The organism is Pectobacterium aquaticum (genome assembly GCF_003382565.3).
In the GTDB taxonomy this organism is placed as follows: Bacteria; Pseudomonadota; Gammaproteobacteria; order Enterobacterales; family Enterobacteriaceae; genus Pectobacterium; species Pectobacterium aquaticum.
The window spans coordinates 402001-632686 of sequence record NZ_CP086253.1; the positions used below are offsets into that span (position 1 = coordinate 402001).

Below are 230686 nucleotides of genomic sequence, written 5' to 3' on the forward strand. Positions count from 1 at the left end.
CTCTTGTTCTTACGGTTTACGAGGGGGACTGATCTTAGCCGATTGTAATACCATTTCAGACCACATGGATGCAACGTCTATACCCGTCATACTTCATGTTGGCTATGCGTTAACTTCTTTGCGGGCTTCCTTATTCCTTGTAATTAATAAGTATATGAACTTGTTTGGTTGCCGTTAACTTTTATTGTTGTCATTTATTCCAATTATTGTAATCCGCAACTGGCGTTATGACGCCATTATGTCCAGCTACCGTGGCATCCGTTTTAACTATCATTGCCAGACTGGCCGCGCGTATTGGGTATTACTGCTTTGCCCTATTCTGCTGCTGCTGGCGTTTTACGCCGTGTTGGCCGTAGCGCTGTTGATTGGCTCGCAGAGCGATAGCCCGATTCTGATTGGATTCATCGTGCTGGTAATTGCTATTCCAGGGTTTGCCGCAGTAAACGGCATCATGAAAATGATGCAACTTGATTTTTATGTGAATAACCTGTTCTTCGGCAAAACAGCGTTTAAAGCGGAATTGACGAAGGCAGCATTTATTAAATTCACCCTCATTAGCCTGCTGATTTTTGTTCCTTTCTTGATCGCGTCGCTGTCATTTATGAGCTCATTCTTTTTCACGCTGTTCCAAACGATGATGATGGGTGGTGGAAATGAAGAACTCGTGATGATGATGCTGCTGAGCAACATCTTCAATATGGTCATGATGGTTGTCGTGGCGCTGTTGGGTGTGCTGGTTTCCAGCAGCTATCTAGTGGTCGCACAGCGTAATTATCTGTTTAATCAGACGTCGCTGAATGGCGGTGTGAAATTGCACTCTTCCATGCAGACGCTGTCTTACATGGGGCTGCTGATAACCAATAGCCTGATCACTATTTTCTCTTTTGGCTGGGCTGCACCGGTGGCAGAGATTCGTCACGCGCGCTATATTGCGAATGCGACAGCGGTTGAAGGCGATCTGGCACTGCTGCATGTTCAGGCTCATCAGGACACAGCAAACAGCGCACTGGCCGAAGAAGCCGTGCAGGCGCTCGATTTGGGTGTCGGTCTCTAAGGCAGGAATATGAATATTGAGGGGCATTATCAATACCCCGGATTGGCGGCCCGCGTGGCCGCTTCTCTTCATTTAACGGACAACGGTTCGATAATGGTGTTGAACACTGGGTCATCGAATACGACATTTGCATTAGAGCAGGTCACGGTTTCCGATGCGCTGGGCTCGATTCCTCTAACGCTCACCTTTCCTGACGGTGGTCGCTTTGTTCCTGCCGACGATCCCACTTTTCGTGCGTGGTATTCCGCACGACGTCGCCCGGGACTTGTCCATCGCCTGGAACGCCATAAGCGTGGCGTCATTCTCACGCTATTTGCCACGATCTTGCTCGTCATAAACTACGTTTACGTCGTTCTGCCGTGGGCAAGTTCTGCGCTGGCGCTACGGATGCCTAGCGCTATCGAACAACAGCTGGGACAACATACGCTGAAGTTATTACGCCACAGTGATTTTAAGCCTTCGAAACTGCCTGTTGAACGTCAGCAGGCGATGCAAGCGCTGTTTCAACAGGTTATGCCTGCTGATATGCGGGAAGACAAAACGCCACTGCGCCTAGAAATGATGTCTGCGCCTATCGGGCCGAATGCCTTTATGCTGGCGAATGGCGCCCTAATTATCAGTGACGATCTGGTGAAGCTGGCGAAAAATGACAACGAGCTGGCCGCCGTGATGTTGCATGAAATGGGGCACCACGCCTATCGCCATCCAATGCGCATGGTGGTGCGTTCATCGCTGGTATCCCTGACTTTCATGTGGATGACGGGGGATGTCAGCGGCGTGGGGGATACCTTGTTGCAGTCTGCCGCTTTTATCAACGAGATGCAGTTTTCCCGCGATATGGAACGGGAAGCCGATGCATGGGCAATAGCAGAAATGCAGCTACAGGGCCGTTCGCTTCAGTCGATGCAGGCAATGTATCGGACCTTGATCGCTCACGACCACACTCAGGATGAGATTGATTCGCTGGATTTACCTGACTGGCTGAGTACGCACCCCGATATGGATGAGCGGCTGAAAGTCATTGAAAGCGAGATGAATAAGCACTAATCCTCAGGTCTCACCTCTCACCTCTCACCTCGATCTAACCCTACCTTATGCCGATCGTGTGTGGTTTCACAGTACACGATCCCTTTCCTGTTAGATGCTTGAACAAAAAAAACACGATTTGCTGTTTTTATAAACGAGAATGTCGAACGAAAAGCATGAACTACGTAGCCAGTCGATTAACAAAAATGCGTTAAATATCATCCTATTAAAAACTATCTGTAGAATCTCTCGCGATAAATAAAAAAATCAGAGAATAATATCTTTTTATTATTAGCTTGCTTATGTTTATTGGGATTTTTCCTAATAGGCATTAAAATCGCTGCTTCACGACTTCATGATTACCGACGAGTTATTTATGATTAACCGAATTTTATCAGGGGTGGTGGGTGTATTTCTGTTAATGCTGTCACCATTAACGCATGCACAGGCCAATTTCCCAGAGCCCCAAGAAGGCGACTGGATTGCGCCAGAATTTACCTTCAACAGCGGCGAAAAATTAAAAGATCTGCGTATTCATTACTACACGATCGGTGATAAGACCAAGCCCGCCATCTTATTGTTACATGGAACGAACCAGCCGATTAAGTCACTGCTAGCCAATGGCTTTGGCGGGGAGCTGTTCGGACCAGGTCAGGCGCTGGATAGCAGCAAATACTTTATTATCATGCCGGAGAGCATCGGTTCTGGAAAATCGTCCAAACCGTCAGACGGCTTACGGATGAAATTCCCACAGTACGATTATAACGATATGGTGCAGGCACAATATCGCTTAGTTAAAGAAGGGCTGGGCATTAACCACCTGCGCCTGGTGATGGGATATTCCATGGGCGGCATGCAAACCTGGCTCTGGGGTGAGAAATTCCCAGACATGATGGATGCGCTGGTGCCAATGGCATCGCTGCCGAATGAGCTGTCTGGTCGTAACTGGATGATGCGCCGCATTTTGATTGAAGCCATCAAGAACGATCCAGTGTGGAACAACGGCGACTACACGCAGCAGCCGCCAACGCTGAAAACGGCCAATATTATGTTCAGTATTGCCACCACTGGCGGTACGCTCGCGTATCAGAGCAAAGCGCCGACGCGCGCGCAGGCGGACAAACTGGTAGAAGAGCGCCTTGCGGCACCATCTACCAGCGATGCGAATGACTTTATTTATATCTGGGGTTCGTCTGCAAATTATAATGCGGCACCGGAACTGAATAAAATTAAGGCCCCTGTTCTGGTGATTAACTCTGCGGATGATGAGCGTAATCCTATTGAAACAGGCATCCTAGAGAATGAGCTTAAAAAAATTAAGCAGGCGACATTGTTCCTTATTCCCGCCAGTAAAGATACCAGCGGACATGGCACCATGATGTCGGCGAAATTTTATAAAGATGAGTTGCAACGCTTCTTAGAAAAGAATCATTCTCAGAAAAATAATAAAAAATAAAAATTAATGGTCGGCAGAAATCTTTTTCTGTCGGCCATCTTTTTCTTTATACGTTTCTTTGTTTTATTACGGTTTTATAACAAGTTTATTTCAGTTCGTGGAAATTCACACGTCTGGAAGATGAACAACGACTATTACGTAAATAACGGAACGGCTCTGCTCTGGAGCTGGTGCTCATCCTTTCTTATTCTCAGACTACAGGGATAATTTATGTTTCGTAAGATAAAGATCCGTACTGCACTTAGCATGATGGTGTTTTCGTTAGCGGCATTACTGCTTTTCGTCGGCGTGTTAGGGTTGGTTGCCGTTCAGTCAGGGAATAAATCATTTGCTCGCGTTGATATGGACGTGCTGCCAGGGCTGGTTGCACTGAATGACAGCTCCGAACTGCTGTTGCGTGGTCGGTTGGATTTGCGTCTGTACGAATCATTAATGGGGAAAGGGGATGTCGAGGCGGCTAAAGTCGCGCTAGGGCGTGCCAGGGGCAAGGTCGACGGTGCCAGTGAAAAGTGGCAGGAATACCTGAAATACCCGCAGTCCGAAGCGGAGAAGGTCATTTCGGCGGACATGGCTGAAAAGCGTAACACGCTGATGCAGGAGTTTATCGATCCGGCATTTACGGCGCTTAATGCAGGGAATCTGGATGAATATCGCCAGCGTGCTGGGAAATCGACGGTGCTGTATGCCGCGTTTGATAAATCCTCTAAAGCGCTGGTTGCCTTTAAGTTGAAGAGCATTGATGAAGCCTACGCAGATTCAAATGGGCGTGTGGCGCTGATGGAAACCATCCTGTACGGTGCGATCGCCTGTGCTCTGCTGCTGGCGGTGCTGGCTTGGTCTGTGGTGACCAACATGATCGTGAAACCGCTGAATCAGGCGATTTCCGTCTTTGATCGCATCGCCGAAGGCGACCTGCGGGCACAGATTGATAGCAGCGGAAAAAATGAAATTGCACAGTTGTTTGCTGCGGTTCAACGTATGCGTGACGGGCTGGAAAATATGGTGCGCGTGGTGCGTAACGGTACCGATGCAATCAGCGTAGGGGTTGAAGAAATCGCCTCCGGCAACATCGATCTTTCCAGCCGTACCGAGCAGCAGGCGGCTTCGTTGGATGAGACGGCTTCAAGTATGGAGCAGATCATGTCGACGGTGAAAAACAACGAAGACAACACGCGTAAGGCTAATCAACTGGCGCAGAAGGCCTCTGACTCCGCGTCTCGCGGCGGGAACGTTGTCTCCGAAGTGGTGGATACCATGCGTTCCATCAAGCAGAGCTCTGCCAAGATCTCCGACATTGTTGGCGTAATCGACGGCATCGCTTTCCAGACCAACCTGCTGGCGCTGAACGCGGCGGTGGAATCTGCGCGTGCGGGTCAATACGGTAAAGGCTTTGCGGTGGTGGCTTCCGAAGTGCGGATGCTGGCTGCGCGCAGTGCGACGGCCGCGAAAGAGATCGGCACTATGATCGATGATTCGCTCAGCCGTATTGAAAAGGGCGCGGGGCTGGTTGAAGTCGCGGGCAACACGATGGACGAAGTGCTGATGGATGTGAAAAAAGTGGTCGATATTATGGATGAGATCACGCTGGCTTCCAGCGAGCAGAGTCGCGGTATTTCACAGATCAATATTGCCATCAACCAGATGGATGGTGTGACGCAGCAGAATGCGTCTTTGGTATCCGAAGTCGCGACGTCAGCGAATTCACTTCAGGAGCAGGTTATTAATCTGCAACAGTCCGTTTCCCGTTTCCAGATCGCAAGAGAAAGCATGGAAATGGACAACGTGCTGCCCGGCTTGCGCCGGAACACTGTGCTGGCCGATGCCCGTTAATTGTTAAATGACTGAATCACCTGTTTTGACCCCTGACAAACGTGTTTGTCAGGGGTATTTTCAACATTAGAAGCTGGTCCAGTCCCCTGAATTTTGGTGTGCAGCGCCAGCCGCCGCAGGAAGCATCGCTTTTGGCGATAAGGCTCGGTGTGTTAATTGTGGTGCAGAGATTGACGACTGATTGCCTGCCACTTTAAACACGGAGACCGCTCTAACAAGTAGGTCGGCTTGATCCTGAAGACTCAGTGCCGCTGCTGCTGATTCTTCCACGAGTGCGGCGTTCTGCTGTGTTGTCTGATCCATCTGATTGACCGCGATACCCACCTGATCAACCCCCGTAGATTGTTCCGCGCTGGCTGAGCTGATTTCTGCCACCGTATCAGTTAACTGACGAATAGCGCCCACGACTTGTTGCATGGTTTCCCCGGCTTTATTCGCCAAATCGGATCCCTGTTCTACGCGCTCGACGCTTGTTGTGATCAACGTTTTAATCTCTTTTGCAGCCTCTGCGCTTCGCTGTGCCAGACTACGCACTTCCCCTGCGACAACCGCGAATCCACGCCCTTGTTCGCCCGCTCGTGCTGCCTCTACCGCGGCGTTGAGAGCCAGTATGTTGGTCTGAAAAGCAATACTATCAATGACATTGATGATGTCTGCAATGCTCCGGGAACTTTCGTCAATGGCCTTCATCGTTGCTACGACGTCATCAACCACCTGGCCTCCCTGCTGTGCCACCGTGCTGGCGTTTTTGGCTAGCTGATCGGCCTGACGAGCATTATCGGCGTTATTTTTCACCGTCATGCCCAGTTGAGTCATGGTGGAAGAGGTTTCTTCTAACGCACTTGCCTGTTCTTCGGTTCGGGATGAAAGGTCCGCATTGCCTTGGGCAATTTGTATACTCGCGGTGGCGACACTCTCCGCATTATCTCTGACAGTGATGACCGTTTTGGTCAGCGAGGATTGCATATCACGCATTGCTTCCAGCAACTGGCCTACTTCATCACGGCTATCGACTGCAATCGTTCCACGCAGGTCACCTTCGCCAATGCGCTGAGCAGAAGATAGCGCAATGGATAAAGGCGCGGTCACACTGCGCGTCAGCAACCAGGCAATCAGCATCCCTAAAATGGCTGAAAAGGCTGACAGTAAGAGTGTCCAGAACAGGGCTTCGGAAATAAATAACTTTGTCTCAACTTTGGACTTGTCGACGTTTTCTTGTTGATAATCAAGAAGCTCGCCCAGTTTAGTGAAATAACTTTTTTGAATTTTAGCGACATCATTGAATAAAAATGCCGTTGCCTGTTCATCCGTCCCTTCAATGGCATAGGTTATGGCTTGATCAATAGTAATGCCATATTGTTTTCTTATGCCTGTTAATTCATCAAACAGTTCCCGACCTTTCCCAAATTTTATTATGTTGTCTAAATGACTATATGTCGCGTTTGAGGTTGTCGTTATAGCAGTGATAGTTTGTCTTAAATTCTGTTTTTCCTGACGTTTATCACCGGGGAGTAGGATAATATCCCGTACTGTCTGGATGTTGTTATTTAAATGGTCTCTTATATCGCGTAACAGATTGGTCTTAACTATTCTATCTTCGGTAATTTTATCGACCTCTTTTTCTATGTTTTTTATAAAAACATATTCGAGCGACGACAGTGTCAACGTTAGTGTAATCAGTAACCCGAACCCCAGAAAGAGTCGATTGCCAATTCTCATATTCTTCAAAAAATTCATTATGGTACTAATCCTTTCTTATACTGTTTATATTATTTTTTACATACATAATGATCGCTCTATACGTGGAGTGATTCATCATTTTCTGCACCTGGTTTATTCCCCTGACGTTTACGTCAGAGGAATGAATTGGCAGCTTCCCTTTACCTGCCATGAACGTTTGCGTGAACACGTTACTTTTTCATTCATTTTAGCCCTATGGATACTGTCGGCAGAGCTGAGACATTCTTTATTTATATTTTATGTTATTGATATATATGGTTTTTACTCCGTTACTGGATCGGTCGGGGCGCAATGTGTAATCGCTTTTATCAACCCTATTCTGATTTGAAACATAACCAAGTGTAATGTTTACCTATAGCCTCACGCTATAGTAATCCTATTATCGATCGAATTCACCAATCATTAGGCCGTTCAATTTTTCATATTCGATCGTTAATTTCTATCAAAAATAAGCAATAGATTTTTAGAAATAAAGTAAGGGATTAGATAATTCATCTGTCGTTACGCTAAATAGCGTTGTTTTTATTCACGGCTATTCGGCGGTATTTAGTGGATAACGCTTAATTAGAGAAAATTTGCATAGTAAAATGAATTGAATAATGAAGGAGACATGCTGCTAGTTCTTTATCGGAACACTGTGCTGGCCGATGCCCGTTAATTGTTAAATGACTGAATCACCTGTTTTCGCTACTGTTATGTGGACAGCGAAGACAGGTGACTCATACACGTATTCATTCATCGATAAACGGCATGGGAACCGTCAGGGTTAACCAGACGCCGTTATCCGCCTGATAAAAAATTATCCCTTGTTGATGCATTTCCTGCGCCCTTATTTTTAATACTACGGGCTTGCCATGCCGCTGGCCGACGTTTATCGCCGTGGCTTCATCGGCAGACAAGTGCACATACTGACGTGAACCAGAAAGCAAACCCTGCTGATTTATCGAGTCGACAAATCGGGTTGCTGTGCCGTGGTAAAGAAATTCGGGCGGCACTTTGGGCTCATAACGCATATCGACCTGCGATGATGAGTGCCCCTGCGCTGCACGGATCGATAACCCATCCGGCGAAATAGAAAACCGCTTTTTGTCACTGTTATCAACGACAGACTGAATCACTTCTCTGGTAAGAAGCCGTCCATCTTTAGCCGCAGCCGTAATCAGTCCCGCTATGTTTGCCCAGCCGTCGCTGTTCAGCGTTAACCCAATAGCTTCGGGCTTGTGCCGTAAAACGTAGCTAAGAAACTTGCTGACCTCAGCATGATTCGTGTTGCTCATTGTGTTACTCCCTTCATGCATTTTGTGAGGTGAATCAGTGTGAAGTGAATAAAATAAAAAGCCTCGTTTTGCAACGAGGCTTTCGTACTTGCCGTACTACCGCTAGAAAATCGGTGAGCGTTACAGCGCAGCGATGACCGCGTGCTGATCCAGCAGTTTGGCTTTCGCTACGGCGTAACCGTCCAACTTCTCGCGCTCTTTGGCTACGACCGCTTCCGGTGCGCGAGCCACAAAGCCTTCGTTGGACAGCTTGCTTTCGATGCGCTCAATCTCTGCTTCGATTTTCGCTACTTCTTTCGTCAGACGATCCAGCTCTGCCGCTTTATCGATCAGGCCTGCCATCGGAATTAACAGCTCGGCACCATCAATGAGTTTAGTGACGGAAACCGGACCTTTATCGCCCGCAGGCAGCAGCGTAATGCTTTCCAGACGCGCCAGCGTTTGGATGAAGCTGCGGTTCTCTTCCACGCGACGCTGTGCTTCACCAGTGACATCACGCAGTAACACTTCCAGCGGTTTGCCCGGGGCGATGTTCATTTCTGCGCGAATGTTACGCACTGCGATAATCGCCTGCTTGATCCACTCCAGATCGTTCAGCGCCAGCGTATCTTCCTGCGCTGCATCGAACTCAGGGAACGGCTGCAACATGATGCTTTCATTTGTACGAACAGCGGCGCTAATGCCTTTCAGCGTTTTAACGCGTAGCCAGATGGTTTCGGTAATGAATGGAATAATCGGATGCGCCAGACGCAGCAACGCTTCCAGTACGGTAACCAGCGTGTGACGCGTACCGCGCAGTTCCGCTTCTGAACCGCCATTCATAACGGGTTTCGTCAGCTCCAGATACCAGTCACAGAACTGGTTCCAGGTGAATTCGTACAGAATGTTGGCCGCAATATCAAAGCGATAGCCGTCCAGCGCCTCGCGGTAGGCTTTCACCGTGCGGTTGAATTCTGCCAGAATCCAGCGGTCGGCCAGTGACAGCACTTTCTCGCCTGCGCCAAAGCCACAATCCTGATCTTCGGTGTTCATCAGCACAAAACGGCTAGCGTTCCACAGCTTGTTACAGAAGTTGCGGTAACCTTCCAGACGCTTCATGTCCCAGTTGATGTCGCGACCGGTAGAGGCCAGCGCCGCCAGCGTGAAGCGCAGGGCGTCCGTACCGTGAGGCTCGATACCGTTCGGGAACTGTTTCTCGGTACGCTTGCGGATTTTTTCCGCCAGCTGCGGCTGCATCATGTTGCCAGTACGTTTTTCCAGCAGGACTTCCAGCGAAATGCCGTCCACCATATCCAGCGGGTCGATAACATTCCCTTTGGATTTGGACATCTTCTGGCCTTCATCATCACGGATCAGGCCGGTCATGTAGACGGTATGGAATGGCACCTGTGGTTTGCCGTCTTCATCTTTGATGAAGTGCATGGTCAGCATGATCATGCGGGCAATCCAGAAGAAGATGATGTCGAAGCCGCTGACCATCACACTGCTCGGGTGGAAAGCTTTCAGATCTGGCGTTTGTTCTGGCCAACCCAGCGTAGAGAACGTCCACAGCCCAGATGAGAACCAGGTATCCAGTACGTCTTCATCCTGATTCAGAACGACATCGTCAGCGAGGTTGTTTTCACTGCGTACTTCCGCTTCGGTGCGACCGACATAGACGTTGCCATTGGCATCGTACCAGGCCGGAATGCGGTGACCCCACCACAACTGACGGGAGATACACCAGTCCTGAATGTCGCGCATCCAACTGAAGTACATGTTTTCGTACTGTTTTGGTACGAACTGGATGCGACCATCTTCCACCGCTTCCACCGCTGGCTTAGCCAGCACGGCAGCACGCACATACCACTGGTCGGTCAGCATCGGCTCAATCACAACACCGCCACGGTCACCGTAAGGAACGGTCAGATCGTGCGCTTTGATCTCTTCCAGCAGGCCGAGCTCATCGAATGCGGCTACCAGCGCTTTACGTGCGGCAAAACGCTCCAGACCCTGGAAGGCTTCGGGAATGTCGCTGCTGCAAGTGGTGCTGGCTTCGCCATTGGTATCAAAGATTTCAGCGCTCTGGCGGATATCACCGTCGAACGTCAGGATATTGACCATCGGCAACTGGTGGCGTTTACCGACTTCGTAGTCGTTGAAGTCGTGCGCTGGCGTGATCTTCACACAGCCGGTGCCTTTTTCCATATCGGCATGTTCGTCGCCAACGATCGGAATACGACGGCCAATCAGCGGCAAGATCACCTCTTTGCCGATCAGATCTTTATAACGCGGATCTTCCGGGTTAACGGCGACACCGGTATCACCCAGCACGGTTTCCGGGCGGGTGGTCGCGACGACCAGATAGTCTTTACCGTCGGCGGTTTTCACACCATCGGCCAGCGGGTAGCGCAGGTGCCACATCGATCCTTTCACTTCGCGATTTTCTACTTCCAGATCGGAAATCGCGGTGCGCAGTTTCGGATCCCAGTTCACCAGACGCTTGCCACGGTAAATCAGGTCTTCTTTATACAGACGGACGAACACTTCTTTCACCGCGTTGGACAGGCCTTCATCCATGGTGAAGCGCTCGCGCTCCCAGTCGACGGAGTTACCCAGACGACGCATCTGATTGGTAATGTTGCCACCGGATTCACCTTTCCACTGCCAGATTTTGTCGATGAACGCTTCGCGGCCGTAATCGTGGCGAGTTTTGCCTTCTTCTGCGGCGATCTTGCGCTCAACGACCATTTGCGTGGCGATACCCGCGTGGTCAGTACCCGCCTGCCACAGGGTATTTTTGCCCTGCATGCGCTGATAGCGGATCAACGTATCCATAATGGTTTGCTGGAAAGCATGACCCATATGCAAGCTGCCGGTGACGTTGGGCGGCGGGATCATGATGCTGAAGCTTTCTTTACTCGTGTCGCCGTGCGGCTTGAAGTAGCCTTGCTTTTCCCAGTGTTCGTAGAGCGGCTGCTCGATATCTTGCGGGTTATATTTCGTTTCCATTATGCTCAAAATTCAGTGAGTTGGCGGCGTAGCCGTGGTCAATTGGAAGCCGACGCTGCGATAGGTTTTATAGCGGTCGCGCGCCAACTGTTTCAAGGAGTCTTCGTAAGGGACAAAGTCTATCACTTCATGGAAAGCGGTGGCAAAATCTGCGAACTGTGGCAATAGGCTGATCAGCAGATCCCGTGGCGCGTTGCCACGCCGCTGCGGCCATGCCAGTTCGACCGGCGCGCCGTGACGCGGCCCTTCGCCTGCCAGATTATGCGGCACGAATGCATTGGGATCGCGCTGCCATAATGCTTCATCCAGTCTGATGGCCTGTTGCTCGTCTTCACAGGCAATCAGCACGCGCTTTCCTGCTCGCCAACGTTCTGCCGCCAGATCGCATGCCAGTGCCTCATGGGCGCTGAGCTCACCGCTTTTGCTGTCGTGTTCGAGAAGATAGAACGTTGCGTTTTTCATTGTTTACACTATTGATTGCTAAGAGCCAGAAAGTGATAAGGGCCGGAAGTCCGGCCCATAAGACGGCAATTACTTTATAAGGATAAGGCAATCGCTGGCTTTGGTCATCGCCGTTGACGTGAAAGTCTTATTCTACGTCGTTCTGTCCGGCGCGGTTAAGCAGGAACTGTGATAACAGCGCGACCGGGCGACCCGTTGCGCCTTTGGCTTTACCAGAACGCCAGGCGGTGCCCGCGATATCCAGATGCGCCCAACTGTACTTACGCGTAAAGCGCGACAGGAAGCAGCCTGCGGTAATCGCCCCGCCCGGACGACCACCAATATTCGCCATATCGGCAAAATTGGATTCCAGCTGTTCCTGGAATTCGTCAGTCAGCGGCAGACGCCATGCGCGATCGCCAGACTGCTCGGACGCGCTCAACAGTTCGTGCGCTAGCGGATTGTGGTTCGCCATTAGCCCGGTGATGTGGTGCCCCAGCGCAATCACGCACGCGCCAGTCAGCGTCGCGACGTCAATCACCACGTCCGGCTCATAACGCTCAACGTAGGTCAGCGTATCACACAAGACCAGACGGCCTTCCGCATCGGTGTTCAGCACTTCTACCGTTTGACCGGACATCGTGGTCAGCACGTCACCTGGACGGTAGGCGCGCCCATCGACCATGTTTTCACAGCCCGCCAGCACGCCGATGATATTCAACGGCAGCGCCAGTTCGGCCGCCATGCGCATCACGCCGTAGACCGTGGCCGCGCCGCACATGTCGTACTTCATTTCGTCCATGCTGTCGGCTGGTTTGATGGAGATGCCGCCGGAATCGAACGTCAGCCCTTTACCGACCAGCACAATCGGGCGGGTGTCTGGGTTTGGATCGCCTTTATATTCGATCACGGACATCAGCGATTCATTCTGCGAGCCCTGACCCACGGCCAGATAGGCATTCATGCCCAGCTCTTTCATCTGCTGTTCGCCAATCACGCGCGTGATGATGTTCTGGCTGTAGGTATCGGCCAGTTGACGCGCTTGCGAAGCCAGATACGCGGCATTACAGATATTCGGTGGCATGTTGCCGAGATCTTTCGCAGCTTTGATACCCGCAGCAATCGCCAGACCGTGCTGAATGGCACGTTCGCCGCTGGTCAGCTCACGGCGCGTCGGCACGTTGAAGACCATTTTGCGCAGCGGACGGCGCAGCTCGACCTTGTTGCTCTTAAGCTGATCGAAGGTGTACAGCGTCTCTTTTGCGGTTTCGACCGCTTGACGCACTTTCCAGTACGTGTTACGGCCTTTCACGTGCAGCTCGGTCAAGAAGCAGACCGCTTCCATCGAACCGGTTTCGTTCAGGGCGTTGATCGTCTTCTGAATCACCTGTTTGTACTGGCGTTCATCAAGTTCGCGCTCTTTACCGCAACCAATCAGCAGAATGCGCTCGGAAAGAATGTTAGGTACATGGTGCAAGAGCAATGATTGCCCCACTTTGCCTTCTAATTCACCACGGCGAAGCAACGCGCTGATGTAGCCGTCGCTGATTTTATCGAGTTGTTCGGCAATAGGGGACAGACGACGCGGTTCAAACACGCCGACGACAATGCAGGCACTGCGTTGTTTTTCCGGGCTACCGCTTTTTACGCTGAACTCCATGTACTCTCCTGAATCTTAAAGACAACCGCGGGGGCAACGGCTAGAATGTGACACTCCGTAATACTTCCCGCCGTTGCGTTAACATAACCTGTGTTAATCTTAACGACGTAACGAACCTGTTTTAGTGACTAATAAGCAGGTTCTGATACAACAGCTCAAACGCAGTGTGTTGTAATACAGTTTTAGCTAAGAGGTCAGCCAAAAATGAGTATAAATGGCGCGTTAGCGAAGAAACTATCGATTTTCCTGCAAAAAGACAAGTTTTCACAGGCGTAATTAAGCGTGATCATCATTCGATATCTGGTACGGGAAACCTTTAAGAGTCAACTGGCCATCCTTTTCATTCTGTTACTGATTTTCTTTTGCCAGAAATTAGTACGGATACTGGGCGCCGCTGTTGATGGTGAAATCCCGACAAATTTGGTTATCTCCCTGTTGGGATTGGGCGTGCCAGAAATGGTGCAGCTCATCCTGCCATTAAGTCTGTTTCTTGGCGTATTGATGACGTTTGGCCGCCTCTATGCGGAAAGCGAGATCACCGTCATGCACGCCTGTGGGCTAGGCAAACGCGTGTTGCTGAAAGCCGCGCTGGTCCTGGCGGTGTTCACTGCCATTGTTGCAACCATTAACGTCATGTGGCTCAGCCCGTGGTCGTCCCGGCACCAGGAAGAAGTGCTGGCGGAAGCGAAGGCAAACCCCGGCATGGCAACGCTGGTTGAAGGGCAGTTCCAGTCCGCACAAGGTGGCAACGCGGTGCTGTTTGTCGGCAATGTCAAAGGCTCGGAGTTTGAGCACGTCTTTCTGGCACAGTTGCGCCCCAGTGGTAACGCACGGCCTTCTGTCGTCGTGGCCGATCGCGGTCATATCAAGCAAAACGAAGACGGAGTGCAGGTCGTGACCTTGGATAACGGTTCGCGTTACGAAGGTACGGCGCTGCTGCGTGATTTTCGTATCACGGATTTCACCAACTATCAGGCCGTGATTGGTCACCAGAGCGTGACGCTCAATAATAGCGACGTGCAACAAATGGATATGCAGACTTTGTGGCATTCGGATGCGCACGATGCGCGCGCAGAGTTCCACTGGCGGCTGACGTTGATTGTTTCGGTGCTGATCATGGCGCTGATGGTGGTGCCGCTGAGTGTAGTGAACCCCCGTCAGGGCAGGGTATTGAGCATGCTGCCTGCGATGCTGCTGTATCTGATTTTCTTCCTGCTGCAAAGCTCGCTGCGTTCTAACGCCAGTAAAGGCAAAATCGATCCGATGGTCTGGGTCTGGCTGACCAACCTGACGTACTTCGGTATTGCTGTGATGCTTAACCTATGGGATACCGTGCCGATGCGCAAAGTGCGCGCCCGCTTTAAGCCTCGTACGCTTAGAACACAAGGAGCGGCCTGATGTTTGGTGTATTAGACCGCTATATCGGCAAAACGATTTTCACCACCATCATGACGACACTATTCATGCTGGTGTCGCTTTCCGGCATCATCAAGTTTGTCGACCAACTGCGTAAAGTTGGCCAGGGCGAGTATTCGGCGCTGGGCGCTGGGCTGTACACGCTGCTCAGCGTACCCAAAGATATTGAGATCTTCTTCCCAATGGCGGCGCTGCTCGGCGCATTGCTCGGGCTGGGTCAGCTTGCGACCCGCAGCGAACTGGTGGTGATGCAGGCTTCTGGCTTTACCCGCTTGCAGATTGCGACAGCCGTGATGAAAACCGCGATCCCGCTGGTGTTGCTGACGATGGCGATTGGCGAATGGGTTTCTCCGCAAGGGGAACAGATGGCGCGTAACTACCGTTCTCAGATGATCTCCGGTGGGTCGATGATCTCTACGCAGGGCGGACTGTGGGCAAAAGACGGCAATGACTTTATCTATATCGAACGAGTGACGGGCGATAAAGAACTGTCTGGCGTCAACATCTACCACTTCGACGATAAGAACAAGCTGCTATCTGTGCGCTATGCGGCCTCTGCCGAGTTTGAAGATGACAGGAATGTCTGGAAGCTCTCGCAGGTTGATGAATCTGATTTGAGCGACGGTAAGCAGATTGGCGGCAGCCAGACGTTCAGCGGAGAATGGAAAACTAACCTGACGCCGGATAAGCTCGGCGTGGTGGCGCTGGAGCCGGATGCGCTGTCGATCCGTGGGTTACATGATTACGCCAAGTATCTGAAACAAAGTGGGCAAGAGTCGAACCGCTACCAACTGAACATGTGGAGCAAAATTTTTGCACCGGTCTCAGTGGCGGTGATGATGCTCATGGCAGTCTCTTTCATCTTCGGCCCGCTGCGCAGCGTGTCGGCGGGTTCACGTATAGTCATAGGTATCAGCTTCGGCTTCCTCTTCTACCTGCTGAATGAGATTTTCCGCCCACTCAGTCTGGTCTATGGTATCCCGCCGATTCTGGGCGCTATCTTGCCGAGCTCGGTGTTTCTGTTCATCAGCGTCGCGCTGCTACTGAAACGCCGGTAGCACTCAATAAATCAGAGAAAGCGCCGAGTGTGTTACCCCTTGGCGCTTTTTTATTGGCTGTGACAACGTGCTCTCCGCAACGTCCATTACCGTACCCTATTAAGGCGAAACGGGCTTAACACGTTGCTAAAGATGATTTTTTCAGCACTTAACCAAACATGTAGTGGATTAACGTTGCGTGAGAGCCGTCAAACGGTATAATGCACCCGTTTTCCGCATACTACTTCTGTGCCGAAGTGGCGAAATCGGTAGACGCAGTTGATTCAAAATCAACCGTAGAAATACGTGCCGGTTCGAGTCCGGCCTTCGGCACCATAGTATGAAAATCAAGTCACCTTAGGGTGGCTTTTTTTATGTCCGAAATCGTCCAGTGATGTCCATATATTACTGTAAAATAACGATTTTAATTTAATTTCCCTCTCTGCATTTTTGTCTATTTTATCCACAATGGTCTTTTTTCGTCCATTGACATCCAGATGATTTGGGGGTCAAGATGAGGGTCAATTCACTTCGATTATGAGTTGACCCCCAAATTATGGCGCTGACCGACGTTGTTGCCCGTACTGCTAGGCCTCGCGAGAAAGCCTATAAGCTCGCTGACGCGCACGGCCTGTATCTTTTGGTGAGTGCGCTGGTATCTCAAATACCGCTTTGAAGGTAAGGAAAGCCGGGTTGCGTTCGGTGCCTATCCGCTGGTCTCGCTGGGGAAGGCCAGAGAGAAGCGTGATGAGATAAGATTGCTGCTTTTGGAGGGCATCCACCCCACGGAAAAGCGCGAAGAAGAAAAAGAGCAGGCGCAAGAGGCGTTGAATTCTTTTGCGAAAGTCGCGCAGGACTGGCACCGAAACATTAGCCAAAACCGCTGGTCAGAAACGCACGCCGGACGGGTATGGCGCGATATGGAACGAAATCTGCTGCCTGCTATCGGGTATCGCCATATTGCCGACCTGAAAACCAAAGACCTGCTGGAGCCGTTGAAAGTCGTCGAACAGAACGGTCATCTTGATTTGGCGTCACGGCTGCGCCAAGCGCGTCACCGATATCATGCGTTATGCGGTGCAGAACGATCTGATAGAGCGCAACCCCGCGCAAGACCTCTCCGGGGCGATAGCCGCGCCAAAAGCTACCCATCGGCCAGCCCTGAAGCTGAATAAACTGCCGGATTTTCTGGCACGGATAGAACGTTACAAAGGGAGGACGTTAACCTGACTGGCCTTAAAACTCACGCTGTGCGTTTTTATCCGCTCCAGCGAGCTACGTGCCCGCTGGCCGGAAATTGATTTTAAACGCGCTATGTGGACGATACCGGCTGGACGTGAAGCTATCCCCGGCGTGAAGCACTCACAGCGCGGCGCAAAGATGCGCTCTGAACATCTGGTGCCGCTATCCCGACAGGCTTTAGCACTACTGGAAGAGATTAAGGCCATCAGCGGCGCTCATGAACTAATCTTCCCCGGCGATCATCGGCCAACCAAACCGATGAGTGAAAACACCGTCAACAACGCATTACGAACCATGGGTTATGACACCACCACAGAGGTTTGCGGACACGGCTTTCGCACCATGGCCTGTAGCGCACTGGTGGGCGGATTATCTGGATGCGAACCGGGATGAGTATGTGGTGCCGTATGAGTTTAAAAATATTTTATTCATTAGGGAGTTAGCGATGAAAAAAACGAAAAAATCAACGGTAGCGCTTACTTCTCTGATTGAAGAGGCAGAACAGCGTCATCAGAGGATCTTACAGGGACTTGCCGATGTTGATGCAGGCCGTGTTGTGAATCACGCTGATATGCAGGCATTCATCACCAGGCTGAAGCAAGCATAATCGATAGAAATACAAGGCTGTATCCTATATCGAAAGCCTATGTATTAAGCGCCGCGCCAGCCCCTTTTTGGTGAGGGGCTGGCGCTCATTGTTCTTATATGGATGATTTTTCCTGCTGCTCATCACACCCAGGTATCATTTCCACCAGATCATTTTCCACCATATAGAAGTAGCAAGTCGGAAACTGTTGCACCGACACTAGCCGACAAGCCAGTGCAAAACCCAGCTTATGAATACAGCGCTAATCTTAGCCCAGTGACAGCTTAAGCTGCATCCCGCAAGCTGCGGCATATCGTTGTAAGGTTGAGATACTCGCACTGGAAACATTTCTCTCAAGGCGGCTCACCGCAGGTTGGCTTACACCCATGCGAGCGGCGATATCTGTACTTGTCAGACCTGACTTGGACTTCATTTCGATTAGAACAGCGCGAAGCGCTTCTTCTTGAGTTTCGTCCTCATACGCTTTTTTAACTTCAGGATTAGAAAGCGCTTTCGCTTTAACTTCAGAGAAGCTGATACCTTTAACTGCCATCTTTCAATTCCTCCCATCTTGGTGCAACTGAGGATCAACGCGCCGCCTTCACCTTCACGCCTGACGTTAAATTCTACGTCCAGCGCAGCACGGAAGGCGCTGGAGCCACGCGCTCCTTTGTCCTGATCTTTACCGGAATAATGGATAATCAGTACCGTGGCCTGTGTCGCTGCTTTAATCGCGTCACATCCCTGAATGAATGCGCCCATGTCTTTAGCCGCGTTCTCATCCGAACCGCCAAAACAGCGGGCGAGCGTATCCAGAATAATCAGGCGAACTGGCATACCGGAGGCGACTTTCACATCGCGGGCGGCGCGTATCACCTGCTCTACGCTCTCCGGGCTGGCCGGAAAAATCGGGCAATCGACGCGATACAGCGCATCAATCGGGCTACCGCCGTTAAGCGTCTGCTCCCATGCCCGGATACGGCGGGGAACGCCAATCCCGCCTTCGCCAACGACATTAATCACCGCGCCCTGTGTCACCGGCTTGCCTGCCCACGGTTTGCCGGTGGCGATATGGCATCCCCACGATACCGCTGTAACCACACAGATAATCACAATCGGCATAAAAAAGAATCATATACCTAACATTGGATTGGACTTATGCTGAAACGCAGTGCCTACGTTGGGTGGCGTACAGAAGCTCAGAAATCTCTGAAACTATATTTTCAGCCGAGCACTATTCATACGAGGCCATTACTTTTAATCAACGGGAACTGGAGAGGGGAAGTGGAATTAATCGTGACACACGACATTACGGATAATGATCGGGAAGAACTTTTTGTGGGTCTTCGGTGCTATAACTACCGATTTATTAATCCTGCCTCCTTTGGGCAAATCGGTATTTTTCACCGCAATAGTGCTGGAACCATGACCGGAGGACTGATTGCTACGCGTAAGTGACTATGGCTGTGCATTGATTATTTATGGGTGGGTGAGGAATCCAGAGGCCTGAAGCTCGGTAGCGCGTTGGTGAAAGAAGCGGAACAGGAGGCTATACGTCTTGGATGCCGTCATGCGCTTGTGGATACGTTTAGTTTTCAAGCACTTCCTTTCTATGAAAAACAAGGTTATCAGTTGCAAATGTCTTTACCAGATTTTCCTGAGGAAGGCATGTTAAGGCACTATCTAATAAAGAAAAATATGTAGGCTGCATGATAGTTATCCACCCATTGACCAATGACAAAGTAGATAAGGCGTGGCCTTCTTTATAATCAGGCCCGTTTCTCTTCTCACTGGTGTGGACGTATGGCTTACCAACTTAACCTTAATTGGCCCGAATTCTTAGAAAAATACTGGCAAAAACAACCTGTTGTATTGAAGAACGCCTTCCCTAATTTCGTCGATCCGATTACGCCGGATGAGCTGGCGGGTCTGGCGATGGAGGCGGAAGTCGATAGTCGTTTGGTCAGCCATAAAAATGGTCAGTGGCAGGCCAGCAACGGGCCGTTTGAGCATTTTGATAATCTGGGCGAAACCGGTTGGTCGCTGTTGGCTCAGGCGGTGAACCACTGGCATGCGCCGTCTGCTGAACTCGTCAGTCCGTTCCGCGTGTTGCCAGACTGGCGTTTGGATGACCTGATGATCTCCTTTTCCGTACCGGGTGGCGGCGTGGGCCCGCATATCGATCAGTATGATGTCTTCATCATTCAAGGGATGGGCAGCCGTCGTTGGCGCGTGGGTGATAAGCTGCCGATGCGTCAGTTTTGCCCGCATCCAGCACTGCTGCATGTCGATCCCTTCCCACCGATTATTGATGAAGATCTTGAGCCGGGCGATATTCTGTATATTCCGCCAGGCTTCCCGCACGACGGCTTCACTCATGAAACCGCGCTCAACTACTCCGTAGGGTTCCGTGGGCCGAACGGTAGAGACTTAATCAGCAGCTTCGCTGACTACGTGCTGGAGAATGACCTTGGCGGTGAGCACTATAGCGATCCTGACTTGACCTGTCGGGAGCATCCTGGTCGAGTTGAAGCGTATGAATTTGACCGCCTGCGCGAGATGATGATTGACGTGATTAATCAGCCGGAAGCGCTTAAAGAATGGTTCGGTCGCTTTGTGACGACGCCGCGCCACGAGCTGGATATTGCGCCGGCGGAACCGCCTTACGAGCAGGATGAGATTGTGGACGCGTTGACGGACGGTGGTATGTTAACGCGCCTGAGCGGTCTGCGGGTGTTGGAAGTGGGTGGTAGCTACTTCATCAACAGCGAACGGCTGGACACGGTCGATCCGAAAGCGGCGGATGCGTTGTGCCGTTATACCGTTCTCGGTAAAAAAGAACTGGGTGAAGCGCTGGAGAATCCGGCTTTTGTGGCTGAATTAACCGAGCTAGTTAATCAGGGCTATTGGTTCTTCGACGAATAAGCGAACTATCTTTTAGGGGGATGTGAAATCAATCACTCGGAGAGATGCCATGTTCCCTTTACCTCAGTTACTGCGTGATTCAGTCCCTTTCGTGCTGAAAAATTTGCACGCTGACACGGCAAAACCGTAAGCGACAGCTTAAGCCAACGCCGTGTCACGATTGCTGGAATAGCGTCAGTAGGGAATAAGCCACCGCAAATATTCAAGGGCAATCAATACTGGCGTACTGCAAATAATGCGCAAGAAAAAGCCCGAAGTTTCCTTCGGGCTAGCGTGACGAAAAATGAAAATTAAACGGCTTCGTTTTCGTCGGTATAGCGTTTGGCTTTGTAAGCCGGGTGCATCAGGTTCTGGATGGAGAAAATGTCGTCCAGCTGTTCTTCGGTCAGCAAGCCACGCTCCAGCACCACTTCACGCACGCTCTTACCGGTTTCGGCACAGATTTTCCCAACGATATCACCGTTGTGGTGGCCGATGAACGGGTTCAGGTAGGTCACGATGCCGATAGAGTTGAAGACGTAAGCTTCACATACTTCTTTGTTAGCGGTGATGCCGTCAACGCATTTTTCCAGCAGGTTGTAGCAGGCGCTGGACAGAATCTGGATGGATTCGAACATCGCTTGTCCGATAACCGGTTCCATCACGTTCAACTGCAATTGACCCGCTTCTGCCGCCATGGTGACGCAGGTATCGTTGCCGATGACTTTGAAGCACACCTGATTGACCACTTCTGGTACCACTGGATTCACTTTGGCTGGCATGATGGATGAGCCTGCCTGCAGTTCCGGCAGGTTGATTTCGTTCAGGCCAGTGCGCGGACCGGAAGACAGCAGGCGCAGGTCGTTACAGATCTTCGATAGTTTTACCGCCACGCGTTTCAGGGCGCTGTGCATCATCACGTAAGCGCCACAGTCGGAGGTCGCTTCGATCAGGTCTTCAGCCGGTACGCAAGGCAGACCGCTGACTTTTGCCAGATGTTGAACGGCCAGCTTTTGATACTCATCCGGCGTGTTCAGGCGCGTACCGATGGCGGTTGCGCCCAGATTCACTTCCAGCAGCAGCTCGGCGGTGCGCAGCAGGTTACGGTTTTCTTCTTTCAGCAGCACGTTGAACGCGTGGAATTCCTGACCGAGGGTCATCGGCACGGCGTCCTGCAATTGGGTACGGCCCATTTTTAGGATGTTTTCGAACTCTTTCGCTTTGCGCTCAAAGCCATCGCTCAACTGGGTAATCGCTTCGACCAGTTTCAGAATAGAGGTATACACCGCGATACGGAAGCCAGTCGGGTAGGCATCGTTGGTGGACTGGCATTTGTTCAGGTGGTCATTCGGGTTCAGGTATTGGTATTCACCTTTCTGGTGACCCATCAGTTCCAGACCGATATTCGCCAGCACTTCGTTGGTGTTCATGTTGACTGACGTACCCGCACCGCCCTGATAAACATCGACAGGGAATTGGTCCAGGCATTTACCGTTATTCAGCACTTCATCACAGGCTTGCAGAATGGTATCGGCAATTTTACGTGGGATGGTTTGCAGTTCTTTATTCGCCAGCGCGGCCGCTTTTTTTACCATTACCATGGCGCGGACAAATTCTGGAATATCGCTGATGGTGCTATTGCTGATATAAAAGTTCTCAATTGCACGCAGCGTATGGATACCATAATAGGCATCGGCAGGGACTTCACGGGTACCTAACAGGTCTTCTTCAATACGGATATTCGTTGACATGGTTCTTCTTCCTTTTTTTGTTCGATGTACATAGCATCGTTTTAAATATTAAGACTATGATTTTTTAGGGTTTGTATTTCCTTTTTTTGATTTTCAGGTAATACAAACCCATCACGATTTGTATAAAATCATGACTAAAAAGCGTTCTCGGGGAGACGAACATTGAATTAGCATCGTTAAATGGCTAGTGGTGGATATATTCCCCCATTATTTTTCTCCCCATCGTTAATAGGTTATTCCGTATTATCCGGGTTAATCTCAACCAACTTTTCTATTCCGCGGTTCAGCGTTTTCAATTTCGGAATAAATACGGTTTTGATAATGTCATGCGTGACATCGCACGCTTCTTCAAAGAATGCACTGTATTCATCACGGTGCCCAACAATATAAAGCGAGCGCTTGATATTCACGGGTTCCGGCATATGCGTCAGCACTTCTCTGGAGTGTGCAACGGATTGCAGGAAACTGAGCGGGGTGGTCACCGCCCAACCGATACCTGCCGCCACCATCGACGTTAAGGTATCCGCATTATCAAATTCGAGCATGTTCGGTACGCGGACATCGATGCGGCGCAGGTAGCGCTCAATCTGCATCCCAATCTGCGAGTTCCGGTTAAAACGCACCAGCGGCAGTGCGGCGGAAAGCTCACGGATATCCTCAACTGTTTTGATGCGTTTGCGGTAATCCGGCGGCGTGATAATAAAATAGCCTTCGGAAAACAGCTGATGACGCACCACGCTATCGCTGTCGATCAACGGGTCGCTGGTGACGATCAAATCCAGCTCGCGACGCATTAACGCTTCACCCTGCTGTGGGCTGAGCCCGGTACGAATCAGTAACTGCGATGAGCTCTTCATCAAACTCTTGGTAAACACCGAACCGCAGGTGATAGCAAACGAATCCACCAGGCCGATACGCAAGTCAGGTTTAATCCCTTTTCCTGCTTCCAACACCTGAGCCTTCAGGTTCGCAATCTCCTCCGTCAGGATTTCTCCCCGGTTTTTCAACGCAATGCCGTAAGGCGTCAGGACAAAGGGGCGACGAGCCCGGTTTACCAATTTGACGCCGAAATCTTCTTCCAATAACCGGATCGTTTGCGAAATAGCCGAAGGTGTTAGACCTAGCCGTGTGGCGGCTGCCGTCATGCTTCCTGCTTCCGCCATCGTCACAAAAACATAGACGGCGTACATATCGATCGATTTATTGGCGGACACTGTGCGTTTAACCATGTGAGTTTGCCTACGCTGCAAGGTGAATGTCGTCGAAATATGAAGCGTTAGTCTATCTCATCTCGCTGACTACGACCTCGCTAACTGAGGTAAGAATAGTCGGCTAACTTCAGAAAAAATACAGGTTGTATCACTGATTCATTTTTTCTTATTTCTAGCTTTAGCGGATCTGAAGATGAAATGAATGACACGGTGTGGCTGCTAGAGCACCGATTGTATTTCTCTCCTTGTTAGTGTTTTTTTATACATAAATACAGGGGATTGCGGGTTTTGCTGTTATCCGGCGTAAAAAATTATGCTGAGGAGATAGCTGGCTTCGGATGAGCCGCAGGACGCGGTCCGCTAAGTCAGATACCGACGAAGGTACCGCGTCAGCGGCATAATTTCCGCCGAAAGCCTGGGGTCACGGGGCGAGCGGCGTGTGAGCCCTCCCGTGTCGGGCGCGTGCTACGAAGTCGCATGAAAATGACGTCATTATCGCGCACGAAACTACCTCAACGGCAGCATAAAAATGTGGCTAAAACTCAACCTGAGTAGTCATAACGTATTGCTTTTACTGCGTAGTAAGAAGCGAATCGCCCACTGGTGTTGCTATTCGAACGTGACGTTCTGCCTGTTCACACATTTCCAGCAGTGCCGGAATCAGGTGTGCGGTGGCGTTGAGGCACGCGCCGAGTTGACTGAGGCTTTCTTGCGGCAGTTCAACGTCATTTTGCAGCGTGTCGCCGAGGTAGTGCAGGCCGTGGCACAGGCCTTCAACTGATTCGGCGGCAATCGCGCCGAGGTCGCAGAGCTGAACGTCATCTAACTGCGCGAAAGGCAGGCTGGCTATCAGATCGCGGAAAATAGTAATGGTGCTGTCAGCGGGTGTGGCGTGAGTGTCCGTCATGGTCATTTTTTCCTTGAGATAATTAAGTCCGCCACCACACAAGGTTCCAAATTCGGGTGGTGACACAGACAGGATTGGAACCCCGGCTCTCAAGAAGACCGGTCAACCTTGCGGTTGCCCTGCCTGCGTCACCGTAAAGAGTGTGCACGCAGCCCCTGAAAAAACAAAGTGTTTTTCAGTCTTGAGAGGTTCGGGGTTCCAAGCCCGGCTGCGGATGTTGCCGCAGCACAGAGACTTTATTCCAACGGCAAAAAACGTGAAATAGGGTGGATAGATTTACAGTGGAATTACAGTGCGTTTTGGAATGGTGCTCGCAGAAATGGGCTTGAAAGGCTTGTCGCTGGCAAACCGCGATACACAGGGAAACTATACTGCCAGTGAGTACGGAAACGTGTTCTGTTTATCGGGCGGTATCTTATTGAACCAATCAACTCAACACATGATAGCGATAAAGCATTTTCCGCGAATTCAGATAATAAGTGCAACGCTCGGTCTTGATGGGCTGGGAGTGAAGAATGGAGGTTAACTGCCGATAAGTTATCCCTTTCTTCCGACCAAAGACGAGCGGGTAACCATGAAATATCGGCAGTTAACTGAGGGCATACGATACCAGATTGCTCTGCTTTATGCTGAGGATATTAGCCTCACTGAGATCAGCAAGCGTATTGGCGTCAGCAAGTCCACCGTATCCCGTGAGGTCAGGCGCAACGGGACGGCAGAGGGGTATTCAGCAACAGAGGCTAAACGGTTGAGTCAGCGCCGGCGGCAGGCGGCGACAAAGCGGTTTATCTGCCAGATACCGTGTTTTATGTGGAAACGGGGCTGGGTTGGAAGTGGAGTCCAGAGCAGATAAGTGCCGTCTGTAAGTGCATTGGCTGCCCCGTCAGCCACGAGTGGATTTACCAGTATGTTCAGGCAGATAAATCCCGTGGCGGCGAGCTGTACAAGCATCTGCGGCAGGGGAAGCGCCTTTACCGTAAGGGTTACGGGACGAAGCGCGGCCCGATACCAGATGCGGTCTCCATCGAGCAGAGACCCGCCGTGGTTGATGGGCGTAGTCGTCTGGGAGACTGGGAAGCGGCTCTGGTGCTGGGGCACAGGGAACGGGTGCCATCGTGACGCTGGCCGAACGCAAGAGCCGTATTTATCTGACGAAAAAGGTGTTTTCGAAAGAAGCAGGCGAAGTCAGCGAGGCGATAATGTCGATGCTGAGTGGCTATAAGGACGTGTACCACACCATCACGTTCGACAACGGCAGGGCGTTCAGCGGGCACAAGGAAATCGCAGAGGCGCTGGAGGCGGAAACCTACTTCGCCCACCCGTATGCGTCGTATGAGCGGGGCTTGAACGAGAACGCGAATGGTCTTTTAAGGCAGTTTATCCCGAAAGGAACAGACCTGAGGACGGTGTCAGAAGAGGCGTTACTGGCGTATCAGAATGCCTTAAACAGCAGGCTGCGGAAGTGTCTGGGGTTCAGGCAACCGTCAGTGGTGTTTGCAGAACTAAGAATGGCGGCTTAGCGTTGCACTTCGGAGTTGAATCCGCCGTTAATCATATCTTCTTGGACAGCATAACAACGCATGATAGCGGTAATACGTTGTTTCAGGCGTGAAGCCGTTTCGTGCTGGCCTTTGCCCTCAATTTTACGAAGCGGAAGCAACAGATCGCGCATAGTCAACTTTGTAATATCTTTTGGACCGATAGCAGGGAAAAGATGATTGGTGAGGCTGTTTAAAATCCGTTCACTATGCCTAGGTATCCAGCGCTCACTGACAGACATTTTTTTTGCCAGTCCCGCGCCACAGCCTCAAACGTAAAATCTCCGCGCTCCTCAGCTTTTACAGCCTTTTTTTGCTGCAACGGGTCAACACAATTGGCTAACAGAGATTTCATCGCTAAGAGGCTTGTACGAGCTTCAGAGAGCGATACAGAAGGGGAGGAGCCCATTGAGAAGACTTTTTGCTTACCATCGAAGCGATAAGCAGCTTGCCAGTATTTAGAACCATTCGGATGCACCAGCAGATACAGACCCTTGCCATCCGATAGCTTGATCTGCTTGTCGGAAGGCTTGGCGTTTTTTACAGCAATATCAGTTAAGCGCATAGCAAGCCTTCTGTGCAAGTGTTGGTAAAAATCTCATCGAACTGAGATTGCCAACACTTTTACCAACAAATAGGAAGCGCTGCCAGTAGATTTTAACGGACAGTAGTAGACAACTGGAAGGGGATAACTTGTTGACTTTATAAAGCAAAACGGACGTCAGTAGACGTCCGTTTATATGTTAGTGGTGCCGGACTCGGGAGCATTCAGCTTTCTATTAAGTTGAAATGTAGCATAAATTTTAACCGTGACTGTTGTCAAGACCCGTAGGTTGACCCATGTTTTTATAGATAGATCAGAATGATGGGACGCATGCGATAAAGAAATGCCCGGTTCGTTCCTTTGGTTCGATTCCCTACGATGCCGATAAATCGTAATGACATTAGCGTTACGTTTGCTGTATTATTAATATCCAGATAGTAGGCAGGAGGATAACATCGTGCCAGCGACGAACAGCGTTTCTGTTAAACGCGAAACATTGAATTTACGCATCAAGCCCGCCGAACGCGATCTGATTGATCGCGCAGCGAAGGCCAGAGGAAAGAATCGTACTGATTTTGTTCTTGAGGCCGCTCGCGCCGCCGCAGAGGAAGCGTTGATCGATCAGCGCATCATCATGGCAGATCCTGATGCCTATCAGGAGTTTCTCGCTCGTTTGGATCAGGCTCCTGCACCGAATGCTGCGCTGCGTAAAACCATGCAAACGCCTGCGCCGTGGGAACAGAAAAAATGATTTCTGCCCCTGAGCCACTCCACGCCGAACATGTACTATCTTCATTCTGTTGCGGCGTTGAGTCTACGGACAACTGGCTAAAACTACGCGCGATGAAAAATCAGGTCACTGGCGCGTCACGAACTTTCGTTAGTTGCAATGATTCAAAAGTGTTGGCGTATTACTCATTGGCTTCCAGTGCTATGGCAACGAATGCCGCCCCCGGACGCTTTCGCCGCAATATGCCCGATCCGATCCCAGTGGTGGTTCTGGGTCGTCTTGCGGTGGATACGTCATTGCATGGTCAGGGAGTTGGCCGGGCGCTGGTTCGAGATGTCGGGCTACGGGTTATTCAAGTGGCTGATACTATCGGCATTCGCGGGATGTTGGTTCACGCGCTGTCTGATGAAGCGCGGGAGTTTTACCTTCGTGTGGGGTTTGAACCTTCACCAATAGACCCGATGATGTTGATGGTGACGCTAGGGGACTTGGTGGATAGCTTATCAATTTGAAATTGATATTTTACCCGTGAACATCAAAAAAATGAATGGCTCGTTCTAAATAGCGTGGTGGGGGAGGTGCTATGCAGATTGAGTTGATGCTTGGGGCGAACGTCTCTGGTAGTTGTAGCGTAGGGGACATGGAGAAAACTTAGGCGTGTTATCTAAAAACCGATCTGTCGATGCTCAGTGAACATTTTGATGTGGTCTGCGACGCGGCCGCCGTGATGACGACCGCAGTGGGTCTTGGCTTGTTATATAACAAGGGGGTTTTTCTTGATGTTAACCCGACGCCAGGCAAGTTCATGCTATCCATCTTCAACCGACAGCTGAAGCCGATTGTCTGCACTTCCCGGCCTGAGATACTCGATAGCCTCGCTCACGCAGTGGAGGCGGGAAATCTGCGACTCCCGGTTGCCCAAATCGTGCCATTCAGCGAAGCAATCCCGTTTATCACCGCTCTTGAAGCGGGTCACGGGCTCGGCGATAAGGGCCTTGTCATGATGGATTAAGCGTGTCGCGCAGTCATCGGTTATTCGATCTTATACAGGCGCTTCGCCGGCACGCGAGACTGGCGATCGTTGCGCACCATTCGCCGTGATATCGCTACGCTGCAAGCTATGGGATTCGATGGCGCTCCGGAGAGGTTATATAAATTCAGGGGTAAATCATTGTGTCCATTATTAGTTCCCGCTATGCACAAAATATAGTGCAGGAGTGTCTGCCTGAGGGCAGTCCGAGTTCAGCTAAATAGCTTCTCATAATAGCGCTACACTTGTGAGAGATGACATCCCGCCAGCTCTGGAGCCGCGTAATGATAAGTGGAGCATTAATGTGAGAAGCTATTTAGGCGTTTATTGAACGGGATAGTAGGTGAGAAGGAAAACTAAGTAATTATTTTTATATTAATTATGACCATGATAACCAACTCGGTTTGATTATAAATAAAAAATTATTTTCTAATTTATAGACTCATATCACACAAAAAAAAAACGACTTGCCGGAATATATATGAAGGATTTGAGTACTGGATAAGGCCGAGTTTGCGCGATAACTGTCGTGAATAAATATATTGGTGAACGTTGAATATCTTTTATTTTATGAAGTGAGGGTGTTGTTGAATCAATTGAATTTTTTGGGGTTTTTATAAAAAACAAAAAACACTAACAATAAATTAACCAATTATAGGGGTAGCTCTTATAACATCCAAAAATTACAGAAGAGCGATTTACTCAACAGGGTCAGATCAAGGAGAGCATACGCATCTGCTATGAAGGTATTTATCACCAACGAAAAAAAAGCTGAACTTGAATGTCTCCATGACGCCAGTTGTGATGAATGGGTTTGTGAGCGAATAAAAGTGGTTCTCCTTGCCTCTGAAGGTTGGAGTTTGTCCATGATCGCACAGGCTTTGCATCTTAATGAAACCATGGTTAATTATCATATCAATGAGTTCGCTAACAGACATAAACTAAAACCTGAAAACAGCAGGAATATATTAAGTAACGGTGGCAAGTTTATTAGCTGGTGCATAAAAGTTGGATGCTTTTCTGTTGAGGCATACGGAATACCGCTTACTGCGTTACTTTGTATGGATTTACTGAAGCGAATTCCGGGCGCTGTTATTACCGCTATTTTAGACAAAGAATATTTTAATGAAAGTGCTAGAAAGCTGTTATCAAATGGGCGCCATATACCCGTAGCGAAGGATGCGAACGATACAGAAATCAGGAGGCGGATACTGGCATTGTTGGCCCATCAATCGATTGAAAAAAATGCGATGTTCCTGCATGCGAGTGTAATTGAGCGTAATCAGCAAGCGATTGTGCTTTTGGGCGATTATGGTGCTGGCAAAACAACGGTCGCCCTGCAAATGATTCAATGTGGCTGGCAGCAGGTTGCGGGAGACATTTGTTTGATCGGCGCTGAGGGGGATGTTATCGCGGGTTCCAGAGCTGTTCTCTCACGTCAGCCGCTTTATAAGGAAATGCAGCCAACGCGCTTGCCACTTCCTGAAGGGGAGGTGCGCTGGGAAGTTGACGCATGTCATGGTGGCCCTTATGAGGGAATTAAAATAAGAGGGGCCGTGGTTGTTGATGTGCATGAAGCGGTGGCATGTTATCAGGATATGCCGCTGGCTAAGCTGTCGCAGCTTGTCTATCAGGCAGCTACCCGTGTGTTATGCAGGAAAAATTCAAGTTGGGGGGAACAATTTCTGACTATGGAAACAAGGCAAACGCTGGAACGTATTGCCACAAAGTTTTCGTCGGAAATTATATCCGTAGAGCTAAAAGGAAATTCTGATTTTATTGTTGAAAGTATAAATTCAAAGCTTTTTACTTCATGATAAAAACAAATGAAATCACGGTAAATTATAATGAATAAAGAATTGTCGATTGGCATAAACGGATGTTCTGATTTTTCCATCAAACTTTCTGGTTGTGAAAAAGAACTATATGAAGCGATAAAGTACCTGCCTCTCCCTTTTTATATTTCGGACAATCATGATACTTTTTTTTCCTGGTCGATAAGCTTGACTATAGATGTTTTAGTCGCCGATTGGCCAACGCGGTCTCGTCTGCTGGGGGTTTACCGTGCAGGAATAGACGACCCATTTCCATGGCATATAGAGAAATTAACAAGCCAGGATGGGATTATTTGGTTGTTGGACGAAAATAATAACCAACGTGCATTACTTCACATTAATAGAAATACCAGGATAATAGAATTAACACAGGAGGCTGCAAACGGGAAATGGCTTTCTCGGATTATTAAAAACATTTTTAGTGTTGTTCTCATTGATCAGGGGTGGATACCGTTGCATGCATGTGCTTTTTCCATGGGAGAGAGAGCGATTGTCTGCACAGGAGAACGAGGGAGTGGTAAGTCAACGCTCTCGATTCTTGCCGCATCAATGAAGGGGGCAGAGTTTCTATCTGACGATATCGTTTTTATTCGTCCAACGGATCTTCAATTTGAGTGGGATATTATAGGCTGGCCCCGTAGAGTAGGGATTCGAAAAGCACTGTTGGGTGAAATATTTGAAAAAGAAAAACTGAACGACATTCAATCTAAACTGAGGAGAGAGGTCCTTGCCAGTAAAATGCAGCCTCGCGGAGAACGGCTGGCTTTCGACCCTGATGAATTAACCGATCTCCTTGGGGTAAAGTTTACCGGTTATGTGCGGAAAAAATTAAGAATAGCAACAATCGGAAGTGGCGGCGATGATGTGCCGGAGATAGTCTGGGAATTGAGCGAGCATTGCAATAGTATCCGCGCAACAGGAGAGGATATACGTTATTTGGTGGATGTGTTTGGGATATTCACGTTTGGCGATGAAATGAAATCTGATGTGTTAGACCCCAGGGACTGTATTATTGAAAAAACAATGTTCAAATTGCCTTATGATGTCCCTTCGGTCTTTGACCATGTTTGGCCCAAGATAATTAATTAGTATAACAGCAGGTCTAGAATTGAAAGACATCAGGTGTGTAATCTTTGATTTCGGTGGAACACTGGCTAAGCACGCATCTTCACCGGATCTTTCTTCAGTATTATTATCTTTGGAAAAATACTGTGGAATTATTTCGGATAATGTATTTTCGTCTGCTGTTTATGAATCATACGTTAACGCACTCCAACAGTATAAAGTAACAGGTGCTCCTGCTTTATGGAGCGATATTATACGTAATGCTGCGGGGAATTTATCAATAAATTTACCCTCTTTGGCTGGATTCGAAACGTTTTTATGGCAATCGTATCTCGATGGAGAGATTACTGAGCAGACAAAAAGACTACTGCATTCACTTGCCGGAAAAGGCTACTTGTTGATGCTGGCATGTAATACACGTCGCCCACCGGCGTTACGCAGGAAAACATTAATAAATGCAGGCGTTTCTGAATTGTTTTTTGCAGAAGTAATCTCTTCTGAACTGGGGGTTGGTAAACCAGATTCAGCATTTTATGATATCGTCTTGCGTCATATATTTCAGCAAGGGTGCAAGCCACACCACGCGATTTTTATTGGTGATTCATTAGAGCGTGATGTACTAGGCCCAATGAGATTCGGCATGCATGGGTTATTAATTGGTCATACAGAAGAAGGGGGTGTTAAATCAATTCCTGATTTAACATGCCTGAATGATATATTGACGGGGAATAACTGGTAATGGATAAAAACCATGGAAGAGTGTTGTTTGATAAAGGCAGAGTATTACTTTTTCCACCCTCAACGTTATCTAAAGATAGTGTGCATTCTATCGCTAGTGTTGTCAGTCTTGGTACTGAAACCCGGCAATTAAAAAAAACAAAAAACGGGGAACCAAGCTTCGCTGGGTATATGAATTTGGTGGATGCAGGTGATGACGGCCACTGGATATTGCCAACACCACATGGTTCGACGAACGCGACTGCAATGAAAAATCCCCGAGCGTTGGCTGTGGAGAAAAGATTACCGCTTCATTATATTGCAGCCAGTCGATTTCAACTCATTGCAGCTGCTAATTTATTACCTGACACATTTTACTCCGGACAAGTTGCTGTATTAGGATCTGGTCCTGTTGCATTCGGATGTGTTTTAGAATTAACCCGGAAGAAAGTAGATACTATTCATGTCGTTTCAAAACATCCTGAATATACACATTCACTTCTGCCGTGGACGCACTCTATGGCGAGTTGCAGAAAAAACATGTTTGATGTCGTATATGATTGCACTGGTGACTTATCTTCTGCACTTGAAATAGTAAAGGATGGCGGTGTCATCAGCGTCCTTGGAACCCCTTCAGAGGACTATTCATTCGATCTACTGGCAGTTCATCGGCGTGGAATAACGCTATTGGGTATACATGAGTTACGACCTTCAGCAGAAGACTATTTAGCTCGGTTTGAGCAGGTATGTTCCTGGCTAAGTTATGCAGTAAAGGACAATCTATTGTCACAGATGTGTACATATTGGCCAGGAGAAAAAGCACCTGAGTTATATGAGCGTATCGGGACTCATCAGCGATTTAGCCCTTTTATCATGTTCCAATGGTGAAGAGATGAATACAGCATTCCAGGCGCTAGGTTTCTACAGTATCGGATTGAAAAATATTGCTATTAACGAGCTATTCCAGCACCTAAGGCGTGAGGATATCCCATTTTTACACCTTCGTAGCGGGCCCAAAGGTTATGGTTTAACCAAGCTTGAGCCGAGCGAGCTCGATCTGTGTATTCATGAATGTGGCAGGGATATACCCGTTACCATGCTGGCGAGTGATATCACTCTTGAATCCCTTGCAGAAGGTAGTCAGGAGGCAAAAGAGGAATGTAGCCATCTTCAGGATATTGCACTAAACATTGGCGCAAAATATCTACGGATTTTAGCTCCGTCAGCCATAAAAAATGAAAGTTGGGAAAACCTGTGTATCAGCACAATTGCCAATCATGTGGTGATCGTTATCGAACTGCATAACCCTGAATGGTTTTCCCGTCGTCACATTGAGAGATTAAAACAAGTTTGCACTGAACAGAAAATTGGCTTGCTCTTCGATAGTTCGCAGATAGATATGGCATGTCAAATACAAGGGGTCGATGAGGTATCACAGTTCGTTGATTGCTTATTACCTCATGTAAAAGTCATACATTTCTCAGATTCTGGCGGCGGTTTTTCGGGAGTGGGGCACCAGATTACTGCTTTGGCTGCTATAAAAATCCAAAAAAGTGCATATGACATCGAGCTTGCATTTGAATGGACGGGAAAAGAACGAACCACAGGTGCCGCATTTGCAGCTTATCGGCGAGCAGAGAATTTTTGGCATTCTCAGTGTAAATAAAGGGATATACATGAGAGAGAATAATAACCCCACCGAGCTTGATAAGCTGGTTAGCATATTAGATAAAAGATATAACATCACCAATGTAGAAAGTATTAATCGTCTGGAAATTGGCCAGGGAACGATAAATTATCGTATGAGGTGTACTGATCGTTCATATTTTATCAAACGCTATATCGGACATGAAAATCTGGCAGAAGAAGCTGCTGGCATTGAGCTTTCAGAAATTGCTTCAGCCGCAGGGGTTCGCACCGCAAGAATAATTCCCAACATACGAAATCAATGGATTGACCAAAGTTCAGATATTTCTATTTCGCTCTGGGAGTGGGTTGAAGGGCAAGTTATCACTGATAATCTTAATATTAAGCAATATCAGCAGGTAGGTGCGGTTCTTGGCCAGATCCATAACGTGTTTTCCTCCTTACATTATAAAAAAATCACTGATAGCAAGCCTCAGAGATGGAGGGACATATCGCCCCTGGCCGTATTGTCCGATATAGAAGATATTACCCTTGCTATTAATAAGAGGAAATTATCAGGGATTGAGGATGACTTTGACAGACAAAGTTTATTTTTCCTGAATGAAAGAAAAGAGCAACTAAAAAGGTTTGCTCCTTTGATGTCGGAATTGCCTGTGTTGGGGACACAGATTATCCACAGTGATTATTCTTTTGTTAATATGCTTTTTAAAAACGATAAGATAAATGCGGTTCTGGATTTTCGACCTCCTGAGATTTTCTTCATATCCTATGATCTGGGAAGAATCGCTTTTTACCCAAATACAGTAGCTAACAATCCTAACTGGCTAAAAATAGCTCAAGAGATTATCACTGCTTACAAAGATGCTAATCCACATGTTTCGGCTAGTGACATAATTTTTTGTGGGAGAGTTGCGCTCCTTCAGCTACTTAAAAGCTTATATGGTGTTAAGCAACATTACTTAAAACCAGCACTCCTCCAGGATGATCTCGACGGTTTTTGGAAGCTTCGACATCAAACTGTGAGCATCATGCTAACAAAAATAGAAGAGATAGAAGAAGTATTGCGAGGGATTTAAGTTACCTCATTCCTTAAGTGCCTCAGACAATTAATATATTCTCATGATTGAGTTAATTAATTTTTTATTATGTCTAATATGAAAAGGAACTTATTTTGGAAAGATTAAGAACGAACGAAAATTTAGTAGAAGCTAATTGCCTCTGGAAGTCACTAAAAGGCTCATTGAGCCATGAGGAATTCACATCGGCGCTATATGATTTAATCAAGGAATATAAATTAAATCTGAAGGCTTGCTCCGAAGGGTATGCAATAATTTATCAGGATGCAGTAGCAGAACACTTGGGGTTGGAAATTATCTGGCGAAAAATCCCATCAATATCTTCAGGAATGCAAAGACACCTTTTTGATAACAATTGTAGTATTGAAATCCTTATTTTGCATAAGGGAAATGAAACTGATAGACCGAACTGGGCAATGCCACTTATTGGTCGCATTGCTAATGTGCTGGAGAGATATAATAGTTCCGAGTTATTAGAAATCGAAATGTCAATGCCCTTGATAGAAAAATTCATACCTAATAGTAACTCGAAAGTAAAGGAGTGGGCTTTTATTTTCCGAGACCACTTTGTGGAAAATTCTCTCGGTTTCTTGCAAGCCTTAATAAAATCGGGTGTGCCGCCAGAATGGATCTATGCGTTTGATAAAGGTGATCAAACTAAAAATCGCCATCGCATACGAGCTACCATGGCTGCAATGGGGATTCGAACGGGTTTGTTCGATAACACAACAATAGATGCACCGGAATCATTTTCACAGCAGTTGCAAGAGGCTTGCGTAGAGGTTGATAACTTTATCGATGAGGCAAAGAGTAACGGCCGGAAAGTCATGGTTATTGATGATGGCGGCATAGTTGCATGTGGGTATGGTTCACCTCAATCTCCGCGCAGAGTAGATGCCGCATTGGAATTAACTATTTCAGGGTTAAAGCGGATATCTGCAGTTTGTGGTCTGGATATCCCAGTGCTAAACCTTGCAAAATCTGAGCTAAAACAATGTTTGGGATATCCCGAAATTGTGAATTCATGCTTGCGCCGGATTCATACCATTCTTCCTGGATATAAGATCATTGGGCAGCATATTATCGTGTTGGGCTATGGCTCATTAGGCGAGAAACTCGCACGTGCCATGAGAGAGCAAGGTTCACAAATACACGTGGTCGAGACTGACATCTTACGGTTAATTCAGGCCGCTGAAGCGGGATTTTCAACATTTGGCAGTTTAAGTGATGCGCTGCGCCAGGTTAAGCCGTTCATGATTGCAGGGACGTCGGGGAATATTGCACTGACGCCTTTAGACTTGCCTCTATTACCTGACGGTGTTTTTCTTGCACCCTTTGCTACGAAAGATTTCAGCATATTGACAACACAGCATTTTTCTTTAGAAGTTGATGCCCTTCCAACCGTAGGTAAACGCTATCGACTCGACCCATCACGGTGTGCGGTTGTTCTCGGAGATGGCCGTTCGATGAACATCTTTGACGAAGACAGTATTCCTAATGAAGGATACGATGCTTACCGGGCTGGTACGCTAATTGTGGCCGATTATGTGTGTTCTCATTTGGAAGATATTGGCAACGGTGTTCAGGTTGATGTCGTCGATGAAATTATCAGAAACTCTGGACTCTATAGCGAATACTATAATCGCTATTTGAAAAATGCAGCAGCTAGTCCTCAAAAATTTAACATGAATGCTGTGGTGGTAGGTTATGGGGTCGCGGGACGAATGCACGCGCGGATCCTTGCTGACGAAGGGGCTTGCATTTCAATTGTCGATCCCAAATTCCAAAACCTTCCTTGTATGGAACAGGCAAAATGTATAAATCAGTTACCGCCGTCTGTTATAAAATCTGCAGATATCTGGTCTGTATGCACGCCTACCTCTGAGCATTTGTCTTGTGTAAGAGAAATATTGAAATTTAATCCAAAAGCAAATATTTACCTTGAAAAACCAGCTTGCCAGGCAAATGAAATCAATGAACTTATCGAATTAAATAACAACTATCCATCAGCGCGGATCGCTGTTGTTGATCAATATTCTCATACTACTGTATTGAGTTCATTTCTGAAAATTATTCGCAAGTATGAACCTTCTGAGCCAATTCATCGGATAGAAATACAATTCCATAAGGATCGAAGCCAGGATATTGAAAAAGGGCGATTTGTTGATCGTTCCTATGGTGTCCTGGGCTATGAGTGGTTACATATGCTGTCGGTCTTAAAGGAGATTATGGGCCACAATTTTGAACAATACATATCTCAAGAACCTATTAACTCAGCATTTGATCCTATCTTCAATTCGAGTCTTTTTTTATCGGGATTGACGGAGAAAACACGTTGTAATTTCCAGGAGGGTAATTGTGATGTTGTACTCAAATCAAATATTTTAATGAAACCGAAAACGGTATTGCCTCACGAAATTTTTTCCAGTTCTACCTCTCCTTTGTGGCGTGGACGGCGTCGTTCGCCAGACGACCGCGATCGTAAAGTCACGCTTGAAGTCGGAGATGTGACGGCAAACATCTTCTTAGATCCCGTTACCGATCAAGAAGGAAGGCAGTTACCACGCAATCATCACAGAATATTGATCCAAAGAGACGGAAAAACGTTACACGATGAGATTATTATGGACTCCCCATTGCATAACGCTATTCGCAGTGCTATTGCATATTTTAGAGAGTCAAAGGATCCTGTTTATATCGATCTCAGTACGTTAAAACGTATTTCATCGATTGCGAGTCATTTGCGATCTAAGGCAGGGGTACAACAAACATTGCCTTATCTCCAGGTTGAGCTCTGAATGAGTGATTAGAGACAGTAACAATCCGCCAGTCCGTATTGGTTACTGGCTACGGTCTGGCGATTTATTAATAAAACTGTATTTGTCCTTTTAGTATATAGAGAATTTAGTATTTTATAATGAGAAATAATCAACGAGAAACATCAGTTCAGACATCATTGATGCAGTAATTAGCTTTTTCCTTATTGCATCCAAAAAATAGAGCATTAATTTTATTAAAGGGACTGATTAATGAAGTTTTATATTCTTTTAGCACTTCTGTTTTTCACTGGTTTGTGTAAAGGACAGGAGTGTTCTGAAGTTTCATTTGTCACTTATGATGATATTAATTCGAGAATCATTCGACATACGAAACCCATCAATGTAGGATTCGATATAGATGATACGTTGATTAACTCTGCAAGTGGTTTTTTGATTGGAAAAGCTATTTTTTCTTTGAATGATGAATCTTATTTACGTAATAAAAGGTTCTGGAATTATGTAAATAACAATGCATTTTATTTTTCAAAAATTAAAAGATCGTTAATTAAAATAATAGAGTTGCATCTAAAACATGATGATAACATCTATTTTATGACAAACAGGGTGAAGACGCCTACAGAGAATCTAAGTTTGTTTTTATCTCAGGAGTTTAAAATCCCATTTAATAAAAGGAAGTATGTTTACTTTAAACAAACAAAAAATGGAGTAAGAAAAGACAAACATTATTATATAAAGATGTTTGATATTAATTTCTTTTATGGCGATTCTGATGAGGATGTAGACTTGCCTGAAAAGGATAAAGTCTTTGCAGTCCGTGTGTTACGAACGGATCCCTATAATAAGAAACGGTATAGTGTGAATAAGTATTGTGAGCCTGTGCTTTTTCCATATTGACATTATACCCAAGGATCATTAATTTATTACGGATTTATATTTTCTCAGTTAACGAAGGATATATTGAATGGATATGCATAATACAAAAATTATTGATATAATTCATGACGTGACAGGCTTGAAAGTTGAGCATATTGATGCTGAGCTATCAGTGGTTGGCGTAGACTCTGTCGGGTTATTAGATGTTATCTTTAAAATAGAAGAGGATATGGGAATAGAGTTTTCAGCTGATGAGTTATCTATTGAGAACTTTTTTTCTGTGAGAAAAATTTGCCAGGTAGTAACGTTAGCAAAAGAAAGAAATAACAATTAACTTTGTTAAATTTTTGTTGGTATAAACTCTGGGATTTATTCCTATATTAATGCTTTCATGGAGTAATTACATGGATCTTTTGAGGGTTTTAAAAGACATATTGTGTGGGAAAACGGAGCAAGAAGAAGCCTTAAGGGTTTCATTAAAAAACTCTGTAATTATGAAAAGTGTTATACATACTAAAATATCGACGTTGATATGTGGATATTACAAAATTGATAATAGCTGGGATGGCTATGAACACATAGAGTCGATCGTACAGAAAGTAAAAAAACTCTACGAATCTGGAGAGCTTTTTTTGGAGCATCATCCAGAGGTACGATCGCGAACTGTAAAAGGATTTGTGAGTAGCAATTTATATCCAGAGCGATGGTGGCGTCAGGTTGGCGATCTTGATATTTTTCTCCCACTGGAGCAAGCTTCAATACTCCATAATGAAATGATATCAAATGGGTTTTCAGAGATTGCTGGATATATGGATCGGCGTGTTCCCACACCAGACAACCGCCGTAAGGCAATGATGTATTTACTTCAGCACAGTCATGAATTGCCAAAATTAGAAAATAACAATGGCCTGGTTATTGATACCAACTTTCGCGCTATATATAGAGGTAACCCACAATTTAGGAAGATTTTCTCTACAGATTCTATTGAACGTTTCTTCTATGAAAACTGGCAGGAGTTTCTCACTTCGCCTTCGGAATACCCATCTAATGATATGACGTTCTTTTTTATCACTCTGCATCACAGTGCAGAAATTATGCTTTTTGATTTTCAAGATAAAAGAGATGTTTCCACTGATATTTGCTTGGGTAAACTTTTTGATATATTGCTTTTTATCAAAAAAAATCTTGTATCGGCAGCTAACATTCGTGAGATGCTCAATAAGTCTGAAAGCCATGCTTTGTTTTCCTATTTATTTTGGATTGTGGATCAGCTTTTTGATGATCAAGATTGGCGTGATTTTGGGAAAGAACTGAACATTTCAGAAACACAGTATAAGAATGTATTCTTTTCACGACAAGGTGATATGAGACGCTGGGATGTAATGCCATCTTCTCGGGTTTACTCGATAAATGTCATCGATAACTCCTCCATTTTCAATGGATAGTATCCCAATTATAATGTTTTTGATGAGTTAAAAATATTTTCCATAGTATTTTTTAATAGTGCCTGATCGTTATTTTTTTTATTAACGATACGATAATATAGGGAAATGGTATGAGCTACTCACTGACTCCAGAACAAAATATTTTATTTGAAAGTGCATATAAATTTGGCTGTGAAGAAATATTGCCTATTTCACTTTTGTGTGAAGAGCAGGAAAATATTCCAAGAGAATTATTGGCTAAGATTGGAAAGCTAGGCTTCGGTGCTATTTGTGTTCCAAAAAGTCTTGGGGGATTGGGGGAGGACTTTTTAGCCAGTTCATTGGTGCATGAGGCTCTCGCCATGTCTTGCCCTGCAATAGCGGCATTCGTATCTGTTCATAATATGGCGACGGGCATTATAGCTAAATATGGAACGACAGCCTTAAGGTCAGAGTGGTTAGAACGGTTAGTCACCATGGAGTCGATAGCGTCTTATTGTTTGACTGAGCCACATTGCGGTTCAGATGCGGTCTCCTTGACAACAACAGCAGTAAAAGAGGAGGGGGGATACAAGACAACGGGCACTAAATCATTTATTACCGGTGGAGGGTACTCGGATATTTATTTGGTGATGGTAAGAACGGGGGGGAAAGGGCCTCTTGGCATTAGCGCCCTATGTGTGGAAAAAGAGACCAATGGTCTGCGTTTCGCATCACCAGAGAAAAAAATGGGCTGGAAATCCCATTCCACGTCAAAAATCCTATTGGAGGACTGTCTTATCCCTATCAGTAATTTGGTGGGAAGAGAAGGGCATGGATTTCGTTTGGCAATGGAAGCGCTTAATGAAGGTCGCTTGAATATTGCATCTTGCTCATTAGGAGGTGCGCAAGCAGCCTTCAATAAGGCTGTTTTGTATATGTCCGATAGAACAGCATTTGGCAAGAAACTAAAGGATTTTCAAGCATTGCAATTTAAAATAGCTGAAATGGAAACTGAACTTCAGTCATCACGAGCCATGTTAAGGCTAGCGGCAAAAAAAATGGATGACCGCACCAAAGATGCAACAACATATTGTGCGATGGCCAAATTAATGGTTACTGAACGGTCATCCAGGGTCGCCAATGATGCGCTACAGATCCTGGGAGGATATGGATATCTCACGGATTATGGAATTGAAAAAATTGTGCGAGATTTACGCGTGCATCAAATCGTTGAAGGCAGCAGTGAGGTGATGAAGGAAATTATATCGAGCAGTATATTTCATAAGTAGGTAAGACAGTGAGTAATTATTGAACTCATGATGTTTATATCAAGTTGACGATGAGGTTTAACGAGTGAAGCAACTGTCTTATCCCAGATTTCCCTACTTTTCTCTCTCGGATTTCAGCATTCATCAATTAACCGTTTTTTTCAGAGAAAGGATGCAATTACTAAAGCTTTTCGCGTCTGGCGGTACACTGTTTATCCTTGCTGCCGCAGCCATGATTGCTGCCGGAGGTATTATCAGTGTTTTGCTTCCCGGCTTTGCACATCAGGTAGTCGCGGATATGACGAGTAATAGTGAATCTAAACCCGTGTTCTATTCTGTGCTTTATTTGTCTTTGGCTCTCTTTAGTCTTCAGGCTTTAGAAATAGTACGATCATATATCGGAAAAATAGCCGCAAAGCGTATTGATGGTACTATCCGGATGCAGGTAAGAAACATTATCTTGTCTGTGCGGGGTATGGAGCAATTAGAACAAGCTGAGTTTCAGCAGATGGTCGAGAAAGCCAGCGATCAAGGATTAACCTGGCGCATACGTTCTGCGGGGACTGCTGCAATAGGGCAACTTCAATTAATAGCCCGTATTGTTTCTGTGCTAGGCATGGCGTTTGCCTTAGCACATTACTTCCCGTTGTTAGCGGGGTTTTTATTTATCTCGACCAGTTTTTTACGCGCAGTGGGGTTACGTCAATGGTTGTTTCTGGAAAAATTTAAAGACGACCGATTATCTGAGAAGAGAAAGGTTGACTATTGGTCGGCATTAGCTACAACGCCTGAACCAGCCAAGGAAATCCGAATCTTTGGTCTTTCTGGGTGGGTTAGTGAAAAACGGAAGGCTGCTCATCTTATGTGGCTTTCTGACTACTGGCGGGTAAGGAGGAAAATCCTTAACAACCAGGTATTCCCCGCAGCGCTTGCTGTCATTAATGGTATCGCTGCTCTCTACATACCTGGTGCATCTGCATTCAATGGGGAAATTTCTAATGCAGATTTGGCCGCATGTCTCGTCGCAGCTTGGGGCATTTTTAAAATGGCGACGATTGGAGGCGAAGCCTATGACATCGAGTATGGAAGAACAGCGATTACAGCACTCGATACACTGAAAGCATCCATTTATCCTGAACCCGACTCTGGTGTATCAGTTGATAATTCTCTACCTGATATCGTTTTTCGTAATATCTCATTTAAATACCCTAATAGCCCGAATGCGATATTTGAAAACTTCAATTTGCATATTAAACCACGTGAACGGATTGCCATCGTAGGGAGCAACGGTGTAGGGAAAACAACATTAATAAAACTATTGGCCGGTCTTTATCTCCCTGATTCAGGGGAAATACTAATTAATGGTAAGGATATAAGGGAATTAAATATTTCTAGCTGGCGAAAGAGAATGTCTGTTTTATTCCAGGATTTTATTCGATATCCTTTGTCGATACGCGAAAATATTACAGCATCGGCGCCTGGCGAAATCAGCACTGACGACGAATTAATGGAGTTATTAACTCGCTGTGGTGCCGCGGAAGTGGTCAGAAAAAATGACCGTGGGCTGGACACTGAAGTTTGGCGTACAGGTATGCAAGGCAATGATTTATCTGGTGGTGAGTGGCAAAAACTTGCGTTGACCAGAGTAATCTATGCCGCGTTCCACGGTAGAAAAGTGATTATTCTTGATGAACCAACTGCGCATATGGATGTTCATGCCGATGTCGAATTTTTTGATAGGGTGAACAGGTTGGCGGGCGACAGTACGGTAATTATTATTTCCCATCGCCTATCAACTGTTCGTTTCGCAGACCGGATTATTTTGTTAAATAACGGCGTGGTAGCTGAGCAAGGCAATCATGAACAGCTTATGTTCCAAAATGGTGCATATGCAAATTTATTTAATTTGCAGGCCTCTCGTTTTGAAGAAAAATAAACTGAATGTCATTGTGGGGTGTGCGTCATGAACTTTTTTGGCACGGGTAAGACTGCGTTTCATACAATAGTATTGAGCTACAAATCTGATCCTGGTATCACAATTTTTGTTGGCGTGATGACGCTTATTCAGGCAGCTATCATTCCCTTGATCGCGGCTTCTCAGCGTTGGGTCATTGACGCAGCCACGGTTGGATCTTCTCTGTATCTTTTAAGCGCTGTGCTTATTGGCGCATGTGCGTATGGATTGCAGTTGATTGGTCATCGCGTCTCACATAACTATCGTAACGACCTTTCGAATCGTATCCACTTTAGAATTGAGCAGGACATCACGGAGATGACCTCTCGTATTCCAACGATTTTGCATCTGGAAAACAGTCAGTATGTTAATAGAATAGCGTTACTTAAACGCGGTACGTTGGCGTTGGCAAATACGGGGTGGGCACTGGTTCAATCGGTATCATCCACGTTTAGTATCATTTTGAGTATTTGGTTACTGGCAAGTATAGATCCTCTATTTGCTACCCTGGCATTCAGTGCGTTATTAATCTTGCCTTTGTCAAATAGAGCCAAAAATTTTCGTCGAATAGCATTAGAGGAAAGTGTAGAAACGCTTCGCCGCGAGGCCGCCATCCATGATATCTACCTTGATCCTATTAAAAGTAAAGAAGTTTGGATTTCGGGAAATGGCAAGCGTATGAATAATGTGGCCAGCGAGCTTTGGTCACGTGTTCTTAAAACTGAAATAAGAGCGATGTTCCGAGGGGCAGCTTATGAAATTTTTGGCTGGGTTCTTTTTTATTTCCTGTTCGGCGCCGTGCTCGTGAAAACAGCGATGGATTTCCAAGGTGGTCATTTTCTTGCAGGCGATCTGGTCTTATTGATTTCATTATCAGGCCAATTACAGCGTCAGCTTAATGAAAGCGTGCAGGCCATGTCTCAAACTGTTGACGGTGGATTGGTGGCAGAACACTATCAATGGCTACGAGATGCGGCAGAAAGCAGCATGTTTAATACCTCGCCAATATCTGTGGGGAGCGGCAGCGGAATTGAATTCCGTAATGTGTCTTTCAAATATCCAAATAGTGACCGGGTGATCCTGAAAGCGGTAAATCTAACGATCCCATGGGGGACCTCTATTGGTATTGTAGGAATAAATGGGGCAGGAAAAACAACATTAGTAAAGTTGTTGTGTGGACTGCTTCATCCAACAGATGGTGATATATTAATTGATGGTGAGCCACTGAGTAAAAAAAATCTTGATGCGTGGCACTCTCATTGCACTGGTACCTTCCAGGATTTTCTGCAATTGCATTCTTTTTTACGTGAAAGTGTAGGTGTTGGTGATTTACGAAGTATGAATAATGATAATAAAATTATTGATGCTATAAATATGTCGTGTTTTGATGGTTTTATAGACAAGTTTGAGTATCGGTTAGAGACCCAATTAGGGAAAACCTTTGGGGGTGTTGAACTGTCCAAAGGGCAGTGGCAACGTCTAGCTATTGCTCGCGGTTTAATGCGTGATGATGCGCTAATTGCTGTTATGGATGAACCTACAGCCTCATTGGATCCTTTGGCTGAAAATAAAGTTTTCCAACTTTTTTCGAAAAGAACACAAAGCATAAAGAACAATGGTGGCGTTGTTGTTTTGGTATCTCACCGTTTTTCTACGGTTAATATGACTGATGTTATATTAGTCCTTGAAGATGGGGGGGTTGCTGAAATAGGGTCTCATGAAGAATTAATGCGCAAGAGAGGAAAATACTCTTCATTATATCGACTGCAAGCAAAAGCTTATGCCTGACTTCGCCATGCTGAACGAAACTCATTGATAGTGTGAAATCTGTTTTTATTATTTTAGGAGAAAAAATGGCTGATATTAAAGAGATTTTTGATCTTGATGATTGTCTTCGGTCTTTATGGTCCGGATATTCTAATATTTACCAGGATAACACCATTGATAAGACCCGCTTAGAAAAGTTAGGTTATTTTAAACATTTTAGCCATCACTTATGTGGGCCTGGATATTTAAGTCCTTCTGCGATTGCTACAGCAACCAAAAAAGGTTTGTTTGATGATAATGTTTTAGAAGGAGGTGATGTTTTTTTTACTCCTGCCGCATGTTTAAATCTCTATGAACCACTTTTTAGAATTTCTGGGGGTAAAGAATTTACCGTATTAACATCGTTGGCTCAGGTTTACCGTCGTGAAGCTGTTTATAATCCTTACCGAAAATTAAACTTTTGGGTTCGTGAGTTTTTGTTTTTCGGTCGTCGGCACAATATTGATGAAGCTGTCAATCAGCTCGCCGATCGTTTTATGGGCAGATTGTTAGCAAAAAAAGGGGCAATCAACCTTATGCCGGCAACAGATTCATTTGTTCCCAATAGATTTCAAAATCTCATGTCTGGGCGGCAGCAGCTTGAAAATGCAAAGTTGGAGTTTATTTCTTCTGAAGCGAATGTCTCGTTTGGTAGTGTTAATTATCACGGTCAGCATTTTATCAAGAGTTTCAACGTTGAAGCCGATGGTTTTGAAACCGCATGCATTGGTATCGGACTTACACGTTTGAATGAGCTGGTCAAACAAAATATCTTAGAGATTACCTATGACAACTAGCAATTCACTCTTGTTGCGAAGGGCTCAAAGTGTGCAGACCCGACTTAATCTCCCTGTGTTACGTAGAATCATTCGTCTGCCTCCTTCTATTACCGATAATGCAATCGAACATGCGGTGCGGGCTGCATCTGCCAGACATCCATTAAGCTCAGTAGAGTTCAGCCTTTGCAATAAATTACAATTCATTATTCCTGATGCGTGGCCAATTGAATGGAACGAAGGAAATGACAGTCTGGAGACTTTTCGTATTCTTAAAAAAGAGTCTTTGCGTACTGCTGATGTTGTTATCGGCTCAAAGAAATACCCAGACCGCCAAATACATAGTTTCTGTTTAAAAGTAGTTAGGGGGTTGCCTGATACCCAGGTGCGTATTCTTGCGCCGCATACCATAGTTGATGGGTATGGCATGAATACGGTTGTTAACTCGTTTCTTTCATTAGTATCTGGTATTCGGGATATACGACCTCTCGATGAAAAAAAAGAATTTTCACAGTTTGTCGAACATGAACGCTGCCAGCAACAGTGTCCTGACTCCGAATCGAGTGCATTCTGGAATCACTGCTATGAAAATTATAAACCGTTTCCTTTATCCGAATGTGGCGATGGCAGCCTTGAATGTCATGACACATATTTAGAGTTCTCTCTTTCTGATACACAGACGAAATTTCTTTCAACACGATTTTTACGTGCTAAGGCATCGATATCGTCGGGAATATTGACGATATTTTCCCTCTCTTTTTCAAAGGTTTTCGGTGTTGATCAGATTGCCATTCGTATGACGGATAATCAACGGCGTCAAAATAATCGAAGCAACATTGGCGCCTATTTTGCGGAGGACTATGTATTATTTTTGAGGGATCTTGATGCGCTGAGTTTCGATTCTGCTTTAGCTCAAGCTGCCCAGCAGCAGCGTCTTTCTCTAAAGTATATAAATTCATTCCGCCATTTCGACTTGCCAGATATTGGAACGGCAAATATTAAATATCATTATAAGAAAGTATGGCATGCTGGTGCGTTTCATCCAGATATTTCATTGGGCAGCAACAAAGAACCACGTCCAATCGATAAGCTGGTTAGAATTAATGTTATTCCTAATAAGTCCGGGTTGCGAATTCAAGTTATTTGCAATGGGCGTTTAATTAGTGTTGAGCACTGTTCTGAACTAAAGAGAGAAATAATCAAATATCTCCAAGGGGATATTAGAGGATAATTGTATTTTCCTATTTCAGGATTCTGCATGGAGAAGTAAAAACATATTTACCTCGTGAGCTAACGATACTGTTGTTAGCTTTTTTCCCCAGGTTCGGTGTAAGTATCCCATCAAACAGGGCCATTCATGTTGAGAAATTTTCAGCATACTCATGATGTGCATAGCGCGATAAGTCATGTTCAATGTGAACGCATTGAATTTCTATCGCTAACGCGGTGTTTCATGATAATGCTCCTCTCTTATGCATACTTTGAGTATATACTCCGTGTGGTTGTTCAGCAATTAGCCAAGATTTAACTCCAACCCCTTCAACTCCTCAAACGTATAAACCCAAAAAACATGACGGTGCTTCGCTTCCAGCGGGATGTGCTGATGGTTGACGATGGCGTGTTTGATGCTATTGAACAGCAGTTCGAGAGCCAGCTTTTTCTGTGAGTCTGGCACGATGTAGAAAACGTACATCCAGTGCTTTTGAGTACGCGCCAGTAAATGGTTGGTGATAATCGACTGGTAGCGTGCTTTGGTTTTCAGGCGACGCTCGGTTTCAATTGCGATGAACGTTCCGTTCGGGAGTGTGATCACCCCATCTGGGCGATGTTTGACCTGATAGCGGCTGCGGTACGTTGAACAAGCGCCGCTAACCCACCCATAAGCGCCTTTCTTTTCTAAAATAATCCGGGCGAGCTGGTTATCAAGGTGGTGCTCCAGCGTCCAGCCTGTGATTTTGGCAGGCTCAAAGCGTGCAGGAAAGCCGTCATCATCTGGCGTGACTACCGCGGCCAATCCGTCGTTGGTGATCCCCCACAGTGAGATTTTCTCCATCCTTGTGCAAAATGTCTGCTTTTGAATGAATCCCATGTCGATGGCCTTTGCCAGCAACAGATAAAGCGGTTTGTGATTTTTATAATCAAAAAGTAGCATCAGCGTTTTAAAATCGCTGTAGGTTTCTTGTTTCAGAAAATTGAGCAGGATCCGGATCTTTTCGTGATTACGCGCCCGTCGTTCACTGTAATCGTAAATAAGCATGCATCCTCCTTCACATTTTACTGAGGTGTTCGCTCTTTCGGCTTTATCGCCTCATTACATGGGCGCATACCTTGGGGTACTGGCATGAGTCGACGTCATGAGGCGATCTCCCTCAGTGTCAGCATAGTTGTCACCCTCTATGAAAAAGAAACCGAGGGTGATGGAATGACAAATGAAACGTGTTTACCCTGAACGAAAAGCCAGCATACTGGCAAAACTGCTACCCCCCTACAATATGACCGTTGCTGCTGTTGCACAGATGGAAGGAATATCCGAAGCTACCCTTTATAACTGGCGTAATCAGGCCAAATCAGAGGGAAAACCCGTGCCCGGTGCAGAGAAAACAACAGACCAGTGGTCACCAGAAGCGCGCTTTGCCGTGATAGTCGAAACGGCCACGCTCAGTGAGGCCGAAGTAGCAGAATATTGCCGTAAAAAAGGACTTTATCCGGAGCAACTTGTTCAGTGGAAACAGGGGTTTATGCAAACTGAAAATCCCGGTGATAAAGCAGCCTTAAAGCAAAGTCAGAAAGAAAACAAACAGCTAAAGAAAGAGCTTCTCCGTAAAGAAAAAGCCCTTGCGGAGGCGGCTGCCATACTGGTACTGCGAAAAAAGCTCACGGACTACTACGGGGAAACCGACGAGGACGACTGACGCCGGAAGATGAACGGAAACAGTTCATCATCTGGATCAATGAAGCGGTAGCATCGGGCGCACGGCTGATGATTGCCTGTCGTGAAGTCAATCTGAGTCTGCGGACCTTGCGTCGCTGGCAGCGTTCTTCCCGTGACCGGCGACCCGATGCGATAAGGCCGGTACCGCTTAACCAACTGAGTGCTGAGGAAGAAAGCAGGATAAGGGATGTCTGCCATGAACCGGAATATGCCAGCCTTCCACCGTCCCAAATTGTGCCACGGTTGGCTGATAAAGGTCTTTATCTTGCCAGTGAGTCAACGTTTTATCGGATACTACGGCGGTCAGGTGAAGTGCATCGCAGGGGGCGTCAGATACGGCAACAAAAGGTATCAGTTCCGACAACATTCACGGCAACCGGGCCTTGCCAGGTGTGGTCCTGGGACATCACCTGGTTACCTTCGGTAGTGCGCGGTCGCTGGTTTTATCTGTATATGATAATCGACCTGTACAGCCGGAAAATCACGGGTTACGAAGTGCATGAAACGGAAAGTGGCGAACAGGCAGCAGCGTTAATGCAACGCAGTGTGATGCGTGAGGGATGCTGGCGTCAGCCACTGGTACTGCACGCAGATAATGGGGCAGCGATGAAATCACAGACCCTGCAGATGAAACTGCATGAGCTAAATATCACGCCGTCTCATAGCAGACCCCGTGTCAGTAATGATAACGCATATTCAGAGTCGTTGTTCAGGACACTGAAATATGTTCCACAGTGGCCGTCGTCGGGGTTCAGAACGCTGATTGAAGCTCGTCAGTGGGTGGATAAATTTACCCGCTGGTACAACGAAGAGCATCGTCACAGCGGGATACGATATGTGACGCCGGGACAGCGTCACCGTGGCGAAGATAATGTCCTGCTGAAGCAGCGTGATGACCTGTACCGGACGGCACAGAAAGCGCACCCGGAGCGCTGGTCAGGCAAAACGAGAAACTGGCAGTCGGAAGGTCCGGTAACACTGAATCCGGAGCGGGAAACACAGGCCGCTTAACTTAACCAGGGGTGACAACTACCTTGACACTTACCGATCTTGTGGGGATAAAGAGGTGGCCGCTTCGCAGCCATGCGCCGGAAAATACATTTCCCGGCACAAAACGGCGTGCGCCAGTTCATGCGGGCTGGACGCCCTTATTGCCTGGCACATGGGGGTAATGTCGCGGCTGGACGCCACGCCAAAACCCTCAAGGTCAACGGCGGCACACCGTCGCACGCTACGCGCGACTACCCCCTTTGAGACGCCGTTTTTAGCCCACTTTTTCTTTTGCCCGTCCCGGTCAGCGAAAAAATGGGAAAACGCCTTAGCGGGTAGTCGCGCCTCAAGCGTGTTCTGCGTAAGGAACTCCAGACGCGCGGTATTGAACCAAAAGGCTGAACGGTGTTTGAGTCAGTGATATAGCAAATCCTAACGTAGCAAAAGACGTTTGGCAGAATGCCCGGATGGTTTTAAGACAATGCTCCTGACGGGTTTTCTATCACATAGAAAGCCCGTCAGGAGCCAACAAGCGCAGCGCGTTAGCCAGCCGAATGACTCCGCGCATAAATATACGGTGCGACATAGCCCTCACGGTTGACGTCCAGATAATCCGACCACCATTGCATCATTTCGATTCTGGCTTCCAGATGCTCCGCTTTATGCACGTAGGCAGCCCGCACGCCGTTTACCGCTTCACGTTGGGCGGGCACGCTCCAGATATGCGCTTTCAGATTGAATTCATCCCAGCGTGCAAAACGCAGCTCACTGGAGCGCAGGAAAACGTGCAGATTCAGCTCCAGCGCCAGACGGGTCAACGTCCGGCCTTTGTAGCTGTCAATCTTCGCCAGCAGCTCAGGCAGGCGTTTTAGTGGCAGGGCGGGATGATGTTGGGTCGCGACTGGGGTCACGACGCCGTCCAAATCGTAAGCCGGATTGTATTTGATGACGCCCTGCTGGACGGCGTGACGCATGATTTTAGTCAGATGCTGGCGCACCCGTCCGGCGACGTCATGCACGCCTTTATCGTCAATCGCCTTAACCAACTGTGCCAGATGTCGTGTTTCAACCTGAGCGATATCCATTGCGCCAATGGCGGGGAAAACGTAGCGTTTCAGGGAGGTAAGAATTTTATCGGCGTGGGCTTCCGACCAGAGTTTAAGGCTGCTGGTGTGCCATGCCAGAGCGACATACTGAAAGGTGCGGGATTCCTCAACGGCGGGGGTGTTCGTTTTGCGAAGCTGAGAGGGACTGATACCGGACGCCAGCAGCTTACGTGCTGCATCGCGCTTTTCACGGGCTTCCGCCAGCGTAGTTTGCGGGTAGGGGCCAAAAGCCAGACGGTTTTCTTTACCGCCGAAACGGTAGCGAAAATACCATAGCTTAGTGCCGCTGGTGGATACCGTCAGGTATAAGCCTTGCGAGTCAGTGAGCTTGTAAGATTTTGCGAGAGGTTTCGCGGATCGGACTTTGCTGTCAGTTAACATGTGAGGGTCACTCCCGTTCATCGAACTGAATGACCCGCAATCTGACCCACAAATTCCCCGATACGAAGGGATAAATCAAAACGTATCGGAAAAGATTTTCACGCCAACTTATTGAATTACATACACATAGGGATTGATAAGGAGGCATAAAAAAGGAAAGGTGGTGCCCGGACTCGGACAAACGCCGGAGGCGTTGAACAGCGCGCTTGTCGCGCTGGCCCTGAAAGGGTGAGCCGCTTGCGGCGAATAATCGAACGGTGTTCGATGGAGAGTCCGAATCCCCCAAAAGCAAAAAACCAGCCGTTAGGCTGGTTTCTTTAAATAAATGGTGCCCGGACTCGGAATCGAACCAAGGACACGAGGATTTTCAATCCTCGTGCTGAGATAGCCGCAAATAAGCTGCACATTCAAAAGAGTGTGCAAAATGAAAATTTTACCCGTAATTTCGACAAAGGGCGGCGAAGGTAAGTCTACTCAAGCTGCTAATCTTGCTGGTTTTTTTGCTGATGCAGGGTTGAAGGTTTTGCTTATCGATGGCGACTATTCGCAGCCTACAGCCAGCAGTATTTATGCGCTGGAGCATGAGGCTCCGTTTGGATTGTTTGAACTGTTAATGCAGACAACAGATTTAAACCAGCCAGAGAGCATAATTTCTCGAACAGCCATACCCAACCTCGATCTCATCATTTCCAACGATCCTGATGATCGTCTTCCCACTGCAATGCTTCATGCCCCTGATGGACGCATGCGTCTCAAGAATATCCTTCAGCATCAAAGCTTCCAAAGTTACGACGTCATCATGATTGACTCGAAAGGGGCTGCTGGCGTGATGGTTGAGCTCGTTGTTCTGGCTGCCACAGAAAATGTTGTTGGCGTGATTAAACCCATACTTCCTGATGTTCGGGAATTCATGCGTGGAACTGTGCGTCTCATGTCCCGCTTACTTGCGTTGCAGGCATACGGAATTCAGATCCCTGATATCAAAATTTTGGCCAACTGTGTTGAGAACACATCATTGGATCGTAAGACCCTGGAAGAGTTGGGCAATATCGTTTCTGAGAAGAAATACCTTCAATCCGAAAGTATAAACATTTCAATTCTTGAAACAAAAATTGACCAGCTCGAAGTCTATAAGCGTGGTCATGCTTTTGGTCAACCCGTCCACCGTCTTGAATATGTAACCGATCGCAAAAGCGCTGCGGCTGCAGTGACTATGCATAGTCTCGCTTGCGAACTCTTCCCACACTGGAAAGAGCAGTTCGATTCCGTTCTACGGAACCAAACTGGTGCAGGGGAGGTAGCTAATGTCTAACCTTCAGCCACTGTTATGCCGGAATGGCATCTGCCAGCGTGCTTTTCGGCCAAAGATCCATTCCAGTGTAGGGATCATCCAATCGGTCGAGTTGTTTCTCGATATCCCATTGTCTGGAGCTCCATTCAGGATCGGCTGCAAAAGCAGTCCAATAGTCGGTCAGCGCCAGCGACATATCTTTATCGGACATGTTTTGAATAATTTCCGGCGTCCACTGATGCTGTTTAATCAGTGCGTATTCCAATGCTTCTCGCGGGGAACTGGGGCTGAATTGCTGATGCCAGTTATGTGTCAGACGGAGCCATTCGCCCAGCCACAACAAGCGGTAGGACATCTGAATCAGTTCTGCACCGGGATATTCCGAATACTTTTCAGCTGCCTGACGGTAAAAAAATTTACAGCGTTTTTCAAAAGAATCCATGTCGGATCTCCGTTGTTAGGTTCTCTGTTTTTGGGTTTGCTGCCAGTTCCTTCTGACCTAAGTCGCCAAACTAAGCGGTCAGGAAATGATCTGTCAGTAAAATGGAGTGTATCCCTTGGAACGGTAGATTCGACGCCCTTTTCAGAAGTTTACATAACCTCATTAAAAACAGTGTTATTACATGGCTTTAATGTAATTTCAGCTCGTGGCTATGCGATGGAGGGAGCGCAATGAAGACTCTCCATCGAGCATTCTGCTCTTGCAACTACTGGCGCTATAAAGACGTTGGTGAGCAGACCGTTTTTTTTGAAACATTTTACACTGAGCATGCGGGGGAACGCGCACGCTCACTTCTGGCCAATACGTGGGGTGTTCCTGAGTCGTCAGTCATTGTTTACAACGTTTTTCCCGAAGAAGAATTGTCCCTTCTCTCCTTGGATAATAAAGTGTCATCTAGTGACACGATGCTGTTTGAAACTGGCTGGAATCCGGATGCAAAACGTCCCAGTTATTTGGATGATTGGCCGTTAATGCTAGTTTCTCCCAGAACACATGAGCGTCTGGTGAAAGCATTCATGAGCATTAGCCAGATTGGCTGTGGCGGAAAGGAGGCTGCGCATGGCTAACTCCCAGACGCAACATCTTCCTTTTTCTTTGGAAGCCGAGCAGTCAGTTCTCGGGGCATTAATGCTTGAGAATAACCGTTGGGACGATGTGGTTGAACGGGTCGTTGCCGGCGATTTTTATAACCGGGCACATCAGCAGATATTTAAGGCTATGCAACGGTTGGTCGAGAGCGGACAACCCATCGATCTCATAACGCTGTCTGAATCCATCGAAAAAGCCCCTAATAACCTGTTTGAGTCAATTGGCGGATTTGCTTACCTCGCAGAGCTGGCCAAAAACACGCCCAGTGCAGCGAATACGAATGCTTATGCTGAAATTGTCAGAGACAGGAGCCAGGCTCGTCAGTTGGTTACACTGGGTAAACAAATCAGCGCTGATGCCATGTCCACGGCACAGGGACGAATAAAAGTGTCTGATATTGCAGAACAGGCTGAGCAAGCGCTTTTTGACATATCGGAGCAGCGTGAAACCAAAACTGAAATACCACTCCAGCAGGGATTGACGCTGGTTGTCAATCGGCTAGAGCGTAACTATGCCGTATCCGATGGAATAACGGGAACGCCTACGGGATATAGCGAGTTAGATAAAGAAACGTGCGGTCTTCAGGAAGCGGATCTGATTATTCTTGCCGCACGTCCCTCCATGGGGAAAACATCGTTAGGGCTAAATTTCGCTGAAAATGCGTTTGAGCGTGTATCTGATAAACCCGTATTCATATTTAGTCTGGAGATGCCAGCAGACCAGTTACTCATGCGTATGGCTGCATCTATTGCAGGTGTCAGTGTCCAGGCAATGCGCAGCGGCCAATTGAATGATGAGGATTGGGCGCGAATATCAGATGCACTGGGTGTCATGAAATCGTGGGGCGATCGTCTGGTCATTGATGATAACAGTGATTTAACCCCATCGTTGTTACGTTCTCGTTTACGCCGTTTTATTCGTAAATACGGTCAACCTTGCTTAGTCATGGTTGATTACTTACAGCTAATGAGTTCTCCAGGTTCTGAAAACCGCACTCAGGAAATATCGGTAATTTCTCGTTCTCTCAAAGCCATTGCCAAACATTTTAATGTTCCTCTGCTGGCGTTATCTCAACTAAATCGTGCGTCACAAACCCGAGCTGATAAGCGACCGACCCTATCCGATCTTAGGGATGGTGGTTCTCTGGAGCAGGATGCGGACATGATTATGTTCATCCATCGTGAAGAGGTTTATGACCCGAATACCTCAGATAAAGGGTTGGCTGAAATCATTATTGGTAAACAACGCCAAGGGCCAGTGGGCACCGTAAAACTTGCCTTTGATGCGCAATATACGCGTTTTAGAGAATGGCATTTAGGCTATGGAGAGAAATACTGATGAATAAAAAAATAGCCTCGTTGCAGCTTGGTAACGCAATGCTACAAGGTAGTCGGGAGCCTGCAACCGCTCAGGTTTCCGCGTTGCCGGTCAATGAAATGCCGATGGTGCTGACGTTGGATCAGATGGGGCCTCATCCGGATAACCCGAGAACCAAACGTAATCCCAAATACGATGAGATTAAAGAGTCCATACGTCATCGAGGTTTGGATACCGTACTAAAGGTAACTCGCGATCCAAATGTACCTGACCTTTATGTCTTCAGTGACGGTGGTAATACACGCTATGAAATCCTGAGCGAACTGTGGGCGGAAACGCAGGAAGAGCGCTTCTTTCGTCATACCGTGATTTTCAAACCGTGGCCCGGCCGTCTCCAGTGTGTCATTGGCCATCTGGCTGAGAATGAAGTCCGTGGCGAATTGACCTTTATAGAAAAAGCTTTCGGTATCCAAAAAGCTCGCAACATTTACGAGGAACAACTTGGCAAATCGGTATCGCTGCGTGAGTTAGCCACATTGCTGACGGAGGCCGGGTTACCGATAGACAATTCCAGTATTAGCCGTATGGAGAGCACGATAACTTTCCTGTATCCATATATGCCAAATTTGCTTGAGTCTGGATTAGGAGCTCCCCAAATAAGGAACTTATTATCATTAAGACATGACGCTGAAAAAATTTGGTCACAATATGTTTTAACCGTTTCAACTGAATTGTCTTTTGAAGATGTTTTTGGCGGATGCTGCAAAAAATTTGATTCTCCGGATGACTGGTCACTGGAAATGTTCCGAGACGAGTTTATCGGTGACCTGGTCAGTGCTTTACCACACACGTCTCTTAACTACGATCGCTGGGTAATGGAATTAGATCCGAAGGTTCGCAATCAGCGCAAGCTTTTCGGCGAGACCGAGCCCTTACCTGCGTTTGTCCATGAGTCATCAACTGGAGAGACAAATAAGGACAAAGGGGGTAACGATGCTGGTTCGGCTGGTTCGGAATCTGCATCCCCACCTTCCTCACAAGATGGAAATAATGGTGATAGGCAGCATTTTTCTCCCCCCTCGTTAAACGATGCAAGTGGTGCTCATCGTCAGCATACTAACGAAAACGACGAGCCTCATGATGATGAAAATGCAGAGGACTGGGAGTTTCAGGGCAATAACAATGCATTATCCCATAACGATAACCAAGGCGATCTTTCTGCGTTGGCAAATCGCCAGGGTGAAGACTCAGAGAGCCAGACGACATCGGGTGGGCATTCGACCCAGCAACTGACCTCTTCTGCTTCTGTACTTTCTTTTGCTAACGGAGGTCTGGAGCCAGTTTCTGATATCTGGCAGATTTCTGCGTTCCAGGATGACATCGAACATTTACAGGATAGCGCGTATCGACTGGCATTTGAGTTGGCTGAGGCTATGGGTTATCCCAACGAGATCTTGGAAGCGAAAGGGCCTTTTGAGGCTGGCTATATTGCATCAAGCTCCAACGCGCCATTCATTCTCTTTCTCAATGGACTCACTGGCCAGCAAGGCGAAGTTGAACCATTCAACATGTTCAGCTTTTGCCTGAATGTTATTGGCTCTGCAAATAAAGGTGACTCACCCGTTCTCGACGATACTTACACCGTGAAAATGTTACGACTGATTCGAGTATTGCGTCGTTTACGTGAGCATCAGCGTCAGATCTCTATGGAACAAACTGAGCAATAGGGATGGGAAAATTACTTTTAGAAAGTGGCACTTATTATGAAGTGCTACTTATTGCTCTATCCAGTGCGATAAAAGAGAAAGAGCGCCAGATACAAGAAGCGTATACAGACGATGTCAGAATATTGGATCGTTGTGGAGAAATACTCAGCCAGCATGAGGAATGTGACATTTTCTTAAAAACAGCGAATGAATGTACGCCGTTAATTGCTGATTTTCGGCGTATTCATCTGTATTTGTCGGATAAACATTTAGATAGTGTAAAAAGAAATAAATAATATTTTATACATGGAGCCAACTTTATGAGTGAAAATTTACAACAAATAGCAAATGCCTCTCAGTCAGCAAATAATCTTTTGACTCAATTAGTGATGGATTTGAAAAGTGGTTACATACGCCGCTGTGAGTCCCTCGGATTAAAGCAAGAGGAAATGCAGTTACTGCAAAGTCTGACGATTGAAGATCTTCACTATATTTCCAATAGCTCTGTTTCTGTATTGCAGTTCTACATTCATCACGAGAATTTTTACCGCTTGGTTCAACATGCCCGGCGTGAACAAATGCGTACGCAGCGAATTGATCGTGCGTTATCACTCGGCGGCTCCATTGAACTCATGCAACACATGTTTGGACTATCCAGTCTGGAAGTGGCGAACCGGCGGCGTATTGCTGGCATTGATGTTCGCCCCGGGCGTGGCGTTGTTCTGAGTGAAGAGGAAAGTGCAGCGTTATGGCAGCGTTGGCAATTGGCTACTGTAGAGAATGTCGACAGTGGCGAAGCGTTGGATGTCATGATGTTAGCCGCAGAGCAGATGGATGTGTCGTTGACGGCTGTTTGGCACGCCGTTCGGTCATGGAGTCAAACGCATCGGATGAATATTTCTTCTGAATCATCAAGAAAAACGGTATCACGGTGAGGATAATAATGCGTTCTCGTTTATGCGAAATTATGCCGGGATTATATGCTCCGGCAACCGTGCCGAAATCACATTACCACAAGGCTAAGAATCAAATTAGACGCTTTCGAGAAGGAGAGCGAAATTACACCCGTCTTACGGAAAAAAACTCCAGGTATTTAAAAATTGATATCGGTCCATTTTGGAGGCTATTGAGTCGAAATCATGGTGATTCCTGGGAGTTAATGAATCACGAACGTTATAACAAAGAAATACGAAAATAATATGAGGTGGAATATGACGAAATCTAAGTATTAAAAATGAGTCAATTAAAATATGGCTAATCAGTGTGTTTATGCTGCATCTGACTATTCGGATGCAGAAACAAGTGCATTGATGTTTTTTATTACGAGCCAACAGCCGTATAAGAAACAGTCAGCGATAAGGACAACGATATGAATCTGCCAGCAGACAGCCTGATAGCCTACACCGTTGAGAAGATGAATCTCCGGTTGGCTGAACGAATACCCGCTGATGACGCGGGACAGCTGCGTAGCGGGCTGCTTTATATGGGGAACGTACATGATGCATACCCCAGACGTTTACTATTAGACACTCGGCTATCTCCTTTGGATAAGATGGCCTGGATGATGATCCGTTTGTATGCCCAGCAAAATGAGGGCGCAATTTTCCCTACCTATGATGAATTACAACTCCAACTGGCTTCTCCACATAAAGGTGGGGCGTCTCGGGAAACCATTAGCCGCGTACTGCTGATGCTGAGGATCACCGGTTGGCTAAGTTTGTGCAAACGCGTTCGCGATGAAAAGGGGCGCGTTCGGGGGAATATTTATGCACAGCATGATGAACCGCTCTCATTCCGTGATGCGGAGATTTTCGATCCGGGTTGGCTGGACACAGTTGCTGAAGCGTGCCGGAATAAAAATAAAACTATCAGCCAGACAGCGTGGGACGTTCTGAACGAAATCAAAAATGATACAACGATGCGGCATCGTCATAGCCGTATTGCACTTATTGAGAGTCGCCTTGGTTCCGCACAAACACCGCAACAAATGGTAGCCAGACAGAGTGTTCGTCACCTCAGTTCGGAATCCGAACTAAGACAAAAATCACCAAGTTCGGACGCAAAATCACTGAGTTCGGAATCCGAACTCAGTCATCCAGAAGGGGATAAATCACCTGGTTCGGAATCCGAACTCAGTGGTATTTCAAGGGGTTGTCACTCAGTTCGGAATCCGAACCGTTACGTACGTAGTAATACACACTGTGTAAAAAGAAATACGTACGTACTGCCAGGCGCCTTTGAGCAATTGCTGTCACTTGATGACCGTAACATGGCGACAGAACAACTTCAGGGACTGACCTGCGAACAAGCCGAGCAGGTGTTGCAATCCCTGAAAAGGGCGCTTTCTGACGGGGGGCTCAATAATCCCATTGGCTGGCTACTGGCCGTATTAAAACGGGCTCGCGACGGAAAACTCTTTACCCAAAGAGCGTCCAAACCGCCTGTTCAGCCCCAAACTCCTACGGAGGTAAGTGATGCTATGCCTAAGCCAACTGCGAAAGTTTCTGATAGAGCGCATGTTCAGAGTGTACTGGCTGAGATACGACGGAAGTGTGCGGCTGGATGATTGTTGAGGTGGTTAAAAAACAGGCGCTGCTGGCACTGCCAGCAGCGATTAAAAAGTGACCACATCATTCTGTTTGCTTAATTCATGGATATTTATAGATCTGTAAAACTGGTTTGGAATTGAGCTGGTTACTCCTTTCCCCTGAATATTTCTAACCCATATCAGAAATATTTTAGGTCAGCACAAGGAGTTAGCGATGTCAGAGTTAGATCGTGGTGTAAATAATGACACCCATCAGGAACCCGCTTCATCAGAGCCAGTCACTTCATCATCTGTCCGTGAACGAGAAACCCGTTCCGGCGCATTGAAATCATCTTTAACTCTCGATCTCCATACTCATTATGCTATCAGGTTATGGGACGGACGCCGCAAGGAGCAAATTGCAACAGCCGATGTAAATTCACAAAGACCTCCTCGCCGTATTTTTAGCATGCCGCAAGTGATATCACGGGCCGGTCAGGTATATCAGGCATCTGTCGCCGATAACCCTTATGCTGATGCGCTGCTTGTTAGGCTGGAAGATGCGATTGAAGTGTCGACAGATAAAGTGCAGCAAGTGGTTCAAGAGATATCGGAGATCCTGAAATCTATTCCAGTGTCTATAACGCTATCCGATGTTATGTCCGTTTCTCCATTAAATATCGGTGTTTATAGTAGTTCTCCGCTTGGATATCGCTGCGTTTGGCTATTGGTTGGCTATGACCAACTGGCGATGAAGGTATTTCAGGCTTTCCACTACGGTCTTATTTCTCGTGCAACTCGCGATCAATATTTGGATAAGGGAGGATATGCGATCAGACAGATATACAGCATCGTGCAGAATTACCGTGCTGTTACTGTTACTCGCAATGATATTCTTGCCAGAACGCCAGCAGGTCTGAAAGCTATTGAGATTTACGGGGAACCTGATGCAGACATTATGTCTGGGAAAGTACGTTCTTCTTTTTCTGCGCGGCTTTCTCCTGTAGGGAGGGAGTAATGCGTTTATTTTTATGCGAAAAACCTTCTCAGGCCAAAGACATAGCGAAAGTTATGGGAATAACCCAAAGAGGTAAAGGGTTTCTTTTTGGTAAGGACATTACAATTACTTGGGCTATTGGTCACCTTTTGGAGCTGGCTAATCCTGAGTCATATGGTGATGAATTTGCTCAATGGAGCCTTGATTCTCTGCCAATGCTTCCCTCACAGTGGAAGCTTCTTGTAAAGAAAGACACGTCGGATCAATTTTCTGTCGTTAGTCGTTTGCTGAAGCAAGCTGATGATGTTGTTATTGCGTCAGATGCGGATCGCGAGGGGGAGGTTCTGGCCAGAGAATTACTGGATTACTGCCATTTTACTGGAAACGTCAAGCGCCTGTGGCTGAGCGCCCTTGACGACGCGAGTATCCGAAAAGGACTAGATAATCTCCTCCCAAGTGAGAAAACGGTTCGTCTTTATTATGCTGGCATGGGGCGCAGTAAAGCAGACTGGCTGATTGGTATGAATTTGACTCGCCTCTATACCTTAAAGGCTCGTGATAAAGGTTTTGGTCGGCGTGATGTATTGTCTATCGGACGAGTACAAACGCCAACGATGGCGCTCGTGGTTCGTCGTGATCTTGAAATCGATAGTTTTGTAGCAAAGCCCTATTGGAAAGTTTTGGCTGAGTTAGAAAAAGACGGTCTTCCGTTTACCGCTACCTGGATTCCGGCTGATGGTTACTGTGATAGCGAGCACCGATGCATACAGCAAAATGCAGCGTTGGCTGTAGAGCAGTTGTGCCGAAATACTAAAACGGCTGTGGTACTTGATGTTACGATGAAGCGAGATAGGATCCCTGCACCTTTATGTTTTAGCCTAAGCGCTCTTCAGCAAGTTTGTTCTCGTAAATGGGGTATGGCGGCAAATCAGGTGCTTGGTATCGCGCAAGCACTCTACGAAACACATAAAGCGACCACGTATCCTAGAACGGATTGCGGATATCTACCTGAATCAATGAAAACAGAGATTGATGAAGTCTTTTCTGCGCTTGTGCAATCCGATCCTGTGGTAGCCTCTGCAGTGCAAAGGGCTGATCGCTCATTTATTTCCCGCGTCTGGAATGATAAAAAAATAACTGCGCACCATGCCATTATTCCTACCAGGCAATCCTTTGATATTGCGAAATTATCGGAGGATGAATTAAAGGTTTATTCTCTCATTCGGCAACATTACTTGGCGCAATTCTTTCCGCTTCAGGAATCTGATGTAACCGAGGCAACGTTTAATATCGGCGGACAACTATTTCGAACCCGAGGACGTATTAGTGTTGTGCTCGGCTGGAAGGCTCTTTTTGTCGACGAGAAAGAAGATAATGTAGCCACTAAGGAGCAGGATGATAACGGCGGTGGTGAGTTACCCAAATTAAGTCAAAATGATTTATGTCAGATAAAGGGGGGAGAGGTTAAGTCTCTGCAGACTAAGCCACCATCTCATTTCACTGACGGAACGCTCATTGCAGCGATGGAAAATGCGGCAAGTTTTGTTACTGATCCTGAGTTAAAAAAGGTACTGCGTGAGAATGCTGGCTTGGGGACGGAGGCAACACGTGGTGGAATTATTGAAACACTGTTTAAACGGAATTATCTGGAGAAAAAAGGATCCTATATTCATTCGACCCTAATGGCCAGAGAACTGGTGTCAGCCCTACCAGAGACGTTAACCAGTCCTGGTATGACTGCGTTGTGGGAACAGTCTTTGGAAGATATATATCAGGGCAAACTCTCTCTTGAAGTCTTCATGCAGCGCCAGACAGAATGGACACGAATCTTAGTTGAAAAGGGCAAACAGCAAACAATTTCACTAACGCCTCCCGTTACTCCGCCATGCCCAACATGTGGCGGTATTACTCAAAGAATAAAAGGTGCCAATGGAATATTTTGGGGATGTATAAAGTACCCCCTTTGCAAAGGTGTTGTAAGTGAAGGAGCAAAAACAAAAAGTAAATCAGGTAAAAGGACAGTAAAAATTAAGAATAAACCGGTTACCTGACAAGTGGTATTTTTGATATTGTAATTCCGCTTTGATGCAATTCGTACCTCGCAGGCTACGACGTAGTGTGATGTTCTTACGGGGAATTGAACGCTACTAGCCCAGCAGATGGCTACCGCACACTAGTCGATCTGTAAGACGCATACCCTCCGTGAAAAGCGCGTCGGGAAATTTCCTCGGAGCCACATTGAATACCTCAGGGATATGGTACACCCCATCAGACGGTGTCGGATAAAACCGACACCGTTTTTATTTTTACCGGTACATAAACAATTTAGGTTTGACGATATTGCGCTGTGATTTAAAAATGACCGTGCTTACTCGTCATCTTCGATGACCACCAATGATCTAGTGGCTCGTGAGGATCGCCTTCGGGTAGCCACAAAAGAACACTTCTGTAGCCTGTAAGGAAGAACACGCTCAGTTGCGTGTGGTAAATCTGCCAGCCTTTGGAAGCAGGTATCACCAGGTAGTTTGAACGCCGTTGCGAGCGTGGTGATGAAGGTCCGATTTTACTAACCAGACAAGTCAGGATAACAGCTGATCCTGACCCTTGACGGGAAAAACAATTCCCTCAAGGGAAATGTTTTCTCCGTTACACCTTATTTAACACTCCTGGAGAACACTATGTCTGCAAATAACAATACTCAAGCTCAAAACCAAAACAATTCTCAAACTGGCAAATCAGAATATTTTAATCTTCTGATTAATGGATTGGGATATGTCAGTAATATCCGTCACGTTACTGGCACATCAGGACAATTCCTGAGTTGTGTCATTAATGCCTTAAGTGGTCCGGCAGATAAAGCGAACTATGTTCGTTTTGATGTCACAGTGGCTGGTAAAGAGGCGACTGACCTGATCGCACGCTGCCAAAAGGCGTCTGATGAGGATCAGAAAGTTCTTATCGGATTCACACTGAGTAATCTCTCTGCTGAGATTTTTACATTAAAATCCGGTGACCATGCCGGTGAACAGCGTGTTAGCCAGAAGGCCCGATTGATTAAGGTTGACTGGATTAAGATAGGCCAAAAACAGGTCTATAAAGCTGAAAAACCTGACTCCGTACCTCCTCAGGATGGTGCCGCAGCCTCTAAAGCTTACGCGGAAAACTCGTTCTGATAACAGGTACTCATTATAGACACCCCGTTCACGGGGTGTTTTTCAATGTAAAAGGAGAAAGATTATGGCTTCACGTGGCGTTAACAAAGTTATTCTAATTGGCCATCTTGGTCAGGATCCTGAAGTTCGCTATATGCCGAATGGTGGGGCAGTAGCCAACATCACATTAGCGACTTCTGATACCTGGCGGGATAAGCAAAGTGGTGAACAAAAAGAGAAGACCGAATGGCACCGTGTGGTGATTTTCGGGAAGCTCGCTGAGATCGCTGGCGAATATCTCCGTAAGGGATCTCAGGTTTACATTGAAGGTTCATTACAAACGCGTAAATGGGCCGATCAGGCTGGTGTCGAACGCTATACGACAGAAATTGTCGTTAACGTTGGCGGCACATTACAGATGCTGGGTTCTCGCCCTAACGCTGGAAATAACAACCAAAGTGCGGCGAATACGTCATGGGGGACACCACAGCAGCCAACCGCACCATCACATAGTGGTACACCTCAGTCACCCGGTCCAGCAGGCAATGAACCGCCAATGGACTTCGACGACGATATACCGTTCGCGCCGCTCGGTTTAAGTATTTCAAATCATGGGCTTTATGCCATTTCTTAATCTCATGCGCCAGGGTTGTTCTGGCGCTTTTCTTATTACCTTTCCTTGCGGGAGAATTTTCCCGCGGGAAAGTTCTCCTAATGAACCGAATTAGGAGAATATGATGAACAATATACCTTCTTTTTTTCATACACCTTATGAGCCAGGCATTTCGCTACGTGAAGATATCTTCAACAGACAATTCATTGCTGAGGTAATGGGCAGCGTTGAGTACTTGGAGGATGATCGGAACTATGGTTCCTTTTACCGAACTGAATCACTTCAAATCTCTGGCGGTGCCACTATTGCAGAGATTATTGACCGATTAATGGTTATTAATCGCAGTGATAGTTGGCCGATTCGTGATGAAGAGGCTGATTACTATGATCCCGAGCTGGGGCATGACTGTGGGCCACAAAGTTTTTATCCTGGTCAGATCAGAATTCTAGATAGATTCGGAAGGCTGGTCATCGGTGGTGTTTTTGCTGGGGAGGGTATTCTGTGGACTCCACCTGTTTCTAGTGATGCGGAGGCGAATCAATTGTATTCCCAATGTGAAGAACTCCGTAAAGAAGCCGCGATTGAAGCATCATGGGATAATTATTCAACCGCGGAACGAATGAGAGATAAGGCAAACACTCTATTGCTTGCTGATGTCGATCGGCACTGGCGGCAGTATCCGGAAGTTCTCGCTCTTGCTAGCTAAATTGACGGGTACTTTTTTACATGACAGACTTAGTAAAACACTTACTTTGTCTGTGATCTTACGGGGGTAAAATGACTGCTCATACTCGATACGAGACTGATGTCGTCGCCTGGGCGAATGAACAGGTGGAACTTTTACGCTCCGGTAAATTTTCAGAGATCGACTGCGAGAATATCGCGGAGGAGATTGCAGACGTGGGTAAGAGCGAACGACGGGAGCTAGCAAGCCGCATGGCTGTCTTGATTGCTCACCTGCTGAAATGGAAATATCAACCGGAACGTCGTGGTTCGAGCTGGGAAAAGACGATAAAAGCGCAGCGTAAAGATGTGGCATACGCACTGAAAGAGTCTCCCAGCCTGAAAACTAAACTGAATGACCCTGATTGGTATGATGTGATCTGGTCTAAAGCAGTCGCCATTGCCGCGGATGAAACCCATCTTGAAAACCTGCCGGATGAACAAATCTGGACGGTAGATGATGTGTTGTATTCCGAGTTTTGGCCAAATTAACTTCTCCCGTGTAGCTATGGGACACTAACGCTGGCTTTGGCCAGCGTTTTTCTTTTCTGAGCTCGTTTTTAGTTTAGCGTTGTCCTGTTAAGGCTTGTCGGCAGAATAACCACCTGATTTTGAGATTTCTCTTAAACACGGTGGAGACTGATGACAAGACCTATGCGGCACCCTCGAAATACGCCAGCTACGACGACGCTGGCATGCCTTTCTGCTGCAATGCTGGTAGTGGGGTGTGCACAACAAACAACCTCTTCAGTTTCCCGCCCGGCTGTGCAGCCAAGGACGAACGATATTTATCAAAATCGTTCACCTGACGTCGTGCGTTATGACCGTTACACACTGGTCAGCACTCGCCCTGCAGATTCACAACGCGATCCACTCAACCAAGTTATCGACATCACGATGCCGCCGCAACTGGTGCGTAGCGTCGGGGATGGATTTCGTTATTTGTTGCTGGAGTCTGGTTATTCGTTGTGCCCCTCAACGTCATCAACGTTTTCTGAGCTGCTTGGTCGACCTTTGCCAGGTGTCCAGCGCAATATTGGTCCGGTTCGTCTCAGTGAAGCGTTGCAGATAGTTGCGGGGCCCGCGTGGCGGCTACGAGTTGACGATGTGAATCGTGAAGTCTGCTTTGCTCTGCGTGACGAATATCGTTCGTTTGCTCCGGCCGCTTCTGCATCATTGTCTCCTTCCCCCGTTAAATCGGCCATTTCTGTCCCGCCTCGCACTTCCGGAAATCCTTTTACGAACCCAGGGGCGCAGACGAAGTCAGGCATGTTAAAACCGGACAGCCAACCCTTACCTGTACCAACCCTGACAACGCTTTCGCCGACAGCGACAGAGAGTAAACCTTCGGTATTGGCCACGGGGGTACCTGTTTCTGTGAACAAGCCGGTCGCTTCTGCCTCCATATCGAAACCTTCTGCTGCCGCCCAAACAGCCCCGTTGTCTGCGCTGCCATCACCTGTAAAATCCTCAGTCGCTCCAGCTCCAGCTGCAAAATCAATCCTGGCACCGACGACAGCATTGCCGCCGGCTCCTGTCGCGCAGCCGCCAAAAAAAGATGAAACGGCAAAGTTGCTTTCGACGTCGTCTAAGACGAGCCCAGCAGTAGTTGCACCTGTGGTCCCGACGCCAGTAGCGTCTCCAGCCCTAGCTTCTGAACCCAAGTCCGCACCAGTTATTACACCCGTCTGGAAAGCAGAGCCGGGCACCACCACATTACGTGAGTTTTTGACGCGGCAGGCCTCCACGGTGGATTGCCCGTATGGCGGTAAATGGGCCGTTGTTTGGCCGATCAATGTCGATTACCCCTTGCCGCCTCGTCTGGTTATCCATGGCAGTTTCGATGCATTTGTGAACCGCATTTTTTATTTATATGGACCAGAAAGGGTGGATGGGAAAGTGGATACCCCGCTCTATGGCCTCGCTAACCGCAGCCAGTGTGTTGTTGTGGTCTCTGATAAACCCCTAAGAACAGGGCTGAACTGATGCAAGGCATGTTGGTGTTAATGGCGTTGTTAGTCCTGGTTGGCGGATACCAGGGGGCACGCTCTACTGGTGATTTGTCGGTGGATACGGTCATAGAAACTTCTACGGCACGCCAAATGCTTCAGACAGCCAACACGCTAGGAAGGTTAAAAGCTCTGGGGGGAAATGTCCTGTCCTTATGTCCCGGGAACCGTCCTTCGAATCTGCTTTCAATCCCTGGTTTGGAAGATAACCCAGACATTTACTGCACCGAATATAACGGACGAGTTTTCGTGTGGGCAAAAGAAAAACCAGGTATGGCCAGGGTGTTACGTGAATTATCACGCGACTCACGGCTTCTGGCTCGTATCAACGAAGGGCGTGTGAATACTCTTGTTGACCCCGCTCCCTGGCCAGTTCCATTGCCTGCCGGCATCACGGAAGGCTCTTTGGTATACATCAACTAAGAGAAGACGATGTCACAATTTACCCCGCATTTTACATACCGGAACGTTGCGCTGGCATTGCTTGTTTCTACCGTCCTGAATGGTTGTGCTACCAACGGGTTTAGGGGGGCAGATGAGCAAGCGGAGCGGGATATCCGAACGGCTGAGCAGTTACATGGATTATCTCGCACACAGCCTTCCTCTCCTTCACTTGTCTGGGTTGACGAGCCCTGGGTCAATCCCCGTCCTATTCGTGTCAGTGCACGGGCGCAACAGGTCAAGTTACCTCCATGCAGCCTGACATTGATTATTGATGGCAGCTTGTCTCTGTATGAGGTTGGCCAGCGTATTACCCGCAGTTGCGGGTTCCCTGTTGTGATAACGCCTGATGCCATGAGTGCGCTATCCGGCTCAGCATCACAGGGGGGCGCTGGGGCGACTCGCGCTATCCAAGGGGCACTTCCTCGTCCGGATGACGGTGGGCGTCCCGCACTGGCCAGTATTGGCGGCGTAACGTCTACCTCGTCATTTTCACCGAATATCGGTGCGGGACTGATTACTGATATCAGTTGGGAAGGTGAGCCTCTCGGTGGGGCACTGGACCAAATCACATCGCGTACGGGGCTTAACTGGAAATTCGAAAACAATCAGGTGGTGCTGTATTACCTGGACACGCGAACTTACCGATTAAAGGTTCTCAACGCTGAAACATCCATGAATTCCAACTTGACCGGCACTAGTAGCTCGACAGCCGGAGGTGATAATAGCTCGGTAAGCGGCAGCCAGAATTCAGGACAGAGCACTAGCGTTAAGCTGGAAAGCAAAATTCATAATGACATCGGTCAATCCATTAAGTCGATGATCAGTCCATCGGGGAACTGGCACCTTTCTGGTTCAACGGGCGAACTTGTTGTAACAGATGTTCCCCAGGTACTGGACAGAGTTGAGGGTTATATCGACAACCTGAATGTGCGTATGAATCGGATGGTCAAGCTTATGGTCAGCGTCTATTCGGTTCAGCGCAAAGGTTCCAGTCAGACGTCACTGGACTGGTCTGTTGTTGCTAATCGTCTCGATCGATTTGGCTTAACGTTGGCGGGTACGCCAACGGCCACTACTGCAATTTCATCCGCAGGTATCAATGTTATTGATGGAAAATTTGCAGGCACTACGGCGTTGTTCCGAGCGTTAGAGTCGCAAGGCAAAGTGTCTGTTGTGATGGCTCATGAGGCAACGACGACTAATTTGGTTCCTGCACCGTTTCAGATTGCGGGCCAGATGGTTTACCTGCGAAACCAGAAAACAACCGTGTCCGAAAATTATGCCACGACGGACATGGAACCCGGAAGCATCACTACGGGGACACAGATGACACTATTGCCTGATATCCGTGATGAAGGCGATATTCAACTGCAATTTAACTTCAGTCACTCCGATCCGGCTCAGTTGCGCAAAGAGTCATCTGAGGACGGAAGAACCAAAATGGAGATGCCGTATACCACCGTACGGAGCTTAAGTGAACGGGTTAATCTGAGGCCGGGTCAGACGTTGATCGTCAGTGGTTATAACTCGCGCAATCTGACTACATCTCGGGAAGGCGCATTTGATCCTGATGTCACTGTCGCCGGCGGTGGTAAATCAAGTGAAACGGATGATGTCACCCTGATCATCGCCGTTACGCCAGTTCTGATGTGAGGGCGGCGATGTGATTACTGTACCTCATGAGAATGGTGGGTTAGTCGCAGGATTGCGCTGGGAGCCGACAGCAGAGAAAAGTGTCCAGCGGTTTGGGCGCGATATGTTATCCCTGAAGCTCAACCCTGTTCGTCGGCGCAATAAAGCGAACTCAGCTCCAGCTTCCGATATTCATTCTGGTGCGTCAGCGGTCACGGGCGCTTGCCCATGGAGGCCAGGTCGGTTGTGGTCACTTGCCGCACTGGCGACGAACTGGACGGGGGAAAACGGGTATGGCGTTGTCCAACTCGGTGACGATGAATATGTTTTTTTAGCGACTATTCACGGTGTTCCTGCGCTTAACGGCGACATTTGCGGTACGCGCGACGATATGTTCGCCATCACAAATGAATTTATTAACCTCACGCTTGCGCCGGAAGCGGGATGGCATGTGGCCTCTACGCCGGATGCGCCTGCGGTACCCGCTGATATCCTGCCGTTGCGTCGTCGCGACTGGCCAGCACGTTATCGATTGACGTGTCCCGCCAGAATACAACGTACGTTATTGATTAGTTTGCCTGTGCTGTTTGCGGTCAGCATTGCAGGGATGTGGGGCGTGCAGTATTGGCAGAACTGGTCTGCTCGCCAGGCCCAGGCAGCAAAAGCAAAGTTGGCTGCGATGGCTGCAGGGGGCAACGAGCTTTCTCAAAAAGAAAAACGTGTATTACCCCATCCATGGGTGATGCAACCATCGGCTCAGACTTTGCTAACGGTCTGCGAACGTAAATTGGATGCGCTTCCTCTGGATCTGGGTTTTTGGCCATTGTCCTCTGCCGACTGCCGGGCTGATGGCGTTATGACCGCATGGGTGCGGGATAAGAACAATCGACTGGCGACGGTCAACCGCCTGATTCAGGCTGTGCAGTCTCTTCCAGGCTCACCGGTTGTCTTTATCGATGAGAGTGGGGATAACGCGCAGGTGGCGTTCTCCTATCCTGCGCTGCCCAGTGGCGGTGACGATCACGTGATTGACAGTGAAACTCACCGTCGACTTTTGCTGAGTTTCTTTCAGTCCCGGGGGATCCCTCCGTCACTCCAGAATGTTCCGCCAACATCAACTCCGGTGGATGAAACGGTCGAGTGGATTCAGGACTGGAGCGCATTTGCCTTTTCTCATACCTCTCGCTTAGCCCCTTCCTTTCAGCTGTCAGGTTTGTCTGCGGCGGGACTCCGTCTGACGCGTATTGGACTGAAGGTTGAGGGGCGGTCATTGACCTGGTCATGGGATGGAACGGCGTACAGTCGTGCCCAGGACAGCGTTGCACCAGAAGGAAATACACCATGATGAAAGTTTTTTCCCTATTTCCGTTGCTGTTTACAGCATCGGTATTGGCTTCTGATATGACGGAAATTAGTCCTGTTCCCTCAGGGGACGTCCTGGTTTCTGATGAAGTGACAGTCAGGACGCTGAGAGCTGTCGAGCTGGAAATTGATTTGATAAAAACACAGCAGGCTCGTCAGGACGCGCAGAACGCACTGGCGGAAAGTCGGTTGAAGGGGCAAACGCTGAAGAACCGGCCCGATATGTTACTGCCTTCAGCTACACCAGGTGTTGGGCTTGGGACTGCGAGCAAAGGCGCCGGGGTAAGCCTGGCTATTACGGCTGCGCGGTTGAAAGAGATATGGAGTGAAAACAGAACGCTGCGCGCGGCGGCTGAATTTAATGGTCGCCGTATCGTACTTCAGCCAGGCGATACCTGGCCAGGCAGTGAGCATCGCGTGAAAAGCATCACTTCACGCGGTGTCGAACTTAGCAACGGACAGATGATCCAGACAGGGGTAGCGCAGTAATGAAAACGGATAACCATCAATCAGCTGATGCCGATTTGGCCTGCCGCGTTCCAGAGCCATACCGTGATGACATTGAGCTCATTCGTCTTGATAACGAGTCTGTGAGTGTGCGCATTAACCGGGAAATTAGTAAGGAGCCGGAATTCATCAGCTGGTTTGCCGGATTGCGCCGGGCCGGGCTGAAGCCATTGCCGCCTGAATTCGTGATGAAAAGTGAGCTTGGTCAGGTAGGGCTGGCCAATACGCATGATGTGGAAGCGGGGATCAGTGGTGCTCAGCGCGAGGTCCGTCGGATGTTCCGCGATGTCATCTCGATGAGCGCCTCTGATATTCACGTACATCTCGACCGTCGCCAGGGAAGCCGGATCCGTACCCGGATCAATGGGTTGTTGTACACCATTCGTGAACCGGATTTTGAAGAGGGAGGAACGCTGCTGTCGACTATGGTGGAAAGTATGTGTGACACCAAATCTCAGGGTTACAACCCGCGTGTTGCTCAGGATGGTCGTGTTAAACCTGAATTTCTGGCGGATATGAATTTGTATGCAGCCCGCTATAGCCATCGTCCGACTGACGATGGTGGTGTTTTTGCGGTGATGCGCCTGATTGAAGACGATCGTGGGCGTACCCGAACGCTGCAAAGCTTAGGCTATCAGCCGGAGCATGAAGCGGCGGTGGAAGAAATTGAGCTGACATCGCAGGGGCTTATCGGTCTATGTGGGACGACCGGTTCCGGTAAATCCACGACGCAGAGGGTACTGGCCAGTCGCTGGCTGGCCAGAAACAACGGGCAGGTTAGTCTCCAGACCCAGGAAGCGCCGATCGAGGGGCTGATTTTGGGCGCCGTACAGTGTGCTGTTAATACTGACAACCTCAGCTTGCATCAAGCGGGAGAGGCCTGGGCAGGCAGTGTTGTGATGTCCATGCGTCTTGACCCGGATGGTATCTATACCGGAGAAGCCCGCGACTACGCATCAGCATACGCTGCGCTGGAAACGTCCGTCAGTGGCCACCCTGGCTGGTTTGGGCTCCATTGCACTTATCCGCTGGATGCACTGACCCGCATGCGTAACTGGGGAATTGATGCGCGTGAGCTGGCGAACCCGACGTATTTTCGGGGACTGATTGCACAGTCGTTGGTGAATACGCTCTGCCCGTCCTGTGCGTTGCCGTGGTCTGAAGCCCTTAAACGTCAGTTGATCCCGGCTTCGCATCAGACGCTGGCAAAGCGCATGTTTAATACGGATGAGCTTGAGCAGTTACGTTTTCGAAACCCTGACGGTTGCGGTAAGTGCACGAAGCAATTGCTGGGAACCGCAATTAACCAGGGAATTAGTGGACGAACCATCGTGGCTGAAATCGTGCGCCCCGACCGTCATATCATGAAAAGCTGGCTGGAAGAGGGGAGTTTTGTGGCGCGCCGGCTCTGGCTTCAGGCGGGCGGGTTTAGTCGTGGGCAGCATTTGCGGCGTCTGCTGCTGGCTGGTCAGACAGACCTGGTGATGGCCACAGAGCACATGGATCCAGATGAAGACCGCGATTTTAGGGAGTGTGCCTAGCCATGGTGACATTACTGATAGTCATCTTCTGTGTGCTGCTGGTCTTAGGGGTTTTTCTGATCCTCTCTGTAACCTGGCCGCCGATGATGCGCCGGACGTTTTGGCTGACGGAACGAATTAAGTTTTGGCAGATGGTGCGTACGTTCTGGCGAATGGAGATGCTGCCGGCAGAAATTTTCGACATTATGCGGGATATCTACAGCGATAACGGAAAACGGCGTAATCGCGGTAGCCTGCTGTGCCAGCAATTGAGCGATGCGGTTAGCAAACGCACATTCGGGGAGATGAATCTGCCCGGCCCCCGCGATCAGATAGCGACACCGGAAGATGTTCTGGCAGCCTGGTGCTCGCCACTAGAAGCTGTGCTTTTTCGGGTGGGTAATGTCTCGGGCAATATGTCTGAGGCATTAGCCCAATCTATCAGCCTGCTTAAATATATTCAGCAAATACGCAGTGCGATGGTCCCTGCATTGGGCCAGATGGGCCTGGTTCTGTGCTCTGTACCCGGGATACTCTACGGCGTATCACAACATCTGTTACCGGCAATGTCCAAGCTGATCCCAGAGGAGCGCTGGACGTTGCATATCATCATATTGAACAGTGTCAGCCACGGGATACAAGAGCACGGAGCCGTTCTGTGTTTTGTCATCGGTATGATCACTTTCCGCATTATCCGCACTATTCCGAAGCGTGGGGGCGTTATCCGTCGCCGCTTTCTTGAGTTTATTCCTCCCTGGTCGATCTACTCCACCTTGCAAGGGGCGCTATTTATGCTCAGTGCCGGTTCGTTGCTGAAGGCGGGCATGTTGCCGCTGGACGTCCTGAATACGCTCAGTAAGCACGCCTCACCATGGCTTGTCGCGCGCCTTGATGCTGCGGCTTTCCGTGTGCGCAGTGGCCGCAATCTGGGGTTGGCGCTCTATGAAAGTGGCTACAACTTCCCTTCCAGGGAAAGTGCCATCTTTCTTAGTCGTGCCGGCGCCAGCCGGGATATTGCTGATGTGCTCAATGACTGGGGGCAGGAGCAAATGCCTGTCGCACTGGAGCGTATTCGGTCACTGAGTAACTGGCTGACCTTTGGTCTGGGGGGCGTGATCGGCGCTTTTCTGATTTACGTCATGTTCGCTGTGGTCGGGCTGACGATGACCTTGAGTTCTCAAGGGTTCTGACCCGTATCACTACATTATATTTTTTTAACGCTAGTTATTTATCAAGAGGTTATTGAATGGAAACGTCTCTGACTACATCCCGCCGCAAGGCTGGTATTGCGAAGTGGCTTATCACCCCTGCTCGGGGAGGCAATTTGAAAGATGCGATTATCGCGGTTGTGGTCGCTGCAGCGGTCGTTATTCTTGTCTTTCAACTGGGGGCTTATCTGTGGGGGTTGTATCAGAACAGTGCTACGCAAACTGAAGTAACGACCATGTTAGAACAGTCGCGTAAATTAAAGAGTCGGGCCGGGTATACCGGTGCCTCGATGGCAACCCTGCGTGCGGTCAATGGTATTCCCGCGTCTGTCGATCGCACTGGTGATGTCTATTACAACCGCTATGGCGGAACGTATGCCCTGGCTCCCGCCAGGACAAATGGATCGGCATTTAATAACTCGGTTGCGATGACGTTGACGGGAGTATCTGAGGGAGGCTGTGGTGATCTGGCTCAAATGTTCCTGAATGCTGGAGAATCTATTTATTCCGTCACCATTGGCAGTACCGCGATGCTGACGGCCAACGTGACCACTGGGACATCAACTGCCGCGACGTTGATTGGTACGCAATGTGATGGTGGTGACAAAACGTTGATTATTACTACTTCGCGTTGATGATCATGGCCAATGCATTGCTGCTGATCACCGTTATCTTTCTGGCTTATTCCCCAGGCAACAGTGTTGCCCTGGGTAAACCCCCAGTGAAATATACGGTGCAGCCCTGGTTGGCCTGTATTCACACCGCGAGTGTGAAGTACGTCATCGATTCACTGCTGATTGAGGCGGTGATGGAGCAGGAAAGCAGCTTTAATCCGCAAGCAGTCAACCGCAGCAACTCGGATGGTAGTGCGGATTACGGTCTGATGATGGTTAACTCGGGGAATGTACCAAAACTGATCCGGGAGGGCATTATTGCGACAGTGCAGGATTTGCTGGATAAGCCGTGCCTGAATATTCAGATTGGTACCCGATTGTTGGCATCCCATTTCCAGGTGTGTGGTGTGAGCTGGAACTGCCTGGGCAGTTACAACGCGGGGTTCGGCGATAAGCGCCACCGGCTGCGTGAGAAATACGCCAACCTCATCTGGGAACGCTATAAACGGTTGTTACGCGAACGACGGGGTGTCGTACTGAAATGAGTCTATTCATTTTAGCCCCGTTACTTTTCGTTGTATTGACGATGGTCGCCTGGCTGGCTTGCCAGCACGTTCGCTGGATAGAGCGTTTTTTGGCGCTGCAACCTGCACGAGTGCTGAACGGAATGACCTTGTTGTTGCTCGTTATTCCGTTCTGGCTTGCCAGTCTGGTATCACTTTATGTTCATGAGTCCGGCTCTCTGTTGCTACTGGTGATGCAGGCGGGTCTGCTTGCCTGTGCTGTGGCTGATGTGGAAAGGGAATGGCTACCTGAGAGTTATACCGTCCCGCTGTTTTTTCTTGCGCTGAATTACTCACCGTTGCCAACCTACATCATTCAGCCGGTGATGGTGATGTCTGCCGTGGTCGTGGTGGCTGCGCTTATTGCCGTTATTGTCCGACCGTCGCTGTCCGCTCTTCTACCCGGGCGGGGAGACATCATGCTGTGGCTGGTTTTGAGTGCTTGGACAGGGATCGCTGGAAGCGTGATCCTGTTTATGTCCCTGATTGCTGGTGCGCTGACGATGCAACTGACGGCGCGCGATCACACGCCGCTCGGCCCCTGGATGGCCGGATGTGGGGCGCTGATGATCCCTTTTACGACGGATATCCAGCGATTGGCGGACCGTTTTATGTTTACGCTCTGGCACTGATAGAAGAGGTCGCCTTATGTTTTCGATAATTAAGTCATTACAAGGCCTATTGCGCCGCTTTATCCGACGTCAACCCGCACGCGGCAGCTTAATCAAAGATTCAATCATCGGTGTGATGGTTTTTATTGCGTTGATTGGTCTGGTCACGCAAGTGATCAGCAATTATGTGACAGAGCTGCATTACCAGACCGTTGCTCGTCATGCCAGTAAAGTATCCCAGGCTGCTGGAAAGTATGTGTCTGATAAACATGATGCCTATTTATGTCAGTTGGCTCCTTCCACCTGTACGGCGGGGGTATCCACACCATTGCCGCAGCCGTTCACTGCCCAGACGTTGATTGATGCGGGATATCTGGATGAAGGTATGGGCACAACAACGATGGACAGGCAAACCTATCGTTTCGGGGTGAGAGCGCGGACGGTGAATGGTTCAACAAAGCCGGCACTTGAAGCGTTGATGGTCACCACGGGGGGAGACGCGTTGGACGAAGGTGGAATTCGCCGAGTCGCTCAGCTCATCGATGGGATGGGCGGTTTTATCAGTGATCCAAGCCTGACTGAGTTGGGGGGACAGGCGAATACGGCATATGGGGCAGAATTATCCTGGTCCCTTCCCGTCACCCCGTTTGGGTTAACTGCAGAACATGGACATATTGCAGTGGCCATCAATGGCGGCCTGATCGGCGGTCTGGATAAAGAAAGCGATCGCCTTTATCGCTTCAGTAGTGATGCTCATCCGGAATATAACCAGATGAACACCGCTATCGATATGAACTCGAACAATTTGAACAATGCTGAGCAGGTCAACGCGAATGAAGTGAATGCTGCAAGATTTGTGGCATTGGAGAGTAATGGTTTTTTTGGCTGGCGTAATGGGAACGATATTCAAGCCTGGCTGAAATGGAATAACGATAAACAGAAAGTCGAGCTGAAGAACGCTGGCTTGAATGTCGAAGGCGACATTACTTCAGAAAAAAGCGTTAGTGCTGCCGATGATGTCAGTGCTGGTAAGCTGGTTGTTGCTGACCAATTTTTGTACCAAAAGACCGTTGTTGTTTCTGGCGATTCCTGTGATGCGGTGACGCTGGGGCTGACATCTATCAGTGATACAACTGGCCTGATAGGCCATGACAGCACTGGCGCGATACTTACTTGCCAATCCGGTGCGTGGAAATCACCCTCATCTATCCAGCCTGGCACCATCACGATGTGGGGAACGCCAGTGCCTCCAGAGGGCTGGATGGAGCTCAACGGCCAGCTATTTAATCCCAGTGGAAATCCCATTCTGGCCAGCCTGTATCCTTCCGGCCAGGTACCGGATTTTCGCGGGTACTTTCCTCGAGGCTGGGATAATGGGGCGGGGATTGACCCAGGTGAACGGGCTATGCTTAGTTATCAGGAGGATGCCATTAGAAATCTGACTGGCGAATTCCAAACAATAGATTATTTCGGGTATGAAGCTAGTGGTGTATTCGGTCGCGTTGAAAAAACAGGTAGAGCTCAAATAGGCGGAACACCTCAAGACTGGAGTCATTCAAAAATTCAAATTGATGCATCCCGCTTAGTACCTACCGCTGATGAAAATCGACCTAAAAATATCGCGGTAATGTTTATTATTAAAGCTGGTTAAGCACCCATTGAACGCTTTGCCAATCCGGTGCGTGGAAATCACCCTCATCTATCCAGCCTGGCACCATCACGATGTGGGGAACGCCAGTGCCTCCAGAGGGCTGGATGGAGCTCAACGGCCAGCTATTTAATCCCAGTGGAAATCCCATTCTGGCCAGCCTGTATCCTTCCGGCCAGGTACCGGATTTTCGCGGGTACTTTCCTCGAGGCTGGGATAATGGAGCGGGGATTGATCCCGACAGCCGAGCAATTCTTAGCATTCAGGGAGATGCGATACAAAATATTACGGGGAAGTTTCCCTCAATGACGTGGTCTAGAGGACTTGCAAGTGACGAGTTTTTTGTCGGTGCATTTAAGAATGATCGTTTTATTGGCCCCGGTGACCGAGGCACTGACGAAACAACTACATTCCAAGCTAGCTTTGATGCATCGCTAGTAGTCCCTACTGCCGAGGAAAATCGACCTAAAAATATCTCAGTGATGTTTATCATTAAGGCAGGCTAAGCACTCATTGAGCGCTTTGCCAATCCGGTGCGTGGAAATCACCCTCATCTATCCAGCCTGGCACCATCACGATGTGGGGAACGCCAGTGCCTCCAGAGGGCTGGCTGGAGCTCAACGGCCAGCTATTTAATCCCAGTGGAAATCCCGTACTGGCCAGCCTGTATCCTTCCGGCCAGGTACCGGATTTTCGCGGGTATTTTCCTCGCGGCTGGGATAATGGATCTGGCGTAGACTCAAATGGTTCACGCGCTATTTTAACCGTACAAAATGACGCGATTCGAAACATTACAGGTTCATTTCAAACGTTTGACTATAACGGATATTCGCCAACAGGCGTGTTTTCTCACAAATCGAGAAGTGGCTCCTCCGTGTCTGGATCTCCTCAAGCATGGAGCCATTCAATAGTACAAATTGACGCCTCTAGTACTGTCCCTACAGCAGACGAAAATCGACCTAAAAATATCTCAGTGATGTTTATCATTAAGGCAGGCTAAGCACTCATTGAGCGCTTTGCCAATCCGGTGCGTGGAAAAAGTCATCAGGAAGCGCTGTGCTAACTGGATCTATAACACATGGGCAACAGATTCCTATACCTGATGGATTTAGCGAAAAACAATGTCAATGGAGTGTCAGCAATAGTGAAAATCCACACGGTTGGAAGCCTGAGTATTACGCTGGATCTGTAGCTATAGCTGGCTTAAATCGGATTGTTACGTGCGGTTATTTCGATGAGTATAATTTTCACGCTGGCACTAATCGTACTGATATCAGTGGGAAATGCAGTTACATTATTAGCTGCTCATAACTCATCCGCCCGATAAATTTTGAGTGATTACACATGAGTACAAGTAGTTTGAGTCAGCTTGAAAAATCCTCGATTTCACATAGTCATTTGGACATGAAATTGAGGGGTTGTGTCCCTGGCAAAGATAGATATTGATATTCCCAGACAAGTGATCATCAGATGCAAAACCACACAATGCACCCTGAGATTTTTCATCACCGGACCACGCACCGGATTGGCAAAGCGCTCAATGAGTGCTTAGCCTGCCTTAATGATAAACATCACTGAGATATTTTTAGGTCGATTTTCCTCGGCAGTAGGGACTACTAGCGATGCATCAAAGCTAGCTTGGAATGTAGTTGTTTCGTCAGTGCCTCGGTCACCGGGGCCAATAAAACGATCATTCTTAAATGCACCGACAAAAAACTCGTCACTTGCAAGTCCTCTAGACCACGTCATTGAGGGAAACTTCCCCGTAATATTTTGTATCGCATCTCCCTGAATGCTAAGAATTGCTCGGCTGTCGGGATCAATCCCCGCTCCATTATCCCAGCCTCGAGGAAAGTACCCGCGAAAATCCGGTACCTGGCCGGAAGGATACAGGCTGGCCAGAATGGGATTTCCACTGGGATTAAATAGCTGGCCGTTGAGCTCCATCCAGCCCTCTGGAGGCACTGGCGTTCCCCACATCGTGATGGTGCCAGGCTGGATAGATGAGGGTGATTTCCACGCACCGGATTGGCAAACTGGCAAACTACTGTATTGTCTTCCCCTTTAAATTTAGGGACGGACATTTGATGAAGAAACGTATAAAAAAAATACTACTAAGTAAGGCGTTGGATAAATACTTTACTACCGTGTCACGTCATAAGAGAGGTCAATTACAGGAGTTTTATCGAATAAATGTTATCAAAAGGTCATCACTTGCTGGTAGGTACATGGATGAGGTCTCATCAGTTGATATTGCTAGCTACAGGGATGATAGGTTGGCCCAGATTAACCCTAGAACAAAAAAAACTATCAGCGGCAACACCGTTCGTCTTGAAATGGCGTTGCTCTCTGCATTGTATAATTTGGCCAAAGTTGAATGGGGAACATGTACAACTAATCCCGTTGAGAATGTAAGAAAACCAACGGTTTCTTCGGGTAGGACGCGTAGGTTAACTTCTCAGGAAGAGCGGAAAATAACGCGTTATCTAAAGAGTAAAAATCCTGAGCTATTGGCAATTTTTCGTTTGGCTGTTGAAACAGCAATGAGGCAGGGCGAGATATTGTCATTACGTTGGGAGCATATAGATCTTCGACTCGGTATCGCTCACCTACCATTAACTAAAAACGGTTCTGCACGTGATGTACCGTTGTCTTCAAAGGCGCGCCAGGTGCTGAAGGAGATTAGTGAGCTTGTCCGGCACGAATGTGGGAGTGTTTTTTCCTACACTTCAAGCGGTTTTAAAAGTGCGTGGCGTATTGCATTGCAGACGATGTCTATTGAAGATCTCCATTTTCACGATCTTAGACATGAAGCTATCAGCCGATTTTTTGAACTGGACACGTTGAACGTTATGGAAATTGCAGCAATCTCAGGGCATAAATCAATGAATATGCTGAAGCGATATACCCATCTCAGAGCGACTCATCTGGTCGGTAAGCTCGATGCGCGTAAAAAGCAAGCGCAGAAATTAATTTCGATTTTCATACCTTACCCAGCGGATATCGAGGTTCATGATGGTGGTAAGGTAACAATGACATTTTCTGATTTTGATGATTTGGTGGTTACAGCACCAACATATGATGATGCGTTAAGAGTGGCATCTGTTGAATTACTCAGATTTCAAGCGATAGCTGCAAAGAATGGCGAAAGACTCCCTCCACCTGGACATATATCTGTCAATATGAGTGAACGGATACTGATCAGCCCCCTCTAAATCTGAAGAGGCGATATTGAGTTAAATATCGCCATTTCTTTAGGCCGTTTGCATGATTTGGGTATTAATCCTCCCATGTGGCCACTTATGATTTCTGTATTTTTTTTTGTCGGAACGATTGCTCTGTATTGCCCCATTTACTTTTTCATATGCCTGCTTGTGCCATTCAAAGGTTTTTCTGTTTCATACATGAAACATAGGGAAAGGAACTATGCAGTAATTCATATCTCACTGTTTTCTAGAATCGGGCGTCTCAATAAAAATCAGTTGAAAAAATTTAATACTGCATTCGTCTCTACCTTAGATACAGCTCTTCAGAATAAAAGAGAATCGGTCGTTTTTCGCTCTCATTTGATGAGGGCCTCTCAGGTGCAGTTAGCTGAGAATGTCTTATCTGGATGTGGCCGTCGTTACCGGGTATCCAATGTAGTGTTATCGAGACTGGAACGGGTAGGGATCATATGTCAGACATTTCTACAAGAATGGAGATTGGTAACGATTCCTCATCGAGGGGTAATGATTGTCGTTATGGCGAGATAAATTTTTAGCTGGGATGGTTAATTTATCGTGGATTGAATAATTACATTACTTTAATGTGATCGATACATTCGATCGAACCGATCGATTTATTTTGTTGTACACGATTAATTATGTTGTTTAACCTCGGTTGTACATTAAAGCGAGTTACCTAATTACATTGAAATAATTTTTTATGTGGAGTCGTAGTGAATGAATCCTACATATACGGCATTAATTGCACTATTGCGTTCAGGGAACATGGTATTCCCTGAAAGTGATGGAAAATATGATGGTGGTAATAGCCAGTTTTCAGTAAGAATCAAGCCAGAAAGCAGGGCGTTCCTTGACATGCATGCCGAGCGTATCGGTGTTTCCAAGTCTACGCTCTACGGCATTATCTTGGAAGGTGTACTTTCTGAAGCTAGAGCATCAACAGCTGACAAAATGATGGGGGTCTATGAACGTTTTTGTTTGTTGATGGATGCTCATCGGGTAAATGTATTGCAACAGGCGCAATTGCTTGCACCATTTGGTATTAGTCAGGGGGCATTATCCAGCGCAGAACGAACACTGGACTTGCTAAACACTCAAGTATTGCATCAATTGGCATCATGGTTTGAAATCGACGTGCAGTGGTTGTTTTGTGAGAAAATGTATCCAATGGAATATTGCCATTTTTTTGATCAGGAACCTCTGGATTATAACGTTCTGAGTGAAACCGCTGAGTTGGTATTCTTTCGTGCAATAGGTGACTGCAATGTTACTTTAGCTTTTACTCGGGAGTGGAAAAATGTTCATGGGGTAATTAATATCCCAATCATTAAGGTTTATCGTATATTGAGAGAATGGGATCTTCCGAAATCGAAAGATGTCAGGTATCTGGCTTATTCACAGAAACAAGTTGAGTCGTTAACTGATGGTTCAGTGTTTCCCATTATGGTTGTTGATAATTACAATCGTGAATATAAGAGCTATCAAGATTTTTTAGCAGGTTAAATTTTTTTTATTATTAATGATGCACCAGCACCAGGGGATTTATTTGTCAAAAAATCATAAATGAATGTTGTGCCAGTACCAGGGAATATCATAAATATTTAACCTCCATATAGGAATAAAGAATGAAACACTCATTAATTACACGCAGTTTTATTATTGCGGGCATCGTGGTTGCTACTTCAGCTAATGCAGCCGGTACATGGACTGAAGCTCGCGGTGATGCTATGGGCGGAACAGGTGTTGCTTCCTCGCACTACAGCGCAGCTGCTCTTGTAAACCCCGCGCTGCTGACGAAATTCGATAAGTCAGATGACTTTAGCCTGATTTTGCCAGCAGTCGGCGCTCAGGTTTCCGATCCGGATAATCTGCAGGATGGGGTCGACCGTATCGACAATGATTGGAAATCATTTGAGCGTATCGTTAGTGCCGGCGGAGATGCAAGTTTAGCTGCGTCAAAGCTGCGTGGATCATTACAAGACTTTTCTGGAAGCCATGCTAAGGCGCATGCCGGTGCATCAACGGTTGCTGCTGTTCCCAATAGCGTTCTGCCATTTGCCGTCGTTGCTCAGGCGTGGGGAACGGCAACGGTCAAAACCAACGTAACAGATAGCGATCTCCAGTGGCTTGATGGGGTGTCAAACGGTACAGTCAACGGCTCTGACCTGAGTTCATTAACGTCATCCGCTAATGGCCGTGCCGCTGTCGTTGCAGATGTTGGTGTTGCAATGGCACGTGAATTCAACATCGGAGGATTCGGCTTCTCCGCAGGTATTACACCGAAAATACAGCGCGTCTATACATTCAATTACAACGTTGCGATTAATAAATACGACAGTTCGGATTTTCGCAGCAGCGATTATCGTAACGATAAAACGGGCGCCAACGTAGATGTCGGTTTTTCAACCAACTTGAATGATAACTGGATTGTTGGGTTGGTTGGCCAGAATCTGGTTGCACGCAGCATCGAGACGAAAGAAGTCAACGGCGTCAAAGACACGTTCAAAATCAAGCCTCAGGCAACGCTGGGAACCGCATACAGCAACGGTTTCTTTACTACTGCTCTCGATGTCGATCTGACTCCTGCCAGTCGTTTTAACTCTGATAAAGACAGCCAGTTTGTCAGTGTAGGTGGCGAACTGAATGCCTGGAAATGGGCGCAACTGCGCGCAGGGTATCGTACTGATATTCATGACAGCGATAACTCCTATTTTACTGCTGGCATTGGTTTGTCTCCGTTTGATGTCGTACATCTGGATATCACCGGCATGGCGGGAACAGACAGAACGTATGGTGCTGTTGCGCAACTGACGTTTACATTCTGATGCTGAATAAGGGGGCTATTTGCAAATAGCCTCTTATCTATCGATAGCAGATTGGGGAGAGTAATTGATGAGCGACATCGCTGAAATGACAAAAGAACACGCTCTGGCTCGCATTATTATACTTAACAGCTTTCAACGAATGATTAGGCCTTCCAGTAAATTGGAACAAGGCCAATTCGTTGTGACCGGTCCCAATTTTCAGGGAGATGATATGCATGTTGGATATTGTGTCCAGGTGCGTGAGGGCGTTGGTCAATTTGGCTCTGACATAGTTTTTCTGCGCCACTCCAGTGGTTCTTTAGTTGCCCATGAGAATCAGTGTTACTGTGCGATGAATGCTGAACAAGAGGGACTTGCGCGCTCAGTATTTGAGGTTTTGCCAGAGGATGAGGAGTATAAACTCGGCTATAGCGATTGTGATAAAGTCCACGAAATTGGTTTTGTTATAGAACATTCAAATTCTCTCGGCACACCTGATGTACCGTTTGTCATTGCAATGAAAAAACATAATGACTGAATTAACTCGATATGTATCTGTTCAGCGATATTTATTTTTTTCATTAATTACTCTACTCGACTTGTATTATCTAATTAAATAAAAATGAGGTGAAATATGGAGGTTAAGAGGGAGTCTATTGATGAAGTGAAGCATCGATTAGATTCAGTTACAGTAATTTTTAATTCTTATGTCGCTGATTTTGATGCGCAGTCTGTTAAATTGAATAAAGAAAAGGACGAGCGCCTTGTCCCCATAAAGCAGCTTATGTATACAGCACAGGCTGAATTAAAAAAAATTCGTTTAGAGTACGAAATCGCATGTATTGAGTCGTGGGGTGGCATGGTTGATGAGGGCAAGGTTTCACCATACATATACTCAATGATCGTATGGTGGCACAAGAACCCTGACGCGATGCCTGATTTAGACATGATTATTAATAATCCACCGTATAAATATTTTTGTCGTTCGGCATTGTTCGCTTTTATAGAAGATTGTGGATTAGTTTGTCACCCGAAATGGGATGAAAAAAGATGTCATCTGGGAAGAGTTTCCTTAAGACACTCACCATCTCGTTATCAAATGCCATTCGTATTGAGAGGGATACCTGCATTTTCACAAGTGATGGAAAAGGATGATGATGGCAGAGTTAGATTCAGTATTGGTAATGTTTGCGTGAGGATTTATTTTGAAGATGAGCTCGGTTTTGGGGTCAGGCGAATAGCAGAATATAAGGAGCTATTGATAAACTCTGAAGACAAACAATGCTGCCTGACCATTAATGTTACTGATGAATCATGTGCTGACGAATTAATTGCACTGAATTTTCCCGACATCCGCTCTGCTTACCTGCATTTAATAGCCAGTCGATATCGGACGAAGCGTTATTATCACCAGCTAATTAAATCAAAGTGTAACTATTCACATACAGAGATGCAGGAGAGAAGTGAATGATAGGTATCATACTACTTAGTATTATTACTGTTGCTATTTACTTATGGATTAAAAGCGGTGGGGGGAGGCGTTTTCATATCAGGTTAGGGAGGTTTTTTGAGCAAAATACATTTTACCTTGGCGTGGTGATCATTGCGTTTTCTTTTGTCATGCCTTTGTTTCTTAATCATCACGAGAATGCCTCTGATTTAATAAAAGGTTTGGATTCCATTGTTGAATTATTTGTTAACTGCTCGTTCTGGCTTGGTGTGCTGGCCATTACTATGGCTTTTTTCATGCGAAAAAAGTCCAATTAAAAATTAGTTATCACTATAACTAGTGTTGAGTAATAAAAATGAATGATGAAGAAAAAGAGAAATACATAGAAAAAATTCAAAAACTCCTCCATTTAGCAAAACGCAGCACGAATGAGCATGAGGCTGCTAATGCTATTAGCCAGGCTCAGAATCTAATGCATAAATTTGGCCTGAGCGAGTTGGACATCGATCTGAAGTCGATTAAGGAATTTCAGAGCGAGCATTGTCCGTCTGATGCGAACAAACTCCCAGAATACGTGGTCAGTTTGGCCAATATGCTGTGTTATGCATTTGGTGTGCATTGTTATTACACCTGGACGCGGAACCATCGACGTTCTGTTGCATTCTACGGTCCGACAGAACGACCACAGATTGCTGCATATGGGTTCGATGTATTGAGTGTCCAGCTAGTTAAAGCCCGTAGCGAGTTTATTGCCTCACAAAATAAGCGTATTAAGCGCACTACTAAAACCAATCGAGCAGATCAATTTTGTGCAGGCTGGGTGAGCGGTGCTCGGAATGCCATTAGCCGGTTTGCTGTTGAACCAGATGAGCAACAATTAATGTCACTGTATTACAAACAGATCTCCGAGGGGTTTAGCGAACTTAAAAGCCGAGAAGCGAAAAGCTGCCGTGGCGATGATGGTGCATATCGTGCCGGTTATCACTCGGGTAAAGAAGCTCGACTGCATCAGGCGGTCGGGGGGAAATCAATAATAGGTATTGAATATTGATTAGCAGGGATGGAATATATGACTAAAAAACTCATTTGGGAAATAATTAAACTAATTGCCTCGCTGTGTTTGTTTTTTATTTCTCTTTTTGTATTATTCTCTATTATATGGTCTATCATAAATATGAAAACATCAATGGCAACATCAGAGGATATTGCGAGGGTTATTAAAGAATATCCTTGTGCTAAAACTGAGTTTGAAAAAATTCTAGAGAAAGAACCGTTATTAACCAGCCAAGCCGAAGATATTGGTCAGAAGTGCCAGGCTATTGAACGCCAGAAGAATGCTTTAGAATAGATGAGTGCTTCTTTCATAAACGCTAAATTTCTCATCCCCAATATTCAGTTGTTTGTCGTCTCTGGTTCTCGGTTTTTGCAAAGTAATGGCGAAAACCGTTAACCAAAGGCAAGGATTTGAGGCATGACAACTGAGTCCTCCGTTACAGACACCATACTTCCCCCCCTATCTGAAGCTCAAGGAGATGATCCGTTTGCTGAAGAGGTCAACGCACATTACGCCAAGACTTCCTCTGCAGGCGTCGCCGCGCGGCGCATGGGACTCTTCAATAAAGAAGAATCTGCGGATAAGGAAAATTCGCGGCACTCCTGGCTCTTTAAAAGCCTGCTTGCCGTTTTATTTTTTGTTCCGCTAGGTCTTTCTGTCGTGCTTTTCCTGATCGTTCAACAGCAGAGTGTCCAGTTGGACTCGCTGGATGCCGCATTTCGGCGTGGCCAGCTTCAGCAATTGCCGGCAGAGATACAAGATTTGAAAAGTAAAATTGGCTCTCTGAGGAGCGAATTTGTATCTGTGCAGGAGCTCGACGCATTGCGTCAGTCTCAGAATGATCGGGCTAGCACCCTGGATACGAAACTGAATCAATACATAAAAAGTGTAGAAGGGCAATCAGCCATTCCTGAACGGCTAGCACACCTTGAACAGCGTATTAATGATCTGCAGGGAACAGCAGATGCACAGGATAAGCGTATTTCCTCTTTAGCCTCTGACTGGCAAAACAGGTTTGAAAAGTTAGCGCCGCAGAAGCAGAAGGCTCCCCCTGCAAAAAAGCCTCAACGGGTAATTAAACCCGTTCCCGCCCCTTTTGCATTAACCAGTATTGAGCATCGGGGAGGGCAGCAATATGCCGTCATCATCCCTCATTCAGCAAGCAATCGCTGGTCAGATATACAAATGCTAACGCCTGGCGAATCGGTTAATGGCTGGACGTTAGCCAGCATTGACGGAAATCAGGCGCGTTTTTTGGTTAATGGGAAGTCTCAAATTCTCACATTGCAGTAAGGAACCGTTATGAAAGTGAAAGCAATGGCGCTGATGCTTGCTTTGGCAGGAATGGCACACGCATCCGTCAATACCAGCATTCATGTTACACCTGAGTCGAATTCACAAACTCGAGTTGTTGATCAGGGATTATCTCACCTTTAGTCGACACAGTGGGGGCTGACCGATGAAGAATGGGCTCGATATCAGGACATGATCCGGGGGAAAACTGGCATCCAGTCCCCGGGATTGGATCCGTTAACTACTCTGGGTATTGAAGCTCGCAGTGATGCAGAACGGCGGCAGTTAGCAGAGAAGTGGGTTAAGGAAGAATTTCAGCGAACTGAAAAGATTCTGAAATTTCAGCGTGAGGTGGATGCTGCTTGGGGGCGCATTTATCCGAATGCATTGCCAGTCAACATGGGTAATGCGGGCGGCGTCGCACACGATAACGGTGGTCGATTGGCGTTATTTGTGAAATCCAAGGATTGCGGCAACTGTAATTCACGCCTCGCGGCTGTTCTAGCGGATGATCGCCCGGTTGATATCTATCTGGTCGATAGCGGTGGGGATGATAACAAACTGCGTGAATGGGCCAGAGAGCGCAATATCCCAGTAGAACGCGTGCGTAATCGTCAAATCACATTGAACCATGATGGTGGTCGTTGGATTCGCTTTGGTAATGGACTAATGCCAGTGTTGTTGCAGCAGGGAGAAAGTGGATGGCGTGTCGCTGCCTTCTGATTTTGCTGGTTATATTCAGCATTTTTTCTTCCAGTGTTAACGCATCACGACAACCGGTGCCTGATGGGTATCAGCGTGTTGCGTATTTACATCAGGTTCCGCCTGAACTGTTCTATGCACAATCATTACAGGAGTCTAGCCGCAAGCTGCCTCATGGCGTTCGCCCCTGGCCCTGGAGTCTGAATGTTCAGGGGAGAAGCTATCAATATGACAGCCGGCTGGAAGCTTGGCAGGCACTACAACGTTTTCTGAAGACGGTTCCACATAAAAACATTGATGTTGGATTAGGGCAGGTTAACTGGGGTTGGAACGGTCGTCGTTTTGCAAACTCCTGGGAGGCGTTTGAACCCTACACCAATCTGAATGTTTCAGCACAAATTCTACGTGAATGCTACGAGAGAAAACCGGGCAGTTGGTTACGTGCTGTTGGTTGCTACCACCATCCAGCCGGCGGTGCTCCGGCTGCCAGATACATTTCTGCGGTGCAGCGTAAATTGGCCATGATTGAACCTTCGACAGCTTCCCATCTTCCTGAGATTACTCCTACCACTCAACTTGTCTGGATCGAACCCCGGAGTGTCAAATAAATGAAAATTATTTCCGCATCTGCGCTGTGTTTTCTGGCGAGCCCGTTCTTTGTTCATGCAGAACTGAATGTTGTCGCCGATTTGGGAGGGAAAGATACCGCATCGTTTTTTGATGGTATTAACCGCCAGGACAACAACGAAGCCAATAATACTGAAAGCCGCACCTGGAAAGGTCAGCCAGGAGAGGGAGCTATGCTGCCGGTGCTGACACCAGAACTGACTGTTGGTATTGAAGCGTCAAGAACGCTGAATTTGCCTGGAATTGGTGCGTTATTTCTTGTCGGAGACGATCCGGCATCGCGTTCTTGGTTGCAGATCAATGCTGCAAAACTGAGCCAAATGAAGGCAGTCGGTTTAATCGTCAATGTAACGGATATGGCTGCGGTTCAGTCCCTGCGATCGCTGGTTCCTGATGTGCAGATGGCTCCTGCGTCAGGTGGTGAGTTAGCTCGCCGATTACAATTGCGACATTATCCCGCGCTGATCACGGAGACCTCTGTATCTTCAGAGGTACAACAATGATCCCACTGCGTCCATATCTGGCTGAGATCGCAGAGCCTGTTTTGGGTATTGTACCTATTCTTTTTTTTATTATTACTGTTGCCGCTATAAGTATGTTATTCCGCTTGCGTGGCAAAGCCAGTGTGCGTCGCCATCGTCGTTATCGTAAAACTGCCGAGCGCTTGTTAAAAAGACTTCCCACTTTAGCTGGTGATGCGCAACGTGTTTCTTATCTCCGCCGTGTTAATCCGTATGTGTTTGAAGAATTGCTTTTGCTGGCAATGGAGCGTCAGGGATTGACGGTCATTCGCAACGCATCATATAGCGGCGACGGTGGATTGGATGGGCAAGTCTTTGTTAAAGGGCAGCGTTGGTTAATCCAGGCAAAACGCTATAGCCGAGCGATAGATCCCGCGCACGTCGCTGAGTTTTCGGCATTACTGATACAGCATCGGTGTGGCGGTTTATTTATTCATACCGGACGAACTGGTGCTAAAAGCAAGCAACATGCGATCTCCAGCCACGATAATACGTTTCCCCTCCATATCATCAGCGGTCAACAATTACTGGCGTTGTTGGCTGGCAATCCAATTTGGATAAACTTCACCGTTAGGAAGAGCTAATGAGCGATCGTTATGTTATTGAAGCGTTGCTACGACCCGCCGTTGAACTGAATACAGCCGCGGTATCTGCCACTGCTGCATTTGTCTGTGTGCAAGCGCCGTGGGCGATTGCGCTGGCCCCGTCAGTGAGTTACGTGACGGCCGGTGGGTTTGCTGTTCTGGCCATGGTACGTACTCGGCAGGGGATGAAAGTGCTGCGTTACCGTCGTAATTTACGACGACTACCGCGCTATGTGATGAGTAGTAAGCAAATTCCAGTCAGCAAACGGCGGCTGTTTATCGGTAAGGGATTCATGTGGACGCAGAAACACACCCAACGGCTGCGTGACACGCTACGTCCGGAAGTCGAGCGCTATATTCAGCCATCAACGTTATATCAGGCCGCCCGCAAACTGGAGAATGTGTCAGAACACAGTTTCCCTTGGCTTACCAGGTTGTTAAGCGTCGATTCTCCGCTGAACCCAGTACGACCTTTGCCACCTGTCGGCGGGAAGCCGGTTTTGCATGGTATTGAACCGGATGAAGTGGATGTCACCATGCCGCTGGCTGATCGCCCCGGGCATACCATTGTTTTGGGTACGACTCGTGTTGGAAAAACACGGTTGGCCGAACTGTTTATTACCCAGGATATCCGCCGTGGTGATGTGACGATCGTTTTTGATCCAAAAGGCGATCCTGATTTATTACGTCGTGTATGGGCTGAAGCACATCGAGCTGGGCGAGGTGATTCGCTTTATATTTTCCATCTGGGCTGGCCTGAGATATCGGCACGCTACAATGCGGTCGGAAGATTTGGGCGCGTTTCTGAAGTGGCATCACGTATCTCAGGGCAATTGGCGGGGGAGGGTAACAGTGCGGCGTTTAAGGAGTTCGCGTGGCGTTTCGTAAACATTGTAGCTAGGGCTCTGGTTGCACTGGGTGAGCGGCCTGATTACACGTTGATTATGCGTTACGTCAACAACATTGCGGACCTGTATCTGCGCTATGCTGAGAAAATCATTGAAGAGGAACTGCCTGAGCTACAGCAGCAGATACATAATAATCTGAGTGTGCTCACTGATGGAGATGTCCCCCGAAATATGCAGGGCCAGCCTAATAGCGTTGGTATTTGGGCAATAGAAGTTGCATTAAGCTCTGAAGCTGGCAAGGCGCTCTATGATCCGATTCTCGATGGTCTGCGTAGCGCGGTTCGCTATGATCGAACCTATTTCGACAAAATTGTTGCCTCCCTTCTGCCACTACTGGAAAAACTGACGACGGGTAAAACGGCGTCTCTTCTGTCGCCGGACTATCTGGATATGCATGACTCACGCCCCATTTTTGATTGGGAACAAATTGTTCGCAAACGGGGCGTTGTGTATATCGGTCTGGACGCCCTTACAGATAGTGAAGTTGGTACTGCTGTGGGGAACAGCATGTTTGCCGACCTTGTCAGCGTTGCTGGTCATATTTATAAACATGGAATTAATGCCGGCCTCCCGCAACAGAGAGAGGAAAAGGCTGTTATTAACCTGCACTGCGATGAATTCAATGAGCTCATGGGCGATGAATTCATTCCGTTGATAAACAAGGGCGGTGGCGCCGGCGTTCAAGTAACCGCCTATACGCAAACGTCATCGGATATCGAAGCGCGTATCGGCAATGCTGCGAAAACGGCGCAGGTTATTGGGAATTTCAATACACTGATCATGCTACGTGTCCGGGACAACAAAACCGCAGAATTACTCACGACGCAGCTGCCGCAGGTTGAGATCTACAGTAAAACGTTGGTTTCCGGTCACTCGGATACGGCTAATGTTGAGACTGGACAGGATTTTACTTCGAGCACACAGGACCGTGTCGGCACGATAAAAACTCCACTGATTGAACCGTCTGATGTCGTCAGCCTGCCTAAAGGCCAGGCGTTCGCCCTGCTTGAAGGTGGCCAGTTGTGGAAAATCAGGATGCCACTGCCAGCGAATGATTTGAATGATGCAATGATGCCAGCCAATTTGCAGGCTGTCGCCACAGAGATGCGCCGTAACTACCGATCCAGTGAGGGATGGTGGAACGGTAGTTCAGTTGGGGGGGAGTAATATGGCTGAACCTGTGCGTAATCCCTCCCCACAAAAGCCAGAGCGGCAACATGGTTTACTTTATAACGTATTGTGGGGCTGGCCATGGAAGTTGATTGGTATCATTCTGGGTTCATTATTGTTGAGCTTGCTGATTGAGTACGTGGGTATTGCATTCTTCTGGACAACGGAAGGGGCGGCACACAGTCAGCAGGTAATGAACACTGAGCTGGGCTATTTATCGTCAGAATTCAAACGTAGTCTGTTGTTTTCCGAGCCATCTGTCACCGTAATCCACTGGATCAACACTGGCTATCACTGGGCGTTTATCAACAGTGGCTTTATGGATTGGGTTAGTAACCAATATCAGATGCAGGCAAACAGTCATAGTGAGCTCAGTCGTAGCTTAAACGCCTGGAGTGGTTGGCTGGCACAATCATTGCGGGAATATTTGCTGGCTACTGTCTATGTCACGGTGGTTACCCTGGTTAGGGTCACCATCCTGGTTCTCTCGATACCCTTGTTTGCTATGGTGGTAATTGTGGCCATTGTTGAAGGGCTCGGGCGTCGTGACTTGCGGCGCTTTGGTGCAGGCTATGAATCCAGCTTTCTCTATCACCATGCCAAACGTCTGGTGAAACCCGCGTTTTATGTGCCCGCTATGCTGTATTTGTCCTGGCCGATGGCTGTTTACCCTAATTTATTACTGTTACCTGCAGCATTGCTATTTGGTACTGCAATTACAGTAACGACGGCCACATTTAAAAAATATCTTTAATTTTAGAAGAGGATAAACGGTAATGAGTGATGGATCCTGTCAGGCGGCTGTCGCTGCTATTCAGTTTGCGCTGGAGCTGGATGCGGATGAATGCAAGATGTTCCTGCGATACTGGAATGAAGGTGATTTCAGAAAATGCATAGCTCTTAATTGAGCTGGACAAAAGCGTACAAAACTTGCTTTTGTGCGCTTTTGTCAGCAGACAAGACGCTTGCGGCGCGTCAGTCCAATTGTTCAATTAAGTGACAATAAACCTTTTCTCCGAAACGATACCCTTCTGCACTAATGTATTCTGAATTATTAAATATATCGTTTATATCCGTTCTTTCTCTTAAGAAAAGAACAAGTTCCGGTATCACAAATTTTTCAGCCATAAGTGTAGATAACTTTTTGTTTCGATAGAGATCTCTGACATAAACATAATCTATTTGAAAATTTAATATTATTTCTGTGGGAGTCGATGAACTTATCCAATATAAAAAGGAGCAATAGGCGATAGGTTTGTTTTTTTCATTAGTTACAACAATTAAACTTACAGTCCATTCATCCGGTTCTGTGCAAAATCGTAAGGCTAATGCATATCGTTCATCACATGCATCACCAATATCCTCAAAGTCGTCTGGGGTTGGTGTGAAGGAGTTATGAGTGTTACCTTTCATATCTATGCAGTATAAAGACATATTTTCCCTCTATCTCCCCTATTCAGTTGTGCAATCTCAGTTAAATTTTCAATTCAGTATAAATGGTTTATCGCTGACTAATCTTCCTTGACTCCTCATCCTATGTGCACCGTCAACTCACTGTGAGGTGTGCATGTTTTCTCCCTCAGTCCGGCTTGCTTGTCTGCTAGGTGCTTCATTGCTGTTTACTCATGCGGCGAATGCATCAGAGAAAGACGAGCTAGCCAGCACGCAACGCCTACTCGATCAGGTTCAGGCGTCGTTGGAACGAGCTCGCGTTGTCGCTGCGCAATCTGACCCCGCCGATCGTGCCCGATACCACTTCGACTATCAACGCATTACTGCGGATTTGAATGCCATCAGAGCGGGTATCGATACCTACTTGGCACCATCCCGGGCACAACCTCGGGAAGCCAGTTCTATTGCGGGGAACTACCGTCGGGAGAGTCCCTGATATGTCTATGACTGCCGCACAGTCTTCAGCCTTTAAATCAGCATCTGGTTTCGATCCCCAAATACTCAACCTCATCTGTATCGGCTTTCTGCTTGCCGCGCTGTTTCTGTGGGCTGCCTGGGCATTAAACGATGTCTGGAATGGGTGGGCTAACGAGAAAGTCCGAGATGCCGCGCTGGGACGGTTTGTGTTCAGAACAATGCTTTTGTTGGTCATGAGCATTTGGATTTTTGCTAGTTAATCATTTTCTACACAGAGGAATTTTCATGTTTAAGCGCCGCTATCTACATCGTCTCATTTCTTTTCTGTTCTGTATGGCGATTTTATGCAATCCCATTTTTGCTGCTTTGCCTCCTGTTGAAGCTCCTCAATCCAGCGGAGGGTCAGGACTAATGGGGCAAATAAAAGGCTATCTACAGGATGGCATTGTTCTGGCTGGATTACTGGTTGCAGCCATCATGTTTATTAATGTCGCGATTGCTGCAGGCCATACCTTCGTTGAAGTTCGTAATGGACGAGCAGAATGGCCAAAATTTGGCGCGATTGTTGTCGTAGGCGCAATCTTACTCGTCCTCACTATCTGGTTACTGGGCAAATCTGCCAACATCATTTTGTGAGGTGCGGGTATGCGAACCATTCCTTTTTTGCCTGATCGCCTGAATGCCGAACCCGTGGTGTTTCGTGGGTTTACCACTCCAGAGTTAGGGCTTGCTGCATTATTTGGGGCTTTTGTCGGCGTCTTGTGGTCCTTATTCCTTATCCCTCTAGCCGGGTGGGTCATTATTCCGACAGGGATATTACTGACCCCTCTGTTGGTAATTGGCCTCGGGGGTAACTGGATGGCGCGGATTAAACGCGGTAAGCCTGAGAATTACATCTGGCAGAAGTTGGGGGAAAAGAAACGACGTATTGGTGTAGGGGATGAGACGTTGATTATTCACTCTCGCTGCTGGTCATTACGCCGGCATCAAGTGAAGGGAAGATCATGAGCATCTACCGTAACGCGGTAAGAAATCGCGACCAACATATCCAGACATTACGCATTGCCTGTGGCGTTCTGGTAGTTCTGTTACTGGTCACGATACTTGGCTGGATGCGGGCACCTAGCAATTTGACGGTTCACAATCCTCCAGATCTCAGGGCTGGTAGTACCAAACCTTGGTGGGAAGTGCCGGCGCCGACAGTCTATAGCTTTGCGTTTTACATTTTTCAGCAGTTGAATGCCTGGCCGAAAAATGGCGAACAGGACTATCCCGGCAAGATATTCAGCCTATCACAATACCTGACTCCATCTTGTCTGGATTTTCTGAATGCAGACGCGAAAAAGCGCTCCCTTGGTAACGAGCTCCTGGATCGTGTTCGCGTGGTTTACGAGATCCCCGGACGTGGATATAGCGCGGAGAGCGTGGATATTATCAGCAGGGACAACTGGGTTGTCCGTCTGGATTTGGTTACCGATGAGTATTATCACACCGAGCCCGTCAAACGCGTATTGGTACGTTACCCGCTAAAAGTTGTCCGTTGGGATGGGGATGCAGAGCGTAACCCGTTTGGTCTGGCACTGGATTGTTATGACGGTATGCCGCAGCGTCTGGAAATTTCGCATCAGCCTCAGTCTGAGAAAAAGGGGGTTATACGATGAGAGCACGATTACTTTTTCAGAGCGGTTTATTGGGATTGTTCATTACAGCGTCATTGCACGCTGCCGCTGATGAATTAATTAAATGGGAACGCATCCCCCTGCAGATCCCACTAAAGGTGGGGCAAGAACGCGTTATTTTTGCGGATAAAAACGTTCGTGTCGGTTTCCCGCCGGCACTGAATGACAAGTTACGCGTTCAATCGACAGGTGGGGCTGTTTATCTCAAAGCGGACAGTGCATTTCCTCAAACGCGGTTGCAGTTACAGGATTTAGAAAGCGGCGAGATTATTCTGCTCGATGTGACTGCGTCACCGAGTGGCCCAACAGAGCCTGTTCGTCTGGTGTATAGCGGTGATGTCACTACGGTAGATAACAGCGATCGTCCTGCTAAGGTATCCGGGCGTAGTGATTCATCTTCCACTACCGGAGCGAAGCCTGACACGAAAGAGCCGAAAGCGCCTCGCTATAACGCCCCCTTACCTGTCGTTCTGACTCGTTTTGCTGCGCAAACACTCTACGGGCCATTGCGTGCGGTAGAGCCTGTGAGCGGTATTCATCCCGTTAACCCTCGTCTATCTGGGAAGATCACGACCTTATATCCCTCTGAACCGTTGGATATAACCACGCTGTCAGCCTGGGGAGTTGGGGCGCGCTCCGTTGTGGCGTTACGTGTTCGCAATACGTCCAGCCGAAAGATTGTCCTCGATCCCCGGGTTCTTCAGGGACAGTTTGTTTCTGCCACGTTCCAGCATCGTTGGGTAGGGCCAATAGGTACACCAGAAGACACGACAACATTATACCTGATCACCGATAGCCGTCCGGAACTGGCATTTGTCGCAGAGCCGGTCGCCAAAATGCCGCCAACATCAGGTAAGGCCAGTAAGAAGGATCGTGTTCATGCAAATTAAGTCCAATACGTTGGTCAAAGTGATTGTGCCATCGGTGCTGGCCATCGGTGCATTGATTGGCGTAAAGAGTTGCCAATCAGATTCAACCCAGACACAGAATGCCGCTGATACAGCAACGACAACACTGGGGTTGTCTCCGGATGAACTCAAAGCGTTGGGCGTCGCGGGTGATACTCCCCAGGATACGTTACGCACGTTGGTCGGCTCGTTAAATCAGGTGCGCAGTGATTTAGGCAAGCTCAGTCAACAAAATGAGGACCTAAAAAAACAAAATGAGGTACTGACCCGCCGTAGTACCGATGTGTCAGGGCAAGTGAATGAAGCTGTTTCTGGCGTGCAGCAGTCCTACGATACGCAGCAAAAACGCTTACAGGATGAACAGTTACGGCTACAGAATAAAATTCAGGAACTGACCGATAAACTGGCTAATACGATGAGTAATCCCGGTGGCCATATTAGTGGAGGGAGTAACTATCAGGACGCCTCTGGGCACGGTGATATTCCTCTGGGGTTAGGGCTGGACGGCATGGGAAGTGGTACCAGTGGCACCTCGTCGCAAGGCGCAGATGGGCTGATATGGGTACAGCCAAAAGATCAGAAACCCACTGACCCTAATAAGGTCTCCAGTTCTGGTATGCCTGCATTGCCTCAGTTTCCTACCTCATTTCTTAATGGCAATGAGTTAACGCGTCAGAAAGCGGCGTATGAGCAGCAAGTGAAAGGGTACTCGAACGAAAAAAATGAGGTTACAGCAGAGCCAGTTTACACCTTACCTGAGAATTCTACCCTGATCGGCAGTCGGGCAATGACGGCGCTGTTAGGGCGTGTCCCGATTAATGGCACAGTGACTGATCCCTACCCATTCAAGGTACTCATTGGTAAAGACAACCTAACCGCAAATGGTATCGATTTGCCCGATGTAGAGGGGGCGATCGTGTCGGGTACTGCCAGTGGTGACTGGACGTTGTCGTGCGTTCGTGGCCAGGTCAATAGTATTACGTTTGTGTTTGCCGATGGCACCGTTCGTACATTGCCGCGAGCTGACGCTAATGGCAACAGTAATAGCAATAATGGCGGTAGCAACCAAGGGGAGAGTAGTACCAGCGGTGGTATTGGCTGGATTTCTGATGAAGCGGGGATCCCCTGTATCGGCGGGGAACGCAAATCTAACGCATCTACCTATCTGCCCACCATTTTTGCTTTGTCTGCTGGCTCTGGTGCTGCCAGTGCGCTGAGTCAAAACCAGCAGACGACGCAAACAAATGGCTATGGTGGGATGACCTCCTCACTCACGGGGGACGCGGGCCAGGCGGTTCTTGGTAAAGCGCTGGCCGGTGGTCTGAATGAGACGACTGACTGGGTGAAACAGCGCTACGGCCAGACATTTGATGCGATTTATGTCCCGCCAGGTATGCGATTAGCTGTGCATATTACGAGACAACTGGCGATTGATTATGAAGACAAGGGCCGCAAAGTTCGATACGACTTCTCGTTACCGGCTGATGGTAGTAACCAACGTGGTTTGGATTGAGGAGGCGAGATGGAAACCATTCACGCCTGCTGGGAAAACATCTGGATCTTTAGTACGGCATCCGCAACCGATCAGCTACGGATTGATATTCACTATTGTCAGTCCGATTCTGAATTATTAGCCAAGAGTCTGTCTGAATCAGCGCAAGCATCGCTTTACTGGGTTAATGACGCACTATTTCTTGATGTTGGTAGCCATTGTATTCCGGTGCTGGAAGGCTGCTTTTTTGTCAGACAACTACCGCCCGCATCACTCAAACGCTTTGAACTGGCCTGTTTTCTGGAAAAACAGACCGATCCTTTCCTGATGGCCATCGAACAGGGCCATCTTAATGACTGGCACATCGTACGGATGACGGTTGCCGAATTATCCCGTCACCCGATGTGTCGGTCATTTTCGCTCATTGCCGGTCATTTTCATTTATTCCGACGTTCTGGAGAAACACATGCCTAAATGCCAGATTATGGCCACACTGCTTGTTATGGTGTTATTGAGCGGGTGCTCGACCTCAAAAGAAGAAATGCTGCCAGCTGGTGAGCACACCATGCTGGAATTATGGAATGGTGCAGATGGAGAGGGAACAACTCGACGTTCAGCGCAGGCCAGAGATGCATTACGCCGACCGCTGAGTGCAGCTGAGCTTCAAACGTCGTTACATGACGATCGGAGTTACAGCCGAACTCAGGAGAGCGAAATCAGTCAACAGTTTCCCCGCCTGCCGAACCCAGACATGGTGATATATATTTTCCCTCATTTGACTGAGGGCAGTACACCCGTTCCCGGATACAGCACGGTATTTCCGTTCTATAGCCAGACCCAGTATGCGATGCCGGGTGAACGCGTGGAGGCGCTGTAATGTTCTCACTATTTAATAAAAATCGCCTATCCCGCTCTCGTGAAACGCGTGTACCTGATGACGCGATCGGCAGTCTTGCTGAAGGTATTTCAATTCAGGTTGCCGGACGAGCATCACTGCAACGTCCCGGGAATATGACGATTCAGGATGAGGTCAGGCTGAACCATGCTAATCCCTCAATCATCGATTACCTGCCGTGGGCAGAGTTCTTAGACAGTGATAAATGCCTGTTGTTGGATGATGGCATTTCTGTCGGAGCGGTATATGAAGTCTCTCCCGTTGCGACAGAAGGACGTACGGAAGAGCGCCTGGAACAAATCCGCGATACGGTCGAGGATGCGATACAGGACAGCTTTGAAGAACTGGATGAAAACCCCTGGGTTGTGCAGTTCTTTTGTCAGGATGAGAACAATGTCGATGCTTATGTCGATCGCCTGAGGGGCTATGTCAAACCCCATGCGCAGGGCACACCGTTCTCGGAAGCCTGGCTGAAAGAGACCGAGCGACATTTACGGGGGATTGCCCGTTCTGAAGGACTGTTTACTGACACCAAAATTACTGGCCAGCCCTGGCGCGGTCAGCAGCGTCGTACGCGCATGGTGATATACCGCTGGATTGGTAAAAACAACCGAGACCCGATGCCGCCGATCGCGATGCTCAACCAGGTATGTGAACGTGTGACCAGTGCATTGTCTGGCGCTGGGGTAATGTGTGTGCGACAGAATGGCCATCAGGTACATGGCTGGTTGCTGCGTCATTTTAATCCGTCGCCGGAATGGGTGGATAAAGACACGTTATATCGTCAGGCAGCCTATTTTGACCGACGCGATACCCCTGATGGCACCATGCCGGTACTCAATGATTTTACGGAGACGCTGTGGTTCAATCCGCCACGTTCGGACGTGGAGAACGGCGTATGGTGGTTTGATAATCAGGCGCATTGTGCGTTGCCGGTCGAGAAATTACGGCGCCCGCCAAAACCCGGAGCGATTACAGGGGAAATGCTCCGGGGAGAAAAGATCAATGCGTTAATGGATCTCTTTCCGGAAGGTACCACCCTGTGTATGACCATAGTGGTACAACCGCAAGATAAGCTGGAAGCGGACTTTACCCGGCTATCGAAGAACGCAGTAGGTGAGAACACCGAGTCTGGACGTGTTCGCCAAGATGTTAAAACCGTCAAAGAGTACCTGGGAAATCGGCATAAGCTTTACCGTGCCGGGCTAACATTTTTGCTGCGTGCTGATGATGTGGAAACGCTCAATCATAAACGCGTAGAGCTGACGACGGTGTTACTCGGTGCAGGTTTACAACCTGTGCGGCCGGAGTATGACGTTGCACCACTTAACAGCTATCTGCGTGCACTCCCTATGTCCTTCAACCCGGAAACCGATAAGAAACACTGGTATACCCGGCTAACGTGGGTACAGCATCTGGCTGGGTTATTACCTGTAACGGGTCGTGAAACGGGTACGGGGAATCCCGGGATCAGCTTTTTCAATCGCGGGGGAGACGTATTTTCATTCGACCCGTTGAATAAAAGTGATCGCAGCCAAAATGCACATAAATTGATATTTGGACCGACCGGCGCCGGCAAGTCGGCAACGATGTGCGCGATGTTATCGCAGGTGATGGCCATACACCGCCCCCGACTGTTCATTGCTGAAGCCGGCAACTCATTTGGGCTGTTGGCCGATTATTTTGAAAGCCTGGGCCTGACGGTGAATAAGGTCAGCATCAAACCGAGTAATGGGTTGAGTCTTCCGCTGTTTGGTGACGCTTATCAGTTGTTGAACAGTGATGTTCCTCTGGCCATTGATGCAGATGCACTGCCTGAACTGGATGCTGACACAGAGGAGCAGGGTGACGATCAGGGGGATAAGAAAGAGAAACGGGACATTTTGGGGGAAATGGAGATTTCAGCCCGCATGATGATCACCGGTGGTGATGCGAAGGAAGAAGCCGAGCTTAAACGAGCCGATCGCGCAATGATCCGTGAAGCACTGGTGATGGCCGCGAAAGTTTCGTATGCCGCTTCTAAACAGATGCTTCCGTCCGATCTGCAACGCGCACTACTTGATATTTCCATGGATACTGAGCGCAATGAGCAGCGTCGTACTAAAGCCGCTGAGATGGCTGAATCGCTAAGTATTTTCACACAAGAAGGGAGTTTTGAAGCAGAACTGTTTAACCGTGAAGGGCAGCTCTGGCCAGAAGCTGACGTCACGCTGATTGATCTGGGGTATTTTGCGCGTGAAGGGTATGAAGCGCAGATGGCATTAACCATGGTGTCACTGACGAACACCATCAACAACATTGCCGAGCGTGATCAGTACAAGAAAAGGGATATCGTTTTCGCTGTTGATGAGGCGCACATTGCAACGGTTAATCCGCTGTTGGCGCCCTATATGACAAAGATCGTCAAAATGTGGCGAAAATTGGGGGCCTGGCTCTGGCTGGCAACGCAGAACCTGGAGGATTTTCCAGATGCAGCCGGCAAAATGCTTAACATGGCTGAATGGTGGCTATGCCTGGTGATGCCAAAGAAAGAAGTCGATGATATCAGCCGTTTCAAATCCCTGACGGATGAACAGAAATCGGTGCTGATGTCAGCCAGTAAACTGGATAAATGCTACACCGAGGGGGTCGTATTATCGAAGAACGTCCAGGCGTTGTTCCGTGCCGTTCCCCCCAGTTTGTACCTGGCGCTCGGTATGACAGAAAAAGAAGAAAAAGTGGAACGACGTCGTCTGATGAATGAATTCCATTGTTCGGAGCTGGAAGCGGCAATGCGGGTCGCCAAAGCATTAGATAAAGCCCGTGGTTTGGTTGAGCAGGAGAAAGCTGCAGCATGATGACATTGAAATACCCTACGCCGACGATCCAAACGGAGAGTGGCCATTTTCCCATGCTTTTTAGTCTGAAACCGCAAGGCGAGGCGGGGATTTCCCTGAAAAACGATAGCGAACTGCAACAGCTACGTGATGCTATTCGTCAGCGTTTACCTATGCAGTGCAATGTAACGTGCCATCCTCACCGAGTCGGTACACGAGGTGCGGTAGCGCTGCATTTTGATGGCGGACACGGTATCGGCCCCTGTGTTGATATCCTGATCTCTGTTGCCGGCACAACGAGTTGGCCAGAGATTGATGATTACGATCATCCCCGCTGGTACATTTCTGTTCCGGATGCTGTGGATGTGGTTTACCTGGTATTGTATCTGAAAGAAGTTGCGACTAGTGCATAGAAAATTGATGCTGTTGCGACAACTCAGTGATTAAAATCTCGACTGCATCGAGAATAGTGAATACAGACGAACAGAGCCTCAGGTTCGCTGGGGCTCTTGTTATGAACAATACTCAGTCATCGTCATCAGGCCATGTTTCTGGATGCCCTTCACAAAAGCTGCAGCCAGTCATTACGCTGAATTCATTTACATCTGTGCTGTGATAACCGCAGCACTCACACTGGCCAATAGATTCAAAAAGGCTAAAGCAGTATGTGCAGAAATACCCTTTTCCAAGTTCACAAACAGAATGTTCGGTATCACATTCGGAGCAACCAGCCGGAGTGGGTGCGCAATCGTACTCGTCCTGCGAGTAACTGCTTGTATCAAGAAGGTCATAACGGGAAACAGAATACTGGCATTTGGTGCATTCAAAATCCGTTTCATCCCAAGGTTTCAGCGTTTGCGGTTTATTGCACTCTGGGCATGAAAACTCGACCAACCCATCTTGCAGAGAATTACACACTAGACATGACGATGTTTTGATGGAGTAACCATTTATTTCAAACACCTCTTTTTCCAGCGCGGCTGATTTGCTGCACCGATAACAATCGGTAACTTTACCGCCTTTTTTTTGGTGCTTCTTAATTTCTGGTTTGACCTGCGTGAATTTAATATCGGCATAGTAGGTGTTTTTTATAAGAAGACGCGTTTCTTGCCCTGTGAGGTAATGTCCTAGCGCACCTTCAAAAATTGACTTCCAGTCTTCTCGCATCAGTCGATTCAATGCAAACCAAGCGTCAGCCTGCTCAACAAGAAGTTGCGTTTTTTCTTCATCGGTAAAGGCACTGTGATAAAAATGGACTACTCGGTTGCGGTGCTGACGGATTTTGTCAAAGGCTTTAAGAGTGGCTGACGGAAGAGGCTTCTCCAATACATCGTTCAGCCGCTCACAGGCCTCCGCAAAGGTGATTGATTGAAAATCACCGCTACGGTATTTCGCGCGAATAATTTTCCTTCCGCTGCATACCAGCGACCAGTGTTCATGAGCAAGCGGCACTTTAAGCAGCAACTCGACGGCAGTCCAGAAACTGACGATGGAATGGGTGGGAGAAGTGGAAAACTCATCCTGTGCCTTTTGTAAGAAGTCCATGCCGTTATCCAGTAGTCCACGTACCTCAGGGGAAAGTTCGAGACTGCCAGCCCTCAGTCTTTGAATGTTCATATGCCTCCGGTTGGTGAAAGATTACGGAAAGTGGACTTATTTATATATCGGTTATTGTAGCCCGTAAATTTTCATTTATTCGAAAAGAGTTTACCGCTGTTTATCTCCCCCACCTGCTGCAACCTGAAGGGTATTTATTAACCTAAAGGAGTACGGTGATGAACAGCAAAACCTATGCTTTTCTTCTCCTGTTTTTACCTGCCCCATTATTGGCCAACCCCGTTGTCTATACCGACCAGCAACATCTTCCCAGCAATCTGACACCAGAAACGCAAATAGTCTGGCTGGATGCGCCGGAGCGACTGCAGCGTGCAGTTTTTGGCGAGTTTTCAGCCTCGATGGAGCAAGCGACAGGGCAGGCTCAGGCTGTCATGCGTTCTCCACAGTGGCAACAGCATGAGAATGACCTGCAAACGGCCTATCGTGGTGTGGTGCATGCATGGGAAATTGGCGTGCGCAAATATCCTGCTGTTGTTTTTGACGATCGCGACGTGGTGTACGGCACAGCTGATGTTGCCAAAGCGCTTGCATATAAAATGCAGGAAGGGGGACGACCATGAGTCGATGGCGAACCCGGTTACGGCCGATTGCAGTTGGCATTATGCTCACGACCGCGTGTGAGCCTGCTGCGATTGCTGCCGTTAACACCGCACAAATCGTTGCCAGCGCTATTTCTCCAGGGTGTATCAGTTGGCGTGTCAGTGGCATCTGTTACTGGCTATTCTGCACGAAATTCGGCTGTACCATTCGCACGTCCGTCAAAGTCACTCACTTTATTCCTGATGCAGTGGTATCCACGTATATGGCTCCAGGAGGCAATCCCTGGTCAGAAATGTCTCTGGTCAGTCAAGGTGCTGGCGGGTTGGAAAGTACGGTGACCAGTGGGTTAAGCGGGGTCACTGCCGGCGGAGGGAACGCGGCAGATATTAAAGATCCGGGGCGACGAAAATCCAATATCAAATTCAAGTATGCGGATGCGATCGGCCACCCAGCCTCGACCCTCATCGGTGGACAAATCCCCGGTTATTCCTGCGATAGCGTTGCCACGCCGCTCATGCCGTATTTTCTGAGTACACTGGATTCTCTCGCCTGGCGAACGGGAATTCCTGAATCGCTGTATCCTGAGGCGCTCATTCCTGGCCAACGCGAAGTAGGCAGCATTGCGTCTGGAAATATGTGGGGGAATGTTTATCCCCGTTCTGGATTTGTCCAGCATACCGATGACGATAAAGCGTCCGCCGTTGTCGCCCAACGTGTGGCAGACATTATTACGCGCTCTGGTCAACTGCACGTCTATCAGCCCCTGACGGGTTCCCGCCGCGATGGTTACTGGCCTCCAGAGCCTGTCGTGGAAAACACCAACAATCACAAGTGGCAGCGCTTATCTCCACAGCTAACGTCTTCCTGCGCGATCTTCCCTGATGGTGACCGCATGTCAGCGGAGAATGGCAGTGCAGCCTATACCCTCTGGCAACCATATAGTTGCTGCCAACGCCGTGGTCAGCGGTTGTTATCTGTTACGAATTTTTAAGGAATAACGATGAACATGAAACTTTGTGTGCTGGCTATTGGACTGCATTTGATTACGCCATGCGTTTTCGCCGATCAGTTCAACGTCAATTTGCCTCAGGCGAATAGTGGGGCGCTGGGGTATGGGGCTGATGTCAGCGGGGCAGTATCAGACAAACTATTTTATACGCTCGGTGGCGGCTCTGTGATTTCTCAGCCGGCGACGCGTATCAGTATGGAGAAGTTGGGTGTGGATCTCGGTTGGAGCTCGGATCTGCAGTGCGGTAATTTCGACCTGAAAACAACGGTTGGCAATCAGTTGAATGGGGTGACATCCGGATTCAAAAATCTGATGGGGGAAGTTATTCAGGGAGCGACTGGTGCGGTGTCTAGTTTACCCGGCGCCATTATTCAACGAGCGAGCCCAGGACTTTATGACATGCTGACTAACGGAGTTCTTCAGGCAAATGTCGCATTTGATAAAGCCATGTTTAACTGCCAAAACATGACCAAACGAATGATGGATTTTTCGGATTCCAGCAAATGGACCCAATCAGCACAGGCTGATGAATACAAGCAACTGGTCAACAGCGGAAAAGCGGATGCCATTCAAACGGATAATGATTCCCAGAAACTCACCGGCAATAATGGCCAAAACTGGATTGGTGGTCAGCGACGTGGTGGTAAAGGACAGCCTGCTATTCGTCCGACACATGATCTGGTCTCGGCGGGCTATAACATGATGAATAGTCAGCCGGTGTTGAGTACATCTTCCGTCAGTACCAGCAATTGTACGGGCTCTGTTTGTCAGAAATTCCCCAATGCGGAGGAGGCAGCAAAGGCCGTTGTCCAGGTACTTGGCGATCGCTCGATGCGGACCTGTAAAGTTGCCTCTGAATGCACCAGTGGGGATGAGGCTCAGCAACCCGGTACGACTCAGGCGGGAACGGGATTTGCTCCTATGTTGGAGGATGCGACGAAAGCGAATCTGGAACAACTAGCGAAAATGGTTAACGGGGTAGAGAAGCCAACGGCTGCAAATCTGGCCAAACTGAAAGCCGGAAGCCTGACTATTACCAGTGGCGTTATCCGTGCTTTACAACGCGACCCGGATAATGCCGCGTTAACGGGGCGGTTGGCCAGCGAACTGGCGATGGCGGATACGGTTGATACGGCATTACTGATGCGCCGTATGCTGATGACTGGAATGTCTGAGCCAAATGCCGCGGCTCAGGAAGCTGCTGTTGATGAAGGAACCCGGCGTATTGAGTCGCTCGATCGGGAAATTAATGCACTGAAGAACGAGATGGAACTCAAGCGCGAGCTGGCACGTAACTCAGTGCTGACCATCATCGAACGGGAAAACAGTCGTGTAGAAACCAACCCGCAGAAGCAAATCCAGGACAACACGGATACGCGTTTCAACCAGATGACTATTCCTGCCCAGAGTAATTAGCTATGTCTGAATCTAAAGAGACACTACCTCAACCTTCTCTGAAACGGCTACGCCAGGGAACCAAAGTGCTGCTGCTCGCGCTGGCATTCAGCTCTGGCGTTATGTTTATTGCATTTCTGATCGCGAGTATTGGCTTGTCCTATTCGGATGAATTCTTAGCGCTACGCCACTGGATGCAGCGAACGAGCACTGGCTGGTTGGTCTGGCGGTTGATGCTGTACAGCGCGCTGGGATGGGGACTCTGGAAAATCTGGCATGCGCCAGGATGTAAGCCTGAGTATAAAGCGTCGCTGAAACGGATGGCCATCGTGAGCGCGCTGTTTTTGTTAGCGTGTGAATACGCCATGTATATCGATACAGGGGCGGCGCGATGACCGCGAACAGCTATCTCGAGTATTTTCTGACACTGTTGGGCTGGGTCATTAATAATGGCCTGTGGAACATTCTGATTGGTACCGGGCTTTTTGCTGCGCCGCTGGCGTTTAAAGTTGTTGGTATCTGGATGAAGGTTAGGGAAGAAGGGGAGGATGAGGGTAACAAGGGGATGCTGTCTTTGCCTCGCATCGAGAACGCACTCTATGGTGCGTTCTTTGTCATGCTGGCTTGCTGTGTACCACTGATTAATTTGAGTCTAAGTACCATGCAATACGATACGTCTCGGGCGAAAATGTGCGGAACCTGGACAACGCAGTCTCCGGATGAAAGTGGATATTCAAGTGTGGTATCCAGCCTCGGCGATCAGACAGCTGCGGTACCCTTTTGGTGGGCTGTCGTACATCGCCTGTCAAAAGGCGTAACGCAGGCTGCGGTCGCAACCATTCCTTGTCGACCGGATTTGCGCCAGGTTCGTTTTGAGGTGCAGAGGACCAGCATCAGCAATCCGGCTCTTGCTGAAGAACTGCAGGACTTTACCAACGACTGCTATGCGCTCGCGCTATACACGTGGAAGCAGCAAGACCAGGGGGCTACAACGGATAAGGATGTGCTGAAGGACATCGAATGGCTAGGCAGCTCAACATTTCGTTCCCGCTATTATGGTGAACTGAACTCAAAAATGCCGCGGTCAAATTTTCCCTGGAGCGATGCCAGGGACAGTGGTCGGCCGAATACGGGGCGAGGTGGTTACCCCACCTGTAATGAATGGTGGTCCACAGCGGATACCGGTTTGCAGGATAGGGTAGTCAATCAAGCTGATCCTGGTATGTGGCTGCGTCTTTCTGCTGCACTGAAAATGATGGGGAAAAGCACGGCTGACTATAAAGAAGCGGTGATCAGGCGCCTGGTGAGTCCTCAGAGCCTAAATATCTCTCAAGGGGGGCAGGTTTACGCTGGTTACGGGGGTAATGCGGACTTCACTACGATGAATACCGTCAATCGGTTTGGTGCCATTGCCGGCGGCGCGTTGGGAAGTCTGGGAGCATTTCCGGCATTTGATGCCATGCGCCAGGCGCTACCGATGGTTCAGGCCATATTGTTGATGGCTGTCTGCGTCATGCTGCCGTTGGTTCTGGCTTTTGGTGTATATGAATTCAAGGTCGTGATTACTTTAACGTTCGTGATATTCGCGCTGAATTTCCTGACGTTCTGGTGGGAACTGGCACGATGGCTCGACAGCTGGCTACTTGAAGCACTGTACAGCTCGGATACCCACAGCCGATTCAATCTGGCTGGTTTTCAGAACACTTCTGACGATATGGTCATGAACTTTGTGATGGGAACGATGTTTATCGTTCTACCGACTCTTTGGGTGGGGGCGTTATCGTGGGCTGGCGTAAATATAGGAAATGTAATGTCAAATGCGATCGGTACTGGTGTGTCTAAAGCTCAGAGCTCTGCTGAGCAGGCGGGAGGCGCAGCATCAAAAGGAATTAGTTCATTCGCCGGAGGAGTTAATGAGGGCTCGAAATAGTCAAAAATGAAAGGGGGAGCGTGAGCTCCCCTTTAGTTCTAAAGTTGTTTCTATAATTATTGATTATAGTTTTTAACATCATCACCGTAAGGACATCCGTGATAATGGGGGTCATTATGGGGATGGCTTAAATCAAAGTAGTCAGTTTCTTTCGATGACTCGAATGTCGAAAGGCCAACAAATCCATCTGTGCTATGGTTTTGTTCCGCTGCCTTATTGGAGATGTTTCCACAGAGAATCGATGCCAAGCCCGCAGCAAACAGTAGAACAACTGAAAGGATTGCACTTCCTAGTAGTATTCCAGATACAAACAACACGAGTCCTGCGACAACAGGAATGTGACCTATCAGCTTGGGTAAATGGTTTTTGGTCGCCCATCTTACGCATGCCATATCCAATTGTTTCAGGCGGTTTCTGGTACCCTTCCAGATACCTGCAGCTTTAAGTCCACGCTTATAGGCTTGGTTCTTTGCTGTGCTTTGCATCTGAATATCCTTCTCAATGGAATATCTCATGGTTACATTTTAGTCTAGTGAAGGACGCAAATCCATCAAATTAAAAGGGATTAAGTTACCTTTTATTAATTCCTGCGTTGATATTTTTCAGTAACGTGACCGCATCACTGCCGGCATCTGAAACTGCACCTCACTTCCGTTGAACTGATGGACTTGTTCCCCATCAACGCCTGCAACACTTTGTTTAGGTGAATTTTTAGTGTAGTCAGAACGGAGTATCATCCGGATCAACACCGATATCCCATGGCGATTGATCAGGAACAGGTAAGGATTTGACATGGCACCTCTCCCGCCTGACTGAGTCACTGGAATATTCAAAGCGGGCGGCTCTGATGTGATGAACACTGACCGAAGGCAGGTCAACTTCCAGCGCAGGCTCTCGATGATCCTGAAAGTGGGGCAGGAGTTCATCCTCATTTACTTCTACTTCCGGTTGGGAAGGAACTTTCCCTTCCTGCACAAACTCTGTCACACAGAGATCCGGCTCCCACTCGTCTTCATTGTACTGACACACGAAATTGATTCCGCAGTCTTTCTGAGTCGGAAGCCTCTGCCAGCGCACACGGGAAGCCTTGTGGAACAGGACGACATTGTAGCTGCCATCCGCCACAGGACCAGCCAGTTGTACTGACGGATAAAGGATCCCATCAAGGTTTAACTGGGCTGAATCTGCCAGGTATTCTGCAATGACCTGGGTCGGGATATAGCTAAAGTCCTCATCTCCAGGCAGCACAGGGGTTACAAGCCGACTGGTCAGCGACCGCAGAAAAGCTGCCTGTTCGCGTTTTTGGATAAAATCCGGATCGAGCATGCTGCCACTGTCCAAGACACTCTTGAGCGCAGGGAGATTCAGCAACCTGAGTGGACGGATCAGGCTGAACTTCGCGCACACAACATCGCAACCTACCGGTGGACGTATCTCTGAAATGGTTGTTTCCACTGAGCTGGCGCCATAAAAAACAGAAATTCCCTTGGCGCTCATACGGTTTGCACCACTGAACCGGTGAGGCGGCGGACCTAACTCTCGATCAGGCGTTACCATCATTTTCTCCAGTTCATCCTGGTTGCGGCTCCATCGGGAACGGTAAAGGAAAGTAACGCCAGTACCTGGTCCCGCATCGGTGATCACTGTTTGTTCCCCGTCTACTTGTAAGCTATCCAACCCGCTAAAAATACCGTCAAGCGTTTTCCGGACAGAGTTGTTGATATAGCGAGATTCGCTCTTAAGAGAGGCCACGAAAATTGCCCACATGGAATCCAGACGTTTGGTGCTCACTTTCCGGCGTTCCTTATAAAATGAATCCGCCGCAAATTCGGTTTCCTGCCCACTGTAGTCATGATGGTCGAAGCTTGCGTGTTTTTCCTCAAGGACCTGTTGAATATCTTGCGCTACAGCAGGGCACGTCTGCAGCAGCTCTTCAATGACCTGAACGATAGGATCCCCATCACGACACCAGTCATGTTCAGAGTGTCTAAGCATGGCGTATTCCAGATCTGAAGGTTCTTCCGACGTACGAAAAAAATGCGCGTCAAGGGCTTGTTCAGTCAACTCGCTCACAACGGCAAGGGTAAAACAGGACTGTATATTGCCGCAGTAATGACAGGTATGCCGCATGCCGTCTGCCACTATATGGGCACAGAGAAAAGGTTCTTTGATACAGTTTGCGCAAATCCAGATCTTATCGGGCTCATTGCTGCACATGGGGGATATCTCAGGCAGGGAATTAGTACTCGACATATTATCAGACTGAGCCTGGCCAGAAAGTATGCTTCTGATTTTTGGGGGGGCGGATCTCAGGAAAAGAAGAGAAAGATTAATGTCAGAAAAGCACTAATTAACATTGATTACTGTGATTAATGGATTATTGCCTGTGATGCAAATAACAGCACTCATTCAACCCCATCAGACAATAAAACAAGGATGGGAAATTTTTTCAAAATCTTCATATCAACCGGCCTTTAAGGCCGTACCGCATTTCCTAAATACAGTTTTAGAGAAGGAAAATTCTATGACTGTATTTTTGATGGCGGTTGCCTATGGCATTTTTAAAACGGGTGGTTTCATTTTATTAGTGGTGAAGGGCTATCAGGGCTGGACCTGGTTCTTCAAGAACTATGACGACCTTCCCCATATCTATCGCTCACGCTGGCGATACCAGAGGCGATTCATTTTTAGACGCATCTGGAAGCGTATCTTCAATCACTGATAATGTTATCGAGCGGCATCCCGAGCCCAGCCAGGCAGCACAGGCAGCACCAAGTGGTGAACACCATCCGGGTCTGGCCGGATTTCCATTTGCGGATGGTGCGTTCGTCCACATCCAGCCGGTTGGCCAGTTGGATGTCAGTCAGGGGGATCAGCCCCCGAACCAGAACGATTTCGTGTGCTGAGGGTGCCTGCCAGTGTTCTCCGCTGACCAGTGTGTACCCGTTGAATGTTTCGGCCTCGATCAGCCCGTACAGGTACTGTTGATTTTCAGCGTTCATTGTGGCCTTATCAGGAATTCCGTGGAATAAGGAGCGACCTGACATCCACAGTGGCATCTTCCGTCTCGTCGTTTTCACTACCCTGTGTCAGCTCATCAATATACTGGCGAATTTGCGCTGTCTGTTCCAGGTAGCGACACAACTGGAGGGCAATTTTTACTCTGTCATCGGATAACTTACGCCCCCGGAATGCATCTGACCGAAGCTCTACAGGCGTTTGAGATGAGTATTTCTTGTGGTAGATGCTCATCACCTCATTGTGCAGCTTGGCAAAACTCATATTGTTTTTCAGGTGCAAATCATTACTGTAAATGTCCCAGGCAGTGTCTAGGTCATTTTGTGTAAGTAATATCCAGCCATAAAGAGTCTTGCTTTTATCTATTTCACCATGGTACACGTTGCCACAGCTGTCAGCATAGATGTACTCTCTGAGCAGCGTTCTGAGCCGTTCTTCCAGAAGACCGAGTTTAGTTCGTAGCTGCTTCTGGACATTGTCAATCTTGTTATGGATGGCCAGATTCAGTGTGAGCATATAGAAAAACAGATTGATATGGGCCTCGGTGACGGCGTTAAAACGACGTTCCGCCTCCCCATCCGGCAGATTTTTTATACCCAGTTCTGTTGATAGACGGTTTCCGTGGTGCTCCAGTACCGCATAGAGCCTTGTTCCATGATGTTTCACCGCACGGAGTTCGTCCTCGGATGGCATTTCGAAACACCCATCATACAGATCGATAAACTGCTGATAGGTTATGCCGGCATTTTCAAATCGCTCATCTCTGATGGCGTCCAGTATCCGTGTTACCTGCTGACGGACTTCCCACTGAAAGGCTTCCACATCAACATCATTGTAGATGAGGGTGTTCGACTGCATCGCTATCAGGTAGGTGGGGAGCATTTCCGGCACACGCTGGTTGGAAATGAGCCTGCCGGTGCTTGTCTCCCTGATCGGCTGACGTGGCTGTTCCTTAACAGCCTCTCCGGAAGCAAGTTTCCTCTCAATATCAGACCGCTTGTGTAATTCGCTGGCCATTCTTATCTCCATCTGTGTGCAATCAAAGTCGTGTAATTAAAGCTTATAGCCCTTCCCCACGCAAAATTTCCGCTTATGGCTTTTTTCGGATCTCCGAAGAAGAAAAGGATTATTCCCTTTAACGCAACAAAATCACGGCATTGTGCCAGAAAATGGATTAATGCAATTTATTTCACAGTAACAGCTAATAATTACAGATTCAGGGAAAACAATGGTAAAGCAAAAACGCTTTACATAAAAGGTAAAGCAGATATGCTACGCGAAAATGTAAAGCAATAATGCTTTACGGTGAATGTCCGTAAGAGGAACACGACTATGCCGTTAGCCATGATTAACGCCCGCTTGGATGCGGCGCTGAAAGAACGCGTCGATCCGAAAGTTCAGCAACTGGGGTTCTCGGCCACCCAGGTCATCACCGCGCTCTATCAGTTTATCGACCAGAATGACCGCTTGCCATTTGTGATAGAAAACCGGGTCTATCGGCCAGAAGAGGCGCTGCAGAATACTCTCGATGGTCTGCTGGCTGCCCGGCCACACTTGGCGGAAATAGCCCGGCAACTGAGCGAGGATACGCTGACAGAAGAAGCCCGCCAGAAATACTGTCAGGCGCTGGCCATCGATATTGGTATGATCAAAGACAACATGCGTCTGTACGACGGGAACGGGCGTGCGGGTGAACATCTGCAGCACTACGTACAGTCTTCGCTCGCCGAAGCCTACCTGGCGCTGACTGTCTGCCACAGCATCCTGGAGGATGATCCGAACCGCTATGGACAAACCCTGTTTCTGAAAAAAGAAAAAGTCTTTGCTGAAGCACTGGAAAGGGCTGAAAAACGCATGACCGAGATAGGTCTCCACCAGTCCGGGGGCGTGATTGCGTCCTGTACCCATGAGGGTACACACTGTACGGTCGAGGTTTACCAGCCGGAGGGATACCAGTATGGTACCTGGCAGATCCGCGCGATGCTGAAACCCGGCCGCAAAGGGCAGCCCTTGCCCGCGGCACTGAACTGGCAGGGCTTTGCGTTCCCGAAAATACCGGCTCATATTTTTAATGTGGCCAGCCCATACAGCACGCCGGTGAGTGGCAAGCACGGCATCGAGATCGGCTTCCAGTTCGTGGAAGGGTACGCCTTCTTCCACCTATACTCGAACGGCACGGCTGAGGAAAAAAATGCCGTCAAAGCTGACGAGCTGGCCAGCAGGCTCTGTAAGTTTGTGGATCAGGAATTGACAAAGATCATTGTCGCCTGAACCATTTGCCACCGCTGGTGTGGTCGGAATTCTGAAAGAAAAAAGCCACCCGTAAAGAGTGGCTTCCTGAATATGAGGCCCTGAGCCTTCCCGGGACTGAGCCACTGACGGAAGGGAGAGCCGTTTTTTTCGGTGACATCCCCCGCATGGCGGCAGATGCTTTAAATAGGGTATAAATGAATTTTAACGCAATGAACAAGAGATTTCCAGACCTATGCGTATAGACCGACGTCTTGGCAGGGACGCACTCACCGAGCGTCAGCTCTATTTTACGGAATGCTGGTCCAACTTCTGCCATAAAAACAGTCCGGACACGGATCGTGTCGGATACAGCAATACACTCAGCACCATCCGGGAACTGCTGTTTCTTTACGACATGGAAGATCGTTTTAGTGCTGATAAAAAAAGACTCCGGGTGGCCACTGAACTGCTCGAGCTGCTCGAGACCGATCCGGTTCTCAGGAGAGCCGCATTTGACGGCATTCCCGCTCAGCTGACAAGTCTTCTGGACCGGGATCTGTTGGTTGATCCCACGCGCAGTCCGGTGGAGAAGCGACAGCGTCTCATCTGTAGCCTCTGTGTGCAGTTGGCGGACATCACCGAGGCTCTATATGTCACCGAGGCCCTTGAGATGCTTGAACAGGAGCTGTTTACGGAACAGCAACTGGAAGAGATCAATGCGCAGGAGATTTATGCGCTCACAAACGGAATAATGAGTGTTCTTCTCACCCGGGGAATGACGCTCACGGAATGTTACCTGCTGTACATCAATATTTTTCGAAATGTAAGTTCTGAGCCAGACGGTTTCCGAGCCGCCTTTCATTCGTTTCGGCAGAAACTGGTAACTCCGACCAGGAACATCACGGTCCGGATGTTTATTACCAGTGAGAAACTGCACACCTTGCTTAACACGCAGGGACCCACGCTGCAGTTTAACGGATGTGTGTTCCGACCACTTGATGATGCCCGGTCACGCTTTTCCCTTTCTGTCGACATCCCGGTCTGCTCAATGTCTGACACATCAGCGCGTAATATGGCCGGCCAGATGCTCCGTGAATCACTGGATGTGATTGCCTACATGGCGGGTAAAGGGGATATCAACGTCCAGAAGCCGTTCATCATCATTCGGGGGGAGGGAGAAACAGAAGTGGCACGCTTTGATAATGAAATCGAGGCAAATGCGGACCGGTTAACGGACGAGGAATTTGCGCGCTTTATGGTTGCGATGGATCGGCTGTTTACTGATACACCGGACGTGTCCCGTAAAAAAATCAGCTCCGCGTTTCGGTTTTTCCGTAATGGTATTGAGAGTCAGGTCCTGGAGAGCCGTTTCACCGCTTACTGGTCTGCACTTGAATCATTAACCTTAGGGGTGGCGCCCGGCACGCCGTCACATGAACAGCATGTCATCAGCGTTGTGGTCCCCTGTATGGTGCTGGATTATATTGTTAAACAGCTGTTTTCGCTGCGCCAGGTGCTCCGATTTATCCTGCGGGAGCCGGCTCACCCCTTACGCGCAGAGGAAGTTGCCTCACTTCCGCTGGGCCAGCTTTACGCACTTCTGAAAGATGCGGGCCGTGCCCGTGAACTGCAGGTCGATTTGCAGCGCTACCCCTATGTCATGTACAGGGTGCAGAAGCTTGCGGGGATCTGCGTGTCCCCCGACAAAATGGCGGATAAATTGGAGCAGCATGCCGAGAAAGTCACCCGGCATCTTCACCGCCTGTACATGCTGAGAAACACCATTGTGCACAACGCGGGTACCAGCCCACACATTGATCTACTGACGGTAAACCTTGAACACTATCTGCGGGCAACCATTAGCGCGTTGTTTAATATTGTGGTGATCCACCCTACAGTCAGTACCGCTGAGGAAGCATTTACTCGGTGCCAGTTCACAGCTGAGTCGGTTTTCAGGGAATTGAATCCTTTTTATGGGATCACTGAAAAGAAAGCAGTCGCAGCCATTGAGAAACAACTGAATGAGGGGACGATATCCCGTAGCGACACCCGTCTGATTGCGTGGCTGAATGCACATCACTGATACGCAGGCATACTGGTGGTGTGATCAACGGCCGGGTAGAAGCCGCTGGTAAGACCGAACCGAGCCGCGATACTGGAAAAGACGCAGAGGCCGCAGTTTGATCTCTGCATCATTCATTCGGATGTTCTGGCTGTCAGAACCTCAGTGGCGCGTGGGTACCGCTCTTCGGTCGCGGGTGCCATAAGGGCGACTTTATCCTTCAGCTAAGAATACGTTCATACCGCGAACGGAACGCTTTTTCCCCTCCCTCCATTTGCCGGCATATCAGTGCCTTCAGCGGCGCTTCCTGTAGTGCACCGCAGAGTCCCGGATACAGGCCAGCCCGATCGTGCTGCATACTGATAACGTATTCTGCATCGCCGTTAACCACGATAGGGGCAGAGTGCGATACGATAATTAGCTGCCGACGTTTCTTGTTCAACATAATGGCAGGGATCACGCTCATGCTCAGCATTAGACAGTCTAGGTCATCCTCGGGTTGATCCAACAGAAGCGGATCGGTGCCATATGATAAAAGGAACTGCAACATGCTCGCGCCCTTTTGTCCTGGAGAGGCAGAGGAAATATCTTCCATCTGCCCCCCTGGTGCCCGGTATCGGATGTGGATGCCGTCATCGGGATACCAGCATTGCAGCGCATCCATCTGCTGGTCATTCAGACTTCTGAGTCGATTCCGGAAAGCACCGTGCAGTCCTGCGCCCGCCCCTGGAGCTTCTTGGCGGATATTCTGATGCAGCGCTTTCAGCTCGTCCAGCGCCCTGTATTTATTCTCTGTCGCAGCAGGCAACGGGCTGAATGGACGCTGGCTGACAAAGTTGTGCAATAGTCCACTCCCGTCTCCGTTATCGTAGATACGTTCGCCAAAGTTACCGATCCCGGTTACTGCCTGGTAACCCGATACAATGTCTTCATGCGGTGCACAAAGGGGAAGGATTTTGATTTCCAGAGCGCTAAGCGACAGGGAAGACAGAAACGCTTTCCGATTATTTGTCAGTGCCATTCGGTGGGCACGCATTTCAGCCAGCAACTGCTCAGACCGTGCAACTGAGGCAGAGATCGCCCCGTCAAGGCCCTCGTAATTTATCAACTCATTTTGCAGCGACTCACAGCGCGCCATCAGTACGTTGAGGACATTAGGATCCAGTCCCTGAGCCCGCAGGGCAACAGCTTCACTTTCTACTACAGCTTCCTGGCCACTCACTGCTGTTCCGAGAGCAGTGAAAGCTTGTTCTTTCCTGATGTCGCCGAGCTCTGCAGCACATTCTGACAGGAGAGCGTTGAGCCGTTGATCGCACTGCTGTTGAACATACGACAGGCGCACCATAAATTCCGTCAGTGCGTCGGAAGGCTCCGGCGGGGTAATGGGTATTTGCTGCGTTTCTGCCGCCAGAGCCTGAAGGGCTGCAATATGCCGCTCATAGTGTTCCAAGGGTAAGGTTGCCGCAGAGAGTTCGCCCCTGGCCAGGGCCAGCTGGCTGCAGACTGGGTAATAGGCGCTTGACTGCAATTGGCTGACGGCACGCTTAGCATCGGATAATTCCCCCAGCAGCGAGCCCGCACTCACCTGCTTGGCACGAAGGCCCCGCAGTGTGATTTGTTCATTCAGATATCCCCTTTCCAGTTGATCCCAGCTCTCTTTCCACGCCCGTTTGTTCACCACCGGACTATCGTCACAGACACGCAGAAATGCGCCAGTGTCCGACGCCAGCTCATAGAGCATTTTCTGGCTGTAGATCGAGAGTGGAAAACGATCGGCCGACCAGTGGCTGTCAGATACCCACTCACCGTCGCTGAGGGTATATAGTTCATGGTTACCACCAGGTCGCCAACTGAGTCTGAAATCTGTACCCTCTTTGCGGAACACACATTCGATGAAGGAATCCTCTACCATTCCGGACTCACTGAACTGGTTCAAATTTCGACTCTGGACTGTAGTCAGTCCCTCGGTCTTGCGCATCGCAAGACGAATACTTTCGATGAGCGTGGACTTACCGCTACCCCGGGAGCCAATAACGGCGTTATAAAACGGACTGAATTCCACTAATGCCGCGTCCTGATCCGCAGGTCGACAGTGACGGGTTCTGAACTTCAGGCTGCGCAAATGCAAAGCCGGTTCCTTTGGTGGGGGCTGATCGAAGAGCACGCAGTTTTCCGAATCCAGCAGTGCATGCCTGAGGCCGTCAAAGTCAGGAGACGACATCTTCAGCCAGCAGGTACGAATGCCAGCTTGTTCAGGATGGTGCGCATCGGAGCCCCGGAGTTTCGGCAAGTTTTCAATCAGCCTTCGATGAGTACCGTCGGTAATGTCCTCGACCCTATGCCGAATCTCGACAGCGTGGGGATTTGCCTCAAAGGCCGCGTTCAGCTCTTCCTGATTAGTCAGGCTTTGCAGGGCGCCTTTGGCCGCATCAATGTGTGCAAGAATACAGATAGCCTCTGGATTACGGCGGATATTACTGATGATGCCTGCAGGTCCCAACTGAAGCACAAGCTGGTGATTAAGGGCATCACGCGGAATGGGGGAGTTGTTGTTGCACTGGGCCAGAAGTCTTTCGACATCGGTACTGGTACTGTGCGTGTGCAGCACCGCTAGGATATGGACGTTTCCGGTTGCCGTCAGCTCCACTCCAGGGAAAAGCGTCAATGGCCGAAAGTCAGGAAGATCGCTGGTACTGGCATCCTGAGACATTTGAGCCAGCTCATTTTTTAACGTGTCAATCCAGGATCCACTATTATGATCGCTGATGATAACGCAGTCGACCTGCTGCCGCATGTAAGCAAGAAGCCACTCTCGGGGGGTAATATTCGGAACTCTGTAATCATCTGAGGCCGGGGTATGATTATGAAAATCAAATTTGTACCAGCGTGATCCTACCGTCATTGTTCCATTCCCATGTCATTCCAGCAGTCCCTCAACTATAGATGCATTCATATGTAAGTGCTGAAACATTTCGTCATAAAGTCTCAGGTTATTATGTTCCCTCAGCCTCAGCCCCTGGATATCCCCCCACACACCATCAAAGCAGTTGGTAATATTTGGGGCTCCCACGCAAGCTGTAGCTTCTCGCTGGCTGCGGCCTATAGCTCCGCACCTAAATCGCTTGGCAGAGAATGACAATCCGATGGTATTCTTCGTATTACACATTTTATATGTACGTGTTATACGATATGTATTCATTGTGAGCGGCGCGAATGCGCTTCCGGGCTACGAGAAGGGAAATTAGAACAAAAAGAGGAGTTAAGGTATGTCAAAACTACCTATAGAGTGTGTTGGCGATTTTCTAAAAATAATTAATGAAATATCTAAGAAGAGTAATGATGCACAACTTTATTTTAGAGGGCAATCAGATGCATCTTGGGGTATTGATTCTTCGTTGAGTCGCTTACTCAATGATAGTGATATCCGGCCCTATGCGGCCGACGGTAAGTCTCCTGAGTGGCAGGGCGGGATTCCACTTTGCTTAAAACGCATACAATTCAAGAAATTTGATAATACCCATATATTAATAACCTTTTATCAATCGGTAATTATGTATCTGACGTGCATTCTTTGAACTGAAATCGTATCTATTTTGAGCATAATAACCACACAAAGTGAGTTAGATCTCGCCCTGCCTGAGTGGGGGCTTAAAGTTTCTCGAAGTAGATTGGCTGCAGATTTATTTGATAGCTTTAAAGACAAGTTTGTTCTTTATTCTGATACAAAAATAATAAAAGATTATGTTCTTAATGATATTGATCTTCATGTTATGGCTCAGCATTATCAGTTGCCTACAAGGGTGGTTGATATTACCAGAAACCCCCTTATTTCCCTTTATTTTGCCACGGAGAAATGTGAGGAAGGTAAAGATGTCTCTGTTTTTATATTAAAGGATGGTTTTGAAACAATATCGAGTAGGTTATTTTTAAAAAAATCCAAGAGGCAAAAAGTACGTATGGTAGCTTTTTTGAGTTAATTATTGATCATGTTGATACTACTCTTTCTTTTTATAAGGATGAATTGATTGAAAATATAAAAAAACATGAATTTATTCACTCATCTTCTAATGGGGCTTTATTTTTATGTGGTTGTAAAATGCACCCTGTAGACTTAAGGTCTTTATGTTTTAATTGGGGGGTGATCGTAATGATATTTTTCTAAAGTTGAAGGAAATAGCATTTGAAAATGGTTTTAATTATGGTCAGTCACATGCTTTAATTGAGCTTTTTAATAATAAGCTTCAGGTTATAGAGCCTTTGCCTATTAACCAGAGAGTAAAAAATCAACAAGGTCTTTTGTTGTTTTCACCATCTATTGATGAGCCGGTTTTTTCAAAAAATTTCTTTTCTGAGCTAAATACAATTGATGGAATTGAAATGAGTGAACAGCTAGACCAGAATGCTGCATGTTATAAAGTAGTCATTAGTTATCAGTTTGTGGATGCGATAAGGAAGGAGCTTGAACGCTACGGAATTAGTCGTGATTTTATTTACCCTGAACTTCAGAATTTCACCGATTACATGAAAGGGAAAATTATAAATAAATACCTTAATTAAGGTTTGTTATTGATTTTTATAACCCAAAATAGTAACTCTATTGTTATCCACATATCCACATATCCACATATCCACGGACAAATAAGCCAGTGAGTCAGCGCCCACCAAAGGCGATGGCGAACGGAAGCGGTCGGCGAGTGCCGAGCCGACTTTGTCGGTGGGTATGTGGGTAACTATTTGACGATCTCGAATTGCGTTGTTAGTATCATTTTCGCTGTACCATCGTCCACTCGGACGATCACCAATGATCCGTCAGCCTGTGAGGATCGCCTTCGGGTGGCTGTAAACACTTCTGTAGCCTGCAAGGAAGAACACGCTCAGTTGCGTGTGGTAAATCTGCCAGCCTTTGGAAGCAGATATCACCAGGTAGTCTAAACGCCGTTGCGAGCGTGGTGATGAAGGTCCGTTTATCCACTCAAATACTGGCTCGTCTTAGCGAGAGCAGCCCGATAGCTTCAGCAACAATTTGATGTTGTTCGGAGTTTTCTGTTTTACGCACGATTCAAGATACGAATACGTCTAGAGCGACGTCCGACCTTTGCACGCACGTATAAGGCCATTTGGTACATTTGGCCGCTTACGGGAGTCGCAATGGAAGGTCGAAGCTGCGCGGCGTCACTTGTGCATGAGCAACGCGAATACCAAGTGACGCGCGCGCGCGTATACGGTCAGAGCTTACGCACTGCCCGATAGACGGTTCTTCTACCATCTGACCAACACGTAGTAACGGTTTTTAGTACGTATAAAGACGTTTTACTAACCGTTTAATGGTCGTTCATTTAACAAACAGTCCGAATGTATGAAAGACATCATCATGAAGACATTTCAATTAGATAGAGGAGGTAATCAGCACGACATCGATGGCGACGCCAGCAACAACTGGCGTGTGGAGGTAGACTGACGAAAGTCAGCCCGGCGTAAGCCGCGAATGGGTAACACCCAGGGTGCCTTGCAACAATTCAACATTTCGCCCCCGATGCACAGATGTCTGCTGAGACGCAGGATGCGCAAAATCAAACCGTGTCGTCGGGGATGAAGTATCTATTTTAGCTCTCTTTCAGAAGGGAGCCGGTGAGTTATGTATTCCGTTCACACGGACGGAATACATAACTCACTTCATTGGATTTGGAGAACTGTATGGCTAAGTTAAACAAGAATCTTGTGACGTTGGCGCGGGATGGTGGCGGTAGTTTTAAAACACTTAATGACCGCATGAAAATAGCCGATCGTTTTGCAGAACGATTAAAACGTTTGAATGTGCAAATCAGGGATGCGAAGCATATTAAGCCTCGTCATATTGAAATGTATATAAGAAGCCGTCAGGAAGAGAAAATTTCAATCAGAACGTTGCAAAATGAAATGTCAGCAATACGATCTATCCTCCGTGCAGCGGGTAAAACTATTATGGCTGACCCTGAGAATGAGAATTTGAGTAATAAAGCACTGGGCATTTCTGGTGCGAGTCGTGACGGTTCAAAAGTTGCGATCCCAGATAGTGTATATCAGAGCATTTTAGATAACGTGAGTGCTGCTGATAAAGGTGCAGCTGCTGCCATGGAGTTATCTCGTCTTCTTGGCTTACGGACAGAGGAAGCTATTCAGTCTGTTAAATCTCTTAAAACATGGCAGAAGGCTTTGCAGAATGGTGATGAGAAAGTTAGAATTGTTTATGGCACGAAAGGAGGGCGGCCCAGAGATACGACAATTATTGAACGTGAGAAGCTAATCAATGCAGTGAATAATGCATTACATATTACGAGCGAAAATAACGGTCGATTGATTAACCGTCCTGCTTTGCATTTAGCAATTGAACGGTATCGTAATATTGTTAGGGAAGCGGGGCTTGTCGGAAAATATGCACCTCATAGCCTTAGGTATTCCTATACCCAAGATGCAACAAAGCTACATCTTAAAAATGGATTTAGTAAAGATGAGTCTGATGCATTAGCTTCCATGGATTTGGGGCACGGTGATGGTCGAGGCCGCTATGTTGCACGTGTTTATAATAAAGTTGATCCTTCTCAGTGAGAGAATTTCAAGAAGAATTTTTGGCGGTTTCATTGTAAATCGTCAACGCTGCCAATCTTCCTTGTTCTGTTAATGCATAGGACAGTTTTAATTTTTCGTCTCTATACTGTTCAACAAAACCATTTTTATGTAGTGTATGACAGGATGTTCTTAAATGATTTGGATATAATGTCGCACTACGATTTCTACTTATCATAGAGAATAAGGCCGTAGCTGTTACAAAATGTTGGTGGCCTTTTTTCTGCTCAATTGCATACAGTAGAAACAAGACATCACGTTGATTTCTTGAAATACGCATACTTCCCCCCTCTTATTCGTATCAGATACGATTAAATATTCTTCCCGCAAACAGTTCAATGCTTTATTCGTATCTGATACGAATAATTTAATTGGCTCAGGGATAGTTGAGAATATATTGAATTTAATTCCATCTTTAAGTATGTTGAGCGGGCTAACCTGTCGTCTCTGACGACCACCAATGATCTAGTGGCTCGTGAGGATCGCCTTCGGGTAGTCACAAAAGAACACTTCTGTAGCCTGCAAGGAAGAACACGCTCAGTTGCGTGTGGTAAATCTGCCAGCCTTTGGAAGCAGATATCACCAGGTAGTTTAAACGACGTTGCGAGCGTGGTGATGAAGGTCCGATTTTACTAACCATCAATCAATCCCTCCGGGAAGCTACTTCCCGATTGCAGGGGTGTGGTTTTCCAAATATTTTATTTTGGAGCAACCACAATGAACTCTTCTACTGCCTATCGTGATGGATACTGTGCAGGTCAGTTGTTGCTTTCACTGAAGAAAAAAGTGAAAACGCGGCAGCATGTTTATAAGACCTACAGTTTCCTTCAGCTGTTACTCATCTGGGGAAGTGCTGTCATCGTCTTCTGCTTTTTTTATTTGAGCAGACTCGGCGGTTTTCAGCATAAGCCTCAGCAAGATGAACCGATGGATACTGCTGTTGAACCTGTTACGGTTTCGACAGAACAAGCATATCCGGAAGACTCTTTCTAACACCGACTTTAAGCCAGCAACCCAACGGGAAAAATATCTTCCCGTCTGGGTGGATGTTCTCCCGTTTTATCAGGAGAACATCATGCAAATGGTCTTACGTCGTACGAGTAATTTTACTGAGCGTCTGTCTGCGTTGCTGAAGAAAAACACACAGCGTAACGATGCATTTATTGGTGAGTGGATACCTAATCGCTCTGGACATATGAGATTCCGTGCGCTGGTTTTTCGAAGCGATTCGGAATGGATCTATCAAATAGAAAGTTGTACCGGGTGGTTAGGCTCAGAATCTTACCAGTTCGACTCTCATGCCTGCGCCGATAATACGTTTCCACAGCGTCACGAGGCAATCAAGGTTGCGCAGCTGCTAGCAAAACAGTTAGCAACTCTGCGTTACCGCTTCCAGTGACTTAGAACACCCACACGGGGATTTATCCCCACGTGGAGATAAATCCCTTTTCGTTTTGAACCGAAAAAAGGATTTATCGATGCATGATTTCAACACGAAACCTTTCGTCTCGCGCCTTGCCATTCTGCGACGCGATGATGAATTTCTACAACGTTCCACAACAGACCTTATCAGGATTGTTTCTGATATTGAGTCTGTATTGATGGAAGCGACTGCGTTTATGCGTCTCGGCATCGATACGATAGATTGGGACGATTTGGCGCTGATGACACTTAACCAGAAAAAGATAGCGTGGGTTGCACGGCAGACCGGTGAAATTATCAACCTGGAACTGCTACCGCGTAACTTTTTTGACAATTACTTCGCAGATATTCTTGAACTCGGCCTTTCTGTTAATGCTGCTTTGTGGCAGCGCTATTTTAATAAAGGCCTGAAGGATGCTGCCCGTATTCATGAGGGCCCCAATGCCAGTATTTGGCTCATTGACTACTACCTCTACACGCTCAGTTTAGATATCGAGCGCAACTGGTATGAAGGCCGGACGTTCTACTAACCGACTGCCATATCGTGACTTAACCCATGCGGGATTTATCCCGCTGGGGATAGATCCCTTTCACATTGAAGCATCTCGTACCTTGAACAAGGATAGCCAAAATGGCTGATGGCATTGTTTTTGTTTACCCGGATAACAGTTGGTTTTTTGCTAATGAGGTACCGTCTTGGTTGGGAGATGATCGTATCACCTTGTATCCGGGCGACATCGAATATGCAGAGGAATACCAGCTTGTTGTTAGCGATAGCTTAACGTATGACCAGTTAGCAGAACGACTGGTTCAAAAAGGTCTTTAGCGCCAGGCGTGATGAGATTTATTTTCAACTTAACCCATACGGGGATTTTTCCCCTGAGGGGGATAAATCCCTTTTCAAATTGAAAAAAGGATTTATCCATTATGAATACTTTACTTAACCGTCTTGCTCGTAATCGTCATTCTGTCGTTGACCTGCTGTGTGTGATTTCTGACATAGAAGGAAAATTGATGGAGATTGGTGCATTCGAGGCAATTCGGATCAACTGTTCTCCTGATGAGGATGGTTTTACGGACAATGACTATCAGATTTTCGAAATCGCAGAATGTCTTGGCGAAACCGTTGGGCTGAATTTTATCCCTGATAATTACAGTCATTATTTGAATGATGTGATTTCACTGGGAAACAAAGTTGCCCAGGGTTTTTGGGATAAGGCCTTTCAGAATGGCGTCCAGGAGGGTAAGCATACCTGCTGGGAATTCTCTTCCTGCCTGGATGGCGATAGCGATTTTGATGGTTACATTGAGCGGCTCGGTCGAGCACATTGAATACAGTTTTTGATGTATTTTTTGTTACCTAACCCATACGGGGATTTTTCCCCTAAGGGGGATAAATCCCTTTTCAAATTGAAGAGTGGATTTATCTATGAATACTTTACTTAGTCATCTTTATCGTAATCGTCATTCCGTCGTTGAGTTGCTTTGTGTGATTTCTGCGATAGAAGGCAAATTGATGGAGATGGGGACATTCAAACAGTCTGATATCAACTGTCTACCTGATCATAGTGGCACTATAGGCCATGATTATCTGATTTTCGAAATCGCAGAGTGTCTGGGCAACACCTTTGAGTTGGGCTTTATTCCAGAGAATTACAGACATTATTTTGATGATGTGATTTTGCAGGGAAAGAAAGCTGGTAGGGGATTCTGGGACACCTATTTTCACTATGGTGTCACCGACGTTAAGTATACTCGTTCGGGTTTTTCTGATGAGGCTGCGCACATTAAGTACCTTAGCGAGTCAAAAGTTATAAGACTCATTTTGAGGGACCAATGTGTACGGATTGTTCCCAACACTGGCAAGCCTTTGCTTGAAGGTTGTTTGATGCACTGACAGCCTGTTTTACGTTAATTATCGATCTACGATAATTTTACCTTTCCCCCACGTGGCAATGCTTTTCGCCACGTGGGGGAAAGCATTCGCCCGTAAAAGGTCTTTTATGCGCGAATTAACATCTCCCAACACCACTCTTTATACCGATCGTGAATCACGTGTCATCAATATCGCATTGGCGCTTCTTGAACGGAGAGTCAGAAAACTGGAAGCCATGACGTCTCCTGAAGTCGTTAAAGCATACTTGCGTCTCAAGCTGGAGCATATTGAACGAGAAGTCTTTGTCGCTATGTTCCTGAATAACCAAAATCGATTAATTTCCTGTGAATTCCTTTTCGCCGGAACAATTAACAGTGTGGAGGTTCATCCAGGTGAGGTTGCGCGACAAGCGATTCGATTGAATGCGGCTGCGGTCATCTTTGCCCATAACCACCCGTCGGGGAATGCTGAACCCAGCAATGCCGATCGGGAAATCACTGAAAAACTGGTTAACGCACTCTCTCTGATTGAGATTCGTGTACTGGATCACGTCGTAGTAGGCCACGGTGAAATGGTGTCGTTTGCTGAACGCGGCTGGTTATAACCACATAAATACTTTCGTCTAATCAGACGTTACCCCACGGGGAGAGTCCTCTCCCGTACGGGATAGCTCCCCCTTTTTTTATTACCAAAAGGAGAGTTCATGTCTCAAATCACTCAAGAGGTTCCCACTCCGGGCGCTTCATTTACACCAGAGCAGGAAGACGCATTGTGTCAGCTCATACGTCGTGAATGTTTTCGGCGTGATCGCAATGCACTGCTGAAGCTGCTTGGTTATCTCACGTTGCTGAAAGTCGCCGGTTCTCTGGTGCTTTTAGCTGTTGTCCTCGCACTTCGCGGATTAACGCATTGAAAGGAGCAGATATGCCAACGACTTTACACATACTGATTGTTCTGTTTACAGGGCTGTGGTTCATCGTGCGCTGGGCGAGCAAATTGTCTGCGCGAGCGCTTGTCTGGCTTTATCAGACCTTGCGACAGCGTTCAGAGCCCATGGAATCGTCAGCTCATCGAATAATTTATACAGGGAAGTGGCTGCTTGCTGACGATCACCAGTGCTGTGGCCGAGCAATCGTACTGCAACACCGGCACAGCTATAAGCCTGGTGTCGAACTGCTGTATTTCGGCGAGGAGGCAGCTGAACCGTTTTACGGCGAACGTTATATGGATAGCGAGGACGAGGCGGTTGATACAGCATTGGCCATGCACCAGAAGTTATTACGCAATGTGCGCCAACGACCTAAACCTGAACGGATGCCCGCTGTCGTGACTATTTCGTCAGCTGCTCAGAATGATGAAGCAGCATGATTGGGCGGCCGCAATCCTCTCCGGCTGTTGCCATTGATGACAGCGCCTGGGAAAGACTCGTCGCGTTTACGCCCGAGCCGGCATGTGAGACTGAACGGCTGCATCGTCTGATTCGCCATGCATTAAAAGCACTGGCTGCGAGTACTCGCTCAGAAATAGCAACCGGCTACTTTTGTTTACCTGGTGACGGCAATGAATCGACATCGTTGTGGCAGCAATTTTATCTGCGCTATGAGAATGATGTTGTTCATATCAGCCTGACTGACTAACTCAGCATATTACTAACCCTGACGGGGACACCCGCAGGGGTGGACCCGTCTTCTTTTATCGGAGTCCATACCATGAGCTTACTGACCACTAATGAACACCAAGAATCGGCCCTGGCCACGCAAGGCGCAATGAAGTCTCTGACGCGAGAGCCTGGTGTTATTGAGCGTACACGCAGTCATTTTTATAGCTGGTTGCAGGCTGAGTTTGATCGCCATTACAACACGATTCGTGACGGAGGCTATCGTCGATTTCTTGAGGATCAACATCCGACAGAGCTGGAGCGTTTTGATGCAGCCTATGAAGCATTGCGACGAGAAGAGTTTAGTCGTTTTGCAGAGCTTCAGACGTTGGGGTTATTTTTACATACCCAGGTAGCAGAGAAAGAGGCGTTGTTTCGCCGCCGGCGTAACCGGTTCCTGATGGCCATGTCGGCAACGGGGATAATCACATCCTCTGTCATTTGGGCTTATCTTCACCACGAGCAGTTTGTGCAGTTGTGCCAGCAGGCTGTTATTGCGGGTCATGCGATTTTGCAACTGTTCACCACTGTACTCTGATTTTTGATTTTTCCTGAGGGAGCCATCCCTCAGGGGATGGTCCCGATTTTTGATGGAGACCATAATGAAAACTTTCACATTACAGGATGCTGGTGACATCTGCAGGCTGCTAACAGAACGTCTGATGCAGAGTGTCAACGCTGATACGGTGCCGTGGCGGCAAAGTGTTATTCGTCACGGTATACCCGTTCACGCATTGAGCGGGCAGGGGTTCACTGGGATTAACGTTTTATTACTCTGGCAATCAGCGTTACAAAACGGTTTGATATCAAACCGTTGGCTGACCGGCGATGACCTGCGTTCTCTGGGCGGCAGGATAATGCCCGGACAGAAACCAACCACGGTCGTCCGGTATAAACCGTCACTTTCGCTGTTTCGGGTTATCAACATTGAACAGTGCGAGGGATTATCCGATATGTTGCAACCTGGATGGCCATGGCCACCGTCGCCCGTTCCTGGCATGGAACGAGTAGGGGAGTGGCAGTTTGCTTCTCAGGTTCCGGTACTTTTCAGCGCACAGCGTCCGGCGGTTTATCTTCCTGACAGCGATCGCATTGAATTACCTGAGTCCGATGCGGATAGCCTGGCCGCACTGCTTATTCGTGCAACCGGGCATCCAACCCGGCTTGGTCGTTTTACGGTGCCGAATGACTTACCTGACATAAACACGTACCTGCAGGAGGCGCTCATCGCTGATATCGGACGGGCGTTGCTTGCAGCACGGGCTGGTATACGTCTTGCCGGCGAACCGATGTGGACGGGTGAACGAGGTTCAGATCCCTGGATACTGTTTAAATCTGCCTCTGAGGCGGGCAAGGCTGTCGACTGGCTTGAAACTCAGCGTCAGCGGTTGACGTTGTTGCCATTCGACGATGTTCAACATTGGCAGCAACAGGCTAATCATCTGCTGACTATGCACTATGGCCAGCAGTTGGATGATACAACGCTAGTTTGTGACAGCGTGGTTCGTCAACATTTACGTTACAACATTTCACCGAGTAATGCGGTAAATGCGTTGGCACGGATTTATGACTGGCCGCGGTGTGATATGCCGACGGCATTGTTCACGCCAGAGTTGAATAGCGTTGCTGATGCATTGGCGCGTTTCTCACTGAATCCCGGAAGTCTGGCTGTTCATCGTGTCGCCAGCGACATCGATGATAGCGACGTCGTTCAGGAGGTTCCGGAGCTTGGCACTGTGTTGCTACCGCCACCGTCTGCCGAATCGGTCGATGAGGTTGCAGCTAACGATGAGGAAGAAGGAGATGACCCGGATGATCCGGGGAATCTGTCTGCGCTTCCCTGGGTTGCTAATCAGGGCCGGAAAAATCCACACCGGGCAACGTTTATCCGTCAGTTTCAGGAAATTGCACCGTATGAAAACCGCTGGACGGTCTTCAGCGATTTTATTCACATGTCGGCAGCGGCGTTACATAACCGGTGCCATTTTGTGCAGGAAATCGAAGATGACTACATGCGGCGAATAAAACGTTACAAGACAGCTGATCAGCGTCGTTTTCCTGTGCTTTTCAACACGCTGGTCGACGGGATGGAATTCAGTGCCTCAGATTTTCTCGGTTCTGTTTTCATGGAACTTGAGCTGGGCGATCATCACCGGGGGCAGTATTTCACGCCGTATTCTGTTGGCTACATGATGGCGAAAATGCAATTGGCTGATGGTTTGCTTGCACTTACCAGCGGGGAACGGGATTTCATTACTGTTTCAGACCCCGCGTGCGGAGCTGGCGGCCTGGTTGTTGCGATGGCACAAGCCATGCTGGAAGCAGGCCTTAATCCACAGAAACAGATGATGGCCGTTTGTGTCGATATCGATCCCGTTGCGGCAATGATGGCGTATGTGCAACTGGCGTTATGTGGCATCCCTGCCATGGTGATTGTCGGGAACAGCCTGAGCATGACGTTCAGTCAGACCTGGCGTACGCCTTTCTGGATGATGTTTGGCTGGGAACGTAAATGGACCCGTGAACAAGAGCGAAAAGCTCAACAGAAAGTCGCCTGACATAACAATTTGACCCTAACCGGGCGTTTCTCCCGGAAGGGGAAGCGCCCTTACTTTATTTGTAAGGAGCATCATGCTGACAGAGCAGTTTATTCAACAGACATACCTGAAACACATGAACCTCTTCCTGCATCAGGATGAGTGGCAGGCGGATATCAGTAACGATCTGCAGGACTACATGAATACGGATATCGTGTTTCATAGCCAGCGATTGTTACCTGTTATGCAGTTTATGCTCGATCAGATCCCCGGCAATCGGCAGCTACGGGCTCGTTGTCAACTGAGTGAGCGAATCTTGACACTGTGGATTTTGGGGCTGGATGCGTTGGCCACAGCCAGTGGCAATACACGATTGTTGCCGAGGTCCTCTCCGGAGAGCAGCGGCAGGGTTGACTGTTTATTACCAGGCGATCCGTCGGCATTACTGGATTTGTCGGATGCCGACTTTATCCAACTGACGGCACAGGGCGAGCGACATACTGATGACGTCATTCCCCGCGAGCAACTGGCGCAAACGATGCAGCACTGGTCACGGTTTGAATCCTGGTTGAGTCGCGCGTTGGCGCAGACGGGAGAGCACTGTGTAGCGCAGTTGGCTGCATTGCAGCGGCATTGTGACGTTGATGAACGGGTTGTCCGGCGTTTTGACACGGATTTTGGGTTTATCACTGTGAACCTGGGGCCGGTTAATCCAGAGAGCGTGAGTGCGACAGACCCGGTTGAGTTCGTCAAACGGGTTTGCCGCCGTGAGATACACCCCGTTGCGTTGGAGAGCCGGATTCACTATCACAATGGTGCCATCATTGGCCGTTTTTCCGTTCAGAAAGATGTTGCGAACGTGAATCAGCTGACTGCGGCAGACTACGGTGACGTTGTGCGGCAGGCGATAGGCTGGCTGCGTGACGAACGTCGACGCCTGAAGCTCGATAGTTACTCACCGGCGCCAGCGTTACGCCTGGTTGCCTGACTGATTACTTAACTTTTTACCCGGCAGGGGAACGCCCTGTCGGGCCTCCTGCCATCACTATTTTGACAGGAGTACATAATGTGCATTATTCATGAATACATTCAGCATGCGTATCAGCGGACATTAGGTTACGCACCAGATTATGACGATATATGTTGGCAGTTGGATGAGGATGCCGGTATTACTTACGTTAATACGCAGACATTGTTTGAAAACGAGCAACTAACGGCTGTAATGGAAACCATGTTGGAGCGTCTTGATACAGATGACGTTAAGCGTGAACGCAGCAGGAAAGTTCTGACGTTGTGGATAAACGCCACGAACTGGCAGGCTAATGGTAACGGGGTAGAACATGGGTATTTGTATCTTCCCCGTGTTCACCCGCAAATCAGTGGTCGAACCGACCAGTTGCTGCGCGCTGACATTATGCCTCTCTACGAACTGGATGAAGCGGCGTTTCGTGAGGCCTCTGGACAAAGCGACAGTTTGCCGGATGAGTACGTGACTCTGGCGCAATTTCGGCAGAGTGAACGCTACTGGTTTCGATTTATGGATCACCTGGAGCGATCGTTGCGTGATGTTTCTCATCAGTGTGCAGAAACGCTGACGCAGTTTGTCAGCAACTGCACATTTGAGGAAAAACAGATACGGCGTTGGCGTGGTAGTGCCGGTGAAATACGTTTATACATGTCCCAACAGTCCATTGACGAGATAGATATCATGGAGTTTGAGGATGATTTTTTGACCCAGCATGTCGATGCGATAGCTGCAGGAATTTATGTACCAGTGACCTTCCGCGCCGATATTCATTATCGCAATGGTGCTGTAATGAAGAGTTTTACGGGTGATACGGAAGTCAATGATCCTGAGCACCCGAATGCATCGGATTATTATGAGGTTATGGTCGATGCAATTGAGTGGATACGAGAGGAATCAGAACATGTGGTATCGCTGTTAAACAACATTAGCCAGCCAATGGGGGAAGTTCATCAATTGGCAGCTTAAAAAACAGAAAGCACTCCTTCGGGGGTGCTTTTTGCTATGGATGCGAATTACCGAATAAATGAAGTATATTAAGAGAAACTAAATAGAACCAGGACGGAGAAACCGTGACGTACAATTTAGGTGATTTACCGCGAGATGAACGGGAAAAAGTGAACGTCGATCTAGCTGCGTCAGGTGTTGCATACAAAGAACGTCTAAATCTGCCTGTTATCGCTGAGCAGGTTGAACGAGAACAACCCGAACATTTACGTGAATATTTTCGACAACGCGTGATGCATTATAGAGACGTGAGTAAAAGCCTACCTCGTGGCACAGATCCTTTATATCAGAAGATGGCTGAGGATAATGGTAGGAAATAAGTGATATTGATAATTAAGCCAATGGCATAAAAGTCTGAATATATACTCTATAGAGAGAATTGCGCCAACGGTAAATGTTCGCAGCGCAATCCTAAGTAATTCAGTCTTGTGCTTTCAGGCAATGAAAGGTTCATACTAGTTCGCCTGACTTTAGTCTTTGTAGTCATATAATAGTAGTGTTGAGCTGTGATTGACCTAGCTCGTGTGCGAATGTCGATGCGTTATCCCTTTTCATGTGGTCAATTTCTTGAAATATCGTCCAAAGCTCCATTCGATAGGAGTGCGTTGTAGGGTAAGGGTCCCCCCAGATTACAGCATTCATGAATGACGTTGCGACATCAGCCAAATTGTGGTCACTCTGAAGTTTGATATGAGTGCGAATGGCAACGGTCAGCAGATATGCTTTGAACGATACAGATAGCTTTTCGCTGGGAATAATGTCTTCCAGTATTGAACCAAGCACCTTGGTGGCTTCTTTGGAAATATAGTGTCGGTCAAAATCCTCAGCGATAAGTGTGGACTCTGGAATCTCTGAATCATCAATGTGTGCACATTGTTCTGCCCAATCAGTGGCAACGCTGACTAATCGATAGAGAAGATAATGAAAAGGTGTTGGCCATTCCTGATAATCTTCTTTGTCTGACTGCCTAGGCATTTTCTTCAAGATCTTTTCTGCGAAATGCCCAAAATAGTGCAGCCCCATGTGATCTTTTAAACCCTGATGAATCCCCTCGTGAACCATGACTTCGAAGAGTGTTATGCTCGAATTGATTGGACAGCGAAATCTCCCCACTTCGTAGTAGGAGCCCAACGATCCACTGAGTTTCTCGGCTAGCTTGCTGTCTTCATCTAGTCGCCGACATACAGCCTCACCTATAGCTTTATCCAGACCGTTCTTCAGCGCAGCATTTGCATCTGCAAAGAAAAATCGAAGCAAGCGGTTATTTTCTGGGAGGTGAAGGCGGCTTCCAACACTCAGATTTTGGTTATTTTTCAATTCTACGTAAAGACGACTCCCTGGTTTATCGAGTAGCGCATCTATGTATTGTTCAATGAAATCAGAGCGTATTGCTTCGTCTGACTCAAGGAGCTTGAGGCAAAAATACGGGTGGGTCACCGCTAGATAGGTGACCAGTTCAGGAGAACTGACTAAATTCAAAAGAATATCACGGGCTTGCGTGCTGCTATCGTCACGAGACAGGTGCCATGACTTTAAATATTGCAGAAAGGAACTCCGTTGCTTCCTCCAAGTTGATAGGTCTTTATTACTCCTTTGCTCCCCGCGTAACAGTGCAGCTATGTCAATTTGGGGGCTGTCGAAACGATCAACCCAGCGTATAAGCAAGGACTGCTGCTTAGTCAGGGAAATGAGCCTCGGCAATTGTGGCTCGACTAGCAGCACCAACTCGTCATAACGCTTGGTAAGCTGTAAGTTCTCAATCAACTCACGAAAAGTATGGATTTTTCCTCGAGCAAGCCTAGGGCGCTTTGTGCGCAAAAAAAAGTAGATGGCGGCAGCGAGGAGAAGTAGGTAAACGGCACTTGAACTATCAAGCCCCCATTTCCACGGTCCTAGACTGTAGTACAGTCCAAGCTTCATTAGGGCAGGGGCAAATACCAAATAGTTGCATAGAAGAAAGACGCAGATACCTATACTCCAATCCCACCTAGTCATGCAAAAACGAAGTCGAAGTTTGCTAGTAGGAGAGATCAGTGCCCATACTGCGGCTATGACGCTCAGGATGGTGAGCAAACTGGTAGTGTCAATTTTGACGGGATCTGTCATAACGTGTTTTTATCCTTTGATTTATCAACAAAGATTACATGCAAGTGACACCGTATGGCGAATAAAGTTTTTCAAAGCATTATTGGTTTTTAATGGCGATAACGTTCCTTTTCCCGCACGGTACGAGCATGATTTTTCACGATGGGATACAGGGCATGGCTTACTCGGATACGCCAGAACAATCCGCTGTTATCAACTGGAGAGGGCGACATCTGGTCGTTAATGCTTTTGCGGGCACTGGTAAAACGACAACGCTGGTTCGCTACGCACAGGCAAACCCTGACCAAAAGATGCTCTACCTTGCGTATAATCGCGCTGTTCGTGATGAAGCAGAGCGCAAGTTTCCATTCAATGTTGAGTGTCAGACCTCTCACCAGCTGGCATGGATGAAATTTGGTAAGCATCTAAAGCCGAGATTAACACCCAATTTGCGCATTACCGACGTCGGTCGGAAACTGAATACCCGCCACTGGCCGCTGGTCAGAATGGCGTTGACTGCGCTGAACCATTTCCTGGGCAGCGCTTCTTTTGCTCTCGGTTATGAGCATCTTCCGGATGAGAGCGATCGCGAAGGACTGGATGCAGACAAGATATTGGGGGCGGCTCAGTTTCTATGGAACGAGATGAGTCGCATCGATTCGACGTTTCCTGTCACGCATGATACCTATCTGAAATTGTTCCAGTTATCCTCGCCCGATTTGTCGAAACGTTGGGACACGATCCTGTTTGATGAAGCGCAGGATGCAAATCCTGTCATCAGTTCGCTGGTACTCACTCAGAATTGCAATGTCGTCCTGGTTGGTGATCGCCATCAGCAGATTTACCGTTTTCGTGGGGCCGATAACGCGCTGAATGCGCCAGCACTGGAAGGCGCTGACCGTTTGTGGCTGACGCAGAGCTTTCGATTTGGTCCGGCTGTTGCAGAAATGGCGAATATCTTGCTGGCACGCCAGGAAGAAACACATCCAGTAATTGGCAATGGCGGTAGTGACGATGTGGTTGATCGGTTGCCTGCGGACGTTTCTCGTTACACTGTGCTCAGCCGGACGGTTGCCGGCGTCATTGGTGCTGCGCTCTACGAGAGTATGAAAGAGAAGCGCGTGTTCTGGGTTGGGGGGATTGAAGGCTATAAAACGGAAGAGCTGGAAGATTTGTACTGGTTTTCAGTCGATATACCTGAACGGATGCGTACACCACGTCTTAGCCGTGAATACCGGGATTTTGAAGAGTATAAATCTATCGCCAAGGCAACCAACGACGTCGAAATGAATCAGGCGATCGGCTTACTTGATAAATATTTCCCGCTCCCGCAAAAATTACAGGTCTTACGCCGTCAGGCGACGACGAATGAAAAAGATGCCGATGTTGTGGTGTCGACCGCGCATCGTAGCAAGGGGTTGGAATGGGATACGGTAATCCTAAACGATGACTTCTCGGATATTACCGACCCGTTGTTATCTGAAGCTACCAGGACAGATGAAACTAATTTGCTGTATGTGGCGACAACCCGAGCTCGGAAGTTACTGGTTAGAAATGACTTACTAAAATTGCTCTGTGAACAAGAAGATCTTGACGTTCTCGCTGGGATGCAACCAACTAACAAGTTAGAGTCTGGTTAGTGTATGATGAGCATTGAATACAATGCTGAAACGTGGTATCCCTCAGGGTTATGATGCTGGAAGTTATATTGACATTTCTCGATAAAATTAGCCCCTTACCACAAGTTTTATTAATTTTCTTGGTTTTCCGATACCCTCTGTACTCTTTCATTGTCAGTGGGGGTATCGCAGGGGTAACTATAATTGTGACATACAATTCGTTGATTTCATGGTTATTAGGTGGAACCGCCATCATCATTTCTGGTGGGGTAATAGTTATGTTTCTTTATGATTATTTAAGATTCAGGCGATAAATATAAGTTGTAGGGAAAGTAATCTAGGTGCTGATAATAAATGGAAATGTAATTAAAAATTCATAGGCCGCAGATGCTTCCTATGAATCGAAGACACTTAATGTATTGTTTTTTCAATATTGAATACTGAGCTTAGAACTCCATCTAGTTCGCCTTGCATATCTCCGATAAAACAAATTTTTGAATTTGATGGGGCTTTTTTTAAAGTGGCTTTAACTTTATTTTTAAGCGGTGTTTCACCAACCTTAATTTCTTGGATAGTTAAAGTTTCATTAGGGGTTTGATGATTTGCAAGGGCCTCAAAGGCTGCTTGACCAACTAAAGTAAAATGAGGTTCGCCATTGATAATTTTACCGCCCGAGAGACAGCAGTAAAATTTTTTACGATCATACTCAACCTCGAGAACCATCAAGGCAATTAATGTGCCTTCTGGTATGTTGAGTTGTTTGATGAGTTGTGAGTACGTCTCATCCGATGGTTTAGTGTCTGTGAGCATTTTTGATTTAATAATTGACATGAAATATCCTTTTTTAGATTGCTGTAGTGGTTTTTACGATCTATTTAATTCGTTAATTACTAAATAACCAGTTAGCAGAGTTGGAAGTAAATAACTTCGCACATTTATATGTCACTTTTCATTCCCATCATAAGGGGGTAGTTATGAAGTGATGACATTTCCGGAAGTATATCTATATCGTGCGAAGTAATTTAGGTGGCTTAAGTCCGCTACTAGGTACATCCTGAATGTAAAAATTAGTCGAACATTAAACTCTACATTACTTGAATAGCTAAGGTACTGTTGGGAAAAATCTGCTTCAAGGCTTGAAATAGTCAAAATTAATAGCACCTTTTTACAAGGTATTGCTAGTTTGAGCAACGATTAATCTCAATAATTTTTAAAATGCAAAAAGAGTTTCTTCTTGCCTCTGGTCTGTGAGCCGCTCAAGACTGTGCCGCTTACTGGCCGGAGGCAATCATGTTCAACCGAATAAAGAATTTTATTGTTGGAACGGATAACGTTCCTCGAAGCGAAGCTATTTCGCCTGAATCAACCTGCCCGCCCGGATATCACCCCCCTCTTTCTGTTGATGCGTTGATTTTGCCTCCAAAGCGACAGACTTTTCTCCTGCAGCTCAACGATAACCATGCATTGCCGTCGGCATTCTATCGACAATGTTATCTGACTCCCTTGTTTTCATTACTCAGCCGTGCTCAGAACCTACCTGCCTCGAAAGAGGGGGGCTGGGCATATGCCGGCGCGTTTGGAGATTTGACCGTGCAGTTCGCTGCGTATGCAGTCAGGTTGGCCAAGGGGAGAACGTTGCCTCCAGGGATCCCGCCAGAAGAACAAGCGGCTCAGGGATTACTCTGGAATGCAGTCGTGTTCTGGTCGGCCTTGTTTTATCACTTGCCCTTGCTTTGTGAGTGGGAAGGGGAACTGGATGGCGGGGAATGCTGGATGCCGGGATTTACTATTCCGGGAAGGCCATTTCGCTTTCGACATTGTGTGGATAAATTATCTCCATCCTATGCGCAAGGTCGAGTATCGCTGTTGGCTGCTCAGTTACTGCCATTATCAGCGCTTCCCTGGTTATCAAGCATTCCTGATGCGTTCGATTGCCTGGCTCAACGTATGCAGGGGAGACCCGCAACGATCGCTCTGATTGATGAGCTGCTACTGTCGGCCGCAGAGAAATGTGGGGCGCCATCGCTAACTGGTATGTTGCCACCGGCACTGCTGGCGGCGGACAGCGTTGGGGCTGCAATTTTACCTCTAGAACCTTTAGTTGCTTCAGCTCTCACATCATCGCTGCCTGGTAGCAATTCATCAGTAGCTGCTAACGGTAACATATCGTCTCCGAGTCCAGACTCTGAGCCCGCAATACAAAAACAGGAACCATTGCTCGAACATGAACTAGTTTCACTTCTGGATTCAGCTGTACCAGAGGGGGCAGCCCCTGCTGCTGAAAAACAACCCATGGCAGATCAGGTCCCGGAACCTACTCAAAATGATACTCAGGCGCTTCTGAGTCTTTTTTCCGGCATAGGAGAGTCGCCAGTGCCGGAAGTTGAAGATGCACCGTCTATAGATACCCCTGTCCCAGAGGAAATAAACAACCAAAAGGAGAATGAAAATGTTCCGCTGACTGGGCCGGAAACATCCCCAATTTCTCCGTCAGAAAATAACGAAAATATTCGAGAAGATAATAATAGAGGCGTGATATTCCTGGAGTGGTTATCAGCAGGTTTAATTGAGGGGAAAATAAGAATAAATGAAGAGGGCGCGCGTGCCCACATTGTGGCCGGATTCGTCTTCTTATGCGTCCCTGAAATATTTTATCAGTTTCAGAAGGAGACTGGAAATAAGGGAAAGCGCAACACACTACAGTCATCGTTTGAGCGTCTGGGGGTACATCGTGTTGCTGATGGCAAGCGCTTTCTGCAGGCCAGAATATACAGTACCCCGTCCGGGACAGGGGCGTATCAAAACATTAACGGTTATCTGGTTAAAGCTTCGTCGCTTTACCGGGGGAATAGGATTCCTGACGAGAGTACATTATTGATTCTGCCCTGATGTATGGCAATCTAATTAGCGGGCTAATGTTTAGCCTGCACACAGCAAAGGTGCATTTGTGCTCTTTATTAGAAAGGAATTTATATGTCAGATAAGTCAATGACCTGGGACGAAATCGTTGATGAGTATTTTTTCTCGCATAACTTACGTGGGGCAACAGAAATTAGCTATCGTAGGGTGGTGAGTTGTTTTAGTCGATTCATTGGTGAATCAGTTTTTCCTACCCAAATAACAAACAGGGATGTGTTGAAGTGGCGCCGAAATCTATTAAAAGAGCGCAATTTATCTACGCATACGTGGAATAACAAGGTGGCTCATATGCGGCCAATATTTAATTTTGCGATAGAGCATAATTTAATAGAGCAGGACAAGAATCCCTTTAACGGTACCGCTGTTAAAAAAGCGCGAAAAAAGAAAAAAACTCTAACGCGTGAACAACTCACTGCCATTTATCTGCGGATGCAGCGAATAGAATCTGAAGAGCCTCATGCTACCTGGGGACAGCGGTGCGCACTTTACCCTGCCTGGTACTGGCTCACCGTGCTCGATACGCTCCGCTACACAGGGATGAGGCAGAATCAATTGCTGCATATTCGGCTGCAGGATATCAATCTGGATGAGGGATACATTGAGCTGCGTCTGGAGGGAAGTAAAACACATAGAGAATGGCGTGTTCCTGCCGTTCGCCAGCTGCGTGCGAGGCTGGCATCGCTACTGGCACGGGCAAAACTGGCTGGTGCCGAACCCTCCGACATTTTGTTTGATGTAACCCGTTTTATGAAATCTCGCCAGCATAAAGATGAATATCAGTACGATGAAAAGAGAGCACAGCAAACCATCCGATCTTTTTTCAACAGATTGTCCCGAGATTGTGGATTTCTGGTGTCAGCACATCGCTTCCGTCATACGTTGGCGACGGAGTTGATGAAAGCCCCGGAGCGTAATTTGCTGCTGGTTAAAGATCTACTGGGGCATCGAAATGTGAGCACGACAATGGAATATGTCGAGCTGAACATGGAGATCGTGGGGCGAACACTGGAAAAAGAGCTGGCGTTACATACGGATATTTATGCGCAACCCGTTTTACATGACTTGACAGTAATGTAATTCACTGTAACCATACGCGGGAACGAGAAAAGGGAATCTGTTGGCGCAGATTCCCTATCTTGAGGATTTCAGTTCTTATTCACAGTGCAGCCTTTCGCTTATCTCTGCACAGGAACGATTTTATGACCGAACCCTGTATTAACCGCCCGTTAAGTTTCTCAAATTCTTAACCAGCGTGCTTTGATGCAAGTGGTGCCCGGACTCGGAATCGAACCAAGGACACGAGGATTTTCAATCCTCTGCTCTACCGACTGAGCTATCCGGGCAACGGGGCGCATTAAACCTTAATCCCGTATTATCGTCAACCCTATTTAGGGAAAAACCGTTCAACTGCTTAAGTTTGCGGCAATCTGTTCGGGTAGGCGTCGATTTTACACAAATCTTCCAGATTGATGCGTATCAACGGGTAATGCTGATAGCGAAAAGAGGGGGGCGATATGGAGAACAACTAGCTTGAACTACGTCAGCATGCAGATTCGGGGATTGAAACGATCAAGGCACATTTTGAAGGGCACGCCTATGATCCACACTGGCACGACAGCTACCTCGTGGGGGTGACCCTTTCCGGTACGCAGCAGTTTCACTGCCGTCGTGAACGACATCATAGTCGTCCTAGTGATGCCCTTTTGCTGGAGCTAGGTGAAATCCACGACGGTGACGCGTTGCTTTAAACGTCAATTTCATCTGGCTTCGCACGCCTGACTGATCCAACTTCGTTTAGCGAAAGCGCACCACCGTTGCCATGGTGCGCTTTCAGCGCCTGTTCGTTTCCGCCTGGGCAGGCATGCTCGCTTAGGTCAACGCGCCATTTCTGCGGCACAGCGCAAAGCGTAAAACATCTTCTGCTAGCCGTTGGGCAGTAGCGATACTGGCAGCCTGACGCTTGACCAGCAGGTTGCTCAGGCAGCCCTCCAGAATCAATTCCATCTGCTGTGCCACCATCTCGGGATCGTCGGTTTCCAGCTCTTCCAGCAAGTCGCGAGTGTATTGGTAAGATGCCTGCTTCTGCTGTTCCGCAATTTGGTGAATAGGGTGATTGATATCAGGGAAGAAGCTGCACGCGGCAATAAACAAGCAGCCTGGATAACGCTGTTGATTCACCGACTCATGTAGCACCTGATAGCGCGCCAGCAGCTTTTGCTCAATGGTTTTCTCGTCGTCTAAGAGAAGCTGACGCCGCCAGGTATCGACCTGCTGACTATGATGGCGCAGGCCGTCGTACAGCAGTGCCTCCCGATCCGGCCAGAATGGCGTCAGTTCCTCTACCGGAACGCCTAGTCTCTCCGCAAGCATATCCAGCGTCGTCATGGAAAATCCGTGCTGCTCCAGCAGAGTAAGCGCATGTTCAAGAACGTCTTCCCGTTGCATTAGGTCTCCTCCAGAAGCACATATAACGTGTCGTTTATGGGCTGAATTTCTGTAAATGCGTCTTAAATTGTTCAGCGTTCATAAAACCGGTGACGCGCGAGCCGGGGATCTCTTTCCCCTGAGCGTCAAAAAAGACGATGGTCGGCAGCCCTAAAACCTGTAGCTTTTTCAGCAGCGCGTTTTGTTCTTCGCGGTTAGCGGTGACGTCCGCCTGCAGTAGCGTGATGCGTGACAGATGGTTTTGCACCGCTGGGTCGCTAAACGTGTATTTCTCGAACTCTTTGCAGGCCACGCACCAGTCAGCGTAAAGATCGAGCATAACAGGCTGAGCGCTCTTTGCCAGCGCACTGTTGAGATCGGCAATATTGGCGACAGGGGCGAAGTTCAGTGCTGAGCTATGAGCTTGCACCACGCCAGCCGGAGGAAATACCCAGTCTTGCAGCGGCTTGGCGCTGATCACCACGCCTGCCAGCAGCAGTAGCTGTACGCCACGCATCCAGCCTTTGCTACTGCGCAGCGTCAGCATGAGCGCCCAGCCGAAGAAGGCGATGCCCAGTGCGCTCCACAGCCGCATTCCCCACGTTTCACCCAGAATGCGTTCAAGCAGGAAGACGGGGAGCGCCAGAATAATGAAACCAAACGCTTCCTTAACGTACTGCATCCACGGGCCGCTGCGCGGCAGCAGTTTGTTGCCAAACAGCGTGACCAGAATGAGCGGTAAGCCCATGCCAAGCGCGTAGAGATAAAGCGTGCCGCCGCCTGCCAGCATGTTGCCGCTCTGGGCGATATAAAGCAGGATGGCGCTGAGCGGCGCCGTGGTGCAGGGGGAACAAATCAGCCCAGCCAGCGCGCCCATGCAGAATACGCCAGTGACGGAGCCGCCTTGCTGACGGTTGCTCCACTCTGTCAGTCGGGTTTGTACCGAGGACGGGAGCTGGAGCGTATACAGGCCAAACATGGACAGCGCGAGTGCGGCAAACATCACCGACAGGCCAATCAAAATATAGGGATGCTGGAGCGCGGCCTGAAAGCGTAATCCGGCGGCGGCGACAACCAGCCCGAGCAGCGTGTAGGTGAGCGCCATGCCCTGCACATAGGTCATCGACAGCAGCAGCGTGCGGCGCGGCGTCAGCTGTTCTTTTCTGCCCAACACCAGACTGGCAATCAGCGGGTACATCGGCAGGACGCAGGGGGTGAAGGCGACGCCGATACCAATCAACAGCGCCCACCACGGCGAGAACGGCATCGGTGTGGTCTGCGGCGGTGCCATCTGGCTCAAGACTACATTGGGCGGTGCATCCGTGCCTGTGTTATCCAGCACCTGACTGAGAGGAACGACGCGCGTTTCCGGCGGATAGCAGAAACCGGCATCGGCGCAGCCTTGATAGGTGACTTTAACCGTCGCACCGCTTTCAGCGCGTTCAATGGGAACCGCTAGCGCCAGCCGATCCCGCAGGATAAAGACCTGACCGAAGAATTCGTCGTTATGGCTTTCGCCCTGCGGCAATTCCACCTTGCCAAGCGTGGCTCCGTTCTCTTCGATCTTGATTTGTGCGCGGTACAGGTAGTAATCGGGATGGATATCCCAGCGCAGGTTGAGCTGGTTATCCTGCTGCTGAAACTCAAAGGCGAAAGCACTATCGACCGGCAGAAAGCGTGATGTCGTGCTGTTGCCAAACAGTTTCTGACCGAAAGAAGAGGCGGCCACACTGGGTGTGCCGAAAGCCGTCCATAACAGGAAAATCAGCGTAAAGATGCGTTGAGCCATGTCAGATAATCGCTATCGCCCCCAGATACCGGCAGGACTAACAGCTCCGGCGTATCGTAAGGGTGTTGTTGTTTCAGGTGAGTCAGCAGCGCTTGCTGATGTGAGGTATCGCTTTTTATCAGCATTTGTACTTCTGATTGTTGTTCGAGCTTGCCTTCCCAGTAGTAGAGCGAACGTGCACCGGGAAGCAGGGTGACGCAGGCGGCAAGCCGCGTTTCCAGCAGCGAGTCGGCAAGCCGTTGCGCGCAGGCGTCGTCAGGTGCGGTACATAATATGACGACAGCATCGCAAAGTGGGCGGTCAGACATCATATCCTCCGTGTCAGATGAACAAATTCCAGACAACCAGAGCCACACTATACCTTGCTTTATTGTTTGAAGGGAATGCGGCGGATCGACGAGTTAAGCCGATCCGCGAGGGACTGCCTGAAAGGCAATCTTTAGATCAGGATGCTACCAAGGATAAAGCCAAATATCACCGACAGCGTAATTGCCATCACGCCCGGAATCAGGAAGGAGTGGTTAAACACAAACTTGCCGATACGCGTTGAGCCAGTGTCGTCCATCTCCACGGCGGCCAACAGAGTCGGGTAGGTCGGCAGAACGAACAGAGCAGAAACGGCAGCAAAAGATGCCACGGCCGTGACCGGAGATACGCCCAACAGCAGCGCAGCAGGCATTAGCGCTTTTGCCGTTGCCGCCTGTGAGTAAAGCAGCGTGGCGGCGAAGAACAGCACGACAGCCAGCATCCACGGATAGCTTTGCAGCAGCGCACCAGCGGTATCCTGAATATCGGAAATGTGTGCTTTAACAAAGGTATCGCCCAGCCAGGCCACACCCATCACGCAGATACAGGCGCTCATGCCGGACTTAAACGTGCTGGCAGAGAGGATGCGCGCGGTGTCGATTTTGCAGGTGATGCAAATCAGCGTAGCGATCGTCAGCATAAAGACCACAATCGCTTCGTTACGTGGCAAAACCGGATTCTGAATCAGCCCAACCGTGCCGCTGATCGCCGTGGCATACAGAACGACAGCGACGATGCCGATCAGAAACAGCATCACGGAAAGTTTGGCACCCGGTTTGACCTCATGCTGGCTATTACCGCGCAGGGTGGTTTCACCTTTTTTCAGACGTTCCTGATAAATCGGATCGTCTTTCAGCTCTTTACCCAGGAAGTTGGTCACAATGGCCGTCAGCATGATCGCGGCCAGCGTGGTAGGAATACAAATGCCTAACAGCAGCAGGTAGCTGACCCCGTGCGGCTCAAGAATACCCGCGACAAACACCACCGCCGCCGAGATCGGCGAGGCGGTAATCGCGATTTGCGAGGCGACGACGGCGATAGAGAGCGGACGAGAAGGGCGAATCCCCTGCTCTTTGGCAACTTCGGCGATAACGGGCAGGGTGGAAAACGCGGTGTGTCCGGTTCCTGCCAGAATCGTCATGAAGTAGGTGACCAGCGGCGCGAGAAAGGTGACGTATTTCGGGTGCTTACGCAGCAGTTTCTCCGCCAGACTGACCAGATAATCCATTCCGCCCGCCACCTGCATGGCGGCGATGGCGGCGATAACGGCCATGATAATTTCAATCACATCAAAAGGGATGACGCCGGGCTTTATCTGAAACCCCAGCGTAAGAACAAGCACCCCAAGGCCCCCGGCGAAACCAATGCCGATGCCTCCTAGCCTCGCCCCCAAATAGATGGCGAGCAGAACGATCAGTAACTCAAGACCAAGCATGACTATGCTCCTTAATTAATAAAAAATTCAATCTACTCGTCATACTTCAAGCTGCTTGTGCGTTGGCAATACTCGGCTCATTTCTGAGCCTCGCCCTGAAGGGCCGCCGCAAGCGGCGTTCAAATCGGCGAAGCCAATTTGTCCTTACTCACCCCAGTCACTTACTTGTGTAAGCTCCTGGGGATTCGTGCGGTTGCCGCCTTCACGCAACTCGAATTATTTAGAGTACATAACTTATTCTTATGGCCGTAGACGGCAAAAAATAAAGGCACGCTGTTCTTCGTGAACGGACGTGCCTGTTGGTATTAGGTGTTGGTGTTAGGGAAGCTCGTTTTCATCGGTGTAGCGTTTAGCTTTGTACGCCGGATGCATCAGGTTCTGGATGGAGAAAATGTCATCCAGCTCGGCTTCCGTAAGTAGGCCGCGCTCCAGGACAACTTCACGCACGCTTTTCCCCGTTTCTGCACAGATTCTGCCGACGATATCGCCGTTGTGGTGGCCGATGAACGGGTTCAGGTACGTCACAATCCCGATGGAGTTGAAGACATAGGCTTCGCACACGCTCTTATTGGCGGTGATGCCGTTGACGCATTTTTCCAGCAGGTTGTAGCAGGCATTGGTCAGGATGTGGGTCGATTCAAACATCGCCTGACCGATAACCGGTTCCATTACGTTTAACTGTAATTGCCCAGCCTCTGACGCCATCGTGACGCAGGTATCGTTACCGATGACCTTGAAACACACCTGATTGACAACTTCCGGCACCACTGGGTTAACCTTGGCTGGCATGATTGAAGAACCTGCCTGCAACTCCGGCAGGTTGATTTCATTCAGGCCAGCGCGCGGGCCGGAAGAAAGCAGACGCAGGTCATTACAGATCTTCGACAGCTTCACGGCCAGACGCTTCAGCGAACTGTGTACCATCACATAAGCACCACAGTCTGACGTGGCTTCGATCAAATCTTCCGCTGGCACACACGGCAGGCCGCTGACTTCCGCCAGACGCTGTACCGCCAGTTGCTGGTAGCCGTCCGGCGTATTCAGGCGCGTACCGATTGCGGTCGCGCCCAGATTGACCTCAAGCAGCAGCTCCGACGTGCGCAGCAGGTTTTTGATTTCTTCCTGCAACAACACGTTAAATGCATGAAATTCTTGGCCGAGCGTCATCGGTACGGCGTCCTGCAACTGGGTGCGGCCCATTTTCAGCACGTCTTCAAACTCTTTGGCTTTGCGCTCGAAACCCTCACTCAACTTCGCTATCGCCTCCGTCAGTTTCAGTACGGCCGCGTAGACCGCGATACGAAATCCGGTGGGGTAGGCATCATTGGTGGACTGGCATTTATTCAGGTGATCGTTAGGGTTTAGATACTGGTATTCACCTTTCTGGTGGCCCATTAACTCCAGGCCAATATTGGCTAATACTTCGTTGGTATTCATGTTAACCGACGTGCCAGCGCCCCCTTGATAGACATCGACTGGGAACTGATCCATGCATTTGCCGTTATTCAGCACTTCATCGCAGGCGCGGATGATGACGTCGGCGATTTTTTTCGGGATAGTTTGCAGCTCTCTGTTCGCCAGCGCTGCGGCTTTCTTCACCATGACCATACCGCGCACGAACTCGGGTATATCACTGATTTTATTGTTACTGATATAGAAGTTTTCGACAGCGCGCAGCGTGTGAACACCATAATACGCGTCTGCGGGAACTTCTCGAGTGCCTAACAGGTCTTCTTCAATACGGATGTTTTCTGACATGAGCGTGCCTATCCTGTTGTGCGACTAGTGATGCAATTAGACGTTGTGGGCTGGTGTGTCGGGCGGCGTTATCTCGAAAAACCATTATCTTTAAAAACCATTATCTTTAAAAACAATGTGATCTCGGATAAACCGTCTTATCGCGACAATAGTCTCGGGATGTTTGACCAACCAGGAATCCATTGCCGTGAGGATATGTCGTTACGACAGCGAAAAACAGGTGTTTAGATCACTATACTGGCGTTCTCTACCACGACGGTAAATGAACTGTGACTGTAGTCACGCGTCACTATTTTAGAACAATAATCGTAGGGCGGCGGCTTGAAAATGCGCAAAGCCGTACCCATTTCAGTAAATCATGATGTGCCGGAGCGCAGAGCAGACGCGTATTTTACCTAACCCATTGGTAGTAAATCCGATGGGGAGTAAAGCGTACTGGGTTTTCAATAGCGATGGCTTAACACGTTCTTATTAACAGACGTTTTTATTAAAACAGTACGCGTAAAACACACAGGAGTACCGGGTGCGCTGGTTACCGTTATTATTTATTTTTCTTTTGGCTTACATCGAGATATCGCTGTTTATTCAGGTGGCTGAGGTGCTTGGCGTCGCCATGACGTTGCTGCTGGTCGTCTTCACCTCCTGCGTGGGCGTCTCGCTGGTGCGCAATCAGGGGATGAAAACGCTGGTGCAGATGCAGCAGAAAATGGCGGCTGGTGAAAGCCCAGCGGCCGAGATGGTAAAAAGCGTTTCACTGGTGCTGGCGGGCTTCCTGCTCCTGATTCCGGGCTTCCTGACTGACTTTCTGGGGCTGCTGTTGCTGCTACCGCCGGTGCAGAAAAGGCTGACGCTCAAACTGATGCCTCACCTGCACGTCTGGCGTTCTGGTCCTGGAGCAGGCCCAGGTGCATCGTCTTCCGGCGGTAACACCTTTGAAGGTGAATACCAGCGCAAGGATGGCGGGCGCGGAAATATTGAACACCGAGACGATAGTGACGACCGTTAACGCCAAGGTGAATTGAAAAGCAGATAAGGATTATCATATTGATAATCCTTATTTTTTATCGGATGTCAGCGATAGGCAGACACCTAACGCAAAAAAAATGAATTTTTTCCCTTGAAGGGCGGTGAAACGCCCCCATTTAGAACACCACAAGGCCGATTATGAAAAGCATAATTGTTATGAAACATAATCGTTATGAAAACATAGTCGGCGTTTATCCTAAACCGATATGGACTTTCTCAAAGGAGAGCTATCAATGAATATTCGTCCATTGCATGACCGCGTGATCGTCAAGCGCAAAGAAGTTGAGTCAAAATCTGCTGGCGGTATCGTACTGACTGGTTCCGCTGCTGGTAAATCTACCCGCGGTGAAGTTCTGGCCGTAGGTCACGGACGTATCCTGGAAAATGGCGAAGTGAAGCCGCTGGATGTGAAAGTTGGCGACATCGTTATTTTCAATGATGGCTATGGCGTGAAAGCAGAGAAGATTGATAACGAAGAAGTGTTGATAATGTCTGAAAGCGACATTCTGGCAATTGTTGAAGCGTAATTGCGCGTAATCATCTGAACTGAAAGAATTTGAGGGAAATAGACCATGGCAGCTAAAGACGTAAAATTCGGTAATGACGCGCGCGTAAAAATGCTGCGCGGCGTAAATGTACTGGCTGATGCAGTGAAGGTTACCCTGGGCCCGAAAGGCCGTAATGTCGTGTTGGATAAATCCTTCGGTGCACCGACCATTACTAAAGACGGCGTATCTGTTGCGCGTGAAATCGAGCTGGAAGACAAGTTCGAGAACATGGGCGCACAGATGGTGAAAGAAGTTGCCTCTAAAGCAAATGACGCAGCAGGCGACGGCACCACGACCGCAACCGTATTGGCGCAGGCTATCATCACTGAAGGCCTGAAAGCGGTTGCAGCGGGCATGAACCCGATGGATCTGAAGCGCGGTATCGATAAAGCCGTTATCGCTGCTGTTGAAGAGCTGAAAGCACTGTCTGTACCGTGCTCTGACTCTAAAGCTATCGCTCAGGTTGGTACCATCTCTGCTAACTCCGACGAAACCGTAGGCAAAATGATTGCCGAAGCCATGGACAAAGTCGGTAAAGAAGGTGTTATCACCGTTGAAGAAGGTACCGGTCTGCAAGATGAGCTGGACGTGGTTGAAGGTATGCAGTTCGACCGTGGCTACCTGTCTCCGTACTTCATCAACAAGCCGGAAACCGGTGCTGTAGAACTGGAAAGCCCGTTCATCCTGCTGGCTGACAAAAAAATCTCCAACATCCGCGAAATGCTGCCAGTACTGGAAGCCGTAGCGAAAGCCGGCAAACCGCTGGTTATCGTTGCTGAAGATGTTGAAGGCGAAGCGTTGGCAACGCTGGTGGTTAACACCATGCGTGGCATCGTGAAAGTAGCTGCGGTGAAAGCACCAGGCTTCGGCGACCGTCGTAAAGCTATGCTGCAGGACATCGCGACGCTGACTGGCGGTACCGTTATCTCTGAAGAGATCGGTCTGGAGCTGGAAAAAGCGACGCTGGAAGATCTGGGTCAGGCAAAACGCGTTGTGATCAACAAAGACACCACCACCATCATCGATGGTACGGGTGAAGAAGCGGCGATCCAGGGCCGTGTTGCTCAGATCCGTCAGCAGGTTGAAGAAGCAACGTCTGATTACGATCGCGAAAAACTGCAAGAGCGTGTGGCTAAACTGGCTGGCGGCGTAGCCGTTATCAAAGTTGGCGCAGCAACTGAAGTTGAAATGAAAGAGAAGAAAGCACGCGTTGAAGATGCCCTGGCTGCGACTCGCGCCGCGGTAGAAGAAGGCGTGGTTGCGGGTGGTGGTGTGGCGCTGGTTCGCGTTGCAGCTAAACTGGCTTCTCTGACTGCTCAAAACGAAGACCAAAACGTGGGTATCAAAGTTGCGCTGCGCGCGATGGAAGCACCACTGCGTCAGATCGTTTCCAACGCTGGCGAAGAGCCATCTGTGGTTGCGAACAGCGTTAAAGCAGGCGAAGGTAACTACGGTTACAACGCAGCAACGGAAGAATACGGCAACATGATCGACTTCGGTATCCTGGACCCAACCAAAGTAACCCGTTCTGCGCTGCAGTTCGCGGCTTCTGTTGCGGGTCTGATGATCACCACCGAATGTATGGTTACCGACCTGCCGAAAAGCGATGCACCTGACTTAGGTGGCGCTGGTGGTATGGGCGGCATGGGTGGTATGGGCGGCATGATGTAGTGCGACGAGAGTCGTGTAGGTAGCTAGCCTAGAGGGCTACGTCGATAGTGAACACTAACTTAGGTTGTGTTCACTATATCCTGCATTAAGTAGCATAAATGTAATAAATGTCCGATGTTCCGGACTTTAAATACCTCCGGAACATCGGCGCTTCGCTAAGCGAAGAACTCACTTCTGGATATGGCTTTAAAGTCAGAATCCCCTAAAACTTACAAATATCTTAACTTTTATAACTATTTGAAATTTATCAAATATAGTAACGATTATAACTATTGTAACGTCCAAAAGATTCACGCTGAAGCAAGTTGAGGTTTAACTTGTGATGTAGCGGCATAACTATCGTCTTTATCAAATCTATCAACGAAGCCGCATGCTGGGCGGCGTTCGCGCCACGCGGTGAAAGGGCAGCACCGCTGCCCCACTTACCGTCAGACATCCGTCAGGCGCTTGCGATCGACCTTACCGCTGCCAGTTTTGGGCAGCTTGTCGAGCACCACAATGCGCCCTGGCACCATGTAAGCCGGTAAGAATTGATGCAGCTGTTTGCGCAGCGCCAGTTTAGTCATCTCCGAGCTGGGTTTATACTCAACGTAACCAACCAGCACCGCGTCATCCCCTTCACCCTGAAGTTTGACGGCTGCATCCTGCACTTGTTCGATCCGTTTCAATTGCGCCTCGATCTCTCCTAATTCGATGCGAAATCCCCGTAATTTTACCTGATCGTCGAAGCGACCCAGATACTGATAACGATCGTCCGCCAGCAGCCGGACTTTATCGCCGGTGCGATACATTCGCTGCCCGGATTCCACCTGCTGAATAAAACGATCCTGCGTCAGATCGTCACGCTGCCAGTATCCGCTACTCAGCGCTTCACCGAGAATGCACAGTTCGCCGACCATCCCTTCCTCTAACGGATGGCGATCGTCATCGATCACCAGATGCTGATAGCCCGCCAGCGTATTGCCCAGCGCGACCGTGTGCTGGTTCTCCAACGCGGCCCCGTCGATCTGCGCCATCTGCGACCAAATTGTCGCTTCGGTTGGCCCATAGCAATTCCACAGCGTCCTGCAACGGCTAACCAGACGCTGTGCCAGTCGCAGATCCAGCGCTTCACCGCCGCACAGCGCGACCAGATCGGGTTTACCCTGCCAGCCCGCTTTGAACATCATGCGCCAGAAAGCGGGTGTGGCCTGCAATACGTTGATTTCCGGCCGAGCCTGCAAATACGCCGCGACTGCCTGCGGATCTTTGTATTCCTCGTGCGTGGTCAGGTGCTGCACGCCACCGACCCACAGCGGCGCAAACACTTCCAGCATGGAGATATCAAACGCCAGCGTGGTAATCAGCAGCCAGTTGGCGTTATCCGTTAACGCCAGCCGCTCTACGCTGGCATGAATAAAGGTTTGCAGCGCCCGCTGACCAATCACCACGCCTTTTGGTTTCCCTGTCGAACCGGAGGTAAACATCATGTAGGCCGCCGTTTCCGGTCCACCGGCCCGCGCCAGCTGTACGCTCGCTGTGGAATCACTGGCGGCATACGGTAAATCGCAGAGATTCAGTATCGGGCAGTCAAACGCCAGCGAACCGCCGGTGTAGCCGTCCTGCAAGACCGCAGCTAACGCCGCCTCCTGCTGAATCGCCTGTAGACGCTCCCCCGGAAAATCCGGCTCCAGCGGCACAAACGTCACCTGAGAAAACAGGCAGGCCAACAGCGCCGCCACGGTGTCAGGCTGACGACTAAGATGCATCCCCACGCGCTGACCCGCAGTCACACCCTGTGCAGCCAGCGCCTGTTGAATCAGCGCCACGCGTTGCAGCAGTTCCCGATAGCGAATGTCGCGCTCCTCAAAGACGATCGCCACGCGATCCTGACGCGCTTCCTCAGTAAGACGCGCCAGCAGTTCATCGTGCAGCGCGAGCGTCGTCGCTCGGTGCAGTAACGGCGCCACCCGCGGGCTGAGGCGGATCTGCGCCAGCCGTTCCCAGCGCGATGCCAGCAGGCCATCAAGTAGCTGCGTGAGATGGCGAGCAATGCGCTGTAGCTGCCGATTATCGAACTGTCCGTCAGGTGCGGTCAGAATTGACCGATCGTTTTGAACCTGTACGATCAGCGCCACGTTTTGCGCCGCTTTTTGTACTGCCACAGGCAACGATGCTATCTCCCCCACGATCAGCAGACTGCTAAACAGCGCATGCTGGATGTCTGCTGCCAGAAGCTCTGACGCAGACTGAGGGTCGCACGACGATCCCACGGCGGCGATCCACTCGCTGACGAGACGATCGCGCTGGTGAAAATGCACGATCAGCGGCCTCACGTTGTCAGGAAGATCGCCCGTGACGAGCGCCGCACACACCTGTTCTTCACCGCTGTACTTGTACAGCAGCCAACTCCACGCCGCGCTTACCAACGACGCGGGATAATGCCTAGTCAGTTCACTGCTATGCCGCTGTTCACCGTGCGCGGCACCCACCCGCTGCCCGAAGGCCGTGGGCTGTTGGATATCCGCCAGCGGGTTCTCCACTGCTTCATCGTTCCCTGTCATGACAGCGTTTCCTCATTGGCGGTAACCCTCGACTGTGCCAGATACCCGCTTAGCGCCTGCGGTGACGGGTAGCGCTGTAAAAGCGCCACACTCACCGGCTGTGCTAACGCACGGCTCAATGCCTGTGCCAGCGCAATACGCTGGAGCGAATCAACACCGCGTTCACACAGCGTCTGCGACCAGAGGCCGGATTCATTGAGATGTAGCGTTTGCGCCCACACACGCAGCAGCGACTCGGCTGACGGCGTATCCGGCTGGCTAATACCGCTATCTGCCACCGTTTTCTGCGCAACCACCGAACCTGCCGCTTTCTCATGCCCGATCATCTCGGCTGGCTGCTGCGGTGAGCTATTGATCAGCGCCACCACTTCGTCATGCCAGCGCATCAGCACCCGGCGCGCCTGCGCACTGTCCAACACATCAGCGTCAAACTCGAAGCGCAGCAGCATGCAGCCCGCCTGCTCACGCACCACCAGATTCAGCGGCATCTCGACTTTTTCATAGGCGGCGGAGAATTCGGGAGATAACCGATGCGGCTCATCAGCACGTTGGCCTTGTTCTGCTTTCGCGCTGGGCCGATTTTCATAAGCAGGATAGTTTTCATAAATAAACAGGCTGTTGAACAGACGCGGGCGTCCGGCCGTCAGGGCAATCAGCGACTGCGTGGCATGCTGATTCATCGCCATCAGCTCATTCTGCAACTGCACCAGATGCTGTTGCAGCGATACCGGCTGCTGCCAGCTCAGCGCCAGCGGCAGGCTGTTGATGTACAGACCCACGCTGCTCGCCACATCTTCTATCGGACTTTCCCTACCCGACAGCACGTTGCCGACAATGCTGACTGCATCGCCGGTCGAGCGCGCCAGCAGCCGGTGCCAGGCATATTGCGCAATAATGCTGTGTGTGACGCCCACCTCACGGGCAAAGACAATGAGTGCAGCCTGATCCTGTTCATTCAGGCTCACGCCTGTGACCTGCGGTTCAACCTGCGTCAGATGCTGGCTGAGATCGGCGCGTTTTCCCGCCGCCGCAAACAGCATCGCCACATCGTTCGTCTGCGCCAGCAGCGGCTGACGCTGCTGCCAGAAGGCATCAACAGCGGACTGCTGCGCCACGGCGTGCAGCGCATGATCCACATAAGCACGATCCGATTGAATCGCGGATGTTTCGCCGTGCATAAATGTTTCACCGCGCATCAACAGCAGATAGTCGCGGTGTACCGCGCCCAGCAGTTGTGGCCCGCTCCACCCATCAATCACGCTGTGGTGGCAGCTCAGGAGCACTCGATAGTCACGCTCGCCCAAACGGAAACAGGCAATGCGCAACAGCGGCGGCTGCGACAAGTCAAATCCTGAACGTAAATCCTGCTGGCGATAGCGCTCGATGGCCGCCAGTGGATCGGCGTCCTGCGCCACATCCTGATAGTAGAAAGGCAATTCTGCCTGCTTCACAATCACCTGCACGCTGGCCCATTCGCTTTCCAGTGCGGCACGCAGCGCTGGGAAACGCTGAATCTGACGCTGCCAGGCCTGACGATAGCCTTCCACATCCAGCGCCTGCGCATAGCGAATCGGCGTTTGCAGATGATAAGCATCATCCTGCGGACAGCGTAGACGGTGATACAACATCGACTGCTGGAGCGATGACAGCGGCAACAAGGTGTCGATGTCATAACGTTTTGACAGGCTATCAAGTTGCGTCTGGCTCAGCGCAACCGCCGGGAAATCGCTGGGGGTAAAGGCCGTGCCGTGGTGCAACTGTGCCAGACAAGCTGCCGTCAGCGCCCGCAGATTTTCCGTCAGGCGCGCCATCAGACGTTCGCTGCCGCGCTGGTTGAGGCAGCCGACCTGACGCAGCGTTAACTGCCCGCCTGCAATACCACCGTGGAGACTGATCACCTCCGCCGGTTTATTCTCCGTCGATACGCAGCAGCCCGGCGCGATGTCCACCGGACGCCACATGCCTGCCGCCTGAACCGACAGCCCGAGATAGTTGAACACAATCGGCGACAGCGTTAGCGAATTGCCCTGCGGGTGATGGTAGCGCAGCGGGTTAAACCCGACGCCTTTATCCGGCACCTGACGCAGCTGTTCTTTGCTAGATTTAATCAGGGAAGCCCAGTCGGACCGATCTTGCAGACACACCGGATAGGTGCTGGTAAACCACCCCACCGTGCGGCTGACATCCAGCGTCGGATCAATCGCTTCGCGGCCGTGCCCTTCCAGCATGATGCGCGCTTTGTCGCCCCAGCCGAGATCGTTTAACGTGCGGGTTAGTGCCGCCAGCAGCAAATCGCTAACTTCGGTATTAAAGGCACGATTGGCCTCGCTTACCAGTTGGCCCGTGGTTTCGGCGTCTAGCGTCAGAATCGCGGCGCTGGCCTGACCCTGCGGGTCTTTCGCCGCCAGCAGCGCTGCCTGATCCACGCCGTCTTCCTGCGCCTGCCAGTACGCTAACTGATCCGCATGCTGTGTGGCGTAGTTATGCAGCGCCATGCCCCACTGGCGATAGCTCGACGTTTTCGGCGCCAGCGCTTCACCAAGGTACAGCCGCTCCAGATCGTCGACCAGAATGCGCCAGGATACGGCATCAATCACCAGATGGTGGAAAGCGAGGAACACCGCCGTGTCCGCCTGCGGATGGTGCCGCACCAGTGCGGCGGCCATCGTCCTTCCCTGCGTGGGATCAAATTCACTCTGCAATGCGGTAAACGCCCGTTGCAGGCCGTCATCGCCAAGCTGGCGATAATCCAGCGTCGACACAACCGGGCAAGGCACCTCCGTCAGATAGCGTTGCCCGTCGGCATCACAAGCCAGACGCAGCGCGTCATGCTGCGCCATCAGCGCCTGCAACAGCGTGGTAAGGCGTTCGGTATCCACGTCCGGCAGTTGGATCATCGCCGCCTGATTCCAGTGTTCTGGACGTGCCAGCGGCTGTTCCCTAAACCAGCGCTGAATCGGCAGCAGCGCGAATTCGCCTTCCAGCGTGCCCTGCTCCGCGACAATGCCTGTGTCACGGTTATTCTGCGCCAGCACACGGCACAGACGCCGCACGCTTTTGGCTTCGAAAACGTCCTTCACCGTGCAAATATAGCCCGCGCTGCGCAGGCGGGTGGTCAGTTGGATACTGAGAATAGAATCACCGCCTAAGCGGAAGAAATCATCCTCAACGCCTAGCGGGGTATTCAGCACGCTACGCCAAATCGCCAGCACATCGGCTTCCAGCGGATTATCGGCTTCGCCGTCCCCCTCGCTGGCTTCCAGCACCGGCGGCAGCTGTTTCGTATCAAGCTTGCCGTTCGGCGTCAGCGGCATGTCTTCTAGCAGAATCAGTCGGAACGGCACCATGTATTCGGGCAGATGCTTCGCGACATCAATCAGCACGGCGGCGGGTTCCGGCGTGCTGCTATCGGCTTTCACCGTGCCATAGGCAACCAGCGCCGGACGGTTCCCCACCTGCGCCACGATGACTTTAACCTGTTTCAGCGACGGGCAGACTGCCGCCAGCTGCGCCTCGATTTCACCCGGTTCAATGCGGTAGCCGCGCAGCTTGATCTGCTCATCAATACGGCCACAGTATTCATAGTCGCCGTTGTTCAGCAGTCTGGCCTTGTCGCCCGTGCGATAAATGCGCAGCGTCGCCGTGCCGTGCTCGACATTATTCACGTCATTCAGCGTGATGTGTTCAAAGCGGCTGGCCGTCATTTGTGGCTGGTTGAGGTAGCCACGCGCCAGCCCAAGCCCCGCAAGACACAGCTCTCCCGGTACGCCCGCCGGACACAGTTGCCCCGCCGCATCCAGGATCAGTGCCTGAATATGAGTAAGCGGTTTACCGATAGTGACAGGCTGGCCTTTGCGCAGACGGGTACTCAACGCCGTGACGGTACACTCCGTCGGCCCGTACATGTTGTACAGCGCCACCTTATCGGCCCAGTTTTCCACCACCGCGTTCGGGCAGGCTTCTCCGCCCATGCCAATCGCCTGAATGCCATTAACCTGCTGTGGATCGAGAATCGACATCAGCGCCGTTGGCAAGATCAGATGCGTCGCGCCCGCCTGTTCGGCCTGCACAATCGCCCGATCGTTGGGTTCGCCAAACGCCAGCGTGCCGCCGCTGCTCAGCGGCAGCAGCGTCGTCATGTTACCGGCGTCAAACGAGAGCGACATGCAGTTGAACATGGTGCTTTGTGGCGTGAAACCGATGCGATCGCGGTGATCGTCCAGCAGATTGATCAGCGAACCGTGTTCGATCATGACGCCCTTCGGCAAACCGGTCGATCCCGAGGTGTAGATCACCTGTGCCAGCTGCTGTGCATGGCGCGGAATGGCTGGCGCTTCATCGCCCGGTAGATCCTGCCACTGCGCGACAACCGCAGGATCGGTCAGATCGATGCACTGTTCGGCAGACCACTGCGCCAACTGTTGCCCATCGCCGCCGAGAATGACGGAAAGATTGGCATCGGTAATGATGTGGCGCAGCCGCTCCGGCGGATAGTCAGGATCCAAGGGCACATAGGCAGCACCCGCTTTCCAGACAGCCAGCAGCGCAATGACAAAATAGCGATCGCGTTTCGCCAGCACGCCAACCAGCGACTGTTCGCCCAGCCCCTGACGGTGCAGCCAATGCGCCAGCCGATTCGCCTGCCTGTTCAGTTCAGCGTACGTCAGTGTGTCAGTGAGATGTTCACCATCAAAAGCAATCGCCAGCTGCTGTGGAGCGCGCTGTGCCATCGCTTCAACCACATCGGTTACCGTCAGCTGCGGCTGCGGATAGCTGCGCGGCAGTTGCTGACTTTCCGCCAGCACGGCAGTAAACCGCTCCGCTTCCATCAGCGGCAGGTGCCAGACATCGGTTTCCGGGGCCTCAACGACGGCTTCAATCAGCCGGATAAAGCGGTCGGCGTAATACTGGATCGTCTGGCGCTCAAACAGCGCGGTGGCAAACAGCCAGTCCAGCCGCACCTCGCCCATCAGCTCCGTCACCTTGACCGAAATATCGGTCTTGGCAGGCAGCACGGGCGAGGTTTCTTCCGCCGCATCACAGCCGGGGATCAGATCGTTGAAATCGACTTTGGCCTGATAAACCAGCATCACCTGAAAGATCGGGTTGATCGCCGTGGTGCGATCGGAGCCGATCGCCTCGCTTAATGCTTCAAAACGGTAGAGTTGATGATCGAAGGCCGACAGATCCTGTTCGCGGCAGTATTGCAGGTAATCAACAAAGCTTTGGCTGTCCTGCAACTGGGTGCGCAGCACGATGGTGTTAACGAAGAAGCCGACGACATCTTCGATATCCGGCCTTTCGCGGTAAGCCAGCGGCGAACCAATCACGATATCTTTCTCGCCGCTGATCCGCGCCAGCATCAGGGAAAACACCGCATGCAAGCCGATAAAATTAGACGTGTTGTAGCGCTGACACAGACGCTTGAATTTATCCCACAGATCGTTGTTGATCGCGGAGAAGATCACCTCACCGCCGCTGTTCTGGTGTGCTGGACGCGGTTTATCCAACGGCAGGCTGTGCACTTCGGGAATCCCCGTCAGCCGCTCAACCCAGAACGGTTTGAACTCGTTGTGGTAATCCAGAAACGAGGCAGAATTGAACCAGTGTGCGTAGTCAATATAGTTAAGCTGGGTCGGCTCGACGGGGTAAGGCTGGCGGTTTTGACAGGCCAGAAAAGCCGGTTTGAAGTCCGCAAACATATTCTTCACCGACCAGCCATCGGAAATAATATGGTGCTGGGTGATCAGCAGAACGTGCACCCGTTCGCTCATCTTCACCAGCCGCACGCGGGTGAGATCGCCCGCCGTGAGATCGAACGGGCGGCTGATTTCCGCTTTCACCTGCTGTTGCAAGCGCGCTTCCCGCTCGGCTTCCGGCAGCGATGAGAAGTCATCATGCTGTATCACAAACGGTTGATAGGCATCGATACGCTGTTCACCCTTGCCCTGTTCATTGACCACAAAGCGGGTGCGCAGGCTGGCATGGCGCTGCGCCAACGCGTCAAAAGCAAACTCCAGCGCCGCCACATCCAGCGTGCCGGTCAGCCGAAAATAGACCGGCATATTGTAGAGGTGTGATTGCTCTTCGTACTGCTCGATAAACCACAGTCCGCTTTGCGATGACGATAACGGGCCAGACGTCGCATTTTGCGGCGTGATGGGGCGCTCAAACGCCTGCTGCGCCGTCAGGCAGCGCACAATGGCGTCTTTGTTTTCCTTAATCGTGCGCCCAATCTCTGCCGTGATCGCGTCTTTGTTGGACTGCGAAATCAGCTGCCCCTGTGCATTCAACGCCAGACGAACGCCCTGCCGTTCCAGTTGTTTTAACAGCGTTACGATATCTTTCATGACTTATCACTCTCTCAGCAAATCAGGCCGTCAGCGTTGCCCCGCCATCCACCACCACGTCCTGCATGGTGATGTGGCTGGCTAGATCGGAAGCCAGAAAAACCACGGTATTGGCGATCTCTTCCGGCTGAGCGATCTTGCCCAGGGGAATTCCCAGTTTGTACTGGTCAGGAAAGCCCGCGATAGTGCGCTGCTCAGCATCCGCGCTGTGCCACATGCCGCGCTGCATCGGCGTATCCGTCGAGCCCGGCGACACCAGATTGCAGCGCACGCCGTAAGGCGCTAACTCCAGACCCGCGCAGTGAGACAGGCTGGTGAGCGCCGCTTTCGAGGCACAGTACGCCGCCATTTGCATACGGGGAACATGCGCGGCATTAGAGCCGACGCAGACAATCGCGCCGCGACGCTGCTGCTTGAAATGCGGCACCAGCGCGTTCAGCAGGTAAAACGCACCGGAGGCGTTAACGTTAATGCACTGGTGCCAGTCGTCCACGCTCAGCGCGTCGATATCACCGAGACGCAGAATCCCTGCGGCATTGACCAGAACGTCGAGCCCTGTTTCTGCCAACTGCTGGCGACAGACCGCCGCCACGCTGTCCGGTTCGCTGATATCCAGCGTCACACAGCTAAACGGATGATCGTCATGTCGGAATGCGCGATCGAAGCCGATCACGTTCGCGCCCAGCGCGACAAACTGGCGGGCAATGCTTTCGCCAATGCCGCTCGCCGCCCCGGTGACCCAGACAGTCTTGCCGCTGAAATCAAACTGAAGAGGTTGTGCCTTGTTCATCATTTTCCCTACCACACCATTTCCACGCTGTTTTCATCCTGTGACAGCCTGTCGTCCAGGTAGCGGCAGAAGTCGCTGAGCTGGGGATGATCGAACACATCAGACACCTTGATGCTGACGGAAAATTCGGCGGCCAGACGATTAACGATCTGGATGGTCTGCAATGACTGCCCGCCCAGTTCGAAGAAGTTATCCCGCGATTGGATCCCCGACACACCGAGGATCTGCTGCCAGATGGCGCTGACCCGGTTCTCGGTTTCGCTGGCTAACGCCTGAACAGGTGCCTCGTCGCGGTATTCCGCCAGCAAGCGCTTGCGATCAACCTTGTTGGAACCGGTTTTTGGCAACTGGCGAAAGGCGCGGTAATCGGTCGGGATCATCGCTGGCGGCAGCACGCTGCTCAGGCGCTGCTTCAGCGCACGTGCATCGATCTCGCCCGCTTTCGTGGCGACAAACGCCACCAGACGCCGCACGCCGTTAGGGTAAACAATGCCCTGCACGCAGGCTTCATCAACGTCCGGCTGCGCCAGCAGATGGGCTTCGACTTCCCCTGGCTGGATCCGGTAGCCGCTGATTTTAAATTCGTTATCCATACGCCCGAGGTACAACAGCTGTCCTTTTTCCAGCCGAACTCTGTCGCCAGTGCGGTAAGCAGGAAGCTCCTGATCGCCCACCGCTATTTGCATAAACGCCGTGTGTTCTGTACCGATATAACCCGCTGCCAGCGTTGGCCCCAGCAGCACCAGTTCCCCTTCCGCCGCAGGGCGATCGCCCGCCGCCAAAATCAGCGCGTTGACGCCCGCCAACGGCAGACCGATAGGAAGCTGCGCCACATCGGCAGACTGCGTTTGCAGATCGCAACTGGTCGCGACTACCGTGGTTTCGGTTGGGCCATAGGTATTGATTAAGCGCAGCGTATTCGGTGCATGACGCTGCCACTGCGCCAGTTGTTCGGGGTACACCGCTTCACCGCCGATGATGATGGCGCGCAGTGCGGAAGGCATGGTCAGCGTGCCGGTTTTCAGCCCCACCACCCATTCATTCCAGAATGCCGTTGGCAGATCGAGCAGCGTAATCGCCTGCTCTTCGACCTGCTCGACAAAGGTCGGAATAGACTCCAGCATCTCGTCGGTACGCAACACCAGCGTCGCACCGCTGGTCAGCGTGGCAAAAATTTCTTCGATGCTGGCATCAAAATTGAACGGAGCAAATTGCAGCACGCGATCCGCCGCACGCAGGCCGTAGCGCTGACGTGCCGCCGCCGTGAAGTGATCCAACGCGCTGGCACCGATCTCCACGCCTTTCGGCAATCCGGTCGATCCCGAGGTGAACATGACATAAGCAATCTGCCCGTCTCTCACTTCCACAGGCGGTAGCGCGGCGGCCTGTGCGTTGGATGACAGAAGATGCCCCGCCAGAACAATCTCGCCGGAAAAGACCGACGCCAGCCGATGTTGATAATCCGCCTGCGTGACGATCGTATGCAGATCGGCAATCTGGATGATGTGCTGCTGACGTTCACGCGGCTGTTCAGGATCGAGCGGCACATACACCGCACCGCACTGCATCACGGCCAGCAGGCAAATGATGGTTTCAGGGCTACGGTTCAGCATGATGCCGATGCGTTCGCCGGGCTGAACGCCGCGCTCATGCAGCGCCGCGGCAGCCTGACCGCTCAGATCCAGCAATTGCTGGTAACTGTACTGTCGATCGCGCTGCGTCAGCGCCGGATGGTTCGGGTTTTTACGCGCCTGTTTGGCGATCGCCGTCAGAACCGGTTCGGCAAACGGCTCAGGCTCGCGGCTGGTGATCAGCGCCAATTCGCGTTCTTCACGCAGCCAGCGTCCCAGCAGTTCGCCACTGGTCTGCTGCGGCTGTGCCAGCCAGCGTTGAAGCAGCGTGAACAGCGTTTCTTGCAGGCTGGCAAGCGCTTCCGCGCTGTAACAGGCTGGGTTAGCATCAAAATCCAGCACCGGTGTGCCATCCGGTTTGAAATGGATCTCGATCGTCAGATCTTCTACTGGCCCGGCACTGAGATTCAGGGTACTGGATGACAGCGATCCGTAGTTGAGCGGATGATCGAACGGCATGATGTTGATCAGCGGACCGAAGAGGCGCTGTTCGCCGCCGACGCGGTTCAGATCGCGCCGTAAATGTTCATAGCGATAATGCTGATGACGACGCAGCGTGCGTTTGGTGCGGGCAACCTGCTGCGCCAGTGTGACAAAGTCCGCCTGTTCATCCACCTGAATGCACAGCGGCACGATATTCATCTGCATGCTCGGCACCGTCAGCGAGGCGGAGCCGATACGGTTCATCACCATCATGCCGAACGTCAGCCTGTCGCTGCCGGACACCAGCTTGAGGTGCGTCGCCAGCATCGCCAAAAACAAATCCGGCCAACTGATTTTGTTGCCTTCACACAGCGCCGTCAGCGGCTGCCAGATATCTGTAGGCAACACGCTGCTTTGGCGCAAAAAACGCGCCACAATCGGGGCTTTTTTCTCGCTGAAGCTGGCCGGCTCCGGCATTGCGTTCAGCGTTTCTAGCCAGAAATCACGCGCCTGCGCCGTCTGCCCGCTGGCATCACGCTGCTGCTCTTCTTCCAGTACCTCGCTGAACGGGCCGAACTCCGCCACAGCCACGGGTTGCCCCGCCGTCAGTGCGGTATAGATCTGGGCGATGCGTTGAAACAGCATTGTGGTGCCAAAGCCGTCCAGCGCAATGTGGTGAACGCAGCTATAGAGAAAATCACGCTTTTCACCGCACAACAGCGCAAAGCGGCAGGGTAATCCGTTCAGCAAATCCAGCGGCTGGGCGATTTCCTCACGCGCCCACTGGCGTATTGTCTGCTCTTCATCCGTCATCGGCGCAGGCAACAGTTCACTAATCGGCAGCACGCCGATCGGCACCGATAGTTGTGAAGCCACAAAGCCGATTTCCGGCTGGTCGGTATGTTCACCCTCGACCTCAACAAACTGGCAGTACAGGCACTCACACTCCATGACTGCCTGACGGATCGCGCTTAGCATGGCTTCACTATCGACTTTGCCATCAAACGCGATGCACTCCGCCGTGTTGAACGTCGCTTTATCATCGTTCAGGGCATGACCTAACCACAGCCCGCGCTGCGCAACGCTCAAGGGCTTCATGATGCGGCTCCCTGCTGTTTTTCGATCAGCGCCCACCAGGCATTCAGGCTAGGGTTACGCGCCAGATCGACAAAGCTCAGCGTGACGCCCTGATTGCGCCATTCGGTCAGCAGCGCCATCATGCGCACCGAATCCAAACCATAGTCGATCAGGTTTTCATCTTCATCGAACTGATCGTCTTCTTCGTCGATCAAGGTCAGCAGGTGCGCTCTCAGTCCTTGTTTCGTCAGTGCCTGTGCCATTTTTGCTCCTGTGAGTTCTGCCGTGCTAACCACCCGTCCGGCGCGCGTCGCCACATATTTCAGCGCCATCTGGTGTTCCTGAAGTGAGAAATCCGCCACCGCATCGCCAACCATGAATGGCTTGATGTCGCGCATGAAGGCATCCGTTGCGGTAATCATGCAGCCGATATGCCCGTAAACGCCGCAGATAATCAGCTGATCTTTACCCATTTCTTTCATCATCGGTTCCAGCGGCGAACGGTGGAAGGCGCTGTAGCGCCACTTCACCAGCACCGTGTCGTGCTCATCCGGTGCCAGCGCGCTCACGACACGCTGCTTTTCAGGATGATTATTCAGCCCTGCGCCCCACATGTCGTTCAGCAGCGCCCGGTCAGCCGCGCTTTGTGCGTTCGGCTGCGCGGTATACACCACCGGAATCCCCTGTGCTTTGCAGTAGGTTCGCAACGCCACAATGTTCTCGATCAACTGCTGCGCCAGCGGGCTGCCCGCGCCATAGAAGTTCACGAAATAGTCCTGCATGTCGTGAATCAGCAGCACCGCGCGCGCAGGTTCAAACGCCCAGGAAACCTTGTTCTCAGGGAAATCCTGTGCGCGCGGCAGGGGATAAGACGCAATAGAAGGGATTGCCATCACAAAATCCTTATTTGTTTTGAATACTACGTTCGGCTTGAGTGCTAAGTTGGGTCTGGATGCGCTGACGGAGTGATTTCTTATCAATCTTGCCGACAGGTGTAACGGGCAAGGTGTCGATCATCTCGAAGCGGTCCGGCAGTTTGAATTCAGCAATACCCTGATTACGAAGATATTTTCTTAACGTGATAGCTTTCAGCGAGGGATCGCTGACCACCAGAAAAGCACAGCTCTTTTCGCCCATAATCGGATCGGGCATGGACACCAGCGCGGCATGGAGAATGCCGTCATGCTTGAGCAGTAGGTTTTCGATCTCTTCCGCGGCAATCTTTTCACCACCGCGGTTAATCTGATCTTTTTCCCGCCCGACCACGCGCAGATAGCCATCTTCGGTCATCTGCACCACATCGCCCGAGTGGTAGAAGCCTTCGCTGTCGAAGGCGCGGGCGTTGTGTTCCGGACTGCGGTAATAGCCACGGAAGGTATACGGACCGCGCGTCGCCAGCAGTCCCGCTTCGCCTCTCGGCACCGGATTGCCGTCGATATCCAGCACTTTCACTTCATCGTCTGGGCTCATCGGATAGCCTTGCGTGGTGAAAGTGTGCTCGTCGCTGTCGTCCAGTCGGGTGTAGTTCACCAGCCCTTCCGCCATGCCGAGCACCTGCTGTAGCTGGCAGCCCAATACCGCCGGAATACGACGTGCAACGGTTTCACTCAGCTTCGCCCCGCCCACCTGCAAGATTTTCAGGCTACGCAGCGCGCCACCAAACTGTTCGGCCGCCTGGATCCACAGCGCGGCAGCGGGCGGCACCAGCGAGGTCATATCGATCTGATGGCGTTCGATCAGCGGGAAGCAGGTCATCGCTCCCGGATCCGGAGCCAGCACGACACGTCCACCGGCGTAGAACACGCCAAGCGAACCGGGCGAACTTAACGGGAAGTTATGCGGCGCGGGCAACGCGCACAGATAGCGGGTGTGTGGCGTCAGCTCACAGATTTCCACGCTGCGGCGCACGCTGTAGTAATAATCATCATGGGTGCGAGGAATCAGCTTTGGCGTGCCGGTACTGCCGCCAGAAAGCTGGAAGAAAGCCACCTGCCCCGACGCAGAAGGCTGATACTGGCTGGTCGACGCGTACGGTTGCAGCCAGTCCGTCAGACTGTGCCCCAGCGGGCTGTCGCCGAGCATCACCACCGTTTGCAGGCGGGGAACCTGCGTCTGTAGCCGATCCAGAAATTCACCGTTGCCAAACAGCGAATGTTCAGCCGAGGCGATCAGTAAGCGTGGTTCAATCTGCGTGGCGTACGACAACAGCTCCAGCTTGTTATGGCTGAACAGCGCGTTAACCGGCGCGACGCCCATTTTCAGCAACGCAAAAAAGGTCAGGTAGAACTCGGCCACATTTGGTAACTGCACCAGCGCGGTGTCGCCACAGCGCAGGCCGCTTTCCGTCAGGCGTGATGCCAGTGCGGAAGACTGTCGATCCAGCTCCCGATAGCTCCACTGGCGCTCGCCGCACACTACCGCAACGGCATCAGGTTGCGTCGCCAGATGACGTTCCCAGGCATCCGTGAGCGGCAGGCCAACCCAGTACCCCTTGTCGCGATAACGCTGTGCCAGTTCCTCTGGCCAGGGCGTAAATTCAATGCTCATAGTCCATCCACACCTGAGTTAAGCCCAAACGCATTCAGCATCGTGTTTAATTTAGCGGCGGTTTCAGCCCATTCGTCCTCGGGGACGGACGCCTCAACAATGCCCGCACCAGCAAACAGGCGGACTTTGTTGTGTTTGATGGTGCCGCAGCGAATCGCTATCGCCCATTCACCATCGCCGTTGGCATCACACCAGCCGACGATGCCGCTGAATACGCCGCGATCGTGCGGCTCCAGTTCGGCAATCAGCTGACGCGCTTCCTGCGTGGGGAAGCCGCACAGTGCGGGGGTAGGATGGAGCTGGCAGGCGACCTGAAGCGCCGTCATCTCCGGGTTCGCCAGTTCACCGCGGATAGCGGTAGACAGGTGCCACATGGAGGCGGTATGCATCAACGAAGGGGCCGATGGAATGGTTAACGACGAGCATAGCGGCATCAGGCGTTGGCGGATGTCATCCACCACCAGCTTATGCTCGTGCTTGTCTTTACCCGATTTCAGCAGGCGCTGGCTGTTCAGGTAATCCAGATGTTCATCGTTCATTCGTCGCGCCGATCCCGCCAGCGGATTAGAGACAATGACGTTCCCCTGCTTACGCAGCAGCAGTTCCGGGCTTGCACCCAGCAAGACCGAACCATCCGGCAGCGGCAGTGAGAAGTGGTATCCACCGGCGTTCTGCACCATCAGGTTATTGAGGATCGTTTGCGCCTTAACGGGGCTCGTTAGCTCAATGTCCAGAATACGTGACAGCACCGCTTTGCTCAGTTCACCACGGCGGAAGCGCTCAACGGCCTCTGCCACGATGGACTTGAACTGACATTCGTCCGGGACGCTGTTTAACGTTAACGCGGTAGGTCCCGCCGCCGTGTGCTTACGGGCACGGCTGACGAGTTCAGATTTCGTCGTAACGGTATAACTATCAGGGATATAGAGACAAGATGGTTGCGTGGTATCAAAGGGAATCGCCCCCACAACAATAGGCAGCGACTGCCCTGCCTGACGCGCTCGCTGGAATGCCTGCGCGATTGCAGGGCTCAGCCCGTCATCGTGCGAGCCCGAAACACAAACAGGGGAAGAAATACGTTCAAATAAGCCGGAAGTAAACAGGCTTCGGTGTTCCGATGCATATAAAAAAGCGGTCTGTTCCGAATAGGTTAGCCCGCTAGATGCTTCAGTTTCTGTAATCAGTGTATCCACAAGATAGCTCCTGCGCTCGCAAATTAAATATCAATGATTATCAAAATCATTATCATTTATATCAAGCGCAGTTAAATTACACTGAAGTAACGTGTTCGGTCAATCCTTCCACAGAAAGGTTATTCACGCCCAGTAATTAGGGGTTAAATTGATGTTAATCAATTTTTTTGTACATATTTCATAATGGTTAATCGTTAGCGAAGGGAATGTATTGATTATAAAACCCACATCACAGATGATAATGAAAATACTTATCATTCATTGTCATGGAAATTAAGCTGCGCTAGACTGTGCAGATATCTTACTAACTGTGTCTAAATGTGAGCCTGTCATGGATGAAAGCATGTACCGCCCGCGCACCCGATCCGTTGTGCATCTGGCGTTGCTCATCAACATGCTTTCCCTCGGTAGCCTGATGATGGTGATGCCGTTAGGCCCCGATTTCGTCAGCGCCCTGTCGATGGATGCCAAGAACATCGGCTACATTAGCGGCGGTGCAACGTTTGCCTCTGCCATTGTCGGCTTCCTCGCCGCGCCCTATCTGGATAGATTTAACCGTAAACATGCTCTGATCGTGCTGCTGACGCTACGCTTTGGCCTGACGGCCGCTTGTATGTTTTCCACCAGCCAAACCGATCTTTTGCTGCTGTTTATTCTGGCGGGCTGCGTTGCCGGGCCGGCATCCGGTGTCTTGATGGCTGCGGTTGTCGATATTGTGCCGGCCAACGAGCGCGGCAAACAGTTGGCGTATGTCGGCATGAGCTTTTCGCTCGCGGCGATTGTCATCATGCCGCTGTCACTGGAGTTAGCTCACCGTATTAACTGGCAAGCGCCGTTTTATATTTTCGGCGTCGGCGGCCTGCTGTTGGTGTTGTTGGTGCTGTGGTGCTTTCCGTCAATGCCGCCGACGCATCGGGTTCAGCAAGGTCATTCCCCTACTACAGCATCCACGTCGGTATTACATGACCTGCTGGCATCCCCCCTTTTCCTGCTGGGACTGACGGTAATCTCATTGCAAATGTTCGGTCATTTCCTGCTGATTCCCCACTTTTCCAACTACTTTCAGTTCAATCTGGCCTTCCCGCGTGATGATATTTCCCTGCTCTATCTCTGCGGTGGACTGGCCAGCATGGTGACCATGCAACTGTGCGGCAATCTGTTGGATCGCGGCTATGCCAGCCGGACGATTGTCGTCACGACGCTGCTGCTGGCCGTTGTCATTCTCTGCGGTTTCGTTTTGCCTTTTTCACTTTCCCTGTATCTGGTGTTCACCCTGTTCATGGCGCTCAGCGCAGCCCGCTCCAGCAGCACGCTGGCGATTACCGCAGGCATTCCACTGCCACATCAGCGCGCCGCGTTCATGTCCTATCAGGGAACCGCGGCCAACGTGGCGTCTGGGCTTGCCAGCGTCGCGTCTGCCGCTTATCTGAGCACTTCTACCGAGGGAAAAATTGACGGTTTCTCACAGCTTGCTATCGCCAGCGCCGTATTTGCGCTGGTCGCCATGCTGCTGACCCTGCGCCTGATTCCGCAGTTGGCTGAACGCAGCCGAAAGATAGCTCAACGCCAATCCGCGCAGGCTTTAGAGCAATGAATGAACCGATCGATTCACACAATGAGCACTCGATTCACACCGCGAGTGGGTCGGCAAGATAGGTAATACAACACGTTATTTACGGGGATATTTTTTCCACTCTTTGATGGGGTCTTTGACATGCAGCTAAAACCAGAAAGTCGTTTTTCACATCATCATTTCCCACACAGCAAGGTGTATCGCGCCCTGCTGGTGACGGGGTTACTGGCACTGCCTGCACTCGCACAGGCGGAAAACGCAGCAGATGAAAAAATCGTTGTAACAGCAACACAGACGAAACACACCACGCTAAGCGCCCCCGCCAGCGTTTCTGTCATCACCCGCGCCGAGCTGGAAAAGATGTCGGTGAATAACGTTACCGACGCGGTGAAAAAGCTGCCGGGCATTAACATCAATCCCTCTACCAGCTATGGCCGTAACGAAATCAAGATCCGTGGCATGCGGGCAGACTACACGCTGCTGCTGGTGAATGGTCGTCGGGTTAACTCCCAAGAATCACTCGCAACTGATATGGGGAATGATTTCGATCTGAGTTCCATTCCTATGTCGGCGATTGAACGTATTGAAGTGATTCGTGGCCCGATGTCTTCACTGTACGGTGCCGATGCGCTGGGCGGTGTGGTAAACGTGATTCTGCGCCAGCCGGGGGAGAAAGTTGCTGGTGAGATCGGCTATAACTTTCAGGCACCCACCGAAGGTTCCGGCGGCGACCATAATCGCCTAAATGGCTATATCAGCGGGCCACTGGTGGAAAATACGCTGCTGGGCAGCTTGATTGTCGATGGCGGTAAACGTGATGCGTGGCGTACCGAGCAATCGAAAAACCGCAACTCCGATGCCATAGAAAAACGCGATAACTACAGCGTGTTAGGCAACCTGACCTGGTTGATCGATTCTCAGCAGAGCCTGGATTTTGATGCGACTTATACCAAAGATGACCGTTTCGTCGATTGGAATAACTATGGTGCAACCGCCCATAATACTCAAAAAATAGATCGCCTTGGTATGGGTCTCACGCATAACGGTAGCTGGGACAGTGTCGATACGCGGTTACGTTATTACTACGAAAAAATCGATTTAATGGACAATTCTGAACTCAATAAAGGCATAGCCGATATTACTCAGAATAATCAGACGGTTGACGGCCAAGTGTCTGGTTACCTAGGTGACCATTTGCTGACTGGCGGCGGTGAATACCGCATCACATCGCTGGAACACAGCATGAACCTGAAAAATGGCAAAGTGAACGTTAATCAGAGCGCCCTCTTCCTGCAAGATGAGTTCAAACTCGCTGATTTAGCCCTCACGTTTGGTGGTCGCGTCGACCATCATGAGGTCTATGGCACCGAATTCAGTCCACGCGCTTACGCCACTTATAGTTTAACTGACAACTGGGTCATCAAAGGCGGCGTGAATAAAGCGTTTAAAGCCCCAACCCTCGCTCAATTTACCCCCGGCTATATGAAAGCAGCATGTCGCGGATTCTGCTATCTCGTCGGTAACCCTGATCTGAAGGCTGAAACCTCCATCAGCTATGAACTGGGTACTGCCTATGAGGCAGAACATTTCGGTACAGGTATCACCCTGTTTAATAATGATATCAAGAATATGATCCAATCTGAGGCTTGGGATAAAGACAGAACTAGGGTAGCCAATCTTCCTTATTACAACGTGGATAAAGCGCGGGTTCAGGGAATTGAAACCTCATTTTGGGTCGATCTCACGGATGACCTAAACTGGACCACTAACTGGACTATCGTCGATGCCGAAGACCGCACCACCAAGAAGCGCCTGAAAAAAACCCCAAAAAATACAGTTAACACGCAGTTGAACTGGCAAGCACTAGATAATGTATCAACCTATATTGCTTACCAATATACGGGGAACCAATATCTGCTTGACAAAGAGTCCACCAAGACTCGCGGTTTCAATACCGTGGATATCGGTGCCACTTATACACCGGTTAAAAACGTAGATCTAAAACTGGGCGTCACTAACCTGACCAACGAAAAACGGGACTATGTTGCCACTGACAACGACTACTTCCTGTCTGGACGTACGGTGTACGGCGGCGTGAGCTATAAGTTCTAATGCCGATACGTTCTGATCAATAACGTTCTAAGCCCGCTAACGCGGGCTTGAGGTGGCTGACAAAGTCTGTTGAGCGGGAGTAACGGATAGATCGTAAAGACGCTGTAAATACATCCCTGTACGCTCGGATTGCGCCATCCTTGGCGCAAACGCTTTACTCTTCTATTCCGTTACTCCCGTTTTCGTTCAGAAAATAGGTTTGTCAACAGTCTGAAGCCCGCTAACGCGGGCTTTTTTAGCAGCAGAGAAAGGTGGTGACGTCGTACTCTCTTAACAGATACGCGCCTTTAAAACGGCGTCCGGCATAAAACATTGGCGTCAGATCGGTCAGCAGTTCCAGCTCGAATTCGCGTTTGGTGATATCCAGCGCCACCAGCCTGGCATCCAGAAAATCGAAATAGTGCCTGACCTGCGGGTAAAGCGCCTTAAACAGGCTCTCCTTCGCCGAAAAGCTGATCGTCAGCAAACAGCTAAATGCCTCATCTCGCTCCTGAAACCACTGGAACTCTTCATCGCCAATGATGCCGGGCCACAGCGATTGCGCACGCTCGTCGGACATCAATCCTTCGATATCCACACCCACGCACGATAGCGCATTGCTACGTAAATGGGCGGCGCAGAGTACGCTGTCTTTGTTATGGCTCAGTGAACCGGCAATATTTCCCGGCCACTGTGGCGAGCGGTCTTCCCCGCTATGCAGAACAAAATCAGGGTGTTCTAGCTTGTTCAACACGTGTTTGGCGACACAGCGCCCGGCCAGAAATTCAGCGCGGCGTTTCGGCACCGCACGCTCTAGCGCGTCGGAAAAAGGAATGTTCGCCTCGGCAAAAAGCGCGTCGTCGTAGGCAGATAAGTGGAAATGGCAGCGAGCAGTAATACCTGGATAAGCGACACCGTCCGTTGCCCGTGGAAACGTAATCCATTCAACATCATCAATAAAAGCAGAAAGCATGTTGCTCCACTCTGGCAAGCCTATCGCGCCCGCATTCGGTAAATGCTGCATAAGTCACGCTTAAACCCTGGGAAATGCGGGGACTTAAACGAACAATGGGCGACTTTCGCCGCCCATCATCTCGCTACTGCAAGAATGCCTGGTTACATTTACAGGGTCAGGAAGAACCCTGCGATGCAGGCGCTCATCAGGTTAGAAAGCGTACCTGCCGCAACCGCTTTCAAACCCAAGCGGGCAATATCCTGACGCCGAGTCGGTGCCATACTGCCCAAACCTCCAATAAGGATAGCAATAGACGAAAGGTTAGCAAAGCCGCACAGCGCGAACGAAATCACCGCTTTGGTATGATCCGACAGAACCTGCAAGCCCGCAGCGGCAACCACATCATCTGCCTTCAGGTACTCGCTGAAATTCATGTAAGCGACGAACTCGTTGACGATCAGTTTTTGCCCAATGAACGAGCCCGCAACCGTTGCTTCATGCCACGGTACACCGATCAAGAAAGCAACGGGCGAGAACACCCACCCCAGAATCAGTTGCAGCGACAGTTGAGGATAATCAAACCAGCCACCGATGCCGCCCAGAATGCCGTTAAGAAGAGCAATCAACGCGACAAAAGCCAGCAGCATCGCCCCCACATTCAGCGCCAACTGCATACCGGACGCCGCGCCACTTGCCGCGGCATCAATGACGTTAGCTGGGCGATCGTCTTCATCGACAAAGCCAACCATCTCGTCATGGTCGTGCGTTTTCTCCGTTTCCGGCACCATCAGTTTGGCAAATAGCAATCCACCCGGTGCCGCCATGAAGGAGGCCGCAATCAGGTAGTCCAGCGGCACCCCCATCTGGGCATAACCCGCCATCACCGATCCCGCAATGGAAGCCAATCCACCACACATCACCGCAAACAGCTCAGAACGCGTCATGTTGGCGATATAGGGACGAACCACCAGCGGCGCTTCCGTTTGGCCGACAAAGATGTTGGCTGTTGCAGAGAGCGATTCAGTACGGGAGGTTCCCAACAGTTTCTGCAAGCCGCCGCCTAATAAACGGATGACCCACTGCATCACACCCATGTAATACAGTACCGCCACAAGGGAAGAGAAAAAGACGATGATCGGTAAGACACGGAATGCGAAAACAAACCCACCACCGCCAAAGATTTCGAACATTTTGTCGGAAACCAGACCGCCAAAAATGAATGAAACCCCTTGGTTTCCGTAGGCGATAACGTTTGCTACACCGCCCGTCAACCCTTCCAGAATTTTGCGTCCTACTGGCACATACAACACCAGCGCACCGATACCAATCTGAAGAATGAAAGCACCCACTACGGTGCGCAATCTGATCGCTTTACGATTACTGGACAACATAACCGCGAACAAAATCAGAACAAGCATGCCGATGAGACTCATAACGAGTTGCATGTGCAGTTCCCTATAACGCGTGAAAAAAGTGAAAACAGAATAAAAATCGTTTCGCCAGAACGGTAAGTACGCCCTGGCGAGCCGATTATAAAGAGTGGCCCGAAAAGGTCGCTAATTTATGTCACAAATACACACAACATCGAACAGTCCAAAACACTGAAAAGTGATCTGAATCACAATTTAATGGATGATATATGAAATCGGAATGACTGTTCTGTCTGCTGTTGCACAGAAATAAGAGAAAAGCGAAAGCAAACAGGCTCCCGCTTTAGGGGAAGAGTTTCAGCATAACGGTAACGTTGTTATGTCGGAGTGAGCCTTCCAAATAGCCTGAACGAATTCTGCCACAGCGCCTCAGCAATCTCTTCAGGTGGTTCTGCACGTAGCTCACACAGCGTTTGAAACGCGCACGAAATACGCTCAGGTCGGTTGGGCTGTCCCTGATAGCCACTCATCGGCATATCGGGCGCGTCAGTTTCCAGTAGCAGCCTATCTAACGGTAGCCGCGCGATCGCCTGACGCGTTTTGTTCGCTCTGTCATAGGTAATGGTTCCCCCCACGCCGATGTAATAGCCCAGCCGGATAAAGGCCTGCGCCTGCGCCAGGCTGCCTGCAAACCCATGAACGACGCCAGTACGCGGCACGTCGATACGGCGGAGCCATTGCGCCAGTCTATCGTGACTGCGTCGCGAGTGCAGGATCGTCGGGAGATCGTATTTTTTCGCCAGCCGAAGCTGAGCCTCAAGGAAGGTAAGCTGCCGCTCAAACTGCGGTTCCGGCATGTAGAGATCTAGCCCAATCTCCCCTACTGCCACCAGCGTCACAGGCCACTGGCGCAGCGCTTCTTCCAGACGGAGCAGGTCACTTTCTTGATGTTCAGCGATATAAAGCGGGTGAAGGCCCAGAGCGGCATAAAGTGGAGAGTAGGTGCGAGCAAGCGTCAACACGCGCTCAAAATGCTGAGAAGCCACAGCAGGAATAATGATGTGCTCAACCCCAGCGTCTTGCGCCAGACGTAAGCTTTCCGGTGCATCATCATAGAATAAGGGGAAATCGAAATGGCAGTGGGTATCGATAAAGCGGTGTCGTTCAGAAAGCACGTTGCTTCTCTCCGTCAAGATGAGGCCCGTCAAGATGAGGCGACCTAATCTACACCCAAGTAATATCCTGCCAAAGCCTCATGGCAGAATCGGACTTGTCGTTGCGATGAAGCCTCAGTGTAGCGTGGTTTTCTCTGAGGATACCTCTTCGTGCGCTTTTCCGTAACCCTCTTGCAATACGCCGGACAGGTAATCGTTACTCCCTTCCAGCCAGGCACAGTCGCTGTCAAACCAATCGGCACACAGCGCCAGGAAATTCCCTTTCCACTGTTTCCATTTACCAACAACGATATCGCTATTCATCATCACCCTCCTGATAAACTGTCGAAATGCAGCAAATACGCGGGTCGTATTAGTAAAAGATTTGTATCAGTAAAAGAAAGATAGTGTGCCGATAAAAATAGTGTGCCGGTAAAATATGACAGCCGCGTGGCGCGGCTGTGTGCTCTGTATGACATTTCTTTCTATGGAGAAAGAATGAAGGAATGTGTGGCGCTATGGCCGTTTCCGACCCGTGAACAAGCTAACCAGAAACAGAATAATACCGACCACAAAGACGATTTTCGCCGCACCCGCTGCTGTACCGGCCAAACCGCCGAAACCCAGTGCTGCCGCAATCAGTGCGATAACTAAAAATATAATGCCCCAACGAAACATACGCTCTCCTTACCAGACAAAAATGAAAAATAATCATGGTGGTCATCCTGACGCGCGTCTTGCGTCCTGACTGCGTATCCACAGAGGGTGTTTGTTATGCGGATTAGGTAGGGTTATCCGCCATTACGGATAACCCTGTACGGTATAGCGATGATTATTTCACTGTCAGGTCGTTCTTGACGCTTTTCACACCGTCGACGGCCTTCGCAATACTTTCAGCACGGTCGGACTGCGCTTTGTTATCCACTCCGCCGCTCAGTTGCACGACGCCAGCCTGCGTTTCGACTTTCACTTTACGGGACGGAACAATGTCATCTGCCAGCAGTTTGGCTTTAATCGTGCTGGTAATCACCGCATCATCGGCATAAGCGCCAACCGATTGTGATTGGACATCTTTCACCTGCAATTTGTCGCTAACGGACTGGACACCCTCAACCTGCGTAGCGATTTGCACCGCACGGGAACTCCGTTCCTGACTACCGACAAAGCCGCTCAGCGTGACGACGCCATTTGATGTTTCAACGGAAATGTCGCTGCTGGTAATCGATTTGTCTTCCAACAACGCACTCTTCACCTTGGCTGTGATCGCGCTGTCACTGACGTAGCCAGAGGCTTTATTGGCGGAGTTATCGATTTTTGTACCAGTGGTGTCCGCGATACGTTCTACCTTCTGCCCTAATGTTTCTTCCGCCATGGCACCGCCAGCCAGAATTGAACCCAGAGCAACGACGATCAGCGATTGTGTCAGTTTGGTCTTTTTCATCGATCTCTTCCTTCTTATGTTTTCTATAAACCCGAAATAGCCTACTTTGGGCCACGTTAACGCCCGCATAGTCATCAGCAAATCAAGGTGATAATGACATTATCAATACTCCGATGATTCTCTCTTCTTAAATAAAAAAATCAGTGCATTGAATTGCAAAGTCGAAACAAATCAAAATAATGAACCAACTTAAAGTGTACTAACAGTTGAACAAGCTAAAACAGTTAACACGCCGTTAACTATAGCCTACAGAATGGAAAATCACAGGGGAACAAGGGGATATGCACAGTAATTCAGATTTGTCTGTTACACCGAGGCGAGAAATCACAGCAGGGAAAAAATCAGACTAATATATTGTTTTCAATACATTTAAAAATAAAAACACCCGGCATTTTTAGCCTAAAGCCAAGCATAACCGGGTGATGATTATTTTAATAACATGGTCACTATTTAAACGCCGCAGCCTCGATGATTTTCATGAAACCGTAGAACCACCAATCCATGTCATTATAAAAATAAAAAAATTAATGCTCGCGCGTTTGGTGGAACGTCACTTCTGGATAGCGTTCCCGCGTCAGATTCAGGTTCACCATCGTCGGTGCCACATAGGCCAGATTATCACCGCCATCCAGCGCCAGATGCTGCTCGTTCTTACGCTTAAACTCTTCGAATTTCTTCACATCACTACACTCAACCCAGCGCGCGGTAGAAACGTTCACCGACTCGTAAATCGCCTCAACGTTGTATTCCGTTTTCAGACGGGCAACAACCACATCAAACTGCAGCACACCGACCGCACCCACGATAAGATCGTTGTTGGTCAATGGACGGAAGACCTGCACCGCACCTTCCTCAGACAGCTGTACCAGCCCTTTCAGCAGCTGTTTCTGCTTGAGCGGGTCGCGCAGGCGGATACGACGGAACAGTTCCGGCGCAAAGTTGGGGATACCGGTGAATTTCATGTCTTCACCCTGGGTAAACGTATCGCCAATCTGGATAGTACCGTGGTTGTGTAACCCGATGATATCGCCCGGGTAGGCTTCTTCAATATGGGAACGGTCACCCGCCATAAAGGTCAGCGCGTCTGATATCACCACGTCTTTGCCCGTACGCACCTGACGCAGCTTCATGCTTTTTTCATATCTCCCGGACACCACACGCATAAACGCCACGCGGTCACGGTGTTTCGGGTCCATATTGGCCTGAATCTTGAAGACAAAACCGGTGAATTTCTCTTCCGCCGCCGTTACTTCACGGGTATCCGTTTTACGCGGCATCGGTGCAGGAGCCCAAGCGACCAACCCATCCAGCATGTGATCGACACCAAAGTTACCCAGTGCCGTACCAAAGAAGACCGGCGTCAGCTCACCGGCCAGAAATGCGCCCAACTCAAATTCGTGCGATGCCCCTTGCACCAGTTCCAGCTCTTCACGCAGCTGTGCAGCCAGCTCTTCGCCAACGGCAGAATCCAGTTCTGGGTTATTCAGCCCTTTAACGATGCGTACTTCCTGAATCGTATGGCCTTTACCGGTCTGATACAGATAGGTTTCATCTTTATAGAGGTGATACACGCCTTTGAACAGTTTGCCGCAGCCAATCGGCCAGGTAATTGGCGCACAGGCAATCTTAAGCTCGCTCTCGACTTCATCCAGCACTTCCATCGGATCGCGGATGTCACGGTCAAGTTTGTTCATGAACGTCAGAATCGGCGTGTCGCGCAGCCGAGTGACTTCCATCAGCTTACGCGTACGATCTTCGACCCCTTTCGCGGCGTCGATCACCATCAGGCAGCAGTCCACCGCCGTCAGCGTACGATAGGTATCTTCGGAGAAGTCTTCGTGCCCTGGGGTATCCAGCAGGTTAACCAGACATTCGCGGTAGGGAAACTGCATCACAGACGTGGTGATGGAGATACCACGCTGTTTTTCCATCTCCATCCAGTCGGATTTCGCATGCTGGTTGGAACCACGCCCTTTTACCGTACCGGCAGTCTGGATCGCCTGTCCGAACAGCAGGACCTTTTCAGTAATCGTGGTTTTACCGGCATCGGGGTGAGAAATGATAGCGAACGTTCTTCTTTTGGAGACTTCGCGGGCGTATTCACTTGGAGACATGATTTTCAGGTTTCTTTTGTTAGCCACCCGGCGTCAGCATCAAGTCAACAACACACCGATGTCAGATCGTCAGGCAAAGCGGAAATAAACGGTAGCCGAGCATTTTCCCTGATTTAACGTGCAGACACAATCGGTGATGGCATAAACAGCGCGGAGATATCATGCCCGCCGTCACCGTTCTGATATCGTTATCAACAATTACGCCATAAATCATTTATAAAGTTATCATTTATCTTTGCCGATAATGTTTGGGTCAATATTTAACCATTTGATCGCACTTAAGGAGAGAGTATGAGCTTGTCTGTAAATAATACGGGTTATGGCAATTCTCAGGCCCAAAGCACCGCGACATCATCGAACACGACACGATCCACGACAGCAGAGCCCACCGCGGCCAGCAGCGACATCACACACATTATCGATCCGATTACTGGGAAAACGACGCTCACCTTCCCCAACAATATAAACATCACTACGGAAGCGATCGCGCGTTTGAAAAAAAACGGGGGCACTCCCCCACACCCTAGCGTGAATATCAAACTATCTGTTAATGATGTCGAGACCAATAAAATGGCACTCGAAGGTTGGTCAAATAATCTCAAGGCAGGGAGCGATATCAGCAAAGAAGGCTTTGTCAGCTTGATTAACCAGGCGCTATCGAGACCGTCCGGCGTGACATTATGGAACTACACCACCGATAGCATGGAAATCACAATAAAAGCCGCAAAGTTGGAAGAACTGAAAAACCGCTATGTGGATAGCCGCGCGCACCAGCAAGCCGATAAGGATATTCAGGATTTCATCCAGTACCAGTCTGATGCACTGAGTAATGTAGAAAAAAACATTCTGCAAGATGAGTATCAGCGCAGCGTCGATGCAGGAGACACCGATGAGGCAAGCTCCACGTTTCTGGAACTACAGAAAAACGCGGAAGGCACGTCAGCCACACAGGTTCAGCGCCAGCAAATCTTTTCTCTGGCCGCATCAAGCGACAGCGACACCTTGTTTAGCCGTTTTCGTCACTATATTTCCGTTACTTCCCCCGATCGCTACACCAAAAGCGAATACACCTCGATACTCAATCAATTCAATAGTCATTGGCTGGAGTTTCAACTGGCGTTGAAATAACCCGCTGCGCTCTCCGTACAAACAGACCGTTTGTACGGGGTGTCCGTCCGCGTGTCAGCGGCTTTTCTCTTCCCCATTTTTTTTCACACCCGCGCCGCTGTCCGGCAGCGTTTCACGTTCTACCTCATCCTCTTCTTCTTTCACTGGTGTACTGGCCGTGAGAAGATAAGGCGACTGTTGCCAGCGAGTTCGACGATTCTGTAAGAGCGTGCGGGTCAGGATGATGCCAATAGCCAGTGAAAGCAAAATCATCAGACGCAAAATATTGGTGGTGTTATCGACCTGTCTGGCTTCGGTCGCCAGTACATGCGTATCTAAGGTAATCCGCAGGAAACCGATCGGCCCTTCTTTTCCCTCAATCGGCTGCACCAGTTGATGGTTAAAGTAGCTACCGACCCGATTGCCATCCAGCGCCAGCCGGTCTCTCAGTTGCACTTGCTCACCGATATGCGCCACCAGCGAGCCATCTTGCTGATACACGCCGGCATCCAGAATGCGGCTGTGATCGGTAAGCTGTGTGAGGATGGTATTAATCTTTTGACTATTATCGTCCACGCTGCCCATTAGCGGCGAAAGGCTGTAAGCCACCTGTCTGGAGAGCGTACGCGCCAGATCTTCAACCTGTTCAGATCGTGCCATCTGGTGACTCAAACTGAAATAAGACGCACCTTGCATTAATACCACTAGCAGAGCGAGGCAAATCAGCACAATTGCCGTGCGGTGTAGCCGAAATTTCACTCGGGCGCGAACCATGATAATCCTTACATGATTTGGATACTTTCATGTTGCCAGAAGCGCCGACGATAGGATAGCTTGTTGCCCAGTTTTTGGAGGGATATGTTCGGTCGACGCCGCATCCCTCTTTATCGCACGACTTTATCGCCCTACTGCCAGCAGAGGATTTACCCCATGTCGAATAGTCTGACCTATCGTGACCTCCCTGATGAGATCAACTGTTGGCCGGGACTGCCATTATCACTGAGCGGTGACGAAGTGATGCCGCTTGACTACCGCGCTGGCGACACTGGCTGGCTGATTTACAGCGATGTCCTCGATAAGAACCTGATTTCCCGCTACCAGCGTAAGTTGGGGTGCGCGATGGTGATTGTGAGCGCCTGGAACGTGGGCGATTATCAGGTCGTGCGTTTAGCAGGCACGCTGACGCCACGCGCAACCAAACTGGCCCACGAACTGGGCATCGATGTCGCGGCAATGCGTAACGCGCCAACGCTGCGTTCGCCGGGTTTACTGGTGATGGACATGGATTCCACCGCGATTCAGATCGAATGTATTGATGAAATCGCCAAACTGGCGGGTACAGGCGAACTGGTCGCTGAAGTTACCGAACGCGCGATGCGTGGCGAGCTGGATTTCGCTGACAGTTTGCGCCAGCGCGTAGGGACATTAAAAGGTGCCGACGCCAATATTTTACAGACGGTGCGTAAAACGCTGCCGCTGATGCCGGGCCTGCGTAATATGGTTAGCCAGCTTCAGGAAGCAGGCTGGCACGTCGCGATTGCATCGGGCGGGTTTACCTACTTTGCTGATTATCTACGTGATGAGTTAGGTCTGGTCGCCGCCGTAGCCAACGAATTAGGCATGCAAGACGGCAAGCTGACGGGCGACGTCATCGGCACGATTGTCGATGCAAAATATAAAGCGACCACGCTGCAACAGCTGGCGGAAAAGCTGGAAATTCCCATGCATCAGACCGTTGCGATTGGCGACGGCGCAAACGATCTGCCGATGATCAAGGTAGCCAGCTTAGGCATTGCCTATCACGCCAAACCGAAGGTCAATGAGCAATCTGCGGTGACTATCCGTCATGCCGACCTGACTGGTGTACTATGCATCCTCAGCGGCAGCATGAGACACGAAAAGCGTTAATCAGTGGGAGGTGATACGTGGCAAAAGCCGTCAAACGGGCGTTTGTATGTAATGAATGCGGGGCTGACTACCCGCGCTGGCAAGGGCAATGCAGCGCCTGCCATGCCTGGAATACCATTACCGAAGTCCGCCTGGCCTCGGCGTCTGTGTCACGTTCTGACCGTCTCACTGGCTATGCAGGCGAAAGCGCTGGCGTCAGCCGGGTACAGAAGCTCTCGGAAATCAGTCTTGAAGCCCTGCCGCGCTTTTCTACCGGCTTTCAGGAGTTTGACCGCGTTCTGGGCGGCGGCGTCGTTCCCGGCAGCGCCATTCTGATCGGCGGTAGCCCCGGCGCGGGTAAAAGTACCCTGCTGTTGCAAACGCTCTGCAAACTGTCAGAAAACATGAAAACCCTGTATGTCACCGGCGAAGAATCGTTGCAGCAGGTGGCAATGCGGGCGCACAGACTCAATCTGCCGACGCAGAACCTCAACATGCTGTCGGAAACCAGCATCGAACAGATTTGCCTGATTGCCGAGCAGGAACAGCCGAAGCTGATGGTGATCGACTCCATTCAGGTCATGCATCTCGCCGATATTCAATCGTCTCCCGGCAGCGTGGCGCAGGTGCGTGAAACCGCCGCCTACCTAACGCGCTTCGCCAAAACGCGCGGCGTTGCTATCGTGATGGTCGGCCACGTCACCAAAGACGGTTCGCTCGCCGGGCCAAAAGTATTGGAACACTGCATCGACTGCTCCGTGCTGCTGGATGGCGATGCCGATTCTCGCTTCCGCACCCTGCGCAGCCATAAAAACCGTTTCGGTGCCGTTAATGAACTGGGCGTGTTCGCGATGACGGAACAAGGTCTACGTGAGATCAGCAATCCGTCGGCGATTTTCCTCAGCCGCGGAGACGAAATCACGTCCGGCAGTTCGGTCATGGTGGTGTGGGAAGGCACACGTCCGCTGCTGGTCGAAATTCAAGCGCTGGTAGATCAATCGATGATGGCCAACCCGCGTCGCGTTGCGGTCGGGCTGGAGCAAAACCGATTAGCCATCCTGCTGGCGGTGCTGCATCGCCACGGCGGCTTGCAGATGTCGGATCAGGATGTGTTCGTGAATGTCGTCGGCGGCGTTAAAGTCACCGAAACCAGTGCCGACCTAGCGCTGCTGCTATCGCTGGTCTCCAGCTTCCGCGACCGCCCGCTGCCGCACGATCTGGTCATCTTCGGTGAAGTCGGTCTGGCGGGCGAAATCCGCCCGGTTCCCAGCGGACAAGAGCGGATTACCGAAGCCGCCAAGCACGGTTTCAAACGTGCCATCGTTCCTCATGCCAATATGCCGAAGAAAGTCCCTGCCAGCATGCAGGTGTTCGGCGTGAAAAAGCTGGCCGATGCGCTGGCGATCCTCGACGATCTCTAAACGGACCACAGAAGGCCATCCGCCCCCTCCATTCTGAGCTAAACAAGGGATGAAAGCGTAGCGGATGTTGCCCTGTTCTGTGGTATTTTGTTTAGTAAGCTAAACAAGAGTGCTGCACCATGTCATCATTTGATTACCTGAAATCCGCCATCCGGCAGAAGGGTTGCACCCTACAGCAGGTTGCCGACGCAACCGATATGACCAAAGGCTATCTCAGTCAATTACTTAATGCCAAAATCAAAAGCCCCAGCGCCCAGAAACTGGAAGCGCTGCATCGCTTTCTTGAACTGGAATTCCCGCGCTACGAAAAGAGTGTTGGTGTCGTCTTCGGTAAGTTCTATCCGCTACACACCGGCCACATTTATCTGATTCAGCGTGCCTGTAGCCAGGTCGATGAACTGCATGTGATTTTAGGTTACGACGAACCGCGCGACCGCCTGCTGTTTGAGAACAGCTCGATGTCACAGCAGCCTACCGTCAGCGACCGCCTGCGCTGGCTGCTACAGACCTTTAAGTATCAGAAAAATATTCATATTCACGCCTTCAATGAGCAAGGAATGGAGCCTTACCCGCACGGCTGGGATGTGTGGAGCAAAGGGATTCAGGCGTTTATGCAGGAAAAAAGCATCACGCCAAATTTCGTCTATACCAGCGAAGAGCAGGATGCCGCACAATACCGCGAGCACCTAGGCATTGAGGCCGTCCTGATCGACCCACAGCGCTCTTTTATGAACATCAGCGGTTCGCAGATTCGCCACGATCCCTTCCGTTACTGGGACTATATCCCGACCGAGGTAAAGCCGTTCTTTGTGCGTACCGTTGCCATTCTTGGCGGCGAATCCAGCGGTAAGTCCACGCTGGTGAACAAGCTGGCGAATATCTTCAACACCACTAGCGCCTGGGAATATGGTCGCGATTACGTGTTCTCCCATCTGGGCGGCGACGAGATGGCGTTGCAGTATTCCGACTACGACAAAATTGCGCTGGGTCAGGCACAGTACATTGATTTTGCAGTGAAATATGCCAATAAAGTGGCCTTTATCGACACTGATTTCGTCACCACTCAGGCGTTCTGCAAGAAATACGAGGGTCGTGAGCACCCGTTCGTTCAGGCACTAATCGATGAATACCGCTTCGATCTGGTGATTTTGCTGGAAAACAACACGCCGTGGGTCGCCGATGGGTTGCGTAGCTTAGGCAGCACCACCGCCCGTTCGGAGTTCCAGGACCTGCTGAAAACGATGCTGGCTAACAATAATATCCCATACGTTTACATCAAAGAGTCGGACTACGATTCGCGCTTCCTGCACTGTGTGGAATTGGTACAACAAATGTTGGGTCACGATCGGGTGCCCGGACCGATCAAAAGCTAGCGTGTGGTCCACTGCCAATGGCGGGAGGGGGTAATAATTTCCGGCAGCGGAATGTCCCAGCTTTCCACTGGCAGTGCGTCAACCTGCTGACAATCGTGGGCCAGACCGATCGGATAAGGCCCACGCGACATCGAGTTGCGATACTGCAACGTACGGTCGTAAAACCCGCCCCCCATACCCAACCGCTGTCCCTGATGATCAAACGCCACCAGCGGCGTCAGCAGGATGTCCAATTGCGGTAACGGCAGCACCTGACGCACGTCCAGACGCGGCTCCATAATCTTCAAACGATTGCGCACCAGTTCGGTGTCCGGTGCATAGCGCAGGAACAGCAGATACCCGGTACGAAACGGATGCAGAACCGGCAAGTAAACGCGTTTCTCCTGCTGCCACAGCTGTTGAATCAACGCAGACGTATCCAGCTCGCCATCAAATGACAGAAATACCGCGACACTCTCTGCCTGTATGATTTTCGGGTGTGCTATGACGCGTTCACTCGCCTGCTGCGCAAAGCGTGACTGCTGCTCTGGCGTCAGTAAACGACGCTGCTGACGCACCGCCTGACGAATCTGCTGACGCGATGCTGCCGTAGAAGAGAGTGAGGTATCGGGAAGTGCCGATGAAGATGAATCAGAAGATGACATGGGCTGCATTCGCCACGGGTCAAAAATGATAAAAGAAAGGGAATCTCCGAGATGCCGCCGCAGGCTGTAACCCTTGAACCCTTGGTTCAAGGTGAACATAACGTCGCAGTCTTAAGGCTTCTCGGACGAACCGAGCGTGCTCACCAACCGCAGAGCATTACATTCTGTTGGTATGAAATATCGGCTCAGGGGACTGGCCCGCTGACGAACATCTCAGAGAAATTTTATTCGTTACTTGCGATAAACCTTAGCACGTCTTATCGCGTAAAAACACCGTACTTTTGTCAAAATACGACGTTATTCAAATTGTGCACCCTGACGTTCGGTGATTTTGCCTTGCTCCAGCAACGCCTGTTCGATGGTTTGCTGCAACATACGAATACGCTGTTCCATATTCGACGCATAATCACGCGTCTTACCCCGCTCCTGCGCCAGCTCATGGCACACGTTCAGTGCGGCAATAAACACCAGTTGCTCAGTGTTTGTGACTCTAGTGCGAACTTTAAGATCTTGCAACCGCTGGTTAAGATCTTCCGCCGCCTGATTCAACGCATCTTGTTGTTCTGGCGGGCAATTCACTCTTAACGAACGGCCAAAAATTTGAATATCTACTGGTTGTGCAGACATACCACCTTCCTGCCTTTTGTCGTTCTTGCGCCCGCGTCCCGCATAGCATGACCTGTTACATCGGGCTTGTTAAAGCGGGCGCAACTATATATAGCTGAGATCTAAGATACAAGCCCTTTCTGGAATCGAAAGGGAGCTTGGTGGTAGCATAGCACGAACCCATCCAGCCAACGATGACGAATCCGCATGTCTATAGAGAATACGTTTCCTGCCTATGAAGGCCTTGACCAACTGCTTCACCAACAGCAGGTCGCGCTGACCGCAGCAGAAATGCACGGTTTGATCAGCGGGATGCTGTGTGGTGGAAACCATGACGACAGTTGGAGAACGCTGGTTTTTGAACTGACTAACGAAGGCATGGCGTTTACCCAAACGCTGTCGCAGCCGCTTCAGGAGCTGTATCAGGCCACGCGTGAAGCGCTGGAAGATGATGGTTTTCTGTTCCAGCTTTTCCTGCCGGACGACTCGCTGGATGACGTGAGCGTTTTCGATCGCGCCGACGCGCTGGCAGGCTGGGTCAACCACTTCCTGCTCGGGCTGGGCGTGGCTCAGCCACAGTTGAACAAAGCCAAAGGCGAGCTGAAAGAAGCCATCGAAGATTTACGCAACATCGCACAGCTGGGCTACGACGAAGATGAAGACCAGGAAGAACTAGAGCAATCACTGGAAGAAGTGATTGAGTATGTTCGCGTTTCTGCCATTTTGTGTCATACCGAATTTACCAGCCAACGCGTTGTGACTGCGCCCGAACAGCAAAAACCAACGCTGCACTAAATAACGTAGAAAGGCATGCCTCATTCAGAGCGGAAGAGAAAGGCAACCGCACGGACTATTTTCAGGAGCAGGTGATGAATCCACAAGAATTTCTTCGTCGTCGTCAGGGGCTGTTGGAAAAAATGGCACCGGGCAGCGCGGCGATTATTTTTGCCGCGCCGGAAGCGCAGCGCAATGCCGACAGTGACTATCCTTATCGTCAAAATAGCGATTTCTGGTATTTCACCGGCTTCAACGAACCCGAAGCGGTGCTGCTACTGGTAAAAAGCGATGCCAAACATCATCACAGCGTGATCTTCAACCGCGTACGCGATCTGACAGCCGAAATTTGGTTTGGTCGTCGCCTCGGTCAGGAAGCCGCGCCAGCCAAACTCGGCGTTGACCGCGCGCTGCCGTTTGGCGAAATCGGCGCACAGTTGCATCTCTTATTGAATGGGCTGGACGTGGTGTACCACGCGCAAGGGCAGTACGACTATGCCGACAAGCTGGTCTTCGCCGCGCTGGATACCTTGCGCAATGGTACGCGTCAAGGTTTTGCTGCCCCTGCTACACTGACCGACTGGCGCCCGTGGGTGCATGAGATGCGCCTGTTCAAATCGCCTGCAGAAATTAGCGTGATGCGCCGCGCCTGTGAAATTACCGCACTGGCCCACACGCGCGCCATGCAGAAATGCCGCCCCGGCATGTATGAATATCAGCTTGAAGGTGAAATTCACCACGAATTTACCCGTCACGGCGCGCGCTATCCTTCTTACAACACCATCGTCGGCAGCGGTGAGAATGCCTGCATCCTGCATTACACCGAAAATGAAACGCAAATGCGCGACGGCGATCTGGTGCTGATTGATGCCGGCTGTGAATACAAAAGCTATGCTGGCGACATTACCCGCACCTTCCCCGTCAACGGTAAATTTACCGCACCACAGCGTGCCATTTACGACATCGTGCTGCGCTCACAGCTACGGGCGCTGGAACTGTTTGGTCCGGGTCGCAGCATCCGTGAAGTGAACGAAGAAGTCGTGCGCATCATGGTCAGCGGGCTTATCAAGCTCGGCGTGTTGAAAGGTGAAGTGGAAGAGCTGATTGCCGAGCAGGCACATCGCCAGTTCTTCATGCACGGCCTCAGCCACTGGCTGGGTCTGGACGTGCACGATGTAGGCCATTACGGTACCACCGATCGGGGCCGCCCGCTTGAACCGGGTATGGTACTGACCATCGAGCCGGGTCTTTACATCGCGCCCAATGCCAAAGTGCCGCAGCAGTACCGGGGAATCGGCGTACGTATCGAAGATAACATTGTGATCACTGAAAACGGCAACGAAAACCTGACTGCGGGCGTAATCAAAGACGCGGATGCCATCGAAGCGCTCATGGCGCAATGGCATGATAAGCAAAACTAAGCAGCGCTTTCAAAGGGCAATGACATCATTGCAAAGGACAACAGCATGGCGGTCATGATTGTCGGTGGCGGGATGGCGGGCGCAACGCTGGCGCTGGCGATCTCGCGGCTTTCGCAGGGCACAGTCCCGGTCGATCTTATCGAGGCGCACTCGCCACTCGACAAGGAACATCCGGGTTTTGACGCACGTGCCCTCGCGCTGTCTGATGGCACACGTCAGCAGCTAGCGGCGCTGGGTATCTGGCAAGCGCTCTCGGGTAATGCAACGGCGATAACCGACATTCACGTCAGCGAACGCGGGCACGCCAGCGTAGTGAATCTGCAAGCCTCGGACTATCACGTTCAGGCATTAGGCCATGTGGTTGAACTGCACGACGTCGGACAACGCCTGTTTTCCCTGCTGCAACGGGCACCGGGCGTGCGTCTATACTGCCCGGCCAAAGTGGTTGCCGTCACGCGGACGCAGGATAATGCGACGCTAACGCTGGACGACGGCACCGAACTAACGGGTCAACTGCTGGTCGCTGCCGACGGTTCGCGCTCCATGCTGTCACAGTCTTGCGGGATTCAATGGCAGCAGCACGATTATGATCAGATTGCGACCATCGCCAATGTGACGACTGCCGAACCCCATCGCGGCCGCGCGTTCGAGCGATTTACCCCGCACGGCCCGTTGGCACTCTTGCCGATGAGCAACGGGCGCTGTTCGCTCGTCTGGTGCCATGATAAATACCGTCAACATGAGGTCGATGGATGGAGCGAAGCCGACTTTCGCCAGCAACTACAGCAGGCTTTTGGCTGGCGTCTGGGCCAGTTCACCCACATCGGCGAACGCCACAGCTATCCGCTGCGCTTACTCACGGCCAGCCAGCATATTAGCCATCGGCTTGCGCTGGTGGGTAATGCGGCGCAAACGTTGCACCCGATTGCCGGACAGGGCTTTAATTTGGGGATTCGCGATGTCATGTCGCTGGCGGAAACCCTCGTCGATGCAGCAAAAAATCAGCAAGATATCGGCCAGTACACGGTACTCAACCGCTATCAACAGCGGCGCACACCCGATCAACACACCACGGTGGCGATCACCGATGGACTGGTCAGGCTATTCGCCAACCGCTATGCCGTGCTGGCCGTCAGCCGCAATCTGGGTCTGATCGCCATGAATAACCTACCGCTGATGCGCGACGCCTTTGCTCGTCGCACGCTGGGCTGGGTAGAACGTTAATTAAGCTCGCCAACAGGAAATACGGAAATGCAATCATTCGACGTGGTTATTGCTGGTGGCGGTATGGTCGGTCTGGCGCTAGCCTGCGGCTTACAGGGCAGTGGCCTGCGTATCGCCGTGCTGGAGAAACAGGTGGCCGAACCTCAGCCGCTCGGGAAAGACCATGCCCTGCGCGTCTCGGCCATTAATGCCGCCAGTGAATGCCTCCTGCGCCATATCGGCGTCTGGGAAAATCTCGTGGCGCAACGCGTCAGCCCTTACAACGATATGCAGGTATGGGACAAAGACAGCTTCGGCAAAATCAGTTTTAGCGGTGAAGAATTCGGCTTTTCCCACCTTGGGCATATCATTGAAAACCCAGTGATTCAGCAGGCGCTGTGGCAACGCGCTTCTCAGTTAAGCGACATCACCCTGCTCTCTCCGGCATCATTAAAACAGGTTGCCTGGGGCGAGAACGAAGCCTTCATTACGTTGCAGGACGACAGCATGCTGACCGCCCGGCTGGTCGTCGGTGCAGACGGCGCCCATTCGTGGCTGCGCCAGCATGCGGATATTCCGCTGACATTTTGGGACTACGGCCACCACGCGCTGGTCGCCACTATTCGAACTGAACACCCTCATCAGTCCGTCGCGCGTCAGGCGTTTCACGGCGACGGTATTCTGGCGTTCTTGCCACTGGACGAGCCGCACCTTTGTTCGATTGTCTGGTCACTTTCACCGGAACAGGCTCAGGCGATGCAAAGCCTGCCAGCAGAAGAATTCAATCGTCAGGTCGCGATGGCGTTTGATATGCGCCTGGGATTGTGTGAACTGGAAAGCGAACGCCAGACTTTCCCACTGACCGGACGCTACGCTCGCAGCTTCGCGGCACACCGGCTGGTGCTGGTCGGCGACGCAGCGCACACCATTCACCCGCTGGCGGGGCAAGGTGTCAATCTGGGTTTCATGGATGTCGCCGAACTGATTGCGGAAGTGAAGCGTTTACAGGCGCAGGGCAAAGACATCGGACAACATCTTTACCTACGACGCTATGAGCGCCGCCGCAAACACAGCGCTGCAGTGATGCTCGCCAGCATGCAGGGGTTCCGTGAACTGTTTGACGGTGACAATCCGGCGAAAAAGCTGCTGCGCGATGTCGGTCTGGTTCTGGCGGACAAACTGCCCGGCATTAAACCCACGCTGGTACGCCAGGCAATGGGATTACACGATCTGCCAGACTGGCTTAGCGTCGGAAAATAATAAAACCAGAATAGATAATAAAGCTCGCCGCTTAAGCGGCGAGTTATCAATAACGCTTTCTTCTTAATTAAAGCACTAACTTCTTCAACCATATCGCTTGTTATTTTAGCCACTCGTTTTTTATTTTTATAATAAATTTATCATTGGAATATAATTAGCGAACTAATAAATAACTTTCATCATGCATGATAGCTTATCAATAAAAAAATCAATTATAGAGTTTTGGAAAGGAGATCTTTCTGACAGGAATCATATTTCTTATTAAATAGTCGAGTTCTTCTTTTGTTCAATAAAGATTTACGTTATAACGTTCCCAACAAGGATTTTTAACAGGGAGTGATACGAATGGCTAATTCTATTTTCATGAAGATCACCGGAAAGATTCAGGGACTGATATCCGAAGGGTGTTTAAGTATCGATTCTGTAGGAAATAAACATATATCTGGTCACGAAGATGAGATTTTTGTTTATGCAACGAATTACGACTTATCAAGAGATCGCCACGTCAATCATCACCCCTTTTCCGTGACCAAAGTCGTTGATAAGTCTACACCGTTAGTCCTAACCAGCATCGCTAATAATGAACTGCTGGAAGTTGAGTTGAGATATTACCGCACCTCCGCCAGCGGGACGCAAGAGAACTACATGACAATCACATTAAGGGATGCCTCTATTGTCAATATCTCTAATCAGAACCCCAACTCATTGACGCATAGCGATATGCAGCCATTTGAAACCCTGAGTCTGCGTTATGAAAGCATTACCTGCCAACACAATATTGCAGGCACATCGGGGTACAGTATATTGACTGAAAATATGTACTGATAAGCCATAAAACACACCTCATTATTTCTTTAATACATTATGGTTTTTTATGAGGAGGGATAGTGAGCAACAAATGGCAACCCAATGATAAAACCTTCAGTCGGAGTCAATTGGAATGACAACAAGAGAACATATAAAAAATGAGCGTTTAATTTATACCGAACAGCTTGGGTGGATTGATTTAGGCCACGCAAAAGGTGATGATGCGAGGGATTTGTGGGGGCAGCTCATCAGTGAACCTGCGAATCCGTTACTCAAAGGATATTTCTTGGTTAATTATTCTCAGGCCATGCATTATCGCCGTGTACAGACGGGGGTTCATGCGCAATGGAAGATAAAAAGAGGGTTATCGATAGAGACTAAACGTTCTATTGCGCTCTCCATAATGTTTTACGTCTCTCTAAAGTTTGAAGGGTTACAATCTAATCCCCTGTTCTCGCTTGCTACGGATAGCGGTTTTAGCTGTGAAGATCTGGTTTCCAATTTAGTCGGTTTTTATTCAGTAGTTCTTCCCAGAGACTATATTTCACTTAGTCAGAAAAAATCGAAAGAATATGCTTTTAAAATATGGGATTACTATGGCCCAGTGGGAAGATATAAGAATAATGAACTCAGACCACTCATTTTCCCCGATCCAGAAATGCATGCTTACCCCTATAAAAGACCATTACCACCTTATCTGTCAGCGATAAAGCCTTTTTCATCTTACGAAAACGATCTAGTTATCAACACGATTGATGAGAATGTATTTTTGGGATTTAAGTTTTAATGAAAACGATCTTAACTATCTTCATTTCATTATCTTCCCTGCTATTTTTTTGGGGATGGCTCATCATCGTTCCTTATACCGTTTATACGGAGAAAGACATTTTTAAATACTATACATTAACCTATAAAGAAATCAGGGATGTACCGAGACTATCAAATAATTATTATTTTTCTTATGGGCCGAGTGATGAAGCGACCCCTCAAACCAGTGCTATATATCTTTGTGATTTAACTCATATTAATGAGGCTTACAGGGAATTGTTTTCTTATGTTGAAAGTACCAAAATACCATTAATTGATGGTTTTAGTTTAGGTAATTACCCGAAATTTCAGGAATATTTTCAGATTGTAAAAACGAAAGAAAAAAACAATAAAACAGGAAAAGAAAGCGAATGTCTAATGTTGATTTTCTCTAAGGAACAAGGATAATTAACACTATAATTTAATGAATAGCGTAATCGATTAAAAAATGAGTACATTCGCGTTTGATCTGCCTTTGGCTTAGAACCCATCCCACAAGGAATTATAAGTCGGGCAATTAAAAAATGTTAAGAAAAATCGGCTATATCTACTTTTATGCCTATTCCGCCTTATGCCTTTTTTTAATCAATGCTTTTTCTACCATCGAATATGAATGGATGATAGATGGCGACTCAGTTGCAGATTTCTGTGAAGTGCCAGAAGCTGATGCTGATGGCTTTTTCAGTTTCATTATCGTTCCTTTATCTATCCCTTTTTTTATTTTTAAAAGAAGCCTACCCAGAGTCATTACTTATCTTATCATCCTTGGGTATCATTCATACCGTTTTTATACGCGAATAAGTCTTTGTCCAAATTAGACTATCTCTATGAAATAGACGGATTAAATAGATAATACAAAAGAAAAATTAAAAAAGGAACGTGAAAGCATGATTAGTAAAAACCACAAATATAATATCTATTTTTATGCTTATTCTGTCCTATGCCTTTTTTTAATTCATGCTTTTTCATCAGTCGAATATGAATGGCTATTTGGTGACAGCTCACTTAAAAACTTTTGTGAAAACCCGAGAAGCTATGCTGACAGTTTTTCAAATTTCATTATCATCCCTTTGTCTATCCCTTTTCTTTTGGTTAAACGAACACAACCAAGAATAATTACCTACCTTGTTATTCTCATGTATTACTCAGGCAGTTTCTATACACGTGTGACTATCTGCCCGTACTGGTAACAGACTCTGTCGAGTGCAAAACTCGCCGCCGCAGCGGCAAGCGGTCTGGGCCGTCACAAATCGCATGTTGGCGCGCCGTGCGGGCGATGAGACAGAATCACACGGCGGTTAATTTGATCGGTTTGCGGCGTTCATTATGTCGTTTTGCTTTTTTTGTAACGCGACATGCGAACCCGATACCCCATGACCAGTGCAGGCAGCACAAACGTCAAATGGATAATCACATACCACATCAGCTTGTTATCCGGAATATTACGGGCATCCATGAACACGCGCAGCAGATGGATCGACGAGATAGCGACAATCGAAGCGGCAACTTTATTTTTCAGCGAGCCGGAGTCCATCTTACCGAGCCAGTTCAGCTTTTCTCTGCCTTTAGAGATATCCAGCGCCGAGACAAAGTTCTCGTAACCGAACAGCATTACCAGCAATCCACCGACAGCCAAAGAGAAACCGAGGCAAGCAGCCAGCGCGATGAATACATCAGATTCTCAATAAAACGTTCCATAATTCACTATATACAGGCGGGAAATAGGGAAATAGGGAAATAGGGAAATAATAGCGAAAAGACCTGCGGCGATGTTAATCAATTCTTGAGCAGATAGCCCCTTAACAAAAGGGCGCCGTCTATCAACGCGAATTTATGTTGCATCAGTAGCAGGTAAAAGAATGGTATTGCGGGAAATCCAGATGGCATAACAACAATGGCCTATGCCATTGAGGCAATAGCACATGGCGATACACCATTTTATTATCGATGTCGATGGTCGCCTGGCTGCCCATTTCTGAACAGAGGCTGACACAGAATCGTAAATAGACGCTGGGAAATATTTTGAAATAGTCATGTTCTATGTACGCCAACAGCAAAGCGCTTAATTTCCTTCATAATAACAAGGAGACACAAGATATGAGTAACTCTGGAAACAACACCGGATACATCGTTGTTATCGAAGAAAAACAATATGACCTTACCAAAGTCCCTCCTTTTAATGACCCCATTGTTCAACGAGAGAAAAAATCAGTACTCGGGCAATTAAGTCTTAACGACATTACCCAGAATCTGGACCTTTCCGTCGAACTGTTTTATGTCGCTTATCATGGTGTTGCGGGCGCAAAAGGCGGTTCGTTGCAGGCAGAAATCGCCAGACTGCAAAGCCGACTGGCGATGTTATGTAATGAATGCATTATCACCATGACAACGTTCCAGAGCGAAACGCAGAATATTATTGAATTACTGCAACAATGTTACCGTTGGTTGACGAAAGGACAGGAAAAACTGGCATTCAAAAAACTGGCGCACTGTAAAGAATCTTCAAGTGCTATGTCAGTAAAAGCCATATTGTTGGCCCAACAGTTCAAAGCATTGCAGGTCGATTCCACCAAAGCCAAATCAAACACCATTCTGGAAGAAGCCAGTGAAAATGATCGACTGCTAGCCGCACAGAAAGCCGAACGAGAAACCATCGCCAAACAAAAAGCGCAAGAAGCCAATCAGCAAGCGCTATTAGAAGATATTGCCACCACTCAGGCGTTGTATGAAGACGCCAAAAGCCGAGAGGCGGAAGAGTCAACCAAAGCCTTGGTGTTGGGAATCGTCGGCGCTGTCACCAGCGCAATCGGCGCGGGGCTGGGGGCCTATTCTGCCGCAAAAAATCCGGTAGCAGCGATTATGAATAAGGCCGGCTCATCCATTGACGATAATGCACAAATCAAAGCCGCACAGTCTAGTATGGACAGTGCTAAACAAGAATTTGATAAGGCTCAGAAAAAATATACTGAGGCTGCAGATCAACTGGCGGCCCAGCAGAATATTGTTAATAACCTGAAAGACGAACTTGATGTACTAAACACCGCTCTGGCCAATCTGGAAAAAGACAGCGGCGCCAAACCGGAAGATATCACTGCCTTGCGGGTAAAACGCGACGACAAAGAAACGGAACATAGCACTGCAGCAGCAAAACTGCCTGAGTTGACAAAAACCGCCAAATCTCTGGAAAAAGAGGCAAAAGACAGCAGCAAAACTTATGCTGCGGCGGGAGCCGCGCTGACCAACCTTGCTGCATCAACCAGCAAGATGGCCGAAACGGCAGCATCAACGGAAAACTCAGTCCGTGAAGAAAGAATCAATCTACTCAACAAACAGCTTGAACTACAGAAAGAAAAGCGTGCCTCACTGGTTGCGCTGGCTGAATATGCAGAAAGCCTGAAAAACCTCAAAGTCGAACAAGGTAACTCCACGCTTTCAGTGAATTCTCTGCACAGCGCGATAGATGCTTTGGGCAAAGTCATCGGCACGCTGACCAACGCCAGCCTGTTTTGGGACCAAATGTCACAATATTGCGACCGGATGACCAGCAGCGGATTTCAGCGTGATCTGGAAGATCTCAAGGAAATGGATCTCGAAACCCGTCTGGAAGAATATCAGGATCCAAATTTTATGAAATCGTTCTTCCTCTATCTATGCCAATGGGTGGCGGTAAATGGTTTGTCGGGAGATTACCTCCTAGCCGCCACCGACGCGCAGAAAAAAGCGGTCCAATATTTGAGTGAATCCCCGACGATCCAAGAGGCCATGCGCAAAGCGCCAGAGCTAGCCAAAAATCTTGCACTCATTGTACAAAACAATCTGCTTGCGTCCCGTAACCAGAGCATCGAGTTGGAACAACAACGAGCCATCCTTATTGCGCAATAACAAGGAGTCATCGAGATGAATAATCAAATACAGTTCTATGCGAAAAACGAGTTGCAACCTACCTCAGACGAATTCAAAAAGGTGGTCGCGAGTTTAACTGAAGCTGCCAGTCATCTGCATAATCAGCGCAAGGAGGAAGCCATAGCGGTGGTCACTGCAATGACGGATGACGTGACATATCTGCACACCCAGACGATACAGGGTGAGCTACTTTACAAAGAAGAGCAGAAAAAAGTGACAGAAAGGGTTGCATCAATCATTCTTCAGACCGGAAAATTAAACGAAGAGATGGTGCAAATTAACACACAGATCTCGGCTCTGGAGGTTGATATAAAAAAAGGGGATGTGAATATACAAGAACTCCAGCAGCATTTGGACAATCTGTCACATAACCTGAGTAACTCGGAACGAGAACGGAACGAACATCAACGACAGCTTGATCGCCTCAATGACAGTTCAGTTGGCAGCATCTTCGCATCGATTTTTAGTCTTGGCCTCGATCGCGCTTTTCTGGGCATCAAGTCGCTGGTCGATCAAGACGCCGCGCGCATCAGTATTCTGCGTGATGAAATAAAGAACTATCAAAATGCGTTGAGAGAAGACGAAAACAAGCTGAGAGTCGCCAGAGATTTGCAAGTGAAGCTACATGAACAACAAAAGCACCACGAAAGCAATATAAGATACCTGGAAAAGCAAGTAGACGGACTTCGCCAGGAAGAACACAACATTCGCGCAAAATTGGCGGCATTCACTCAGATCGCGGGTTTCTATGGCAAATTGAAAGTCGTTTGCGAAAGCGTCACTGAAAACATTACCTGGATTCTGGATATCATTGACGACCTGAACGATGACCAACCCCGGATTGTTGATATCGATGCATCGGGACTGGAGCTAGTGCCACTGAGGAGTGCACTGACTAGTCTGGACAGACTGCTGAGCACTGACAAAGTACAGCAAACCATTGCTGCAAATGAGGCGCTGATACTCGCCTGATTGATAGAGCCAAAATGGTGAAGACGGAAGACAAAGGTTCCCTGCACCTTGTCAATACTTCTGTGTTACTGCTTTCACAGCATCACAGATGGCTTTTGGATAGAGAAAACGCCTTGAGTGCATCTCAAGGCGTTTTAGCATTTACGGTTAATTTATAGTGCGCTACTAAAATAATAAGCATCCAAATATTTCACATTATCTAAAATAAAATCACAGCCTATCGTGCAGTATTCAACGGAATTTCAGCGTTCGGTTCGTGAGTCATACGATTAGCCTCTCCTTAAAGATTTCGTCATCGTGGATTGCTTCCTAATAGCTGATGCGCATCAGTGGGGACTTCAATCAATGGTAGTGATAAAAACCGACACCACCACTGAGTTTTAAGGAAAAACCTTATGCAATAGCGAACGTAAGAGCTTTCCGCATATATATTTTTATGGAATTGAAAATCAATTTTTATTCTTTTACATGCATAAGCCCGCCCTCTAGAGTAGCGAAAAGACCGCCGTGTATGGCCTCATGTCATCGTAAAGGACACAGGGAATGGAAAAAAATCACCCGCAAGTTACGACTCTCGCCGCAGGGTTACTCACGCTGCTTTTCGCACTCAATCCCGGTGCTTACGCTGCACAAAGCGGTGAAAAACCGGTATCAGGTGGTATTCTGAACGTAGGTCTGGGTAGCGATACGCCGATCATCGACCCGCACATTACGGCCTATGGCGTAACGGCGCTGATTGCACGTAACGTGGTGGATTCACTGGTAGGACAGGCGGAAGATAACCGTTTTACGCCTTGGCTGGCGGAAAGCTGGAAAATTAACGACAACAACACCGAGTACACCTTCCACCTGCGCAAGGACGTGACGTTCAGCGACGGCACCAAGCTGGATGCGGAAGCGGTGAAATACAACATCGAGCGTATTCTCGATCCGAAAACCACCTCCAGCTACGCGAAATCACTGTTAGGTCCTATCGACAAGATCTCAACGCCGGATGACTATACGATTGTGCTCCACTACAGCTCACCGTTTGCGGCGCTGTTACAGGGCCTGAGCCTGCCATATCTGGGCATTCAATCGCCGACGTACCTGAAGAAAACACCAAACACCAGCACCACCGTGGTGGGTTCCGGTCCGTTTATTCTTGATTCCTTTGTGAAAGGCAGCGGCAGCAAGCTGACGAAGCGCCCTGATTACAACTGGGGACCGGGTTATGCCAAGCACACTGGCCCAGCCTATCTGGATGGTCTGGTGTTCAAATATCTGCCAGAAGCGTCGGTTCGCCTTGGCGCGCTGAGCAGCGGCCAGATTCAGGCCATTGACGCCGTGCCGCCTGCCAATTTCCCGACGGTGAAGCGCAATCCAAAGCTGGAAGTGATTACCTATGAGAACCCGGGCGTTAACCGCGTACTCTATCTGAATACCACCAAAGGTCCTTTCCAGGATGTCGCGGTGCGTAAGGCATTCCAGAGCGCGGTAGATACCAATGCGGCAGTGAAAGTTGCCTTCTTCGGCACACTGAAAGCCGCCGATAACGTTCTCGGCCCCGCCACGCTGTACTACGATCCGAGCGTTGCCTCCCGCTGGGGCTTTGATGTGAAAAAAGCCAACGAACTGTTGGATAACGCAGGCTGGAAACAGAAAGACGACGAAGGCTTCCGTACTAAAGAGGGCAAGCGTCTGAGTGTCAGCTTCGTTTATGCTTCAACCAACGTTGAAGCCGCAGATGTCGCGCTGTTCCAGGCGGTGCAATATCAGGTGAAGCAGGCAGGCTTCGAAGTCAAACTGACGCCAGTCGATGCGGGTGAATTCACCACGCGCACCAATGCCAACGAGTACGATATCGCTTCTAACTTCTTCGTGCGTGCAGAACCCGATATTTTGCGTACCGTGTTCGATTCGGCCTATGCGCCACCGAACGGTAACGGCTTTACTCGCATCAGCGTGCTGGACGGTAAACTGAGAAAAGCCATTGGCGCGGGTGACGCGGAACGTAAACAGCTCTATAGCGAAATACAGCGTGAGGTCATCGATCAGGCGTATGTTGTTCCGCTGTATATTCCTGCCTACCAACTCGGCCTGTCCAAACAGGTACAGGGCATAGGCTGGGCCACCAACGCAAAACCGAACTTCTATGATGTCTGGATTAAACCTTAATCTGTACGCGATAGGTAAACGTCTTTTCACCATTCTGGCTGTGCTCTGGGGCGCAGCCACATTGACGTTTATTGCCGTCAAACTGATCCCCGGCGATCCCGTCGCTATTCTCAGCGGCGGCGATAACGTGGTGGATGAAGCCTATCGCGCCGTACTCATCAAACAATTTGGGCTCGATCAGCCGCTGTGGGTGCAATATCTGCGCTACTGTGGACAGGCGCTACAGGGCGATTTTGGCGTCAGCTATCTCTATCGTCTGCCAGTTGGCAGCGTGATTAGTGATGCGATGCATGAAACCCTGCCGCTGGCGCTCGGTGGCCTGATTCTGGCTCTGCTCCTTGCCATCACCAGCGCACTGCTGACCGCAGGTCGCTATGGTGTAATGCGTACCACCGTGTCCTGGCTGGAACTCACGCTGCTTAGCACGCCGGTTTACTGGATTGGGATCGTCCTGTTGAGCCTGTTCAGCTTTCGCCTGCAATGGTTTCCTGTCACTGGCAACGACGGTTTTATGTCGCTGGTGTTACCGGTTATCACTCTGGGCTTGCCGATTGCCGCGATTCTGAGTCAGGTACTGCGCGACGGTCTGGAAGATGCGCTCTCCCAGCCGTTCTCGCTCACTGTACGCACGCGCGGCGTCAGCGAAATCCGGCTGCGTTTCCGTCACGGTTTGCGCCACGCGGCGCTGGCCGCCTCAACGCTGACTGGCACGCTGCTGGCAAGCGTACTCGGCGGATCCGTGCTGACCGAAACTGTATTTGGCCGCGCGGGTATCGGGCAGGTCACGCTGAGTGCGATTGAAAACCGCGACATGCCGCTGGTGCTCGGCGTCGTCATGCTGTCCGCATTCCTGTTCGTCGTCATCAATTTGCTGGTGGATGCGCTGTATCTCCTCATCGATCCCCGCTTACGCAAGAAGGCGAGCGCCCATGAGTAGTGAACCAATGCCCTTCACGCAGACGCCATCAAGAAAAACCTATCGCAGCCCGTGGCTGAGCACGGCGACGCTGCTGCCTGCTGCTGTCGTTTTCCTGCTGGCGCTGGCGGTCTTTTTCCCCTCGCTGTTTACCAGCCGCACCGCCGATGAAATGGATATGGGGGCGGTATTCCAGTCGCCGAATAGCACTTACTGGTTTGGCACCGATCAACTGGGGCGCGACATTTTTTCCCGCATCGTTCACGGCACCTCGCTGTCGCTGGGTATTGGCGTCGGCGCGATGCTGATCGCCTGCTTCGGCGGCGTGCTGTTTGGTACGCTCTCGGTGCTCGCACCGCTGCGTATCCGTCAGGTTCTGGTACGCCTGCTGGACATCATGCTGGCGTTTCCCGATCTGCTGCTGGCGCTGCTGGTGATCGCCGTACTAGGACGTGGCCCGGAAAACACCATGCTGGCCGTCGGTCTGGCGGGGATTGCGGGTTATGCGCGTTTGATCCGTTCTCAGGTGTTGCAAGTCAGGCTATCCGGCTACGTTGAGCATGCGATTGCGCTGGGCGAGCACCCGCTGTATATCGTTTTTCGCCATATCATTCCCAATACGCTACGCCCGCTGTTGATTGTCGCCACCATTGGCGTCGGTCATGCGGTCCTGTCTGCCTCAGCGCTGAGCTTTTTGGGATTGGGCGTCGTTCCGCCGACTGCCGAATGGGGCGCGCTACTGGCCGATGGACGCAACTTCCTTGATATCGCACCGTGGGTCAGCCTGCTGCCCGCCAGCGTTGTGGCGCTGTCGGTGATTTCCATCACGCTGCTGGGGCGTCGTTTACAGGCTATTTTGGCAAAAGGAGAGGCACGATGAGCCTGAACACACTTCCTCACTCCTCTCATTCATCTTCATATGCACCGGCGAAGACGCCGCTGCTACGTGTAGAGAACTTGAGCGTCACGTTTCCCAGCCCATCCGGCCCCATTCGTTCGGTTAAAAACCTCTCTTTTCAGGTGAATGCTGGAGAAATTCTGGCGCTGGTCGGCGAATCGGGCTCAGGGAAATCCGTCACCGCCCGCACACTGGTAGGTTTATCCGGTGAAGGCGTTGACGTACAAGCAAACGCGATTGAACTCACGCGCCATGATGGCAGCCTGTGCGATTTACGTAATCTGACCGATCGCGACTGGCGGGCAATTCGCGGTCGTGAAATCGGTTTTGTTTTGCAGGACGCGCTGGTGTCTCTCGACCCGCTGCGAAAAATAGGGCAGGAAGTCGCCGAACCGATTCTGACTCATCGCCTGTTGCCTCGTCAGCAGGTTCCCGCTCGCGTTTCCGAACTCCTGAAAAAAGCAGGCATTCCCGATCCTGAGAGTCGTGCGGCGCAGTATCCGCATGAGCTTTCCGGCGGACTGCGTCAGCGTGCACTTATCGCTTCCGCGTTGGCGGCGGGCCCACAGCTGTTGATTGCCGATGAACCCACCACCGCGCTGGATGCCACGGTGCAAAAGCAGGTGCTGAAAGTCTTTACGGCATTGGCGCAGGCAGGGCACGGCGTTTTACTGATCACTCACGATCTTGCCGTCGTCGCAGAGGTAGCAGATCGCGTCATTGTCATGCAGCACGGCGCGCTGGTAGAAGGCGGTGAGGCGCGGCAGATCCTGTCAGCGCCGATGCATCCCTACACCCGCAAGCTGCTGGCGGCGATCCCGACCGCGTCTACCCGTGGAAAGTGGCTGGCTGGTGCTGACCCGTTACAGAGCGGTATTGCACCGTCACCCGCTTCTTTGGCAGCCAATCACACCAACACCGACGACACCATTGCACTCACGGCGGATCGGATTGCGGTGTCGTTCAAGCGCCCTGACGGCAGCCGGATGCAGGCCGTCAATCAGGTTTCTCTCCAGATCAAGCGCGCTGAAACGCTGGGCATCGTTGGGGAATCCGGTTCGGGGAAAACCACGCTGGGCAAAGTCATTCTGGCGCTGCAAAAGCCGGACAGCGGTGAAGTCCGACTTGCGGATAATGCCTGGAGCACATTAACAGAGCGCGAACGTCGACCGCTACGCGCCCGTATTCAGACGATCACACAGGATCCGCTTAGCTCGTTCGATCCGCAATTTACCGTCGCCCAGATTCTGAATCAGCCGCTACGTTTGCGCCGCGATTTGAGCGACGATGAGAAACAGCGCCGCATTCTGACGCTGCTGGAGTATGTCGGCTTGACGCCTGACTTGCTAAGCCGCCGCCCAACGGCGATGTCCGGCGGTCAACGCCAGCGCGTCTCCATCGCACAGGCGCTGGCTTCAGAACCTGAGATTCTGATCTGCGACGAACCGGTATCGGCACTGGACGTCACCACACAGGCGCAGGTGCTGGATTTGCTGGTGGCGTTGCAACGCCAACTGGGGCTGACGATGCTGTTCATCTCCCACGATCTGGGCGTGGTACAGCATATGAGCCACCGCATCGCGGTCATGAAAGATGGGGATATCGTAGAAACTGGGCCGGTCGAACAGATCTTCAATCAGCCGCAGCATCCTTACACGCGCCTGCTGCTTTCAACGGTGGCGGAGTAGGGGGGGTGAAGAAAGATTGAGTGGTTAAAAACGCAACGACATTGTACAATGATAAGTACCTATCAGGAGGTACAAATGCGTACAATTAGCTACAGTGAAGCCCGACAACATCTATCGGCGACCATGATGAAAACGGTCGAAGACCGTGCTCCTATTCTTATCACTCGACAGAATGGTGAAGCCTGCGTGCTCATGTCTCTGGAAGAGTATAACTCTCTAGAGGAAACCGCGTATTTACTGCGTTCACCCGCCAATGCAAAAAGACTGATGAATTCAATCGAGAGCCTTAAGGCTGGCAATGGCGAAGAAAGAGATATCATTGAGTGAAGCTAATCTGGTCAGAAGAAGCATGGGAAGACTACCTGTACTGGCAGGACATCGATAAGCGGATGGTCAAAAAAATCAATGAATTAATAAAAGAAACGCGCAGAACACCTTTTGAGGGAAAAGGAAAACCAGAGCCACTTAAACATAATCTTGCTGGTTTCTGGTCGCGCCGTATCACCGAAGAACATCGTCTGATTTATGCCATCACCGATGACGCCATGATGATCGCTGCCTGCCGCTACCACTATTAATCCCTCATTGATTCATCTGTATTAGCTCAGATTCGAGCTAACACTTTTGTGGCTCAGGGCTATGTCTAATCTAACAAACTGGTTTGTGTCAGAAGCGGAAGTTACATTTATCGAATCCTGTTGAGCGACGAGAAAGGCAGGTCCCAGAGGACGGCGGGCTTGATAAAGGAGGAGGAAGTGGTCATAATAACAGCATGCTTCTGACTCTGGAGTATCTCCGGTCAACTAGGAAGCCTCTATAGGCAGTATAGTCTCGTAAATTATTAAGGCTCCCGTTAAGCAATTATCGGGGGCCTTAATAATTTGCAACGTATTCAAAGGCGCTTCAGTCAACTCTTTCTGATGGCTGCATCAGATCAAACATAGGTAAAGGATGAATGAAGGATAACAGTCTGGAGAGTATTTTTAATTCCTATTTCAATAACAAAAAAGACTTCTCTGATTTTCATACCCTCATAACGGAAGACGAAGCTAGCCTTATTCCCCTGAGTAAAAATAAGGTTGAGCTTTACCAGTGTTCAGCCCGGCTTAAGGTTATTCATACTTTTCTTTCTCGGTTTGTTTTCAACGAAATGCCTATGAGAAAAGATATCGTTTTTTCTTACCAGAAAGATGTGAATATTAGTGATGCCGTCCGACCGCACTGTAATAGTGAGTTTATATTTAAAACAGACATATCGAAATTTTTCCCCTCAATCAGCGCTGAAGCAGTGTCTCATACGCTTTCAAAATACTGTGAAAATATACGAACAGTGGACCCTGAAGAGGTTAGAGAGAATATCAAGAGGATTGTTTATCTGTGCACTGTCAATAACCGTCTGCCCGTTGGATTTTCATGCTCACCCTCAATCAGTAACTTCTGTTTTTATGATTATGACAATACTATTGAGGCCTACTGTAACGAGAAAGGCTATATCTATAGTCGTTACTCGGATGATCTTATTATTTCATCGCAGGATGAAATGGATAAAAAAATAATCACAAGTGACCTCACGGCGATGCTATCATCAGACGCATTCCTGAAACTATCCCTCAATCATAAAAAAACAAAAATCATTACGAAAAAGTATGAAAGAAAGATTCTGGGAATAAGCATACTTAATGACGGAAAAATGACAGTCAGCAAAGCAACCAAAACGGATATTGAAGTGAAGCTGCATCTGCTCAAAACTGACAGAAAAAAACTACTGAATTATACAGGGATGGATGAGATGACATCGATTCTGTCAATCGCAGGCGTACTGAGTCAAATTAACAACATCGACCAGGACTACCTTTTTCATCTACGTAAAAAATATGGTAACGCCATCATCAGCAAGCTGCTCAGAGGCAAGGAGCTGCTGAAATGATCGTCAGTGTAGATATTAGAGCGCTGCAACACTTAGCTGAAATCAGCGTGTCCTTTGATTTTTCACGCGACCCACTTATCTGCATGACAAGCAGGAATGGCGTGGGTAAAACGTCCATCATTAAAGCGCTCGCCCTGCTCAAGGACACCGCTATCGTTAGTAAAACGTCGTCAGTGTTTAGCATCAGTGAAGAAACGCAGATCGATGTTAAAATTAATGAAGACGTATATAGTTTCAGGTTCAGTGATGGCGATCTTGATACGAAGAATATTCTCAGAGATGAAACGTTTCTGAACGTCGAGCTGCCTATTCCTTACGGTAAGCGTTTCTCAGAATTTCCCTCCTTGGGCAGCATCGATATGACGCTAAGGGAGAAGTACTTAAAAAGAGACTATGAAGAAGCGCATGAACTTATAGCTTTCCTCAATTCCGTTTATAGGGATGAAAAAAAGTTTCAGAATCTGAAAGTCGTGAGCATAAAGGGTGTGAATTACTATTTTCTGCCGCTTGATAATAATCGGTATATACGCGAGGACTATTTCAGTTCAGGGGAGTTCTTTGTTATCAGTATTTTCAAGATGATAACCTCCTCAAGTCGGCTTATCATCATAGATGAAATAGATGTATCCCTTGATTCCTCTGCGCAGGTTTCATTGATGGGTGCGATCAGGAATATCTGCGTGGAAAGGGAAATAAAAATACTCTTTACCACGCATTCTCTCGCCATCATGAAAACCATCTATGAATACGGAACACCAATCATCTATCTGAAAAATGAAAACGGTACAGTTAGCCATAACCGGGTTTCTTACAGCTTCATTCAAATGGAAATGTTTGGGTTCCAAGGGTATGACAAATTTATCTTCACCGAAGACGTAACGCTTGAGCACTATATCAACCTTAAGCTCTCCACTATGGAAACAAAGAATAGGGTCAAAGTCATTTATATTGGAGGCTGCAGCAATGTGGTTGATTTGATGAAGCGTAATTCTGTGACTGGTTTCATCTGCTCATCCAAAGACGCGATAGCCGTTCTAGACGGTGATGCGAAAACCCAATATGGTCACCGTCCGGACGTTATTATCAGCCCTTATGATGATATTGAAGATGAAATATTCAGGAAATATAAAGAAGAAAATGCGGTGCATAATCTCCCGGATGTCGCACCAGAAAATGCCAAATCTAAAACCTACTGGAAAAAGCTGCAGGAAAAACGTAAAGAACATAATCTTACCCGAGAGGATATTTTTACAATTTTGGAGCATGGTTTTGATGAGAAAGTGTCGGTTTTTTATAATGAATTGCTCAAATTTATCAACAGTTAGGCACGTAAAGTACTTCTAGCTCACCGCTGTACTACGTATAGCTTGCTGCTGATAGGGACAGGAAGAATTATGGATGTCATAATCATTTGATCGTTGCCGACTATCAGGTTGAGTCATGCTCTAACACGGAACACTACCAGATAAAGTCCGCGCCGGCACAATTCATCATGCCCAATAGCTAACGCCGTCACTCCACATTCAGGAAGCGCTGGCGGTAGGCGCTAGGTGAGACGCCGAACGCCTGATGGAACACTACGGAGAAGTAGTTACTGTCTTCAAAACCGCACAGCGCGGCAACGTCGCCAATGGTTTGCAAGTCATAACGCAGAAGCTCCATCGCCTTACATAGTCGTAGCTGGCGCAGGTAATGCGGCACGCTCATGCCGGTTTGTTCTTTAAAACGTGAACGCAAACTGCGGGCGCTGAAGTGGTGCTGTTCACAGAAGGCTTCAAAGCGAAACGGGGCGGCAATGCTGGCACGCAGCGCATTCATCAACATATCCAACTGGTGCGCGTCCGCCAACTGTGGGCTATCCGGCGAATGGCGATAACGTGCCGCCAGCAGTGCAATCTGCAACAACAGTGCTTCACTCAGTTGCAACGACAGCGCATCCGACTTCATACACTCCTGCGTCAGCGCGTCCACCTTCTCACGGAGGGTATCCATGCCTTGCGAGCCTAAACACCAGTGACGCTGGCTTTGTGGAAGCTCCCCGCCTGGCAGCAACGCTTGCCAATCGGCAGATAGCGTCAGGCGATTGCGGATATAGAGAATGTTGTCCAGTTCAAGCCCGTGGACGGATTCATAGCTGTGACGATCGTTCGCGGAAACATAGAACATATCACCACGGGTAATGCGGTACGGCACATCGTTCCAGAGGTGCAGGCCATTGCCACGCCAGACAATCACCAGTTCGTCGAAATCATGATGATGCAGCGGAAACACCGGCTGTGGGTGCCGTTCAGCAACCATCACGGCATTTTTGTCGGTGAGAAAATAGTCTTCAGTCTGTAATTTCAAACCCCGTATTGCTGTCGCCATTCCCTCACCCGCAGTTGCCGTTACCTACTCTTCACGAGAAAACGCCTGATGGCGTAGTGACTTAGGTGCCTGCGAGAATGCCTTGCGGAATTGCGTCGAGAAGTGATTGCTGTCGCTAAATCCACAGGCGTGCGCAATCGTGGTGATAGAATCATCACTCTGCTGCAACCGCCGACGAGCCTCCAGTAATCTTAACCGATTCAGATAGCGTTGTGGCGTCATACCGGTGTGTTGTTTGAGCTGACGGTGCAGCGTACGCAGTGGCAGCGAGAACTGATCGGCCAGGCTGCCCCAGTTGACCTCTTCGCTGTAGTTGTTTTGCAGCCAGCCCAGCAGCGCCTGTACTCCCTGACGCTCGGGGCCGTTGGCCTGCGTCTGGAAGCAGTGTTTCCGCAGTTGCACCAGAATGTGCAGAAACAAACTCTCGCTGGCCGCGATCGCTTCCGGTGCATCGCTCTGCGCCAGTTCAGCCAGACTGTTCAACGACTGTTTCAACTGCTGCATCCCCGCTGCATTCACCTGCCACTGCCCTTGCCATTCGCCGTTCGGGCCATACGGCAAAAAGGCGGCGATATCGGAAAGGAAGCGGAACCCGCGCGGCGAGCGGTACAGCATGTTGGTCAGGCACAGCCCTTCGACGTCTTCAAACAGATGCCGATCGTTATCGCGAACGAAGAATACCGAACCGCTGCACAGCGCATAGGGCTGATCGTTAAACACATGGACACCAGCGCCCTGCTCCACCAGCACAATTTCCCAGAAATCATGATAATGCTCAGGGAACGCCGCTTGTGGGGTACGTGGCTCTACCGCAACCGTTACGGCACGCGAAGTAAAAAAATCATCACCACGAAGTAACGTCATTTCAGTTCTCCATTCAGCTTCTGGCAAAAATGCGGCCTTTGAAAAAGAGTAGCCAGAAGCGACAAAACCAGCCTTAAAATACCGTCACCCGCACGCCGTCTGGCTGCTCTTTTTTTAAGATCGCACCGCCTAATTGATTGAAGTGTGGTAAGGATCACACCGCTTTTTCCCTGATTTTTTCGTGGTTATTCCCTAAATAATTTCCCAGATTGTGAGCCCTTTCACGGTCAGCTTTGTCATTTTGCCAGCCGCCTGTTGTTGATGGCACTCATAGGAAGGTGGCTTCTGTTACTGCTCCTTACACTGCAACACATCCAACAAGTAAGGAGTGCGGCTATGGCGGTGAAGAATATCGTGGCGGTGGATTTAGGTGCATCCAGTGGTCGGGTCATGCTGGCAACCTTGCACACCGCAACGCAGCATCTGACGCTGAAAGAAATTCACCGTTTCAGCAATACGCTGGTGTTTCAGGACAACCATCATCAGTGGGATCTGGCCGCGCTAGAAGGCGATATCCTCACCGGATTACACCAGATCGATGCCATGGGTATCGCCCCCGATAGCATCGGGATCGACAGTTGGGGCGTGGACTATGTGTTACTCGATAAAAGCGGGCAGCGTGTTGGCCTGCCGTATTCCTATCGCGACCACCGCACCGACGGCATAATGGCCGCGGTTACCGCAGAACTGGGGCGTGAAGCGATCTATCAGCGTACCGGCATTCAGTTCCTGCCGTTTAATACGCTGTACCAGCTTAAAGCGCTGGGCGATGCGCCCTCTGACGAGCTGGATCAGGTGGCACACCTGCTGATGATCCCCGACTATTTTCACTATCGCCTCACGGGGAATGTCGTCTGCGAATACACCAACGCCAGCACGACCCAACTGCTTAATCTGGAAAAGAAAACTTGGGACAGCGAACTGCTGGAGTATCTGGGCATCCCGCGCCGCTGGTTGAGCGATCCGGTACAACCGGGGCACACCGTCGGAAACTGGACAGCGCCGAGCGGACGACACATTCCCGTTACCGCTGTCGCCACGCACGATACCGCCAGCGCGGTAGTCGGCGCACCGTTGTTGAGCCGCGACTGCGCCTACCTCAGTTCCGGCACCTGGTCGCTAATAGGCATCGAGAGCGACACGCCGTTTAACAGTCCGCAGGCGCTGGCCGCCAATATCACCAACGAAGGCGGCGTAGACGGCACCTATCGGGTGCTAAAAAACATCATGGGCCTGTGGCTGCTACAGCGCGTTTGTCAGGAGCGTGACATCAAGGATTTAGGCGCGCTGATTCAGTCCGCCGCCGCCGTGCCCGCCTTCGCCAGCCTGATTAACCCCAATGACGATCGCTTTATCAATCCGCCATCCATGCATCAGGCGATCCGCGACTATTGCCGTGAGCACGACCAGCCTGTGCCCCACAGCGATGCCGAGCTGGCACGCTGCATCTTCGACAGCCTCGCGCTGCTCTACCGGCAGGTGGTGCTGGAACTCGGCGAACTGCGCCATGCGCCAATCCGCCAGTTGCATATTGTCGGCGGCGGCAGCCAGAACGCCTTCCTGAACCAACTGTGTGCCGATGTGTGCCAGATTCCGGTTCTGGCCGGGCCGGTCGAGGCCTCGACGCTTGGCAATATCGGCTGCCAACTGATGGCGTTGGGCGCCGTTGCTGACCTTGCCGCCTTCCGGCACATGCTGACTCATAACTTCCCTCTGCATCGCTATACCCCGCGTGCGGAGAGTGATTTTGCCGGGCACTGGCGTCGTTTTCAGGCGCTCAGCCAGCCAGAAACCGCCCCACAGGGCAAAAAGGAGACTACGCAATGAGCACACCAATTGAAACCGCCTGGCAACTGGCAAAAGCGCGTTACGCCAGCATGAATATTGACGTAGAGGCCGTGCTAGAACAGCTCGACCAGATTCCGGTGTCAATGCACTGCTGGCAGGGCGACGATGTAGCCGGATTCGAGAACACCGGCGGGCCACTCACCGGCGGTATTCAGGCCACCGGCAACTATCCCGGTAAGGCGAGCACGCCGGATGAACTGCGTGCCGATCTGGAACAGGCCTTCGCGCTGATCCCCGGCCCCAAGCGACTGAACCTGCACGCCATCTATCTGGAATCCGCGCAGCCCGTCGCCCGCAACGAGATTGCCCCCGAGCATTTCAGTTCTTGGGTCGAGTGGGCCAAGCGGCACCAGCTCGGGCTGGATTTTAACCCAACCTGCTTTTCTCATCCGCTGAGTGCAGACGGCTTTACCTTGTCGCATCCAGACGAAAAAGTCCGCCGTTTCTGGATTGAACACTGTCAGGCTAGCCGCCGGATTTCTGCCTACTTTGGGCGCGAACTCGGCACGCCGTCTGTAATGAACATCTGGGTGCCAGACGGCATGAAAGATTTGACCATCGATCGTCTGGCGTTCCGCCAGCGGCTGCTCAGCGCGCTGGATGAGGTCATCGCCGAACCACTTGATCAGGCACACCATATCGATGCGGTGGAAAGTAAACTGTTCGGGATCGGCGCGGAAAGTTTTACCGTCGGCTCCAGTGAATTCTGCCTTGGCTACGCGGCCAGCCGCGGCACCGCGCTCTGTCTGGATGCCGGACACTTCCACCCAACCGAAGTGATTTCCGACAAGATTTCCAGCGCAATTCTGTACGTTCCGCGTCTGCTGCTGCACGTCAGCCGCCCAGTACGCTGGGACAGCGACCACGTCGTGCTACTTGACGACGAAACGCAGGCCATCGCCCACGAAATCGTGCGCCATAAATTGCTTAACCGCGTGCATATCGGGCTCGATTTCTTTGATGCCTCAATCAACCGCATCGCCGCCTGGGTCATCGGCACCCGCAACATGAAGAAAGCCCTGCTGCGCGCGCTGCTGGAACCGACAGAAACGCTGCGCACACTGGAACAAAACGGCGATTACACCGCTCGTCTGGCCCTGCTGGAAGAGCAAAAATCGCTGCCGTGGCAGGCCGTGTGGGAACATTACTGCCAGCGTCATGACGTCATCCCAGGCAGCGAATGGCTGCAACAGGTACGTCAGTATGAAGAAACCATCCTCACTCAACGTCAAGGGTAAGATTATGCAAGCAATTCTCTCTTCCTGGTTTGTACAGGGAATGATTAAAGCCACCAGCGACATGTGGCTCAAAGGCTGGGACGAACGTAACGGCGGTAACGTCAGCCTGCGCCTGACGGCTGAGGATGTGACGCCTTATGAAAGCGATTTCTACCCGCAGCCGCGTCATGAAACACTTTCACAGCCGATGCCTGCCCTGGCTGACTGCTGGTTTATCGTCACCGGCTCCGGCAAATTTTTCCGCAACGTGCAGTTGGATCCGGCTGATTCACTGGTGGTGTTGCAAGTCGATAGCGACGGCAAAGGCTATCGCATTTTCTGGGGGCTGACTAACGGCGGCCTGCCGACTTCTGAACTGGCCTCGCATTTCCAGTCGCACATTGTGCGTATGGGCGTAACCCACGGGCGCGACCGCGTCATCATGCACTGCCACGCGACCAATCTGATCGCCCTGAGCTATGTGCTGGAGCTGGATACCGCTAAGTTCACCCGTGAACTGTGGGAAGGAAGCACGGAGTGTCTGGTCGTTTTCCCAGACGGCGTGGGGATTGTGCCGTGGATGGTGCCGGGCACCGATGCCATTGGCGATGCCACCTCCGAACAAATGAAGCGTCATTCGCTGGTGCTGTGGCCCTTCCACGGCATCTTTGGCACCGGCCCAACGCTGGATGACGCCTTCGGCCTGATCGATACCGCAGAAAAATCCGCTGAAGTGATGGTGAAAGTGAGATCGATGGGCGGTAAGAAACAGACGATCTCAACCGAAGAACTGATTGCGCTGGGTAAACGTTTCGGTGTCACGCCACTGGAAGCCGCGTTGCGCGTGTAGCAGATTTTAAGCATAAATTACTTTCAGCATAAAATTAGCTTCAGCCTCAACTCGCCACGGCATCATCGCCGTGGCGTTCTGCCAACGACTACGGGGGATTCATCCATGTTGCGTAAGGCTTTTGTGATGTCAGTTTTTCCTGACAGCCACGATGAATATCAGCGTCGCCACAATCCTATCTGGCCAGAACTGGCCGAGGTGCTCAAGAACCACGGGGCGCACCACTACAGCATTTTTCTGGATAAGCAACGCAATCTGCTGTTCGGCTATGTCGAGGTCGAGTCCGAAGCGCGCTGGGAAGCGATTGCACAAACGGATGTCTGCCAGCGCTGGTGGAAACACATGAGCGATATCATGCCCTCCAACCTTGATAACAGCCCGGTCAGCGATGCGCTGGAACCGGTATTCTATCTGGACTGACGCATCCTCTGAACCACGCATCATCGTGTAGCGGTAATAACATTAGCGCTACACGATGATGCGTGAAGCTATAAAAAGAAATAATGTGTCATTTAACTAATGAATCCTGTTACTTATAATCGTGACTTTAACGGTATGAATAATTATCGATTATTGATGGCGGTCACATTTTATTTTCTCTATTTGTGAAATACCCACCTCTCACATTAAAAACAGAAATATTTATTAAAATATTAAAATTAACAGGATTTAATCTTGTTGTTGTTGATATTGTTGTTGTTAAATCCTGTTTATTCGCCAACCTCTCTTTATCGAATTACATATTATAAAGATCTTATTTTCTTTGCCGTTATCACTACTACCTTCTATCTATAATCAATAAGAATAGCGATGAAATTCTCTCAACTCACAGTGCTTTCCAAATTGTTACTCGGATTTTCCGTCCTGATAGTTATGATGTTGCTATTAGGCGTAGTTTCACTCTTACAGCTTAGTATTAACAATAGTCGTATTGATGAATTAAGCAGCAGTAGCCTCCCCGGCGTGCGATATAGTCTGGAAATGCGCGGTGTACTGTCTGAAACACGTTTACAGCAAGTACAGTATATTGACTCAAAAACCCCCGAGGAACGCGAAGGTCACCGTAAAGAATTACTGCAAAATGCTGATGCCTTCATGACGGCGTTTAAGAATTACCAAACCGTTGCCAGCACTGAGGATAAAAAAGCACTGATCAAGGTGATTGGCGAAAACTTCTCTGCTTTCAACTCCGTCAACGCCACGCTGATTGACATCGTGAATCGGGGCGATTTGGAAGAAGCCAGTAAAATAAGTGGAGCAAGCTCTGGCAAGTATCGCGGCCAACTCATGAAAGATCTGGCGAAACTCGTCGAGATGGAAATCGCGACAACCAAAGCGATCGTAGACAGCGCGGAAAGCACATACCGCACCTCACAATACTATGTTTGGGGGCTACTGGTGTTGGCGCTGCTGGCAACCATTGCTATCGCGACCATCATCTCACGTAATATTTCTCGTCAACTCGGCGGCGATCCACATTACGCACAAGAAATCATGACTGAGATTGCCTCCGGTAATCTGACAGCGCAAATCCACCTGCGCCAAGGGGACAACAGCAGCCTGCTTGCCTCAATCCACTACATGAACCAGCAGTTGATGAGCATCGTGCATACCATCATGAGCGGCAGTGAATCCATCTCGCTGGCATCCAACGAGATCGCTCAGGGCAACAGCGACCTGTCACAGCGTACCGAAGAGCAAGCAGCCTCGCTGATTCAGGCCTCGGCCAATATGCAGCAGTTGACGCATACCGTGCGACAGAACGCAGATAACGCCAAAGAAGCCAGCCAGTTGGCGCAGCAAACCTCAGAAACGGCTTCTCAGGGTGGGCTTATCGTAGACGACATGCTCAAACGGATGCATGAAATCTCCGACAGTTCACAGAAGATCGTCGATATTATCGCCGTAATTGAAGGTATTGCCTTCCAGACCAATATCCTTGCGCTGAACGCAGCGGTAGAAGCAGCCAGAGCGGGCAGTGAAGGGAAAGGTTTTGCCGTTGTGGCTGGCGAAGTACGGACGCTGGCACAGAAGAGCGCCAACGCCGCCAAAGAGATCAAAACACTAATCGAAGGCACCGTCGAGAAAATCACCGATGGCTCCGCACGGGCAGACAAAGCCAGTCAGGCGATGTCGGAGATTGTGCAGTCGGTGAAAAAGGTGACGGATATCGTGGCAGAAATTTCGCAGGCTTCGAACGAACAGCACATTGGCATCAAAGAGATCAGCGTGGCGGTAGAACAGATGGATCGCGTCACGCAGCAGAACGCCGCGCTAGTTGAAGAATCTGCCATGGCCGCACAATCCATGACCGAACAGGGTGCGCAGTTGCGCGATGCCGTTCGTTTCTTCAAAGTTAATCAAGATCACACGCTGAGAATTCATTAATGCTCATCAGCCCCGCTGGCGACTCGGCGGGGCTGACACCTATTTCTGAGTACTATTTCTGAGCTCTATTGCTTCTGATAACGGCTGTTTCTGATAAAAGCCCTTCCAAGCCTCTCCCCTATAACGGCACAATACGCCGCACGTGCTGGTGTGATCATCATCCTTGGTGAACCTGAGCGGCCTGCTGCGGTTCTGGCAGGAGTTTCGGGCTAATAAAGCCGCCGAAGCACTGAAATCGATGGTGCGGACAAGGCCTGCCGAATCAGCCCCCCCGATGAAACCTTTTCGCCATACATTCAGGATTGCTGTCTTTCTTACCCTGATTTCACTGATTAACATCACAATACTGTTCACCGTAATCTAAACTGTAAAAATACCGATACAGCAGCAAAAAAATACCACCTTAGATGTAGTATAAGTTAACGATCTTGTTGTAAAAAAAGAGAAAAAAAAGATATAAACAATTAAATAATAAGCAATATATTATTATTGACAGGGTGGTAAACAAAATAGACATGGTTTTTTTTAAGTGAAGCATGGCGTCAGCGCTAAACCATTCTCTTATTAGGCCGAAACTAGAATAAACCCTTGTCTATTTTTGCAAACTGCACATGTCAGGAACGAACTACTTGCAGACTATGGAGCACACCTATGAAATCACTTCATCACATCTCGATCCGTAGTAAGTTCATTCTTGCCCTTCTCCCGCCCATCCTCGCCCTCCTCTGGTTCAGTTTTTCCGGCGTAATGGAACGCCGCAACATAGAAAATGAAATGATCCGTATGGAGAAACTCATCACACTGGCGCGCGATGCAGGCGAGTACGTTCACCAATTACAGCGTGAGCGCGGCTTGAGCGCAGGCTATTTTGGCAGTAAGGGGAAAAATTTTGGCCCAGAGCTTACCACGCAGCGGCAAGCCACCGATCGGGCACAGCAGGTGCTTGAGCAAACCGCCGCAAACCTGAGCCGCGCGGAGCTTGGGGATGCCGTCAGCGAAGAACTCGATCGCGTCACCCAAAAAATACATCAGCTTGGGGAACATCGCCGCAGTGTCGATAGCATATCGATACCCGTCGCCCAAGCCATTGGCTACTATTCCGACGCGGTCAGCAATCTTCTAAGTATCGTTGGGGATATGACCCATATGGTTAGCGACGGCAGTATTGCCCAGCGGTTGGCAGCCTATTACAACCTGCTGAACGTCAAAGAGCAGGCCGGGCTTGAACGCGCGGTGCTTTCCAACACGTTCTCTGCCAATAGCTTTGCTCCCAGCATGTTTGAACGTCTGAACCAAATGGTTGGCAAAGGAGAGGCCTACACCACGGCCTATAACATGTTCGCCAATCCCGAGTTGCGCAGGGCTTTTGAACAGGCTCTCAACAATCCTTCTGCACAAAGCGCACTTCAGATGCGCAACAAGGCCATCACCTCTCCTGGCGGTAATTTTGATATCGATGCTACTCAGTGGTTTAACCAACAAACGGCAAAAATCGATGAGTTGAAAAAGGTTGAACAGCTTGCCACCAACGACCTGACGACACAGGTGAATACCTTAGCCGCCAAGGCCCGCCAGTCGTGGATTAGCTATCTGGTCGGTGTGCTGGTTTCTCTACTCATGGCGCTCGGCCTTGCTTTCATGATCATACGCAGTATCAACGAGCAGCTTCAACAAACGCTGACGACCATTCGCGAGATGGGTGGGGATCTTACTCGTCGCCTGCGCGTGCCGGGAACCGATGAACTGTCACAACTGAATCAGGCGTATAACGCCTCACTGGAAAACATCGCCAATATGGTGGTGAGTATTAAACGCAGCTCACAGACGATCGGACAAGCCAGCAGCGAGATCGCCAATGGCAATCAGGATCTGGCGCAGCGTACCGAAGAGCAATCCGCTTCGCTGGTACAAACCGCCAGCAGCATGGAAGAGATTACCGCCACGGTAAAACAAACCGCCGACTTTGCCGGACAAGCACGCCAGTTGACGACAGAGGTGGACGATCAGGCCCACCGCGTCGGAACCATTACCGAATCCGCCAGCGGCGCGATGGAAAAAATTCAGGATGCTAGCCAACGCGTGAATGCAGTGGTTTCCGCCATTGATGCCATTGCCTTTCAGACCAACCTACTGGCGCTGAATGCGGCAGTTGAAGCCGCACGAGCGGGGCAACATGGCCGCGGGTTCTCTGTCGTCGCCGCAGAGGTTCGTCAGCTATCGCAGCGCAGTGCAGACGAAGCGGGCAAAATCCGCGCGCTCATCGCCGACAGTATTGCCAGCGTCAGTGAAGGGACGAAGCTGGTGAACCAATCGAATCGAGGGATTAACGATATTGTCACTGGCACCCGTAAAGTGCGCGATTTGGTAAATGAAATCGCGGTCGCCACCGATGAGCAATCGCTGGGCATTGCGCAAATTAACGAAGCACTCAGCCAGTTAGAGATGGTCACGCAGCAGAATGCGACGCTGGTTTCTCAGGCTTCCGTTGCCAGCCAGTTACTGGATGAACAGGCGATTGAAATGGAATCGCTGGTCAGCCGCTTCAAGGTTGAGGACAGCGCACCGCAGCAGACTTTGCGACAAGCGCTGTTAGCGAGGTAGAGCATAGACCGACAGTAGATACTTTCAGTTCTCTTAGCCGGGCGGTACAGCTCGGCTCCACCTCATTATTTAGACGATACATCCCGTATATCCCCGGGGCAAGGTCATGAACGTTTTTTGCCCAATTCGACGTCAACATTGACCTGACGAGTCGACTGTGATCTTATGCTCCTCTTTTGAGGAGTAGCCATGAAAGATGCTATTCGAGCCACTGGGGCATCGAGTCCATGCATTGGATTTTAGATGTCAGTATGCGAGAGGATGCTTGCCAGATTTACCGAGAAAACGCTGCTACCTGGCAGGGTTAAGGCGCATGGCGCTTAACATGCTCAGAGCCGAACCAACCAAGGTTAGCGTGCCGATGAAACAGAAACGCTGCATGATGAAACCTGTTTTCTTGGTGCAAGTTCTTATGGCTGGATTAACGTCAGTGGTTAAATGTTAACCACAAATGCGGACGCCCTGATAGTGGACAAAGACTTGCCCCCCCACTTAAAGCCACGCTTTGAGCGATTCTTCAACGACCCTTGCAGGCAAAAACTCCTGTTCCAGACGACCACACGGCGAACTGGTTAAATAGCGATAAAAATCGGCTTCTTCGTTAATCAAGCCATCAGGTATTGCTTCCTGTGCTTTTATTGGTTCAGGAACAGCACTATGAATAGCATACCTATCAAACAGTTCGCGGTTCATGAGTATGGCATCAATAGTTGGCCGACAACACCTAGCCCTCGCTAGCATTAGTAGCCCCCAGCTATCCATATCCCCCCAATAGGCAACGTGTTTTTCGTCCAAAACAGAGCTGGATAACCATTGCACATCAAGTCCGCACCCAAGGATAGCGATAGTGTCAGATAGCACGGGGAGTTGATGAAGACATTGCTCATTCTCAATGACCAGCACACGTGACGCAGTCAATATCGTTTCCGCCAGTTCAGCCGTCGTCACCCGGCATTTTTTAAAAGGAAGCAAGCCGGGCGATAGCGGCACGACCAGAACCCAATGGCTAGACTCATCGAAAGCACCAAGAAAAGTCGTTAATCCTTGCTCGCTGGCCTCTCCTGAAAAACGCACGTCCAGCAGTCGGGTTAATAACGAAATATTATTCTCGATAAATTTGGTATCCACACCTTGCCCGGAAAGTAGCCTTAACGGCAGCCCTTTTGCACAGCCAGGTGTTAATTGGCAGGCAAGCCTGGCTGCGCTGATAATGTCCTGTGGATCTTTGTGCCGCCAGAGAGAACGATGACCGACCAACAGCGGATGAAAAATGGGATCGACATGCTCAATAATGCCCTCCAGCAAGCGGAATTCCCGACTCACTACCGGATCCGACGCGGCCTTGATCCACTCAGAAGGGCTATTCAAGATCCAGCGTAACGGCATTGATACTGGCGTGTCGCTCGCCCGATAGCTGACATCTTCCCAATCCACATGCCCAACCTCGACTTGCCGCCATAACTGCACGTGCTGCAAAATGCACTGGGTTTGCTCTGCGAATAGCCTAGCGGAAGGTTTTCCAATGGGCAGACAGAGCGGCCAGTTACTGGGTGGCAGTAAGCGTTCAGTCCGGAGTTTTGCATTGTCCCACTGTCGGGAAAGCTTTTTACGCAGCTCATCAGGAGAATACATCCTACACGTTCTCCCTTCGCTGGTAGTGTTGTTCAAGCTCTTCCCAACTTAGCGAGGCCATATTCGAATCTTGACCCCGCCGATGGACGACAATCGCCGAACGGGTGTGGTCACGCAACAGACGCATTTCTTTATTAGGTGTGATAAATACCGCATGCAGGCCAAATTCCTTAAGCGCAGCAATGATCCTGCCTGCCACAGCATGGGAACTACGGGAGAAGGCTTCATCAAGGATAATGGTGCCGAAAAGCGGATAACGACTCCCCGTAGGGCAAAGCGCGTAGCTAAGTGAAGCGGTCAACACGTAAGAAGCAATAATCTCTTTTTCTCCGCCGCTACCGCCCTGTGAGCCAGTACGTGACTCAATCACGCTTCTGCTCTGACGATCCATCACCGATACAGCGAATTCTAGACGAAAACGCGGATCCAGCAACGCTTTCGCCCCGAGTGTACGATGTCGTTCACAGGCATCCCGTAGTTGCGCCACCAACACCTGTAAGGCCTTATAATGACTCTCGCCGTTATCATCAACAAACCGGGCGGTATTCAGTTGACGCTGTACTTTCTCAAGCGTGCGCAGGCTTTCATGGACAACTTTTTTCGTATCCAGACGCAGGTAGCGGCCCGGTTGAAAGTCCACCCTGAACATGGTTTCATTGAGTTCGTTGAGGCGTTCTTCAATCACCAGCACCTCATGATCGATGTGGCTGAGCAGTTGCGTTACGCCGTCGTCAGATGAACGATTCAGATAGTCAAGGAAACGGCTGAGCTTTTCTGGTAGTGCTTCTTCGGTCAGTTCCTGCAAACGCTGTAAATAAACAGGAACATCGTCCAAATCAGCCCCTGCCTCAGCGAGTGCCCCTGTATCCACACGTTTGGCTTCAGACATACGTTTGGTCAACTCAATGTTCAATCGGTGCAGTTCACGTTTAACACTCTCAATTTCTTGCTGAATTGCCCGCTCATGTTGACGTTCCAGATCTTGAATGTTAGGCAGTTGATCCAGAGTCACCGCAGGAAAATGTGACGCGCACAACTCTCGCTCTTCATCCTGCATACCTTGTTGCGCAGTTTGGTGGGCCTTGCGTTCTGCGGCACGGGCTGAGATGAGTTCCGTATCCAGCCCGTTAGTTACTTTATTGGCGGCTCTGAGCTGCTTATCAATTTCAGATTCAACCGTTTGAGCCTCATCAAGTTTTGCTTTTGCCACGCTGGCGTCGGAATCCGGATGGTTCAGATTCTCCAGCCGCTCCTTGAGCGCTTCCAGTTGGCTCTTTGCGGCGTGAACATCGATGTTATCGAAATCAATCTGTTGTATTTTCTGGAATGAAATTGCCTGAGTTTGCAAAAGTCCGACCTCGCCTTTTGCAAACTCAAATGCCTCGCTTGCGGTTTTAACCTGCTCCTGGAGCGCGGCAATTTCTTTGGCAAGGAAGTTCAGACGATCGCGGTTATCGAATCCCGTTAACCAGTCTTCATCAAGACGTTTCTGATCCTGCTTGTCATAAAAACGCTGTTTACCGGACATTAACCCCTGAACCGTCATAGCATGAGGCGTGTCACGTAACTGTTCAGGGCTATCAATACAATGCCTGTCGCTTTCTGCCAGCAATGCTTTAACAGCCTCTCGCCACGGATGCTCTTTCCACAACAGCTTGCGGGTAAAGCCATCATCGAAAAACCGGGCGGGAGAGTGAGGTAATTTGACCTCCAGTAGCCGCACATGCAGACGATTGTTGCGCTGATTGACCCAGCGCAGCGCTTCCTGTGCCGATTCTGGCGAAACAAGAATACGCAATCTGTTACTCCCAACCGCGCGCTCAATCGCACCGCGCCATTGCGCCTCTTCCGGTTTAACCTAGATCAGTTCAGCGATATAAGGCAGTTCAGACTCATCAACGTTCAACGCTTTTGCCAGATCGCTGCGAAACGTCTGATAATTTGCAGGGAGGTTAGAGCCCGGACGACGCGCGATCTCAGCGCGTTCAGTTTCTCGTTCGCGAAGTTCTACGGTAATGTTATGGCTGAGCGCGCTTTTTTTATACAGTTCTTCTTCTTTCAGCTTTATATCACCGGCAAGCTGCTCAAGCCGTCGTTCGACTTCATGCTGATTCGCCTCCAGTTGAAGCTGACTCAGGTCAGACGGCAAGCCAAGATTGCGGGTCAACTGTTGATACTGGTGCGCCTGAGTCTCTAGACTGCCAAGCCTTTTTTGCCAGTCCTTGATGCGATCATTAAGATCATCAATGTTTGCGCCACCAGCCTGGTAATAACGCTGCATACAATCAGCAACCACCTTTTTTTGCAGCTCAAGCTGTGACTGTAACCGTGCTTCGCTGGCTTCTGCCTCGCCAAGTTCGGCGTCAAGACGATTAATCTTTTCCCGCCAGAGCTGACTTGCCTGTTGTGCAAACCAGATGGGTAACAACGATTCCAGTACCTTCCTGTCAGCAAGTTGTCGCTCCTGCTTCTGGTACTTATCCCAACTCAGGGCAACAGGTTGCAAGGACTGCTGCTGTTTGCGCGCCGTTTCCAGCTCCTGATGAATTTCAGTCAGACCATCAAAACTATTGGCCACTTCCGTTGCGCGATCGAAGGCAGAATGATCGTCCAATACCAGCTCACGGAAAATTTCATCAATACTGTTGAGTTGTTTTAACCCTGCCGCCCGATTTAACAGCGTAAATGCGTTCTCCCCCACTTCAAAGAAATCCCGCAGGCGCGCCAGATACTGTTTTTTATTTGGGTATATCCAAATTCCGGTCGCCTCTTTTTCCATTTGCCTCAGCAATCGTGTACCGCCGTCATGGTAAACGTTCAGCCAGTGCTCAAGCGTCTGCCCAGGATTATCGCTGAACAGCCAAAGCCTTTTCATATCCGTCACGCTGGAACTGGTGGAATCAAACCACAGCAACGCCCCCAGGCGCACCTGTTGCCCTTCACGTTCCAGCGTAGCGGCAACGCCGGTCACGGTTTTACCCGGTCTGGCAATATGCGATTGCCCCTCACCGCCATCACCGGGACCGGATACACCGCGCACGTAGGAGATAAGATCCCTGTCGCTTTCATGCCCACCGGTTGAAGCTAGATTGTAACGAGGATTGGCACAAAGCAGAGTCATTAAAGCATCGACCAGCGTGGTTTTTCCGCTCCCAGTTGGGCCAATAACGGCAGTTCCTTCCTGGTGGATTGTGGCTTGATGCAATCCATGAAAACCGCCCCAGTTGAACAACTCGATGTGGGTAAGAATGAAAGATTCCTTCCCCGCCAGACGAGACACCTGATTCATACATCCTCCTCACTGCTATCCTTTTCTGACGCGTTATCCGGGGAGGTTTGCTGGGCAATCTGTTCCCGCAGCCATGCCAGTAATGCCTGAAGATTAATCGGATCGGCAAGATGGGCAATGATCGGACGAATCACGATGCGCTCATGCGCATCCGGCGATGTGACCAGCCCATGCCCTTTTAATTGATCCAGCAAGGTAAGCAGTCGGGTGCGTTCTTTTGATTCACTCCCCGGATCGCCAAGGTAAATTTGGAGCTGGGGGAGGAGCTCGTCGATAGCTATCTGCGCCTGGCCTGCACCGGTTCCACTTTCTTGCTCCCAGGCAACAAAATGCTGGCGCAGTATGGCAACTAATAATGATTGTTCCAGGTTAAGCCGTTGCCGCCTCACCAGAGGGTGTGACCATTCATCCTGCTCTGGCGTTTCATCAGGCCTGACTTTGACATACAGCAGACCACGGATCTCATCAATGCCGATATCCAGATCGAGAGGTTCCAGAATGCGGGTAACCTCTTCCGGATGAGTAAGTAAGACTCGGTACAGATTGGGTTTACCGGCCTCTTCCAACAAACCGTATTTGAGCAATTCCTGAGTCGCTTCGCGTATTTTTTTCAGTGTTCGCATTTCGCTACTGGTTGCCGTTTCCTCAACCGACGAATCAGCAACCTCTTCGTCCAATGGTTCCGGTTCGCCGCCTGCATTTGCGGTAACGCTCCGGTTAATCAGTTTGTCAAAAAAGCCCGCCATACCTACTACTCCCAATCAATATCCATTAACGCCTGACTTTCCAGACCGGTAGTGGGCAGATTAAATCGCCAGCGACGCCCCTCCCCATCACTAAGCTCAGCAAATTCGCGCTGTGAATCAATAACCTCAATACCCGCTTCTCTCGCCATACCAATCCAGACGGTGAACGTTTCGAGATCGTGAACCGGGGGCAACAACGCCGCCAGTTCAGCCAGACCAACGGGACGATTTTCTTTTGCCAGAAGCAACAATGTCTGCTGAATCAACGCATCACGATCGAGGCCATTAAAAGCATCCCAGAAATCATCACCAATCTGTGTTAAATCAGCGGCATGGTTACTGAGATCCAATGTCTGTTCTGCTTCGTCATCCACTTCTTTAAAACGTAAGCGTTCAATAGCGGGGATACCCGTTACCGCCACACCAACGGCAGGAACCCTCAGTGTCAGCATAGTTGTCACCCTCTATGAAAAAGAAACCGAGGGTGATGGAATGACAAATGAAACGTGTTTACCCTGAACGAAAAGCCAGCATACTGGCAAAACTGCTACCCCCCTACAATATGACCGTTGCTGCTGTTGCACAGATGGAAGGAATATCCGAAGCTACCCTTTATAACTGGCGTAATCAGGCCAAATCAGAGGGAAAACCCGTGCCCGGTGCAGAGAAAACAACAGACCAGTGGTCACCAGAAGCGCGCTTTGCCGTGATAGTCGAAACGGCCACGCTCAGTGAGGCCGAAGTAGCAGAATATTGCCGTAAAAAAGGACTTTATCCGGAGCAACTTGTTCAGTGGAAACAGGGGTTTATGCAAACTGAAAATCCCGGTGATAAAGCAGCCTTAAAGCAAAGTCAGAAAGAAAACAAACAGCTAAAGAAAGAGCTTCTCCGTAAAGAAAAAGCCCTTGCGGAGGCGGCTGCCATACTGGTACTGCGAAAAAAGCTCACGGACTACTACGGGGAAACCGACGAGGACGACTGACGCCGGAAGATGAACGGAAACAGTTCATCATCTGGATCAATGAAGCGGTAGCATCGGGCGCACGGCTGATGATTGCCTGTCGTGAAGTCAATCTGAGTCTGCGGACCTTGCGTCGCTGGCAGCGTTCTTCCCGTGACCGGCGACCCGATGCGATAAGGCCGGTACCGCTTAACCAACTGAGTGCTGAGGAAGAAAGCAGGATAAGGGATGTCTGCCATGAACCGGAATATGCCAGCCTTCCACCGTCCCAAATTGTGCCACGGTTGGCTGATAAAGGTCTTTATCTTGCCAGTGAGTCAACGTTTTATCGGATACTACGGCGGTCAGGTGAAGTGCATCGCAGGGGGCGTCAGATACGGCAACAAAAGGTATCAGTTCCGACAACATTCACGGCAACCGGGCCTTGCCAGGTGTGGTCCTGGGACATCACCTGGTTACCTTCGGTAGTGCGCGGTCGCTGGTTTTATCTGTATATGATAATCGACCTGTACAGCCGGAAAATCACGGGTTACGAAGTGCATGAAACGGAAAGTGGCGAACAGGCAGCAGCGTTAATGCAACGCAGTGTGATGCGTGAGGGATGCTGGCGTCAGCCACTGGTACTGCACGCAGATAATGGGGCAGCGATGAAATCACAGACCCTGCAGATGAAACTGCATGAGCTAAATATCACGCCGTCTCATAGCAGACCCCGTGTCAGTAATGATAACGCATATTCAGAGTCGTTGTTCAGGACACTGAAATATGTTCCACAGTGGCCGTCGTCGGGGTTCAGAACGCTGATTGAAGCTCGTCAGTGGGTGGATAAATTTACCCGCTGGTACAACGAAGAGCATCGTCACAGCGGGATACGATATGTGACGCCGGGACAGCGTCACCGTGGCGAAGATAATGTCCTGCTGAAGCAGCGTGATGACCTGTACCGGACGGCACAGAAAGCGCACCCGGAGCGCTGGTCAGGCAAAACGAGAAACTGGCAGTCGGAAGGTCCGGTAACACTGAATCCGGAGCGGGAAACACAGGCCGCTTAACTTAACCAGGGGTGACAACTACCTTGACACTTACCGGGAAGAGGAACCTCTTGTTTTCGAATCATCTGGCGCTGCCAGTCGAGCTTTAACGCCTGATTCAGAAATTCATTAAGCAGATGACCAACACGGTGATGTTCAACTGCAAGACCCGTTTTCATAAAACCGCGGACATCGCGCTCGCTACGGGCACGTGCCTGAAGTACGGTTTGCGATTCATTGACCAGGCGTTTAACCAGCCAGCGCAAATCGTAACGCTGTAGACGGTTGAGTGCATCGGAAGCAGAAGGATGGCTAAGGATTACGCGCAGTCGCTCGCTCATTGCCGTCAACTCAGCTGACTGGCGTAGCTGTTGCTGAAAACTGTCGAAGACTCTTCCTTCCGGCGTATTAAGCAGCGCGTCTTGATCGTTCAGTAGGCGATCGACTATATCGCCGCGATGATATTGCTCACCAATAATGGATTGCCGAAGCGCACGGTCTGCCTCGCGCCAGGAGTCTTCAACGCGGCGAAAGTCAGCTCTCAGGCTGGAAGCTAAATTGAAGACCTCACGAATATGTTCAACCGCCTGATGCGTTTCCAGCTCTTCAATATGCCCGGCTTCTGCCTCCTGTAATTCACGTTCCAGTTCGGCAATACGACGACGTAAGGTTGAAACCCGGCTTGCCTGATTAGGATTAAGCTGGGTTTCCAGGTTTTCAATTTCTCGCTGTACAATGGATAAACGGGAAGCCGTAGAGGTCATGAAACGATTATCCAGAGACTCAACAAACGTAATGGCGACCTCAAGCGCATCGGTGGCGAAGATACGTCCATCCCGTTCGACAATTAAACGGCGTTTAATCCATTCCCGCAGTTCACGGCTGGCCTGAAGAGACGGATTTTCCTGATTAATTTCATACTGTTCCTGACTCACATGCTCGACAAGAATGCCGGTAAGAGACTGAATAGCTTCCTCAAGGGGGATACCATCATGTGATTTTTCAAACAGCGTTTTCAGGCAACTCAATACCAGCGGGGAACGGCGGGTAGCAAGAAGTATCCAGGCTGGATGCTGGTTTTTTGCTGAAATATAATTTTCCGTACGCTGCCTTGTGTTTTCTTCCATGTCAAAAAACCTTCAAAGCGAAAGTGTGCAGTGTGAGTTGAGATCCATAGACTAAGATAATTCTTCGTTGTGTTTTTTCTCCATAACTTCACCTATTTTTTTTGATTTTCATCGCAAATTTTTCTTCAGTTACTTTCTTCAAGATCGATGAAAAAATACTGGAATCTGTATGCTATGAGTTCAATTTTGAATGTGAAGGTAATGTCTACAATGAGTAGAACATCTATTTTTCGATGAAGGCTCCAATGACGTTTTCGTGGAGCGCTATTGAACGAGAGAAGCAAATCGTTTTGCGAGCCAGCCTCTTGATTCGGGTACGGAGAGTCAGGTTGTTACGCTCAATGCGCTGCGTAAAGATTTTACCCGTCAGATGCTTATCTTTCGGTGCTTCTCTGGCATAGCGGCCCACTCATCGCTGGTTATCATGCCAATGCTGAACGACGTAAGGAGTGCCAATGAGTATCCTTGCCGTATCCCAGACGCCCGCTCCGTTGAAGGCCATTTCGGTAATTTGCGCTTTGACACCGGGGACAATGAACAGTGACGCTGGCCATAAGAAAACCTCAAAAGCGAGCGGTATACCTCAATTCAACTAATTGGAGTCATTGCCGTATGTTTTATGGTCAAGGACGTAAAAACGCCCTGAGAGGACATCAAGGCGTTATGGAATTAATTTCAATTTTTACTGCTAATTTATTTCAAAGCTAATTTATAGTGCGACACTTAAATAATAAGCATCGCACTATTTCACATTATCTAAAATAAAATCACAGCCTATCGTGAAGCACTCAAAGGAATCTCTGGATCCGGTTCGTGAGTCATTCGGTTACGTAAATCACGACGAATAATCTCAATAGACCAGAACCAAATGAGATGGCCCACGATTTCTGATACATGCTCATACCAAGGGAGAACAAACAGAGATGGCGTAAGCCCCATCAATGGGAAGGAAATCATATGAACAAACAGTTGAGCCAGCGCACCAGCAAACAGACCTTGCCATAATTTTATTTTAGGAAATACTTCCGCAACAACGCAATAACCTAAAGCAAAAACAATAGAGAAAATAATATGCGTCACACCAACCCAGTTAAATACGTGGCCGGCAAAGGTATAAACCGCCGAATTAGGGTCAACAACCCCAAGCCAATCGCGTAAAAAGATGTAGGGAGGGTTAAGAAAATTACGAGAGCAATCAATGTGCTCGGCAGCTCTAATCAGTGATTCAGGTGCGCAAGCACTGGTGAACATATCAGTGGGGCTACGTGGAGGAAGCGGATTTTCTGCCCCCCACTTTACGAAAGATGAAACAATGCCTGCAATCAAACCAATAAAAGCAGCTAATCCATAGCGTCTCCGAGATGGAGGTGTTTGTTCAAAAAAGTTCATTTTTTTACCAATCTAACCATTAAAGGTTATAGTCTTACATAGACATCATGTACTTATAAAGAGGTTAATTGATATATCGAACAATCTCTCTAGCATATTTTGTTATTAGCAATGTGGTTTTAAATTTTTATCACACAGCAAAATGATGACATAGGTTGATTTTTTGTGAAGGTTTTATTCAAAAATTGAAAAAAGATTCAATAAAGTATACAAAATGTATATTTATTACGAGAGAAATGAATACAACTCACCAATAAATAGCCGATAAAAAATAGTTTAGGGCGGATTCAACCCTGTACATAAATTTTTGTAATTCGCCAACGCGATGTATCCGCAGACGCGCATCCAGCTATGCATCGTGCATCAAGGGTAATGCCATCGCGTCCGGTACTCGCTTTGGTGGCACCGAACGCGATGATAAGGCGCTTACACGGCCATTCCTAGTCCGACGATATTCGCCGCCAGAATAATGACCATGCAGCCGAGAACCAGCACGCGTACTGGCTTCTGACCAACGGCTTTCCATTCTTTAAACAGCAGGCCGACGATGCCACCGCACAGTACGTAGAAACTCATGTGCAGCATCCAACTGATGTAGGTGTAATCAGCCGGAATGTTGGCGTGTCCCCAAGCATAGAAGAAGAACTGCAAATACCACATGACGCCGCCCAGAATGGCGAAGAGCGCGTTGGAAATCAGTAATGGTTTGGCCTGTGCCAGATCGGCTTTTAATGAAATCCCCTTGCAGGTTGCCAAACGGATGAAGCAGAAACCCAGATTGACGATGGCACCACCGCCCATAATCACCACGTAGCTGGGGAGTGCGACATACAGCGCATTGATTCCCAGCGTTTGTGCCGCGGTGTGCATGGGTTTCGCGGCATCCATTGCAAAGGACATGCCTGCGGAGAAGATGCCGCACATCACGGCCAGGATCAGCCCTTTTTTCAGGTTGAATTCCTCTGCACGAATACCAAGCGCACGCTCTTTCAGTAAGCCGGCATAACTGACAATGGCGACACCAATGACTGCGACCAGCACGCCCAGTAGCGTCATGCGTCCCCCCGCTGAGCCAAACAGAATGGAGAACTTACCTTGCAGGACGGGTGTCATCAGTGTGCCGATAATCAGCGTTACGCCGATGGCGATACCGATGCCCATCGACATGCCAAGGTAGCGCATCGTCAGGCCGTAGTTGATATTGCCGATGCCCCACATCGCGCCGAAGAGAAAAACGGGGAGTAGGGTCGCCATATCGAACGAACCGTAATAACGCCAAAAATCAGGAAGTAGCCACCAACTGATGCTCCAAGGCAGGATAATCCACGAGAAAAATCCGCCTAGTGACCACATGGTTTCCCACGACCAGTTTTTGACCTGCTTAAACGGCGCATAGAAGCAGGCCGCGCTGGCCGCTCCGATGAAATGCCAGAAAATACCAAGCAAAATAGGATTGCTCATGCGTAACCCCTTGTTTTATTTTGTGGTAAGCCTGTATTCGGCCCTGAATGTAGAGTGCAGTGTATGATTGCTGCCAGACCTGCTGGCGCTAGACAGTGTAGGGAGGTGAAAAAGGGTGAGCCTTCAGATGCGTGCCACGAGCAACAGAAGGACGGCATCGGTTTGAAGGTGAGTGCAGGCCGGATCACAAAACGCGGAAATCATCGCTGAGTGCACGACAGGGCATTCTGCTCAAGAATTGATTAACACCACAGTAGGACTTTTCGCTATTATTTCCCTCTTTTCCACCTGCATATAGTGAATTATGGAACGTTTTATTGAGAATCTGATGTATTCATCGCGCTGGCTGCTTGCCCCAGTTTATCTTGGGCTGTCGGTGGGGTTGCTGGCCCTGGCGATCAAGTTTTTCCAGGAGGTGTTCCACGTCCTGCCTAATATCTTGGATATTGCTGAAGCCGATTTGGTGCTGGTGCTGCTGTCACTGATCGATATGACGCTGGTCGGCGGATTGCTGGTGATGGTGATGCTGTCCGGTTACGAGAACTTTGTCTCGGCGCTGGATATCTCTAAAGGCAGAGAAAAGCTGAACTGGCTCGGTAAGATGGACTCCGGCTCGCTGAAAAATAAAGTTGCCGCTTCGATTGTCGCTATCTCGTCGATCCATCTGCTGCGCGTGTTCATGGATGCCCGTAATATTCCGGATAACAAGCTGATGTGGTATGTGATTATCCATTTGACGTTTGTGCTGCCTGCACTGGTCATGGGGTATCGGGTTCGCATGTCGCGTTACAAAAAAAGCAAAACGACATAATGAACGCCGCAAACCGATCAAATTAACCGCCGTGTGATTCTGGCTCAGCGCCCGCACGGCGCGCCAACATGCGATTTGTGACGGCCCAGACCGCTTGCCGCTGCTGGCGGCGAGTTTTGCACTCGACAGAGTCTGTTACCATTACGGGCAGATAGTCACACGTGTATAGAAACTACCTGAGTAATACATGAGAATAACAAGGTAAGTCATTATTCTTGGTGGTGTTCGTTTAATCAAAAGAAAAGGGATAGACAAAGGGATGATAATGAAATTTGAAAAACAGCCCGCTTAAAATGGTCAATGGTGACAACTAGCTTTAAAAACGCCAGCTATGCCAGAGAAATGCCCAAGGATAAACATCTGGTAGGCAAAATCTCACTCAACGTATTGAGCGTAACAACCTGATATTGAGGACGTGCATTAAACGTCTGGCCCGGAAAATACTCTGTTTCTCACGCTCGATTGAATTGCATGAAAAAGTCATCGGGGCGTTCATTGAAAAACATATGTTTTACTAATTTGGAAGTATTACCCAAAGAGCACGATCTGGTCGCGAGACTGGGTGGTGCTTTTTTTATGCGCGGCATTGCTGAAATGTTGCTGTATCGTTGATGAATGCGTTTATAGCCTGTTATCGGGGGAAGCATTCTGCGCTACAATGGCGGAGTTACTTTATTTACGAATACCTTTTTATTCAAAACAACCCTGTTCGGAGTAGGGACAATGTCTGACGATGCGTCTACGCTTCTGCGCTCTATTTCCTGGTTTACTGAGCCCCCTTCGGTATTACCTGAGCACATTGGTGACTGGCTGATGGAAACCGGCTCCATGACGCGGCGACTTGAAAAATATTGTGCCCAACTGAAGACCACGCTGTGTAGTGAGAGATTCATTACGCCACAGGCGCTGGGTGAAGAACGCGAACAACTGCCGTACAGTGAGCGTTACTGGCTGCGTGAGGTGGTGCTGTATGGTGGCGATCGTCCTTGGCTTTTTGGCCGAACCATTGTTCCGCAACAAACGCTCGACGGCACGGATTCAGCCCTGACGAAAATAGGTAATCAGCCGCTAGGCCGCTACCTGTTTGGGCAAAAGGCGCTGACGCGTGACTATATCCATACCGGATGCAGTGAAGGCTTATGGGCGCGGCGCTCCCGCCTCTGTGTCTCGGGTTATCCGTTACTGTTGACTGAGCTTTTCTTACCGGAATCACCGATTTATTTCAGCCGGTGATGAAGGTTGGCAGGTAATTTGGGGAGATAAATCCTTGGAAAGAAGTGTTACAGCAGGGAAATGGCTGGCTTATTGCCGCTTGATGCGGATTGATAAACCGATAGGTTCTCTGTTGCTCCTGTGGCCAACGCTATGGGCGCTGTGGCTGGCGGGTGGGGGAGCGCCTGCACCGTGGACGCTGCTTGTTTTTGTCGCTGGTGTTTTCTTGATGCGTGCGGCGGGCTGCGTCATCAATGATTATGCCGATCGCCATTTTGACGGCCATGTAAAACGTACCGCTTCTCGCCCCTTGCCCAGCGGTGAGGTGAGTGAGCGAGCGGCCAAAGTGCTGTTTGTCGTACTGGTCTTGCTGGCGTTTGGCTTGGTGCTGACGCTGAATAAAATGACGATCTGGCTGTCCGTTGCGGGGCTGATTCTGGCGTGGGTTTACCCGTTTATGAAACGGGTCAGCCATCTTCCTCAGTTTGTGCTGGGTGCGGCGTTTGGCTGGTCGATCCCGATGGCGTATGCCGCGGTGAGTGAAAGCCTGCCGGCGAGCTGCTGGATGATGTTTTTAGCGTATATTTGCTGGACGGTCGCCTACGATACCCAATATGCGATGGTGGATCGTGATGACGATCTGAAGATCGGCGTGAAATCCACCGCGATCCTATTTGGTCGTTTTGACAATATCATCATCGGGTTGCTGCAGTTTAGTATGCTGGCGTTGCTACTGGCTTTGGGCATCACCACCGGATTAGGAACGCCATACACTATTTCGCTGCTGGTGACTGCGGGGATGTTTGTTTATCAGCAAATCCTGACCGCTGGGCGCGAGCGTGATGCCTGTTTCAAAGCCTTTCACAATAATAAATACGCAGGTATGGCAATATTTATTGGTGTGCTGTTTGGCCTGTAGGTCGAACCGATAGAGACAAAAAAGCAGCGATTTCTCGCTGCTTTTTTTATGGTGGAATGCTCAGAGATGTTTGTTATGCCAAACGCATTTACGGCTTTATGGCGGCGTGTTATCCGCCATTTTCCCGTTACTGTCTGGCTACGCCTGCTTTGTCTCTTCCACTTTTTCTACTGCCTGAGTATTGGCTTCCATTTCAGCAGATGAGCTGGCGCTTTCGATAGTCAACCGAACTTCTGGGGTGATCAGATCGCCGAGGATGCTGTAAATTTCCAGGATATCGCCTTGCGCTGTTTCCTTACTGTCGGTGATATACCCTTCCGTACGTAAGGTCGCGACCAGCGTTGAGAACACTGCTTTATCAAAGAATTCCGGCGCGTTGATGCCGTGCAAAACGGACAGACGCTGTGCCATGTTCCGGCTTTCTTTCTCCAGCGTTCCACGGTTAATTTCTGGATTCGCGCACAGTAAGGACAGCGTAATCGCATAACGTTGCAGCGTTTCACGCACGCCTGCTGACAGCAGTTGCAGCGTACGGATGCGTGGCGGATTGATAGCTAATTGACCGTCACGGCTACATAGCAGCTCTTGTCGAATCAGTTCGTTAGCCAACGTTTCCAGCACGCTTGGCAATTGTTCTTTGGAATAGTGCAGGAACAGCTCGGCTTGCAGCAGCGGATAGACCAGCGTGATCTGTCGCACGACATCGGCAAGCGTAATCCGGCGATGATGGATGACGATGCTGGCGATCAGTGACGGCAAGACCAAAAGATGCTGGATGTTATTGCGATAGTACGTCATCAGTACCGCCTGCTCGCGCGGCAGAATGATGATATCGCCAATGCTATCCTTCTCTACTTCAAATTTGTTCATGCCCAACGCGTGTTCCAGCAGTTCATCCGCTGTCTTTTTGGGCACCGTAATATCTTTGTGGTAAGGCACCTGACGTAGCAGTTGCAGATAGCAATCCAACTGCTCGTGCATTTGTTCGCGCGTCAGTGAACGCTGGCGCGAGGCTAATAAGGCCGTAGAGCACAAGTTCATCGCGTTTGCTGCCGCAGAATTATTGATGCGCACCATGATATCCATAGAGATATCCTGCACCGTCGGCGTTAGCCAACTCGGACGCTGTGCTTCGATGGGATCGATCGCGTCACGCCATTGCGGAACATGCTGATTCAGATAGGTTGTCAGCGGGAGGGGTTCGCCGAAGTTCACATAACCCTGACCCAAATTACGCAGTTTGCGCAAACCTCGCACCATCTGCATAAAGCCTTCTTTTTCCTTCACCGCCCCGCGCAGCTCTTTCGCATAGGTGCCGACTTCCATTACATGCTCGTAGCCGACATAAATCGGTACCAGCGTGATGGGGCGCGTGCCGCCTCTGAGCATGGCCTGAATGGTCATGGCCAGCGTACCGGTTTTCGGCTCTAACAGACGGCCCGTGCGTGAACGTCCGCCTTCCATGAAGTATTCAACCGAATAACCTCGGGCAAACAGCTCACCCAGATATTCACGGAAAATCGTGGAATACAGCTTGTTGCCTTTGAAGGTACGGCGAATAAAGAACGCGCCAAGACGGCGGAAGATCGGCCCCGCTGGCCAGAAATTAAGGTTGATGCCAGCGGCGATGTGCGGCGGCACTAAGCCTTGATGGTACAGGACGTAGGACAGCAGCAGATAATCCATGTGGCTGCGGTGGCAGGGCACATAGACAATACCGTGACCATCCTGCGCCAGTTGGCGAACGCGTTCGGCGTTATGGACGTTAATGCCTTGATAAAGACGGTTCCACGTCCAGCTTAATACGCGATCCGACAGACGCACGGCCTCATAGGAGAAGTCAGCAGCGATTTCTTCCATCAGCGCAATCGCATTCTGCTGCGCTTTTTCAGTAGAAATCTTCTTACTGCGCGCCTCATCGTCTACGGCTTTCTTGATCGCTTTGGAATCCAGCAACTTGTTAAACAGTTCCTGACGCACTGGCAAGCGCGGCCCAACTGCCGCCAAGCGTTGGCGGGAGAAGTGCATACGTGCGACACGTGCCAGTTTGTGGGCTATGGTTTTGTCAGTACCATGCTCGGTCGCCATATAGCGTAGTGATACCGGGCTGGAGAAGCGGACAAAGCTGTCGCGGCCTAGCCACAGGACGGCAAAGAATTTCTCGATGCCGTTGAGCAAGCGCAGGTGTGGTGCGGCCTGAGCGTGACCTTCCCGACCCGGAGAACGCCCAAACATCACAGAAACCGGCACCATCTGTACGTCTAAATCTGGATTGGCACGATGCAAATCCAAATAGTCGTGGAACAGCTTGACGGATTTCTGTTTGGGAACGTAATAGCGGAAGACGCGCGGCCCGTCATTGATAAAGACGTGGCTAGGCAGTTTGACGCCATTGAATTCGAACGGCTGCGAGGGATCGGGTAGCCCCAATGCCAGGCATTTCGCTCGTAGCGTCAAGAGATCCGCCTGAGAGTTATAAGGCAGAACATAGAGTATAGGACGTGAGGGATCTAACCCCAGCTCGACCACCGGATCTGCGGGAATAACTTTGCTCTTCACCAGCAGTTTCAGTGGGAGATTCAATAATTTATAGTAAATCTTACGCCAACCTGACATAACAACATGGAGCCTCTTGTTAGCAATTCGCCGCAAGGATACCAGAAACTGCGCCGGAGATCTGTGGTGATGAGACAACGTAGGTGCGTTAAAATGCGAATTATTTAGCGTATAAATAATGGAGGATAAATGAATAAAGCAACGGGGATAACTCGGATTATTAAAGCGACCGGTTATTCCTTTAAGGGGCTGAAGCAGGCGTGGCAGCATGAGGCGGCATTTCGTCAGGAGACAATACTGACCCTTGTCGGCGTCATTATCGCGTGTTTACTGCCGGTTACGCTGGTCGAGAAACTGCTACTGATCGG

At 49.6% G+C, this 230686-nt stretch carries 207 protein-coding genes, 2 tRNA genes, 1 other RNA gene and 13 pseudogenes (1 of these 223 cut by a window edge); 160 read left to right on the forward strand and 63 right to left on the reverse strand.

The window, feature by feature from the left end; genetic code table 11:
* Positions 1-193: 193 nt before the first annotated feature.
* From DMB82_RS01855 to DMB82_RS01870, 4 genes and pseudogenes are all read left to right on the forward strand, one after another.
* Positions 194-1054 (forward strand): annotated as a pseudogene (locus DMB82_RS01855) (DUF898 family protein); the annotation flags it as partial.
* Positions 1055-1063: 9 nt separating this feature from the next.
* Entirely contained in the window at positions 1064-2101 is a 1038-nt protein-coding gene (locus tag DMB82_RS01860; protein ID WP_116164336.1) for a M48 family metallopeptidase, read from the forward strand.
* A gap of 355 nt (positions 2102-2456) precedes the next feature.
* Positions 2457-3536, forward strand: coding sequence for an alpha/beta fold hydrolase (locus DMB82_RS01865; RefSeq protein ID WP_116164384.1), 1080 nt, complete (start codon positions 2457-2459; stop codon positions 3534-3536).
* Positions 3537-3746: 210 nt separating this feature from the next.
* Positions 3747-5366: a methyl-accepting chemotaxis protein gene (locus tag DMB82_RS01870; RefSeq protein ID WP_116164338.1), complete on the forward strand. Its 1620-nt coding sequence runs from the start codon at positions 3747-3749 to the stop codon at positions 5364-5366.
* A gap of 66 nt (positions 5367-5432) precedes the next feature.
* On the opposite strand, the gene DMB82_RS01875 is transcribed toward DMB82_RS01870, so the two are convergent.
* The 5 genes from DMB82_RS01875 to pepA all read right to left on the reverse strand — a co-directional run bounded on the left by DMB82_RS01875 (position 5433) and on the right by pepA (position 13475).
* Positions 5433-7103, reverse strand: a complete 1671-nt coding sequence (locus DMB82_RS01875) for a methyl-accepting chemotaxis protein (RefSeq protein WP_116164340.1) — start codon at positions 7101-7103, stop codon at positions 5433-5435.
* A gap of 734 nt (positions 7104-7837) precedes the next feature.
* Positions 7838-8383 carry an RNA 2'-phosphotransferase gene (locus tag DMB82_RS01880; RefSeq protein WP_116164342.1) on the reverse strand — a complete coding sequence of 182 codons (546 nt, stop codon included), beginning with the start codon at positions 8381-8383 and terminating at the stop codon, positions 7838-7840.
* 120 nt (positions 8384-8503) lie between these two features.
* A complete protein-coding gene (locus DMB82_RS01885; protein ID WP_116164344.1) occupies positions 8504-11374 on the reverse strand; it encodes a valine--tRNA ligase in 2871 nt (956 codons plus the stop codon).
* Between the two features lie 12 nt (positions 11375-11386).
* The gene (locus DMB82_RS01890; protein WP_010284626.1) at positions 11387-11836 is read right to left on the reverse strand and encodes a DNA polymerase III subunit chi; all 450 of its coding nucleotides are present in this window, start codon (positions 11834-11836) and stop codon (positions 11387-11389) included.
* A gap of 127 nt (positions 11837-11963) precedes the next feature.
* Positions 11964-13475: a leucyl aminopeptidase gene (gene pepA, locus DMB82_RS01895; protein ID WP_102117167.1), complete on the reverse strand. Its 1512-nt coding sequence runs from the start codon at positions 13473-13475 to the stop codon at positions 11964-11966.
* 282 nt (positions 13476-13757) lie between these two features.
* Here pepA and lptF point away from each other — a divergent pair, with 282 nt between their 5' ends.
* The 5 genes and pseudogenes from lptF (at position 13758) to DMB82_RS01920 (ending at position 17777) form a co-directional block, all read left to right on the forward strand.
* On the forward strand, positions 13758-14873 hold the full coding sequence (gene lptF / locus DMB82_RS01900; protein WP_116164346.1) for an LPS export ABC transporter permease LptF: 1116 nt from the start codon (positions 13758-13760) through the stop codon (positions 14871-14873).
* Complete coding sequence (gene lptG, locus DMB82_RS01905; protein WP_102117169.1) at positions 14873-15949, forward strand: LPS export ABC transporter permease LptG; 1077 nt, start codon at positions 14873-14875, stop codon at positions 15947-15949. The genes lptF and lptG overlap by 1 nt, the downstream gene beginning before the upstream one ends.
* Positions 15950-16179: 230 nt before the next feature.
* Positions 16180-16264, forward strand: a tRNA-Leu gene (locus tag DMB82_RS01910).
* A 220-nt stretch (positions 16265-16484) separates the two neighbouring features.
* Positions 16485-17594 (forward strand): annotated as a pseudogene (locus DMB82_RS01915) (tyrosine-type recombinase/integrase); the annotation flags it as partial.
* A 21-nt stretch (positions 17595-17615) separates the two neighbouring features.
* The gene (locus DMB82_RS01920; RefSeq protein ID WP_116164386.1) at positions 17616-17777 is read left to right on the forward strand and encodes a CopG family transcriptional regulator; all 162 of its coding nucleotides are present in this window, start codon (positions 17616-17618) and stop codon (positions 17775-17777) included.
* Positions 17778-18024: 247 nt separating this feature from the next.
* Here DMB82_RS01920 and DMB82_RS01925 read toward each other — a convergent pair whose 3' ends face one another.
* Together DMB82_RS01925 and DMB82_RS01930 are read right to left on the reverse strand one after the other, a co-directional pair.
* Positions 18025-18309 carry a helix-turn-helix domain-containing protein gene (locus DMB82_RS01925; protein ID WP_116164348.1) on the reverse strand — a complete coding sequence of 95 codons (285 nt, stop codon included), beginning with the start codon at positions 18307-18309 and terminating at the stop codon, positions 18025-18027.
* 14 nt (positions 18310-18323) lie between these two features.
* Positions 18324-18848: pseudogene (locus tag DMB82_RS01930) on the reverse strand (helicase RepA family protein); the annotation flags it as partial.
* Positions 18849-19040: 192 nt separating this feature from the next.
* On the opposite strand from DMB82_RS01930, the pseudogene DMB82_RS01935 reads away from it, so the two are divergent.
* Both DMB82_RS01935 and DMB82_RS01940 read left to right on the forward strand, forming a co-directional pair.
* Positions 19041-19460, forward strand: a pseudogene (locus tag DMB82_RS01935) (GNAT family N-acetyltransferase).
* Between the two features lie 99 nt (positions 19461-19559).
* Positions 19560-20681: a ribosomal protein uL16 3-hydroxylase gene (locus DMB82_RS01940; protein WP_116156514.1), complete on the forward strand. Its 1122-nt coding sequence runs from the start codon at positions 19560-19562 to the stop codon at positions 20679-20681.
* Positions 20682-20971: 290 nt separating this feature from the next.
* Here the strand turns inward: DMB82_RS01940 and aspA (DMB82_RS01945) are convergent, their stop codons facing one another.
* The 3 genes from aspA (DMB82_RS01945) to DMB82_RS01955 all read right to left on the reverse strand — a co-directional run bounded on the left by aspA (DMB82_RS01945) (position 20972) and on the right by DMB82_RS01955 (position 24529).
* Complete coding sequence (aspA, locus tag DMB82_RS01945) at positions 20972-22411, reverse strand: aspartate ammonia-lyase (protein ID WP_102117173.1); 1440 nt, start codon at positions 22409-22411, stop codon at positions 20972-20974.
* A gap of 233 nt (positions 22412-22644) precedes the next feature.
* Positions 22645-23640: a LysR family transcriptional regulator gene (locus tag DMB82_RS01950; protein WP_039539586.1), complete on the reverse strand. Its 996-nt coding sequence runs from the start codon at positions 23638-23640 to the stop codon at positions 22645-22647.
* A 553-nt stretch (positions 23641-24193) separates the two neighbouring features.
* Complete coding sequence (locus tag DMB82_RS01955; protein ID WP_102117174.1) at positions 24194-24529, reverse strand: hypothetical protein; 336 nt, start codon at positions 24527-24529, stop codon at positions 24194-24196.
* Positions 24530-25103: 574 nt separating this feature from the next.
* On the opposite strand from DMB82_RS01955, the pseudogene DMB82_RS01960 reads away from it, so the two are divergent.
* A pseudogene (locus DMB82_RS01960) lies at positions 25104-26049 on the forward strand (IS30 family transposase).
* Here the strand turns inward: DMB82_RS01960 and DMB82_RS20750 are convergent.
* Complete coding sequence (locus tag DMB82_RS20750; RefSeq protein WP_226888197.1) at positions 26046-26309, reverse strand: phage integrase central domain-containing protein; 264 nt, start codon at positions 26307-26309, stop codon at positions 26046-26048. The pseudogene DMB82_RS01960 and the gene DMB82_RS20750 overlap by 4 nt on opposite strands.
* Positions 26261-26632, reverse strand: a complete 372-nt coding sequence (locus DMB82_RS01970; RefSeq protein WP_226887596.1) for an Arm DNA-binding domain-containing protein — start codon at positions 26630-26632, stop codon at positions 26261-26263. Before DMB82_RS01970 ends, DMB82_RS20750 begins: the two co-directional genes overlap by 49 nt.
* A 436-nt stretch (positions 26633-27068) precedes the next feature.
* On the opposite strand from DMB82_RS01970, the gene DMB82_RS01975 reads away from it, so the two are divergent.
* The 18 genes and pseudogenes from DMB82_RS01975 (at position 27069) to DMB82_RS02060 (ending at position 46805) form a co-directional block, all read left to right on the forward strand.
* Positions 27069-27362: a type II toxin-antitoxin system TacA family antitoxin gene (locus DMB82_RS01975; RefSeq protein WP_038921611.1), complete on the forward strand. Its 294-nt coding sequence runs from the start codon at positions 27069-27071 to the stop codon at positions 27360-27362.
* A complete protein-coding gene (locus DMB82_RS01980; protein ID WP_116164350.1) occupies positions 27359-27853 on the forward strand; it encodes a GNAT family N-acetyltransferase in 495 nt (164 codons plus the stop codon). The genes DMB82_RS01975 and DMB82_RS01980 overlap by 4 nt, the downstream gene beginning before the upstream one ends.
* Before the next feature lie 170 nt (positions 27854-28023).
* On the forward strand, positions 28024-28353 hold the full coding sequence (locus DMB82_RS01985; RefSeq protein ID WP_116164352.1) for an MDR/zinc-dependent alcohol dehydrogenase-like family protein: 330 nt from the start codon (positions 28024-28026) through the stop codon (positions 28351-28353).
* 758 nt (positions 28354-29111) lie between these two features.
* Positions 29112-29327, forward strand: a pseudogene (locus tag DMB82_RS01990) (IS630 family transposase); the annotation flags it as partial.
* An 891-nt stretch (positions 29328-30218) separates the two neighbouring features.
* Complete coding sequence (locus DMB82_RS01995) at positions 30219-31295, forward strand: phosphoenolpyruvate carboxykinase (ATP) (protein ID WP_116164356.1); 1077 nt, start codon at positions 30219-30221, stop codon at positions 31293-31295.
* A 19-nt stretch (positions 31296-31314) separates the two neighbouring features.
* On the forward strand, positions 31315-32010 hold the full coding sequence (locus tag DMB82_RS02000; protein WP_167469176.1) for an HAD family hydrolase: 696 nt from the start codon (positions 31315-31317) through the stop codon (positions 32008-32010).
* Positions 32010-32876, forward strand: a complete 867-nt coding sequence (locus DMB82_RS02005) for a zinc-binding dehydrogenase (protein WP_116164360.1) — start codon at positions 32010-32012, stop codon at positions 32874-32876. The genes DMB82_RS02000 and DMB82_RS02005 overlap by 1 nt, the downstream gene beginning before the upstream one ends.
* Before the next feature lie 4 nt (positions 32877-32880).
* The gene (locus tag DMB82_RS02010; protein WP_116164362.1) at positions 32881-33654 is read left to right on the forward strand and encodes a hypothetical protein; all 774 of its coding nucleotides are present in this window, start codon (positions 32881-32883) and stop codon (positions 33652-33654) included.
* A gap of 10 nt (positions 33655-33664) precedes the next feature.
* Positions 33665-34711, forward strand: coding sequence for a phosphotransferase enzyme family protein (locus DMB82_RS02015; RefSeq protein ID WP_167469177.1), 1047 nt, complete (start codon positions 33665-33667; stop codon positions 34709-34711).
* A gap of 95 nt (positions 34712-34806) precedes the next feature.
* Complete coding sequence (locus tag DMB82_RS02020; protein WP_116164366.1) at positions 34807-37509, forward strand: Gfo/Idh/MocA family oxidoreductase; 2703 nt, start codon at positions 34807-34809, stop codon at positions 37507-37509.
* A 231-nt stretch (positions 37510-37740) separates the two neighbouring features.
* Positions 37741-38385, forward strand: coding sequence for an HAD family acid phosphatase (locus DMB82_RS02025; RefSeq protein ID WP_116164368.1), 645 nt, complete (start codon positions 37741-37743; stop codon positions 38383-38385).
* Between the two features lie 67 nt (positions 38386-38452).
* Positions 38453-38698: an acyl carrier protein gene (locus DMB82_RS02030; RefSeq protein ID WP_116164370.1), complete on the forward strand. Its 246-nt coding sequence runs from the start codon at positions 38453-38455 to the stop codon at positions 38696-38698.
* A gap of 70 nt (positions 38699-38768) precedes the next feature.
* Positions 38769-39809, forward strand: coding sequence for a nucleotidyltransferase family protein (locus DMB82_RS02035; RefSeq protein ID WP_167469178.1), 1041 nt, complete (start codon positions 38769-38771; stop codon positions 39807-39809).
* Between the two features lie 110 nt (positions 39810-39919).
* Positions 39920-41059: an acyl-CoA dehydrogenase family protein gene (locus tag DMB82_RS02040; protein WP_116164374.1), complete on the forward strand. Its 1140-nt coding sequence runs from the start codon at positions 39920-39922 to the stop codon at positions 41057-41059.
* 64 nt (positions 41060-41123) lie between these two features.
* Positions 41124-42974 carry an ABC transporter ATP-binding protein gene (locus DMB82_RS02045; RefSeq protein WP_116164376.1) on the forward strand — a complete coding sequence of 617 codons (1851 nt, stop codon included), beginning with the start codon at positions 41124-41126 and terminating at the stop codon, positions 42972-42974.
* Between the two features lie 27 nt (positions 42975-43001).
* Positions 43002-44780: an ABC transporter ATP-binding protein gene (locus tag DMB82_RS02050; protein WP_116164378.1), complete on the forward strand. Its 1779-nt coding sequence runs from the start codon at positions 43002-43004 to the stop codon at positions 44778-44780.
* A gap of 65 nt (positions 44781-44845) precedes the next feature.
* Positions 44846-45595, forward strand: a complete 750-nt coding sequence (locus DMB82_RS02055; protein ID WP_116164380.1) for a class-II aminoacyl-tRNA synthetase family protein — start codon at positions 44846-44848, stop codon at positions 45593-45595.
* Positions 45585-46805: a condensation domain-containing protein gene (locus DMB82_RS02060; protein WP_116164382.1), complete on the forward strand. Its 1221-nt coding sequence runs from the start codon at positions 45585-45587 to the stop codon at positions 46803-46805. The genes DMB82_RS02055 and DMB82_RS02060 overlap by 11 nt, the downstream gene beginning before the upstream one ends.
* 282 nt (positions 46806-47087) lie before the next feature.
* On the opposite strand, the gene mobC is transcribed toward DMB82_RS02060, so the two are convergent.
* On the reverse strand, positions 47088-47831 hold the full coding sequence (gene mobC, locus DMB82_RS02065; RefSeq protein WP_228400032.1) for a MobC family replication-relaxation protein: 744 nt from the start codon (positions 47829-47831) through the stop codon (positions 47088-47090).
* A gap of 172 nt (positions 47832-48003) precedes the next feature.
* On the opposite strand from mobC, the gene DMB82_RS02070 reads away from it, so the two are divergent.
* Both DMB82_RS02070 and DMB82_RS02075 read left to right on the forward strand, forming a co-directional pair.
* Positions 48004-49517, forward strand: a protein-coding gene (locus DMB82_RS02070; protein ID WP_116156697.1) for an IS3 family transposase whose coding sequence is annotated in 2 segments (ribosomal slippage) — positions 48004-48457 and positions 48457-49517 — 1515 coding nt in all. Because the reading frame shifts where the segments join, the coding sequence is not laid out codon by codon here.
* 72 nt (positions 49518-49589) lie between these two features.
* Entirely contained in the window at positions 49590-49760 is a 171-nt protein-coding gene (locus DMB82_RS02075; RefSeq protein WP_228400005.1) for a hypothetical protein, read from the forward strand.
* A gap of 278 nt (positions 49761-50038) precedes the next feature.
* On the opposite strand, the gene DMB82_RS02080 is transcribed toward DMB82_RS02075, so the two are convergent.
* Positions 50039-50983: a tyrosine-type recombinase/integrase gene (locus tag DMB82_RS02080; protein ID WP_228400033.1), complete on the reverse strand. Its 945-nt coding sequence runs from the start codon at positions 50981-50983 to the stop codon at positions 50039-50041.
* Positions 50984-51407: 424 nt separating this feature from the next.
* Between DMB82_RS02080 and DMB82_RS02085 the strand changes: the two genes are divergently transcribed.
* Complete coding sequence (locus DMB82_RS02085) at positions 51408-52295, forward strand: ParA family protein (RefSeq protein ID WP_116164987.1); 888 nt, start codon at positions 51408-51410, stop codon at positions 52293-52295.
* A 13-nt stretch (positions 52296-52308) separates the two neighbouring features.
* On the opposite strand, the gene DMB82_RS02090 is transcribed toward DMB82_RS02085, so the two are convergent.
* A complete protein-coding gene (locus DMB82_RS02090) occupies positions 52309-52716 on the reverse strand; it encodes a hypothetical protein (protein ID WP_116164985.1) in 408 nt (135 codons plus the stop codon).
* A gap of 230 nt (positions 52717-52946) precedes the next feature.
* Here DMB82_RS02090 and DMB82_RS02095 point away from each other — a divergent pair, with 230 nt between their 5' ends.
* The 26 genes from DMB82_RS02095 (at position 52947) to DMB82_RS02220 (ending at position 77517) form a co-directional block, all read left to right on the forward strand.
* Positions 52947-53342, forward strand: coding sequence for a hypothetical protein (locus tag DMB82_RS02095; protein WP_116164983.1), 396 nt, complete (start codon positions 52947-52949; stop codon positions 53340-53342).
* Entirely contained in the window at positions 53335-54702 is a 1368-nt protein-coding gene (gene dnaB-PI / locus DMB82_RS02100; RefSeq protein WP_167469187.1) for an SPI-7-type island replicative DNA helicase, read from the forward strand. The genes DMB82_RS02095 and dnaB-PI overlap by 8 nt, the downstream gene beginning before the upstream one ends.
* Positions 54702-56408: a ParB family protein gene (locus tag DMB82_RS02105; RefSeq protein ID WP_116164979.1), complete on the forward strand. Its 1707-nt coding sequence runs from the start codon at positions 54702-54704 to the stop codon at positions 56406-56408. The genes dnaB-PI and DMB82_RS02105 overlap by 1 nt, the downstream gene beginning before the upstream one ends.
* A gap of 2 nt (positions 56409-56410) precedes the next feature.
* Entirely contained in the window at positions 56411-56683 is a 273-nt protein-coding gene (locus DMB82_RS02110; RefSeq protein ID WP_116164977.1) for a hypothetical protein, read from the forward strand.
* Positions 56684-56707: 24 nt separating this feature from the next.
* Positions 56708-57322, forward strand: a complete 615-nt coding sequence (locus DMB82_RS02115; RefSeq protein WP_116164975.1) for a DUF2857 domain-containing protein — start codon at positions 56708-56710, stop codon at positions 57320-57322.
* 8 nt (positions 57323-57330) lie between these two features.
* Complete coding sequence (locus DMB82_RS02120; RefSeq protein WP_072013554.1) at positions 57331-57585, forward strand: ParE family toxin-like protein; 255 nt, start codon at positions 57331-57333, stop codon at positions 57583-57585.
* A 171-nt stretch (positions 57586-57756) separates the two neighbouring features.
* The gene (locus DMB82_RS02125) at positions 57757-58953 is read left to right on the forward strand and encodes an STY4528 family pathogenicity island replication protein (RefSeq protein ID WP_116164973.1); all 1197 of its coding nucleotides are present in this window, start codon (positions 57757-57759) and stop codon (positions 58951-58953) included.
* Positions 58954-59149: 196 nt separating this feature from the next.
* Positions 59150-59932, forward strand: coding sequence for a PFL_4669 family integrating conjugative element protein (locus DMB82_RS02130; protein WP_116164971.1), 783 nt, complete (start codon positions 59150-59152; stop codon positions 59930-59932).
* Complete coding sequence (locus DMB82_RS02135; RefSeq protein ID WP_116164969.1) at positions 59932-61962, forward strand: DNA topoisomerase III; 2031 nt, start codon at positions 59932-59934, stop codon at positions 61960-61962. The genes DMB82_RS02130 and DMB82_RS02135 overlap by 1 nt, the downstream gene beginning before the upstream one ends.
* Before the next feature lie 627 nt (positions 61963-62589).
* On the forward strand, positions 62590-63084 hold the full coding sequence (locus DMB82_RS02140) for an STY4534 family ICE replication protein (RefSeq protein ID WP_116164967.1): 495 nt from the start codon (positions 62590-62592) through the stop codon (positions 63082-63084).
* Between the two features lie 64 nt (positions 63085-63148).
* Complete coding sequence (locus DMB82_RS02145; RefSeq protein ID WP_116164964.1) at positions 63149-63697, forward strand: single-stranded DNA-binding protein; 549 nt, start codon at positions 63149-63151, stop codon at positions 63695-63697.
* A gap of 100 nt (positions 63698-63797) precedes the next feature.
* Positions 63798-64382 (forward strand): hypothetical protein, encoded by a 585-nt coding sequence (locus DMB82_RS02150; protein WP_125176153.1) that lies wholly within the window; start codon positions 63798-63800, stop codon positions 64380-64382.
* A gap of 71 nt (positions 64383-64453) precedes the next feature.
* Positions 64454-64891: a DUF29 domain-containing protein gene (locus DMB82_RS02155; RefSeq protein WP_116164960.1), complete on the forward strand. Its 438-nt coding sequence runs from the start codon at positions 64454-64456 to the stop codon at positions 64889-64891.
* A gap of 150 nt (positions 64892-65041) precedes the next feature.
* Entirely contained in the window at positions 65042-66385 is a 1344-nt protein-coding gene (gene pilL2 / locus DMB82_RS02160) for a PFGI-1 class ICE element type IV pilus protein PilL2 (protein WP_116164958.1), read from the forward strand.
* Positions 66385-66831, forward strand: coding sequence for a type IV pilus biogenesis protein PilM (locus DMB82_RS02165; protein WP_116164956.1), 447 nt, complete (start codon positions 66385-66387; stop codon positions 66829-66831). Before pilL2 ends, DMB82_RS02165 begins: the two co-directional genes overlap by 1 nt.
* A 9-nt stretch (positions 66832-66840) precedes the next feature.
* Positions 66841-68505, forward strand: coding sequence for a PilN family type IVB pilus formation outer membrane protein (gene pilN, locus DMB82_RS02170; RefSeq protein ID WP_116164954.1), 1665 nt, complete (start codon positions 66841-66843; stop codon positions 68503-68505).
* Between the two features lie 10 nt (positions 68506-68515).
* Positions 68516-69829 (forward strand): type 4b pilus protein PilO2, encoded by a 1314-nt coding sequence (gene pilO2 / locus DMB82_RS02175; RefSeq protein WP_116164952.1) that lies wholly within the window; start codon positions 68516-68518, stop codon positions 69827-69829.
* Positions 69826-70335 carry a type IV pilus biogenesis protein PilP gene (gene pilP, locus DMB82_RS02180; protein WP_102118379.1) on the forward strand — a complete coding sequence of 170 codons (510 nt, stop codon included), beginning with the start codon at positions 69826-69828 and terminating at the stop codon, positions 70333-70335. The genes pilO2 and pilP overlap by 4 nt, the downstream gene beginning before the upstream one ends.
* The gene (locus tag DMB82_RS02185; protein WP_116164950.1) at positions 70335-71894 is read left to right on the forward strand and encodes an ATPase, T2SS/T4P/T4SS family; all 1560 of its coding nucleotides are present in this window, start codon (positions 70335-70337) and stop codon (positions 71892-71894) included. Before pilP ends, DMB82_RS02185 begins: the two co-directional genes overlap by 1 nt.
* Before the next feature lie 2 nt (positions 71895-71896).
* A complete protein-coding gene (locus DMB82_RS02190) occupies positions 71897-73063 on the forward strand; it encodes a type II secretion system F family protein (RefSeq protein ID WP_116164948.1) in 1167 nt (388 codons plus the stop codon).
* Between the two features lie 56 nt (positions 73064-73119).
* A complete protein-coding gene (locus DMB82_RS02195) occupies positions 73120-73716 on the forward strand; it encodes a type 4 pilus major pilin (protein WP_103157523.1) in 597 nt (198 codons plus the stop codon).
* A gap of 5 nt (positions 73717-73721) precedes the next feature.
* The gene (locus DMB82_RS02200) at positions 73722-74240 is read left to right on the forward strand and encodes a lytic transglycosylase domain-containing protein (RefSeq protein ID WP_103157570.1); all 519 of its coding nucleotides are present in this window, start codon (positions 73722-73724) and stop codon (positions 74238-74240) included.
* On the forward strand, positions 74237-74890 hold the full coding sequence (locus tag DMB82_RS02205; RefSeq protein WP_116164946.1) for a prepilin peptidase: 654 nt from the start codon (positions 74237-74239) through the stop codon (positions 74888-74890). Before DMB82_RS02200 ends, DMB82_RS02205 begins: the two co-directional genes overlap by 4 nt.
* A gap of 16 nt (positions 74891-74906) precedes the next feature.
* The gene (gene pilV, locus DMB82_RS02210) at positions 74907-76520 is read left to right on the forward strand and encodes a shufflon system plasmid conjugative transfer pilus tip adhesin PilV (RefSeq protein ID WP_228400034.1); all 1614 of its coding nucleotides are present in this window, start codon (positions 74907-74909) and stop codon (positions 76518-76520) included.
* Positions 76521-76591: 71 nt separating this feature from the next.
* Positions 76592-77023, forward strand: coding sequence for a phage tail protein (locus DMB82_RS02215; protein WP_203448541.1), 432 nt, complete (start codon positions 76592-76594; stop codon positions 77021-77023).
* A gap of 71 nt (positions 77024-77094) precedes the next feature.
* A complete protein-coding gene (locus DMB82_RS02220) occupies positions 77095-77517 on the forward strand; it encodes a phage tail protein (protein WP_211027735.1) in 423 nt (140 codons plus the stop codon).
* A gap of 548 nt (positions 77518-78065) precedes the next feature.
* Here DMB82_RS02220 and DMB82_RS02225 read toward each other — a convergent pair.
* On the reverse strand, positions 78066-78497 hold the full coding sequence (locus DMB82_RS02225) for a phage tail protein (protein WP_203448541.1): 432 nt from the start codon (positions 78495-78497) through the stop codon (positions 78066-78068).
* A gap of 107 nt (positions 78498-78604) precedes the next feature.
* Here DMB82_RS02225 and DMB82_RS02230 point away from each other — a divergent pair, with 107 nt between their 5' ends.
* From DMB82_RS02230 to DMB82_RS20675, 17 genes and pseudogenes are all read left to right on the forward strand, one after another.
* Positions 78605-79732 (forward strand): site-specific integrase, encoded by a 1128-nt coding sequence (locus tag DMB82_RS02230; protein ID WP_116164849.1) that lies wholly within the window; start codon positions 78605-78607, stop codon positions 79730-79732.
* A gap of 729 nt (positions 79733-80461) precedes the next feature.
* On the forward strand, positions 80462-81247 hold the full coding sequence (locus DMB82_RS02235) for a hypothetical protein (RefSeq protein ID WP_116164847.1): 786 nt from the start codon (positions 80462-80464) through the stop codon (positions 81245-81247).
* Between the two features lie 122 nt (positions 81248-81369).
* Positions 81370-82569: a conjugal transfer protein TraF gene (locus DMB82_RS02240; RefSeq protein ID WP_116164845.1), complete on the forward strand. Its 1200-nt coding sequence runs from the start codon at positions 81370-81372 to the stop codon at positions 82567-82569.
* 67 nt (positions 82570-82636) lie between these two features.
* Entirely contained in the window at positions 82637-83086 is a 450-nt protein-coding gene (locus DMB82_RS02245; protein WP_116164843.1) for a plasmid protein, read from the forward strand.
* A 96-nt stretch (positions 83087-83182) separates the two neighbouring features.
* Positions 83183-84019 carry a hypothetical protein gene (locus DMB82_RS02250; protein WP_116164841.1) on the forward strand — a complete coding sequence of 279 codons (837 nt, stop codon included), beginning with the start codon at positions 83183-83185 and terminating at the stop codon, positions 84017-84019.
* Complete coding sequence (locus DMB82_RS02255; RefSeq protein WP_116164839.1) at positions 84016-84315, forward strand: hypothetical protein; 300 nt, start codon at positions 84016-84018, stop codon at positions 84313-84315. The genes DMB82_RS02250 and DMB82_RS02255 overlap by 4 nt, the downstream gene beginning before the upstream one ends.
* Before the next feature lie 38 nt (positions 84316-84353).
* Positions 84354-85049 (forward strand): DUF2786 domain-containing protein, encoded by a 696-nt coding sequence (locus DMB82_RS02260; RefSeq protein WP_116164838.1) that lies wholly within the window; start codon positions 84354-84356, stop codon positions 85047-85049.
* A gap of 18 nt (positions 85050-85067) precedes the next feature.
* Positions 85068-85346, forward strand: a complete 279-nt coding sequence (locus DMB82_RS02265) for a hypothetical protein (protein WP_116164836.1) — start codon at positions 85068-85070, stop codon at positions 85344-85346.
* A gap of 123 nt (positions 85347-85469) precedes the next feature.
* Positions 85470-86345 (forward strand): hypothetical protein, encoded by an 876-nt coding sequence (locus tag DMB82_RS02270; RefSeq protein WP_116164834.1) that lies wholly within the window; start codon positions 85470-85472, stop codon positions 86343-86345.
* A 9-nt stretch (positions 86346-86354) separates the two neighbouring features.
* Positions 86355-86489 (forward strand): hypothetical protein, encoded by a 135-nt coding sequence (locus DMB82_RS20670; protein ID WP_267132203.1) that lies wholly within the window; start codon positions 86355-86357, stop codon positions 86487-86489.
* A gap of 6 nt (positions 86490-86495) precedes the next feature.
* Positions 86496-87068, forward strand: a pseudogene (locus tag DMB82_RS02275) (TIGR03759 family integrating conjugative element protein); the annotation flags it as partial.
* The gene (locus tag DMB82_RS02280; RefSeq protein ID WP_228400035.1) at positions 87047-87655 is read left to right on the forward strand and encodes a lysozyme family protein; all 609 of its coding nucleotides are present in this window, start codon (positions 87047-87049) and stop codon (positions 87653-87655) included. The pseudogene DMB82_RS02275 and the gene DMB82_RS02280, both read left to right, overlap by 22 nt.
* Complete coding sequence (locus DMB82_RS02285; protein ID WP_116164832.1) at positions 87656-88177, forward strand: integrating conjugative element protein; 522 nt, start codon at positions 87656-87658, stop codon at positions 88175-88177.
* Positions 88174-88779, forward strand: coding sequence for a restriction endonuclease (locus DMB82_RS02290; protein WP_116164830.1), 606 nt, complete (start codon positions 88174-88176; stop codon positions 88777-88779). Before DMB82_RS02285 ends, DMB82_RS02290 begins: the two co-directional genes overlap by 4 nt.
* Complete coding sequence (gene traD, locus DMB82_RS02295) at positions 88779-90854, forward strand: type IV conjugative transfer system coupling protein TraD (protein ID WP_116164828.1); 2076 nt, start codon at positions 88779-88781, stop codon at positions 90852-90854. Before DMB82_RS02290 ends, traD begins: the two co-directional genes overlap by 1 nt.
* A gap of 1 nt (position 90855) precedes the next feature.
* Entirely contained in the window at positions 90856-91611 is a 756-nt protein-coding gene (locus DMB82_RS02300; RefSeq protein WP_116164826.1) for a TIGR03747 family integrating conjugative element membrane protein, read from the forward strand.
* A gap of 22 nt (positions 91612-91633) precedes the next feature.
* Positions 91634-91765, forward strand: a complete 132-nt coding sequence (locus DMB82_RS20675; protein ID WP_257981561.1) for a hypothetical protein — start codon at positions 91634-91636, stop codon at positions 91763-91765.
* Between the two features lie 67 nt (positions 91766-91832).
* On the opposite strand, the gene DMB82_RS02305 is transcribed toward DMB82_RS20675, so the two are convergent.
* Positions 91833-92291, reverse strand: a complete 459-nt coding sequence (locus tag DMB82_RS02305) for a hypothetical protein (protein WP_116164824.1) — start codon at positions 92289-92291, stop codon at positions 91833-91835.
* 133 nt (positions 92292-92424) lie between these two features.
* Here DMB82_RS02305 and DMB82_RS02310 point away from each other — a divergent pair, with 133 nt between their 5' ends.
* The 11 genes from DMB82_RS02310 to DMB82_RS02360 are packed head-to-tail and all read left to right on the forward strand — an operon-like array spanning position 92425 to position 100929.
* Positions 92425-92745, forward strand: a complete 321-nt coding sequence (locus DMB82_RS02310) for an integrative conjugative element protein, RAQPRD family (RefSeq protein WP_039313267.1) — start codon at positions 92425-92427, stop codon at positions 92743-92745.
* A gap of 1 nt (position 92746) precedes the next feature.
* Positions 92747-92986: a TIGR03758 family integrating conjugative element protein gene (locus tag DMB82_RS02315; protein WP_116164822.1), complete on the forward strand. Its 240-nt coding sequence runs from the start codon at positions 92747-92749 to the stop codon at positions 92984-92986.
* A 25-nt stretch (positions 92987-93011) separates the two neighbouring features.
* Positions 93012-93362, forward strand: coding sequence for a TIGR03745 family integrating conjugative element membrane protein (locus tag DMB82_RS02320; RefSeq protein WP_116164820.1), 351 nt, complete (start codon positions 93012-93014; stop codon positions 93360-93362).
* Between the two features lie 9 nt (positions 93363-93371).
* The gene (locus DMB82_RS02325) at positions 93372-93734 is read left to right on the forward strand and encodes a TIGR03750 family conjugal transfer protein (RefSeq protein ID WP_039313261.1); all 363 of its coding nucleotides are present in this window, start codon (positions 93372-93374) and stop codon (positions 93732-93734) included.
* Complete coding sequence (locus tag DMB82_RS02330) at positions 93731-94387, forward strand: PFL_4703 family integrating conjugative element protein (RefSeq protein ID WP_116164818.1); 657 nt, start codon at positions 93731-93733, stop codon at positions 94385-94387. The genes DMB82_RS02325 and DMB82_RS02330 overlap by 4 nt, the downstream gene beginning before the upstream one ends.
* A complete protein-coding gene (locus DMB82_RS02335; RefSeq protein ID WP_116164816.1) occupies positions 94384-95295 on the forward strand; it encodes a TIGR03749 family integrating conjugative element protein in 912 nt (303 codons plus the stop codon). The genes DMB82_RS02330 and DMB82_RS02335 overlap by 4 nt, the downstream gene beginning before the upstream one ends.
* Positions 95285-96826 (forward strand): TIGR03752 family integrating conjugative element protein, encoded by a 1542-nt coding sequence (locus tag DMB82_RS02340; RefSeq protein ID WP_116164814.1) that lies wholly within the window; start codon positions 95285-95287, stop codon positions 96824-96826. Before DMB82_RS02335 ends, DMB82_RS02340 begins: the two co-directional genes overlap by 11 nt.
* 9 nt (positions 96827-96835) lie before the next feature.
* Complete coding sequence (locus DMB82_RS02345; protein WP_116164812.1) at positions 96836-97279, forward strand: hypothetical protein; 444 nt, start codon at positions 96836-96838, stop codon at positions 97277-97279.
* Positions 97272-97682 carry a TIGR03751 family conjugal transfer lipoprotein gene (locus DMB82_RS02350; protein WP_116164810.1) on the forward strand — a complete coding sequence of 137 codons (411 nt, stop codon included), beginning with the start codon at positions 97272-97274 and terminating at the stop codon, positions 97680-97682. Before DMB82_RS02345 ends, DMB82_RS02350 begins: the two co-directional genes overlap by 8 nt.
* Entirely contained in the window at positions 97682-100537 is a 2856-nt protein-coding gene (locus DMB82_RS02355; RefSeq protein ID WP_116164808.1) for a conjugative transfer ATPase, read from the forward strand. Before DMB82_RS02350 ends, DMB82_RS02355 begins: the two co-directional genes overlap by 1 nt.
* Positions 100534-100929, forward strand: a complete 396-nt coding sequence (locus tag DMB82_RS02360) for an acetyltransferase (RefSeq protein ID WP_116164806.1) — start codon at positions 100534-100536, stop codon at positions 100927-100929. The genes DMB82_RS02355 and DMB82_RS02360 overlap by 4 nt, the downstream gene beginning before the upstream one ends.
* Before the next feature lie 112 nt (positions 100930-101041).
* Here the strand turns inward: DMB82_RS02360 and DMB82_RS02365 are convergent, their stop codons facing one another.
* Positions 101042-102133 (reverse strand): hsdR, encoded by a 1092-nt coding sequence (locus tag DMB82_RS02365; RefSeq protein WP_116164804.1) that lies wholly within the window; start codon positions 102131-102133, stop codon positions 101042-101044.
* A gap of 158 nt (positions 102134-102291) precedes the next feature.
* Here DMB82_RS02365 and DMB82_RS02370 point away from each other — a divergent pair, with 158 nt between their 5' ends.
* The 5 genes from DMB82_RS02370 to DMB82_RS02390 are packed head-to-tail and all read left to right on the forward strand — an operon-like array spanning position 102292 to position 107007.
* Positions 102292-102693, forward strand: coding sequence for a TIGR03757 family integrating conjugative element protein (locus DMB82_RS02370; RefSeq protein WP_116164802.1), 402 nt, complete (start codon positions 102292-102294; stop codon positions 102691-102693).
* The gene (locus tag DMB82_RS02375; protein WP_116164800.1) at positions 102690-103664 is read left to right on the forward strand and encodes a TIGR03756 family integrating conjugative element protein; all 975 of its coding nucleotides are present in this window, start codon (positions 102690-102692) and stop codon (positions 103662-103664) included. Before DMB82_RS02370 ends, DMB82_RS02375 begins: the two co-directional genes overlap by 4 nt.
* A 9-nt stretch (positions 103665-103673) precedes the next feature.
* A complete protein-coding gene (locus DMB82_RS02380; protein ID WP_161546678.1) occupies positions 103674-105098 on the forward strand; it encodes an integrating conjugative element protein in 1425 nt (474 codons plus the stop codon).
* Between the two features lie 2 nt (positions 105099-105100).
* Complete coding sequence (locus DMB82_RS02385) at positions 105101-105472, forward strand: hypothetical protein (protein ID WP_116164470.1); 372 nt, start codon at positions 105101-105103, stop codon at positions 105470-105472.
* Positions 105469-107007 (forward strand): conjugal transfer protein TraG N-terminal domain-containing protein, encoded by a 1539-nt coding sequence (locus DMB82_RS02390; protein ID WP_116164468.1) that lies wholly within the window; start codon positions 105469-105471, stop codon positions 107005-107007. The genes DMB82_RS02385 and DMB82_RS02390 overlap by 4 nt, the downstream gene beginning before the upstream one ends.
* A gap of 56 nt (positions 107008-107063) precedes the next feature.
* Here the strand turns inward: DMB82_RS02390 and DMB82_RS02395 are convergent, their stop codons facing one another.
* Positions 107064-107492 (reverse strand): hypothetical protein, encoded by a 429-nt coding sequence (locus DMB82_RS02395; RefSeq protein ID WP_116164466.1) that lies wholly within the window; start codon positions 107490-107492, stop codon positions 107064-107066.
* 235 nt (positions 107493-107727) lie between these two features.
* Positions 107728-109137: an RES family NAD+ phosphorylase gene (locus DMB82_RS02400; protein ID WP_228400036.1), complete on the reverse strand. Its 1410-nt coding sequence runs from the start codon at positions 109135-109137 to the stop codon at positions 107728-107730.
* A gap of 259 nt (positions 109138-109396) precedes the next feature.
* Here DMB82_RS02400 and DMB82_RS20755 point away from each other — a divergent pair, with 259 nt between their 5' ends.
* On the forward strand, positions 109397-109729 hold the full coding sequence (locus tag DMB82_RS20755) for a hypothetical protein (RefSeq protein ID WP_374190921.1): 333 nt from the start codon (positions 109397-109399) through the stop codon (positions 109727-109729).
* Here DMB82_RS20755 and DMB82_RS02410 read toward each other — a convergent pair.
* Both DMB82_RS02410 and DMB82_RS02415 read right to left on the reverse strand, forming a co-directional pair.
* On the reverse strand, positions 109719-110009 hold the full coding sequence (locus tag DMB82_RS02410; protein ID WP_116164460.1) for a korC: 291 nt from the start codon (positions 110007-110009) through the stop codon (positions 109719-109721). The genes DMB82_RS20755 and DMB82_RS02410 overlap by 11 nt on opposite strands.
* A 10-nt stretch (positions 110010-110019) precedes the next feature.
* Positions 110020-111042, reverse strand: a complete 1023-nt coding sequence (locus tag DMB82_RS02415) for a hypothetical protein (protein ID WP_116164458.1) — start codon at positions 111040-111042, stop codon at positions 110020-110022.
* A 315-nt stretch (positions 111043-111357) separates the two neighbouring features.
* Here DMB82_RS02415 and DMB82_RS02420 point away from each other — a divergent pair, with 315 nt between their 5' ends.
* A complete protein-coding gene (locus tag DMB82_RS02420) occupies positions 111358-112296 on the forward strand; it encodes a type II toxin-antitoxin system RelB/DinJ family antitoxin (RefSeq protein WP_116164456.1) in 939 nt (312 codons plus the stop codon).
* 214 nt (positions 112297-112510) lie between these two features.
* Positions 112511-114340, forward strand: coding sequence for a hypothetical protein (locus DMB82_RS02425; protein ID WP_116164454.1), 1830 nt, complete (start codon positions 112511-112513; stop codon positions 114338-114340).
* Between the two features lie 199 nt (positions 114341-114539).
* Here the strand turns inward: DMB82_RS02425 and ppl are convergent, their stop codons facing one another.
* Positions 114540-117221: an anti-phage protein Ppl gene (gene ppl / locus DMB82_RS02430; RefSeq protein ID WP_116164452.1), complete on the reverse strand. Its 2682-nt coding sequence runs from the start codon at positions 117219-117221 to the stop codon at positions 114540-114542.
* 364 nt (positions 117222-117585) lie between these two features.
* On the opposite strand from ppl, the gene DMB82_RS02435 reads away from it, so the two are divergent.
* From DMB82_RS02435 to DMB82_RS02450, 4 genes are all read left to right on the forward strand, one after another.
* Positions 117586-117894, forward strand: coding sequence for a hypothetical protein (locus DMB82_RS02435; protein WP_116164448.1), 309 nt, complete (start codon positions 117586-117588; stop codon positions 117892-117894).
* An 18-nt stretch (positions 117895-117912) separates the two neighbouring features.
* Complete coding sequence (locus DMB82_RS02440) at positions 117913-118296, forward strand: FRG domain-containing protein (protein ID WP_161546677.1); 384 nt, start codon at positions 117913-117915, stop codon at positions 118294-118296.
* A gap of 154 nt (positions 118297-118450) precedes the next feature.
* Positions 118451-118876 carry a hypothetical protein gene (locus DMB82_RS02445; RefSeq protein ID WP_116164444.1) on the forward strand — a complete coding sequence of 142 codons (426 nt, stop codon included), beginning with the start codon at positions 118451-118453 and terminating at the stop codon, positions 118874-118876.
* Positions 118877-120013: 1137 nt separating this feature from the next.
* Positions 120014-120904: an integrase domain-containing protein gene (locus tag DMB82_RS02450; RefSeq protein ID WP_116164442.1), complete on the forward strand. Its 891-nt coding sequence runs from the start codon at positions 120014-120016 to the stop codon at positions 120902-120904.
* A gap of 7 nt (positions 120905-120911) precedes the next feature.
* Here the strand turns inward: DMB82_RS02450 and DMB82_RS02455 are convergent, their stop codons facing one another.
* Positions 120912-121202: a chromosome segregation protein ParM gene (locus tag DMB82_RS02455; protein ID WP_125176139.1), complete on the reverse strand. Its 291-nt coding sequence runs from the start codon at positions 121200-121202 to the stop codon at positions 120912-120914.
* A gap of 437 nt (positions 121203-121639) precedes the next feature.
* Between DMB82_RS02455 and DMB82_RS02460 the strand changes: the two genes are divergently transcribed.
* The 15 genes from DMB82_RS02460 (at position 121640) to DMB82_RS02530 (ending at position 130766) form a co-directional block, all read left to right on the forward strand.
* Positions 121640-121915: a hypothetical protein gene (locus DMB82_RS02460; protein ID WP_116164440.1), complete on the forward strand. Its 276-nt coding sequence runs from the start codon at positions 121640-121642 to the stop codon at positions 121913-121915.
* A gap of 82 nt (positions 121916-121997) precedes the next feature.
* On the forward strand, positions 121998-122321 hold the full coding sequence (locus tag DMB82_RS02465) for a hypothetical protein (RefSeq protein WP_116164438.1): 324 nt from the start codon (positions 121998-122000) through the stop codon (positions 122319-122321).
* Positions 122322-122400: 79 nt separating this feature from the next.
* Positions 122401-122874: a hypothetical protein gene (locus tag DMB82_RS02470; protein ID WP_116164436.1), complete on the forward strand. Its 474-nt coding sequence runs from the start codon at positions 122401-122403 to the stop codon at positions 122872-122874.
* Between the two features lie 101 nt (positions 122875-122975).
* On the forward strand, positions 122976-123170 hold the full coding sequence (locus DMB82_RS02475; protein ID WP_116164434.1) for a hypothetical protein: 195 nt from the start codon (positions 122976-122978) through the stop codon (positions 123168-123170).
* Between the two features lie 101 nt (positions 123171-123271).
* Entirely contained in the window at positions 123272-123676 is a 405-nt protein-coding gene (locus DMB82_RS02480) for a hypothetical protein (protein WP_116164432.1), read from the forward strand.
* A 97-nt stretch (positions 123677-123773) separates the two neighbouring features.
* Entirely contained in the window at positions 123774-124241 is a 468-nt protein-coding gene (locus DMB82_RS02485) for a hypothetical protein (RefSeq protein ID WP_103972511.1), read from the forward strand.
* 106 nt (positions 124242-124347) lie between these two features.
* Positions 124348-124824, forward strand: coding sequence for a RadC family protein (gene radC, locus DMB82_RS02490; RefSeq protein WP_116164430.1), 477 nt, complete (start codon positions 124348-124350; stop codon positions 124822-124824).
* 99 nt (positions 124825-124923) lie between these two features.
* On the forward strand, positions 124924-125133 hold the full coding sequence (locus tag DMB82_RS02495; RefSeq protein ID WP_014700981.1) for a hypothetical protein: 210 nt from the start codon (positions 124924-124926) through the stop codon (positions 125131-125133).
* Between the two features lie 11 nt (positions 125134-125144).
* Positions 125145-125588 (forward strand): hypothetical protein, encoded by a 444-nt coding sequence (locus tag DMB82_RS02500; RefSeq protein ID WP_116164428.1) that lies wholly within the window; start codon positions 125145-125147, stop codon positions 125586-125588.
* Positions 125585-125857, forward strand: coding sequence for a hypothetical protein (locus DMB82_RS02505; protein ID WP_116164426.1), 273 nt, complete (start codon positions 125585-125587; stop codon positions 125855-125857). Before DMB82_RS02500 ends, DMB82_RS02505 begins: the two co-directional genes overlap by 4 nt.
* A 72-nt stretch (positions 125858-125929) precedes the next feature.
* A complete protein-coding gene (locus DMB82_RS02510) occupies positions 125930-126415 on the forward strand; it encodes a hypothetical protein (RefSeq protein WP_116164424.1) in 486 nt (161 codons plus the stop codon).
* A gap of 64 nt (positions 126416-126479) precedes the next feature.
* Positions 126480-128435, forward strand: a complete 1956-nt coding sequence (locus DMB82_RS02515; protein ID WP_116164422.1) for an ArdC-like ssDNA-binding domain-containing protein — start codon at positions 126480-126482, stop codon at positions 128433-128435.
* Positions 128436-128508: 73 nt separating this feature from the next.
* Positions 128509-129402: a hypothetical protein gene (locus DMB82_RS02520; RefSeq protein WP_116164420.1), complete on the forward strand. Its 894-nt coding sequence runs from the start codon at positions 128509-128511 to the stop codon at positions 129400-129402.
* A gap of 78 nt (positions 129403-129480) precedes the next feature.
* Complete coding sequence (locus tag DMB82_RS02525) at positions 129481-130407, forward strand: hypothetical protein (protein ID WP_116164418.1); 927 nt, start codon at positions 129481-129483, stop codon at positions 130405-130407.
* Positions 130408-130511: 104 nt separating this feature from the next.
* Entirely contained in the window at positions 130512-130766 is a 255-nt protein-coding gene (locus DMB82_RS02530; RefSeq protein ID WP_116164416.1) for a DNA polymerase III subunit theta, read from the forward strand.
* Positions 130767-130929: 163 nt separating this feature from the next.
* Here the strand turns inward: DMB82_RS02530 and DMB82_RS02535 are convergent, their stop codons facing one another.
* Positions 130930-132552: a hypothetical protein gene (locus tag DMB82_RS02535; protein WP_203448538.1), complete on the reverse strand. Its 1623-nt coding sequence runs from the start codon at positions 132550-132552 to the stop codon at positions 130930-130932.
* 155 nt (positions 132553-132707) lie between these two features.
* Here DMB82_RS02535 and DMB82_RS02540 point away from each other — a divergent pair, with 155 nt between their 5' ends.
* Positions 132708-134171, forward strand: a complete 1464-nt coding sequence (locus tag DMB82_RS02540; protein WP_116164474.1) for a UvrD-helicase domain-containing protein — start codon at positions 132708-132710, stop codon at positions 134169-134171.
* A gap of 390 nt (positions 134172-134561) precedes the next feature.
* Here the strand turns inward: DMB82_RS02540 and DMB82_RS02545 are convergent, their stop codons facing one another.
* A complete protein-coding gene (locus DMB82_RS02545; protein ID WP_116164414.1) occupies positions 134562-134981 on the reverse strand; it encodes a hypothetical protein in 420 nt (139 codons plus the stop codon).
* 459 nt (positions 134982-135440) lie between these two features.
* On the opposite strand from DMB82_RS02545, the gene DMB82_RS02550 reads away from it, so the two are divergent.
* Positions 135441-137039, forward strand: a complete 1599-nt coding sequence (locus DMB82_RS02550; protein ID WP_116164412.1) for a conjugal transfer nickase/helicase domain-containing protein — start codon at positions 135441-135443, stop codon at positions 137037-137039.
* Positions 137040-137123: 84 nt separating this feature from the next.
* Positions 137124-138146 (forward strand): tyrosine-type recombinase/integrase, encoded by a 1023-nt coding sequence (locus DMB82_RS02555; RefSeq protein ID WP_116164410.1) that lies wholly within the window; start codon positions 137124-137126, stop codon positions 138144-138146.
* A gap of 190 nt (positions 138147-138336) precedes the next feature.
* Here DMB82_RS02555 and DMB82_RS02560 read toward each other — a convergent pair.
* A tRNA-Phe gene (locus DMB82_RS02560) sits at positions 138337-138412 on the reverse strand.
* A gap of 216 nt (positions 138413-138628) precedes the next feature.
* Between DMB82_RS02560 and DMB82_RS02565 the strand changes: the two are divergent.
* Positions 138629-138808, forward strand: a pseudogene (locus tag DMB82_RS02565) (AraC family ligand binding domain-containing protein); the annotation flags it as partial.
* Between the two features lie 65 nt (positions 138809-138873).
* A pseudogene (locus tag DMB82_RS20760) lies at positions 138874-138942 on the forward strand (LysE family translocator); the annotation flags it as partial.
* Here DMB82_RS20760 and DMB82_RS02570 read toward each other — a convergent pair.
* From DMB82_RS02570 to aspA (DMB82_RS02590), 5 genes are all read right to left on the reverse strand, one after another.
* Entirely contained in the window at positions 138939-139514 is a 576-nt protein-coding gene (locus tag DMB82_RS02570; RefSeq protein WP_102117176.1) for a transcriptional regulator, read from the reverse strand. The pseudogene DMB82_RS20760 and the gene DMB82_RS02570 sit on opposite strands and share 4 nt — an antisense overlap.
* Before the next feature lie 34 nt (positions 139515-139548).
* Positions 139549-141282 (reverse strand): protein-disulfide reductase DsbD, encoded by a 1734-nt coding sequence (locus DMB82_RS02575; RefSeq protein WP_116164408.1) that lies wholly within the window; start codon positions 141280-141282, stop codon positions 139549-139551.
* Positions 141258-141590 (reverse strand): divalent cation tolerance protein CutA, encoded by a 333-nt coding sequence (gene cutA / locus DMB82_RS02580; RefSeq protein WP_010286405.1) that lies wholly within the window; start codon positions 141588-141590, stop codon positions 141258-141260. Before cutA ends, DMB82_RS02575 begins: the two co-directional genes overlap by 25 nt.
* A 131-nt stretch (positions 141591-141721) precedes the next feature.
* Positions 141722-143023, reverse strand: coding sequence for an anaerobic C4-dicarboxylate transporter (locus tag DMB82_RS02585; RefSeq protein ID WP_039470607.1), 1302 nt, complete (start codon positions 143021-143023; stop codon positions 141722-141724).
* A gap of 318 nt (positions 143024-143341) precedes the next feature.
* A complete protein-coding gene (gene aspA, locus DMB82_RS02590) occupies positions 143342-144781 on the reverse strand; it encodes an aspartate ammonia-lyase (protein WP_102117178.1) in 1440 nt (479 codons plus the stop codon).
* 523 nt (positions 144782-145304) lie between these two features.
* Here aspA (DMB82_RS02590) and DMB82_RS02595 point away from each other — a divergent pair.
* From DMB82_RS02595 to groL, 3 genes are all read left to right on the forward strand, one after another.
* Positions 145305-145787, forward strand: coding sequence for an FxsA family protein (locus DMB82_RS02595; RefSeq protein ID WP_102117179.1), 483 nt, complete (start codon positions 145305-145307; stop codon positions 145785-145787).
* Between the two features lie 253 nt (positions 145788-146040).
* Positions 146041-146334 (forward strand): co-chaperone GroES, encoded by a 294-nt coding sequence (locus tag DMB82_RS02600; protein WP_005971295.1) that lies wholly within the window; start codon positions 146041-146043, stop codon positions 146332-146334.
* A gap of 45 nt (positions 146335-146379) precedes the next feature.
* Positions 146380-148026 carry a chaperonin GroEL gene (gene groL, locus DMB82_RS02605; RefSeq protein ID WP_039470609.1) on the forward strand — a complete coding sequence of 549 codons (1647 nt, stop codon included), beginning with the start codon at positions 146380-146382 and terminating at the stop codon, positions 148024-148026.
* A gap of 428 nt (positions 148027-148454) precedes the next feature.
* Here the strand turns inward: groL and DMB82_RS02610 are convergent, their stop codons facing one another.
* Genes DMB82_RS02610 through DMB82_RS02640 form a run of 7 tightly spaced genes read right to left on the reverse strand, consistent with a single transcriptional unit; the run spans position 148455 to position 164580 of the window.
* The gene (locus DMB82_RS02610; protein WP_116164406.1) at positions 148455-150569 is read right to left on the reverse strand and encodes an amino acid adenylation domain-containing protein; all 2115 of its coding nucleotides are present in this window, start codon (positions 150567-150569) and stop codon (positions 148455-148457) included.
* The gene (locus tag DMB82_RS02615) at positions 150566-156919 is read right to left on the reverse strand and encodes a non-ribosomal peptide synthetase (protein WP_116164404.1); all 6354 of its coding nucleotides are present in this window, start codon (positions 156917-156919) and stop codon (positions 150566-150568) included. The genes DMB82_RS02610 and DMB82_RS02615 overlap by 4 nt, the downstream gene beginning before the upstream one ends.
* Before the next feature lie 22 nt (positions 156920-156941).
* The gene (dhbA, locus tag DMB82_RS02620) at positions 156942-157712 is read right to left on the reverse strand and encodes a 2,3-dihydro-2,3-dihydroxybenzoate dehydrogenase (protein WP_010303090.1); all 771 of its coding nucleotides are present in this window, start codon (positions 157710-157712) and stop codon (positions 156942-156944) included.
* 5 nt (positions 157713-157717) lie between these two features.
* On the reverse strand, positions 157718-160861 hold the full coding sequence (locus DMB82_RS02625) for a non-ribosomal peptide synthetase (protein WP_116164402.1): 3144 nt from the start codon (positions 160859-160861) through the stop codon (positions 157718-157720).
* Positions 160858-161733, reverse strand: a complete 876-nt coding sequence (locus tag DMB82_RS02630; RefSeq protein WP_116156508.1) for an isochorismatase — start codon at positions 161731-161733, stop codon at positions 160858-160860. Before DMB82_RS02630 ends, DMB82_RS02625 begins: the two co-directional genes overlap by 4 nt.
* A 10-nt stretch (positions 161734-161743) precedes the next feature.
* Complete coding sequence (locus tag DMB82_RS02635) at positions 161744-163387, reverse strand: (2,3-dihydroxybenzoyl)adenylate synthase (RefSeq protein ID WP_116164400.1); 1644 nt, start codon at positions 163385-163387, stop codon at positions 161744-161746.
* On the reverse strand, positions 163384-164580 hold the full coding sequence (locus DMB82_RS02640; RefSeq protein WP_116164398.1) for an isochorismate synthase: 1197 nt from the start codon (positions 164578-164580) through the stop codon (positions 163384-163386). The genes DMB82_RS02635 and DMB82_RS02640 overlap by 4 nt, the downstream gene beginning before the upstream one ends.
* 343 nt (positions 164581-164923) lie before the next feature.
* Between DMB82_RS02640 and DMB82_RS02645 the strand changes: the two genes are divergently transcribed.
* Both DMB82_RS02645 and DMB82_RS02650 read left to right on the forward strand, forming a co-directional pair.
* Positions 164924-166174 carry an MFS transporter gene (locus DMB82_RS02645; RefSeq protein ID WP_116156506.1) on the forward strand — a complete coding sequence of 417 codons (1251 nt, stop codon included), beginning with the start codon at positions 164924-164926 and terminating at the stop codon, positions 166172-166174.
* A 120-nt stretch (positions 166175-166294) separates the two neighbouring features.
* Positions 166295-168265: a TonB-dependent receptor domain-containing protein gene (locus DMB82_RS02650; protein ID WP_116164396.1), complete on the forward strand. Its 1971-nt coding sequence runs from the start codon at positions 166295-166297 to the stop codon at positions 168263-168265.
* 235 nt (positions 168266-168500) lie between these two features.
* Here DMB82_RS02650 and DMB82_RS02655 read toward each other — a convergent pair whose 3' ends face one another.
* The 7 genes from DMB82_RS02655 to prfC form a co-directional block, all read right to left on the reverse strand.
* Positions 168501-169217: a 4'-phosphopantetheinyl transferase family protein gene (locus tag DMB82_RS02655; protein WP_116156606.1), complete on the reverse strand. Its 717-nt coding sequence runs from the start codon at positions 169215-169217 to the stop codon at positions 168501-168503.
* A 149-nt stretch (positions 169218-169366) separates the two neighbouring features.
* Complete coding sequence (locus DMB82_RS02660) at positions 169367-170644, reverse strand: NupC/NupG family nucleoside CNT transporter (protein ID WP_102117191.1); 1278 nt, start codon at positions 170642-170644, stop codon at positions 169367-169369.
* 302 nt (positions 170645-170946) lie between these two features.
* Positions 170947-171744, reverse strand: a complete 798-nt coding sequence (locus DMB82_RS02665) for a TatD family hydrolase (protein WP_102117192.1) — start codon at positions 171742-171744, stop codon at positions 170947-170949.
* Positions 171745-171858: 114 nt separating this feature from the next.
* Positions 171859-172047 (reverse strand): CsbD family protein, encoded by a 189-nt coding sequence (locus DMB82_RS02670; RefSeq protein ID WP_102117193.1) that lies wholly within the window; start codon positions 172045-172047, stop codon positions 171859-171861.
* A gap of 192 nt (positions 172048-172239) precedes the next feature.
* Entirely contained in the window at positions 172240-172401 is a 162-nt protein-coding gene (locus tag DMB82_RS02675) for a DUF1328 domain-containing protein (protein ID WP_003019081.1), read from the reverse strand.
* Positions 172402-172555: 154 nt separating this feature from the next.
* A complete protein-coding gene (gene osmY, locus DMB82_RS02680) occupies positions 172556-173164 on the reverse strand; it encodes a molecular chaperone OsmY (RefSeq protein ID WP_116164394.1) in 609 nt (202 codons plus the stop codon).
* A gap of 524 nt (positions 173165-173688) precedes the next feature.
* On the reverse strand, positions 173689-175278 hold the full coding sequence (prfC, locus tag DMB82_RS02685; protein ID WP_102117195.1) for a peptide chain release factor 3: 1590 nt from the start codon (positions 175276-175278) through the stop codon (positions 173689-173691).
* A 291-nt stretch (positions 175279-175569) separates the two neighbouring features.
* Here prfC and DMB82_RS02690 point away from each other — a divergent pair, with 291 nt between their 5' ends.
* Positions 175570-176406 (forward strand): hypothetical protein, encoded by an 837-nt coding sequence (locus tag DMB82_RS02690; RefSeq protein ID WP_102117196.1) that lies wholly within the window; start codon positions 175570-175572, stop codon positions 176404-176406.
* Between the two features lie 54 nt (positions 176407-176460).
* On the opposite strand, the gene DMB82_RS02695 is transcribed toward DMB82_RS02690, so the two are convergent.
* A complete protein-coding gene (locus tag DMB82_RS02695) occupies positions 176461-177159 on the reverse strand; it encodes a YtjB family periplasmic protein (RefSeq protein WP_102117197.1) in 699 nt (232 codons plus the stop codon).
* Positions 177160-177315: 156 nt separating this feature from the next.
* Between DMB82_RS02695 and serB the strand changes: the two genes are divergently transcribed.
* The 3 genes from serB to nadR all read left to right on the forward strand — a co-directional run bounded on the left by serB (position 177316) and on the right by nadR (position 181066).
* Positions 177316-178293, forward strand: coding sequence for a phosphoserine phosphatase (serB, locus tag DMB82_RS02700; protein ID WP_116164392.1), 978 nt, complete (start codon positions 177316-177318; stop codon positions 178291-178293).
* 17 nt (positions 178294-178310) lie between these two features.
* Positions 178311-179693 (forward strand): DNA repair protein RadA, encoded by a 1383-nt coding sequence (gene radA, locus DMB82_RS02705; protein WP_116164390.1) that lies wholly within the window; start codon positions 178311-178313, stop codon positions 179691-179693.
* Positions 179694-179812: 119 nt separating this feature from the next.
* Positions 179813-181066, forward strand: a complete 1254-nt coding sequence (nadR, locus tag DMB82_RS02710) for a multifunctional transcriptional regulator/nicotinamide-nucleotide adenylyltransferase/ribosylnicotinamide kinase NadR (RefSeq protein WP_102117200.1) — start codon at positions 179813-179815, stop codon at positions 181064-181066.
* Here nadR and DMB82_RS02715 read toward each other — a convergent pair.
* The 3 genes from DMB82_RS02715 to zapA form a co-directional block, all read right to left on the reverse strand.
* Positions 181063-181710 (reverse strand): 5-formyltetrahydrofolate cyclo-ligase, encoded by a 648-nt coding sequence (locus DMB82_RS02715; protein ID WP_116156610.1) that lies wholly within the window; start codon positions 181708-181710, stop codon positions 181063-181065. The genes nadR and DMB82_RS02715 overlap by 4 nt on opposite strands.
* Positions 181711-181749: 39 nt before the next feature.
* Positions 181750-181933: non-coding RNA, 6S RNA (ssrS, locus tag DMB82_RS02720), on the reverse strand.
* Between the two features lie 74 nt (positions 181934-182007).
* The gene (gene zapA, locus DMB82_RS02725; protein WP_010284667.1) at positions 182008-182337 is read right to left on the reverse strand and encodes a cell division protein ZapA; all 330 of its coding nucleotides are present in this window, start codon (positions 182335-182337) and stop codon (positions 182008-182010) included.
* A 186-nt stretch (positions 182338-182523) separates the two neighbouring features.
* Here zapA and DMB82_RS02730 point away from each other — a divergent pair, with 186 nt between their 5' ends.
* The 9 genes from DMB82_RS02730 (at position 182524) to DMB82_RS02770 (ending at position 189778) form a co-directional block, all read left to right on the forward strand.
* Positions 182524-183111 carry a YecA/YgfB family protein gene (locus tag DMB82_RS02730; protein WP_102117202.1) on the forward strand — a complete coding sequence of 196 codons (588 nt, stop codon included), beginning with the start codon at positions 182524-182526 and terminating at the stop codon, positions 183109-183111.
* Positions 183112-183185: 74 nt separating this feature from the next.
* Positions 183186-184511 (forward strand): Xaa-Pro aminopeptidase, encoded by a 1326-nt coding sequence (pepP, locus tag DMB82_RS02735; protein ID WP_102117203.1) that lies wholly within the window; start codon positions 183186-183188, stop codon positions 184509-184511.
* A 45-nt stretch (positions 184512-184556) separates the two neighbouring features.
* Entirely contained in the window at positions 184557-185735 is a 1179-nt protein-coding gene (gene ubiH, locus DMB82_RS02740) for a 2-octaprenyl-6-methoxyphenyl hydroxylase (RefSeq protein ID WP_102117204.1), read from the forward strand.
* Between the two features lie 27 nt (positions 185736-185762).
* Positions 185763-186974, forward strand: a complete 1212-nt coding sequence (ubiI, locus tag DMB82_RS02745; protein WP_116156611.1) for an FAD-dependent 2-octaprenylphenol hydroxylase — start codon at positions 185763-185765, stop codon at positions 186972-186974.
* A gap of 345 nt (positions 186975-187319) precedes the next feature.
* Positions 187320-187799, forward strand: a complete 480-nt coding sequence (locus DMB82_RS02750; protein ID WP_116164388.1) for an Hcp family type VI secretion system effector — start codon at positions 187320-187322, stop codon at positions 187797-187799.
* A 115-nt stretch (positions 187800-187914) separates the two neighbouring features.
* A complete protein-coding gene (locus tag DMB82_RS02755; RefSeq protein ID WP_040031946.1) occupies positions 187915-188568 on the forward strand; it encodes a hypothetical protein in 654 nt (217 codons plus the stop codon).
* Positions 188568-188996: a hypothetical protein gene (locus DMB82_RS02760; RefSeq protein ID WP_102117208.1), complete on the forward strand. Its 429-nt coding sequence runs from the start codon at positions 188568-188570 to the stop codon at positions 188994-188996. The genes DMB82_RS02755 and DMB82_RS02760 overlap by 1 nt, the downstream gene beginning before the upstream one ends.
* 116 nt (positions 188997-189112) lie before the next feature.
* Positions 189113-189406: a DUF2645 family protein gene (locus DMB82_RS02765; protein ID WP_102117209.1), complete on the forward strand. Its 294-nt coding sequence runs from the start codon at positions 189113-189115 to the stop codon at positions 189404-189406.
* A gap of 69 nt (positions 189407-189475) precedes the next feature.
* The gene (locus DMB82_RS02770) at positions 189476-189778 is read left to right on the forward strand and encodes a DUF2645 family protein (protein ID WP_102117210.1); all 303 of its coding nucleotides are present in this window, start codon (positions 189476-189478) and stop codon (positions 189776-189778) included.
* 134 nt (positions 189779-189912) lie between these two features.
* Here DMB82_RS02770 and DMB82_RS02775 read toward each other — a convergent pair.
* A pseudogene (locus DMB82_RS02775) lies at positions 189913-190218 on the reverse strand (YqhA family protein); the annotation flags it as partial.
* 410 nt (positions 190219-190628) lie between these two features.
* On the opposite strand from DMB82_RS02775, the gene DMB82_RS02780 reads away from it, so the two are divergent.
* From DMB82_RS02780 to DMB82_RS02825, 10 genes are all read left to right on the forward strand, one after another.
* Positions 190629-192470, forward strand: coding sequence for a coiled-coil domain-containing protein (locus DMB82_RS02780; protein ID WP_208644337.1), 1842 nt, complete (start codon positions 190629-190631; stop codon positions 192468-192470).
* A 15-nt stretch (positions 192471-192485) separates the two neighbouring features.
* On the forward strand, positions 192486-193463 hold the full coding sequence (locus DMB82_RS02785; RefSeq protein ID WP_102117213.1) for a coiled-coil domain-containing protein: 978 nt from the start codon (positions 192486-192488) through the stop codon (positions 193461-193463).
* Between the two features lie 543 nt (positions 193464-194006).
* Complete coding sequence (locus DMB82_RS02790; protein ID WP_116164017.1) at positions 194007-195620, forward strand: ABC transporter substrate-binding protein; 1614 nt, start codon at positions 194007-194009, stop codon at positions 195618-195620.
* Positions 195598-196557, forward strand: coding sequence for an ABC transporter permease (locus tag DMB82_RS02795; RefSeq protein ID WP_116164015.1), 960 nt, complete (start codon positions 195598-195600; stop codon positions 196555-196557). Before DMB82_RS02790 ends, DMB82_RS02795 begins: the two co-directional genes overlap by 23 nt.
* Positions 196550-197416: an ABC transporter permease gene (locus DMB82_RS02800; protein WP_102117216.1), complete on the forward strand. Its 867-nt coding sequence runs from the start codon at positions 196550-196552 to the stop codon at positions 197414-197416. Before DMB82_RS02795 ends, DMB82_RS02800 begins: the two co-directional genes overlap by 8 nt.
* Positions 197413-199122: a dipeptide ABC transporter ATP-binding protein gene (locus DMB82_RS02805; RefSeq protein ID WP_102117217.1), complete on the forward strand. Its 1710-nt coding sequence runs from the start codon at positions 197413-197415 to the stop codon at positions 199120-199122. The genes DMB82_RS02800 and DMB82_RS02805 overlap by 4 nt, the downstream gene beginning before the upstream one ends.
* Positions 199123-199197: 75 nt before the next feature.
* Positions 199198-199449, forward strand: coding sequence for a YoeB-YefM toxin-antitoxin system antitoxin YefM (gene yefM / locus DMB82_RS02810; protein WP_102117218.1), 252 nt, complete (start codon positions 199198-199200; stop codon positions 199447-199449).
* The gene (locus tag DMB82_RS02815; RefSeq protein ID WP_116156382.1) at positions 199446-199700 is read left to right on the forward strand and encodes a Txe/YoeB family addiction module toxin; all 255 of its coding nucleotides are present in this window, start codon (positions 199446-199448) and stop codon (positions 199698-199700) included. The genes yefM and DMB82_RS02815 overlap by 4 nt, the downstream gene beginning before the upstream one ends.
* Positions 199701-200077: 377 nt before the next feature.
* Complete coding sequence (locus tag DMB82_RS02820; RefSeq protein WP_116156383.1) at positions 200078-201049, forward strand: reverse transcriptase domain-containing protein; 972 nt, start codon at positions 200078-200080, stop codon at positions 201047-201049.
* Positions 201046-202374 (forward strand): AAA family ATPase, encoded by a 1329-nt coding sequence (locus DMB82_RS02825; RefSeq protein WP_116156384.1) that lies wholly within the window; start codon positions 201046-201048, stop codon positions 202372-202374. Before DMB82_RS02820 ends, DMB82_RS02825 begins: the two co-directional genes overlap by 4 nt.
* Positions 202375-202561: 187 nt before the next feature.
* Here the strand turns inward: DMB82_RS02825 and DMB82_RS02830 are convergent, their stop codons facing one another.
* Both DMB82_RS02830 and rhaS read right to left on the reverse strand, forming a co-directional pair.
* Positions 202562-203416, reverse strand: a complete 855-nt coding sequence (locus DMB82_RS02830) for a helix-turn-helix domain-containing protein (RefSeq protein ID WP_102117219.1) — start codon at positions 203414-203416, stop codon at positions 202562-202564.
* 24 nt (positions 203417-203440) lie between these two features.
* On the reverse strand, positions 203441-204280 hold the full coding sequence (gene rhaS, locus DMB82_RS02835; protein WP_116164013.1) for an HTH-type transcriptional activator RhaS: 840 nt from the start codon (positions 204278-204280) through the stop codon (positions 203441-203443).
* 336 nt (positions 204281-204616) lie between these two features.
* Here rhaS and rhaB point away from each other — a divergent pair, with 336 nt between their 5' ends.
* The 7 genes and pseudogenes from rhaB to DMB82_RS02870 form a co-directional block, all read left to right on the forward strand.
* Entirely contained in the window at positions 204617-206107 is a 1491-nt protein-coding gene (gene rhaB, locus DMB82_RS02840; protein ID WP_102117221.1) for a rhamnulokinase, read from the forward strand.
* On the forward strand, positions 206104-207366 hold the full coding sequence (locus DMB82_RS02845) for an L-rhamnose isomerase (RefSeq protein ID WP_102117222.1): 1263 nt from the start codon (positions 206104-206106) through the stop codon (positions 207364-207366). Before rhaB ends, DMB82_RS02845 begins: the two co-directional genes overlap by 4 nt.
* A 4-nt stretch (positions 207367-207370) precedes the next feature.
* Complete coding sequence (gene rhaD, locus DMB82_RS02850) at positions 207371-208195, forward strand: rhamnulose-1-phosphate aldolase (protein ID WP_102117223.1); 825 nt, start codon at positions 207371-207373, stop codon at positions 208193-208195.
* A gap of 105 nt (positions 208196-208300) precedes the next feature.
* Positions 208301-208615, forward strand: coding sequence for an L-rhamnose mutarotase (gene rhaM / locus DMB82_RS02855; RefSeq protein ID WP_116156387.1), 315 nt, complete (start codon positions 208301-208303; stop codon positions 208613-208615).
* 390 nt (positions 208616-209005) lie between these two features.
* Positions 209006-210583, forward strand: a complete 1578-nt coding sequence (locus DMB82_RS02860; protein ID WP_102117225.1) for a methyl-accepting chemotaxis protein — start codon at positions 209006-209008, stop codon at positions 210581-210583.
* 651 nt (positions 210584-211234) lie between these two features.
* Positions 211235-213184, forward strand: a complete 1950-nt coding sequence (locus DMB82_RS02865; RefSeq protein ID WP_116164009.1) for a methyl-accepting chemotaxis protein — start codon at positions 211235-211237, stop codon at positions 213182-213184.
* A gap of 209 nt (positions 213185-213393) precedes the next feature.
* Positions 213394-213629: pseudogene (locus tag DMB82_RS02870) on the forward strand (transposase); the annotation flags it as partial.
* A gap of 47 nt (positions 213630-213676) precedes the next feature.
* Here the strand turns inward: DMB82_RS02870 and DMB82_RS02875 are convergent.
* The 5 genes from DMB82_RS02875 to DMB82_RS02895 all read right to left on the reverse strand — a co-directional run bounded on the left by DMB82_RS02875 (position 213677) and on the right by DMB82_RS02895 (position 219303).
* Positions 213677-214816 carry a DUF3322 domain-containing protein gene (locus DMB82_RS02875; protein ID WP_102117227.1) on the reverse strand — a complete coding sequence of 380 codons (1140 nt, stop codon included), beginning with the start codon at positions 214814-214816 and terminating at the stop codon, positions 213677-213679.
* Position 214817: 1 nt separating this feature from the next.
* Entirely contained in the window at positions 214818-216164 is a 1347-nt protein-coding gene (locus DMB82_RS02880; RefSeq protein ID WP_208644338.1) for an SbcC/MukB-like Walker B domain-containing protein, read from the reverse strand.
* Positions 216165-216674: 510 nt separating this feature from the next.
* A complete protein-coding gene (locus tag DMB82_RS02885) occupies positions 216675-218105 on the reverse strand; it encodes an ATP-binding protein (RefSeq protein ID WP_208644336.1) in 1431 nt (476 codons plus the stop codon).
* Positions 218102-218851 (reverse strand): DUF4194 domain-containing protein, encoded by a 750-nt coding sequence (locus tag DMB82_RS02890; protein WP_189338658.1) that lies wholly within the window; start codon positions 218849-218851, stop codon positions 218102-218104. Before DMB82_RS02890 ends, DMB82_RS02885 begins: the two co-directional genes overlap by 4 nt.
* Before the next feature lie 5 nt (positions 218852-218856).
* Positions 218857-219303: a DUF3375 family protein gene (locus DMB82_RS02895; protein WP_228400039.1), complete on the reverse strand. Its 447-nt coding sequence runs from the start codon at positions 219301-219303 to the stop codon at positions 218857-218859.
* Positions 219304-219350: 47 nt separating this feature from the next.
* On the opposite strand from DMB82_RS02895, the gene DMB82_RS02900 reads away from it, so the two are divergent.
* A protein-coding gene (locus DMB82_RS02900; RefSeq protein ID WP_116156697.1) for an IS3 family transposase occupies positions 219351-220864 on the forward strand; the annotation gives its coding sequence in 2 pieces (ribosomal slippage) (positions 219351-219804 and positions 219804-220864; 1515 coding nt in all).
* Here DMB82_RS02900 and DMB82_RS02905 read toward each other — a convergent pair.
* The 4 genes and pseudogenes from DMB82_RS02905 to rhaT all read right to left on the reverse strand — a co-directional run bounded on the left by DMB82_RS02905 (position 220861) and on the right by rhaT (position 224820).
* On the reverse strand, positions 220861-221970 hold the full coding sequence (locus DMB82_RS02905) for a DUF3375 domain-containing protein (RefSeq protein ID WP_228400040.1): 1110 nt from the start codon (positions 221968-221970) through the stop codon (positions 220861-220863). The genes DMB82_RS02900 and DMB82_RS02905 overlap by 4 nt on opposite strands.
* Positions 221971-222193: 223 nt before the next feature.
* Positions 222194-222426 (reverse strand): annotated as a pseudogene (locus tag DMB82_RS02910) (IS1 family transposase); the annotation flags it as partial.
* Positions 222427-222744: 318 nt separating this feature from the next.
* Positions 222745-223359, reverse strand: a complete 615-nt coding sequence (locus DMB82_RS02915; RefSeq protein ID WP_102117231.1) for a YagU family protein — start codon at positions 223357-223359, stop codon at positions 222745-222747.
* Positions 223360-223785: 426 nt separating this feature from the next.
* The gene (gene rhaT / locus DMB82_RS02920; RefSeq protein ID WP_116163685.1) at positions 223786-224820 is read right to left on the reverse strand and encodes an L-rhamnose/proton symporter RhaT; all 1035 of its coding nucleotides are present in this window, start codon (positions 224818-224820) and stop codon (positions 223786-223788) included.
* A 304-nt stretch (positions 224821-225124) separates the two neighbouring features.
* Here rhaT and DMB82_RS02925 point away from each other — a divergent pair, with 304 nt between their 5' ends.
* The 4 genes and pseudogenes from DMB82_RS02925 (at position 225125) to ubiA (ending at position 227762) form a co-directional block, all read left to right on the forward strand.
* Positions 225125-225631: a TIGR00645 family protein gene (locus tag DMB82_RS02925; RefSeq protein WP_228400041.1), complete on the forward strand. Its 507-nt coding sequence runs from the start codon at positions 225125-225127 to the stop codon at positions 225629-225631.
* 327 nt (positions 225632-225958) lie between these two features.
* Positions 225959-226149: pseudogene (locus DMB82_RS02930) on the forward strand (IS1 family transposase); the annotation flags it as partial.
* A 205-nt stretch (positions 226150-226354) separates the two neighbouring features.
* Entirely contained in the window at positions 226355-226864 is a 510-nt protein-coding gene (ubiC, locus tag DMB82_RS02935; RefSeq protein WP_102117234.1) for a chorismate lyase, read from the forward strand.
* A gap of 34 nt (positions 226865-226898) precedes the next feature.
* Positions 226899-227762, forward strand: a complete 864-nt coding sequence (gene ubiA, locus DMB82_RS02940) for a 4-hydroxybenzoate octaprenyltransferase (RefSeq protein ID WP_102117235.1) — start codon at positions 226899-226901, stop codon at positions 227760-227762.
* A 138-nt stretch (positions 227763-227900) separates the two neighbouring features.
* Here ubiA and plsB read toward each other — a convergent pair whose 3' ends face one another.
* Positions 227901-230378 carry a glycerol-3-phosphate 1-O-acyltransferase PlsB gene (gene plsB, locus DMB82_RS02945; protein WP_102117236.1) on the reverse strand — a complete coding sequence of 826 codons (2478 nt, stop codon included), beginning with the start codon at positions 230376-230378 and terminating at the stop codon, positions 227901-227903.
* A 129-nt stretch (positions 230379-230507) separates the two neighbouring features.
* Here plsB and DMB82_RS02950 point away from each other — a divergent pair, with 129 nt between their 5' ends.
* Positions 230508-230686 carry the start of a diacylglycerol kinase gene (locus tag DMB82_RS02950; protein WP_102117237.1) on the forward strand. The gene runs 187 nt beyond the window's last position, so only the first 179 of its 366 coding nucleotides appear in the window; it begins with the start codon at positions 230508-230510; its stop codon lies beyond the right edge, outside the window.

What these genes read in the sequence shown, in the direction of transcription:
- DMB82_RS01860 (WP_116164336.1), top strand. Translation starts at nt 1,064, where the DNA reads ATGAATATTGAGGGGCATTATCAATACCCCGGATTGGCGGCCCGCGTG.
- DMB82_RS01865 (WP_116164384.1), top strand. Translation starts at nt 2,457, where the DNA reads ATGATTAACCGAATTTTATCAGGGGTGGTGGGTGTATTTCTGTTAATG.
- DMB82_RS01870 (WP_116164338.1), top strand. Translation starts at nt 3,747, where the DNA reads ATGTTTCGTAAGATAAAGATCCGTACTGCACTTAGCATGATGGTGTTT.
- DMB82_RS01875 (WP_116164340.1), bottom strand. Translation starts at nt 7,103, where the DNA reads ATGAATTTTTTGAAGAATATGAGAATTGGCAATCGACTCTTTCTGGGG.
- DMB82_RS01880 (WP_116164342.1), bottom strand. Translation starts at nt 8,383, where the DNA reads ATGAGCAACACGAATCATGCTGAGGTCAGCAAGTTTCTTAGCTACGTT.
- DMB82_RS01885 (WP_116164344.1), bottom strand. Translation starts at nt 11,374, where the DNA reads ATGGAAACGAAATATAACCCGCAAGATATCGAGCAGCCGCTCTACGAA.
- DMB82_RS01890 (WP_010284626.1), bottom strand. Translation starts at nt 11,836, where the DNA reads ATGAAAAACGCAACGTTCTATCTTCTCGAACACGACAGCAAAAGCGGT.
- pepA (WP_102117167.1), bottom strand. Translation starts at nt 13,475, where the DNA reads ATGGAGTTCAGCGTAAAAAGCGGTAGCCCGGAAAAACAACGCAGTGCC.
- lptG (WP_102117169.1), top strand. Translation starts at nt 14,873, where the DNA reads ATGTTTGGTGTATTAGACCGCTATATCGGCAAAACGATTTTCACCACC.
- DMB82_RS01920 (WP_116164386.1), top strand. Translation starts at nt 17,616, where the DNA reads ATGAAAAAAACGAAAAAATCAACGGTAGCGCTTACTTCTCTGATTGAA.
- DMB82_RS01925 (WP_116164348.1), bottom strand. Translation starts at nt 18,309, where the DNA reads ATGGCAGTTAAAGGTATCAGCTTCTCTGAAGTTAAAGCGAAAGCGCTT.
- DMB82_RS01940 (WP_116156514.1), top strand. Translation starts at nt 19,560, where the DNA reads ATGGCTTACCAACTTAACCTTAATTGGCCCGAATTCTTAGAAAAATAC.
- aspA (WP_102117173.1), bottom strand. Translation starts at nt 22,411, where the DNA reads ATGTCAACGAATATCCGTATTGAAGAAGACCTGTTAGGTACCCGTGAA.
- DMB82_RS01950 (WP_039539586.1), bottom strand. Translation starts at nt 23,640, where the DNA reads ATGGTTAAACGCACAGTGTCCGCCAATAAATCGATCGATATGTACGCC.
- DMB82_RS01955 (WP_102117174.1), bottom strand. Translation starts at nt 24,529, where the DNA reads ATGACGGACACTCACGCCACACCCGCTGACAGCACCATTACTATTTTC.
- DMB82_RS20750 (WP_226888197.1), bottom strand. Translation starts at nt 26,309, where the DNA reads ATGTCTGTCAGTGAGCGCTGGATACCTAGGCATAGTGAACGGATTTTA.
- DMB82_RS01970 (WP_226887596.1), bottom strand. Translation starts at nt 26,632, where the DNA reads ATGCGCTTAACTGATATTGCTGTAAAAAACGCCAAGCCTTCCGACAAG.
- DMB82_RS01980 (WP_116164350.1), top strand. Translation starts at nt 27,359, where the DNA reads ATGATTTCTGCCCCTGAGCCACTCCACGCCGAACATGTACTATCTTCA.
- DMB82_RS01985 (WP_116164352.1), top strand. Translation starts at nt 28,024, where the DNA reads ATGCTCAGTGAACATTTTGATGTGGTCTGCGACGCGGCCGCCGTGATG.
- DMB82_RS01995 (WP_116164356.1), top strand. Translation starts at nt 30,219, where the DNA reads ATGAATAAAGAATTGTCGATTGGCATAAACGGATGTTCTGATTTTTCC.
- DMB82_RS02005 (WP_116164360.1), top strand. Translation starts at nt 32,010, where the DNA reads ATGGATAAAAACCATGGAAGAGTGTTGTTTGATAAAGGCAGAGTATTA.
- DMB82_RS02010 (WP_116164362.1), top strand. Translation starts at nt 32,881, where the DNA reads ATGAATACAGCATTCCAGGCGCTAGGTTTCTACAGTATCGGATTGAAA.
- DMB82_RS02015 (WP_167469177.1), top strand. Translation starts at nt 33,665, where the DNA reads ATGAGAGAGAATAATAACCCCACCGAGCTTGATAAGCTGGTTAGCATA.
- DMB82_RS02025 (WP_116164368.1), top strand. Translation starts at nt 37,741, where the DNA reads ATGAAGTTTTATATTCTTTTAGCACTTCTGTTTTTCACTGGTTTGTGT.
- DMB82_RS02030 (WP_116164370.1), top strand. Translation starts at nt 38,453, where the DNA reads ATGGATATGCATAATACAAAAATTATTGATATAATTCATGACGTGACA.
- DMB82_RS02035 (WP_167469178.1), top strand. Translation starts at nt 38,769, where the DNA reads ATGGATCTTTTGAGGGTTTTAAAAGACATATTGTGTGGGAAAACGGAG.
- DMB82_RS02040 (WP_116164374.1), top strand. Translation starts at nt 39,920, where the DNA reads ATGAGCTACTCACTGACTCCAGAACAAAATATTTTATTTGAAAGTGCA.
- DMB82_RS02050 (WP_116164378.1), top strand. Translation starts at nt 43,002, where the DNA reads ATGAACTTTTTTGGCACGGGTAAGACTGCGTTTCATACAATAGTATTG.
- DMB82_RS02055 (WP_116164380.1), top strand. Translation starts at nt 44,846, where the DNA reads ATGGCTGATATTAAAGAGATTTTTGATCTTGATGATTGTCTTCGGTCT.
- DMB82_RS02060 (WP_116164382.1), top strand. Translation starts at nt 45,585, where the DNA reads ATGACAACTAGCAATTCACTCTTGTTGCGAAGGGCTCAAAGTGTGCAG.
- mobC (WP_228400032.1), bottom strand. Translation starts at nt 47,831, where the DNA reads ATGCTTATTTACGATTACAGTGAACGACGGGCGCGTAATCACGAAAAG.
- DMB82_RS02075 (WP_228400005.1), top strand. Translation starts at nt 49,590, where the DNA reads ATGCGCCGGAAAATACATTTCCCGGCACAAAACGGCGTGCGCCAGTTC.
- DMB82_RS02080 (WP_228400033.1), bottom strand. Translation starts at nt 50,983, where the DNA reads ATGTTAACTGACAGCAAAGTCCGATCCGCGAAACCTCTCGCAAAATCT.
- DMB82_RS02085 (WP_116164987.1), top strand. Translation starts at nt 51,408, where the DNA reads ATGAAAATTTTACCCGTAATTTCGACAAAGGGCGGCGAAGGTAAGTCT.
- DMB82_RS02090 (WP_116164985.1), bottom strand. Translation starts at nt 52,716, where the DNA reads ATGGATTCTTTTGAAAAACGCTGTAAATTTTTTTACCGTCAGGCAGCT.
- DMB82_RS02095 (WP_116164983.1), top strand. Translation starts at nt 52,947, where the DNA reads ATGAAGACTCTCCATCGAGCATTCTGCTCTTGCAACTACTGGCGCTAT.
- dnaB-PI (WP_167469187.1), top strand. Translation starts at nt 53,335, where the DNA reads ATGGCTAACTCCCAGACGCAACATCTTCCTTTTTCTTTGGAAGCCGAG.
- DMB82_RS02105 (WP_116164979.1), top strand. Translation starts at nt 54,702, where the DNA reads ATGAATAAAAAAATAGCCTCGTTGCAGCTTGGTAACGCAATGCTACAA.
- DMB82_RS02110 (WP_116164977.1), top strand. Translation starts at nt 56,411, where the DNA reads ATGGGAAAATTACTTTTAGAAAGTGGCACTTATTATGAAGTGCTACTT.
- DMB82_RS02115 (WP_116164975.1), top strand. Translation starts at nt 56,708, where the DNA reads ATGAGTGAAAATTTACAACAAATAGCAAATGCCTCTCAGTCAGCAAAT.
- DMB82_RS02120 (WP_072013554.1), top strand. Translation starts at nt 57,331, where the DNA reads ATGCGTTCTCGTTTATGCGAAATTATGCCGGGATTATATGCTCCGGCA.
- DMB82_RS02125 (WP_116164973.1), top strand. Translation starts at nt 57,757, where the DNA reads ATGAATCTGCCAGCAGACAGCCTGATAGCCTACACCGTTGAGAAGATG.
- DMB82_RS02130 (WP_116164971.1), top strand. Translation starts at nt 59,150, where the DNA reads ATGTCAGAGTTAGATCGTGGTGTAAATAATGACACCCATCAGGAACCC.
- DMB82_RS02135 (WP_116164969.1), top strand. Translation starts at nt 59,932, where the DNA reads ATGCGTTTATTTTTATGCGAAAAACCTTCTCAGGCCAAAGACATAGCG.
- DMB82_RS02140 (WP_116164967.1), top strand. Translation starts at nt 62,590, where the DNA reads ATGTCTGCAAATAACAATACTCAAGCTCAAAACCAAAACAATTCTCAA.
- DMB82_RS02145 (WP_116164964.1), top strand. Translation starts at nt 63,149, where the DNA reads ATGGCTTCACGTGGCGTTAACAAAGTTATTCTAATTGGCCATCTTGGT.
- DMB82_RS02150 (WP_125176153.1), top strand. Translation starts at nt 63,798, where the DNA reads ATGATGAACAATATACCTTCTTTTTTTCATACACCTTATGAGCCAGGC.
- DMB82_RS02155 (WP_116164960.1), top strand. Translation starts at nt 64,454, where the DNA reads ATGACTGCTCATACTCGATACGAGACTGATGTCGTCGCCTGGGCGAAT.
- pilL2 (WP_116164958.1), top strand. Translation starts at nt 65,042, where the DNA reads ATGACAAGACCTATGCGGCACCCTCGAAATACGCCAGCTACGACGACG.
- DMB82_RS02165 (WP_116164956.1), top strand. Translation starts at nt 66,385, where the DNA reads ATGCAAGGCATGTTGGTGTTAATGGCGTTGTTAGTCCTGGTTGGCGGA.
- pilN (WP_116164954.1), top strand. Translation starts at nt 66,841, where the DNA reads ATGTCACAATTTACCCCGCATTTTACATACCGGAACGTTGCGCTGGCA.
- pilP (WP_102118379.1), top strand. Translation starts at nt 69,826, where the DNA reads ATGATGAAAGTTTTTTCCCTATTTCCGTTGCTGTTTACAGCATCGGTA.
- DMB82_RS02185 (WP_116164950.1), top strand. Translation starts at nt 70,335, where the DNA reads ATGAAAACGGATAACCATCAATCAGCTGATGCCGATTTGGCCTGCCGC.
- DMB82_RS02190 (WP_116164948.1), top strand. Translation starts at nt 71,897, where the DNA reads ATGGTGACATTACTGATAGTCATCTTCTGTGTGCTGCTGGTCTTAGGG.
- DMB82_RS02195 (WP_103157523.1), top strand. Translation starts at nt 73,120, where the DNA reads ATGGAAACGTCTCTGACTACATCCCGCCGCAAGGCTGGTATTGCGAAG.
- DMB82_RS02200 (WP_103157570.1), top strand. Translation starts at nt 73,722, where the DNA reads ATGGCCAATGCATTGCTGCTGATCACCGTTATCTTTCTGGCTTATTCC.
- DMB82_RS02205 (WP_116164946.1), top strand. Translation starts at nt 74,237, where the DNA reads ATGAGTCTATTCATTTTAGCCCCGTTACTTTTCGTTGTATTGACGATG.
- pilV (WP_228400034.1), top strand. Translation starts at nt 74,907, where the DNA reads ATGTTTTCGATAATTAAGTCATTACAAGGCCTATTGCGCCGCTTTATC.
- DMB82_RS02215 (WP_203448541.1), top strand. Translation starts at nt 76,592, where the DNA reads ATGTGGGGAACGCCAGTGCCTCCAGAGGGCTGGATGGAGCTCAACGGC.
- DMB82_RS02220 (WP_211027735.1), top strand. Translation starts at nt 77,095, where the DNA reads ATGTGGGGAACGCCAGTGCCTCCAGAGGGCTGGCTGGAGCTCAACGGC.
- DMB82_RS02225 (WP_203448541.1), bottom strand. Translation starts at nt 78,497, where the DNA reads ATGTGGGGAACGCCAGTGCCTCCAGAGGGCTGGATGGAGCTCAACGGC.
- DMB82_RS02230 (WP_116164849.1), top strand. Translation starts at nt 78,605, where the DNA reads ATGAAGAAACGTATAAAAAAAATACTACTAAGTAAGGCGTTGGATAAA.
- DMB82_RS02235 (WP_116164847.1), top strand. Translation starts at nt 80,462, where the DNA reads ATGAATCCTACATATACGGCATTAATTGCACTATTGCGTTCAGGGAAC.
- DMB82_RS02240 (WP_116164845.1), top strand. Translation starts at nt 81,370, where the DNA reads ATGAAACACTCATTAATTACACGCAGTTTTATTATTGCGGGCATCGTG.
- DMB82_RS02245 (WP_116164843.1), top strand. Translation starts at nt 82,637, where the DNA reads ATGAGCGACATCGCTGAAATGACAAAAGAACACGCTCTGGCTCGCATT.
- DMB82_RS02250 (WP_116164841.1), top strand. Translation starts at nt 83,183, where the DNA reads ATGGAGGTTAAGAGGGAGTCTATTGATGAAGTGAAGCATCGATTAGAT.
- DMB82_RS02255 (WP_116164839.1), top strand. Translation starts at nt 84,016, where the DNA reads ATGATAGGTATCATACTACTTAGTATTATTACTGTTGCTATTTACTTA.
- DMB82_RS02260 (WP_116164838.1), top strand. Translation starts at nt 84,354, where the DNA reads ATGAATGATGAAGAAAAAGAGAAATACATAGAAAAAATTCAAAAACTC.
- DMB82_RS02265 (WP_116164836.1), top strand. Translation starts at nt 85,068, where the DNA reads ATGACTAAAAAACTCATTTGGGAAATAATTAAACTAATTGCCTCGCTG.
- DMB82_RS02270 (WP_116164834.1), top strand. Translation starts at nt 85,470, where the DNA reads ATGACAACTGAGTCCTCCGTTACAGACACCATACTTCCCCCCCTATCT.
- DMB82_RS20670 (WP_267132203.1), top strand. Translation starts at nt 86,355, where the DNA reads ATGAAAGTGAAAGCAATGGCGCTGATGCTTGCTTTGGCAGGAATGGCA.
- DMB82_RS02280 (WP_228400035.1), top strand. Translation starts at nt 87,047, where the DNA reads ATGGCGTGTCGCTGCCTTCTGATTTTGCTGGTTATATTCAGCATTTTT.
- DMB82_RS02285 (WP_116164832.1), top strand. Translation starts at nt 87,656, where the DNA reads ATGAAAATTATTTCCGCATCTGCGCTGTGTTTTCTGGCGAGCCCGTTC.
- DMB82_RS02290 (WP_116164830.1), top strand. Translation starts at nt 88,174, where the DNA reads ATGATCCCACTGCGTCCATATCTGGCTGAGATCGCAGAGCCTGTTTTG.
- traD (WP_116164828.1), top strand. Translation starts at nt 88,779, where the DNA reads ATGAGCGATCGTTATGTTATTGAAGCGTTGCTACGACCCGCCGTTGAA.
- DMB82_RS02300 (WP_116164826.1), top strand. Translation starts at nt 90,856, where the DNA reads ATGGCTGAACCTGTGCGTAATCCCTCCCCACAAAAGCCAGAGCGGCAA.
- DMB82_RS20675 (WP_257981561.1), top strand. Translation starts at nt 91,634, where the DNA reads ATGAGTGATGGATCCTGTCAGGCGGCTGTCGCTGCTATTCAGTTTGCG.
- DMB82_RS02305 (WP_116164824.1), bottom strand. Translation starts at nt 92,291, where the DNA reads ATGTCTTTATACTGCATAGATATGAAAGGTAACACTCATAACTCCTTC.
- DMB82_RS02310 (WP_039313267.1), top strand. Translation starts at nt 92,425, where the DNA reads ATGTTTTCTCCCTCAGTCCGGCTTGCTTGTCTGCTAGGTGCTTCATTG.
- DMB82_RS02315 (WP_116164822.1), top strand. Translation starts at nt 92,747, where the DNA reads ATGTCTATGACTGCCGCACAGTCTTCAGCCTTTAAATCAGCATCTGGT.
- DMB82_RS02320 (WP_116164820.1), top strand. Translation starts at nt 93,012, where the DNA reads ATGTTTAAGCGCCGCTATCTACATCGTCTCATTTCTTTTCTGTTCTGT.
- DMB82_RS02325 (WP_039313261.1), top strand. Translation starts at nt 93,372, where the DNA reads ATGCGAACCATTCCTTTTTTGCCTGATCGCCTGAATGCCGAACCCGTG.
- DMB82_RS02330 (WP_116164818.1), top strand. Translation starts at nt 93,731, where the DNA reads ATGAGCATCTACCGTAACGCGGTAAGAAATCGCGACCAACATATCCAG.
- DMB82_RS02335 (WP_116164816.1), top strand. Translation starts at nt 94,384, where the DNA reads ATGAGAGCACGATTACTTTTTCAGAGCGGTTTATTGGGATTGTTCATT.
- DMB82_RS02340 (WP_116164814.1), top strand. Translation starts at nt 95,285, where the DNA reads ATGCAAATTAAGTCCAATACGTTGGTCAAAGTGATTGTGCCATCGGTG.
- DMB82_RS02345 (WP_116164812.1), top strand. Translation starts at nt 96,836, where the DNA reads ATGGAAACCATTCACGCCTGCTGGGAAAACATCTGGATCTTTAGTACG.
- DMB82_RS02350 (WP_116164810.1), top strand. Translation starts at nt 97,272, where the DNA reads ATGCCTAAATGCCAGATTATGGCCACACTGCTTGTTATGGTGTTATTG.
- DMB82_RS02355 (WP_116164808.1), top strand. Translation starts at nt 97,682, where the DNA reads ATGTTCTCACTATTTAATAAAAATCGCCTATCCCGCTCTCGTGAAACG.
- DMB82_RS02360 (WP_116164806.1), top strand. Translation starts at nt 100,534, where the DNA reads ATGATGACATTGAAATACCCTACGCCGACGATCCAAACGGAGAGTGGC.
- DMB82_RS02365 (WP_116164804.1), bottom strand. Translation starts at nt 102,133, where the DNA reads ATGAACATTCAAAGACTGAGGGCTGGCAGTCTCGAACTTTCCCCTGAG.
- DMB82_RS02370 (WP_116164802.1), top strand. Translation starts at nt 102,292, where the DNA reads ATGAACAGCAAAACCTATGCTTTTCTTCTCCTGTTTTTACCTGCCCCA.
- DMB82_RS02375 (WP_116164800.1), top strand. Translation starts at nt 102,690, where the DNA reads ATGAGTCGATGGCGAACCCGGTTACGGCCGATTGCAGTTGGCATTATG.
- DMB82_RS02380 (WP_161546678.1), top strand. Translation starts at nt 103,674, where the DNA reads ATGAACATGAAACTTTGTGTGCTGGCTATTGGACTGCATTTGATTACG.
- DMB82_RS02385 (WP_116164470.1), top strand. Translation starts at nt 105,101, where the DNA reads ATGTCTGAATCTAAAGAGACACTACCTCAACCTTCTCTGAAACGGCTA.
- DMB82_RS02390 (WP_116164468.1), top strand. Translation starts at nt 105,469, where the DNA reads ATGACCGCGAACAGCTATCTCGAGTATTTTCTGACACTGTTGGGCTGG.
- DMB82_RS02395 (WP_116164466.1), bottom strand. Translation starts at nt 107,492, where the DNA reads ATGCAAAGCACAGCAAAGAACCAAGCCTATAAGCGTGGACTTAAAGCT.
- DMB82_RS02400 (WP_228400036.1), bottom strand. Translation starts at nt 109,137, where the DNA reads ATGCGGCATACCTGTCATTACTGCGGCAATATACAGTCCTGTTTTACC.
- DMB82_RS20755 (WP_374190921.1), top strand. Translation starts at nt 109,397, where the DNA reads ATGCAAATAACAGCACTCATTCAACCCCATCAGACAATAAAACAAGGA.
- DMB82_RS02410 (WP_116164460.1), bottom strand. Translation starts at nt 110,009, where the DNA reads ATGAACGCTGAAAATCAACAGTACCTGTACGGGCTGATCGAGGCCGAA.
- DMB82_RS02415 (WP_116164458.1), bottom strand. Translation starts at nt 111,042, where the DNA reads ATGGCCAGCGAATTACACAAGCGGTCTGATATTGAGAGGAAACTTGCT.
- DMB82_RS02420 (WP_116164456.1), top strand. Translation starts at nt 111,358, where the DNA reads ATGCCGTTAGCCATGATTAACGCCCGCTTGGATGCGGCGCTGAAAGAA.
- DMB82_RS02425 (WP_116164454.1), top strand. Translation starts at nt 112,511, where the DNA reads ATGCGTATAGACCGACGTCTTGGCAGGGACGCACTCACCGAGCGTCAG.
- ppl (WP_116164452.1), bottom strand. Translation starts at nt 117,221, where the DNA reads ATGACGGTAGGATCACGCTGGTACAAATTTGATTTTCATAATCATACC.
- DMB82_RS02435 (WP_116164448.1), top strand. Translation starts at nt 117,586, where the DNA reads ATGTCAAAACTACCTATAGAGTGTGTTGGCGATTTTCTAAAAATAATT.
- DMB82_RS02450 (WP_116164442.1), top strand. Translation starts at nt 120,014, where the DNA reads ATGGCTAAGTTAAACAAGAATCTTGTGACGTTGGCGCGGGATGGTGGC.
- DMB82_RS02455 (WP_125176139.1), bottom strand. Translation starts at nt 121,202, where the DNA reads ATGCGTATTTCAAGAAATCAACGTGATGTCTTGTTTCTACTGTATGCA.
- DMB82_RS02460 (WP_116164440.1), top strand. Translation starts at nt 121,640, where the DNA reads ATGAACTCTTCTACTGCCTATCGTGATGGATACTGTGCAGGTCAGTTG.
- DMB82_RS02465 (WP_116164438.1), top strand. Translation starts at nt 121,998, where the DNA reads ATGCAAATGGTCTTACGTCGTACGAGTAATTTTACTGAGCGTCTGTCT.
- DMB82_RS02470 (WP_116164436.1), top strand. Translation starts at nt 122,401, where the DNA reads ATGCATGATTTCAACACGAAACCTTTCGTCTCGCGCCTTGCCATTCTG.
- DMB82_RS02475 (WP_116164434.1), top strand. Translation starts at nt 122,976, where the DNA reads ATGGCTGATGGCATTGTTTTTGTTTACCCGGATAACAGTTGGTTTTTT.
- DMB82_RS02480 (WP_116164432.1), top strand. Translation starts at nt 123,272, where the DNA reads ATGAATACTTTACTTAACCGTCTTGCTCGTAATCGTCATTCTGTCGTT.
- DMB82_RS02485 (WP_103972511.1), top strand. Translation starts at nt 123,774, where the DNA reads ATGAATACTTTACTTAGTCATCTTTATCGTAATCGTCATTCCGTCGTT.
- radC (WP_116164430.1), top strand. Translation starts at nt 124,348, where the DNA reads ATGCGCGAATTAACATCTCCCAACACCACTCTTTATACCGATCGTGAA.
- DMB82_RS02495 (WP_014700981.1), top strand. Translation starts at nt 124,924, where the DNA reads ATGTCTCAAATCACTCAAGAGGTTCCCACTCCGGGCGCTTCATTTACA.
- DMB82_RS02500 (WP_116164428.1), top strand. Translation starts at nt 125,145, where the DNA reads ATGCCAACGACTTTACACATACTGATTGTTCTGTTTACAGGGCTGTGG.
- DMB82_RS02505 (WP_116164426.1), top strand. Translation starts at nt 125,585, where the DNA reads ATGATTGGGCGGCCGCAATCCTCTCCGGCTGTTGCCATTGATGACAGC.
- DMB82_RS02510 (WP_116164424.1), top strand. Translation starts at nt 125,930, where the DNA reads ATGAGCTTACTGACCACTAATGAACACCAAGAATCGGCCCTGGCCACG.
- DMB82_RS02515 (WP_116164422.1), top strand. Translation starts at nt 126,480, where the DNA reads ATGAAAACTTTCACATTACAGGATGCTGGTGACATCTGCAGGCTGCTA.
- DMB82_RS02520 (WP_116164420.1), top strand. Translation starts at nt 128,509, where the DNA reads ATGCTGACAGAGCAGTTTATTCAACAGACATACCTGAAACACATGAAC.
- DMB82_RS02525 (WP_116164418.1), top strand. Translation starts at nt 129,481, where the DNA reads ATGTGCATTATTCATGAATACATTCAGCATGCGTATCAGCGGACATTA.
- DMB82_RS02535 (WP_203448538.1), bottom strand. Translation starts at nt 132,552, where the DNA reads ATGACAGATCCCGTCAAAATTGACACTACCAGTTTGCTCACCATCCTG.
- DMB82_RS02540 (WP_116164474.1), top strand. Translation starts at nt 132,708, where the DNA reads ATGGCTTACTCGGATACGCCAGAACAATCCGCTGTTATCAACTGGAGA.
- DMB82_RS02545 (WP_116164414.1), bottom strand. Translation starts at nt 134,981, where the DNA reads ATGTCAATTATTAAATCAAAAATGCTCACAGACACTAAACCATCGGAT.
- DMB82_RS02550 (WP_116164412.1), top strand. Translation starts at nt 135,441, where the DNA reads ATGTTCAACCGAATAAAGAATTTTATTGTTGGAACGGATAACGTTCCT.
- DMB82_RS02555 (WP_116164410.1), top strand. Translation starts at nt 137,124, where the DNA reads ATGTCAGATAAGTCAATGACCTGGGACGAAATCGTTGATGAGTATTTT.
- DMB82_RS02570 (WP_102117176.1), bottom strand. Translation starts at nt 139,514, where the DNA reads ATGCAACGGGAAGACGTTCTTGAACATGCGCTTACTCTGCTGGAGCAG.
- DMB82_RS02575 (WP_116164408.1), bottom strand. Translation starts at nt 141,282, where the DNA reads ATGGCTCAACGCATCTTTACGCTGATTTTCCTGTTATGGACGGCTTTC.
- cutA (WP_010286405.1), bottom strand. Translation starts at nt 141,590, where the DNA reads ATGTCTGACCGCCCACTTTGCGATGCTGTCGTCATATTATGTACCGCA.
- DMB82_RS02585 (WP_039470607.1), bottom strand. Translation starts at nt 143,023, where the DNA reads ATGCTTGGTCTTGAGTTACTGATCGTTCTGCTCGCCATCTATTTGGGG.
- aspA (WP_102117178.1), bottom strand. Translation starts at nt 144,781, where the DNA reads ATGTCAGAAAACATCCGTATTGAAGAAGACCTGTTAGGCACTCGAGAA.
- DMB82_RS02600 (WP_005971295.1), top strand. Translation starts at nt 146,041, where the DNA reads ATGAATATTCGTCCATTGCATGACCGCGTGATCGTCAAGCGCAAAGAA.
- groL (WP_039470609.1), top strand. Translation starts at nt 146,380, where the DNA reads ATGGCAGCTAAAGACGTAAAATTCGGTAATGACGCGCGCGTAAAAATG.
- DMB82_RS02610 (WP_116164406.1), bottom strand. Translation starts at nt 150,569, where the DNA reads ATGACAGGGAACGATGAAGCAGTGGAGAACCCGCTGGCGGATATCCAA.
- DMB82_RS02615 (WP_116164404.1), bottom strand. Translation starts at nt 156,919, where the DNA reads ATGAAAGATATCGTAACGCTGTTAAAACAACTGGAACGGCAGGGCGTT.
- dhbA (WP_010303090.1), bottom strand. Translation starts at nt 157,712, where the DNA reads ATGATGAACAAGGCACAACCTCTTCAGTTTGATTTCAGCGGCAAGACT.
- DMB82_RS02625 (WP_116164402.1), bottom strand. Translation starts at nt 160,861, where the DNA reads ATGAAGCCCTTGAGCGTTGCGCAGCGCGGGCTGTGGTTAGGTCATGCC.
- DMB82_RS02630 (WP_116156508.1), bottom strand. Translation starts at nt 161,733, where the DNA reads ATGGCAATCCCTTCTATTGCGTCTTATCCCCTGCCGCGCGCACAGGAT.
- DMB82_RS02635 (WP_116164400.1), bottom strand. Translation starts at nt 163,387, where the DNA reads ATGAGCATTGAATTTACGCCCTGGCCAGAGGAACTGGCACAGCGTTAT.
- DMB82_RS02645 (WP_116156506.1), top strand. Translation starts at nt 164,924, where the DNA reads ATGTACCGCCCGCGCACCCGATCCGTTGTGCATCTGGCGTTGCTCATC.
- DMB82_RS02650 (WP_116164396.1), top strand. Translation starts at nt 166,295, where the DNA reads ATGCAGCTAAAACCAGAAAGTCGTTTTTCACATCATCATTTCCCACAC.
- DMB82_RS02655 (WP_116156606.1), bottom strand. Translation starts at nt 169,217, where the DNA reads ATGCTTTCTGCTTTTATTGATGATGTTGAATGGATTACGTTTCCACGG.
- DMB82_RS02660 (WP_102117191.1), bottom strand. Translation starts at nt 170,644, where the DNA reads ATGCAACTCGTTATGAGTCTCATCGGCATGCTTGTTCTGATTTTGTTC.
- DMB82_RS02670 (WP_102117193.1), bottom strand. Translation starts at nt 172,047, where the DNA reads ATGAATAGCGATATCGTTGTTGGTAAATGGAAACAGTGGAAAGGGAAT.
- DMB82_RS02675 (WP_003019081.1), bottom strand. Translation starts at nt 172,401, where the DNA reads ATGTTTCGTTGGGGCATTATATTTTTAGTTATCGCACTGATTGCGGCA.
- osmY (WP_116164394.1), bottom strand. Translation starts at nt 173,164, where the DNA reads ATGAAAAAGACCAAACTGACACAATCGCTGATCGTCGTTGCTCTGGGT.
- prfC (WP_102117195.1), bottom strand. Translation starts at nt 175,278, where the DNA reads ATGTCTCCAAGTGAATACGCCCGCGAAGTCTCCAAAAGAAGAACGTTC.
- DMB82_RS02690 (WP_102117196.1), top strand. Translation starts at nt 175,570, where the DNA reads ATGAGCTTGTCTGTAAATAATACGGGTTATGGCAATTCTCAGGCCCAA.
- DMB82_RS02695 (WP_102117197.1), bottom strand. Translation starts at nt 177,159, where the DNA reads ATGGTTCGCGCCCGAGTGAAATTTCGGCTACACCGCACGGCAATTGTG.
- serB (WP_116164392.1), top strand. Translation starts at nt 177,316, where the DNA reads ATGTCGAATAGTCTGACCTATCGTGACCTCCCTGATGAGATCAACTGT.
- nadR (WP_102117200.1), top strand. Translation starts at nt 179,813, where the DNA reads ATGTCATCATTTGATTACCTGAAATCCGCCATCCGGCAGAAGGGTTGC.
- DMB82_RS02715 (WP_116156610.1), bottom strand. Translation starts at nt 181,710, where the DNA reads ATGTCATCTTCTGATTCATCTTCATCGGCACTTCCCGATACCTCACTC.
- zapA (WP_010284667.1), bottom strand. Translation starts at nt 182,337, where the DNA reads ATGTCTGCACAACCAGTAGATATTCAAATTTTTGGCCGTTCGTTAAGA.
- DMB82_RS02730 (WP_102117202.1), top strand. Translation starts at nt 182,524, where the DNA reads ATGTCTATAGAGAATACGTTTCCTGCCTATGAAGGCCTTGACCAACTG.
- pepP (WP_102117203.1), top strand. Translation starts at nt 183,186, where the DNA reads ATGAATCCACAAGAATTTCTTCGTCGTCGTCAGGGGCTGTTGGAAAAA.
- ubiH (WP_102117204.1), top strand. Translation starts at nt 184,557, where the DNA reads ATGGCGGTCATGATTGTCGGTGGCGGGATGGCGGGCGCAACGCTGGCG.
- ubiI (WP_116156611.1), top strand. Translation starts at nt 185,763, where the DNA reads ATGCAATCATTCGACGTGGTTATTGCTGGTGGCGGTATGGTCGGTCTG.
- DMB82_RS02750 (WP_116164388.1), top strand. Translation starts at nt 187,320, where the DNA reads ATGGCTAATTCTATTTTCATGAAGATCACCGGAAAGATTCAGGGACTG.
- DMB82_RS02755 (WP_040031946.1), top strand. Translation starts at nt 187,915, where the DNA reads ATGACAACAAGAGAACATATAAAAAATGAGCGTTTAATTTATACCGAA.
- DMB82_RS02760 (WP_102117208.1), top strand. Translation starts at nt 188,568, where the DNA reads ATGAAAACGATCTTAACTATCTTCATTTCATTATCTTCCCTGCTATTT.
- DMB82_RS02765 (WP_102117209.1), top strand. Translation starts at nt 189,113, where the DNA reads ATGTTAAGAAAAATCGGCTATATCTACTTTTATGCCTATTCCGCCTTA.
- DMB82_RS02770 (WP_102117210.1), top strand. Translation starts at nt 189,476, where the DNA reads ATGATTAGTAAAAACCACAAATATAATATCTATTTTTATGCTTATTCT.
- DMB82_RS02780 (WP_208644337.1), top strand. Translation starts at nt 190,629, where the DNA reads ATGTACGCCAACAGCAAAGCGCTTAATTTCCTTCATAATAACAAGGAG.
- DMB82_RS02785 (WP_102117213.1), top strand. Translation starts at nt 192,486, where the DNA reads ATGAATAATCAAATACAGTTCTATGCGAAAAACGAGTTGCAACCTACC.
- DMB82_RS02790 (WP_116164017.1), top strand. Translation starts at nt 194,007, where the DNA reads ATGGAAAAAAATCACCCGCAAGTTACGACTCTCGCCGCAGGGTTACTC.
- DMB82_RS02795 (WP_116164015.1), top strand. Translation starts at nt 195,598, where the DNA reads ATGATGTCTGGATTAAACCTTAATCTGTACGCGATAGGTAAACGTCTT.
- DMB82_RS02800 (WP_102117216.1), top strand. Translation starts at nt 196,550, where the DNA reads ATGAGTAGTGAACCAATGCCCTTCACGCAGACGCCATCAAGAAAAACC.
- DMB82_RS02805 (WP_102117217.1), top strand. Translation starts at nt 197,413, where the DNA reads ATGAGCCTGAACACACTTCCTCACTCCTCTCATTCATCTTCATATGCA.
- yefM (WP_102117218.1), top strand. Translation starts at nt 199,198, where the DNA reads ATGCGTACAATTAGCTACAGTGAAGCCCGACAACATCTATCGGCGACC.
- DMB82_RS02820 (WP_116156383.1), top strand. Translation starts at nt 200,078, where the DNA reads ATGAAGGATAACAGTCTGGAGAGTATTTTTAATTCCTATTTCAATAAC.
- DMB82_RS02825 (WP_116156384.1), top strand. Translation starts at nt 201,046, where the DNA reads ATGATCGTCAGTGTAGATATTAGAGCGCTGCAACACTTAGCTGAAATC.
- DMB82_RS02830 (WP_102117219.1), bottom strand. Translation starts at nt 203,416, where the DNA reads ATGGCGACAGCAATACGGGGTTTGAAATTACAGACTGAAGACTATTTT.
- rhaS (WP_116164013.1), bottom strand. Translation starts at nt 204,280, where the DNA reads ATGACGTTACTTCGTGGTGATGATTTTTTTACTTCGCGTGCCGTAACG.
- rhaB (WP_102117221.1), top strand. Translation starts at nt 204,617, where the DNA reads ATGGCGGTGAAGAATATCGTGGCGGTGGATTTAGGTGCATCCAGTGGT.
- DMB82_RS02845 (WP_102117222.1), top strand. Translation starts at nt 206,104, where the DNA reads ATGAGCACACCAATTGAAACCGCCTGGCAACTGGCAAAAGCGCGTTAC.
- rhaD (WP_102117223.1), top strand. Translation starts at nt 207,371, where the DNA reads ATGCAAGCAATTCTCTCTTCCTGGTTTGTACAGGGAATGATTAAAGCC.
- rhaM (WP_116156387.1), top strand. Translation starts at nt 208,301, where the DNA reads ATGTTGCGTAAGGCTTTTGTGATGTCAGTTTTTCCTGACAGCCACGAT.
- DMB82_RS02860 (WP_102117225.1), top strand. Translation starts at nt 209,006, where the DNA reads ATGAAATTCTCTCAACTCACAGTGCTTTCCAAATTGTTACTCGGATTT.
- DMB82_RS02865 (WP_116164009.1), top strand. Translation starts at nt 211,235, where the DNA reads ATGAAATCACTTCATCACATCTCGATCCGTAGTAAGTTCATTCTTGCC.
- DMB82_RS02875 (WP_102117227.1), bottom strand. Translation starts at nt 214,816, where the DNA reads ATGTATTCTCCTGATGAGCTGCGTAAAAAGCTTTCCCGACAGTGGGAC.
- DMB82_RS02885 (WP_208644336.1), bottom strand. Translation starts at nt 218,105, where the DNA reads ATGAATCAGGTGTCTCGTCTGGCGGGGAAGGAATCTTTCATTCTTACC.
- DMB82_RS02890 (WP_189338658.1), bottom strand. Translation starts at nt 218,851, where the DNA reads ATGGCGGGCTTTTTTGACAAACTGATTAACCGGAGCGTTACCGCAAAT.
- DMB82_RS02895 (WP_228400039.1), bottom strand. Translation starts at nt 219,303, where the DNA reads ATGCTGACACTGAGGGTTCCTGCCGTTGGTGTGGCGGTAACGGGTATC.
- DMB82_RS02905 (WP_228400040.1), bottom strand. Translation starts at nt 221,970, where the DNA reads ATGGAAGAAAACACAAGGCAGCGTACGGAAAATTATATTTCAGCAAAA.
- DMB82_RS02915 (WP_102117231.1), bottom strand. Translation starts at nt 223,359, where the DNA reads ATGAACTTTTTTGAACAAACACCTCCATCTCGGAGACGCTATGGATTA.
- rhaT (WP_116163685.1), bottom strand. Translation starts at nt 224,820, where the DNA reads ATGAGCAATCCTATTTTGCTTGGTATTTTCTGGCATTTCATCGGAGCG.
- DMB82_RS02925 (WP_228400041.1), top strand. Translation starts at nt 225,125, where the DNA reads ATGGAACGTTTTATTGAGAATCTGATGTATTCATCGCGCTGGCTGCTT.
- ubiC (WP_102117234.1), top strand. Translation starts at nt 226,355, where the DNA reads ATGTCTGACGATGCGTCTACGCTTCTGCGCTCTATTTCCTGGTTTACT.
- plsB (WP_102117236.1), bottom strand. Translation starts at nt 230,378, where the DNA reads ATGTCAGGTTGGCGTAAGATTTACTATAAATTATTGAATCTCCCACTG.